The sequence below is a fragment of the Streptomyces sp. NPDC050560 genome (assembly GCF_044457285.1).
GTDB lineage: Bacteria > Actinomycetota > Actinomycetes > Streptomycetales > Streptomycetaceae > Streptomyces.
In genome coordinates this window covers 57,672-280,452 of record NZ_JBITGT010000007.1, presented here as the reverse complement: position 1 = coordinate 280,452, position 222,781 = coordinate 57,672, and the positions used below count along the sequence as shown (strand labels likewise).

215 protein-coding genes, 3 tRNA genes and 6 pseudogenes (2 of these 224 only partly in view) are annotated in these 222,781 nt (G+C 72.6%); 142 read left to right on the top strand and 82 right to left on the bottom strand.

Annotation, left to right across the window (positions count from 1 at the left end; translation table 11 throughout):
• The 4 genes from ACIBIW_RS18295 to ACIBIW_RS18280 all read left to right on the top strand — a co-directional run.
• On the top strand, positions 1-1,082 hold the 3' portion of the coding sequence (locus ACIBIW_RS18295) for a hypothetical protein (RefSeq protein ID WP_399337257.1). The gene continues 133 nt to the left of window position 1, outside the view; 1,082 of the gene's 1,215 nt are visible here — the last part of the coding sequence; its start codon lies off the left edge, out of view; it ends in the stop codon at positions 1,080-1,082.
• A 186-nt stretch (positions 1,083-1,268) separates the two neighbouring features.
• Complete coding sequence (locus ACIBIW_RS18290) at positions 1,269-2,762, top strand: SCO6880 family protein (RefSeq protein ID WP_399337255.1); 1,494 nt, start codon at positions 1,269-1,271, stop codon at positions 2,760-2,762.
• 257 nt (positions 2,763-3,019) lie between these two features.
• A complete protein-coding gene (locus ACIBIW_RS18285) occupies positions 3,020-4,510 on the top strand; it encodes an ATP/GTP-binding protein (protein WP_399337611.1) in 1,491 nt (496 codons plus the stop codon).
• Positions 4,498-6,297, top strand: coding sequence for a type IV secretory system conjugative DNA transfer family protein (locus ACIBIW_RS18280; protein WP_399337253.1), 1,800 nt, complete (start codon positions 4,498-4,500; stop codon positions 6,295-6,297). Before ACIBIW_RS18285 ends, ACIBIW_RS18280 begins: the two co-directional genes overlap by 13 nt.
• A 12-nt stretch (positions 6,298-6,309) precedes the next feature.
• Here the strand turns inward: ACIBIW_RS18280 and ACIBIW_RS18275 are convergent, their stop codons facing one another.
• On the bottom strand, positions 6,310-6,702 hold the full coding sequence (locus ACIBIW_RS18275) for a DUF3592 domain-containing protein (RefSeq protein WP_399337251.1): 393 nt from the start codon (positions 6,700-6,702) through the stop codon (positions 6,310-6,312).
• A 156-nt stretch (positions 6,703-6,858) separates the two neighbouring features.
• Between ACIBIW_RS18275 and ACIBIW_RS18270 the strand changes: the two genes are divergently transcribed.
• The 4 genes from ACIBIW_RS18270 (at position 6,859) to ACIBIW_RS18255 (ending at position 11,650) form a co-directional block, all read left to right on the top strand.
• Entirely contained in the window at positions 6,859-7,893 is a 1,035-nt protein-coding gene (locus ACIBIW_RS18270; protein ID WP_399337249.1) for a C40 family peptidase, read from the top strand.
• 148 nt (positions 7,894-8,041) lie between these two features.
• The gene (locus ACIBIW_RS18265; RefSeq protein WP_399337247.1) at positions 8,042-9,379 is read left to right on the top strand and encodes a hypothetical protein; all 1,338 of its coding nucleotides are present in this window, start codon (positions 8,042-8,044) and stop codon (positions 9,377-9,379) included.
• 116 nt (positions 9,380-9,495) lie between these two features.
• Entirely contained in the window at positions 9,496-9,945 is a 450-nt protein-coding gene (locus tag ACIBIW_RS18260; protein WP_399337245.1) for a DUF4913 domain-containing protein, read from the top strand.
• Positions 9,946-9,997: 52 nt separating this feature from the next.
• Positions 9,998-11,650 carry a glycosyl hydrolase gene (locus ACIBIW_RS18255; RefSeq protein WP_399337243.1) on the top strand — a complete coding sequence of 551 codons (1,653 nt, stop codon included), beginning with the start codon at positions 9,998-10,000 and terminating at the stop codon, positions 11,648-11,650.
• A gap of 77 nt (positions 11,651-11,727) precedes the next feature.
• Here ACIBIW_RS18255 and ACIBIW_RS18250 read toward each other — a convergent pair whose 3' ends face one another.
• Entirely contained in the window at positions 11,728-14,709 is a 2,982-nt protein-coding gene (locus ACIBIW_RS18250) for an AfsR/SARP family transcriptional regulator (RefSeq protein WP_399337241.1), read from the bottom strand.
• 261 nt (positions 14,710-14,970) lie between these two features.
• Between ACIBIW_RS18250 and ACIBIW_RS18245 the strand changes: the two genes are divergently transcribed.
• A complete protein-coding gene (locus tag ACIBIW_RS18245; RefSeq protein ID WP_399337238.1) occupies positions 14,971-17,451 on the top strand; it encodes a hypothetical protein in 2,481 nt (826 codons plus the stop codon).
• A gap of 1,701 nt (positions 17,452-19,152) precedes the next feature.
• Positions 19,153-19,902 carry a helix-turn-helix domain-containing protein gene (locus ACIBIW_RS18240; protein ID WP_399337236.1) on the top strand — a complete coding sequence of 250 codons (750 nt, stop codon included), beginning with the start codon at positions 19,153-19,155 and terminating at the stop codon, positions 19,900-19,902.
• A 353-nt stretch (positions 19,903-20,255) separates the two neighbouring features.
• Here ACIBIW_RS18240 and ACIBIW_RS18235 read toward each other — a convergent pair whose 3' ends face one another.
• Positions 20,256-21,143 (bottom strand): MBL fold metallo-hydrolase, encoded by an 888-nt coding sequence (locus ACIBIW_RS18235; protein WP_399337609.1) that lies wholly within the window; start codon positions 21,141-21,143, stop codon positions 20,256-20,258.
• Between the two features lie 127 nt (positions 21,144-21,270).
• On the opposite strand from ACIBIW_RS18235, the gene ACIBIW_RS18230 reads away from it, so the two are divergent.
• From ACIBIW_RS18230 to ACIBIW_RS18210, 5 genes are all read left to right on the top strand, one after another.
• Positions 21,271-21,714 (top strand): MarR family winged helix-turn-helix transcriptional regulator, encoded by a 444-nt coding sequence (locus ACIBIW_RS18230; protein ID WP_399337234.1) that lies wholly within the window; start codon positions 21,271-21,273, stop codon positions 21,712-21,714.
• Between the two features lie 180 nt (positions 21,715-21,894).
• Entirely contained in the window at positions 21,895-22,311 is a 417-nt protein-coding gene (locus ACIBIW_RS18225; RefSeq protein WP_399337232.1) for a sortase-dependent protein, read from the top strand.
• A complete protein-coding gene (locus tag ACIBIW_RS18220) occupies positions 22,308-22,934 on the top strand; it encodes a class F sortase (protein WP_399337230.1) in 627 nt (208 codons plus the stop codon). Before ACIBIW_RS18225 ends, ACIBIW_RS18220 begins: the two co-directional genes overlap by 4 nt.
• Before the next feature lie 151 nt (positions 22,935-23,085).
• Positions 23,086-23,574 carry an RNA polymerase sigma factor gene (locus ACIBIW_RS18215; RefSeq protein ID WP_399337228.1) on the top strand — a complete coding sequence of 163 codons (489 nt, stop codon included), beginning with the start codon at positions 23,086-23,088 and terminating at the stop codon, positions 23,572-23,574.
• The gene (locus tag ACIBIW_RS18210; RefSeq protein WP_399337226.1) at positions 23,558-24,130 is read left to right on the top strand and encodes a hypothetical protein; all 573 of its coding nucleotides are present in this window, start codon (positions 23,558-23,560) and stop codon (positions 24,128-24,130) included. The genes ACIBIW_RS18215 and ACIBIW_RS18210 overlap by 17 nt, the downstream gene beginning before the upstream one ends.
• A 22-nt stretch (positions 24,131-24,152) precedes the next feature.
• Here ACIBIW_RS18210 and ACIBIW_RS18205 read toward each other — a convergent pair whose 3' ends face one another.
• The 6 genes from ACIBIW_RS18205 to ACIBIW_RS18180 are packed head-to-tail and all read right to left on the bottom strand — an operon-like array spanning position 24,153 to position 31,931.
• Complete coding sequence (locus tag ACIBIW_RS18205; RefSeq protein WP_399337224.1) at positions 24,153-25,703, bottom strand: MFS transporter; 1,551 nt, start codon at positions 25,701-25,703, stop codon at positions 24,153-24,155.
• A 12-nt stretch (positions 25,704-25,715) separates the two neighbouring features.
• Complete coding sequence (locus ACIBIW_RS18200; RefSeq protein WP_399337222.1) at positions 25,716-26,696, bottom strand: Ldh family oxidoreductase; 981 nt, start codon at positions 26,694-26,696, stop codon at positions 25,716-25,718.
• Positions 26,687-28,147 carry an MmgE/PrpD family protein gene (locus ACIBIW_RS18195; RefSeq protein WP_399337220.1) on the bottom strand — a complete coding sequence of 487 codons (1,461 nt, stop codon included), beginning with the start codon at positions 28,145-28,147 and terminating at the stop codon, positions 26,687-26,689. The genes ACIBIW_RS18200 and ACIBIW_RS18195 overlap by 10 nt, the downstream gene beginning before the upstream one ends.
• Positions 28,144-29,100, bottom strand: a complete 957-nt coding sequence (locus ACIBIW_RS18190; protein ID WP_399337218.1) for a DUF6282 family protein — start codon at positions 29,098-29,100, stop codon at positions 28,144-28,146. The genes ACIBIW_RS18195 and ACIBIW_RS18190 overlap by 4 nt, the downstream gene beginning before the upstream one ends.
• Positions 29,101-29,143: 43 nt before the next feature.
• Complete coding sequence (locus tag ACIBIW_RS18185) at positions 29,144-30,514, bottom strand: MmgE/PrpD family protein (protein WP_399337216.1); 1,371 nt, start codon at positions 30,512-30,514, stop codon at positions 29,144-29,146.
• Between the two features lie 52 nt (positions 30,515-30,566).
• Positions 30,567-31,931, bottom strand: coding sequence for an MmgE/PrpD family protein (locus tag ACIBIW_RS18180; RefSeq protein ID WP_399337214.1), 1,365 nt, complete (start codon positions 31,929-31,931; stop codon positions 30,567-30,569).
• Positions 31,932-32,243: 312 nt separating this feature from the next.
• On the opposite strand from ACIBIW_RS18180, the gene ACIBIW_RS18175 reads away from it, so the two are divergent.
• A complete protein-coding gene (locus tag ACIBIW_RS18175; RefSeq protein WP_399337607.1) occupies positions 32,244-33,026 on the top strand; it encodes a GntR family transcriptional regulator in 783 nt (260 codons plus the stop codon).
• Positions 33,023-33,913, top strand: coding sequence for an oxaloacetate decarboxylase (locus ACIBIW_RS18170; protein ID WP_399337212.1), 891 nt, complete (start codon positions 33,023-33,025; stop codon positions 33,911-33,913). Before ACIBIW_RS18175 ends, ACIBIW_RS18170 begins: the two co-directional genes overlap by 4 nt.
• A 27-nt stretch (positions 33,914-33,940) precedes the next feature.
• Here the strand turns inward: ACIBIW_RS18170 and ACIBIW_RS18165 are convergent, their stop codons facing one another.
• Entirely contained in the window at positions 33,941-34,423 is a 483-nt protein-coding gene (locus ACIBIW_RS18165) for a molybdopterin-dependent oxidoreductase (protein WP_399337210.1), read from the bottom strand.
• Positions 34,424-34,672: 249 nt separating this feature from the next.
• Between ACIBIW_RS18165 and ACIBIW_RS18160 the strand changes: the two genes are divergently transcribed.
• Positions 34,673-34,801 carry an LPFR motif small protein gene (locus ACIBIW_RS18160; RefSeq protein WP_399337208.1) on the top strand — a complete coding sequence of 43 codons (129 nt, stop codon included), beginning with the start codon at positions 34,673-34,675 and terminating at the stop codon, positions 34,799-34,801.
• Between the two features lie 90 nt (positions 34,802-34,891).
• Here the strand turns inward: ACIBIW_RS18160 and ACIBIW_RS18155 are convergent, their stop codons facing one another.
• The 7 genes from ACIBIW_RS18155 to ACIBIW_RS18125 all read right to left on the bottom strand — a co-directional run bounded on the left by ACIBIW_RS18155 (position 34,892) and on the right by ACIBIW_RS18125 (position 40,162).
• A complete protein-coding gene (locus ACIBIW_RS18155) occupies positions 34,892-36,658 on the bottom strand; it encodes a complex I subunit 5 family protein (protein WP_399337206.1) in 1,767 nt (588 codons plus the stop codon).
• Entirely contained in the window at positions 36,655-37,002 is a 348-nt protein-coding gene (locus ACIBIW_RS18150; protein ID WP_399337205.1) for a sodium:proton antiporter, read from the bottom strand. Before ACIBIW_RS18150 ends, ACIBIW_RS18155 begins: the two co-directional genes overlap by 4 nt.
• Positions 37,003-37,030: 28 nt before the next feature.
• A complete protein-coding gene (locus ACIBIW_RS18145; RefSeq protein WP_399337203.1) occupies positions 37,031-37,783 on the bottom strand; it encodes an MnhB domain-containing protein in 753 nt (250 codons plus the stop codon).
• On the bottom strand, positions 37,780-38,067 hold the full coding sequence (locus tag ACIBIW_RS18140) for a Na(+)/H(+) antiporter subunit B (RefSeq protein WP_399337201.1): 288 nt from the start codon (positions 38,065-38,067) through the stop codon (positions 37,780-37,782). The genes ACIBIW_RS18145 and ACIBIW_RS18140 overlap by 4 nt, the downstream gene beginning before the upstream one ends.
• Positions 38,060-38,515: an MrpF/PhaF family protein gene (locus tag ACIBIW_RS18135; protein ID WP_399337199.1), complete on the bottom strand. Its 456-nt coding sequence runs from the start codon at positions 38,513-38,515 to the stop codon at positions 38,060-38,062. Before ACIBIW_RS18135 ends, ACIBIW_RS18140 begins: the two co-directional genes overlap by 8 nt.
• Complete coding sequence (locus ACIBIW_RS18130; protein WP_399337197.1) at positions 38,512-38,700, bottom strand: hypothetical protein; 189 nt, start codon at positions 38,698-38,700, stop codon at positions 38,512-38,514. The genes ACIBIW_RS18135 and ACIBIW_RS18130 overlap by 4 nt, the downstream gene beginning before the upstream one ends.
• Before the next feature lie 157 nt (positions 38,701-38,857).
• Positions 38,858-40,162, bottom strand: a complete 1,305-nt coding sequence (locus ACIBIW_RS18125) for a zinc-dependent alcohol dehydrogenase (protein ID WP_399337195.1) — start codon at positions 40,160-40,162, stop codon at positions 38,858-38,860.
• 296 nt (positions 40,163-40,458) lie between these two features.
• Between ACIBIW_RS18125 and ACIBIW_RS18120 the strand changes: the two genes are divergently transcribed.
• The 6 genes from ACIBIW_RS18120 (at position 40,459) to ACIBIW_RS18095 (ending at position 48,168) form a co-directional block, all read left to right on the top strand.
• Positions 40,459-42,072, top strand: coding sequence for an alpha/beta hydrolase (locus tag ACIBIW_RS18120; protein WP_399337193.1), 1,614 nt, complete (start codon positions 40,459-40,461; stop codon positions 42,070-42,072).
• Positions 42,073-42,283: 211 nt separating this feature from the next.
• Positions 42,284-43,588, top strand: coding sequence for a hypothetical protein (locus tag ACIBIW_RS18115; protein ID WP_399337191.1), 1,305 nt, complete (start codon positions 42,284-42,286; stop codon positions 43,586-43,588).
• 700 nt (positions 43,589-44,288) lie between these two features.
• Complete coding sequence (locus tag ACIBIW_RS18110) at positions 44,289-45,143, top strand: ABC transporter permease (RefSeq protein ID WP_399337189.1); 855 nt, start codon at positions 44,289-44,291, stop codon at positions 45,141-45,143.
• The gene (locus tag ACIBIW_RS18105; RefSeq protein ID WP_399337187.1) at positions 45,140-46,075 is read left to right on the top strand and encodes an ABC transporter ATP-binding protein; all 936 of its coding nucleotides are present in this window, start codon (positions 45,140-45,142) and stop codon (positions 46,073-46,075) included. The genes ACIBIW_RS18110 and ACIBIW_RS18105 overlap by 4 nt, the downstream gene beginning before the upstream one ends.
• Positions 46,068-47,219 (top strand): ABC transporter substrate-binding protein, encoded by a 1,152-nt coding sequence (locus ACIBIW_RS18100; RefSeq protein ID WP_399337185.1) that lies wholly within the window; start codon positions 46,068-46,070, stop codon positions 47,217-47,219. The genes ACIBIW_RS18105 and ACIBIW_RS18100 overlap by 8 nt, the downstream gene beginning before the upstream one ends.
• Before the next feature lie 46 nt (positions 47,220-47,265).
• The gene (locus ACIBIW_RS18095; protein WP_399337183.1) at positions 47,266-48,168 is read left to right on the top strand and encodes an ABC transporter substrate-binding protein; all 903 of its coding nucleotides are present in this window, start codon (positions 47,266-47,268) and stop codon (positions 48,166-48,168) included.
• A gap of 58 nt (positions 48,169-48,226) precedes the next feature.
• On the opposite strand, the gene ACIBIW_RS18090 is transcribed toward ACIBIW_RS18095, so the two are convergent.
• The 8 genes from ACIBIW_RS18090 to ACIBIW_RS18055 form a co-directional block, all read right to left on the bottom strand.
• The gene (locus ACIBIW_RS18090; protein WP_399337181.1) at positions 48,227-49,237 is read right to left on the bottom strand and encodes an ABC transporter substrate-binding protein; all 1,011 of its coding nucleotides are present in this window, start codon (positions 49,235-49,237) and stop codon (positions 48,227-48,229) included.
• Entirely contained in the window at positions 49,206-49,610 is a 405-nt protein-coding gene (locus tag ACIBIW_RS18085) for a 4Fe-4S binding protein (RefSeq protein WP_399337179.1), read from the bottom strand. Before ACIBIW_RS18085 ends, ACIBIW_RS18090 begins: the two co-directional genes overlap by 32 nt.
• Positions 49,607-51,322 (bottom strand): FAD-binding protein, encoded by a 1,716-nt coding sequence (locus ACIBIW_RS18080; protein ID WP_399337177.1) that lies wholly within the window; start codon positions 51,320-51,322, stop codon positions 49,607-49,609. Before ACIBIW_RS18080 ends, ACIBIW_RS18085 begins: the two co-directional genes overlap by 4 nt.
• The gene (locus ACIBIW_RS18075) at positions 51,319-52,236 is read right to left on the bottom strand and encodes an ABC transporter ATP-binding protein (protein WP_399337175.1); all 918 of its coding nucleotides are present in this window, start codon (positions 52,234-52,236) and stop codon (positions 51,319-51,321) included. Before ACIBIW_RS18075 ends, ACIBIW_RS18080 begins: the two co-directional genes overlap by 4 nt.
• A gap of 42 nt (positions 52,237-52,278) precedes the next feature.
• Positions 52,279-53,172, bottom strand: coding sequence for an ABC transporter permease (locus tag ACIBIW_RS18070; RefSeq protein ID WP_399337173.1), 894 nt, complete (start codon positions 53,170-53,172; stop codon positions 52,279-52,281).
• Positions 53,173-53,199: 27 nt separating this feature from the next.
• Positions 53,200-54,168 (bottom strand): ABC transporter substrate-binding protein, encoded by a 969-nt coding sequence (locus ACIBIW_RS18065; protein ID WP_399337172.1) that lies wholly within the window; start codon positions 54,166-54,168, stop codon positions 53,200-53,202.
• A 103-nt stretch (positions 54,169-54,271) separates the two neighbouring features.
• Complete coding sequence (locus ACIBIW_RS18060) at positions 54,272-55,075, bottom strand: amino acid ABC transporter ATP-binding protein (protein ID WP_399337170.1); 804 nt, start codon at positions 55,073-55,075, stop codon at positions 54,272-54,274.
• Positions 55,072-56,070 (bottom strand): amino acid ABC transporter permease, encoded by a 999-nt coding sequence (locus ACIBIW_RS18055; RefSeq protein ID WP_399337168.1) that lies wholly within the window; start codon positions 56,068-56,070, stop codon positions 55,072-55,074. The genes ACIBIW_RS18060 and ACIBIW_RS18055 overlap by 4 nt, the downstream gene beginning before the upstream one ends.
• Positions 56,071-56,685: 615 nt before the next feature.
• Between ACIBIW_RS18055 and ACIBIW_RS18050 the strand changes: the two genes are divergently transcribed.
• The 6 genes from ACIBIW_RS18050 to ACIBIW_RS18025 all read left to right on the top strand — a co-directional run bounded on the left by ACIBIW_RS18050 (position 56,686) and on the right by ACIBIW_RS18025 (position 62,706).
• Positions 56,686-56,862 carry a putative leader peptide gene (locus ACIBIW_RS18050; protein WP_399337164.1) on the top strand — a complete coding sequence of 59 codons (177 nt, stop codon included), beginning with the start codon at positions 56,686-56,688 and terminating at the stop codon, positions 56,860-56,862.
• Between the two features lie 257 nt (positions 56,863-57,119).
• Positions 57,120-58,340: an LLM class flavin-dependent oxidoreductase gene (locus ACIBIW_RS18045; RefSeq protein ID WP_399337162.1), complete on the top strand. Its 1,221-nt coding sequence runs from the start codon at positions 57,120-57,122 to the stop codon at positions 58,338-58,340.
• 94 nt (positions 58,341-58,434) lie between these two features.
• Complete coding sequence (locus ACIBIW_RS18040; RefSeq protein WP_399337160.1) at positions 58,435-59,820, top strand: NtaA/DmoA family FMN-dependent monooxygenase; 1,386 nt, start codon at positions 58,435-58,437, stop codon at positions 59,818-59,820.
• Positions 59,817-60,887: an LLM class flavin-dependent oxidoreductase gene (locus ACIBIW_RS18035; protein WP_399337158.1), complete on the top strand. Its 1,071-nt coding sequence runs from the start codon at positions 59,817-59,819 to the stop codon at positions 60,885-60,887. Before ACIBIW_RS18040 ends, ACIBIW_RS18035 begins: the two co-directional genes overlap by 4 nt.
• Positions 60,888-61,045: 158 nt before the next feature.
• A complete protein-coding gene (locus ACIBIW_RS18030; RefSeq protein ID WP_399337156.1) occupies positions 61,046-62,164 on the top strand; it encodes an LLM class flavin-dependent oxidoreductase in 1,119 nt (372 codons plus the stop codon).
• Positions 62,161-62,706, top strand: coding sequence for a flavin reductase family protein (locus tag ACIBIW_RS18025; RefSeq protein ID WP_399337154.1), 546 nt, complete (start codon positions 62,161-62,163; stop codon positions 62,704-62,706). The genes ACIBIW_RS18030 and ACIBIW_RS18025 overlap by 4 nt, the downstream gene beginning before the upstream one ends.
• A gap of 314 nt (positions 62,707-63,020) precedes the next feature.
• Here the strand turns inward: ACIBIW_RS18025 and ACIBIW_RS18020 are convergent, their stop codons facing one another.
• Complete coding sequence (locus ACIBIW_RS18020; RefSeq protein WP_399337152.1) at positions 63,021-63,692, bottom strand: TetR/AcrR family transcriptional regulator; 672 nt, start codon at positions 63,690-63,692, stop codon at positions 63,021-63,023.
• Between the two features lie 83 nt (positions 63,693-63,775).
• Between ACIBIW_RS18020 and ACIBIW_RS18015 the strand changes: the two genes are divergently transcribed.
• Positions 63,776-64,735 (top strand): aldo/keto reductase, encoded by a 960-nt coding sequence (locus ACIBIW_RS18015; protein ID WP_399337150.1) that lies wholly within the window; start codon positions 63,776-63,778, stop codon positions 64,733-64,735.
• A 108-nt stretch (positions 64,736-64,843) separates the two neighbouring features.
• Here ACIBIW_RS18015 and ACIBIW_RS18010 read toward each other — a convergent pair whose 3' ends face one another.
• From ACIBIW_RS18010 to ACIBIW_RS17995, 4 genes are all read right to left on the bottom strand, one after another.
• Positions 64,844-65,497 carry a GPP34 family phosphoprotein gene (locus ACIBIW_RS18010; RefSeq protein ID WP_399337149.1) on the bottom strand — a complete coding sequence of 218 codons (654 nt, stop codon included), beginning with the start codon at positions 65,495-65,497 and terminating at the stop codon, positions 64,844-64,846.
• A gap of 103 nt (positions 65,498-65,600) precedes the next feature.
• A complete protein-coding gene (locus ACIBIW_RS18005) occupies positions 65,601-66,425 on the bottom strand; it encodes a DUF3159 domain-containing protein (RefSeq protein ID WP_399337147.1) in 825 nt (274 codons plus the stop codon).
• A gap of 155 nt (positions 66,426-66,580) precedes the next feature.
• Positions 66,581-68,497, bottom strand: a complete 1,917-nt coding sequence (locus ACIBIW_RS18000) for an alpha/beta fold hydrolase (protein ID WP_399337145.1) — start codon at positions 68,495-68,497, stop codon at positions 66,581-66,583.
• An 81-nt stretch (positions 68,498-68,578) separates the two neighbouring features.
• Complete coding sequence (locus ACIBIW_RS17995; RefSeq protein WP_399337143.1) at positions 68,579-69,238, bottom strand: TetR/AcrR family transcriptional regulator; 660 nt, start codon at positions 69,236-69,238, stop codon at positions 68,579-68,581.
• Positions 69,239-69,457: 219 nt separating this feature from the next.
• Here ACIBIW_RS17995 and ACIBIW_RS17990 point away from each other — a divergent pair, with 219 nt between their 5' ends.
• From ACIBIW_RS17990 to ACIBIW_RS17975, 4 genes are all read left to right on the top strand, one after another.
• The gene (locus ACIBIW_RS17990; RefSeq protein ID WP_399337141.1) at positions 69,458-69,727 is read left to right on the top strand and encodes a hypothetical protein; all 270 of its coding nucleotides are present in this window, start codon (positions 69,458-69,460) and stop codon (positions 69,725-69,727) included.
• The gene (locus ACIBIW_RS17985) at positions 69,720-70,331 is read left to right on the top strand and encodes a DUF6879 family protein (RefSeq protein WP_399337139.1); all 612 of its coding nucleotides are present in this window, start codon (positions 69,720-69,722) and stop codon (positions 70,329-70,331) included. Before ACIBIW_RS17990 ends, ACIBIW_RS17985 begins: the two co-directional genes overlap by 8 nt.
• Positions 70,324-72,714, top strand: coding sequence for an ATP-binding protein (locus ACIBIW_RS17980; RefSeq protein WP_399337137.1), 2,391 nt, complete (start codon positions 70,324-70,326; stop codon positions 72,712-72,714). Before ACIBIW_RS17985 ends, ACIBIW_RS17980 begins: the two co-directional genes overlap by 8 nt.
• 619 nt (positions 72,715-73,333) lie before the next feature.
• A complete protein-coding gene (locus tag ACIBIW_RS17975) occupies positions 73,334-73,645 on the top strand; it encodes a hypothetical protein (protein ID WP_399337135.1) in 312 nt (103 codons plus the stop codon).
• On the opposite strand, the gene ACIBIW_RS17970 is transcribed toward ACIBIW_RS17975, so the two are convergent.
• Both ACIBIW_RS17970 and ACIBIW_RS17965 read right to left on the bottom strand, forming a co-directional pair.
• The gene (locus tag ACIBIW_RS17970) at positions 73,630-74,067 is read right to left on the bottom strand and encodes a winged helix-turn-helix domain-containing protein (RefSeq protein ID WP_399337133.1); all 438 of its coding nucleotides are present in this window, start codon (positions 74,065-74,067) and stop codon (positions 73,630-73,632) included. The two genes, ACIBIW_RS17975 and ACIBIW_RS17970, sit on opposite strands and share 16 nt — an antisense overlap.
• On the bottom strand, positions 74,064-74,522 hold the full coding sequence (locus ACIBIW_RS17965) for a hypothetical protein (protein ID WP_399337131.1): 459 nt from the start codon (positions 74,520-74,522) through the stop codon (positions 74,064-74,066). Before ACIBIW_RS17965 ends, ACIBIW_RS17970 begins: the two co-directional genes overlap by 4 nt.
• 159 nt (positions 74,523-74,681) lie before the next feature.
• Here ACIBIW_RS17965 and ACIBIW_RS17960 point away from each other — a divergent pair.
• Positions 74,682-75,197 (top strand): annotated as a pseudogene (locus ACIBIW_RS17960) (lanthionine synthetase LanC family protein); the annotation flags it as partial.
• 131 nt (positions 75,198-75,328) lie between these two features.
• Complete coding sequence (locus ACIBIW_RS17955) at positions 75,329-76,183, top strand: lanthionine synthetase LanC family protein (RefSeq protein ID WP_399337128.1); 855 nt, start codon at positions 75,329-75,331, stop codon at positions 76,181-76,183.
• Positions 76,184-76,440: 257 nt separating this feature from the next.
• On the opposite strand, the gene ACIBIW_RS17950 is transcribed toward ACIBIW_RS17955, so the two are convergent.
• The 3 genes from ACIBIW_RS17950 to ACIBIW_RS17940 all read right to left on the bottom strand — a co-directional run bounded on the left by ACIBIW_RS17950 (position 76,441) and on the right by ACIBIW_RS17940 (position 79,466).
• Positions 76,441-77,379, bottom strand: a complete 939-nt coding sequence (locus tag ACIBIW_RS17950; RefSeq protein ID WP_399337126.1) for a LysR family transcriptional regulator — start codon at positions 77,377-77,379, stop codon at positions 76,441-76,443.
• Between the two features lie 90 nt (positions 77,380-77,469).
• A complete protein-coding gene (locus ACIBIW_RS17945) occupies positions 77,470-78,066 on the bottom strand; it encodes an NADPH-dependent FMN reductase (RefSeq protein WP_399337124.1) in 597 nt (198 codons plus the stop codon).
• 47 nt (positions 78,067-78,113) lie between these two features.
• Positions 78,114-79,466, bottom strand: a complete 1,353-nt coding sequence (locus ACIBIW_RS17940; protein ID WP_399337122.1) for an NtaA/DmoA family FMN-dependent monooxygenase — start codon at positions 79,464-79,466, stop codon at positions 78,114-78,116.
• A 573-nt stretch (positions 79,467-80,039) separates the two neighbouring features.
• Between ACIBIW_RS17940 and ACIBIW_RS17935 the strand changes: the two genes are divergently transcribed.
• The 5 genes and pseudogenes from ACIBIW_RS17935 to ACIBIW_RS17915 form a co-directional block, all read left to right on the top strand.
• Positions 80,040-82,724: a M14 family zinc carboxypeptidase gene (locus ACIBIW_RS17935; RefSeq protein ID WP_399337120.1), complete on the top strand. Its 2,685-nt coding sequence runs from the start codon at positions 80,040-80,042 to the stop codon at positions 82,722-82,724.
• The gene (locus ACIBIW_RS17930; RefSeq protein ID WP_399337118.1) at positions 82,721-83,644 is read left to right on the top strand and encodes a transporter substrate-binding domain-containing protein; all 924 of its coding nucleotides are present in this window, start codon (positions 82,721-82,723) and stop codon (positions 83,642-83,644) included. Before ACIBIW_RS17935 ends, ACIBIW_RS17930 begins: the two co-directional genes overlap by 4 nt.
• A 2-nt stretch (positions 83,645-83,646) precedes the next feature.
• Entirely contained in the window at positions 83,647-84,327 is a 681-nt protein-coding gene (locus ACIBIW_RS17925; protein WP_399337116.1) for an amino acid ABC transporter permease, read from the top strand.
• Entirely contained in the window at positions 84,327-84,983 is a 657-nt protein-coding gene (locus ACIBIW_RS17920) for an amino acid ABC transporter permease (RefSeq protein WP_399337114.1), read from the top strand. The genes ACIBIW_RS17925 and ACIBIW_RS17920 overlap by 1 nt, the downstream gene beginning before the upstream one ends.
• A gap of 120 nt (positions 84,984-85,103) precedes the next feature.
• Positions 85,104-85,679: pseudogene (locus ACIBIW_RS17915) on the top strand (chorismate mutase); the annotation flags it as partial.
• A gap of 26 nt (positions 85,680-85,705) precedes the next feature.
• Here ACIBIW_RS17915 and ACIBIW_RS17910 read toward each other — a convergent pair.
• Positions 85,706-86,356, bottom strand: coding sequence for a TetR/AcrR family transcriptional regulator (locus tag ACIBIW_RS17910; protein ID WP_399337112.1), 651 nt, complete (start codon positions 86,354-86,356; stop codon positions 85,706-85,708).
• 158 nt (positions 86,357-86,514) lie between these two features.
• Here ACIBIW_RS17910 and ACIBIW_RS17905 point away from each other — a divergent pair, with 158 nt between their 5' ends.
• Positions 86,515-87,075: a hypothetical protein gene (locus tag ACIBIW_RS17905; RefSeq protein WP_399337110.1), complete on the top strand. Its 561-nt coding sequence runs from the start codon at positions 86,515-86,517 to the stop codon at positions 87,073-87,075.
• 97 nt (positions 87,076-87,172) lie between these two features.
• Here ACIBIW_RS17905 and ACIBIW_RS17900 read toward each other — a convergent pair whose 3' ends face one another.
• Complete coding sequence (locus tag ACIBIW_RS17900; RefSeq protein WP_399337108.1) at positions 87,173-87,658, bottom strand: MarR family winged helix-turn-helix transcriptional regulator; 486 nt, start codon at positions 87,656-87,658, stop codon at positions 87,173-87,175.
• Between the two features lie 138 nt (positions 87,659-87,796).
• Here ACIBIW_RS17900 and ACIBIW_RS17895 point away from each other — a divergent pair, with 138 nt between their 5' ends.
• Both ACIBIW_RS17895 and ACIBIW_RS17890 read left to right on the top strand, forming a co-directional pair.
• Positions 87,797-88,885, top strand: a complete 1,089-nt coding sequence (locus ACIBIW_RS17895) for an epoxide hydrolase family protein (protein ID WP_399337106.1) — start codon at positions 87,797-87,799, stop codon at positions 88,883-88,885.
• Positions 88,886-89,017: 132 nt separating this feature from the next.
• Positions 89,018-89,920, top strand: coding sequence for a haloalkane dehalogenase (locus ACIBIW_RS17890; RefSeq protein ID WP_399337104.1), 903 nt, complete (start codon positions 89,018-89,020; stop codon positions 89,918-89,920).
• Positions 89,921-89,930: 10 nt separating this feature from the next.
• On the opposite strand, the gene ACIBIW_RS17885 is transcribed toward ACIBIW_RS17890, so the two are convergent.
• A complete protein-coding gene (locus tag ACIBIW_RS17885; RefSeq protein ID WP_399337102.1) occupies positions 89,931-90,863 on the bottom strand; it encodes a LacI family DNA-binding transcriptional regulator in 933 nt (310 codons plus the stop codon).
• A gap of 340 nt (positions 90,864-91,203) precedes the next feature.
• Here ACIBIW_RS17885 and ACIBIW_RS17880 point away from each other — a divergent pair, with 340 nt between their 5' ends.
• Both ACIBIW_RS17880 and ACIBIW_RS17875 read left to right on the top strand, forming a co-directional pair.
• A complete protein-coding gene (locus tag ACIBIW_RS17880; RefSeq protein WP_399337100.1) occupies positions 91,204-91,926 on the top strand; it encodes a dienelactone hydrolase family protein in 723 nt (240 codons plus the stop codon).
• Positions 91,927-92,289: 363 nt separating this feature from the next.
• Positions 92,290-92,481 carry a hypothetical protein gene (locus ACIBIW_RS17875; RefSeq protein WP_399337098.1) on the top strand — a complete coding sequence of 64 codons (192 nt, stop codon included), beginning with the start codon at positions 92,290-92,292 and terminating at the stop codon, positions 92,479-92,481.
• Positions 92,482-92,512: 31 nt separating this feature from the next.
• Here ACIBIW_RS17875 and ACIBIW_RS17870 read toward each other — a convergent pair whose 3' ends face one another.
• Complete coding sequence (locus ACIBIW_RS17870) at positions 92,513-93,250, bottom strand: phosphotransferase family protein (protein ID WP_399337096.1); 738 nt, start codon at positions 93,248-93,250, stop codon at positions 92,513-92,515.
• 108 nt (positions 93,251-93,358) lie between these two features.
• Between ACIBIW_RS17870 and ACIBIW_RS17865 the strand changes: the two genes are divergently transcribed.
• The 3 genes from ACIBIW_RS17865 to ACIBIW_RS17855 all read left to right on the top strand — a co-directional run bounded on the left by ACIBIW_RS17865 (position 93,359) and on the right by ACIBIW_RS17855 (position 96,477).
• Positions 93,359-94,255, top strand: a complete 897-nt coding sequence (locus ACIBIW_RS17865) for an oxygenase MpaB family protein (protein WP_399337094.1) — start codon at positions 93,359-93,361, stop codon at positions 94,253-94,255.
• Between the two features lie 176 nt (positions 94,256-94,431).
• On the top strand, positions 94,432-95,811 hold the full coding sequence (locus ACIBIW_RS17860; RefSeq protein ID WP_399337092.1) for a condensation domain-containing protein: 1,380 nt from the start codon (positions 94,432-94,434) through the stop codon (positions 95,809-95,811).
• A gap of 111 nt (positions 95,812-95,922) precedes the next feature.
• Entirely contained in the window at positions 95,923-96,477 is a 555-nt protein-coding gene (locus tag ACIBIW_RS17855; RefSeq protein ID WP_399337090.1) for an ROK family protein, read from the top strand.
• A 173-nt stretch (positions 96,478-96,650) separates the two neighbouring features.
• On the opposite strand, the gene ACIBIW_RS17850 is transcribed toward ACIBIW_RS17855, so the two are convergent.
• The gene (locus ACIBIW_RS17850) at positions 96,651-96,809 is read right to left on the bottom strand and encodes a hypothetical protein (protein ID WP_399337640.1); all 159 of its coding nucleotides are present in this window, start codon (positions 96,807-96,809) and stop codon (positions 96,651-96,653) included.
• Here ACIBIW_RS17850 and ACIBIW_RS17845 point away from each other — a divergent pair.
• The 3 genes from ACIBIW_RS17845 (at position 96,775) to ACIBIW_RS17835 (ending at position 98,881) form a co-directional block, all read left to right on the top strand.
• The gene (locus ACIBIW_RS17845; RefSeq protein ID WP_399337088.1) at positions 96,775-97,047 is read left to right on the top strand and encodes an ABC transporter permease subunit; all 273 of its coding nucleotides are present in this window, start codon (positions 96,775-96,777) and stop codon (positions 97,045-97,047) included. The genes ACIBIW_RS17850 and ACIBIW_RS17845 overlap by 35 nt on opposite strands.
• A 197-nt stretch (positions 97,048-97,244) precedes the next feature.
• A complete protein-coding gene (locus ACIBIW_RS17840; protein ID WP_399337086.1) occupies positions 97,245-98,072 on the top strand; it encodes a universal stress protein in 828 nt (275 codons plus the stop codon).
• A 164-nt stretch (positions 98,073-98,236) separates the two neighbouring features.
• Complete coding sequence (locus tag ACIBIW_RS17835) at positions 98,237-98,881, top strand: hypothetical protein (protein ID WP_399337084.1); 645 nt, start codon at positions 98,237-98,239, stop codon at positions 98,879-98,881.
• A 124-nt stretch (positions 98,882-99,005) separates the two neighbouring features.
• Here the strand turns inward: ACIBIW_RS17835 and ACIBIW_RS17830 are convergent, their stop codons facing one another.
• Entirely contained in the window at positions 99,006-100,733 is a 1,728-nt protein-coding gene (locus ACIBIW_RS17830; protein WP_399337082.1) for a GAF domain-containing protein, read from the bottom strand.
• 217 nt (positions 100,734-100,950) lie between these two features.
• On the opposite strand from ACIBIW_RS17830, the gene ACIBIW_RS17825 reads away from it, so the two are divergent.
• Entirely contained in the window at positions 100,951-101,715 is a 765-nt protein-coding gene (locus ACIBIW_RS17825) for a response regulator (protein WP_399337080.1), read from the top strand.
• A gap of 15 nt (positions 101,716-101,730) precedes the next feature.
• On the opposite strand, the gene ACIBIW_RS17820 is transcribed toward ACIBIW_RS17825, so the two are convergent.
• Both ACIBIW_RS17820 and ACIBIW_RS17815 read right to left on the bottom strand, forming a co-directional pair.
• Positions 101,731-102,198 carry a pyridoxamine 5'-phosphate oxidase family protein gene (locus ACIBIW_RS17820; RefSeq protein ID WP_399337078.1) on the bottom strand — a complete coding sequence of 156 codons (468 nt, stop codon included), beginning with the start codon at positions 102,196-102,198 and terminating at the stop codon, positions 101,731-101,733.
• Positions 102,199-102,349: 151 nt separating this feature from the next.
• On the bottom strand, positions 102,350-103,399 hold the full coding sequence (locus ACIBIW_RS17815) for an Acg family FMN-binding oxidoreductase (protein ID WP_399337076.1): 1,050 nt from the start codon (positions 103,397-103,399) through the stop codon (positions 102,350-102,352).
• 298 nt (positions 103,400-103,697) lie between these two features.
• On the opposite strand from ACIBIW_RS17815, the pseudogene ACIBIW_RS17810 reads away from it, so the two are divergent.
• Positions 103,698-103,748: pseudogene (locus ACIBIW_RS17810) on the top strand (hypothetical protein); the annotation flags it as partial.
• Positions 103,749-104,279: 531 nt separating this feature from the next.
• On the opposite strand, the gene ACIBIW_RS17805 reads toward ACIBIW_RS17810, so the two are convergent.
• Positions 104,280-104,795 (bottom strand): peptidoglycan-binding protein, encoded by a 516-nt coding sequence (locus ACIBIW_RS17805; RefSeq protein WP_399337075.1) that lies wholly within the window; start codon positions 104,793-104,795, stop codon positions 104,280-104,282.
• 116 nt (positions 104,796-104,911) lie between these two features.
• Positions 104,912-105,733 (bottom strand): SDR family NAD(P)-dependent oxidoreductase, encoded by an 822-nt coding sequence (locus ACIBIW_RS17800; RefSeq protein WP_399337073.1) that lies wholly within the window; start codon positions 105,731-105,733, stop codon positions 104,912-104,914.
• A 57-nt stretch (positions 105,734-105,790) separates the two neighbouring features.
• Between ACIBIW_RS17800 and ACIBIW_RS17795 the strand changes: the two genes are divergently transcribed.
• Entirely contained in the window at positions 105,791-106,243 is a 453-nt protein-coding gene (locus ACIBIW_RS17795) for a MarR family winged helix-turn-helix transcriptional regulator (protein WP_399337071.1), read from the top strand.
• Positions 106,244-106,275: 32 nt separating this feature from the next.
• Here the strand turns inward: ACIBIW_RS17795 and ACIBIW_RS17790 are convergent, their stop codons facing one another.
• Together ACIBIW_RS17790 and ACIBIW_RS17785 are read right to left on the bottom strand one after the other, a co-directional pair.
• Positions 106,276-106,890, bottom strand: coding sequence for a TetR/AcrR family transcriptional regulator (locus ACIBIW_RS17790; protein WP_399337069.1), 615 nt, complete (start codon positions 106,888-106,890; stop codon positions 106,276-106,278).
• Positions 106,891-106,918: 28 nt separating this feature from the next.
• On the bottom strand, positions 106,919-106,999 hold the full coding sequence (locus tag ACIBIW_RS17785) for a hypothetical protein (protein ID WP_399337605.1): 81 nt from the start codon (positions 106,997-106,999) through the stop codon (positions 106,919-106,921).
• On the opposite strand from ACIBIW_RS17785, the gene ACIBIW_RS17780 reads away from it, so the two are divergent.
• Positions 106,993-107,850 (top strand): SDR family NAD(P)-dependent oxidoreductase, encoded by an 858-nt coding sequence (locus ACIBIW_RS17780; protein WP_399337067.1) that lies wholly within the window; start codon positions 106,993-106,995, stop codon positions 107,848-107,850. The genes ACIBIW_RS17785 and ACIBIW_RS17780 overlap by 7 nt on opposite strands.
• 14 nt (positions 107,851-107,864) lie before the next feature.
• On the opposite strand, the gene ACIBIW_RS17775 is transcribed toward ACIBIW_RS17780, so the two are convergent.
• Both ACIBIW_RS17775 and ACIBIW_RS17770 read right to left on the bottom strand, forming a co-directional pair.
• Complete coding sequence (locus ACIBIW_RS17775; protein WP_399337065.1) at positions 107,865-108,425, bottom strand: nitroreductase family protein; 561 nt, start codon at positions 108,423-108,425, stop codon at positions 107,865-107,867.
• 761 nt (positions 108,426-109,186) lie between these two features.
• A pseudogene (locus ACIBIW_RS17770) lies at positions 109,187-110,635 on the bottom strand (glycoside hydrolase family 30 beta sandwich domain-containing protein); the annotation flags it as partial.
• 307 nt (positions 110,636-110,942) lie between these two features.
• Here ACIBIW_RS17770 and ACIBIW_RS17765 point away from each other — a divergent pair.
• The 7 genes from ACIBIW_RS17765 (at position 110,943) to ACIBIW_RS17735 (ending at position 117,280) form a co-directional block, all read left to right on the top strand.
• Positions 110,943-111,599: a TetR/AcrR family transcriptional regulator gene (locus ACIBIW_RS17765; protein ID WP_399337062.1), complete on the top strand. Its 657-nt coding sequence runs from the start codon at positions 110,943-110,945 to the stop codon at positions 111,597-111,599.
• 623 nt (positions 111,600-112,222) lie between these two features.
• Positions 112,223-113,116, top strand: coding sequence for an STAS domain-containing protein (locus ACIBIW_RS17760; RefSeq protein ID WP_399337060.1), 894 nt, complete (start codon positions 112,223-112,225; stop codon positions 113,114-113,116).
• A gap of 17 nt (positions 113,117-113,133) precedes the next feature.
• Positions 113,134-113,529, top strand: a complete 396-nt coding sequence (locus ACIBIW_RS17755) for an STAS domain-containing protein (protein ID WP_399337058.1) — start codon at positions 113,134-113,136, stop codon at positions 113,527-113,529.
• A 95-nt stretch (positions 113,530-113,624) separates the two neighbouring features.
• The gene (locus ACIBIW_RS17750; RefSeq protein WP_399337056.1) at positions 113,625-114,053 is read left to right on the top strand and encodes an ATP-binding protein; all 429 of its coding nucleotides are present in this window, start codon (positions 113,625-113,627) and stop codon (positions 114,051-114,053) included.
• Complete coding sequence (locus ACIBIW_RS17745; protein ID WP_399337054.1) at positions 114,050-115,096, top strand: SpoIIE family protein phosphatase; 1,047 nt, start codon at positions 114,050-114,052, stop codon at positions 115,094-115,096. The genes ACIBIW_RS17750 and ACIBIW_RS17745 overlap by 4 nt, the downstream gene beginning before the upstream one ends.
• Complete coding sequence (locus tag ACIBIW_RS17740) at positions 115,093-116,313, top strand: PP2C family protein-serine/threonine phosphatase (protein ID WP_399337052.1); 1,221 nt, start codon at positions 115,093-115,095, stop codon at positions 116,311-116,313. The genes ACIBIW_RS17745 and ACIBIW_RS17740 overlap by 4 nt, the downstream gene beginning before the upstream one ends.
• A 208-nt stretch (positions 116,314-116,521) precedes the next feature.
• Positions 116,522-117,280, top strand: coding sequence for a hypothetical protein (locus tag ACIBIW_RS17735; protein WP_399337050.1), 759 nt, complete (start codon positions 116,522-116,524; stop codon positions 117,278-117,280).
• A 2,077-nt stretch (positions 117,281-119,357) separates the two neighbouring features.
• Here ACIBIW_RS17735 and ACIBIW_RS17730 read toward each other — a convergent pair.
• The 3 genes from ACIBIW_RS17730 to ACIBIW_RS17720 form a co-directional block, all read right to left on the bottom strand.
• Entirely contained in the window at positions 119,358-120,530 is a 1,173-nt protein-coding gene (locus tag ACIBIW_RS17730) for a 4-hydroxybenzoate 3-monooxygenase (protein ID WP_399337048.1), read from the bottom strand.
• Positions 120,531-120,724: 194 nt separating this feature from the next.
• Complete coding sequence (locus ACIBIW_RS17725; RefSeq protein ID WP_399337046.1) at positions 120,725-121,468, bottom strand: AraC family transcriptional regulator; 744 nt, start codon at positions 121,466-121,468, stop codon at positions 120,725-120,727.
• Between the two features lie 101 nt (positions 121,469-121,569).
• Positions 121,570-123,066, bottom strand: a complete 1,497-nt coding sequence (locus tag ACIBIW_RS17720) for a hypothetical protein (protein WP_399337044.1) — start codon at positions 123,064-123,066, stop codon at positions 121,570-121,572.
• A gap of 272 nt (positions 123,067-123,338) precedes the next feature.
• Between ACIBIW_RS17720 and ACIBIW_RS17715 the strand changes: the two genes are divergently transcribed.
• Entirely contained in the window at positions 123,339-123,920 is a 582-nt protein-coding gene (locus ACIBIW_RS17715; protein WP_399337042.1) for a TIGR00730 family Rossman fold protein, read from the top strand.
• A 68-nt stretch (positions 123,921-123,988) separates the two neighbouring features.
• On the opposite strand, the gene ACIBIW_RS17710 is transcribed toward ACIBIW_RS17715, so the two are convergent.
• The 13 genes from ACIBIW_RS17710 to ACIBIW_RS17650 form a co-directional block, all read right to left on the bottom strand.
• Positions 123,989-124,246, bottom strand: a complete 258-nt coding sequence (locus tag ACIBIW_RS17710; protein WP_399337040.1) for an MbtH family protein — start codon at positions 124,244-124,246, stop codon at positions 123,989-123,991.
• A 33-nt stretch (positions 124,247-124,279) separates the two neighbouring features.
• The gene (locus tag ACIBIW_RS17705) at positions 124,280-126,202 is read right to left on the bottom strand and encodes a hypothetical protein (protein WP_399337037.1); all 1,923 of its coding nucleotides are present in this window, start codon (positions 126,200-126,202) and stop codon (positions 124,280-124,282) included.
• A 79-nt stretch (positions 126,203-126,281) separates the two neighbouring features.
• Positions 126,282-129,359, bottom strand: a complete 3,078-nt coding sequence (locus ACIBIW_RS17700) for an amino acid adenylation domain-containing protein (RefSeq protein ID WP_399337035.1) — start codon at positions 129,357-129,359, stop codon at positions 126,282-126,284.
• 87 nt (positions 129,360-129,446) lie between these two features.
• A complete protein-coding gene (locus ACIBIW_RS17695) occupies positions 129,447-130,703 on the bottom strand; it encodes a cytochrome P450 (protein ID WP_399337033.1) in 1,257 nt (418 codons plus the stop codon).
• Positions 130,700-132,490 (bottom strand): amino acid adenylation domain-containing protein, encoded by a 1,791-nt coding sequence (locus tag ACIBIW_RS17690; protein ID WP_399337031.1) that lies wholly within the window; start codon positions 132,488-132,490, stop codon positions 130,700-130,702. Before ACIBIW_RS17690 ends, ACIBIW_RS17695 begins: the two co-directional genes overlap by 4 nt.
• Positions 132,491-132,763: 273 nt before the next feature.
• The gene (locus ACIBIW_RS17685; RefSeq protein WP_399337029.1) at positions 132,764-133,573 is read right to left on the bottom strand and encodes a dihydrodipicolinate synthase family protein; all 810 of its coding nucleotides are present in this window, start codon (positions 133,571-133,573) and stop codon (positions 132,764-132,766) included.
• A complete protein-coding gene (locus ACIBIW_RS17680; RefSeq protein ID WP_399337027.1) occupies positions 133,566-134,732 on the bottom strand; it encodes an aminotransferase class I/II-fold pyridoxal phosphate-dependent enzyme in 1,167 nt (388 codons plus the stop codon). The genes ACIBIW_RS17685 and ACIBIW_RS17680 overlap by 8 nt, the downstream gene beginning before the upstream one ends.
• A 53-nt stretch (positions 134,733-134,785) precedes the next feature.
• Entirely contained in the window at positions 134,786-135,652 is an 867-nt protein-coding gene (locus tag ACIBIW_RS17675) for a hypothetical protein (RefSeq protein WP_399337025.1), read from the bottom strand.
• 55 nt (positions 135,653-135,707) lie between these two features.
• Entirely contained in the window at positions 135,708-136,700 is a 993-nt protein-coding gene (blsE, locus tag ACIBIW_RS17670; protein WP_399337023.1) for a cytosylglucuronate decarboxylase, read from the bottom strand.
• Positions 136,697-137,098, bottom strand: a complete 402-nt coding sequence (locus ACIBIW_RS17665) for a hypothetical protein (RefSeq protein ID WP_399337021.1) — start codon at positions 137,096-137,098, stop codon at positions 136,697-136,699. The genes blsE and ACIBIW_RS17665 overlap by 4 nt, the downstream gene beginning before the upstream one ends.
• Positions 137,091-137,912, bottom strand: a complete 822-nt coding sequence (locus tag ACIBIW_RS17660) for a phosphotransferase family protein (protein WP_399337019.1) — start codon at positions 137,910-137,912, stop codon at positions 137,091-137,093. Before ACIBIW_RS17660 ends, ACIBIW_RS17665 begins: the two co-directional genes overlap by 8 nt.
• Entirely contained in the window at positions 137,909-139,096 is a 1,188-nt protein-coding gene (locus ACIBIW_RS17655) for a DegT/DnrJ/EryC1/StrS family aminotransferase (protein ID WP_399337017.1), read from the bottom strand. Before ACIBIW_RS17655 ends, ACIBIW_RS17660 begins: the two co-directional genes overlap by 4 nt.
• Positions 139,080-140,315 carry a hydroxymethylcytosylglucuronate/cytosylglucuronate synthase gene (locus ACIBIW_RS17650; RefSeq protein WP_399337015.1) on the bottom strand — a complete coding sequence of 412 codons (1,236 nt, stop codon included), beginning with the start codon at positions 140,313-140,315 and terminating at the stop codon, positions 139,080-139,082. The genes ACIBIW_RS17655 and ACIBIW_RS17650 overlap by 17 nt, the downstream gene beginning before the upstream one ends.
• Before the next feature lie 482 nt (positions 140,316-140,797).
• On the opposite strand from ACIBIW_RS17650, the gene ACIBIW_RS17645 reads away from it, so the two are divergent.
• From ACIBIW_RS17645 to ACIBIW_RS17635, 3 genes are all read left to right on the top strand, one after another.
• Positions 140,798-141,715, top strand: a complete 918-nt coding sequence (locus ACIBIW_RS17645) for a pyridoxamine 5'-phosphate oxidase family protein (protein ID WP_399337013.1) — start codon at positions 140,798-140,800, stop codon at positions 141,713-141,715.
• A gap of 43 nt (positions 141,716-141,758) precedes the next feature.
• Positions 141,759-142,865: a hypothetical protein gene (locus tag ACIBIW_RS17640; RefSeq protein WP_399337011.1), complete on the top strand. Its 1,107-nt coding sequence runs from the start codon at positions 141,759-141,761 to the stop codon at positions 142,863-142,865.
• A gap of 352 nt (positions 142,866-143,217) precedes the next feature.
• Positions 143,218-144,252 (top strand): LuxR C-terminal-related transcriptional regulator, encoded by a 1,035-nt coding sequence (locus ACIBIW_RS17635; protein WP_399337009.1) that lies wholly within the window; start codon positions 143,218-143,220, stop codon positions 144,250-144,252.
• A 63-nt stretch (positions 144,253-144,315) separates the two neighbouring features.
• Here the strand turns inward: ACIBIW_RS17635 and ACIBIW_RS17630 are convergent, their stop codons facing one another.
• Positions 144,316-145,041 (bottom strand): hypothetical protein, encoded by a 726-nt coding sequence (locus ACIBIW_RS17630; protein WP_399337007.1) that lies wholly within the window; start codon positions 145,039-145,041, stop codon positions 144,316-144,318.
• A 67-nt stretch (positions 145,042-145,108) separates the two neighbouring features.
• The gene (locus ACIBIW_RS17625) at positions 145,109-145,237 is read right to left on the bottom strand and encodes a hypothetical protein (protein WP_399337005.1); all 129 of its coding nucleotides are present in this window, start codon (positions 145,235-145,237) and stop codon (positions 145,109-145,111) included.
• A gap of 757 nt (positions 145,238-145,994) precedes the next feature.
• Here ACIBIW_RS17625 and ACIBIW_RS17620 point away from each other — a divergent pair.
• The 4 genes from ACIBIW_RS17620 to ACIBIW_RS17605 all read left to right on the top strand — a co-directional run bounded on the left by ACIBIW_RS17620 (position 145,995) and on the right by ACIBIW_RS17605 (position 149,708).
• Entirely contained in the window at positions 145,995-146,525 is a 531-nt protein-coding gene (locus ACIBIW_RS17620; RefSeq protein WP_399337003.1) for a nucleoside 2-deoxyribosyltransferase, read from the top strand.
• 63 nt (positions 146,526-146,588) lie between these two features.
• Positions 146,589-147,575, top strand: coding sequence for a hypothetical protein (locus tag ACIBIW_RS17615; protein ID WP_399337001.1), 987 nt, complete (start codon positions 146,589-146,591; stop codon positions 147,573-147,575).
• Entirely contained in the window at positions 147,572-148,435 is an 864-nt protein-coding gene (locus ACIBIW_RS17610; protein ID WP_399336999.1) for a hypothetical protein, read from the top strand. Before ACIBIW_RS17615 ends, ACIBIW_RS17610 begins: the two co-directional genes overlap by 4 nt.
• Positions 148,436-148,451: 16 nt before the next feature.
• A complete protein-coding gene (locus tag ACIBIW_RS17605; RefSeq protein WP_399336997.1) occupies positions 148,452-149,708 on the top strand; it encodes a hypothetical protein in 1,257 nt (418 codons plus the stop codon).
• 42 nt (positions 149,709-149,750) lie between these two features.
• Here ACIBIW_RS17605 and ACIBIW_RS17600 read toward each other — a convergent pair whose 3' ends face one another.
• On the bottom strand, positions 149,751-150,524 hold the full coding sequence (locus tag ACIBIW_RS17600; RefSeq protein ID WP_399336995.1) for a phosphotransferase: 774 nt from the start codon (positions 150,522-150,524) through the stop codon (positions 149,751-149,753).
• Positions 150,525-150,547: 23 nt separating this feature from the next.
• On the opposite strand from ACIBIW_RS17600, the pseudogene ACIBIW_RS17595 reads away from it, so the two are divergent.
• The 3 genes and pseudogenes from ACIBIW_RS17595 to ACIBIW_RS17585 all read left to right on the top strand — a co-directional run.
• Positions 150,548-150,790, top strand: a pseudogene (locus ACIBIW_RS17595) (IS630 family transposase); the annotation flags it as partial.
• Positions 150,791-151,105: 315 nt separating this feature from the next.
• On the top strand, positions 151,106-152,113 hold the full coding sequence (locus ACIBIW_RS17590; protein WP_399336993.1) for a DUF2156 domain-containing protein: 1,008 nt from the start codon (positions 151,106-151,108) through the stop codon (positions 152,111-152,113).
• Positions 152,114-152,142: 29 nt separating this feature from the next.
• Positions 152,143-152,292 (top strand): hypothetical protein, encoded by a 150-nt coding sequence (locus ACIBIW_RS17585; RefSeq protein ID WP_399336991.1) that lies wholly within the window; start codon positions 152,143-152,145, stop codon positions 152,290-152,292.
• A gap of 58 nt (positions 152,293-152,350) precedes the next feature.
• Here ACIBIW_RS17585 and serS read toward each other — a convergent pair whose 3' ends face one another.
• Together serS and ACIBIW_RS17575 are read right to left on the bottom strand one after the other, a co-directional pair.
• Positions 152,351-153,628, bottom strand: coding sequence for a serine--tRNA ligase (gene serS, locus ACIBIW_RS17580; RefSeq protein WP_399336989.1), 1,278 nt, complete (start codon positions 153,626-153,628; stop codon positions 152,351-152,353).
• Positions 153,621-155,099, bottom strand: coding sequence for an APC family permease (locus tag ACIBIW_RS17575; RefSeq protein ID WP_399336987.1), 1,479 nt, complete (start codon positions 155,097-155,099; stop codon positions 153,621-153,623). The genes serS and ACIBIW_RS17575 overlap by 8 nt, the downstream gene beginning before the upstream one ends.
• Before the next feature lie 343 nt (positions 155,100-155,442).
• Here ACIBIW_RS17575 and ACIBIW_RS17570 point away from each other — a divergent pair, with 343 nt between their 5' ends.
• The 7 genes from ACIBIW_RS17570 (at position 155,443) to ACIBIW_RS17540 (ending at position 167,653) form a co-directional block, all read left to right on the top strand.
• Entirely contained in the window at positions 155,443-155,754 is a 312-nt protein-coding gene (locus tag ACIBIW_RS17570; RefSeq protein ID WP_399336985.1) for an acyl carrier protein, read from the top strand.
• Positions 155,751-161,972 carry a beta-ketoacyl synthase N-terminal-like domain-containing protein gene (locus tag ACIBIW_RS17565; protein ID WP_399336983.1) on the top strand — a complete coding sequence of 2,074 codons (6,222 nt, stop codon included), beginning with the start codon at positions 155,751-155,753 and terminating at the stop codon, positions 161,970-161,972. The genes ACIBIW_RS17570 and ACIBIW_RS17565 overlap by 4 nt, the downstream gene beginning before the upstream one ends.
• Positions 161,965-163,521 carry a long-chain-fatty-acid--CoA ligase gene (locus tag ACIBIW_RS17560; protein WP_399336981.1) on the top strand — a complete coding sequence of 519 codons (1,557 nt, stop codon included), beginning with the start codon at positions 161,965-161,967 and terminating at the stop codon, positions 163,519-163,521. Before ACIBIW_RS17565 ends, ACIBIW_RS17560 begins: the two co-directional genes overlap by 8 nt.
• Positions 163,522-163,533: 12 nt before the next feature.
• On the top strand, positions 163,534-164,583 hold the full coding sequence (locus ACIBIW_RS17555) for an LLM class flavin-dependent oxidoreductase (protein ID WP_399336979.1): 1,050 nt from the start codon (positions 163,534-163,536) through the stop codon (positions 164,581-164,583).
• Positions 164,580-165,368 (top strand): thioesterase II family protein, encoded by a 789-nt coding sequence (locus ACIBIW_RS17550; RefSeq protein ID WP_399336977.1) that lies wholly within the window; start codon positions 164,580-164,582, stop codon positions 165,366-165,368. The genes ACIBIW_RS17555 and ACIBIW_RS17550 overlap by 4 nt, the downstream gene beginning before the upstream one ends.
• A 167-nt stretch (positions 165,369-165,535) precedes the next feature.
• Positions 165,536-166,252: a TetR-like C-terminal domain-containing protein gene (locus ACIBIW_RS17545; RefSeq protein WP_399336975.1), complete on the top strand. Its 717-nt coding sequence runs from the start codon at positions 165,536-165,538 to the stop codon at positions 166,250-166,252.
• A gap of 294 nt (positions 166,253-166,546) precedes the next feature.
• The gene (locus ACIBIW_RS17540; protein ID WP_399336973.1) at positions 166,547-167,653 is read left to right on the top strand and encodes a cytochrome P450; all 1,107 of its coding nucleotides are present in this window, start codon (positions 166,547-166,549) and stop codon (positions 167,651-167,653) included.
• A gap of 177 nt (positions 167,654-167,830) precedes the next feature.
• Here the strand turns inward: ACIBIW_RS17540 and ACIBIW_RS17535 are convergent, their stop codons facing one another.
• On the bottom strand, positions 167,831-168,199 hold the full coding sequence (locus tag ACIBIW_RS17535) for a nuclear transport factor 2 family protein (protein ID WP_399336971.1): 369 nt from the start codon (positions 168,197-168,199) through the stop codon (positions 167,831-167,833).
• 229 nt (positions 168,200-168,428) lie between these two features.
• Here ACIBIW_RS17535 and ACIBIW_RS17530 point away from each other — a divergent pair, with 229 nt between their 5' ends.
• Positions 168,429-169,424, top strand: coding sequence for a diacylglycerol/lipid kinase family protein (locus ACIBIW_RS17530; protein ID WP_399336969.1), 996 nt, complete (start codon positions 168,429-168,431; stop codon positions 169,422-169,424).
• The gene (locus tag ACIBIW_RS17525) at positions 169,421-170,923 is read left to right on the top strand and encodes an MmgE/PrpD family protein (protein ID WP_399336967.1); all 1,503 of its coding nucleotides are present in this window, start codon (positions 169,421-169,423) and stop codon (positions 170,921-170,923) included. The genes ACIBIW_RS17530 and ACIBIW_RS17525 overlap by 4 nt, the downstream gene beginning before the upstream one ends.
• A gap of 55 nt (positions 170,924-170,978) precedes the next feature.
• On the opposite strand, the gene ACIBIW_RS17520 is transcribed toward ACIBIW_RS17525, so the two are convergent.
• A complete protein-coding gene (locus tag ACIBIW_RS17520; RefSeq protein ID WP_399336965.1) occupies positions 170,979-171,185 on the bottom strand; it encodes a hypothetical protein in 207 nt (68 codons plus the stop codon).
• 331 nt (positions 171,186-171,516) lie between these two features.
• On the opposite strand from ACIBIW_RS17520, the gene ACIBIW_RS17515 reads away from it, so the two are divergent.
• From ACIBIW_RS17515 to ACIBIW_RS17465, 11 genes are all read left to right on the top strand, one after another.
• Positions 171,517-171,605 (top strand) — tRNA-Glu (locus ACIBIW_RS17515).
• Positions 171,606-171,769: 164 nt separating this feature from the next.
• Positions 171,770-173,368, top strand: a complete 1,599-nt coding sequence (locus ACIBIW_RS17510; protein WP_399336963.1) for an aldehyde dehydrogenase family protein — start codon at positions 171,770-171,772, stop codon at positions 173,366-173,368.
• A 70-nt stretch (positions 173,369-173,438) separates the two neighbouring features.
• Positions 173,439-174,578 carry an acyl-CoA dehydrogenase family protein gene (locus ACIBIW_RS17505; RefSeq protein WP_399336961.1) on the top strand — a complete coding sequence of 380 codons (1,140 nt, stop codon included), beginning with the start codon at positions 173,439-173,441 and terminating at the stop codon, positions 174,576-174,578.
• The gene (locus ACIBIW_RS17500; RefSeq protein WP_399336958.1) at positions 174,575-175,894 is read left to right on the top strand and encodes an aspartate aminotransferase family protein; all 1,320 of its coding nucleotides are present in this window, start codon (positions 174,575-174,577) and stop codon (positions 175,892-175,894) included. The genes ACIBIW_RS17505 and ACIBIW_RS17500 overlap by 4 nt, the downstream gene beginning before the upstream one ends.
• A 6-nt stretch (positions 175,895-175,900) precedes the next feature.
• Positions 175,901-176,392 (top strand): type II toxin-antitoxin system RatA family toxin, encoded by a 492-nt coding sequence (locus ACIBIW_RS17495; RefSeq protein ID WP_399336956.1) that lies wholly within the window; start codon positions 175,901-175,903, stop codon positions 176,390-176,392.
• Positions 176,393-176,402: 10 nt separating this feature from the next.
• Complete coding sequence (locus ACIBIW_RS17490; RefSeq protein WP_399336954.1) at positions 176,403-176,921, top strand: hypothetical protein; 519 nt, start codon at positions 176,403-176,405, stop codon at positions 176,919-176,921.
• Positions 176,918-177,487: a flavin reductase family protein gene (locus ACIBIW_RS17485; RefSeq protein WP_399336952.1), complete on the top strand. Its 570-nt coding sequence runs from the start codon at positions 176,918-176,920 to the stop codon at positions 177,485-177,487. Before ACIBIW_RS17490 ends, ACIBIW_RS17485 begins: the two co-directional genes overlap by 4 nt.
• Positions 177,484-178,506, top strand: coding sequence for a VlmB-like protein (locus tag ACIBIW_RS17480; protein ID WP_399336950.1), 1,023 nt, complete (start codon positions 177,484-177,486; stop codon positions 178,504-178,506). The genes ACIBIW_RS17485 and ACIBIW_RS17480 overlap by 4 nt, the downstream gene beginning before the upstream one ends.
• Entirely contained in the window at positions 178,503-179,513 is a 1,011-nt protein-coding gene (locus ACIBIW_RS17475; RefSeq protein WP_399336948.1) for a beta-ketoacyl-ACP synthase 3, read from the top strand. Before ACIBIW_RS17480 ends, ACIBIW_RS17475 begins: the two co-directional genes overlap by 4 nt.
• Before the next feature lie 94 nt (positions 179,514-179,607).
• The gene (locus ACIBIW_RS17470) at positions 179,608-179,847 is read left to right on the top strand and encodes an acyl carrier protein (RefSeq protein WP_399336947.1); all 240 of its coding nucleotides are present in this window, start codon (positions 179,608-179,610) and stop codon (positions 179,845-179,847) included.
• Entirely contained in the window at positions 179,847-181,067 is a 1,221-nt protein-coding gene (locus ACIBIW_RS17465; protein ID WP_399336944.1) for a beta-ketoacyl-[acyl-carrier-protein] synthase family protein, read from the top strand. The genes ACIBIW_RS17470 and ACIBIW_RS17465 overlap by 1 nt, the downstream gene beginning before the upstream one ends.
• 41 nt (positions 181,068-181,108) lie before the next feature.
• Here the strand turns inward: ACIBIW_RS17465 and ACIBIW_RS17460 are convergent, their stop codons facing one another.
• On the bottom strand, positions 181,109-181,891 hold the full coding sequence (locus ACIBIW_RS17460; protein ID WP_399336942.1) for a BTAD domain-containing putative transcriptional regulator: 783 nt from the start codon (positions 181,889-181,891) through the stop codon (positions 181,109-181,111).
• Positions 181,892-182,382: 491 nt separating this feature from the next.
• Here ACIBIW_RS17460 and ACIBIW_RS17455 point away from each other — a divergent pair, with 491 nt between their 5' ends.
• Together ACIBIW_RS17455 and ACIBIW_RS17450 are read left to right on the top strand one after the other, a co-directional pair.
• The gene (locus tag ACIBIW_RS17455; protein ID WP_399336940.1) at positions 182,383-183,834 is read left to right on the top strand and encodes an MFS transporter; all 1,452 of its coding nucleotides are present in this window, start codon (positions 182,383-182,385) and stop codon (positions 183,832-183,834) included.
• A 98-nt stretch (positions 183,835-183,932) separates the two neighbouring features.
• Positions 183,933-184,748: an alpha/beta fold hydrolase gene (locus tag ACIBIW_RS17450; protein ID WP_399336938.1), complete on the top strand. Its 816-nt coding sequence runs from the start codon at positions 183,933-183,935 to the stop codon at positions 184,746-184,748.
• Here ACIBIW_RS17450 and ACIBIW_RS17445 read toward each other — a convergent pair.
• The 6 genes and pseudogenes from ACIBIW_RS17445 to ACIBIW_RS17420 all read right to left on the bottom strand — a co-directional run bounded on the left by ACIBIW_RS17445 (position 184,700) and on the right by ACIBIW_RS17420 (position 189,421).
• Positions 184,700-185,551: a helix-turn-helix domain-containing protein gene (locus ACIBIW_RS17445; RefSeq protein ID WP_399336936.1), complete on the bottom strand. Its 852-nt coding sequence runs from the start codon at positions 185,549-185,551 to the stop codon at positions 184,700-184,702. The genes ACIBIW_RS17450 and ACIBIW_RS17445 overlap by 49 nt on opposite strands.
• Positions 185,552-185,799: 248 nt before the next feature.
• The gene (locus ACIBIW_RS17440) at positions 185,800-186,162 is read right to left on the bottom strand and encodes a helix-turn-helix domain-containing protein (protein WP_399336933.1); all 363 of its coding nucleotides are present in this window, start codon (positions 186,160-186,162) and stop codon (positions 185,800-185,802) included.
• 415 nt (positions 186,163-186,577) lie between these two features.
• Positions 186,578-186,763: a hypothetical protein gene (locus ACIBIW_RS17435; RefSeq protein WP_399336931.1), complete on the bottom strand. Its 186-nt coding sequence runs from the start codon at positions 186,761-186,763 to the stop codon at positions 186,578-186,580.
• A 192-nt stretch (positions 186,764-186,955) separates the two neighbouring features.
• Positions 186,956-187,394: pseudogene (locus ACIBIW_RS17430) on the bottom strand (transposase family protein); the annotation flags it as partial.
• A 127-nt stretch (positions 187,395-187,521) separates the two neighbouring features.
• Positions 187,522-187,594, bottom strand: a tRNA-Glu gene (locus ACIBIW_RS17425).
• A 150-nt stretch (positions 187,595-187,744) separates the two neighbouring features.
• Positions 187,745-189,421, bottom strand: coding sequence for a metallophosphoesterase (locus ACIBIW_RS17420; protein ID WP_399336929.1), 1,677 nt, complete (start codon positions 189,419-189,421; stop codon positions 187,745-187,747).
• A 301-nt stretch (positions 189,422-189,722) separates the two neighbouring features.
• On the opposite strand from ACIBIW_RS17420, the gene ACIBIW_RS17415 reads away from it, so the two are divergent.
• The 4 genes from ACIBIW_RS17415 to ACIBIW_RS17400 all read left to right on the top strand — a co-directional run bounded on the left by ACIBIW_RS17415 (position 189,723) and on the right by ACIBIW_RS17400 (position 194,314).
• Positions 189,723-190,073, top strand: a complete 351-nt coding sequence (locus ACIBIW_RS17415; RefSeq protein ID WP_399336927.1) for a metallopeptidase family protein — start codon at positions 189,723-189,725, stop codon at positions 190,071-190,073.
• A gap of 167 nt (positions 190,074-190,240) precedes the next feature.
• On the top strand, positions 190,241-191,008 hold the full coding sequence (locus ACIBIW_RS17410; protein ID WP_399336925.1) for a hypothetical protein: 768 nt from the start codon (positions 190,241-190,243) through the stop codon (positions 191,006-191,008).
• 587 nt (positions 191,009-191,595) lie between these two features.
• Positions 191,596-193,989 carry a DEAD/DEAH box helicase gene (locus tag ACIBIW_RS17405; RefSeq protein WP_399336923.1) on the top strand — a complete coding sequence of 798 codons (2,394 nt, stop codon included), beginning with the start codon at positions 191,596-191,598 and terminating at the stop codon, positions 193,987-193,989.
• A gap of 252 nt (positions 193,990-194,241) precedes the next feature.
• Positions 194,242-194,314, top strand: a tRNA-Lys gene (locus ACIBIW_RS17400).
• Between the two features lie 73 nt (positions 194,315-194,387).
• Here the strand turns inward: ACIBIW_RS17400 and xerC are convergent.
• From xerC to ACIBIW_RS17385, 3 genes are all read right to left on the bottom strand, one after another.
• Entirely contained in the window at positions 194,388-195,962 is a 1,575-nt protein-coding gene (gene xerC / locus ACIBIW_RS17395; protein ID WP_399336921.1) for a tyrosine recombinase XerC, read from the bottom strand.
• Positions 195,959-196,186, bottom strand: coding sequence for a hypothetical protein (locus tag ACIBIW_RS17390; RefSeq protein WP_399336919.1), 228 nt, complete (start codon positions 196,184-196,186; stop codon positions 195,959-195,961). Before ACIBIW_RS17390 ends, xerC begins: the two co-directional genes overlap by 4 nt.
• 153 nt (positions 196,187-196,339) lie before the next feature.
• Positions 196,340-196,732 carry a helix-turn-helix domain-containing protein gene (locus ACIBIW_RS17385; protein WP_399336917.1) on the bottom strand — a complete coding sequence of 131 codons (393 nt, stop codon included), beginning with the start codon at positions 196,730-196,732 and terminating at the stop codon, positions 196,340-196,342.
• 225 nt (positions 196,733-196,957) lie between these two features.
• Here ACIBIW_RS17385 and ACIBIW_RS17380 point away from each other — a divergent pair, with 225 nt between their 5' ends.
• The 41 genes from ACIBIW_RS17380 to ACIBIW_RS17180 form a co-directional block, all read left to right on the top strand.
• Positions 196,958-197,296, top strand: a complete 339-nt coding sequence (locus ACIBIW_RS17380; RefSeq protein WP_399336915.1) for a hypothetical protein — start codon at positions 196,958-196,960, stop codon at positions 197,294-197,296.
• Positions 197,293-197,547: a hypothetical protein gene (locus ACIBIW_RS17375; RefSeq protein WP_399336913.1), complete on the top strand. Its 255-nt coding sequence runs from the start codon at positions 197,293-197,295 to the stop codon at positions 197,545-197,547. Before ACIBIW_RS17380 ends, ACIBIW_RS17375 begins: the two co-directional genes overlap by 4 nt.
• Positions 197,548-197,615: 68 nt before the next feature.
• Positions 197,616-197,990, top strand: coding sequence for a hypothetical protein (locus ACIBIW_RS17370; RefSeq protein ID WP_399336911.1), 375 nt, complete (start codon positions 197,616-197,618; stop codon positions 197,988-197,990).
• A complete protein-coding gene (locus tag ACIBIW_RS17365; RefSeq protein ID WP_399336910.1) occupies positions 197,987-198,268 on the top strand; it encodes a hypothetical protein in 282 nt (93 codons plus the stop codon). The genes ACIBIW_RS17370 and ACIBIW_RS17365 overlap by 4 nt, the downstream gene beginning before the upstream one ends.
• Positions 198,265-198,987 carry a hypothetical protein gene (locus tag ACIBIW_RS17360; RefSeq protein WP_399336908.1) on the top strand — a complete coding sequence of 241 codons (723 nt, stop codon included), beginning with the start codon at positions 198,265-198,267 and terminating at the stop codon, positions 198,985-198,987. The genes ACIBIW_RS17365 and ACIBIW_RS17360 overlap by 4 nt, the downstream gene beginning before the upstream one ends.
• Entirely contained in the window at positions 198,977-199,138 is a 162-nt protein-coding gene (locus tag ACIBIW_RS17355) for a hypothetical protein (RefSeq protein WP_399336906.1), read from the top strand. Before ACIBIW_RS17360 ends, ACIBIW_RS17355 begins: the two co-directional genes overlap by 11 nt.
• Positions 199,128-199,439 (top strand): hypothetical protein, encoded by a 312-nt coding sequence (locus ACIBIW_RS17350; RefSeq protein WP_399336905.1) that lies wholly within the window; start codon positions 199,128-199,130, stop codon positions 199,437-199,439. The genes ACIBIW_RS17355 and ACIBIW_RS17350 overlap by 11 nt, the downstream gene beginning before the upstream one ends.
• Entirely contained in the window at positions 199,436-199,561 is a 126-nt protein-coding gene (locus ACIBIW_RS17345) for a hypothetical protein (protein WP_399336903.1), read from the top strand. The genes ACIBIW_RS17350 and ACIBIW_RS17345 overlap by 4 nt, the downstream gene beginning before the upstream one ends.
• Entirely contained in the window at positions 199,558-200,043 is a 486-nt protein-coding gene (locus tag ACIBIW_RS17340) for a hypothetical protein (protein WP_399336901.1), read from the top strand. The genes ACIBIW_RS17345 and ACIBIW_RS17340 overlap by 4 nt, the downstream gene beginning before the upstream one ends.
• The gene (locus tag ACIBIW_RS17335) at positions 200,040-200,294 is read left to right on the top strand and encodes a hypothetical protein (RefSeq protein WP_399336899.1); all 255 of its coding nucleotides are present in this window, start codon (positions 200,040-200,042) and stop codon (positions 200,292-200,294) included. Before ACIBIW_RS17340 ends, ACIBIW_RS17335 begins: the two co-directional genes overlap by 4 nt.
• Complete coding sequence (gene bet, locus ACIBIW_RS17330) at positions 200,291-201,355, top strand: phage recombination protein Bet (RefSeq protein ID WP_399336897.1); 1,065 nt, start codon at positions 200,291-200,293, stop codon at positions 201,353-201,355. Before ACIBIW_RS17335 ends, bet begins: the two co-directional genes overlap by 4 nt.
• 53 nt (positions 201,356-201,408) lie before the next feature.
• On the top strand, positions 201,409-201,939 hold the full coding sequence (locus tag ACIBIW_RS17325) for a hypothetical protein (RefSeq protein WP_399336895.1): 531 nt from the start codon (positions 201,409-201,411) through the stop codon (positions 201,937-201,939).
• A gap of 304 nt (positions 201,940-202,243) precedes the next feature.
• Complete coding sequence (locus ACIBIW_RS17320; RefSeq protein WP_399336893.1) at positions 202,244-203,053, top strand: hypothetical protein; 810 nt, start codon at positions 202,244-202,246, stop codon at positions 203,051-203,053.
• Between the two features lie 168 nt (positions 203,054-203,221).
• Complete coding sequence (locus tag ACIBIW_RS17315; RefSeq protein ID WP_399336891.1) at positions 203,222-204,091, top strand: hypothetical protein; 870 nt, start codon at positions 203,222-203,224, stop codon at positions 204,089-204,091.
• A complete protein-coding gene (locus ACIBIW_RS17310) occupies positions 204,088-204,297 on the top strand; it encodes a hypothetical protein (RefSeq protein WP_399336889.1) in 210 nt (69 codons plus the stop codon). The genes ACIBIW_RS17315 and ACIBIW_RS17310 overlap by 4 nt, the downstream gene beginning before the upstream one ends.
• A complete protein-coding gene (locus tag ACIBIW_RS17305) occupies positions 204,294-204,944 on the top strand; it encodes a hypothetical protein (protein WP_399336888.1) in 651 nt (216 codons plus the stop codon). The genes ACIBIW_RS17310 and ACIBIW_RS17305 overlap by 4 nt, the downstream gene beginning before the upstream one ends.
• Positions 204,945-204,971: 27 nt before the next feature.
• Positions 204,972-205,220 carry a hypothetical protein gene (locus ACIBIW_RS17300; protein ID WP_399336886.1) on the top strand — a complete coding sequence of 83 codons (249 nt, stop codon included), beginning with the start codon at positions 204,972-204,974 and terminating at the stop codon, positions 205,218-205,220.
• A 286-nt stretch (positions 205,221-205,506) separates the two neighbouring features.
• Positions 205,507-205,686, top strand: a complete 180-nt coding sequence (locus ACIBIW_RS17295) for a hypothetical protein (protein ID WP_399336884.1) — start codon at positions 205,507-205,509, stop codon at positions 205,684-205,686.
• A gap of 546 nt (positions 205,687-206,232) precedes the next feature.
• Positions 206,233-206,808, top strand: coding sequence for a hypothetical protein (locus ACIBIW_RS17290; RefSeq protein ID WP_399336882.1), 576 nt, complete (start codon positions 206,233-206,235; stop codon positions 206,806-206,808).
• A 14-nt stretch (positions 206,809-206,822) separates the two neighbouring features.
• Positions 206,823-207,044, top strand: a complete 222-nt coding sequence (locus ACIBIW_RS17285; RefSeq protein WP_399336880.1) for a hypothetical protein — start codon at positions 206,823-206,825, stop codon at positions 207,042-207,044.
• 189 nt (positions 207,045-207,233) lie between these two features.
• A complete protein-coding gene (locus ACIBIW_RS17280; protein ID WP_399336878.1) occupies positions 207,234-207,665 on the top strand; it encodes a hypothetical protein in 432 nt (143 codons plus the stop codon).
• A gap of 20 nt (positions 207,666-207,685) precedes the next feature.
• Entirely contained in the window at positions 207,686-207,973 is a 288-nt protein-coding gene (locus ACIBIW_RS17275; RefSeq protein WP_399336876.1) for an HNH endonuclease, read from the top strand.
• Positions 207,974-207,975: 2 nt separating this feature from the next.
• Positions 207,976-208,254 (top strand): hypothetical protein, encoded by a 279-nt coding sequence (locus tag ACIBIW_RS17270; RefSeq protein ID WP_399336874.1) that lies wholly within the window; start codon positions 207,976-207,978, stop codon positions 208,252-208,254.
• Positions 208,255-208,258: 4 nt separating this feature from the next.
• The gene (locus ACIBIW_RS17265) at positions 208,259-208,699 is read left to right on the top strand and encodes an AAA family ATPase (protein ID WP_399336872.1); all 441 of its coding nucleotides are present in this window, start codon (positions 208,259-208,261) and stop codon (positions 208,697-208,699) included.
• Positions 208,700-208,946: 247 nt separating this feature from the next.
• Complete coding sequence (locus tag ACIBIW_RS17260) at positions 208,947-209,207, top strand: hypothetical protein (RefSeq protein ID WP_399336870.1); 261 nt, start codon at positions 208,947-208,949, stop codon at positions 209,205-209,207.
• Complete coding sequence (locus tag ACIBIW_RS17255; protein WP_399336868.1) at positions 209,161-210,744, top strand: terminase; 1,584 nt, start codon at positions 209,161-209,163, stop codon at positions 210,742-210,744. The genes ACIBIW_RS17260 and ACIBIW_RS17255 overlap by 47 nt, the downstream gene beginning before the upstream one ends.
• Entirely contained in the window at positions 210,741-210,920 is a 180-nt protein-coding gene (locus tag ACIBIW_RS17250) for a hypothetical protein (protein WP_399336866.1), read from the top strand. Before ACIBIW_RS17255 ends, ACIBIW_RS17250 begins: the two co-directional genes overlap by 4 nt.
• Positions 210,917-212,245 (top strand): phage portal protein, encoded by a 1,329-nt coding sequence (locus ACIBIW_RS17245; protein ID WP_399336864.1) that lies wholly within the window; start codon positions 210,917-210,919, stop codon positions 212,243-212,245. Before ACIBIW_RS17250 ends, ACIBIW_RS17245 begins: the two co-directional genes overlap by 4 nt.
• Positions 212,223-212,999 carry an HK97 family phage prohead protease gene (locus ACIBIW_RS17240; protein ID WP_399336862.1) on the top strand — a complete coding sequence of 259 codons (777 nt, stop codon included), beginning with the start codon at positions 212,223-212,225 and terminating at the stop codon, positions 212,997-212,999. Before ACIBIW_RS17245 ends, ACIBIW_RS17240 begins: the two co-directional genes overlap by 23 nt.
• A gap of 68 nt (positions 213,000-213,067) precedes the next feature.
• Positions 213,068-214,318 (top strand): phage major capsid protein, encoded by a 1,251-nt coding sequence (locus ACIBIW_RS17235; protein ID WP_399336860.1) that lies wholly within the window; start codon positions 213,068-213,070, stop codon positions 214,316-214,318.
• Positions 214,319-214,393: 75 nt separating this feature from the next.
• Positions 214,394-214,606 (top strand): hypothetical protein, encoded by a 213-nt coding sequence (locus ACIBIW_RS17230; RefSeq protein ID WP_399336858.1) that lies wholly within the window; start codon positions 214,394-214,396, stop codon positions 214,604-214,606.
• 4 nt (positions 214,607-214,610) lie between these two features.
• The gene (locus ACIBIW_RS17225) at positions 214,611-215,168 is read left to right on the top strand and encodes a hypothetical protein (RefSeq protein WP_399336856.1); all 558 of its coding nucleotides are present in this window, start codon (positions 214,611-214,613) and stop codon (positions 215,166-215,168) included.
• Positions 215,168-215,620: a hypothetical protein gene (locus tag ACIBIW_RS17220; RefSeq protein WP_399336854.1), complete on the top strand. Its 453-nt coding sequence runs from the start codon at positions 215,168-215,170 to the stop codon at positions 215,618-215,620. The genes ACIBIW_RS17225 and ACIBIW_RS17220 overlap by 1 nt, the downstream gene beginning before the upstream one ends.
• 12 nt (positions 215,621-215,632) lie before the next feature.
• A complete protein-coding gene (locus ACIBIW_RS17215) occupies positions 215,633-215,785 on the top strand; it encodes a hypothetical protein (RefSeq protein ID WP_399336852.1) in 153 nt (50 codons plus the stop codon).
• Positions 215,785-216,282, top strand: coding sequence for a hypothetical protein (locus ACIBIW_RS17210; protein ID WP_399336850.1), 498 nt, complete (start codon positions 215,785-215,787; stop codon positions 216,280-216,282). Before ACIBIW_RS17215 ends, ACIBIW_RS17210 begins: the two co-directional genes overlap by 1 nt.
• A gap of 1 nt (position 216,283) precedes the next feature.
• On the top strand, positions 216,284-216,790 hold the full coding sequence (locus tag ACIBIW_RS17205) for a hypothetical protein (RefSeq protein WP_399336848.1): 507 nt from the start codon (positions 216,284-216,286) through the stop codon (positions 216,788-216,790).
• Positions 216,791-216,797: 7 nt separating this feature from the next.
• Entirely contained in the window at positions 216,798-217,241 is a 444-nt protein-coding gene (locus ACIBIW_RS17200) for a hypothetical protein (RefSeq protein WP_399336847.1), read from the top strand.
• A gap of 145 nt (positions 217,242-217,386) precedes the next feature.
• Entirely contained in the window at positions 217,387-220,185 is a 2,799-nt protein-coding gene (locus ACIBIW_RS17195; protein ID WP_399336845.1) for a hypothetical protein, read from the top strand.
• Complete coding sequence (locus ACIBIW_RS17190; RefSeq protein WP_399336843.1) at positions 220,186-221,148, top strand: phage tail protein; 963 nt, start codon at positions 220,186-220,188, stop codon at positions 221,146-221,148.
• Between the two features lies 1 nt (position 221,149).
• Positions 221,150-222,334 carry a siphovirus ReqiPepy6 Gp37-like family protein gene (locus ACIBIW_RS17185; protein WP_399336841.1) on the top strand — a complete coding sequence of 395 codons (1,185 nt, stop codon included), beginning with the start codon at positions 221,150-221,152 and terminating at the stop codon, positions 222,332-222,334.
• A gap of 2 nt (positions 222,335-222,336) precedes the next feature.
• Positions 222,337-222,781, top strand: the beginning of a protein-coding gene (locus ACIBIW_RS17180; RefSeq protein WP_399336839.1) for a hypothetical protein. 503 nt of this gene lie beyond the right edge of the window; only the first 445 of its 948 coding nucleotides appear in the window; it begins with the start codon at positions 222,337-222,339; its stop codon lies off the right edge, out of view.

Below are 222,781 nucleotides of genomic sequence, written 5' to 3'. Positions count from 1 at the left end.
CCACCAGCATCCCGACGCTCGGGACCAGCACGGTGACCTCGGAGGAGGTCAGCAGCGAGACAAGATGGATCGTGGTCTATACGGCGGTCGGATCACTGATCTACGCCGCCATCCGCATGGCGCTGGAGCGGCGCGGGGAAGGCGGGACGGTCGCGCTCAAGGGCATCCTGCGGGTCGTGCTCATCTCCGGCGGGGCCACCACGATCGTCACCGCCGCCGCGAGCATCGCCGACGACTACAGCCAGTACCTGTGGAAGGCGGGAGCCGAGCGGGCGCTGAACGAGGTCGGCAACGCGTGCAACAAGGGCGGCACCGACCCGATCACACCCATCCTCCTGCTGATCCTCGCCTTCCTCCTGCTCATCGCCGCGATCATCCACACGATCCTGCTGTACATCCGCCTCGGCGTGATGATCGTGATGCTGGGCACCCTCCCGATGGCCGCCGCGGCCTCGATGACGCAGTGGGGAGGCGGCTGGTGGCGCAAGCACATCGGCTGGATGATCGCCTGGCTCTTGTACAAACCCGCGGCCGCCCTCGTGATGTTCGCGGGGCTGGCCATGATCCACAACGGTGAGAAAGGCGACCACGGCCAGCCCATCAACGTCCGTATCGCCGGTATCGGCGTCATGCTGCTGGCCGCCGTGGCCCTGCCCGCGCTCCTGAAGCTCATCGTGCCCGCGACCGCCGCCCTCGGCGGGGGCTCCGCCATGTCGGGCGGGATATCCGACTCGGCACACAGCATGGCGAGCGGCGCCCGCTCGCTCGGCAGCGGTGGCGGAGGTGCCTCAGGCGGCGGCGGTGCCCCCGCCGGTCCCCGGGGCGCCTCCGGTTCCCGCGGATCGGGCGGCGGCGGAGGATCGGACGGAGGCTCCGGGCCGGGCGGGAAGTCCGGCGGTTCGGGCGCGTCCGGCGCGGGGAAGGCCGGTGCGGCCGGTGCGGCCGGTGTCGTGGCCGGAGTGGCCGGAGCCGCGGCGGCCGGAGCGGCCAAGGCGGTCAAGATCGCCGGGAAGACCGCGGCGCACTCGGTGGACGGCGCGGACGGTGCGCGCGGCCACAACGACAGCGGCCACCACGGCTGAACCCAGGGGGTGTTGCGAAGTCCGCCGACAGGCCACGCCACTGTCGCCGCACCCCCTGCCCGCCGCGCCCCGCGCGGCACCCAGACCGCCGCCGGGCTCCCGCTCCCCCGCCGTGAGCCCGGCGGCATCCCGCCCGTCCGGGGCCTGTAGACCACGTCGTCACGTCCAGAAGGGAAAACGGACCACATGTCCACGGAAGCCGTCTCACGCCCGACATACGGAAACTGGCGCAGGCCGAGGCGGCCAGGGCTCGGGCCCCTCGGACTCATCGGCACCTTCGGTGTCTTCGGCGGTCTCGTCGTCGTCCTGCTCGCGTCGCTGATCTCGCTGTACGCGGCGCTGGTCCTGGCCGTGCCCATCATCGCCGTACTGACGCCGCTCACCATCCGCACCCAGGACGGCCGTAACGCCTACCAGATGGTGACGTTGCGTATCGGCTGGTGGCGGCGGAAGTCCAAGGGCGCCCACCTCTACGTCTCGGGCCCGCTGTCCAGCCGCCCCGGCGGCCGCTACCGGCCGCCCGGCCTCCTCAACAAGGTCACCGCGAGCGAGAGCAGGGACGCCTACGACCGGTCCTTCGGCGTCCTGCACCACCCGGCCCGCAACCTGTACACCATCGTCCTCGGCTGCGAGCCCGACGGCGGCGCCCTCGTCGACCCCGACCAGGTGGACGTCTGGGTGGCGCTGTGGGGCGAGTGGCTGTCGCGGCTCGCACACGAGCCGGGACTGCGCGGCGCCTCGGTGATCGTCGAGACCGCTCCCGACACGGGAACCCGGCTCGCCCACGAGATCCTGCCCCGTATCAAGGACGACGCCCCCACGGCCGCCAAGGAAGTGATGGAAGAGGTCGTCGAGCGCTATCCGACCGCGTCCTCCGAGATGCACACCTACATCACGCTGACGTACGGCGTGCCCGGCGGCCAGAAGCGGCCCAAGGAGGAGGTCATCGCCGACCTCGCGGTCCGCGTCCCCGGCCTGCTCAACGGGCTTGTCGCGGCCGGCGGCGGCTCGGCCTACCCGCTGTCGGCCGAGCGGATCGCCGAGGTCGTCCGGGTCGCCTACGACCCCGCGGTCGCCGCCGACGTCCTCAACGCCCGCGCGGAGGAGGGCGGCACGGGCCTTGAGTGGGACGACGCGGGCCCGGCCGCCACACTGGAGACGGTCGGCAACTACCAGCACGACTCCGGCGTCTCCCGGACCTGGCTGATGACCCTGGCACCCCGCGGCACCGTGCGCTCCTCCGTGCTCCGGGGCATGCTGGAGGCCGCGCCAGGCACCCGCCGCAAGCGCGTGGCGCTCGTGTACCGGCCCATCGACCCCGCCACCTCGGCCAGGATCGTCGAACAGGACCGGCGCAGCGCCCAGTTCATGGCGACATCGGGGCGCGGCATGGTGCAGGCACGCGCCGCCTCCGAGATGCGGGCGGCCGAACAGACCGCGACGGAGGAGGCGTCGGGCGCGGGCCTCGTGGAGTTCTCGCTGATGCTGACGATCACCGTCGACAGCGTCGCGGAACTGGCCGACGCGAGCGTCGCCGTGCGCAACCTGACGGCCGCCTCCCGGGTGCTGATGCGCCCCGCGGACCGGATGCAGGCCGCGGCGTTCAGCTGCACCCTGCCCACCGGCATCCTCCCGTGGGAGCAGACGCTGATCCCGAACGAACTCCAGGAGGCGCTGTGAGCAGCCGGGGCGATCAGAAGAGAGCGGAGCGGGCCGACCGGCTGGCCGAGGAGAAGGCGTACAAGGCGCTCATCACCGGAGTGCCGGAACACCTCGGGTACCCCGACGCCGACAAGGCGAAGGGGAAGGGCAAGAAGCAGGCCGCGCGGAAGAGCGGCAAGAGCAAGCCACCGGCCAAGCCCAGGGAGCCGTTCGTCCCCCCGCACGGCTGGTACGGGCCCGGCGGAGGGCGCGTCGGCTATCTGGACCCGCCGACCATGTGGCGTGCCACCACCGTGCAGGCGTGCGGCATGTGGCCGTTCGCCGCGGGCTCCGGCTCCCCCATGTCCGGTGTGCCCCTGGGGCAGCACCTGTTCACCGGCGCCACGGTGTGCGGCGATCCGCTGAGCTGGTTCACCCGCGCCCGCTACATCTCCAACCCCTCCCTGTTCATGCTCGGCATGCCGGGCCTCGGCAAGTCCACCCTGGTCAACCGGATGCTGATCGGGCTCGCCGCGACCGGGGTCGTGCCGCTCGTCCTCGGCGACCTCAAGCCGGACTACGCGGACACCGTCCGCGCGCTCGGCGGCCAGGTGATCTCCATCGCCCGCGGCCGCGGCGGCATCAACGTCCTCGACCCGGGCGCCATGGGCACCGCCGCCATGAAGATCGGTGGCGACGCGGGGGACATGCTGCGGGCGGAGGCACACGGCCGGGTCCTGAACATGGTGGCCGCGCTGATCACCATCGTCCGCGGCAGCGCCATGGGCGACCACGAGCAGTCGGTGCTCTCGGCCGTCCTCCACCACCTGCGGGAGCGGACTCCCCCGGGGCGCGCCGTGCTCCTGCCCGACGTGCTGCGGGTGCTGCACGAGGGCCCGCCCAGGGTGCGCGCCGTCACCCTGGACCGGGGCGAGGAGTCCCGCTACCGGGACGCGGTCGACCCGCTGCACCGCTCCCTGCTCGGCATCCTGGACGGGCCGCTCGGGGACACCTTCGCCTCCGAGACGTCCACGCACATCGACCCCGACGCGCCGGCGGTGTGCATCGACATCTCCGGCATCGGCGAGGCCGACACCCAGCTCACCGCGGCCGCGATGCTCGCGGCCTGGTCCGACGGGCTCGGCACGGTGGCCGCGTCGCACGCTCTCGCGGACGCCGGGCTCGCCCCGCGGCGCTGGTTCTTCACCGTGCTCGACGAGCTGTGGCGCCCGCTGCGCGCCGCGTCCGGCATCGTCGACCGTATCGACGCGCTGACCCGCCTCAACCGCTCGCTCGGCCTCGGCGACGCGAAGATCACCCACACCCTCAAGGACGCCGAGGCGCTCGGCACCGACGCCGACCGCGCCAAGGCGCGCGGCTTCGTGGAACGGGCCGGCATGGTGGCGTGCGCGGGACTCCCGAAGGCCGAGATGGAGGACCTGGGCAAGGTGGTCGGTCTGTCGCGGCGCGAGATCGAACTCGTGTCGTCGTGGTCCTCGCCGCCCGGCTGGGGTGTGACGGGCGAGGACGAGGAGCCGCCGGGCCGCGGCCGGTTCCTCATCAAGGTCGGTGGCCGCCCGGGCATCCCCATCAGGGTCGCCATCACGGACGCGGAGCGCCGGCTGCACAACACCAACCAGCGCTGGACACCCAACGAGGTGGCCACGGAACAGGTCCTGGAGCAGATGACGAACGAGGTCGCGAGGGCCGCGGAAGAAGGCCCCCCGCATCTGCGCCTCCCCGTCGACGACGGCGAGGGCCCCGCCGAGACGAGGTGGACGGCGTGAAGGGCGGTGGCGGCCGGGACATCCACGAGCAACTGCCGTTGGTCATCGCCGCGGCGATCGGCGGTGTCATCGCGCTGTTCGCGGTGGCCTGGGCCGGAGGCACCCTCGGCGCCGGCCTCAGCGGGCACTCCTTCGAGGCGCCGCCGTTCGCCATGTCCACCCTCAGCGCGATGGCGGGCGACCCCGGCGCGCCATGGGCACCGGCACCCGCGGCCGCCGTGTACGCGGGCATGGTGGGCCTGCTGGCGGTCATCGTGGTACCGGTGTTCTTCCTCCTCCGGCGCCTCACCGGCTTCGGCGGGAAGACCAAGGGGCTCGCGGGCAGCCGCGAGCTTGCCGCCCTCTGCCCGAAGGGCATCACGGCGCGGGCCCGTGAGCTGCGCCCCACGCTGGCCGGCCGCACCAAGCTGCACCCGGACGAGACGGGCAACCTCCTCGGCGACCTCTCGCCCCGGGGCCCCGAACTGCGCAGCAGCTACGAGGACGTGGAACTCGACCTGATGGCGCCGCGGGCCGGCAAGTCCACCGGCATCGCGGTCCCCCGGGTGCTGCGCGCCCAGGGCGCGGTCCTGCTCACGTCCAACAAGTCAGACGTGTTCGCGGTCACCCGCGCGGAACGCGCGAAGGTCGGCAAGGTGTGGGTCTTCGACCCGCAGGGCATCGCGCACTCCCGGCGCGCCATGTGGTGGGACCTGCTCGGCGAGTGCCACACCGTCGAGAGCGCCCGCCGCCTCGCGGGGCACTTCGTGGCGTCCGTCAACGACGACACCGCGAAGAAGGACTTCTGGATCTCCGCGGCCCAGAACACCCTCACGGCCCTCTTCCTCGCCGCGGGCCGCGGCCACGCCTCCGTGCGCGACCTGCTCGGCTGGCTGGCGGACCCGGCCGACCGCACCCCGGTCGACCTGCTGCGGGACGCGGGACTGCCCGCGATGGCCGACCAGTTGCAGGGCACCGTCCGTGGCGCGGTCGAGACCCGGGACGGCATCTACGAGACCGCCCGGCAGACCGTGTCGTGCCTCCTCGACCCGGAGATCCTCGCCTGGGTCACACCCGACCCCAGGCGGCCCCAGTTCCGCCCGGACCGGCATGTCCTCGGAACGGACACCCTGTACCTGCTCTCGAAGGACGGCGGCGGTTCCGCGGCCGGTGTCATCGCGGGTATCGCGGACGCCACGATGCGGGCGGGCGTGGTCGCCGCCGAGCGCATGGGCGGCCGCCTCGACCCCCCGCTGACCGCCGTGCTCGACGAGGCGGCCAACGTGTGCCGCATCTCCGACCTGCCCGACCTCTACTCCCACTTCGGCTCCCGGGGAATCAACGTGGTGACGCTGCTCCAGAGTTACCGCCAGGGCGCACGGGTGTGGGGGGACGTGGGGATGGACGCGCTGTGGAGCGCCGCCACCATCAAGCTCCTCGGCGCGGGACTCGACGACGCCGACTTCGTGCAGAAGATATCGACGCTCGTCGGCCAGCAGGACGTCCGCACCCCCTCCATCTCCCGCGGCAAGGAGGGCACTTCGCGCTCATACTCCTACCGTCTCGACCCGGTCCTGCCGCCCGACCGCATCCGCGCCCTGCCCAAGGGCACCGCGCTCCTGCTCGCCACCGGGGTCAAGCCCGCCCTGATCCGGCTGCGGCCCTGGTACAAGGAGCCGGGCGCCGCCGCGATATCGGCCGCGGCGAAGGCGGAGACGGCGGCCATCACGAAGCGCGCCGCGCGTCGTCTCACGGGCGGTGTGTCCTTCGACAAGCCGGGCGCCGACCGCGACACCGCGCAGGCGTGACGCGGTTCCCGCTCAGGAGACCAGCCTGGTCCCGAGGGCGAACACCAGCGACGAGGAGAGGAACCAGCCGAACGACGGGCCCAGCAGATGCCGCGTCAGCCACAGGCGCGCGGTGGAAGGCCGGTTCCTGAGGTAGACCACGCGTACCGGGCCGCCGATGGCGGGCAGTCCGCACAGTGCCCCGTACCAGCCGGGGTCGAAGACGAACGTGCGCCCGAGGCTGTCGGGGAACTCCACGAGACCGCCGCGCCGGCCGTCGGACGGCCTCCTGGGGGTGACGACACCCTGGGTGAGCAGCCCCCTGACGACCAGCCGTGCGACTCTCGCGAGGGAGCGGAAGGCGAGGAGCAGACAGCCGAGGCCGAACCCCGTACACAGTGCGAGCAGCAGCAACTTCGCGCCCATCTGGACCCCTTCGGCAACCGGCGTCTTCCGCAGGGACAACGGCCGGTGGCATACCCAGGTTCATCTCTTTGAACCGCCCGTCACGTGACGACGTTGTGAGGGCGATCCACGCTCCGCGACCGCGGACGGCGGTGTCCAGGAAAGGAGATCCGTGCGATGAGACGGACTCTGCGCGTGCGCGGGCCCCGAGCAGCGGCCATGGCCACCCTGGCGTGCGCCCTGACGGTGACGGCCCAGCACCCCGCGCACGCCGAGCCCAGGACCCTCCCGGAGGTGCGTGCCGAGCTGAAGGACCTGTATCACGACGCCGAGGTGGCGACCGACAAGTACAACGCCGCCGACGAGAAGGTGAAGAAGGAGACGAAGCACCTCAAGTCGTTGAAGTCCCAGGTCGAGGCGGCGGACAAGAAGCTGGCCAAGCTCACCTCGGCGGCGGGGGCCGCCGCCCGCGCCCAGTACCGCAACGGCGGTGTGCCCGTGGTGGTGCAGATCGCCGCCGCGAGCGACCCGGCGCACGTGCTGGACAACACCTCGCTCGCCCACCAGGCCCAGCAGTCCACCCTGAGCGTCGTCAAGGCCCTCACGAAGACCCGCGAGCAGCGCAGCGCCGACGCCGACGACGCCACCGAAGAACTGGGCCGTCTCAAGGACGACCGGCGGGCCAAGGACAAGCACCGCAAGACGGTCAAGGACCACATCAGCTCCGCGCAACTGCTCGAAGCCAGCCTCGCCGAGAAGCAGCGCCGCGAACTGGACGCCCTGGACGACCAGGAGAGCAAGGACAACCAGAAGAAGTGGGAGGACAGCGGCGTCCTCGACCACGTCGGCACCGACGCGACCGCGGCGGGGAAGAAGGCGATCGCCTACGCGACCGCGCAGCTCGGCAAGCCGTACGTCTGGGGCGCGGTGGGGCCCGGCTCCTTCGACTGCTCCGGGCTCACCTCCCAGGCGTGGCTGGCCGCCGGCGAGTCCATCCCCCGCACCTCGCAGGAGCAGTGGCGCCAGCTCACCCATGTCCCGGTCGACAAGATGCGCCCCGGCGACCTGATCATCTACTTCTCCGACGCCAGCCATGTCGCGCTCTACGTCGGCGACGGCCAGATCATCGAGGCCCCGCGCCCGGGCCGCTGGGTGACGGTGGCCCCGGCAGGGTCCATGGAGATCCTGGGGGCGGTGCGGCCGGACGCGTAGGGCGGCGGGCGAACGTTGAACCCACGGGCGTTCGGGGGCCGTTGTGTGTGAAGACTGGGTGCCAGCAGGACCTCATCGAGGGAGGAGGGCGGCACTCGTATTCCGATCCGGGTTCACCGTTCCGTGTGAGAGAGGAAGGATCTGAGTAATGCCGCAGCACCCGTACTATCCCGACCCCAGCTATCAGGCTTACGGCGACGATCAGCAACAGCAGCCTGCTGCCGGTCCGTCCGACTACCTTGAGCGGCAGCGGGCCCAGGCGCAGGCTCTCACTGCCGCCTATGCACGGCAACAGCAGCCGCAGCAGTACCCGTCGTACGGGGGCGGTCAGCCGCAGCAGTACCCGTCCAGCCTCGGTCAGTTGCCGCCCCACCAGGAATACGTCGAACCGCCGCAACGGAGGCGTTCGTCCGGGCCCGGTCGGGACGGGCAGGACCACGTGGACGGCGGTTATAGGTCTGGTGAGGAGAGCGACCACTCCAGCAACCACTCCCAGGTCTCGGTGACGAGCGAGACGGGGCACACGTATACCTCCCTCTCCGTCGACGTCGACCCCTACTCGGGCACGGTGGTGAGGACCCAGGAGGTGGGTTCACAGTCCCCTCCGAGTCTGAGTCCGCCCGGTTCGGACTGGGCGCACAACCCCGAGACAGGCAACTTCGTCTCTTGGGAGCCCACCAACTCGGGCGACGCAGTCAATGTCCGGGTGTCTGCGGGGGGCCCGTCGAAGTGGAAGGTCGCGGACTGGTTCGACGCCAAGTTCGCCCGTGAGCTGGCAGGCATGGCGCTGCAGGCCATCGGAAAGGGAGTGGGGATCGATTACCCCCGCTGGGGACAAATAGTCGAGGCGGGAGGAGGGCTCCTTCCGGTTGTCGACCACATGAAGACCGGGGTGCAAGGGGCGTATGACGCATTTCATAAGGAGCCTTACGGGAAAAGGCGAGCAGCCGCCGGTTTTGGAGCCATCGTCGGACCTGCAATCTCGTTCGGGACCAGCTTCGTGGCGCCCTCGAAGACCTCGACTTTCCTGTCGTACGGCGGTGCCATCGGCGGAGCCGTTTCCGCAGTTGCGGGCCGCAACCTACCGGAACGCGAGAGGCCGCAACCCAGGAGGACCAGCGACATAGAGCAAGCCATGGGTGAGCGGAACCCGGACAGGGAGAGGCGCGAAAGGCCCGAAAGGCGCGAAAGGCGCGAAAGGCAGGAGCGGCGGTCCCAGCCGGGGGAGGAGCGCACAAGGCGGGCTGCCGCTGCCGCCGCCGCGATGCGCCCCGCTCCGGGAGTCCCCTCCCCGGGGCCCGGGGGCCTCGTGCGCTCGGGCACGTCGACGTCGTTGTACGACCCGGCAACGCAGAGTCCGACGGCTCTCCGCCGCCGCACCACCCTGGGCGGTCCCGGCCAGGGCGGCGGCAACGATTACATGACCCAGGGCGGGGGGAAAACCCCGGACCGCAGCAGCCGGAGCAGCCGGAGCAGCCGCGGGTGATGGCGGCCCCGGCGGGAGCACCGCTCAGCGGGCTCCCGTGCCTCCCGCGGTGCGGCCGCTCTTCGTTCCCGCTTCTCCCCATCCGCCATTCCGACTGAGAGAAAAGGTGTCTCACCATGACGGCAGCCGCCGAGGCGCCCGGAGGGTCCGACGCGGCCACCGCCCCCGACGAGCAGGACGCTCCCGAGGAGCGGAGCGACCCGCAGCCACCCCCGTTCATTCTCTACCAGGACGGCCCGGCCTACGGTGAGGCGCTGCACCGCCTCACCCTCTGGGTCAGGCACCTCCTGCTGCCCGTCTACGGCAGAGAGGTCACTTCCAACGCCCCGTGGTGCACCCGCTGGTGGTTGCACCCCGAGGCCGTGGCACAGCTCTACGGGCTGTGGATGGCCTGGCAGGGCCTCACCGGTGACGACGGGGGCCTCGCGGGGCCCGCCATGTGGCACCGCGACTACCTGGGCCCCGTCATGACTTCGCTGCGCGATCCCGGCGGTCCCTTCGCCGGGTGCAAGGCGGGGGCTCATCGGGACAAGGAGGCGCCGGGGATGGATCCGTTCACGGACTGACCCCGGCCCTCCCGACCCTCCATCAACACCCCCACAGGAAGGCACACTTCTCATGCCAAGGCCACCATGGCTGGAAGCGCTCGGCAGACCACTCGCGTATCTGAAGTCACACCGGCGCGTCTCCCTCCTGCTCGCCCTCATCATGGTCGTCGGCGGTGTGTCGGGCACCGCCGTCGCGATCCAGGGTCAGGGCCAGGACATCAACAGTGAGTCGGCCGCCGCCACCGGCGACCACACCCTCACCTTCAAGAACGACACCGGCCACAAGATCTGGATAGGCAGCCGGGTCAACGCCGACGGGTCGAAGCTGCCGGGAAACCTGCCGGCGCTCGACCCCGACAAGTCCGCCACGATCACCATCCCCGAGCACGAGGCGCCCGGCTACTGGCGTGGCACCTTCTTCGCCCGGCAGGGGTGCGAGGGCCAGAGCGGCAACGGCTTCCACTGCGCGGTGGGCGACTGCGGCCAGTTCGCCGACCACTGCGAGACGGGCCAACAGCCCACCGGACTCGCGGAGTTCAACTTCGATCCCAATGACCCCGGAAAAGCCTGGTACGACGTCAGCTACGTCGACGGCGTCGCCGAGGCGATCACCATCACTCCCAACGACGTCGCGGCGGCAGCCGGGCAGGAGTGTCAGGTGTCGGGATGTGTGAAGAACTTCCTCGCCACCTGTCCCAAGGACAACCTGGCGGCCGACGGGCGGGTGTGCATCAGCCCGTTCAGGGACGGGCACACCCCGTACAGTGACGCGGTCACCAAGCAGTGCCCGACCGCGTACTCCTGGTCCAAGCAGGACGCCGAGCCCGGCAACCACGTCATGCCCAACTGCACCAAGTGCAACGGCATGACCGTGACCTTCCACGAGCCGGGGCACCAGGAGTCCAAGCCCCTGCCGCCGAAGAAGAAGACCCCGCTGAAGCCGGTCGTCAAGAAGCCCCGGAAGGCTCCCAAGCCCCCGGCCAAGAAGCCCATGCCGCCCACCCGCAAGGGCATCAGCCTGAACGCGGTCGACGGTGCCACGCAGGCACTCGACAACTCGGGTTCGATCTGGTTCTACAACTACTCCTCCACCAAGGGCTCCTTCCAGGTGCCGAAGGGGACCGAGTACGTCCCCATGGTCTGGGGTCCCGGCTCGGTCACCGACAAGGAACTCGGCCGGGCCAAGAAGGAGGGCAAGGTGCTGCTCGGCTTCAACGAGCCTGACTCGTCCTCGCAGGCCAACATCAGCCCGCAGAAGGCCCTGGACCTGTGGCCGCGGTTGCAGTCCACCGGCATGACGCTGGGAGCGCCCGCGGTGTCCCACGACGCCGACAAGGCGGGCGGCTGGCTCGACCAGTTCATGAAGGGTGCGGCCAAGCGCCATCTGCGCGTGGACTTCATCCCGCTGCACTGGTACGGCGGTGACTTCGGCCCGGACGCGGCGAACCAGCTCCGTTCGTACCTCCAGTCCGTCTACAACCGCTACCACAAGCCGATCTGGCTCACCTCGTACGGACTGGCGGACTACTCGGGAGCCCAGCCGCGGTTCCCGAACCAGCAGCAGCAGTCCGACTTCATCAAGGCATCCATCAAGATGATGGACGGGCTCGGCTACGTGAAGCGCTATGCGTGGTCGACGCTCTCCACCAAGACCAACCCGATGGGCCTGTACGACGGCGCCAAGGCGAACCCCAGCGGACAGGTGTTCCGGTCCGTGTTCTGAGAGACGGGTGGGAGGCGGGCGCCGATCCGCCTCCCACCCCCCTCGGCCCGCCTGCCGCAGTGGCAGGCACATGACACTCAGTTACTCCCCGGTCCCACACGTGATCTCGTGTCGAGAGTGGAAGGACGTTGATGGCAGACCTCGACCGCCGTGGCGTCCTCGGGACCTCCTGGCGCCGGTGCGGCGGAGACGCGGTCCGCGTTCTCAAGGCGGTCGAAGCGCTCACGCATCTTCTCGGCGTCCGCGTGGTCGAACTCCGCGAGGATCGACAGCGCCCGCTCCCAGCTCGCGCGGGCCGCCTCCCGGTCGCCGACGGCCAGTTGGGCCTCGCCCAGGTTGCCGAGCGAGTGGCCCTCACCCCACCGGTTGCTGACGTTGCGGTGTGTCTCAAGTGCCAGCCGGTAGTGGACGATCGCCTCGTCGTACTGGTGCAGCCGCTGGTGGACCGTGCCGAGGGTGTCGAGGGCGACACCCTCGACCCAGGGGTTGCCGTGGGTCCGCAGGACGGTCAGTGCGTGTTCGAGGGTTTCGATGGCCTCGGGGAACCTGCCGAGCTGCTGGTAGGCGTCGCCGAGATTGCTCAGCCCTATGCCGTACCCCCAGGCGTTCCCGTCGCGCTCGTGGAGGGCGAGGGCCTGTCGGATGAAGCCGACGGCCTCGTCGACCCGGCCGGCCGCGATGTGCGCGTCCCCCAGATTGCCGAACACGATGGCGGTGCCCTTCACATCGCCCAGTTCCCTGCGGGTGTCCAGGGCCTGACGCAGATGGAGGATGGTCTCCTCCACCCGGCCCGCGAGACGCAGTGCGGCGGCCACGTCGGTGAGGGCCTGCGCCGTCCCCTCGGTGTCCTGCGAGGCACGCGCCGCCGCGAGCGCCGTCTGGGAGGTGTCGAGCCAGTCGTTGAGGAGACTGCGCAGGTAGAAGTATCCCCACAGGACGGCCGACAGCCGCCAGGCGGTACTGGCGCGCCCCGTCGCCGCGGCCTGGTGCACGGCGGCGACCAGGTTGGCACGCTCGGTCTCGCACCAGTTGAGCGCCTGGTCGAGGGTGGCGAACTCCAGGGGGTTGCAGGCTTCCGGCAGCGCCTCCATGGGGATCTTGTGGCGGCGCGGTGTCAGGTGGGAGCAGGTCGCGGCCGCGGTGTGCAGATACCAGGCGAGCATCCGGTCGACCGCCCGGTCGCGGTCCTCGGGCGTCTCCTCCACGCCCACCCGCTCGACCGCGTACGCGCGCAGCAGGTCGTGCGAGGTGTAACGGGTGGGGAACCGCTCGGCGAGCAGATGCGCGCGGGTGAGTTCGGAGAGCAGTTCGCGGGTCTGGCGCACCGTGAGACCGGCGAGCGCGGCGGCGGCGTGCGCGCATATGTCGGGTCCGGAGTGCAGGCCGAGCAGCCGGAACAGCCGTGCGGCCGGGGCGGAGAGCGCCTGGTACGACCAGGAGAAGACGGCTCGCACATCGGTGCTGATGCCGTCGCGCCCGGAGAACGCGTCGAGACTGCCGTGGCTCTCGCGGACCTCGTCCACGATGGCGCTGAGCGGGAAGGCGGGCCGGGCCGCGGCGTGGGCCGCGACGATGGCGAGCGCGAGCGGCAGCCTGGCACAGCGTGTGATCAGCTCGTCCACCGCTTGCGGCTGGGCCGCCAGGCGCTCGGGGCCGAGACGCCGCGACAGGAGGTCGCGCGCCTCCGTGAAGGAGAGCTGATCCAGCGTCAGCAGCCGGGCGCCCTCGCCGACGACGAGACCCGTCAGTTCGCTGCGGCTGGTGACGATGACCAGGCAGCCGGGGGCCCCTGGCAGCAGCGGACGTACTTGTTCCGTGTCGTGTGCGTTGTCGAGGAGGATCAGCACCCGGCGGCTGGCGAGCATGCTGCGGTAGAGCGCCGACTGCGCCTCAAGCCCCTTGGGGATGCGAACGGGCGGCACACCCAGGGCGTCCAGGAAGATACGGACGGCCTCGTCCGCCGTCATCGGGCGGCCGCTCTGGTCGAAGCCCCGCAGATTGATGAAGAGCTGTCCGTCGGGGAAGCGGTCGGCGATCCGGTGGGCCCAGCGCACGGCCAGCGTGGTCTTGCCGATGCCCGCCATTCCGCCGATCGCGCGTATCACCACCGTCGCGGGGGCCTCCGCGTCGTCGGACAACGCCTGGTCGATGCTCTGGAGTTCGGCCGACCTGCCCACGAACGTCGCCAGATCGCTCGGCAGTTGGGCCGGTCGGGCCGCCGGTGCGGCGGGGGCGCTGGACGGCGGGGGCGGCGGGTCCTGCTGGTGGCCGGGGGGCGCGGCAAGGGACTCGTCGGCCGCGAGAATGCGCGCGTGCAACTCGCGGAGTTTCGCCCCGGGTTCTATGCCCAGCTCGTCCACCAGCACCTTGCGTGCCCGCTGGTACGCGGCGAGCGCCTCGGCCTGCCTGCCCGCCCGGTACAGCGCGAGGGTGAGCAGCCTGGACAGCGACTCCCGCAGCGGGTGCTTCTCCGCCAGCGAGTTCAGTTCGCCGATGACGTCGTCGTGGTGTCCGAGTTCGACGTCCAGGTCGAGACGGGCCTCACGGGTCGTCAGGCGCTGCTCCTCAAGCCGTGCCCGCTCCGACGCGGCGAGCGGGCCCGGCAGACCGGCCAGCGCCTGCCCCCGCCACTCGTCGAGTGCCGCGCGCAACGACTCCGCGGCGGCGGCCGGTTCCCCACGGGCGCGCAGCTTCCGCGCCTCCGCGAGCCGCAGTTCGAACACGGCCAGGTCGAGGCAGTCCCCGTGGACACGGATGAGGTATCCGTCCCCCACCGAGACGATCACACGAGGGGGGTCGGTCGTGTTCCGATGGGGTTCGAGCACCCGGCGCAGCCGTGACACATAGGTCCGCAGTACCGAGACCGCGGCGGTGGGCGGTTCCTCTCCCCAGACGGCGTCGATGAGTTCGCCCAGGGTGATGGGGTGGCCCCGGCGTAGCAGTAACGCCGCCAGCACCGCCTGTTGTTGGGGCGGGCCGAGCTCCAGTTGCCGATCGCCTCGCCAGGCCGCCATTGGGCCGAGCACGGCGAAGCGCACCTCACTGTCGATGGCGTTCACGGACGGCACTCTAATAAGCAGTTGACACACCTGAGTTGGACTCGGCAATCGCTGTCCGGTCCGTTTGAGCGATTTTCGGGCCGTCTCCGGCCGGTGATCGCACAGGTGGAGGGGCGGCCCCCGAGAGCGGGGGGCGTCGGCCCGGCTCCCGGATTTTCCTGGGGGTTGAACCATTTTTTCGCGGCATCCGTTGCGGTACGCGGGGTCGTCTCAGCGATCTGCCGCGACCGTCGGTGCTCGGGATGCCAGAAAGGAACGGTCATGAGCCGAGGTGAGCAAGAAGAGACGTTCGGTATGGGGGACGATGACGCTGTGCCCGGCGACGAGGCGGACGGACATACGCCGGAACCCTCCGAGCCGGACGGGGGCCAGGTCCCCCACTACACGGTGGTGGTCTCCACCGATGGCTCCGCCACCATCGACGGCGAGGCCGTGCCGGTCATGGCGGGCGAGTCGGCCGACGTCGCGGTCCTCGGCGCGCTCCAGCGGTACGCGCGCGACCACGGCAGCGCGGTCTCGGCGGCCGTCTCCGACCCGTCCGCCGACTACGTGGCACTCGTCGAGGTCACGCCCGACGGGGCCAGCAGACTTCTCGACCAGTACGAGTACCAGCAGGAGCAACAGCGCTACGAGGCCGCGGAGGTGCCGCTCGCGGCCCCCGAAGCGCCGGTCGCGAGCGCCGGGGCACACGAGCCGCCGCCCGCCGGGGAGGAGCAGCCTGAGACTCCGGAGCACCAGCAGGACGAGGAGTCCTTCGACGAGGGCTTCGCGGATGATGGCGATGAGGGCTTCGACGCTGGTGGCCGGGGTTTCGCGGATGAGGATGATGAGGGCTTCGACGGCGGTGGCCAGGGCTTCGCGGAGGAGGACGAGGGCTTCGGGGACGATCGCGTAGGCACGCGGGAGAGCGCCGAAGCCGCCGGGGGAGCGGACGAGGACTGGGGCGAGGGGACGGAAGAGGCCGCGGTCGAGCAGGCCGAGGCCCCCGCCACCGCGAACGCCGACGACGCCACTACCGCCACCGCCGCCGCGACCGGCGCCGACTATGCCGCGGGGTCCGACTGGTCCGAGCCCGACGACTGGTCGTCCGAGTCCGGTGACTGGTCGCAGGAGGCCGACGCCGCCGACTGGTCCGACGACGCGGAGGAGGCGGGCGGGAGCGGCGAGCGCCCCGTCGAGGCGGCCGCCACGGACTGGGACGAGGACAGCGAAGAGGACCTGGACGGGCTCGGCGACATCGCCCCCGACGATGCGGCCGACCTCCCGGACGAGGACGATCAGCCCCGGCGCGGTCTGCGCGGGCGCGTCAAGGGGCTCTTCGCTAAGGTCCCGGGCGGAGGCTCCGGCGCCACCGACGCCGAGGCCACCGAGACGGCCGAGATCCCGCACGGCGGTTCGGCCGATGCCGATGCCGATGCCGATGCCGATGCCGATGCCGACGATGACGATGACGAGTTCGACCTCGGCGGCGAGCCCCCGGCAGCCGCCGTGGGGAGCGTCGGGGGCCCGCGCCGCCCGGACGACGCGGACGACTTGAACGACTCGGACGACTCGGACGAGTTCGACGGGGACGGCTTCGGCGCGGACCACGACGGCTTCGACAGCGGTCACGACACCTTCGGCGACGCCTACGAGGACACCGACGAGGACCGTCCTGGCGGCCGGGGCGGTTATGTCCCCGCCCCTGTCCCCGTTCCCGTGCCGGGCGCGGGCCCCGACCTCGACCCCGACGACGGTTACCTGCCCGATCCGTTCGAGGCGGACCTGGACCCCGACGACGACGAACTCGACCCGGACGAGACCGAGGCCGTCGCCGCCCACACCGCGGGAGCCGGATTCAGGTCGGAAGGGGACGCGGGCGGCAAGAGCCGGAAGAAGAACGAGTCCCGCCAGTCCGGCGATGTCTACAACCGGCCGGGTCTGCTCCACCGGCCGGTCGTCGTGGGCCCGGTGGCGGCCCTGGTGGCGGCGCTCGTCATCATCCCGCTCGTCGTGATCGGCAGCGGGGGATCTGACGACGATCGACAGGAGTCCAGCTCCAGCAGCTCCGACAAGCCGACGGAAGAGAACCTGCTGCCCCCACCGGAGCGCCCTACCACCACGGCCGCTCCTCCCACCGAGTCCCCGTCGCCGTCGCCGACGTCGAAGAAGCCGAAGCCCACGACGGAGGAGAGGAAGCCCACGCAGTCCGAGCCACCGTCGGTGCCTCCGCCGCCCGCGCCCACCACCACCGCGCCCGTCGTGCCCAAGTCGGTGAAGCCGCCCGCGCACAGCGCCGCCGCCGCGCTCGCGAAGAAGGGCCCGGGCCGGCACGTCTGCTATCGCGTGTTCACCAAGGGCCACGGGTGGCGGAAGGCGGTGTGCGATGGCGCCGACGCGGGCAAGGCCGGCCAGAACCTGCTGATCACGGCCGTCAATATCGCCGTGAAGGGGGGCGGTGGCTCGGCCGCGAACGCGTTCATCCACGATCCGAAATCGAAGAACGGCCAGGGGCACTGGGAGCCGGACTGGACGGCTGTCATCGCGGACGGAAAGAACAACTACATCGGCAGCTCGAAGTCCGGCGCCCCTGAGCTGACGGGCTTCGCCATCAACATCGGCACCGGCCAGGTCTGCGAGCGCTCCCGCAACCGGGGCTGGGGCTGGAGCGACCGCGGCTGTGCCGATGGGCGTCCCAACTTCGTCTTCGGCGGCACGCTGGAGAACAACAGGCCCCTGGAGATGCTCAGGCTCGCCCTCTGAGCGCGGGGTGAGGGCCCGCCAGGCGGCACGGCCACGGCCGTGCCGCCTGGCGGGTGCGGCGAGGTGCGGTTCGCGGCGTTGAACCGGCCCCATGCCCGTCGCGTTGTAGTGAGGAATGGTTTCGGCGGAACCCTCGACTCGGCGGAGGTCGGTATGCCGTCAAAGGCTCGCAACGCAGCGGGGCTCATCCCAGGGCACCGCAGGACTACGCCTCGCTGCCCAGGAGAAGGCGGCACGGAACACGGGTGGGCGTGCTGATGGCGAAACAGCAGCAGGCCCCGCAGCGGGTCCAGCAGGATCGCCAACGATCCGCCGAGGACCAGAAGCGCCAGGAGCAGCATCGGCGGTCCCCAAAGTGGCTGAGGAGGTTCACGCGGTACGCCGGCAGGGCTCTGCTGCGACTGACTGGCGCGGCGGGCGGCCGTGACGCGTCCGAGGACTCTGATCAGCCGCTGGAGCGCGCCTCCGGGGCCGGTTCGCGGTCACGGTCGGGGAGCGGGCGGAACGGGTCCCTGTCGGCGCGGATCGCGCGTCTGGCCGTGCGGTTGCTCTTCAGGGCCGCGGCTTACGCCGGGAAGGCGATGGTCCGGTGGGCGGACCCACAGGACGGGCAGCGAAACGAGAACGGTCGGCTGTCCGGGAGTGGCCCGCGGAGCGGGAACGGCCTGCGGAGCGAGAACGGTCGGCCACCTGGGAGTGGCCTGCGGAGCGGGAACGGCCCGCGGAGCGGGAACGACTCGCGGTCAGCCCCTCGCTCGGCCGCGCCCGGGCAACAGGGGCGTGGGCCGCGTGATCCGGACTCGTGGCGCGCACAGCCTACGACGAGGGGAAGGACCGGGCAGCCGACGACCGCCCCCGCCCGGCGCGGGTCGGTCTCGACCGTCAGCAGCGTGTCGTCTGCCGACAGCAGGCCGTCGTCTCCTACCGGCGCCGACTGGTCGGACAACGACTCGGTCCTGGGCCGCAGGGGACTCGCGAAGGCGGCGTCTTTGCGGTCGCAAGGCACGTCCGGAATGGGCGTCGGCGGTGGCACGACGCGGAATTCCAGGGACGGTCGGACGTATGAGGTGTCCCCGATGCAGAGCCGCAACAGCAGCCCTGGTGGGCAGAGCCCTGGTAGGCAGTCCCGACGGTCGATGGGCAGCGCCTGAGGCCCCCTCACACCCCCTGGTGGCATCGCTCCCCCGGCCACCGGATCCACACGGGAACCCCCTACGGGCCCGCGGCTCTCTCGCCGCGGGCCCGTCCGTGTTGTGTGGTGGGGGGGATGAGCGCGGCCGTAGGGGGCAATTGATGCCCCATAACCGTGAACCTGAGCCCATCGCGGACCGTCGTATCAAGCGTCGACCGACTCGGCGCCGCCCGCGGTGGCGGGCTCGTGGGGGAGACCTCGGGGAGATGTCCACGGTGTGACGGCGCCCGGGTCGGTTGCCTGTCGGAGAGTAGGGAGGCGGCAAGTGGCAGGGCGTGGATGACGCTGCGGCGTCGAGGGTGCTTGAATCCGGCAATACACCTATGTCGTGGCCCAGTCGGCCGCTCTCGTGGGGGCGTGTGCCTGGGCGGAAAATCGACCCCGTGGTGTTCGGGGAGCATGTGAAGAGGAATGAGATGACGCTCAACAGTATAGAGAACGCGCAAAAGCTCATGATTGTTCATCAGAGACGACTCGTTGAACGCGGTCCGCTGGTGTACCAGTCCCCCGTGAACCGGCTCGCGATTCTCACGCTGCCGCTGGGCTCCTGCCATGTGGAGGGCCTGGAGCGGGACCAGTTGCGCACCGTCACGCTCGTGCCGGGCGGTATCTCGCTGCTCGCGCCGAACAATGTGATACGTCTCGGCCGCAACAGGGCCCTGGAACAGCAGCCCGTGGACGTGGTCTGCCTGGAACTGCCCATAGAGTATTTGCGCAGGTATATGGAGGAGCATCCGGCCGTACACCTCTCCGACCTTTCGGAGTTGCACACGCTCCAGGCGTTCGACCCGGTCGTCTCCTCGATGGCGCTCGCGTTGCGGCGCTCCACGGAGGCCGGGGTGGACGACTCCTACCTGGCAGGGGCCGCCCACTATCTGGCCGCCCATCTGCTGCACCCGCATTACGACCAGGAGCCGCGCAGAGGAGCGCTGCACCCGCAGCGGCTACAGGCGGTGACCGGCTATATGCGCCGTCATCTCTCTTCCCGTATCACTCTCGACGACATGGCACGACAGGTCCTGCTCAGCCGCTACTACTTCACCCGCCAGTTCGCCGCGGCCACCGGAAAGACGCCTTTCCGGTATCTCAACGAACTGCGGATGGAGAGCGCCTGCCGGCAACTCGTGACGGACAACGAGTCCATCGCCCTTGTCGGCAGGCGTTGCGGGTTCACCAACTCGCAGACATTCTCCAGGATGTTCCGCAAGCACATGGGCTGCTCGCCCTCGCAGTACAGAAGGAGTGTCAGGCACACATGAGAACGACCGCCGCGCGCTTGTCACGGGGGGCGCGGTAGGGATCTCCACAGAAAGCGACGGCAAGCACGGGGGCCTCGCCGTCATCTCGAAAGCCCCGACGCACGTCGGCCGGAGGCCGACGGCGAACAGCGCAGAACGCCCGCGGAGTCCGCCAGGACCGGGCGGTTCGCGTCCCTCAGGCCGGTCGGCCGACTCCTCACAGCGCGGGTCTCACGGACCGGGCGCGGGTCTCATGGACCCACGGCACCTCAGGACCCGCGGCACCGGCGACGGAGCAACAGCGGACAACTTCTCCCGCACGCGGGTGTGATCCCCGCCGACCGCTGCTCCCTGAGCGGGCCGGACAAGGCGGCTCACTCGTCCACCGGCTCCCAGAACACCCCCTCCCCGTCCGTCCGTACGCGGCCGAAGGGCACGTCCGCGAAGTGGACGCCGAAGCCGATCGTGTCCGGCCGCGCCAACTCGGCGACGAGCGCCTTGCGCTGGGCCGCGGAGAGGGCCGGGTCGTGGTCGGGGGCCGCCGACCACTCGGGGTGGGATATCTGCACGGGGGTGTGCAGGGCGTCGCCGAAGGCGATCAGACGGTGGCGGCCCGCGGTGACCGTGTAGCTGGTGTGGCCCGGGGTGTGCCCGGGGGCCGCACGGACGCGGACACCGGGGAAGACCTCCTCGCCGTCCCGCACCGTACGCACCCGCGGGGTCAGCTCCGCCAGCTCGTGGCCGAGCCCCTGCGCCGCCAACTGGTCGCGCTGTGCCCACTCCGGCTCGGAGACCAGATACCGGGCGTGGCCGAGCGCGGGGCCCGCGGCGCCCGGCGCGGGGTGGTGGGCCCAGCCGATGTGGTCGGTGTGGAGGTGGGTGATGGCCACCGCCTCTATCTCCCCGGGTGAACGCCCGAGTGCGGCGAGCGAGTCGAGCAGTGCGCCGCCGGTGATGGCGCCGCGTGGGACGGCCGCGTCGGGCGGCAGGGCCGCCGGGCCGAAGCCCGCGTCGACCAGCAGCGCGCGGGCGCCGCGCTCCACCAGCAGGCCGCCGATGCTCGCCACCAACTGGCCGGAGGCGTCGAGGTGTTCCGCGTGGGAGCGCCAGACCTCGTCGGTGGTGGCGGGGAGCCAGCCGCGCGGGGGCAGGCGCACATCGCCGTCCGGCACGTAGGACACCCGGGTGTCGCCCAGGGTCAGCGAGCGCGGGCGCGCCGGGCGCCTCCAGCGCTCGCCGAGGTCGGCGAGGAAATCGCGCATGGTCAAAGTCCCCCTGCTCCGGTGGTGGCCGCCGCGCGGTCCGCGGCGGCAGAGCCACCATAAGCATCAAGCTCGAATCATTCAAGCTATAAATTTTTCGGCTTTATGGACTTGGTAGGATGGCGCCATGACACCGCCGCCCCCGCCGCCCACCCCCGCCGAGCGGGTGCTGTGCGGTCTGGTGAGCGGGCTCGCCCAGCGGATCGAGGGCCATGTGCGCGAGCGCGCGGGCAGGCTCGGCCTCACCGCGCCGCAGGCGACGGCGCTGCGGGAGATGTCAGGGCCCATGACCATGCGGGAGCTGGCCGAGCGGATGAGCTGCGAGCCCTCCAACGCCACCTTCGTCGTCGACAGGCTGGAGAAGGAGGGCCTTGTCGAGCGGCGCCCGCACCCCACGGACCGCCGCGCCAGGCACCTCGTCCTCACCGCCGAGGGCGCCGAGCGCCGCGAGCGGCTTCTCGTCCTGCTCGCCACCGACTCCCCCCTCGCCGGTCTCGACGACGCGCAGCAGAGCGCCCTCCGGACACTGCTGCGCCAGGCCCTCGAAGACCGGCCCACGGCGGGCGGTTGACGCGACGGCGCACGGCGCGCGCCGGGCCCGCCCGTGCGTGAGCGCGGCCAGAAGCACAGCCCCCGCACAGCTTTGCCCGTTCTTTGCAACCTGCCTCCGTTCCCGCTCGTCTCTGTCGCTCGATTCCGTATTTCGGTTCGCCGGAAGCCGGTGAACCGGTCGAGCAGAGGGAGCCTTTCGATGCGCCGAACAGTCCTGAGCACCCTGGCACTCGTGTGTGCCGCCGTCGTGGCGCCCGCCGTGCCCGCCGTCGCCGACTCGTCGGCGCCGACCGCGCCGCGCGACGCGAGCGCCGTCCCCGCCGAGCACGGCTCGGCCCCGACCCGGGCCCCGCGGCCCGAGCCGAGCAAGTCCGCGGGGCACCGCGCCACGCCCACCCCCGCCGAGCGGCGCGGCTCGGAGGCGAGCCCGGTCCCCGACCGCCAGGTGCCCACGCGGCCCGAGGGCGCGCCCGACACCGGCCTCGCGACCGGCGCCGCAGGCTCCTCGGGGAGCGGCGACTCCGGCGCCCTGATCGGCGCGGGCGCCGCCGCACTCGCGCTCGCGGGCGGCGGCACCGTGTTCGTCGTGCGCCGCCGCCGGGTGACCGGGGCGTGACACGGCCGGTCCGGCGGCTGTGCGTGGCGGTCCTGACGGCGGCCGTCCTGACCGCGGGCTGCGGCCACGCGGACCGGGACACCGGCGCGGACGTGCGCCACCGGGCGGCGGGAACGCCCGCCGCCGGTGCCACCGCGCGCGCGGACGGCGACCACCCGGCGCCGAGCCCGCTGGGGCGTTCCGTGCCGACCCGCCTCAAGATCGGCGCCATCGGGGTCGACACCCCCGTGCTGGGCCTCGGCCTCGCGGCCGACGGCACCGTACAAGTGCCCCCGATCGAGGCGCACGACCAGGCCGGCTGGTACCGCGACTCGCCCACGCCCGGGCAGGTCGGCCCCGCCGTCATCCTCGGGCACGTCACGGTCGGCTCCTTCGGCGACGGCGTCTTCAGGCGCCTCGGCGAGCTGCGCCACGGCGACCGCGTCGAGGTGCGGCGGAAGAACGGCACGTCGGCCGCCTTCGCCGTCACCTCCGTACGCACCGTGGCCAAGGCGGACTTCCCCTCCGACGACGTCTACGGGGACGTGGACCGGCCCGAGTTGCGCCTCATCACCTGCGGCGGGCCCCGCTCCGGCGACGGATACCGCGACAACGTCATCGTCTTCGCCACGCTGAGCGGCTGAAGGACCGGCACGGGACGGCACCGGGCGTGCGGAACGCGCGCCGCACGCCCGGCATCTTCCCCGACGCGCCCCGGCCACCGCGCCGCACGCCCCACCACCGTCCGTCGGCCCCACACCGTACGCCGAGCGAGCCCCACGACCCTGGAGAGCGTTGAAACGGTCCCGGAAGAAGGCGGCGTCAGAGCTGTTCGCCGCCCTGTACCCACGCCTCGCGGGCTGGTGCGGGCGCCTCGTCGACGACGAGACGGCGCACGAGATCGCCTCCGAGGCGTTCACCCGGCTCTGGGCGCGCTGGACGACCGTCGAGGAGCCACGCGGCTTCCTCTACATCACCGCGGCCAACCTCGTCAGGGACCACTGGCGCAAGGTGCAGCGCGAACGCAGGGCGATGCGGGAGGCCACCACGGAGGCGGCCGTGCGCCCCGACACCGGGCAGGCCGACCCCTCGGTGCGGCTGCTCGTGCAGTCGCTGCCCGAGCGGCTGCGCGTGCCGATCCTGCTGCACTACTACGCTGACATGCCGATCCGGGAGGTGGCCGCGCTGACCGGACGCAAGGAGGGGACAGTCAAGGCCGACCTCCACGCGGCCCGCGAACTGCTCCGCCTCCATCTGAGGAGAAGCCTTGACCACACGGTTTGACGGGGACGACGAGGACGCGCGGTTCGCTCCCGACGATCCTCTCGCGGTGATCCTGAGACCCTCCCACGGCCTCCTCGAACCACCGCCCGGACGCTTCGAGGAGGTCCACCGCGCCGCGGGCCGCCGCAAGTTGCTGCGCACCGCGGGCGGCCTCGGGCTCGCCTGCGCCGCTGCGCTCACCCTCGTACTCGCGTTGCAGCCAGGCTCGCCCGAGCGGCCGCCCACCACGCCCACCGTCCCCCTCGCGCCGCCCGCCACGGGCGGCGGTGCGCCGGACCCCACCCCGACCACGTCCCCGAGCGCCGGGACGCCGAGCGACAGGCCCCCGCGGAGCGAGAAGAGGTCGCAGACGCCCTCCGGCAGGCCACGCCTCGACCCCTCACGGCGCACCTCGGGCGGCTCGTCCCGCGCCCCGGGCGAGTTCGACCCGCCCGCCGCGCGCGACGCCGCGCCGACCGCCGGGCGCGGCTCCGCGAGCCGGTCGCGCGGCGCGCCCTCGGACGCGACGACCCCGGTCGAGCCGAGCCCGCCGCCCACGGGCCCCGCGGGCGGCTGAGCGCGGCGCGGCGGGCGGCGCGTCAGCGGCCGGGGCGCATGTCCTCGCGCGGTGGCCGCTGCCGCGCGGCGGCGCCCGGCGCGGCGCCGCCGCCCGCGCCGCCCGCGCCGCCCGCGCCGCCCGCGCCGTCGGCGGTGCCTGCGGTGTCTGCGGTGTCGGCGAGCCCCGACACGCTCTCCAGGCTCCGCCTGTTCGTCTCGGGTGCGATCGTCAGGAACACCACCGCGCACAGCAGGATCACCACGCCGAAGAAGACGAACACCGGCAGGATGGCCCGGGTGGTGGCCTCCGGCTCGACGAAGTTGCTGCTGTCGGCGAAGAGGGCGAGCGCGAGCGGGCCGATGATCTTGCCGAGGCCGCCCATCGCGTTGCCGAGGCCCTGCCCGTGGACGCGCAGCTCCGAGGGCCACACCTCGCCGGTGAACGGCACCAGGTTGGTGAAGCCGCCGTCCGCGAAGACATAGCCGACCACCATCAGCAGGAAGAACGCCGAGACACCGCCGAGGGTGTACGAGTGCAGCAGGCCGCTCAGCGCCAGCAGCACCCCGCCGCCGACACCCGCGGCGGCGCCCGCGATCCGGCGCCCGAACCGCCGCGCCACCAGGGGGCAGGCGAGGCGGCCCGCGAAACCGGCGAGGGTGACGATGATGAACAGGTTCGCCGCGCTCTGGGTGTCCACGTTCTGCACCTGGCTGATGAGGGTGGGGCCCCACAGGCCGACCCCCGCGAACACGGTGTCGATGAGCACCCACAGCAGCACCGTCGACCAGAAGGGACGGGCGAGCCTGACCATCGCCAGGTAGTGCGAGCGGCCGCGCCCGGCTCGCGCGGGGACGGAGACGGTGCCGGTGGTGGCGGTGCCGGGGCCGAAGATCCGCTCGATGTTGGCCTCGGCCTCGGCGACCCGGCCCTGGCGGGCGAGCCAGCGCGGCGACTCGGGAACCGCCTTGAGCAGCCAGATCAGTTCGAGCAGCGGGAGCAGGCCGAGCAGCAGCACCCCGCGGAAGCCCAGGCTGTCCCCGGCCGAGCCCACCACCGTGCTGGTGATGACGCCGCCGACCGGGACGAGCGCCACGCTGAAGATGCCCGCGTAGACGGTGCGGTGCCTGGTCGGGGTGTATTCGAGCAGCATCGGCGGACCGCAGGTGTTGGTGGCGCCCGTGCCCATGCCGACGATCAGCCGGAACACGGCGAGCAGCCACCACCATCCGGTGGGGGTGAGCGCGGAGAGCCCGGTGGCGAGGCTGAAGGTGACGACGGACGCCACCAGGGTCGGGCGGCGGCCGAAGCGGTCGCCGAGCCAGCCCCACAGCAGGCTGCCGAAGATGGTGCCGACGCCGGTGGCCAGCAGGATCGCCGCGTCCTCGCCGAAGGTGAGGTGCCAGGGCTCGCTGATCATGCTGACCACGAAGCCGATGGTGTAGAAGTCGAAGTACTCGACGAGTTGGCTGCACGCGATGGCCCCGGCGAGGCTGCGGTAGCGGCCGGTGAGACGCGCGTCCTCACGGGGTGCGACGACGGGGGTGGTGACGGTTCCGGTGGCGGCGGTGGTGCTGTCGGGTGTGCGGCTCATGGGGCGGTCCCTTCACAGCGCCAGCAGGTCCTCGTAAACCCGGTCGGGAAGTTCGATGTGTCCCGCCGCGAGCGCCGCGGCGCGGCTCGCCCTGCCGCGTTCGCCGGGGACGAGGATGCCGGGCGAGCCCGCGGCGGGGCGCGAGCTGCGCACGGTGTCGAGGAGGGCGCCCATCCTGGTCTCGAACTCGCCCTCGGGCAGCAGCAGATCGGGCCGCCACACCAGGAAGAGGAAGCCGAAGCTGCCGTAGTGGTCGGGCGTCAGGTCGCCACCCGCGAGCACCCCGAGGGTCTGCACCACGAGGGAGAGCGCGTAGCCCTTGTGGCCGCCCCAGGGCAGCGCGGCGCCGAGCAGCGCCGCGGCCGGGTCGGTGGTGGGCTCGCCGTCGCAGTCCACCGCGACGCCCTCGGGCAGCGGCTCCCCGACGCGCTGGGCGAGTTGGATCTCGCCCCAGGTGATCGCGGCGGTGGACAGGTCGACGACGAGGGGGTCGCCCGCGGTGGGCGCGGCGAAGGTGAACGGGTTGCTGCCGAGCACCGGTTCGCTGCCGCCGGTGGGCGCGACCATCCGGGAGGCGTGCGAGGCGTGCAGCGCCACGAGGCCCTGCCGGGCGGCGCGTTCCGTGTAGTAGCCGCTGCGGCCGCTGTAGTAGGCGTTCGCCACCGAGACGACGGCGATGCCGCTCTCGCGTGCCTTGTCGACGGCGATGTCCACGGCGCGGCGGCAGGCGACGTAGCCGAGGGTGTCCTGCCCGTCGAGCGCGGCGGAGACCGGGGTCTGACTGAGGGTGCGCACCGGGCCCGGAATCTCCTCGGGGCGCTCGCGCAGGCGCCGCAGCACCACGAGGAGGCGGGGCAGGCCCGCGAAGGTGTAGCCGGTGAGATGGGCGTCGACGAGGTGGTCGGCGACGATCCCGGCGTCCTCCTCGCCGAAGCGGTGCCTGCGCAGGATGTCGAGGGCGAGCGCGCGCGCCTCGCTGATCTTCAGTCGCATGGGTGGTGTCCTCGGGGGTCGCGTGCGGGTGCCGCGGGCGCGCGCAGCGCGTCGGTGAGCGCCCGCAGGTCGTCGGGGTGCCCGCCCAGCGAGTCCACGGCGGCGGCGAGGCGTTCCGCCCGCTCGGCGGGGAGCGCCTTGGCGGCGAGCTTGTGGTACTTCTCCCGTACGTCGGCGGCGGTGAGCGGGGCGGCGGCGCTGCCCCTGGCGTGGTCCCGGGAGCGGGTGAAGGACCGGCCGTCGCGCAGGGTGATCTCAAGCCGGGTGGCGTGCCGGTAGGCGTCGCCGAGGGCGTCGATGTCCGGGTCGGCGGCGACGGTGACAAGCCGGGAGAGCGCGGTGAGCGCGGGGTCGCGCACCCGCTCCTCGGTGAACTGGTCGACGAACGCGTCGCCGTCGGTGAGGACGGCGGCGACGATGTACGGGAGGTTCATCTGCGCGGTGGTGACGCTGTCGGGCTCGTAGTCCCAGCCGACGTGCACCTTGGTGGCGGTGGAGCAGCGCACCCGTACCGCCGCCACGTCCGCGGCCGACAGGCCCTCGGTGGCGTGCAGTTCGAGCAGCATGTCGATGGTGGGGTGGCAACTGCCGTTGGTGGAGTACGGCTTGAAGCCGATGGTGGCGGTCTCCCACACCTCGCCGAGGCCCGCGGTGAGCGGCGCGAGGTCGTGCTCGGGCGAGAACGTGCCGCAGTAGCCGCCGTACTCGGCCTCGAACAGCTCGGCGATCCCGGCGAAGCCGCGCTCGGCGAGCAGCGCCGCGTACACCCCGGACTGGGCGGCCCTCCCGGCGTGGAACCGCTTCACCATGGACCCGTACTGGGCGGCCATGAGCCCGGCGGACTGGGAGCCCGCGGTGCCGAGCGCGTCCCGCATCCCGGCGGCGTCGAGGCCGAGCAGGGACCCGGCAGCGGCGGCGGCGCCGAGGGTGCCGTGGGTGCCGGTGGGGTGCCAGCCCTGCCGCAGATGGGCGGCGCCGACGGACATCCCGGTGCGCGCGGCCACCTCGTAACCGGCGACGACGGCCGTCAGCAGCCGCTTCCCCGAGACGTCCGCGCCCCGCGCGGCGCTGTCCTCGGCGGTGGCGAGCGCCGCGGAGGTGACGACGGAGCCGGGGTGCACGATGGCGAGCTTGTGCAGGTCGTCAAGTTCGAAGGCGTGCACGGCGGTGCCGTTGACGAGCGCGGCGTGCGGCGCGGAGAGCCGGTCGGGGGTGCCCCATACGGTGCTCGGGGTGCCGGGGTCGTGCGGGGCGACGGTGTCCCGGAGGATTCCGGTCCAGCGGAGGGTGGCGCCGTACAGACCGCAGCCGAAGGTGTCGAGGAGACAGAGCCTGGTGTGCGCGACGACCTCGGGCGGGATGTCCTCGTAGCGCAACGCCGCGGCGAACGCGGCGAGTTCGGCGGTCGGGGAGGCCGGGGCCGCCGGGGACGACTGGGGTGCGGTGCTCACGCGGCGCCCTCCGAGTCCTGGGCGCCGGGGGCGGGCTGCGGTGGGTGCGGCGGCAGGCCGAGGGCGCGTGCGGGGTTGTCGTGGGTCATGGCGTGCACGGCGTCCTCGGGGACGCCGAGGGCGAGCAGGGTGGCGATGAACATGCGCAGCACCTCGGGCTGCGGCGGGTTCCACGCCTCGATGGCGTCGCTCGACATCACGCAGTGCTCCGCGCCCACCGCCTCGACCGCCTCGACGATGCGGCGCGGGTCCATCCGCTGGTGCATGGGCATGCAGCCGATGAAGACGTGCTCGATCATGCCGCCGTGCTCCACCACCTGGAGCTGCTGCTCGACGGTGGCGCCGACGGAGCCGCTGAGCGGGTGGGTGAGGACGAACCGCACCCCGCGCCGCCCGGCCTCCGCGCTCAGCTTCAGCGAGTCGGCGATGGGCAGGTGGCCGCTGGCGACGGTCATGCCGTACGCGCCCGCGATGTCGAGGATGCGCAGCACCTCGGGCAGCAGCGCCCCGTCGTCCCCGGTGACGGCGACACCGTCGGTGGAGACGGCGGCGACCGGGTCGAGCGAGCGCACCCAGGGCCGCATCCGTTCGAGGAACACGCTGTGCCTGGGCGGGTCCTGGCGGGCCGACCAGGTCGGCATCCACACCACCTTGGCGCCGGTCTGCGCCGCGACCTCCACCGAGACCGGGCTCAGACCGCCTGCCGGGGGGTTCAGCGTGATGCTGCCGAACACCTCCAACTGCGGGTAGAGCGCGCGGAGCATATGGGCGGCGGTGGTGGTGGGCCACAGATGGGACTTGACGACGTAACCGCGCAGGCCCGCCTCGACGGCCAGCCTGCCCCACTCGACGTTGTCCACCCGGGGCGGCATGCCGAGGGTGAACTCGGGATAGCCGTGCGCGTGCAGGTCGAGGGCGCCGCGCAGCAGCAGGTCGGCGCGTTCCGTGCTCATCGGGCCGCCTCCTTTCCGTTCTGTCCGTTCGGGGCCTGCGTGGTCAGTGGGTGAGGCCGAGCAGCGGCGCGAGGCTTTCTGCCGACTCGACGCGCGCCACCTCGTCGGCGAGCCGCCCGGCCTGCCCCTCGGGCAGTACGGGCCCGGCGAGCATCAGCAGCTTGTCGACGAGTTCGGTGTCGTCGAGCGGGTTGGCGACGGAGCCCTTGGGGTGGTCGACCTGTGCGGTCAGCCGCTCGCCCGCGCGGGTGGTGACGGTCATCCGGCAGGACACACCGCGCGGCAGCTCCGGGTCCTTGGTGACCCTGACCCGCTCGGACAGGCCCATGACCGCCTCGTCCGCGAGCCGTTCGTCGGCGTACTGGCCGGGCAGCGCCCTGCCCTCGGCGAAGGCGACCGCGACGGAGTAGGGGAGGCTGGTCTGTGCCTCGTGGTAGCTGCGCGGCCTGCTCACCAGGTGGTAGTCGGCCCAGGCGGGGTGCCGCTCGACCAGCACGTCGGTGATGTCGGCGGCGCCGCCGTGCTTCGACGCGTGCTCGGCGCGGATCGCGAGGGCGCAGTCGATGGCGTTGTGGATGGGGCGGGCCGCCGAGTACGGCTTGTATTCGAGTACCGCGAGGAAGCGGCGGCCGCTGCCGTCGAGGCCGTCGAGGAGCCTGTCGGTGTCGAAGCGGTCGGTGAAGGCGTGGCCGAAGCCGCGCGGCCCGTCGAGGATGGTGTCGGCGCCGGTGAAGCCCTTCAGCGCGAGCACGGCGGCGGTGACGCCGTCCCGGGCGGCGGGGCCCGGGTTGATCCGCTTCTGCATCGAGGTGCCGTACATCTCCATCAGCCCGCCCGCCTGGGCGCCCGCGAGGCCGAGGGCGCTGGTGAGCCGGTCGGTGTCGAGGCCGAGCAGGTGCCCGGCGGCGACGGCGGCGCCGAACACCCCGCAGGCGGGGGTGGTGTGGAAGCCGCGGTCGCGCAGCGACGGGTTGGCGGCCAGGCTCAGCCTGTTCATCACCTCGGCCCCGGCGAAGGCGGCGGTCAGCACGTCACGGCCGCTCGCGCCGCGCCACTCCGCGACCGCGAGCGCCGCCGACATCACGGGTGGCCCGAAGTGGAACAGGGCCTCGTCGTCGACGTCGTCGAGTTCGATGCTGTGCTCGGCCACCGCGTTGGCGAAGGCGGCGTGCACCGCGGGCACCTGCACGTCCCGGCCGATGACGGTGGCCTGGCCAGGCCCGCCGAGTTCGGCCGCGAAGTCCCCCGCGATACGGCCGCTGTCGGTGCGGCTGCCGGAGACGGCCACCCCGAGGTAGTCCGTGAGCAGCCGCTTCATCTCATGCACGCCCTCGCCCGGCACGTCCTCGAAGGTCAGCTTCGAGAACCGCTCGGCGAGCGCCCGGGATGCCGTGGGGCTGTCCTGCTTCACCACGTCGTCTTCCTTCTCTGGTCGGGGAGTTGTCGAAAGGGCCCTGCGGTGGGGGCTAGGGCGCGTCGCCGGTGGCGAGGGCGGCCAGCAGCGGCCGTACCCGCGGCGCCTCGGGCAGTGACCCGACCGCGGTGAGCAGGGCGTGCGCCCTGTCCTCGCCGACGGCGGGCACGGTGAGGCGCAGGAACTTGTCGCGGACCTCGGTGGGCGTCATCGGATTCTCCGGCTCGCCCTTGGGGGTGTCGACGCGTTCCTCGTACGAGCGGCCGTCGCGCAGGTCGACCCGGACCCGGCAGGCCCACTGGCGGGGGAAGAGCGCGGTCAGTTCCGGGTCCTCGACGACCTCCGTGCGCTGGGCGACGGCGGTGACGGCGGGGTCGGCCAGGTCGCCGGTGGAGACCTCGGAGAGCCGGGGTCCGTGCACGGCGGCGAGCGCCATGTTGAACCGGGTGCTGAGCCGGGCGCCCACCACCGTGTCGGGCTCCGACTCCTGCTCGACGGCGGTGCGGTGGGTGTACACGGTCAGCCGCTCGATGTCCGCGGGCCCGAAGGGGTCGTGCGCGGCGCGTACGCGCTGGAGCGCGTCGATCCCGGCGTGCGCGTAGCGGCAGGCGCAGTACGGCCGCAGCGACACCTCCTCGATGCCGTACGGGGCGTCGTCCGGGGGCACGAGGAGTTCGGGGTGCGTGGTGTCGGCGAAGGCGCGGAAGAAGCCCTCGTCGCCTTCGAGCACGGTGCCAGGACCCGTGAAGCCCGCGTGTGCGAGGTGTGCCACGGTGACGCCGCTGTGCGCGGGCCAGCCGCCGTGCAGCGCCATCAGCATGGACCCCTCGCGCCGGAACTCGTAGAGCCCGCCCGCGGTGCTGCCCGCGAGCCCGAGCGCCCAGGTCAGCTCGCGCCTGCCGGCGCCCAGCAGATGGCCGGCGGCCACGGCGGCGCCGAACGGGTTGCAGGTGGCGGTGGGGTGGAAGCCGCGGGCCCGGTGCGAGGGGTTGACGACGGCGCCGATGCGCACCACGGCCTCCACCCCGAGGACCACCGCGGTCAGCAGCTCGCGCCCCGAGGAGTCACCGGCCTCGGCCTGGGCGAGCGCGGCGGCGATGACGGAGGGGCCCGGGTGGGTGATGGACAGCGCGTGGGTGTCGGTGAGGCCGATGCTGTAGCCCATGGTGCCGGTGATCAGGGCGGCCGTCGCCGGGTCGAAGCCGCGGCGGCCGCGCGGCACACTGCTCGGCCCCTGGCGGCCGAGCCCGGCGAGCACGTGGTGGACTCGGCGGCCCTCCTCGGTGCTCGCGCCCGCCACGGCGACACCGAGGAAGTCGAGCACGAGCGTCCGCGCCGCGTCGAGCGCGGAGTCGGGCACATCCTCGGCGCGCCTGTCCAGCGCGTCGACGAGGGCCGCGGTGGTGGGTGTGGTCATGGCTTCCTTCGTATGCAGCTCGTATGCGGCTCGTATGCGGCTGATCGGCGGAATCGGTCACGCCGTGCGGATGGCGGCGGACGACGACGGGGGCGATCCACGCTGGTGGAAGACCGGTTCGCGGATTGCGCGTACGGACGGGGACGCGGACCGTCGGGGGACGGAAAGCCGGCCGGTACCGGCTTTACCGAGTTTGTATTTTCTGTGTATCCAGCATGTGTACACTCGCTGTCGACGATCGTCAATAATGGGGCCGGAGGTCCGGGCGGACGGTGAGTGTCCGGTCACGAAGAGGGAGGCACGGACGTGGCGATGAGCCAGGGCGACCGCGTGTACGAGCGACTGCGCGAGGACATCGTCGAGTGGCGGCTCCCGCCGGGCGCGCCGCTCGGCGAGAGCGATCTCGCCGAGCGCCTTGAGGTCTCCCGCACCCCGCTGCGCGCGGCGATCCAGCGCCTCGCCCACGAGGGCCTCGTGGTGGTGGCGCACGGCAGGGGCGCGTCGGTCGCGGACATCTCGCTGGACAACGTCGTGAAGCTGTTCCAGATGCGGGAGGCGCTGGAGAGCTACGCGGTGCGGCTGTGCGCCCGGCAGAGCCCGGCGGCCAAGGGCACGTTCGAGCGGCTGCGGGTGGAACTCGAAGCGGCGCGCGAGGAGTTGAGGAGCGGTCAGGTCTCCGACGAGTACCGCTCGTACTACCGGCTCATCGGCGGCTTCGACGACGCGGTGGACGCGGGCGCCGACAACCCCTATCTGCTCTCCGCGCTGCGCGACCTGCGCGGCCATCTGCACCGGCTGCGGCGGATCGCGCGGCGCAGGCCGGACCGGATGGTGACCACGGCCGACGAGCACCTGGCGATCTGCCGGGCCATCTGCGACGGCGACGAGGTGCTGGCCGCACAGGCCGTCGCCGTCCACATACACAACAGCCTGCGCAACATCCTCACCGCGCTGACCGAGGACGTCGCGGGACCCGCCCTGCTCGGGGTGCTCCAGCAGCCGCCCGCGGCACCGTCGGCGGCGCCACCCGCGGGGGGACACACCCCCGCCCACGCTTCGGACTCCCCCGAACCGGCAGAACGGCGTACGACATGAGGGACATCGAGAGCGACGCGGGCCCGACCACGGCCCGCAGGCTGCGCACCCGGGTCACCGAGGGCCCGCTGCTCGTGGTGCCCGGCGCGGCCAACGCACTGGCGGCGCGGATCGTCGAGGACACCGGCTTCGAGGCGGTGTACGTGTCGGGCGCCGGGGTCGCCAACACCTATCTCGGCGCCCCCGACATCGGGCTCGTGACCCTGACCCAGCTCGCCGAGCACGTGGCCGCCATCCGGGACGCGGTGTCGCTGCCGCTGGTGGTGGACGCCGACACCGGCTTCGGGAACGCCATAGGCGTGGCCCACACCGTGCGCACCCTGGAGCGCGCGGGGGCCGACGCCGTCCAGATCGAGGACCAGGCGTCCCCGAAGAAGTGCGGCCACTTCGAGGGCAAGCAACTGGTGTCCACCGCCGAGATGGTGCAGAAGGTGCACGCCGCGGTCGACGCGCGGCGCGACGACGACGTGCTGGTCATCGCCAGGACCGACGCCCGCGCGGGCGAGGGCTTCGAGGCGGCCGTGGAGCGCGCCCGCGCCTATCTGGAGGCGGGCGCCGACGTCGGCTTCGTGGAGGCGCCGCAGACGGTCGAGGAGATGCACAGGGTCCCGGCGCTGCTGTCCGCGCCGCAGGTGGTCAACCTGGTCGAGGGCGGCCGTACCCCGCTGCTCCCGCTCTCGCAGCTCGCCGACTTCCGCATCGCGCTGTACGCCAACGCCTCCCTCCAGGGCGCGGTCAAGGGCATGCAGCGGGTGCTGTCGGCGCTGCATGCCACCGGCTCCCTCGACGCCGCGCTCGACGACCTCGCGCCGTGGAAGGAGCGGCAGCGCGTGGTGCGCAAGCCGGCGTTCGACGAGCTGGAGACGCGGTACGCACACGTCGACTAGGGCGCGCAGGGGCGCCGGGCGCCCGGCTCAGGCCCAGGGGGTGTAGCCGCCGTCCACGCGGATCGTGCGGATGGCGCTGATGTGGCGGGCGCCGCAGCGGTCCTGGGGCAGGACGAGCTGGGGTCCCGCGCGGTCGAGCCCGGCGCCGTCGATGCTGACCGCGAGCAGCACGGGCGCCCGCCCGAAGTCCGGGTCGATCTCCGCCCAGGACAGCAGCGCGCGGTGGCCGTCGGTGCCGCAGACCGCGATGAGGAAGCGGAGCCGGTCCTTGCGGCGCGCGGGGTCGAAGCCGGGGCCCGCGTCCGCCAGCACGTCGTGCAGCAGCGGCCCGGCGAACCGGTGGCGCTGGGTGCCGCTCGTGGCGCACTCGAAGCTCACCTCGGCCGCGTGCTGGGGCCAGCAGAGCAGGTCGGGCACGGTCAGCTCGGCGGGGCGGACGAGGTCGCCGCTGAGGACGAGCCGTGCCGCGGGGCCTGTGGCTCTCCCGGTGGCGGTGAGGGTCTGGCTCACGGGCTACCACCTCCCGCTCGACCGTACCCGAACCGGGCCGCCGTGAAAACGCGGTTGCCAGCCTTGTGGGGCCCGGGATGCCGCTTGTGCGAGCGAGGGAGGAGTGCCGCCCCCGCATCTGCGCCGTGGCGGCCGGGCGGCGCGTGGTCCGCGGGCGGCGCGGTGCATGGGCCCCGTGTTCCAGGGCAGCCGACCCACAGAGGGATCGGCAGTGACACGCACGACGACCCTCATCAGGAGGTGACCCCCGTGTTCAGTGCGATCGCGGATGTCTTCAGGGCGATCGGTGGCGCCATCGCCACCGTCGTCACCCTGCCCTTCCGCCTGGTGGCACGCCTCTTCGGCGGCGCCGCGGACAGCGCCCACGGCCACCACTAGCGAGCAGCCGCAGACGGCGGCCATCACCAGCAAGCAGCCCCGGACGGACCCGTCCCGCGGCGAGTGGCCCGGCCACCCGCCGCGGGCGGCCTATCCGCCCGCGCCCCCGGCCAGCGCCAGCGCGCCAAGCAGCGCCATCCCCGCCAGGGTCCAGGCGACGTAGTCGCCGATGTGGCCCGAGTGGAGGCGGCGCAGCAGGCGGGTGGCGGCGCTCGCCCACCGCGCCGTGCGGCGCGGGCGGTCGGGCGCGTGGCCGTGCCGCACGGCGCGGGCGGCGAGCGCCGCTGCCGCCGCCGTGGAGAGCAGGCCGAGCAGCACGCCCGCCAGGGTCCAGTGCGGTGGCGGTGTCCGCTCCCCCGGCGCCGCCAGTGAGCGGCCGACGAGCCGGGCGAAGCCGGGCACCGCGCCCGTCAGCAGACAGGACGCGAGCAGTGCGGCGGGCACCAGCAGCATGGTGGCCGGCACCCGGAAGATCGGGGAGCGGGTCTCGGGCTCCTCGCCCCCGCCGCTCGTCTCGTAGCCGGGGGTGACAGGCGGCGGCTCGCCACGGCCGCCGAACACCCGGGCCCAGACCCGCAGCACCGCGCCCCCGGTGACGGCGGACACCGCCACGAAGAGCACCGCGGCCGCCGCGCCGCCCGCCTCCTCCGACGCGGCCTTGCCGAGCGCCGTGCCGAACGGCGGCAGCCCGGCCAGCGCGAGGCCGCCGAGCAGGAACAGCGCCCCCATCGCCGGGAGATCGCGGGCGCGGCCGTGCAACTCGCGCTCGTCGACGCTGCCGTAGCGGTCGAGCAGCACCCCGGTGCCCGCGAACAGGGCGGCCTTGGCGCCGCCGTGGCCGAGCAGGTAGAGGGCGGTGCCGTCGCGGCCCGCCGGGGTGCCGAGCCCGATGCCGACCAGGAAGAGCCCGGTGTGCGCGACGGTGGAGAACGCCAGCAGCCGTTTGATGTGCCGCTGCTGCCAGCACATCACCGCGCCGACCAGGGCGGTGAGCACCCCGAGCGGTACGAGGACGGCCGCCACCTCGGCGGTGGACAGCACCCCGGGCGCCGTGAAGATCGTGTCGCACACCCGCCACACCCCGTAGCTGCCCAGCTCCACCATGACGCCGGAGAGCAGCATGCACACCGGGGTGGGCGCGACCGCGTGCGCGTCGGGGAGCCAGAAGTGGAAGGGCACGGCGGCCGCCTTGACCAGGAGCCCGGTCAGCACCAGCACCAGGGCGGCGAGCACCAGCGCGTCGGGGCCGCCGTGCAGCCGCTCGCCGATGCGCCGCATGTTCAGCTCCCCGGTGCGCGCGTACAGCAGCGCGATGCCCATCAGCATGGCGTACGCGCCGAAGGAGTTGACGACACCGAAGGTGAGGGGGCCCTGCACCGCCCTGGCCTCCTCGACGCGGTAGCCGGTGAGCGCGTACGCGACCACGCTCATCAGCTCGAAGAACACGAACGCGTTGAACAGGTCGGCGGTCAGCGCGAATCCGCACATGCCGCCCTGGAAGAGCAGGACGAGCCCGGGGAAGGAGCCCGCGTGGCCCTCGGGCGGCTCGTCGAAGTACCGCCAGGCGTAGCCGAGTACGGCGACCACCAGCAGCGACACCAGGGCGGCGAGTCCCGTGCCCGCGCGGTCGCCGCCCAACTCGATGCCGACGCCGCCGTGTTCGGGACGCCAGCCGCCCACCCACAGGGCGGGGCGGGCGGCGCCGAGCAGCACGGTGAGGCAGAGCGCCGCCGTGGCCGCGGCGACGGCGAGCCCGAGGAGTTCGGCGACGCGCCGGGTCAGCCGCCGCCCCGCGGCGATCTCCAGGGCGGCGCCCAGCAGCGGCACCGCCACCACGAGCGGCAGCAGGCCGCTCATCCGCGCAGCTCGGTCAGCTCGTCGGGCACCACCGTGCCGTGCCGCTTGGCGACCTGGACCACCAGGGCGAGCAGCAGCGCGGTGACGGTCGCGCCGACCACCACGTCGGTGAGCGTGAGCGCCTGCACCACCGGGTCGACGACGGGCCGCGACCCGGGGCGGATGTCGGAGAACACCGGCGCGGTGCCGCCGCGCCGGTAGCCGACCGCGAGCAGCAGCACGTACGTGGCGCACTGGCACACGGACAGACAGCCGACCGCGTGCACCAGATGGCGGCTCGTGGCGAGCCCGTAGCAGCCGACGAGGAAGATCCACCCGGCGGTGAAGTACGGCAGCACGGACATCAGCGGGCCCTTTCGTGGTGGCGGTGGCTCACCGCTCCGGCTCCCGGTGCTCGCCCGGCCCGGTGATCTCCACGGCCTGGTCGAGGAACCCGGCGAGCAGCACCACCACCGCGCAGGCGACCTCCATGCCGACGGCGGCGTTCAGCAGCGGCACGGTGCCGCCGGACGGCAGGGTGCCGAAGGTGCCGAGCGGCAGGGTGTTGGCGAGGTAGGAGGCGCCGCCGAGCAGCCCGGCCGTGCCGAGCAGCACGTACGCGGCCTCGCCCGCGGCGTCCGCGATCTCGTAGGGCGCGACGGGGCGCACCCGTTCGAGGGCGCGGTAGTCGACGGCGATGTACAGCAGGTGGACGGCGGTGGCGACGACGACACCGCCCTGGAAGCCGCCGCCGGGGCTGAGTTGCCCGTGCCCGACGACGTACAGGCCGATCAGCACGGTGACCGGGAGCAGCGCGAGCGCGTAGCGGCGCAGCGGTGCCCGCACCGGCTCGGGGCCCGGCGCGACATGGCGCTCGCCGCGGGTCTGGCGCAGCAGGACGGCGGTGCCGAGCACGGAGCCGAAGAGGATGGACTCCTCGCCGAGGGTGTCGAAGGCGCGCTGGTCGAAGTTGACGGCGGAGATGACGTTGGCGGTGTGGTGCGCGAGCGCGGCCCGCACCGCCCGCTGCCCGTACGGGTGGTGGGCGGCGCCGAAGTCGGGCAGGTCGAGGAAGGCGGCGGTGAACAGGGCGGCGAGCGCCAGCAGCCCGGCGGTGAGCAGCAGGGTGCGGGCGCGGGTGCTCACGGGCGCCTCCCGCGTCCGCCGCCGCCGTCGCCCGGCGGGTTCCGTTCGGCGCGGCGGCGCACCTTGCGCACCGACAGCAGGATCAGCAGCGGGGTCAGCGCGGAGCCGACGGCGACCTGGGAGAGGGCCACGTCGGGGGCCTGGAACACCGTGAAGAGCACCGCGAGCAGCAGCCCGAGCACGGCGAGCACCAGCGCCTGCCGCTGCGGGTCGCGCACCAGCACCGCGGCGGTGGCGGCCGCGGCGACCAGCAGCAGCGCGAGGGCCACGAGCGCGTCAGCCACGGCCGCCCCCGCTCGCCTCGGCGGTGGTGAGGGCGCGGGAGGCCACGGCGTTGCCGGCGATCAGCAGGGCGCCGGCCACCAGCGGTTTGACGGTGGCGCGGCCCGGCGGCGCGGCCACCGCGAGGGCGATCGTTACGGCCGCCGCGGCGGCGACGGTCGCCGCGGTCAGCGGGGCGGCGTGCGGTGGGTCGCGGCGCAGGTCGGCGGCGAAGAGGCGGGCGAACACCAGGGTGCCCACGGGGCCGAGCACCGCGAGCACCAGACCGACGTCGAGGTAGGCGGGTCTCGCGTAGCCCTGCGCGAGGAGCAGCACCGCGAGGCAGAGCAGCGACGTCGCCACGTTCTGGGCGAGCACCCTGCGGTGCAGCGGCCCGCTCGCCACCCCCCACACTCCCGCCGTGCCACCCACCGCGAGCGCGGCGAACGCGGCGGCGAGCCAGCCGTTCACCGCTCGGCCACCGCGCGCCTCGCGGCGTGCGCCGCCAGCCCGGCGAGCAGCGCGGCGGCGCCTCCCACCGCCAGCTCCCACCCGTCCACCGGCCCGATCAGCAGCAGCCACAGCACCCACAGCGCGACCCCCCACCCCGCGACCTCCACGGCGGTGGCCGCCGCCCCGCCGCCCGACCTCTGCACACGCCCCTCCGTCCGCTCGTACGGCGCCCGTCTCCCGATCCAAGCACCGGGCCCGCGGCGGCCCGCGCGGCGCGCGCGGGGCGCACGGGTGGTGTCCGCGGGCCGCGCGCCGCGGGCACGAGGCGGCGGCCTCCGGCTCACGCGGCGCCCGTCCGGCTCACGCGGTGCCGGTGGTGCCGCCCTCGGTGCCCGCCGTGGTGGCGGCGCCGCGGCCCGCGTCGGTGCCCATGCCGGGGGCGACGGAGCCCTCGTCGGAGACGGCGAGGGCCACCTTGGTCCAGCCCGCCTCGCGGCGGTCGAAGGTGCGGTACGCGTCGACGGCGTCCTCGGTGATGGACCAGCGGGTGATCAGCGGCGTCGGGTCGAGCGCCCCGGAGGCGACGAGGCCGACCAGGTCAGGTATGTAGCGGCGGTGGTTGCAGTTGCCCATCCGCAGCGTCAGGTTCTTCATGAAGGCCTCGCCGAAGGGGTACGCCTCCACGTTCGGCGGGTAGACGCCGACGGTGCCGATGGTGCCCGCCTTGGCGACCATGTCGACGGCCCAGCGGGCCGCGAGCGACGGCGCGTCCCCCGGCACCCAGGTGTCGCCCTCGGGGCGCGCCCGGGGCGCCACCGCGCGCCGCTCCCTGTCGAACTCCTCGGAGAGGCCGCTGAGTTCGTCGGCCGCGGGGCCGAGCGAAGGCCGCTGCGCGTCGACACCGACCGCGTCGACGACCCGGTCGACCCCGATGCCGCCCGTCATCTCGCGGATGGCGACCACCGGGTTCTCCTCGTTGAAGTCGACCACCTCGGCGTGCTGGTCGCGGGCGAGCCGCAGCCGGTCGGGCACCCCGTCCACCACGATCACCCGGCCCGCGCCCTGGAGCCGTGCGCACGCGATCGCCGCCTGCCCCACGGGACCCGCGCCGAGGATGGCGACGGTGTGTCCCGCGTGCACGGTGGCGAGCCGGGCGCCGAACCAGGCGGTGGGGTAGATGTCCGACAGCATGATGGCCTGGGCGTCGTCCACCGAGTCGGGCAGCGGCACGAGCCCGACGTGCGCGAACGGTACCCGCGCGTACTCGGCCTGGAGCCCGTCGAGGCCGCCCGCGGCCTCAGGACCGCCGAAGAACACCGTTCCGGCGAGCCTGCCGCCGGGGTTGGCGTTGTCGCACTGCGCGTAGTAGCCGGCCCGGCAGTAGCTGCACACCCCGCACGCCACCGTGGACGGCACCACCACCCGGTCGCCCGGACGCAGGTTGCGCACCCCGGGGCCGATCTCCTCGACGACACCCACCGCCTCGTGCCCGAGCACCCGGCCCTCCTTCATGCCGGGCATGGTGCCGCGCACGAAGTGCAGATCGGTGCCGCAGATCGCGGAGGTGGTGATCCGTACGACCGCGTCGTAGGGATCGCGGATGCCGGGGTCGGGGACCTCTTCGAGCCGGATGTCACCGACGTCGTGCCAGATCACGGCCTTCATGGGGTGCTCTCCCTCGACGCTGTGGAAACGTGCCGGGAGGCGGGTAGCCAGCGCGGGGCCGGACAAACATGCCGTTCCGGGCCGTATCGGCCCCTGCCGCGCGGGCCCGCGCCGGGCCGGGCGCCGGGGTGTGAGCCGTCCGGGAACCAGGGCCATCGCACGGGGTGGTGCCAGTGACACCCCCAACCCACGTGTCACGCCCATCGTGGCCCAACTCCCGCTCTCCATAGTGTTACTTCCACACCACGGAGGCGCCGACGAGGCACCCGGAACCGTTGTCCACTAGGGAGAGAACCATGAAGAAGAAGCTGCTCTGGTCCGTCGCCGCGATCGCCGTCGTGGGCGGATTCGTGGTGGGCATGCCGAACCTCGGCCTCCTCGACGACGACGGTGACAAGGACGGCAAGGCGGACGCCGCCGACATGGCCACCACGGCCGCCGGCCTCGACCAGGTCAAGGTGCCCCCGGTCGAGTGGGGCAAGTGCCCCGCCGCCCCCGACGGCTTCCAGGTGGACCCCGGGCAGACCTGCGGCACGGTCAGTGTCCCGCTCGACTACCGGCACCCCGAGGGCAGGAAGATCGAGATAGCGGTCTCCCGCATCGCCGCCACCGACAAGGCGAAGCGCCGCGGGGTGCTGCTGCTGAACCCGGGCGGCCCCGGCAACGAGGGGCTCAACCAGCCCAGCCTCTTCGACCAGACCGCGAGCAAGGCCGAGAAGGCGGCCTACGACAGAATCGGCTTCGACCCCCGCGGCGTCGGCCACAGCACCCCCGTGACCTGCGGACTCGACCCCGACGAGACCATGCCGCCCTATCCGTACCCGGACAAGGACGGCTCCATCGACAAGAACGTCGCCCACGCCAAGGACGCCGCACAGCGCTGCGCCAAGAACTCCGGCGACCTGCTGCCGTACATCACCACCGCCAACACCGCCCGCGACATGGACCTCGTCCGCAGGGCGCTCGGCGAGGAGAAGATCTCGTACTGGGGCAACTCCTACGGCACCTACCTCGGCGCCGCCTACGCCACCCTCTTCCCCGGCCACACCGACCGGATGACGCTGGACAGCGCCGTCGACCCGGAGAAGATCTGGTACGGCGTCTTCAGCCAGCAGAGCAAGGGCGTCGCGGTGCGCTTCCCCGACGTCGCGGCCTATGCCGCGCAGCACCAGGACGAGGTCGGCTTCGGCGCCACCCCCGAGGCCGTCACCACCGCCTACACCGAACTGCTCGGCCGCCTCGACGACAAGGCGCTCACCGTCCCCGGCGCCGCGGTGAAACTGGACGGCAACATCCTGCGCTACCTCACGTCCAGCCTGCTCACCGCCGACCAGCAGTTCCCGATGCTCACCCAGGTGTGGCGCGCCACGGCCGACCTGGCCGACGGGAAGGCCACCGACGAGGAGACCGCCGCGCTCCAGCAGATCCTGGTGCTCGCCAGCCCGAGCGCCAACACCTCGCCCGGCGTCCCGGAGGACAACGCCATCGCCGCCGCCTACGCCGTCGCCTGCGACGACGTGAGCTGGCCGAAGGACGTGAAGGTGTACGAGCGCAACGTGGCGAGGGACCGCGCGCAGTACCCGCTCACCGCGGGCTCCCAGGCCGACATCTGGCCCTGCGCCTTCTGGGCCGACAAGCCCGTCGAGAAGCCCGTCGAGATCACCGACAAGGGCCGCCACAACATCCTGATCCTTCAGAACGAGCGCGACCCCAACGCCACCCTGGACTCCGGCAAGGGCATGCACAAGGCGCTCGGCAAGCGCTCCACGATGGTCACCGTGGAGGCGGGCGGCCACGGTGTCTACGGCAACCCGGGCGCGGGCGAGTGCGCCTCCAAGCTCGCGGACGCCTACATGGTCGACGGCAAGCTCCCCGCCCACGACACCCACTGCGCCGCCCCGGCGGAGTAACGCCCCACCCCGCACCCGGAGTTGCACCGGCGGACCGCATGAGGAACACAGGGCCCGCGGCCACGAGCGTCACACCCCGCTCGTGGCCGCGGGCCCTTTTCTCTGCGACTCGCTCCGTACCCGGCGCCGGGCGCCGGGGCCCTGCCACCCCCGTCCGGCATACGCGGAGGGCGCCTTGACACGCCGGGATGCCCGGTATGTAATCGCGCCCGTGGTGACGACCGACGCCGCTGCGGGGGCGGTGCCGCGCTGCCCCGTGCCCGGCCACGAAGGCAGCAAGGTGGTACTCGGCGGGCGTTACGGCACCCCGGGACGGCGGCGGCAGCTCTATGTCTGCAACATGCCGAAGCCCGGCTCCACTTCGCCCTACCACCGCTTCTCCGCCCCGCTGACCGTGCCCATCCCGGCCCCCGCCGACGCCCCCGACGACCGCGCGGACGCCGCCCTGGCCGAGGCCCCCGAGGAGCTGCGCACCGCCCGCAAGTACCAGTTCACCGCCTACGACATCGCCTCGGGACTCGTCTCGGTGGCCCGCGGCGCGAGTTACGCGCAGGCGGGCCAGGAGGTGCGCGAGCGCGCCGTGCGCCGCTGGGCCGGGGCCGACCGGGGGCGCCGCCACGGCACCCTGGTCTCCGACTGGGTGGAGGTGTACGCGAGCGCGCTCTGGCAGGCCCAGGCGCCCTACCAGGACACCTGGCCCGGCACGGTGTTCGTCGGGGTGCTCGCGCTGCCCGCCGTGCGGCAGGGCCGCACCGCGCCCGCGTCGGGGCTCGCGTTCTCGGTGTTCCTCGCGATGGCCCACGACGAGCGCGGCACGCCCGTCGTCTTCGACGTCATGGTGTCGTCGGGCACGGGCGCCGCGCACTGGACGGAGTTCCTGCGCGGCCTCGCGCGCTCCCGCCCCGGCCGCCCGGCCCGTATCGTCGGCGACGGCTCGGCCGCGCTCACCCACGCGGTACGCGTCGTATGGCCGCAGGAGCGCGAGTCCGCGGCGGTCGCGCTGTGGCACGACGAGCACCTGATGCGCCAGGAGGCCCGCCGCATCTGCCGCGACCACGGCCTCGACCGCCGTGGCACCCCCCTCTGGTCGGCCCTCCAGCGCGCCTGGCGCTCCAGAGCCGACTGGGACCGCTTCACCGCCGAGGCGGCCCGCCACCGCCTCCCCGAACTCGACCGCTGGCTCGCCCGCACCGCCCCCGTCATGGAGCGCCAGCTCGCCGCGAGGACGCCGGACGCCCCCACCTCACGCCAGATGGTGCGCGGCACCCTTGACCGCCTGGAGACCCGCCTCACCGCCCGCAGAAGCGCCTTCGGCAACCGCACACGCACCGGCCTCCTGCTCCGCCTCATGGCCCTCGACCTCTCGGGCCTGGCCCGCGCGCACGGCTGGGCCGACCTGATCTGCGTATGGCTGGAACGCACCGGCGGCAGACCCACCACATCCCAACGCCAGATAGCCGACCGCTCGGGCCCTTCCCTCCGCACGAGGAGCGCGTCCGCGCGGCGTGACACATGAGGTGAACGGCTTCCGCCGTGATACCCGCCACACCACAGGCCGCGTGAGAGCCCCGAGCCCCGTGTGAGACCCGAGCCCCAGGCGGCCCGAGCCCAAATCCCCCGTGGGTCAACTCCCGCCGCGAAAACAGGCATACACGCACCCCTCAGGGCTAAGTGGGAGAGCCCCGAGCCAAACTCCACACGCCCCAGCCCCCCATCGTGGAAACAGGGATACACAAAACCCCCGGGCTTCCGTGGAGACAGAGAGACGGCAACCCGGGTGTCAATGAAATGCGACGCCCGTTGACACCCCCAAAGAGGGCTGCGCATACTCGTCGCATGAATCCGGCTGCTGAGCTTCTCGTGCGGCGACGGTACCTCGACTTCGTTCTCTACCGCGGGGCCGTCTGTCGCTAGCCCCGCGTGCGCGCGCCCCGCGGTCCTCCTGACCTGCCCGGGCGCCCCGTGCCCGCGCCGACGCCGGGAGCCCCGGCCGTATCGGCGCGCCTCGCCCCAGGACCCGTAGCTCCCGCGGTGGTTCTCTCCGGTGTGCGTTCCCGCCCGTCGACGTGGCGGGGGTGGCGCGGGGTGTGCCCGCGCCCGCACCGGGCCCGCGGCCCGCACCCTCCCCGGTGCCGACCTCAACCTCACCACCGCGCAAGGGCGTTCGCCCCTGTGCCGAGCCCCGTTCTCGCCCTCCCCCGAGCACCGGAGTTCCCGTGCCTCCTTCAGCAGAGACAGCGCCGACGGTCACCCCCGCGGCGGCCGCGCAGCTCCCGGCGACCGGCAGACCCCGCGGCCGCGGGCGGCTGCGCAGGCTGCTCGTGCCGTGTGCGTCCATCGTGGGCGGCCTCGCGCTCTGGCAGCTCGCGATCACGGTGCTGCGCCCGAACGAACTCGCCGTCGTCGGGCCCGACCGGGTCGTGCGCGACGCGATCGACCTGTTCGACGCGGGCACCCTGGGCCCCGACATCGGGCTCAGCCTCGCCCAACTCCTCATCGGGCTCGCCATCGCCGTGGTCGCCGGGGTGCTCACCGGGCTGCTGCTCGGCACCAGCAGGCTGCTCGGCGAGGCCCTGGGGCCGTGGGTGACCGCCCTCTACACGATTCCGGTGATCGCGGTCGCGCCGCTGGTCATCGTGGGGCTCGGCTTCGGGTTCACCGCGAAGATCACCATCGTGGCGGCCTCCGCGTTCTTCCCGCTCGTCATCAACACCCAGGCGGGCGCGGCCGGTACGGTGGGCGGCGGTCTGCGGGACGTGACCAGGGCGTTCCACGCGAACGCGCTGGAGACCCTGGTGTGCCTGACGCTCCCCGGCACCGTCCCGCACATCCTCACCGGCCTCAGGCTGGCGATCGGCAGGGCCCTCATCGCCCTGGTGGCCGCCGACCTCTTCGGCTCCACCTCGGGCCTGGGCTACCTCATCATCTCGGGCCAGCAGAACCTCAAAACGGACGACGTGTACGTGGGCGTGGTCACGCTCAGCGTGATCGGTATCGCCATGACGGCGCTCGTCGCCACCGCGGAGCGGCGGGTGCACCACGCCCGCGGCGCACGGACGGAGCAGGCATGACCACCCCGGAGACCACTCCAGCGGCACACCACGCGCCCGGTGTCGCCACCGCGGAACGCCCGCGCCCCGTCATCGAGGTGTCGGGCGCCCGCGCCCACTACCGCACGGCGGGCGGCGAACTGCCCGTACTCGACGGGGTGGACCTCGCCGTCGGGCGCGGCGAGGTGCTGGCGGTCGTCGGCCCCAGCGGCTGCGGCAAGACCACTCTGCTCCGCGCCCTCCAGGGCCTCGTCCCGCTGAGCGGCGGCGCCGTGGCCGTGCAGGGCAGGGCGCCGGGGGACGGCAGGGCCGCGACCGGCTACGTGTTCCAGCAGCCGTCGCTCTTCCCCTGGTGGAGCGTGCGCAAGAACGTCGAGTTCGGGCTGCGGCTGCGCGCCCACGACGGCGGCATGCCGCCCGCGCGGCGCCGCGCCCGCGCCCTCGAACTGCTCGACCTGGTCGGCCTCGGCGGCTTCGAGGGCTTCAGGCCCGCCGCGCTCTCCGGCGGTATGCAGCAGCGGGTCAACCTGGCGCGCGCGCTCGCCGTCGACCCGGCGGTGCTGCTGCTCGACGAGCCGTTCAGCGCGGTCGACACCCTCACGAGGGAGCGGCTTCAGCGGGTGCTCGCCGAGAGCCTGCGCACCCTCGGCACCGCCGCCGTGATCGTCACCCACGACATCGGCGAGGCGGTGTTCCTCGGCGACCGGGTCGCGGTGATGAGCGAGCGGCCGGGGCGGATCACGGAGACCTTCGAGGTCGACGAAGTCCGGCCGCGCACCGAGGAGTTCCAGCACAGCGAGCAGTTGGCCGCGATCGGCGCCCGGGTCTACCGGCGGCTGAGCCGGGGCGGCGAGGAACGGGCCGCCGCCGCGGGCAGACCCCGGCCCACCGAGACCACCGGGCGCCGCGACGCGGCCCGCCGATCCCCGAAGAGAGACAAGCCCCATGCGTGAAGCCACCCGCCCACGGCGCCCGGGCGCGCCCCCGCACCCCGCCGCCACGAGGCGCCGTACCCCCGCGGGGCGCCGCACCCTCGCGCCCCGCCGCGCCCTCACCGCGGCCGCCGCGTCCCTCGCCCTCACCGCCGCGCTCGCCGCCTGCGGCGACGACAGCGGGCAGGCGGGCGCGGGCGGCGGCTCGGGCAGCGCGCTCACGGTGCCCACCGCCTCCGTCTCGGCGGCGCAAGGGGCCTTCCAGTACACCGTGAAGAAGGGCTTCTTCGCCGAGAACGGGCTGCGGGTGACGACACCGCTGTCCGCGGAGGGGCAGCTCAAGGCGGCGTTCGTGGCGGGCTCCGTGAAGTTCGACCAGCTCGCGGGCGGCGATGTGCTCGACCTCTACGCCAAGCACGTGAAGATCTCCACCATCGCCTGCGTCGCGAAGAACAACGGCTACTACGTGTACGCGCCCAAGGGGACCTCCTCGCTCGCGGACCTGAAGGGGAAGACGGTGGGGGTGCCCTCGCTCGGCGGGGCGCCGCAGGTCGCGATGCAGGCGTACCTCAAGTCGAAGGGGCTCGCGGCGGACAGTGTGAAGTTCGTGGCGCTCGGCTCCATCCCCAATGTGCTGACCGCGCTGACCAGCGGCAAGGTCGACGGCGGGCTGCTGTCCACCCCGTTCAACTTCCGTGCGGACAAGGCGGGTCTGAAGGGCCTCGGATACGCCCAGGGGCCGCCCAGCCCGTTCGTCGTCGACACCGACTGGGCGAAGAAGAACCGCGGCACCGTCACCAAGATCCTCAAGAGCCTCGCCAAGGGCGCCTGGTCGTACCAGACGCACAAGGAGGACGGGGTGAAGACGCTCGGCGCGTTCCTGCACCTCGACCCGGCCAAGCCCGCGGACAAGGAGACCCTGGGCAAGAGCTTCGACGCCTATCTCCCGCCCGTCCAGGCGCCGCCCGGCCGCTGCGACACCTCCTACTTCGCGCCGTACACCGAGTACCAACCGGCCGCGCAGCAGGCCGCGTTGAAGGACCTGAAGCCGCTCGTCGACAACTCCTGGGTGGACGCCCTGGACCGACAGCACTTCTACCAAAAGCTCCAGAAGACCTATGGCCCGCTGCCCAAGGACACCACCCTGGCCCAGGTCCTGCGCTGACCCGACCACCCACCCCAGTCACACCACCAGAGAGGTCGTACGCACCATGGCTCTGAAGAAGATCGTCAGTGAGACGTCGAGCCCCGTGTTCTCCCTGCCCTACTTCGTCGCACGCGACGAGGGCTACTTCGCCGACGAGGGTCTGGAACTCGAACTCGTCCGCAAGGGACAGCGGGAGGCCGTGGTCAGGCCCGTCGAGGACCACACCCTGATCTCCGCGTTCAGCGGCAAGTCCGCGTTCGAGGCGGGCGACGCCTCGCTCTACCGGGCCTGCGAGTGGGGGCAGGTCAGGCGCAGCTACGACAGCGAGGCCGGCGGCCAGGTGGTCAGCAAGCGCGCCGCGATCGGCAGCCAGGCCGTCTTCGTGCGGCCCGACGACCCGGCCAACCACCCCCAGGACCTGGCGAACCGCACGGTCGGGGTGAACTTCCACCACGGCTCCCACTACATCGGCATCCAGACCCTGGAGGGCTTCCTCCGCAAGGAGGAGATCAACGTCGTCCACGTCGGCGGCCCCAGGGAGCGCTTCGAGGCGCTGCGGGACGGCAAGGTGGACGCGGCCGCGGTGATGGAGCCGTGGATCACCGTCGCGGAGAAGCTGGGCTACAAGCTGATCGCCGAGGCGTTCTATGTCGGCGCCGAGATCGCCAACCCCACGCTCGACCCCGACACGTTCACCGCGATCCAGCGCGCCGTGGTCAGGGCCGTGCACAAGATCAACGAGGACCCGAAGCCGTATCTGCACTACCTCATCGCGGACGTCCCCGAGGAGATCGTGCACCTCGACCCCACCGACTTCCGCCGCGACCGGCTCCGTTACGCGGAGCCCGCGCCGTACCCGGCGGAGGAGTTCCAGCGCACGTACGACTGGATGGTGGCCTGGGACCTGATCCCCGAGGACGGCGACTACGTCCAACTGGTCGACAACCGGCTCCAGCTCGCCCTCTGATCCCGGGCGCGCCCACCGGGGCCCCGTGCGGCAGTGCGGCGCACGGGGCCCCGGTGTGTCACCCGGACGCGTCGGCGATCCAGTCGCCGAGGTCGAAGTCCTCCTTGATGAACTTCTGCTCCACCAAGAACTTCTTCGTCCCTTCGAGGAGTTGGAGGCCGCGCTTCGGCACGGCGCTCGTCGGGAGCTGGCTCTTCAGGGTGGTCTCGCGCACCAGCGGGGCGGGGAAGCCGTCGAGGGTGGTCTCGAAGTCCTGGTAGCGGCGGAAGTCGGCCAGGGCGTCCCTGCTGCCCCGGTCCTGGGCGTCGCGCCACAGCTTCACGAAGCCGGGGTGCGCGGAGAGGAAGTCGTCCGTGGACACGGTGGCGGAGGTGCCCGCGTAGTCGGGGTGGTCCTCGGCGAGGTGGTCGATGACCTTGAAGCCCTTGCTCTCGAACACCCTGGCGTTCACCTCGGGCAGGGCGGCCGCCGCGATGTCGCCGCGCTCCAGGGGCGCCTGGGTGTCCGCGGTGTAGACGTGGGTGATCTCGGCGGGTTCGACGTGCTCGTCCTGGAGGGCGCCCAGCAGATAGCGGTGCATATACGAGCCGGTGGCCACCGCGATCTTCTTGCCTCGGAGGTCCTTCAGGGAGGTGGGCCCGCCCGCGCGCACCACCACGGAGGCGTCGTTGTCGACGGAGGCCAGCGAGATCAGCCGGGTGGCGAGACCGCTGCCGCGTGCCACCAGCGCCGGGGTGTCGCCGTAGCTGGCGACGTCGAGACTGCCGCCGACGAGCGCCTGGTTGAGGTCGGGCCCGTTCGGGAACGGGTACACCTTCACCGCGGTGAACCCGGCCTTCCGCAGCAGTGGCAGCAGCTTCTTCTCCGTGTGCAGATAGCCGGTGGGCCCGGTGAGTTCCGCCTTGGTGCCGATCACACCGACCCTGAGCGTGGCCGACCCCGAGGAGCCGCCGCCGGTGTCGGCGGCGGAGCTGCCGCAGGCGGTGGCGGCCCCCGCCAGCAGCAGCGCGGCGGCGGCGAGCGCCGCACGGCGGGTCCTACGCGGTGGTCGGGGACGTGGTGCTGCCATCGTCGGTGCCGCCTTCCTGCCGGTGCGCGGGGTGGGGTGGGGTGCCGGGGATCTCGGGGCCGAGGGCGAGCCGGGCGCCCGGGGTGCGGCCGCGGCCCCAGCCGATACCGGCCCGGTAGCTGCCGAGCAGTCCGCCCAGGGCCAGTTCGGCCTCGTCGGCGAGCCGGGCGCCCGCCTCCTGCGGATGGGTGGTGGGCGCCACGAACAGGGCGTCCACCGGGCAGTACGCCTCGCACATGAAGCAGGTCTGGCAGTCGTCCTGACGGGCGATCAGCGGCACCCCGTCGGGCGCGTCGTCGAACACGTTGGTGGGGCAGGCCCGTACGCACTTGCCGCAGCCGACGCAGCGGTCACGCGAGACGACCTCGATCATCGGGCCACCTCCGCGCGCCCGGCGGCGGGCACCGTGTGGACGGGGTGTGCGGTGGGCGCCGTGTGGACGGTGTGGGCCGCGCGCGCCGTGTGGACGGTGTGGGCGCCCGGCGCGCCCGTGCCGCCCTCGGGAGCGGTCCACAGGTCGTCGAGGCCGCCGGTGAGCAGCCGGTGGCGCCAGACCGGGTCGGCCTGCGAAGGGTGGTCGGAGCGCTTGTGCATGCCCCTGGTCTCGGTGCGCGCCAGCGCCGCGGTGTACATCCAGCGCCCGGTCGCCGCCATCGCCGCCGCCTCCCTGGCCCGGCCGCGCGCGGGACCGTACCCGGTGAGGGAGGCGCGCAGGTCGCCCCAGATCCCGTCGAGCGCGCCGAGCGCGGCGGCCAGCCGCCCGCCCTCGCGCAGATAGTTCTTGTCGTACGGCAGCACCTCGCCGCGCACCGCCTCGATGACCGCGCGGTGCGCGCCCGCGGGCCCGGGGGCGCCGGTGGGCCGCAGGCCCGCGCCGCCGAGCGGGGTGAGCCGCCGGGTGCGTGCCCGCCCGCCGAGCCCGCGCGCGAACGCGGCGGCGCCGCGGCCCGCCCAGGTGCCCGAGGACATCGCCCAGGCGGCGTTGTGGCTGCCGCCGCCGGTGAAGCCGCCGCAGATCAGCTCCCGGGTGGCCGCGTCCCCGGCCGCGTACAGGCCCGGCACACCGGTGGCGCAGTCGTCGCCCGCGATCCTGATGCCGCCGGTGCCGCGCACGGTGCCCTCAGCGAGCAGGGTCACGGGGAACAGCTCGGTGAACGGGTCGATGCCGAGCCTGTCGAACGGCAGGAAGAAGTTGGCCTGCCCGAGCCGCATCGCCCGCCGCGCCGCCTCGTCCGCGCGGTCGATGCGGCACAGCACGGTGCCCTCGTCGAGCAGCGCCCGCGCGATCACGGACCTGCCCTTCTTGCTCCCGGCGCCTTCGAGGACGGTGCCGTCGGCGTGGTAGAAGGTCGCGTAGCCGTAGTACGCGGTCTTGGTGAGCGAGGTGAACTCGGGTGCCAGCGCGTAGGCGTTGGAGAACTCCATGCCGGACAGCACGGCGCCCGCCTCCGCCGCCATCAGATAGCCGTCGCCGGTGTCGACGTTGGTGCCGAGCGCCCGGGAGAGGAACGCGCAGCCGCCGGTGGCGAGCACCACCGCGCCCGCGCGCACCGTGAAGGGGCGGTCCTCCTGGCGGCGGTGGCCCGCGGCGCCCGCGACCGCGCCCGCGTCGTCCACGAGCAGTTCGAGTACGGGGCTGTGGTCCAGCACCCGCACCCCTGAGCGCAGCACCCGCACCCGCATCCTGCGCATGTACTCGGGGCCCTGGAGGCCGCGGCGTATCTGGCGTCCTGCCGCGTCGACGGGGAAGGGGTAGCGGCTGACGTCGGCGACCTCGTGCATGTTCTCCCAGGTCTGGTCGAGCACCCTGGCCATCCAGCGGCGGTCGGCGAGATGGCCGCCGAGCCCTTCCCGCGAGGCCATCGCGGCCTCCCGCTCTTCGGGGTGCGGCGGCACGTACCAGACGCCGGTGCCCGCGGCGGCGGTGGCGCCCGAACTGCCGCAGTAGCCCTTGTCGGCGAGCACCACGTCGGCGCCGCCCTCGGCGGCCTTGACGGCGGCCCACGCGGCGGCGGGCCCACCGCCCACGACGAGCACGTCGCAGCTCAGGTCGAGACGGTCGAGGGCCTCGGTGTCGGTGGTCATACGGCGGTCTCCTTCGGGGAAGGCGGCGGCGCGGCGGCGGCGGTGTGCGCGGCGCCGTGCGGCCTTGCGGGGTGTTCTTCCGGTACGACGCCGAGCGCGGCGAGCAGCAGGCCGCGCAGCTCGACGAGCCCGGGGTGGTGGAGCGCGCGGGGGCGCGGCACGTCGACGGTGTGCCCGACGGCGACGGCGCGGTCCCCGATGACCAGCACGCGGTCGGCGAGCAGCAGCGCCTCCTCCACGTCGTGGGTGACCATGAGCACCGCAGGGCGGTGCTCCTCCCAGAGGCCCGCGACGAGCCGCCGGGCGCGGATTCTGGTGAGGGCGTCGAGCGCGCCGAACGGCTCGTCGAGCAGCAGCAGCCGGGGGGTGCGCACCAGCGCGCGGGCCAGCGCGACCCGTTGGGCCTCGCCGCCGGAGAGGGTGGCGGGCCAGGAGTCGGCGCGGGCGGCGAGCCCCACCTCGGCGAGGGCGGCGACCGCGCGCCCGCGCAGCCCGGGTCCGCGTAGCCCGAGGGTGACGTTGCGCCACACCCGCTCCCACGGCAGCAGCCGGTGCTCCTGGAAGACGGTGGCGACGGGCCCCGGTGCGTCGACGACGCCCGGCGGGGTCGGATCGAGGCCGCCGACGGCGCGCAGCAGGGTGGACTTGCCGCAGCCGCTCGGCCCGAGCAGGGCGACGAACTCGCCGGGCGCGATGTCGAGCCGGACGCTGTCGAGCACCGTACGGCCGTCGAAGGCACGGGTGAGTCCGCGCACCCTGACACCGCCCGGGTGCGCTGCGGGGGCGGTGGGGTCCGGGGTGGCTTCTGTGGTGGGACCGGGCGGCTCGGTGTCGGGTCGGTCGGTGGGTGCTGTGGTCTCTCCGGGGATCTCGGCGGTGGTCTCCGTGGCGGGTGGGCGTGTGGGTGGTGCCATGGTGGCTCCCGGGGTGGGTGTGGGTGGGCGCGGTGGCCCGGGTCAGGTTCCGGCGAAGCCGCGGCGCCAGCTCAGCGCCCGCCGCTCCACGGCCCGTACCAGCAGGTCGGACAGGACGCCCAAAGCGGCGTAGGTCACCAGGACCACGAACATCACGTCGGTGCGCAGGAACTCGCGTGCGTCGGTCATGAGGTAGCCGATGCCGGAGGTGGTGGCCGTCTGCTCGGCGACCACCAGCGTCAGCCAGCCGATCCCGAGCGCCTGCCTGAGGCCCACGAAGATCTGCGGCAGCGCGCCCGGCAGGATCACCCGGCGGGCCAGGCCGAAGCGCCCGAGCCCGCACGAACGCGCCGCCTCCACAAGGCGGTTGTCGACGCCCCTGATGCCGTGCAGCACGTTGATGTACAGCGGGAAGACCGGGCCGATGAGGATCAGCATGGTCTTGGAGGTCTCGCCGATGCCGAACCAGATGAGGAACACCGGCGCGAGCGCGAGGTGCGGCAGCATCCTGAACGCCTGGACGGGCGCGTCCACCACGTCCTCGACCGCCTTGGCGAGCCCCGCCGCGAGACCGAGCGCCACACCGAGCGGGATGCCGAACGCGAGGCCCCTGCCGACCCGTCCGAGCGACACCAGCAGATGGTGGCCGTAGTCACCGGTGCGCACGAGTTCCACCCCGGCGTGCCAGACCGCGGCGGGCGAGGGGGTGGTGGCGCCGAGCCAGCCGTGCGCGGTGCCGAGCCACCACAGCAGCAGCACCGCGACGAGCCCGCTCACCCTGCGCGCCGCGAGCAACGCCCGTACCAGCGTGGCTTTCTGGCGGCCGGGGCCGTTCGGCGGGGGTGCGGAGGGCGTGGGGCGTCGGGGCGGCTCGCGGTGGCCGGTGTCGGTGTGCGGCGGGGGGCCCGGGCGGGGAGGTGTGGCGATGGTGGGCATGGCGGGACGTCCTTCGCTCGGCGGGGGTCACAGGGTCGGGGGCGGGTTCACCCGGGAGGCGTCGACACCCGAGTCGGGCAGGCTCCACTTGCGCAGGATGTCGGCGTACGTGCCGTCGTCGATGAGCTTGTTGACGGCGGCGCTCAGCGCCTTGGCGAGCCGGGTGCCGCGCCGGGTGACGAAGCCGACGGGGGTGGTGCTGATCTCGCCCAGGTACTTGGTGTGCGGGATGTGCGCGGCCTGGTACTTCACGCCGAGCGTGGGGCCGAAGGACACGTCGATCTTGCCGTTGGCGAGGCCGAGGAAGACGGGGCCCTGCTCGGAGAAGTACTGCACCTTGTACGGTTTGCGGCCCGCCCGGGCGCAGTCGGCGGCGCCGTCCTCCAGGATCTGCTGGAAGGTGGAGCCCGGCGAGGCCGACACATGCAGGCCGCAGAGGTCGGTGAGCCGCCGCACCCGGTCCACGGGGGCGTTCTCGGCGCCGAGGAAGGACTGCCCGTCGTTGAGGTAGGTGGCGAAGTCGACCACCTTCTCGCGGGCCCTGGTCACCCCGAAGTTGCCCATCCCGACGTCGTACTTGCCGTTCTGCACGCCCGGGATGATCGTGGCGAAGGTGCCGGTGCGTACCTTCCAGGTGACGCCGAGCACCTTGGCGACCGCCTCGCGGATGTCGGCGGCGATACCGATGGTCCTGCCGTCCTTGTCGCGGCCTTCGAGCGGCAGCCCGGTGGAGCCGTTGACCAGCGGGGCGCCGAGCGTGAGGGTGCCGCGCTCGCGCACGTCGGCGGGCAGCGCCCCGGCGAGCGCGGGCACCGCCCTGACCGAGGAGACCACGTCCCTGGTGGGGACGGGCGACTGGCTGCCGTCCGCGGGCGCCGCGCCCGACGAGTCGCCGCCGCAGCCGGCCACGAGGGTCAGGCCGAGCGCGCAGACGAGCGCGGCGGGCGCGGTACGGCGGGCCGCGGGACCGCGGCGCCGGGACACGGGCGCGTTCATGGATGGACCTGCTTTCCTGGTCATGGGGTGCGGGGGCGGGGGGTGTGTTTGGCAGGTGGGTCGCCCGGTGCGTGGGTTGTTCGGGCCGTGGGGCCCGTTGGGCTCAGAGGACCGCGGCGAGGAAGGCCCTCGCGCGCTCGTGCCGGGCGCCCGTCAGCAGCTCCGCCGGGGGACCCGACTCCACGACGCGGCCGCCGTCGAGGAAGACGAGGGTGTCGGCGACCTCGCGGGCGAAGCCCACCTCGTGGGTCACCACGATCATGGTCATGCCGCTGCGCGCGAGGTCCTTCATCACCGCCAGCACCTCGCCCACCCGCTCCGGGTCGAGGGCGCTCGTGGGCTCGTCGAACAGCATCAGCCGGGGCGACATGGCGAGCGCCCTGGCGATGGCGACCCGCTGCTGCTGGCCGCCGGACAGCTCACGCGGATACGCGCCCTCGCGCCCCGCGAGCCCCACGCTGTCGAGGAGTTCCGCGGCGCGTGCCACCGCCTCGGCCCGCGGTGTGCGGTGCACGGCGATCGGCGCCTCGACGATGTTCTCCACCGCCGTCAGGTGCGGGAACAGGTTGAACTGCTGGAACACCATGCCGACCCTGGCGCGCTGCCCGGTGACCGCCCTGGCGCTCAACTCCCGCAGTTTCCCGTGCTCGTAGCCGTATCCGACGATCTCCCCGCCGAGTTCCACGAAGCCCGCGTCGGGCCGCTCCAGATGGTTGAGGCAGCGCAGCAGCGTGGACTTGCCGGAGCCCGAGGGGCCGAGGAGCACCGTCACCTCGCCCTCGCCCACGTCGAGGTCCACCCCGTCGAGCACGGTCTGCGCACCGAACCGCTTGTGCAGCCCCCGCACCCGCAGCAGCGGGCGCGACGTGCCCCCGCCCGCCGTCGGCCGTGTCGTCCCGGCTCTCATGACAGCCCCGCAGGGGTGGCGCCCGCGCGCCCGAGCAGGGGGAGGTTGGCGCGCGCGGTGCGCCAGAGTCCCGGCCCCTCCCGGCCGCTGCCGCGGGCGAAACGGCGCTCGACGGCGTACTGGCCGACCGAGAGCAGGGTGGTGAGCAGGATGTACCAGCAGGTGGCCACCAGCAGCAGCGGCATGATCAGGAAGTTCTGGTTGTAGATGAGCTGCGCCGAGTACAGCAGGTCCTGCACCGCGATCACGCTGACGATCGAGGTCGCCTTCAGCATGCCGATGAGCATGTTGCCCGAGGCGGGGATGATCGCGGGCATGGCCTGCGGCAGCACGATCCTGCGGAAGATCCGCGCGCCCCCGAGCCCGAGGGCCTGCGCCGCCTGCGTCTGGCCCCGGTCGACGGAGAGGATGCCGCCCCTGACGATCTCCGCGGAGAACGCCGCCACGTCCAGCGTCAGCGCCACGTACGCCGCGAGGGTGCCGCCGAAGAGGTGCGCGGTGCCGACGCTGCCCAACTCGGGCCCGAACGGCACCCCGATGGACAACCGCGGGTAGAGCGAGGCGAGTTCGTACCAGAAGAGCAGTTGCACCAGCGGCGGCACCGAGCGCACGAGCCACACGTAGCCGAAGCTCAGCCCGCGCAGGACCGGGTGGTGGCTCAGCCGCATCGCCGCGATCCCGATGCCCAGCAGATAGCCGCTGACCATGACCGCGGCCGTCAGCCACAGGGTCAGTACGAGGCCGTGCAGGATCGCGGCGCGGGTGAGGTAGTCGCCGACGACGTCCCACTGGAAGCGCGGGTTGGCGACCAGGGTGTGCACCAGCATCGCGAGCAGTACGAGCAGCACCGCCACCGGCACCCAGCGCCAGGGGCGGCGCTGCGGCACGAGCGGCGCGGCCAGCAACTCCGCGTCGGAGGGCACCGGTCGGGCGGTGGGCGGCGGTGGTTTCTGTGCGGCCGTCTTCGTCGGCGGGGAGGTGGAGGAGTCGGCCATGGCGGCACGTTCCCTCTCGTCGGGGCGCGCGGGGCCGCGTCGGTACGCGAAGGCCCTGCGGGCAGGGGGAGTTGACGGGGAGCCGGCCGCGCACGGCACGGAGGTGCCGGGGCGGCGGACGGGGAGCCGACCGGCCGCGGTGACGATCGGTGAACGGGCCGTCGCGGTACGACGGGAGGAGGCGCAGGGGCGACGAGGCACGAGGGCGACGAGGCACGAAGGCGGGGGAGCGCGAAGGCGCAACGGCGCGGGGGCGCAGAGGCGGGGCGGTGGTGGGCGGGTGCGCGGCGGCGGCGCCTCAGCGCCCGGCCGCTGGGGTCACGCCGAACAGAGCGCGCTGTTCACGCGGAGCAGGTCCACGTGACGGCGGCGGACCGAGAGCGTGCGGGGACGGTGGGTGCGGCGCTGTCGGTCGCGCATTTCCCGCCCTCCCCTCTCGGTGGTCGCCAGGGCCCCCTCGGGGCACGAGCGCCTACGGTAACCGCCCGGCCCGGCAGCGACAATCCCCTCTCGAATGCCGGAAGACGGCGGGCGGGGGTGCCGGGCGGCCGGGGATTGTGCCGGACCTGCGCCCGGGTTAGCTTGGAAAGGTCGTGAGCGCGCCACCGCCGCCCGGTGCGAGCCGGGGAGCGGGCGGGCGCGCCCGGCGCAGCCCGGTGGTCCTGGTACTGGTGGAGGTGGGAGCTGGTGCGCGAGACGCCCCCGGCAGGTCCGACACACCCCGCCCTGTGTACCTACTCCCGTCGGCACATCGACCTCCAGCGCGTCGCCGCCGCGCTCTGTCCGGCCTGACCAGGCTGCCGCCCCGCGCCACCACGCCGCACCACCGCGCCGTACCACCATGCCGCGCCGCCCGGCCCGACCGGCCGCCGGGCACGGCCGGCCCGCGAAACACGCCGACGTCACGAGGCACGGCAACGCCGCCGCTCCCGCCATCCTGACCACCGGCCCCCCGGCGGCTTCGCGCCCCGAGCACCGCCACCCCTCAACCCCCCGGCGCCGGGGTGCGTACCGCTGTCCGGCGACCCGGGACCGGGAGGTCTCCACCCATGCCCGCTCAGCCCACCGCCCCCGGGAGGACACCGGGGCTCCACCTGTCCGTCGCGCTCGACGGTGCCGGATGGCACCCCGCCGCCTGGCGTGAACCCGGGGCGCGCCCCGCGGAGTTGCTCACCGCCCGCTACTGGGCCGACCTCGTCGCCGAGGCCGAGCGCGGACTGCTCGACTTCGTCACCCTGGAGGACGCGCTGAGCCTCCAGTCCACCGACCCGCGGGGCCCCGACGGCCGTACTGACCTGGTGCGCGGCAGGGTCGACGCGGTGCTGACGGCCGCCAGGGTCGCACCGCTGACCCGGCACATCGGCCTGGTGCCGACGGTCGGCACCACCCACACCGAGCCGTTCCACATCTCCAAGGCGGTCGCCACCCTCGACCACGTCAGCCTGGGCAGGGCCGGGGTGCGGGTGAAGGTGTCGGCGCGCCCCGACGAGGCCGCGCACATCGGCCGCAAGGCGTTCGCCTGGTACGACGGCTTCGACAGCCCGGAGGGCGAGGCCCTGCTGCGGCGGCTGTTCGACGAGGCCGCCGACCATGTCGAGGTGCAGCGGCGGCTCTGGGACAGTTGGGAGGACGACGCGGAGATCCGCGACACCGCCACCGGCCGCTTCATCGACCGCGACAAACTGCACTACATCGACTTCGAGGGCGCCGAGTTCAGCGTCAAGGGCCCCTCGATCACCCCGCGCCCCCCGCAGGGCCAGCCCGTGGTGACCGCGCTCGCGCACCGCGCGGAGCCGTACCGGCTGGTGGGCGCGGCGGCCGACGTCGGCTTCGTCACCCCCGCCGACGCCGCCGGTGCCCGTGCGATCGTCGCCGAGATCAGGGCGGCGCAGGCCGCGGCGGGCCGCGCGGACGAGACCGTGCACGTCTTCGGTGACCTGCTGGTGCTCCTCGACGACACCGCGGCACGCGCGGCGGGCAGGCTGGCCCGGCTCGACGACCGGGCGGGGCAGCAACTCACCAGCGACGCGCGGCTGTTCGCCGGAACCCCGGCCGACCTCGCGGAACTCCTCGTCGAGTGGCGGGCCGCTGGGCTCACCGGCTTCCGGCTGCGCCCAGCCGCGCTCCCCCACGACCTGGAGCGGATCACCCGGGACCTGGTGCCGGAGCTGCGGCGGCGCGGGGTGTTCAGGACCGCCTACCCGACCGGCGCCACCCTGCGCGGGCTGCTCGGCCTGCCACGCCCCGCCAACCGCTACGCCACCCCCTGACCCACGCGACGGTCTGACCCACGTGACGCCGCCCGCCCCGCCCCGGCCAAGGGGCGTGGGCCCGCGCCGTCCACCCCGAGGAGGCACCGCCCCGATGAGCGGAACCCGCAAGCAGATCCACCTCGCCGCGCACTTCCCCGGTGTGAACAACACCACCGTGTGGAGCGACCCCGCGGCGGGCAGCCAGATCGCGTTCAGCTCCTTCGCACACATGGCGCGCACCGCGGAGCGTGCCAAGTTCGACTTCCTGTTCCTCGCCGAGGGGCTGCGGCTGCGCGAGCAGAACGGGCAGATCTACGATCTGGACGTCGTGGGCCGCCCCGACACCTTCACCGTGCTTGCCGCCCTCGCCGCGGTGACCGAACGGCTCGGCCTCGCGGGCACCATCAACTCCACCTTCAACGAACCGTACGAGGTGGCACGGCAGTTCGCCTCCCTCGACCACCTCTCGGGCGGCCGGGCCGCCTGGAACGTGGTCACCTCATGGGACGAGTTCACCGGCCAGAACTTCCGGCGCGGCGGCTACCTCCCGCAGCAGGACCGCTACGAGCGCGCCCGGCAGTTCCTCACCGCCGCCACGGTCCTCTTCGACTCCTGGCACGGGGACGAGATCGTCGCCGACAAGGAGTCGGGGGTGTTCCTCGCGCGCCCCGACCCCGGCCGGTTCGACCACCATGTCTCCCAGTTCGACATCGCGGGCCACTTCGACGTGCCGCGCTCCCCGCAGGGCCGCCCGGTGGTCTTCCAGGCGGGCGACTCCGACGAGGGCCGCGAGTTCGCCGCGTCCGCGGCCGACGCCATCTTCACCCGGCACGGCACCCTGGAGGCGGGCCGTGCCTTCTACGCCGACGTCAAGGGCCGCCTCGCGCGGTACGGCCGCACACCCGACCAGCTCAAGGTGCTGCCCGGGGTCACCTTTGTGCTCGGCGACACCCAGGAGGACGCCGAGGAGCGGGCCAGGCACATACGCCGCCAGCAGGTCAGCGGCCGGACCGCGATCAAGCTGCTCGAACAGCTCTGGAACCGCGACCTCGCAGGCCACGACCCGGACGGGCCGCTGCCCGCCGTCGACCCGCTGGTCGGCGAGAACACCGTCGCCCGCGGCCGCGCCAGCGTCCGTATGCACCGCGACCCGCTCGCGGAGGCCGCCAAGTGGCGGGCCATCGCCGAGGAGAAGCACCTCTCGACGCGGGAACTCATCATCGAGGTGACGGGCCGTCAGTCCTTCGTGGGCACCCCGGAGAAGGTCGCCGAGGACATGAACACCTTCGTACAGACCGACGCGAGCGACGGCTTCATCCTCGCGCCGCACCTCACCCCCGGCGGTATCGACGAGTTCGCCGACACGGTGGTGCCGCTGCTCCAGGAGCGCGGGGTGTTCCGCACCGAGTACGAGGGCCACACCCTCCGCGACCACCTCGGACTCGACACCCCAGGACACACCCCAGGGCACACCGCAGGGCACCGGGCGGCGTCATGAGGTTCCTCGCGATCACCCTCGTCGTGCACGCGCCCGACCCGGCCACCGGCGCCCTCACCCCCACCAGGCAGCGGCTGCGCGAGGTGGTCGAAAGCGCCCTGCTCGCTGAGGAGTTGGGCTTCGACGGCTTCGGTGTCGGGGAGCGCCACGAGCGCCCCTTCCTCTCCTCCTCGCCGCCCGTCGTGCTCAGCCATGTCGCCGCCCGCACCTCGCGGGTGCGGCTCTTCACCGCCGTCACCACGCTGAGCCTGCTCGACCCGGTGCGCGCCTACGAGGACTACGCCACCCTCGACCACCTCTCCGACGGCCGCCTCGAACTGATCATCGGCAAGGGCAACGGCACCGCCCAACGCGACCTCTTCGACGTCACCCCCGAGGACCAGTGGGAGCGCAACGCCGAGTCCTACGAGCTGTTCCGGCGGATCTGGCGGGAGGACAAGGTGTCGGCCGAGCCACGCTTCCGGCCGCGGCTCGACGCCGCCGAGGTGTGGCCGCGGCCCTACCAGCGCCCGGTACGGGTCTGGCACGGCAGCGCCACCAGCAGGGAGTCGGTGGACCTCGCGGCCCGCTACGGCGACCCGCTGTTCTCCGCCAACGTGACCAACCCCGTCGGCCCCTACGCAGAACTCGTCCACCACTACCGGGAGCGCTGGGCGCACTACGGGCACGACCCGGCGAAGGCCGCGGTCGGCGCGGGCAGCGCGGGGCTGAGCGTGGCCCGCACCTCCCAGCAGGCCGTCGAGGCGTTCCGCCCGGCGTTCCAGGCCCAGCGTGCCTTCCTGGCACGGGCCGGTGCCGAACCCACCTTCCGTGACCTCGACGACTTCGTGGAGCGCAGCTCCGCGCTGATCGGCAGCCCCCAGCAGGTGATCGAGAAGGTGCACCGCTACCACGAGCAGTTCGGGCACAGCGTGCTGCACCTGGCAGCGGAGCCCGCGGGCCCCGACCGCCGCGGACACCGGCGCAGCCTCGAACTCTTCCAGTCCGAGGTGGCCCCCGTGCTCCGCCGTGAGATCCCCGACCCCCCGTGGCCCTGGGGCCCGGTGGCACCTGACGACGACACCTGACGACGACACCTGAGCGGCCGCCGCCGACAGCCGGGCCGCCCGCCCGCGGTCGGCCACCAGCACCGTCGGCAGCCCCCCGCCACCACCGACTCCGTACACCAGGACCCGCCCGACCGGCCGGAACCCACCCCCGCCCCACCGAGAAAGCAGGAGCCAGCGTGGCCAACACCCCTCTCACGGTCCTCGACCTGGTCCCCGTCAGCTCGGGCTCGAACGCGGCGCAGGCGCTGCGCAACAGCGTCGACCTGGCCCGGCGCGCGGAGCAACTGGGCTACGCCCGCTACTGGTTCGCCGAGCACCACCTCAACCCCGGGGTCGCGGGCACCTCCCCGGCCCTGGTACTCGCGCTCACCGCCGCTGCCACCTCGCACATCAGGCTCGGTTCCGGCGCCGTACAACTCGGCCACCGCACCGCCCTGTCCACGGTGGAGGAGTTCGGCCTGCTCGACACCGCCCACCCCGGCCGCTTCGATCTCGGGCTCGGCAGGTCGGGCGGCAGGCCCCCGGCGTCGGCCCGTACCCCCGCGCCCCGGCCGCCCGGCGGGCGCACCCCGAACGGCCTGCTGATACCCGAGCCGTTCTCCTTCGAGCACCTGCTGCGCTCGCCCCGCTTCGCGCTCCAGAAGACGCTGCTCCAGCAGCCCGGCGCCGAGGCGCAGCCGTACGACGAGCAGATCGCCGACATCCTCGCCCTGCTCGCCGGCACCTACACCGCGCCCGACGGCACCGAGGCCCATGTGGTACCGGGCGAGGGCGCGGCGCTCCAGGTGTGGGTGCTCGGTTCGAGCGGGGGGATCAGCGCCCAGGTCGCGGGGGCCAACGGGCTGCGTTTCGCGGCCAATTACCATGTCAGCCCGGCCACCGTACTGGAGGCCGCGGAGGGTTACCGTGCCGCGTTCAAACCCTCGGCCGGTCTCGACGCGCCGCACGTCAGCGTCTCCGCGGACGTGGTGGTCGCCGAGGACGAGGCCACCGCACGGGAGTTGGCCACCGGCTACGGCCTGTGGGTGCGCAGCATCCGCAGCGGCGAGGGCGCCATCCCGTTCCCCACCCCCGATGAGGCGCGCGCCCACCGCTGGAGCGAGGCGGACCGCGCCCTGGTGGCGGACCGCACCGCCACCCAGTTCGTGGGCACCGCCGCGCAGGTCGCCGACCGACTGGAGATCCTGCGCGACGCCACGGGCGCCGACGAGCTGATCGTCACCACCATCACCCACGACCACGCCGACCGGGTGCGCAGCTATGAGCTGCTGGCCGGGGAATGGAGCAGCCGATGACGTCCGCCGGTCTGAGCCGGAAGCAGGACGCCCCGCCGCCCGGCCCGCCGCGACCGCTCGACCCGGCCGCGCTGCGCGGGGTCTACGGGGCGTTCCCCAGCGGGGTCACCGCCGTGGCGGGGCTGGTCGACGGGGCCCCGGTGGGCCTCGCCGCCAGCTCGTTCACCTCGGTGTCCCTCGATCCGCCGCTGGTCTCGGTGTGCGCGGACCGCGCTTCGGCGACCTGGCCGGCGCTGTGGCGCGCGCGGCGGCTCGGCGTCAGCGTGCTCGGCGCCCACCAGGACGCCCTGTGCCGGCGCCTCTCCCGCAAGGGCGACCGCTTCACCGGTGTGGCCTTGACCGTCTCGCCCGGCGGCGCGGTGCTGATCGACGGCGCGAGCGCCTGGTTCGACTGCACCGTCCACGCCCGGCTCCCGGCCGGTGACCACGAGGTCGTCCTCCTCAGGGTCCACGCCCTCTCCGCCGACCAGGACACCCCGCCCCTGGTGTTCCACCGGGGTGGCTTCACGGGCGTGACGGGGCAGCCGCCGCCGGGGAGTTGAGGCGCCACCGGGTCGCCTGGCGGCTTGCCTAGTTGTGGCTGTGGCTGTGGCTGTGGCTGTGGTCGTGGTCGTGGCCGCTGTGGTGGCCGCTTGGGTGGCCGTGGGGTGTGGCGCGTAGCCCCGAGAGGTCCCGCCTGACCATGGTGTTGCGGTCGGCCACGGAGGCGCCGAGTGCGAACCCGCCGGGGTACTCCTTCGCTGGTCCCGAGGCCCCGCAGCCCCCGCGGCCCCCGCGGCGCTACGGCGCGGAGAAGCGGGGGCCGGGGGAGGGGGCCGCCCCCTGCCCCCGCCGGGGTGTTCGTGGGGTGCGGGGCTCAGTCCCGCGGGGCGGCCGTGGGCGGGGGCTCGGCGTCCTGCGGGGCGGCGCCCGGTCGCAGTGAGTCGATCAGCAGGTCGAGCAGCCGGTCGACCTGCTCGGGGGAGTCATGGGCCGACGTGGAGAGGAAGACGCCGAGCAGCATCAGGGTGACGTCCTCCGCGGGGACGTCGGCGCGCAGCGCGCCGGTCCGCGCCCCCTCCGTGAGGAACGTCGCGATCGCCGCGGTGACGCGCGCCCGGGTGGCCGGCATGGCGATGCTCCCGGACGCCCGGCCCGCCCGGAGGATGTCGAGGATGCCGTGCTTCCTCGCGAAGAAGGCCCCGTAACGGTCCATCCACGCGCGCAGCGCCTCCTCGGGGGGCAGCTCGGCGGCGAGGGCGGCGGCGCTGTCGGTGAGGTCGGCAAGCTCCGCCGAGTAGACCGCCTCGACGAGCGCGTCGCGGGTGGGGAAGTGCCGGTAGAGCGTGCCGATCCCCACCCCGGCCTCGCGGGCGACGGCCTCAAGGGAGACGGGGGTGTCGGTGGCGGCGGCGAAGGCGTCCCTCGCGACGGCGAGGAGCTTTTCCCTGTTGCGGCGCGCGTCGGCGCGGCCCGGCCGGCTGCTGCGCCCGCCCCCGGGGTCCTGGCCGCCTTGGCCGCCGGGGGGCGGCGATGCGGAAGAAGGCAAAGCGGAGGTCCCTCCGGTAGTGTTAGGCTGACATTAACGGAGGCACCTCCGTTTCCCTTATCCTCTCACGAGACGGGACTCCCATGTCGTCCACCACCCCCTCTCCCACACCCGCCCCGTCCTCCGACCGCACGGCCACGGGCGCGCCCCGCGCCGGGGGCCCAGGACGCCTCGGCGACCGCACCGTCTCCCGTGTCGGCTACGGCGCCATGCAGCTCGCCCGCCTCGACGGGGACCGCGCCGCCGCCGTACGGCTGGTGCGGCGCGTGGTCGAGCTGGGCGTCGACCACTTCGACACCGCCGCCTTCTACGGCGACGGCTTCGTCAACGGCGTGCTGCGCGAGGCGCTGCGCCCCGAGGACGGCGCCGTCGTCGCCACCAAGGTCGGCGCGGAGCCCAACCCCGGCGGCGCCGTGCACCTCCGCCTGGCCCAGCGCCCCGAGCAGCTACGGGCGAGCGTCGAGGTCAACCTCAGGGAGCTGGGCCTCGACCGGCTCCCCCTGGTGAACCTGCGCCGCGCCGACACCGGCCCCGGGCTGCGCGCCGAGGGCGACCAGGTCGTCGGCCTCGACGACCAGCTCGCGGTGCTGACCGCACTGCGCGACGAGGGGAAGATCGATGCCGTCGGGCTCGGCAGCGTGAGCCTTGACGTGCTGCGCAGGGCGGCGCCCGCGGGCATCGCCTGTGTGCAGAACGAGTACAGCCTGCTCTCCCGCGCCGACGAGGAGACGCTCCGTTTCTGTGCCGCGGGGGGCATCGCCTGGGTGCCGTTCTTCCCGCTCGGCAGCGCCTTCCCCGGCTTTCCGAAGGTGACCGACGAGCCCGCCGTGCGCGCCGCCGCCGAGTCCCTGGGCGCCACCCCCGCGCAGGTCGGCCTCGCCTGGCTCCTCCACCACTCCCCGAACGTCCTCCTCATCCCCGGCACCGCCGACCCGGACCACCTGGAGTCCAACGCCGCCGCAGGCGCCCTCGCCCTCGACCCCGCCACCCTCGCCACCTTGGACGCGGTACGGAGCAGGCCGGGCGAGTTCGAACTCGGCTAGGCCGTGCTCCGGGTTCCGGGGGCGAGGTCCCGGGGGCGCGGGACCGGCAGGCCCACCGGGTTTCCCGCGGTCGGACCTGCCGGTGAGCCCCGGTGGTGCGGGCGGCGCTCACCCTGCGCCCCAGCCCCCTCCCACCGAACGGCTCGACAGGAACGAGGCACGTACCGCCTGGCGCAGCCCTGGCACCTCGGTGTCGAAGCGGGCGGCGGCGGCCTTGAGGGCCTTGGCGTGCTCGCGCCTGTCCTTGTGCGGGAAGAGGCTCAGCACCTCCACCTCCACGGCCAGTACCGCCAGGGCCAGCTCCGCCGTCGGGATCGCCGCCGCGTCGGGGGCGCCGAGCACCGCCTCGCGCACCTTCCGCTGGAGCGCGGCGACCTCCTCGGGGTCGTTGACGGTGACCTTGGAGGGGCCGAGTATCTTCAGCCGCTTCCCCTCCTGGAGGGTGAGCGCGCCCGCCTCGGCGAGCTGCCCGCGCACCGGGGCCTCCGCGAGGTGGGCCTTGTTGTGCACCAGCGAGAGCCAGCCCTTCGGCCGCTCGGGCACGTCCTGCCACACCTCGGCGAGGAACGGGTCCTCCGGCGGCGGTCCGGGCAGCCGGAGGGCCTTTCCGCCCTCCGTGCCGAGCCGCCCCCCGAGGACCAGCTCGGCCAGCGCGCCGCCGCGCAGGAGCTGGCCGCGGCCCTGGATGTTGAGCAGCTCGAACTTCTTCTTGTCGGGGCTGTAGGTGAGCAGGTACAGGGTCTGGGCGAGGGGCTGCGCCATGTCGGCTTCCTCGATTCCTCTTCCTCGGTTCCTCAGGGCTCGTGCCGGGGCCGGGGCCGGGGGCTCCCGCTGTCGCCGGGCCCCCGGAACCGCCGGGTGGCGGTCAGAACGTGCACCGCGGGTCGCGCGGGGTGGAGGGGCGGCCGTGGCCCTGCGCGTGGTGCGAGGGGTGGGCGGTGGCCGGGCGGCCGTGCGGCGCGGGCGCGGTGGCGGCGGGCTGCTGCGCGGCGAGCGCCTTCAACCGCTTGCCGGAGCGGCGGCCGGCCCACACCACGACGAGCAGCGCGAGGGCGAGCAGCGGGTAGCCCATCAGCAGCCTGGTGACCGCGAGCCAGCCGGTGTGGTCACCGTCGTAGAGCCACTGCTGTACGGCGAACCGGGCGAGGAAGACGGTGACCAGGCTGAGGGTGGCTATGGTGTAGTAGCGTCGGGAGGGCTTGTCTTCGAGCCAGGTGGTGCGGGTGCCGTTGAACGCGCCCCAGACGAGTCCGGCCAGGGGGCGGCGGACGATGACCGAGATCAGGAAGATCGCGCCCAGGACGAGGTTCGACCAGATGCCGATGAGGAAGTAGCCCTTGGCGGAACCGGTCTTCCAGGTGATGAGCGACACGATCGCGACGCCGAGGAGGCCGGAGAGCGCGGGCTTGACGGGCTCCTTGCGCACCAGCAGCGCCACGGCGCCCGCCACCACGAAGCCGACGCCGACGCCGGTGGCGGCCTTCAGACCGTAGGCGGAGTTGGCGAACACGAAGGCGAGGACGGGAAGCGCGGAGATCACCGCGCCGAACACACCGCCCATCTGCTCCAGCGCCAGCGCCCCCGCCGTCTTGTTCTCCTGGGGCTCCTCGGGCGCTTGCGGCGGTGCGGTCGGTGGGGAGGTGACGGGGGCGTAGTGGGTGTCGGGAGTGCGGCGTACGGGTTCAGTCATGATGATCAACTCACTATGTGGGGCTAGTCGTTTGTCTGTGCCGGACTGCTTCTGTACGGGGGCGCGGATGTGTTGGTGCATGTCTCCGCGCCGCCCCGTGCTCATGCGTCCATTCGGCCGGTGACGTCACGGCAGGGTGCTGATGTTGCGGTCCGTTACTCCGCGGCGGCCGGGCTGGTGGCGGTCCCCGTGCCCAGGTGGCGGGCGAGGAAGCGCTCGGCGGCGCGGAACACCTCGATGTCGTTCTCGGCGTTGGCGAAGCCATGGCCCTCGTCGTCCTTCACCAGGTACTCGACCTCGATGCCGCGCTCGCGCACCGCCTCGACGATGCGGTCGGACTCGGCCTTGACGACGCGTACGTCGTTGCCGCCCTGGATCACCATGAGCGGGGCGCGTATCCGGTCCACCCGGCTCATCGGCGAGCGCGCCCACAGTGCGGCCTCGCCCTCGGGGGTCTCGGGGTCGCCCGCGAAGAGGTACCAGTTGTTGAGCAGGTGCGGCCGGGTGAACTCCGGGACCGTGCGCAGGAAGGTGACGAGGTTGGAGATGCCGCAGAAGTCGATCGCCGCGGCGAAGACACCGGGGGTGAAGGTGGCGCCGACCAGGGCGGCGTAGCCACCGTAGGAGCCGCCGAAGACCGCGACGCGGTCCCTGTCCGCGTACCCCTTCTCGACCGCCCAGTCGACCGCGTCGACGAGGTCGTCGTGCATCTTCCCGGCCAGCTCCCCGATACCGGCCTTGAGGAACGCCTTGCCGAAGCCGAGCGAGCCGCGGAAGTTGACCTGGAGCACCGCCATGCCGCGGTTCGCGAGCAGTTGGGCCAGGGGGTGGTAGCCCCAACTGTCCCGGGTCCAGGGGCCGCCGTGGACCAGCAGCAACAGGGGGAGCCCGGCGGGCTCGGCGCCGACGGGCAGGGTCAGGTACGAGGGCAGCGGGAGGCCGTCGCGCGCCGGGATCGTGACCGGCGTCATGGGGGCCAGGTGCTCGGGGACGAGGTGCGGGCGCGGCCGGAACAGCAGCCTGCTCTCGCCCGTGGCGTGGTCGTAGTGGTAGGTGGCGCCGGGGTCGCGGTCATGGGTGAAGCCGACCACCCAGTGCCGCCCGGTCACATCGGACGACAGCCGGCCCACGTCGCCGTCGGACAGCTTCTCCAGGTGTGCAAGCACCTCGGCGAAGCGGGGGTCGAGCGCGTGGATGACCTGGCGCTCGCCGAGGTAGCGGGCGCCGATCAGCTCCCCCGTGCCGCGGTCGCGGATGAGCGGTGACGGCACCTGCGGGAAGACGGTGGAGCGGGTGTCGAGGTCGAAGGCGTGATGGCTGTCGACCTCGGTCTCCGTCCCGGTCGCCAGGTCCAGCCTGACGAGGCGGGTCCTGTCGCTGTCGCGGTTGGAGCCGATCCAGGCGCCCTTGCCGTCCGGGGTGAACTCGAAGGGGGCGATGCCCAGCGGGTAGTCGGTGCCGTCGGCGGTGCTGATCACGCGCGCCGTGCCCGCCTCGGCGTCCCACCTGGCGAACTCCATGGTCCCGTCGCGCCGCAGCTTGTACGAGTACAGCTCCCCGGTGGGCGCGCACAGCCAGTCGCCCGCGTCGCCCGGGTTGCGCGCCAGCATCGTCAGCTCGCCGGTGGCGATGTCGGCCTCGTGGAGGTCGAACTCCAGGCGGTTCCTGAGGTTCATCCGCATCAGGGCCTTGCCCGGGCGGGAGACCGGCAGTTCGAGGCTCAGCACCTTGACGCCCGGGTAGGGGGTGAGGTCGACGGCACCGGCGTCCGGGTCGTCCAGGTCGACGCGGTGGACGTGCCAGTTCTCGTCTCCCTCGCCGTCCTGCTCGTAGAGCAGCCAGCGCGGGTCGTCCGTCCAGTGGTAGATCTGCACGCTGCGGTCGGCGTCGGCGGTGACAGGCCGGGCGTCCCCGCCGGGCTCGACGCTCTCCACCCACACGTTCAGCCGGTTCCGCCAGGGGGCGAGGTAGGCGATTCTGCTTCCGTCCGGCGAGATCGAGGCGGCCGTGCGGACCGGGGCGTCGAGAAAGTGCTCGACGCTGAGGTGCGGAACCTCGTGCGGGGCGGACATGGGGATACTCCTTCTCGGATCGTCAGGGCGTGTCTGCGGGCCGGCGGGGCGCCGGGCGGCGCCCGTGGCGGCGCGGCGGCGTCAGGTGACGGGGTCGCCGACGGCGCCGCCGGTGACCCGGCGGATCGTCTCGGCGTAGCGGTGCGCGGCGTGCTTCAGGTCCATGTACTCGGAGATGTCGTCGCCCGCCAGATAGGCGGCTCCTATGTACTCGTCCATGACCCTTATGACGGAGGCCGAGGCCGCGGCGTGCAGCCGCACCTCCAGGTCGGTGACGGGACGGTCGAGGCGCTCGGCGAAGATCGTGCACATCTGGCGCTCGGTCTGGTCGCAGGCCATCAGCCACGCCGTGCGCAGCGCGGGCTCGGTGTCGGCGAGGCGGATCATCTTCATCGCGAGCATCTCGTCGCTGACGGCGACGGGGGGCGTCTCCTGGCTGAGCTTGATCAGCTCCGCCGCCAGGTGCTCCTCAAGGCTGCTGCGCTGCGGCCAGTTGCGGAGCATCGACATCAGCGTGACGACGCCCTGCATGACGATCGGCTCGGCGCAGCTCTCCTTGCTGCGGAAGTGCCGCCAGATCGTCCGGGTGGACAGGCCCACGGCCTCCGCGATCTGGTCGCCGCTCGTGGCGGCCACTCCCTGCTCCCAGAACAGGCGCGCAGCCTCCCGCGAGATTTCGAGCCGCAGTCGCGCACGCCGCTGCTCACTCATCCCGCCCCCGGCCCGCTTCTCGGCCACCATGCCGCCTCGCCACCCTTCCCTCTCGATGTCGTAGAACGACACTATGTCACTTAGTGACACTCTGGCAAGCCCGGCCGCAGAAGAAGTTCGGCCGGGGGTGGGCGGAGGGCGGTGTCCGTGGCTCGATCGGGCAGTGGAGTGCCGCGAACGCGTATGGACGCACCGTTGCCTTATCCGTACGGTGGGTCACCGGACGGGATGGCTACTCAGGGGTGGCGTATGAGCGGAGCATGGGACGCCGATCCGCGGGCGCGGCTGATCAGGCGCGTCGGCATCGCACCGGCGGAACTCGGCACGACCGGGGGCCGGGACGGCTGCCCCGACATCTGGGAGCTGGACAACGGCGACTTCGCGGTCATCGGCCGCGACCTCACGGCGGCCTACTCCACGAGGCTGCCCGACGGAGCAGTGATCGGCGGCAGCGAACGGCTCGTGGTCATTCCGCGGGCCACCCTGCTGGCAGCAAGGACGCATCTCCGGGATGCGTGACCTGCTCACCGCCGTGCCCGGCCAACGGCTGGGACTCGGGGCCTACCGCGACGACTTCCGCGAGCGGGACTTCGCCGTCGACGGATGGGACTCCTGGAAGCTGGAGCGCCGCCAGCACTTCCGCGAGCCGGGCGACGCGAGCTGGGACGCCTTCGACCTGGGGGACTGGGACGAGGCCCTGCGACTGATCGACGCCCAGCGCCCCGCCTTGAGCGACCTGTCCCGGCTCGCCGCGCGGCACCGCTGCCGCCTGCTGCGGGTCCGTGTAGTGGAACTGCCCCTGACCCCGTATCTCCGGTGGGAGCTGCACCTGCTCCGGGTACGGGCCGAGTGCGGCGAGCTGATCCGCGTCATCCGTCCCGCGCACCTCGCCGACCAGGAACGCGAAGGCGCCGTACCGGAGTTGGTCACGCTGAACGACGACACCGTCTACGAGATCCGCTACGGCGCGGACGGCACCCTGGAAGGTGCCGTGCGGTACGTCGATTCGGCGACCAGGCACGCCGTGGCAGCGCGGATCGAGGGGCTGTACGCACTGGGAGAGGATGTCGGCGCCTTCTTCGACCGCGAGGTGGCCGGACCGGAACCCCCAGCGGGTGCCTGAGCCGCACGAGGAGGTCAGCTCCTCGCTCACCGGGAGCGCCCGCGACGTGGTGCAGGCTCACGACGTGCACGGCGGCATACACTTCCACGCGCCGACCGCCGGCCTCGGGCGGCCCGAGGCGCCGCACCAACTTCCGCTCGCCGGGGCGGGCTTCGTCGACCGGATCGCCGAGCGCGCCGCCCTCGACCGCCTGCTCGACGACGGCGCAGCCCCGGTACGGCTGCTGCTGGTGACCGGAACCGCGGGGGTCGGCAAGACGTCGCTGGCGCTGCACTGGTCGCACGCGGTCCGCGACCGTTTCCCCGACGGCCAGCTCTACGCGGATCTGCACGGCTACGGCCCGGGGGCCCCGATCGGGTACGAGCGCGTCCTGGAACGCTTCCTGCGCGTGCTGGGCGCGTCCGCTGACACCGTGAGCGCCGACGGCGAGCACATGGCCGCCGCCTTCCGCTCACTGCTCGCCGGGCGCAGGATGCTGCTCGTCCTCGACAACGCCGTCGGCGCGTCCCAGGTCAGACCCCTGCTGCCGGCGACACCCGACTGCCTGGCCCTCGTGACGAGCCGACACCGGCTTCCCGGCCTGACGATCCGCGAGGGGGCGCGGCGACTCACCCTGGACGTCCTCGGCCGGAACGACTCGGTCGCCCTCCTGCGCGACGCCACCTCGGGCTACCGGAACGGGGACGACCCGGCCCGGCTGGCGGAACTCGCCTCGCTGTGCGCGCGTCTCCCGCTGGCGCTCAGGATCGCTGCGGAACGCGCGGCGGAGCGGCCGCTGATGCACCTGGCGGATCTGATCGGCGAGTTGCGTGACGAGACAGGCCGGTGGGAAGTTCTGTCGGCAGATGGCGACGAGGAGTCCGAGGCGGTGCGTCCCGTGTTCACCTGGTCCTATCGGGCGCTGCCGCCCGACGCCGCCCGGCTCTTCCGGCTCCTCGGACTGCACCCAGGACCCGACTTCAGCGATGTGGCCGCCGCGGCCCTGGCCGGAGTCGGGGTCCGCACCGCCCGGCGCCTGCTCGACTCCGCCGCCGCGGCGCACATGGTCGAGCAGACCGCCACCGACCGCTTCCGCCTGCACGACCTGCTGCGCGCCTACGCTGCCGACCGGGCGCGGCTTGAGGAGCCCCCCGAGCAGCGCAGGGCCGCGCTGCGGGGGCTGCTGACCTGGTACCTGCACACGGCGGACGCCGTACAGGAACGCGTCGCGCCCCACGAGCCCCGCGTCGACCTGGTGCCCGCCGACGGTGCGCTGCCCACGGTGCGGTTCGCCGACGAGGCGGAGGCGATGCGCTGGTACGAGGCCGAGCGCGACAACCTGGTTGCCGCCGTGCGCGCCGCCGCGAGCGGCGGGATGGACCGGATCGCCTGGCAGTCCGCGGTCGTACTGCGTGCCGTCTACATGACCAACAACCCGTTCCAGGAATGGCTCACCACGTCCCGGATCGGGCTGGAGGCCGCCGGGCGGGACGGTGACCCGCGCGCCGAGGCCGAACTGCACGAGAGTCTCGGCATGGCCCACGCCCAGTCCCAGAACCCGGTGGCTGCCGCCGAGCACTACGCGGCCGCCCTCGCGCTGCGCAGGGACCTGCGCGACACCTTCGGCGAGGCATTGACGCTCAACGGCCTCGGCCTGCTCGAACTCCGACGCCGCCACCTCCCCGGGGCGCGAGCCGCCCTGGAGGACAGCCGACGGCTGTTCGCGGCGCTCGACGACGGCTTCTGGGAGCCTCGCGTGGCGGTCAACCTGGCGCAGGTGGAACTGGAACTCGGCCGCCCCGACGACGTCGGCGGCCTGCTACGGCGGGGGATCGAGGTGTTCAGGGCCCACGGCGACCGGCACGCCGAGGGCAACGCGCTGCGACTGCTGGCCGCCGCGGAGTTGGAGGCGGGGAACTCCGACACCGCGCTGGCACACGCGGCGCGCGCCGTGGACATCGCCACGGAGATCCGCAGCGCCGCAGCCGAGGGCTTCTGGCTGCTGGTGCTCGGCGACGCCCAGCGCGCCACCGGCCACCCCGGCCCGGCGCTCGACTCCTACCGTCGTGCCGCCGCACTCCAGGAAGACCTGGGCGACCGCGCCCGCCTCGCCGCCGCCCGGGACGGTCTCGGGCAGGCAGAACTGGCCCTGGGGCGGGCGCAGGAGGCCGTCGACTGCCACCGCCGGGCGGCAGCCGTGTACCGCGACCTCGGGCAGGAGTGGGAGACCGCACGGGCGCTGGCGCACCTGGCCGACGCCCTGGACGGCGCGGCCGAGCCGGGAGAGGCGGCCGATGCGCGGACGGAAGCGGCCCGGCTGCTCACCGGGTTCACCGATCCACGGGCGGTGCGGCTGCGCGACACGCTCCTCGGGCAGCCGCCTGGGGAGGCACAGGCGCGGTGAGCGGCGCGTCCGCCCGCACCACTCGGCCCTGCCCCTCCCCGACACCCACCCGAACTCGTCCAGCTCCCCCCTCGAAGGGGCGAGTCAGCGGAGGTACGGGGGTCTCCCAGGCCCAGGAGGGAGGGGGCGGTGGCTAGGAGGCCGGGGGACTCGGCGAAGACCCAGACGACGGGGCGGTGCCTGCCCGCTTAGCGGGGTTGGGCGGCGAAGGCGGTGCGCGCGTCGGGGGTGAGGTAGCTGAGAAGCGAGGCGGTGAAGAACTCCTCGGGCCGCCATTGCGGCACCCGCTGCGGCCAGCACCCGCTGCGGCAGACAGGCGGTCACGAACGCCTACCGCGACCGGCAAAAGAAGAGCAGAAGGAGAGCGGAAGAAGAGCGGGGGGGGGCGAAAGAAGAACTGCGCCGCCGAGCCGACGCCCACCGGCTGACCTGTCTGACGCGCCTGACGCGCCTGACCCACCTGATCCACCTGATCCACCTGATCCACCGGACCCGCCTGAACACCCGACCGCCCGACGGCCCCCCGGGAACCGCCCCCCTCCTCCCAGGTGTCCCCGGAGTTGTGAGAGAGCGTGAGCGGTTTACGGGTGGCATGGGTGCGGGCGGCGGGTGTCTGGTGGTGGCCGTTGCCGCGGTGGTCGGGTTCTGTGTGTGGCTGCGCGGTGCGCGCCCCGGGCTGCGCGGGAGCTTCGAGGGCGAGCGCGATCTCGGCCTGCTCTACCAGGAGTTGCCGTGCCTGGTGCTCGGGGTGCCGGCGGTCACGCTGGCGGTGTGGGCGCTCGTCGGCGGGGTGCTGCGCCACCGGGTCGGCGGAGGCGCCCGCGCCGTGCTGGCGGGCGGGGTGGCCGCGGCCGCGCTCGCCGCGCTCGCCTGGGGCGGCCACCTCTGGCTCGGCCAGCGGGTCGACGCGTACCTTCAGGACCCCGCGTGATCCGAGGCGCCCGGCCTGGGCGTGGCGCCGGGACCGGGCGTGGCGCCCGGCCCTGACGCCGCGTCTTCGGTGGCGGGGCTGGTCCCCCCGGCCTGCCTCGCCCGGTCCGCGATGCGCTGGAGCGCGTCGAGGTGGGCGTCGAGGCGGTCGCGGCCCGCGTCCGTGGCCCGTACCCAGGTGCGGGGCCGCTTGCCGACGTAGCCCTTGCGGATCTCGACGAGCCCGGCGCCGCCGAGCGTGGTGAGCTGCTTGGACAGCGCGGAGTCGCTCAGCCCCGCGTGCTCGCGGACGAAGGCGAACTCGCACCAGTGGGTGGCGGACACCAGCGAGACGACGGTCAGCCGCGTCGGGTCGAGCAGCAGCGGTTCGAGGCCGGGGGCGCCGCCGGGCGCGGCGCCCCGGGCTCTGTCCGCGGCGCTCACCGGTCCGCCGCGCGACGTGCCATACGGCGCACCACCGCGCTGGTCAGCAGCGCAAGCGCGGCACAGAGGGCGGCGAACGGCACGGCGGCCGTGGTGTGGGGGTGCTCGCGCACCCAGGCGGGCATTCCGGAGCCGGTCAGCCAGCGGTGCACGGGCGGTCCCGCCAGCAGTTCGAGGACGCCGAGGCCCACCCCCATCAGCAGCAGGGGCAGCCAGGAGTACGCGGGCAGGGCGCTGCGGTGCAGGGTGCCGGAGACGGCGGCGACGCGCGGGCTGCGCCGTCCCGCGACGGCCCACGCGACGCAGAGGACGCCGAGGGCGAGCCCGGCGTACCCCTGGGCGCCGGAGTCCAGGTCCTCCGCCGCGGTGACCAGTGCCACGAGGACGGCGGCGACAACCCACAACCACCAGGGCGTACGCACCGACTCCGCGGTGTCACGACGGACCTCACGCACACGCGCCAGAGCGTCACGAGCCTCGGCCGGGCTGGGACTATGCATGGTCTTTCCCCCTTGGGCGAGTACTTTCCTACAGAGAAAGTAACACCTACTTTCCGCCCAGGCAAGTAGGCAGGGCGCGCGGGGGAGGAGCAACGGCCGCCGTCGCGGGGTGCCTTGACGGGCGGGAGCGGCCCGGCACGATACTGGCGGCAACGAGGACGGCGGGGAGGCGGCGCGTTGGACACGACGGCGGGGCACGGGGCGGCCGACGAGGCGGAGGAGGCCGCGGCCGAGGGGCTGCGCTGGCTGCTCGCGCAGGCGCGGAACACCGGGGAGGGCGGGCTCGGCTGGCCCGCCACGCCCTCCGACGCCGCGCCCGACCCCTCTTTCGCCGCGGGCGGCGCCGGTGTCGTCCCGGTGCTCCTCGAAGCGTGGCGGCACTTCGATGACGAGCGGTACGCCGACGCGGCGGTCCGCACGGCACGGGCGCTGGCACCGGCCGTGGCGGACTGCGAGGACGACGCCCTGTACACCGGCCTCACCGGCATCGCGGTGGTGTTGCGGGCCGTCGGGACCGAGTTGGGATGCACGGAGGCGGACAGCGCCGCCGACCGCGCCCTCGCGCGGGTCGGCGCGCGCTTCGACGGGACCCGCTGGAACGAGTGGTTCGAGCTGTTCAAGGGCAACGCGGGCATCGGCCTAGGTCCTGTCCTGTCGGTCTTCGTGGAACAGGTCGCGGCGTCCGGTGCCGTGCATCGCAAGGCGGAGGATCGTCCTCGTACTGGGCGTACGTGGACGTTCCGACAACGCGGCGAGGTGCGGTGCCGGGCGTCGCGGCCCCGCGAAGACCGGCAGGACAGGGCCCAGGCGCGCTGGCGGCCGGGGACACCGAGTTGGCCGTGCGCGCGGTCGAGCCCTATCTCGGCGCGGCGGAGAAGACCGCGGCGGGTGTGCAGTGGGAGATGTGCGCGGGCACGGTGGCGCGCTTCCACCATGTCTCGCACGGCACGCTCGGCGTCGTCTGCGCGCTCGACACCATCGGCCGTGCCGCAGACCGCGCCGACCTGGTGGAGCTGGCGCGGGCCGGTGCGGCGGACGTGGTGGCGCGTGACGAGGCGGGCCCCGACGGCTTCCTTGTCGCCCACTCCGACCCGCAGCACAGTCCGGCCATGACCGCCCGCCACAACTACGGCTGGTGCCACGGCCCCACGGGTGACGCCCAGGTGTTCCGGCTGCTCTCCGTGGCCGACCCCGACCCCCGCTGGCCCGCGCTCGCGGACCGCTGCTGGCACACCGTGACCCGCTCGGGGCTGCCGCGGCGGATGTGGCCCGGCTTCTGGGACAACAACGGCCGCTGCTGCGGCACGGCGGGCGTGCTCGCGCTGGCCTGCGACCGGATGGCCGAGCAGGACGACCCGCCGGACTTCGCCGACGTACTCGTCGGGGACCTGCTGGCACGCGCGGACCGCGGCACCGACGGCGCCCGCTGGTCCAACGTGGAGCACCGGGCCACCCCCAGCGTCCTCGAACCCCACACCGGCTGGTCGATGGGCGGCGCGGGCATCGTCCGCGAACTCCTCCGCTACGCCCGCGTCCGCCGCGGCGGCGACCCCCTGTACGCGTTCGCCTGGCCTGACCACCCGCCGGTGCGGATCGCCGCCACGGGCGCCAACTGACCGGTGAGTACGTACTGGTGGCCGGGTGCCCGGCGGGTGCGGGGCCGCGGCCCGCGGGGGTGTTCCGCGCCGCGCCCTCACCTGAGGGGGCGTCATGAGTACGTACGCCCGGGCCCCGGCCCCGGGGGCAGCGAGCCCCGGGGACACACCACCGCACGGCCCGGCGGGACATGCCGCAATCCGCGTCACGAACACCCGCCGCCCCGTTCGCTCCCGGAGGGCGCCGCTCCCGGAGGGCGCCGCCCCCGGGAGGGCGGTCACCCGGGAGGCGGCAGCAAGGTGCGTGCCGTCTCGCAGAGGATGTCGAGGAGGTCGCGCACCGGCGTGCCGGTGGGCGGCTCGCTCAGTGTCAGCGCGGTGACACGGCGGGCGAAGACGGGTGCGGTGAGGCGCAGCACCCGTACGTCGTCGCGGTGCGGGGAGAGCGAGAGCGCGGGGGCCAGGGCCACCCCGAGGCCCGCGCCGACCAGGCCCTGGAGGGACTGGTAGTCGTCGGTCCTGAACGCCACCTCGGGCTCGAACCCGGCGATCCTGCACATGGTCTCGTGGGCGTCGGCGTACGGGGCGCGGTGGGCCCGCACGATCCACCGCTCGGCGGCGAGTTCGTCGAGCGCCGCCGTGTCGCGCCGGGCGAGCGGGTGGTCGTGCGGCACCAGGACCCTGAGCGGGTCGTCCGGCAGGTGCCGCTGGGCGAGGCCGCTCTCGACGGGCTGGGGCGCCACGTCGTACTCCCAGGTGAGCAGGGTGTCGAGACGGCCGTCGCGCAGGTCGGCGTGCGGGGCGTCGGCGTGCGCCGCGCCGAGGGCGACGTCGACGTCGGGGTGCCGGGAGCGGAAGGTGCGCAGGGCGAGCGGCAGGAGTTCGATCCCGGCCGTGGCGAACGCCCCGAGGCGGATCACCGCGGGCCCCTCGCCGAGCGAGCGCACCTCCTGCTCGATCCTGGTGAGGTCGCCGAAGAGGCCCCGGGAGCGTGCCGCGAGCACCTCGCCAGCCGGGGTGGGGCGCACCCCGCGCGCGAAGCGGTGCAACAGCGGTGTGCCCAGGTCGCGTTCGAGCGCCGCCACCTGCTGGGAGACGGCAGACTGGGTCAGGTAGAGGCGCTGGGCCGCCGCGGTGAACGAGCCCTCCTCCACGACCGTGAGGAAGACCCGCAGCCGTCTGACGTCGAGCACCGCACACCACCGCCCCTCTGCCACCGCCGGGACCTGCCCCGGCCACGGCCATGTTCGCCGCTGTGCCCGGCGCGGCGGCGGGACGACGCGCCGGACGGTGCGGCGGGCGGCGGGTCAGGCCGCCGCGGCCGTGGGGGCGCTCGAAGCGCGCCTGCCGCCCGCGAAGGTCGCGACCTGCTCGCCGAGCGCCGCCAACTGCTCGGCCACCTTGGGGTCGGCGGCCTCCCCGTCCGCCAGGAACGGCTTCGCCGAGGAGTTGACGACGACACCGAGGGGGGTGGGCCAGCCGCGCAGCGCGTGCACGGTGGAGCGCAGCGAGGTGAGGGTGGTGACCCCCGCCTGCCAGCCCGCGGTGCTGACGACACAGCCGACGGCCTTGCCGTGCAGATAGGGCTCGGGGTCGCCGGCCAGCTCCTGGAGGTGGTCGAGCGCGTTCTTCAGCAGCCCCGACGTGCCGCCGTGGTACCCCGGCGTCGCCACGATGAGGCTGTCGGCGCGCCGCACGGCGTCGAGGAGCCGCAGCGCACCGGCCGACAGCGGCCTCGTACCGGGGTCGTACATGGGGAACTCCAGGTCGGCGGCCACGATGCACTCGGTGCGAAGGCCGTGTTCCGCCGCGGCGCGCAGCGCGAGGCGCATGGCCTGCTCGGAGGTGGAGCCCGGCCGGAGGGTGCCTCCGATGCCGAGCACGGTGGGAACGTCGTCGCTCATGGTGGTGACCCTTTCCGCGGTGGTGTGGTGTCGGTGCGCGGCGTGCGTCACGCCGCGGGGGCGGCGGCCCCGGCGGCGGTGGGCGCGGGGCGGGCGGGCCCGATGCCGAGGGAGTCCCGCAGGGTGGTGTGCGGGTAGCCGTCCTGGAAGAGTCCGCGCCTGCGCAGCTCGGGCACGAGGAGGTCGACGACGTCGTGGATGCCGGACGGCAGCATGTCGATCATGAGGGTGAAGCCGTCGGCCGCGCCCGCCTCCATGCGCTCCTGCATGTCGTCGGCGACCTGCTCGGGGGTGCCGACGACCTGGTGGTGGCCGCCACCGTACTCGGCGATGAGTTCGCGTACGGTCAGGCTCTTCTCGACGGCGAGGTTGACGATGCTGCGGCGGAACCCGATGGAGCCCTTGAACTCCTCATCGGGGCCGAGGAGATGGGCGGGGAACTTTTCGTCGAGCACCAGCGCCGCCACCGGGAGGCCCACCCGCTTGGCGAGCTTGCGCAGGTTGGGCCCGGTGCCGAAGACCTCGTCAAGGCGCTCCTTGCGGCGCCGCGCCTCCTCCATGGTGGCGCCGAGGACGAGGGAGATGCCCGGGAGGATCTTGATGGAGTCGGGGTCGCGCCCGTACGCGGCGGCGCGGGCGCGCATGTCGGAGCGGAAGTCGACGGCGTCCTTGAGCAGGTGCTGCGCCGTGAAGACGACGTCGGCGAACTTCGCGGCCTGGTCGCGGCCCCGCGGCGAGGAGCCCGCCTGGAAGATGACGGGCCGGCCCTGCGGGGTGCGGGGGAAGGGCAGCGGGCCGCGCACGGAGAAGTACCGGCCGGTGTGGCCGATCTCGTGGACGCCGTCCTCGCGGGCGAAGACACCGCCGTCCTTGTCGCCGACGAGGGCGTCGGGCTCCCAACTGTCCCACAGCCGCAGTACGACGTCGATGAACTCGTCGGCGCGGGCGTAGCGCTGCTCGTGGTCCAGGCTCTCGCCGCCGCCGAACTGCTCGACGACGGTGGGGTTCTGGGTGGCGATCGAGTTCCAGCCGACCCGCCCGCCGCTGAGGTGGTCGAGGGTGGCGAAGCGGCGCGCCAGCTCGTACGGCTCGTTGTAGGTGGTGGACGCGGTGCCGACGAGGCCGATGTGCTCGGTGACGCCCGCCATCAGCGCGAGGACGGTCGCGGTGTCGAGGGCGCCGCAGGGGCGCTCGGTGCCCACCTCCTGGTTGGTCATCTGCTCGGCGAGGAAGAGGGCGTGCAGACCGCCGCGCTCCGCGGTGCGCGCGATGTCCTTGTAGAGCGCGGCGGAGAGGTGGTCGTCGGCGGCGCCGTCGCGCGCCAGCCAGGCGCCGGTGTGCATGCCGAGGCCGTGCATGAGGGCCGCGGTCACGATCATCGAAGGGGACTCACCAGTCATCGAGCATCCTCCCGGAGGGCCGCGGTGCGCGGCAGGCACGTCGTACGGGGCGGGTCCTTCGGGCTGCCGCGCCGCGGACCCCGCCTGTGGCCGACGTTAGGCCGCCCACCGCGGGCCGACCAGGCACGTTCTGCTGATGGCTGGGATGAGCCGAACTACTGGCCCGCCGCGTTTGAACCGGCGGCGCGCGGTGTCGGCCGCCCCGCCCCCGCCGGGCGCCGTGCCCCGCCCCCGCGCGGGCGCCGTGGCCCGACCGCCGCCCGACCCCGCCACCCGGGAATGTGTTTTAAATATTAAATCCAAAGTGCAGCCGTTGCTGTTGCTCCCCGACGGCTGGCAGCCTGCGTTCGCAGGCAAGGTCACACGGCCAACACACGTACGGGCGCCCGCACTTCGGCAGAGCGCGCCCGTCGGCGAACGGCGCCCCGGCACTCCTCCCGTCGTCGCGCAGCGTCGCGCCACGGCCGGTTGTTGAACGACACCCACACCCCCGCAGGTGAGCGTGGCCGGTCCTCCCGGCCCGCCACGGACGACGGCCGGGACCCCACCGGGCCGTGGAAGGCGATGTCGTAGATGACCAGCAGCGAAGGCTCAAGACTGTCCCGTCGAGCGCTCCTTCGGACCACCGCGGCCGCAGGTGCCGCCGCGGCCGCGACCACGGTGGCCGACCCGGGCACCGCCGCGGCGGACCCCCGCGGCGACGGCCCGGCACGGCCCGCCGCCACCCGCGGACCCGGCGCCATCCCCACCCCCGCGGCCTACTTCGGCAGCCGCATCGGCACGGACGGCTTCCTGACCACGTGGGACAGGATGGTCCCGTACTTCCGGCTCATCGGCGCGCACAGCGACCGGGTGCGCTACGAGGAGATCGGCAGGACGACCCGGGGAAACCCCTACGTCCTGCTCACCATCAGCTCGCCCAAGAACCTCGCCAACCTCGACAAGTTGGTGGCCCGCAACGCCAGACTGGCCGACCCCAGGGGCCTGTCGGAGGCCGAGGCCAGGCAACTGGCCACCGAGGGAGTGCCGTTCTACTACGTACAGGCCGGAATTCACGCGACCGAGGTCGGCAACTCCCAGGCCGCCGTCGAGTGGGCGCACCGGCTCGCGACCGAGCGGTCCGACTACATCGGGAAGATCCTCGACAACCTGGTCATCCTGCTCCAGCCCTGCCAGAACCCCGACGGCATCGTCCTCGTCAACGACCACTTCGCCGCCACCGCGGGCACCGACTACGCCCGCACCTACCCCGACCTGTACAACAAGTACACGGGCCACGACGACAACCGCGACTGGATCATGCTCACCCAGGTCGAGAGCAGGTACAACGTCGCGATCCTGAACAAGTACCGGCCGCAGGTCTTCCAGGACTCCCACGGCGCGGGCGCCGGCGCCCCCCGGCTGTTCACACCGCCCTACCTGTCGCCGTACGACCCCAACATCGACACCATCGTGGTGCAGCAGACCGACACCGTCGGCATGGCGATGCAGCGCGGCATGACCGTCGCCGGGATGAAGGGCAACGGCTGGGGCTCCGAGTACGACTACTGGTCGGCGTCCCGGCAGTACTGCGTCTACCACGGCTCCGCACGCATCCTGACCGAGGCCGCCTCCGCCGCCGACCTCGCCTACCCCCAGAAGGGCGAGGGACCGCTCGGCCGGCAGGACACCGACATCAACTTCATCGAGCCGTACGACTCCGACACCTGGACCCTGCGCGACATCGTCGACCGGGTCTCCCAAGCCTTCTACTCCGGTATCGAGGCCGTCGCCTACGACACCTACAACTGGCTCTACAACACCTACCGCATCGGCGCGAAGGCGGTCACCAGGACCACCCCCTACGCCTATGTCATCCCCGCGGGCCAGCGCGACCCGCAGGCCGTGCGCGACGCCCTGGAGATCTTCCACCGCGGCGCGGTGGAGATCCACCGGGCCGGGGCCGCGTTCACCGCGGGCGGCAAGCGGTACCCCACGGGGTCGTACGTCATCCCCATGCGGCAGCCCTACGCCGGGTTCGCCAAGACACTGCTCGAAGTGCAGGACTACCCGCAGCTCCTCGAATACCCCGGCGGCCCCCCGCAGCGCCCCTACGACACCACCGCGCAGACCCTGCCGATGCTGCTCGGCTTCGAGGCCGACCTCGTCGAGAAGCCCTTCTCCGCCCGCACCGAGCGGCTGCGCTCCGTCGAACCCCCCGCCGTCACCGCGCCGCCCGCGCCGCCGCGCACCGGCGCGTACGCGGTCGGGCCCGAGTCCTACGGGGTGTTCAGGATCGTCGCCGCGCTCCAGAAGGCGGACGTCCCCACCTTCCGCGCCGCGGCCCCGTTCACGGAGGGCGGCCGCTCCTTCCCGGCGGGCACCTTCCTCGTACCGCCGTCCGCGGCCGCCCGGCGGCTGCTGAGGACCCAGTCGGAGAAGACCGGCATACCGGTACGGTCCCTGCGCTCCGTGCCCGCGGTGGCGGGGGTGCGGCTCAAGCCGCACACCAGGATCGGCCTGCTCAAGCCGCCGAACAACATCCCCTCGGGGTGGCTGATGTGGACCTTCGACCAGTACGGGGTGGACTACTCCGTCGTCGAGGCTGGCGACTACCCCCGGCTCGCCGACAAGTTCGACGCCGTCATCATGCCGGAGGGGGTCAGCAGGAAGTCCATCGTCGAAGGACTCGACCCGGACAGATACCCGCCAGAGTGGGCCTGGGCGTTCGGCGTCGGGGAGACCGGCTGGCGCAGGCTCCGCGACTACGTCACCGGGGGCGGCACACTCGTCAGCTTCGGCAGCGGCACCGCCACCGCCAAGGACCTCCTCGGACTGCCCATCGCCTCCGTGCTCCCCGACGGCTCGTCCTCCGACTTCTACTGCCCAGGCTCGCTGCTCAGGCAGGAGTTCGACACCGCCAACCCGGTCGCCTGGGGCCTGACCGGGGACAACCCCGTGTGGTTCGTCTCCGACGACGCCTACCGGCTGACCAGCACCAGCACCTACCCGGTGGACGTGGTCTCCAAGTACCCGGACGGCGACGACCAGTTGCTCAGCGGCTGGCTGATCGGCGGAGCCGACCTCGGCGGCGCGGTCAACGGCCTCTCCTGGACCGTCGGCGACGGATACGTGGTCACCTTCGGCAGCGAGGTCGGCTTCCGCACCTGGAACCGCTCCGAGCAGCGCACGCTCTTCAACGCCGCCTACCACGGCCCGTCCACCAGGCTCACCGCCGCCCAGTTCCGCCGCCTCGACGAGAAGGAGGTCACGCCGTGAAACCCGGACACGGCGCCGTCGTCGGCGCGGTCGCGGCCCTGGCGCTCGTCGCCGGCTGCTCGTCCCCGTCCGGCGGGTCGTCCTCGTCGGAGGGCGGCCGGAACGGCTCAGCCACCGCGAGCCCCGTGGACGTCGGGGCGCCGCTGCCCGACGCGGTGCAGAGCAGGGGCAGACTGGCCGTCGGCGTCAAGTGCGACTACCCGCCCTTCGGTTACATCGACGAGTCCGCGAAGCACGCGGGCTTCGAGATCGACATCGCCCACCGGATGGCCTCCTACGCGTTCGGCGACCCCGACGCCCTGGAACTGACCTGCGTGACCGGCTCCAACCGGGTCTCCTTCCTGACGTCACGGCGCATCGACCTCATCGAGGCGACGATGAACTACACCCCGGAGCGCGCCGAGACCGTCGACTTCTCCACCCCCTACTTCGACAGCGGGGTGAAGCTGCTGGTGCCGAAGGACTCCGGCATCACCTCCTTCGCCCAGCTCGCGGGCAGGCCCGTCATCACCACGAGCGGCGCCACCGCCAGCCTCTGGCTGACCCGGTGCATGAAGAACGTCAAGCAGTCCCTGTTCACCGAGACCAGCCAGGCGCTCACCGCCCTGAAGCAGAAACGCGGCGTCGCCTTCGCCCAGGACGACACCCTCCTCCTCGACCTCGCGGCGAAGAACCCCGGCCTCGAAGTCGTCGGCGACGCCAAGGCCGACAGCCCCTGGGGGATGGGCGTACGCAAGGGCGACGCACCCATGCTCGCCTGGGTCAACGGCGCACTGGCGCACATGCGCGAGAGCGACTACTTCTGGAAGGAGTTCAAGAAGACCGTCACCGACGACTCGGTGCGACGGCAGTTCGCCAAGTACGTGCCGCGCCCCGACACCGAGCTGGCCTACCCCTCCGGCTCCACCCTGCGGTGCTGACCATGCCCCCCACCGCGAGCTACGACTTCGACCCCGGCGTCGTCGCCCACCACCTCGGCGACCTCGGCCCCGGACTGCTGCGCACCCTCGCGATCAGCGCCGTCGGCATGGCGGGCGCCCTGCTCGTCGGCGCGCTGCTCGGCGCCGTCATGGCGCTACGGGTCCCGGTCGCCCGGCAGTTGACCACGCTCTACGTCGAGGTGTTCCGCAACACCCCGCTCCTGGTGCAGATCTTCTTCCTCTACTTCGCGCTCCCCGAGGCCGGGCTGCGGCTCGACGGCTCCACCGTCGGCTGGCTGTCGCTGCTGCTGTGGGGCGGCGCGTACAACGTGGAGAACTTCCGCGCCGGGTTCGAGGCCGTCGACGGCGGCCAGGTCGAGGCGTGCCGGGCCCTCGGCTTCTCCCGCACGGCCGCCTTCCGGCACGTCACCCTCCCCCTCGGCGCCAGGATCGCACTGCCGTCGGTCACCAACACCCTCATCTCCGTCTTCAAGAACTCCTCGTTCCTGGTCGCGATCAGCTACCCGGAACTCACCGAGACCGCCGTCAACATCGTCGCCACCAGCTTCCGGGTGTTCGAGATGTTCCTCGCCATCGGCGTCGTCTACCTGGGGCTCGTCTGGCTCCTGGCACTCGGCGCGAGAACCGTCGAGCGCCGCCTCGCGATCCCCGGAGGACCCTGATGCCGCCCTGGGTCGGACCCGTCGCCGACTACCTCGCCACGGGGCTGCGGCAGACCGCCCTGCTCGCGCTGGTCACCGTCGCCCTGAGCCTCGCCGCGGGCGTCCTGCTCGGCACCGTCCTCACCGTGCCGAGCAGGGCGGCGCGGGCGGTGGTGCGGGTCCACGTCGAGATCTGGCGCGGCCTGCCGATCATCGTCACCCTGTTCTTCGTCTTCTTCGTCCTGCCCGTCGTCGGGATACGGGTGGGCACCTTCACCGCCGCCACCGCGGGACTCTCCCTGTGGGGCAGCGCCAACGCCGCCGACATCGTGCGCGGCGCCGTCCAGTCGGTGCCGCGCGGGCAGGACGAGGCCGCGGTGGCGCTCGGCTTCTCCTGGGCCGCGCGCATGCGGTACGTCCTGCTGCCCCAGGCCGCCCGCAGATCGCTGCCCCCGCTGATCGGACTCGTCGTCAACCTCACCCAGCAGACGTCGCTCGCCGCCGTCATCGGACTGCTCGACATCCTGGAGGCGTCCCAGCGCTCCATCGAGCGGCTGACCCTCTCCGGCGGCTCCTCCCACGCGGTGCCCATCCTCGGGGCGGTGCTCGCCGTCTTCTTCGTCATCTGCCTGCCCCTGACGGCGCTGTCGCGCTGGTACGAACGCAGGCTCCCCTGACGGCCCCGGAGGGCAGGGCACCCGTGGCCGCGCGGCGTGCCCGGGGTGTCCGGTTCCGGGTAGTTAGTCTCCCTGTTGGAGGCAGACGCGGACGCGGACCGGAAGGGTGGGGGCGGACAGGTGCGGGTGTGCGGTGAGGTGGTCCGCGGGGTCGCGGTCGCCGTGTTCCTGGTGGTGGTGATGGCGACCGCGTCGTCGGCCGCCCCCGCCGCCGGGGCTGCCGGTGCGCTCGGCGGGCTCGGTCCGCTGACGGACCTCGTCATCGAGCGGCTTCGGGTGAGCGACGACGTGGCGGCGTCCAAGTTCGGTACGGACTCCCCGGTCGACGACCCCGCGCGCGAACGCCGGGTGCTGGAGTCGGCGCGGGAGCGGTCCGGCGCGCTCGGCATCGATCCGGACGCGGCCGTGGCGTTCTTCCGCGACCAGATCACCGCGAGCAAGGTGGTGCAGCGCGGCCTGTTCGCCCGCTGGACCGCCCACCGGGACACGGCCCCCACGACCCGCCCCGACCTCGGCCGAATCCGCACCGGGCTCGACCGGTTGACCACGGAACTGCTCCACCAGCTCGCGGCCACCGAGGAGTTGCGCGCTACGCCCACCGCCTGCCGGGCACGCCTCGCGTCGGCCGCCGCATCGGGCGCGGTGCTCGGGCGCCTCGACGCCCTCCACCGCCATGCGCTCGGGGTGGCGACACGCACGGTGTGCAAACCGACCGCGAGGGCTCAGACCGCCCCTGCCGCCCCTGCCGCCCCTGCCGCCCCTGCCGGTCCCGCCGGTCCCCGGTCGGAGGGCGCCGCATGGGCGCCGAGCAGCCCCTCCACCCCGCGCAGGAAGGTGTCACAGACCAGCTCGGGGTCGAAGAGGCAGCCGGCGGCCATGGCGCCGTCGCGCATCATCACGAAGTGCCGGGCGGCGGGTTCCGCGGAGGTCTCCCGGATCTGGGCGAGCAGCTCCGTGACGGTGCCGAGGAACCACTCGCGGTGCGCGAGCACGGCCAGGTGCACCGGGTGCTCCGGGTCCGGGTACTCGGCGACCGCGTTCAGGAAGGCGCACCCGCGGAAGCCGGGGGAGCGGATGCCGTCGGCGATGGACCTGCCGAGGGCCCGGACGGTGTCGGCGGGCGGGAGCCCCGCGGCGACGGCCTCGGCCTCCTGGCCGCGCATGGCCCCGTCCACCCCGTCGAGGTAGGCGAGGACCAGGTCCTCCTTGCTGGGGAAGTGCCGGTAGAAGGTGGCCCGTGTCACCCGCGCCTCCCCGACGATGCGGTCGACGCCGACGGCGTGGATGCCCTCCGCGTAGAAGATCCGGGTCGCGGTGGTGAGCAGCCTTGACCGCGCTTCGGAGGGCCTGGCCCCGGTTTCGCTGCGCGCCATGTTCGAAGGCTATCAGATAGAACGTTCGGTCTTGACAGAAGAGCGGAGGGCGGCCAGTCTCTTGCGGGACAGAACGTTCGTTCCTGCATGGACGGGTGCCGAGGGCCGGCCGCGGCATGCGGCGACCCCTTGCCCGCCCGCCCTTCGAAAGGACCACCGTGACCACCATCACCGCACCGTCACCCGCCACCGGCACCGCCTCCGCGCTGCGGCGGCTGTACCTCGTCAGGTTCGCGTTCGCCCTCGTCTGGGCCCTCGTGATGTTCACGACGGCGCACAGGATCGGCCCGCTCGCGGTCGCGCTGCTCGTGCTCTACCCGCTGTTCGACGTGGGCGCGGCCGTCTTCGACGCGCGGACGTCGCGCGCCACGGGCTCGCCCGCGCTGCTGTACGTGAACATCGCGGTCAGCCTTGTCACCGCCGCCGGTGTGGCCGTCGCCTGCGCGTCGGGGATACCGGCGGTCCTGCGGGTGTGGGGCGCCTGGGCGGTCGTGGCCGGTCTCGTCCAGTTGATCGTGGGGGTCACCCGCCGGGGTCTTGGCGGCCAGTGGCCCATGATCATCAGCGGTGGTATCTCGGTGCTGGCCGGTGCCTCGTTCGTCGCGTCGGCGGGGGCGGCCCACCCCACCCTGGTCAACGCGGCGGGCTACGCCGTGTCCGGCGGCGTCTTCTTCCTCCTCTCCGCCCTCCGCCTCGGCCGCGCCGGAAGGGCGGGCTGACGGCGACCCCCGCCGGTGCGCGGCGCGGCACGTACGCCCGCGCGGCCCCGGCCCACCGCTCACCCGGCGCACTGCGCCCCGGCCGCGGGCGGCCCGCCTACCGCGCGTCGCCGGGGTGGGGATGGGGCTCGTGCGGCGGGTGGTGATGCTCCGTCAGCAGCGTGAGGAGCCGGGTCAGTTCGTTCTGCTCGGCGGGGGTGAGGGGGGCGAAGAGTGCGCGCTGGGCGTCGGCGATCAGGGCGTCGAGCCGCTCCATGCGGCGGCGGCCCGCGGGGGTGAGGGTGATGACGTTGCGGCGGCGGTCGTCCGGGTCGGGCTCGCGGCGTACGTAGTCGCCGTCGGCGAGTTCGTTGAGCACGGCGACCATGTCGCTGCGGTAGATGCCGGTACGGCGGCTGAGTTCGGCCTGGCTCGCCGAGCCGACGTCGGCGAGCGCGACCAGGACGGCGAAGTGCCATTTGCGCCCGCCCGCGTCGGCGAGCCGGTCGCCGACGAGCCGGTCGGCGACCGCCCCGGCCCTGGCGAGCAGCCGGCTGGGGACGGCGCGCAGCCGGGCCGGTACGGGTTCCGGGGTCGGGCTCATGGGGTCCTCCGCCTCTTGTGTTAGTCCCACTAACAGTCTACCTTCGTTGGCACGGCAAACGTTTATGTGACTAACGAATGCGCTGGGGCATGCGCGTGGGCACACCGCCGCCCGGCACGAACCCCTGGAGCGAGGACCGTGATCGAGCCGTTCCGTATCGACATCCCCCAAGCCGCCCTGGACGACCTGGCCGACCGCCTCTCCCGCACCCGCTGGCCGAACGAGGTCGCGGACGCGGGCTGGGGCTACGGCTTCCCGCTGGCGCGGCTGAGGCGGCTCGCCGAGTACTGGCGCACCGGCTACGACTGGCGCGCGCACGAGGCGAGGCTCAACGGGCTTGCGCACTTCATGACCGAGATCGACGGCCAGGACATCCACTTCGTCCATGTGCGGTCCCCGCGGCCGGACGCGGGCGCGCTCGTCCTCACCCACGGCTGGCCCGGCTCGTTCCTGGAGTTCCTCGACGTGATCGAGCCGCTGTCGCGCGACTTCCACCTGGTGATCCCGTCCATCCCCGGCTTCGGCTTCTCCGGCCCGACCCACGAGCGCGGCTGGGACGCCACCCGGGTCGCACGGGCCTGGGCCGAGCTGATGCGCCGCCTGGGGTACGGGCGCTACGGCGCGCAGGGCGGCGACTTCGGCGCGGGCATCTCCCTCGCCCTCGGCGCCCTCGCGCCCGAGCGCGTCGTCGGGGTGCACGTCAACTACCTGCCGACCCGCCCCGATCCCGACTCCCGCGTCGAGCTGTCCGGGGCCGACGAGGCCCGACTCGACACCGTACGGCGGCTGTTGGCGGACCGCCCGCCCTACCAGGCGCTCCAGGCGCTCACCCCGCAGACCATCGGCTACGCGCTCACCGACTCGCCGGTCGGCCAACTGGTCTGGATCGCCGAGCGCTTCGCCCAGTGGACCGACCCCGCCACACCGGTGACCGACGACCGGATGCTCACCGACGTCTCCCTGTACTGGCTCACCGCGACCGCCGCCTCGTCGGCCCGGCTCCACCATGACACCCCTCGGGGGAGCCAGTCGCCCTGCCGGGTGCCGCTCGGCGTCGCGGTGTTCGCCCACGACATCACCCTGCCCGTCCGCCCGCTCGCCGAGCGGCTGTACGACGTCAGGCACTGGTCGGAGTTCGAGCGCGGGGGGCACTTCGCGGCGATGGAGGTACCCGACGCGTTCGCCGCGGACGTCAGGGACTTCTTCCTGCGCCTCGACCACGGGTGATGCCCCCCTGGACCGGTCGGCGGTGTGCTAGCGTCCGCACGCAGACCATGTAAGTCAGCCAACTAACTCGCACGAGGGTTCCCCGCCCCGGCCGGTGCCGGAGGGCGCCCTCGTCGCGCCGGGAGTGCCCGTATGCCGACCACCCGTGTCCTCGACTCGACGATCGCCCACCGCGAGCACGGCTCGGGCGCGCCCTTCGTCTTCCTGCACGGCAACCCCACGTCCTCGTATCTGTGGCGCAACGTCCTGCCCGCCGTCGGCGGCGGCCGGCTGCTCGCCCCCGACCTCATCGGCATGGGCGACTCGGGCAAACCGGATATCGACTACACCTTCGACGACCACGCCTGCTACCTCGACGCCTGGTTCGAGGCGCTCGGCCTCGACGACGTCGTCCTGGTCGGCCACGACTGGGGCGGCGCGCTCGCCTTCGACTTCGCCGCCCGCCACCCGGGAAGGGTCCGCGGCATCGCGTTCACCGAGACCATCGTCAGGCCGATGAGCTGGGAGGAGTTTCCCGACGGCGGCCGCGAGCTGTTCCGGGCGATCAAGGCGCCGGGGGTGGGGGAGGCCATGATCCTCGATGACAACGTCATGGTCGAGGAGGGCCTGCCCCACAGCGTCGCCACCCCGCTCACCGCCGCGGACCTGGAGGCGTACCGCCGGCCCTACCCGACCCGGGAGAGCCGCAGGCCGCTGCTGCGGTGGCCGCGCGCCATGCCCCTGGGCGGCGAACCCGCCGACGTCGTGGCACGCGTCGAGGCGTACGGCGCATGGCTCGCGCACAGCGCGGACGTCCCCAAGCTGCTGATCGACTTCGCCCCCGGTCCCGGCGCCATGATGGGGCCAGGACTCGTCGCCTGGTGCGCGGAGCACATGGCCGCGCTCGAAGTGCGGCGCCATGACGTGCCCGCCGGGCACCACACCCCGGAGGACCGCCCGGCCGAGATCGCCGCGGCGGTCTCCTCCTGGGCGGACAGGCACGGACTGCGCCGGGCGCCCGGCCACACGCCCGCGGACCCTCTCCACACCCGCTGACGCGCCCCGTTCACACCGACTGACGGGGGACGATGTGGGCGACGGGTGGGTGGAGTCCTGTGGTGTCGAGGCCGAGGGCGAGGCGGGCGCTGAGGCGGCCGTGGGTGTGGGCGTCGATGGTGACGGTGGTGAGGGCGGGGGTGGTGTAGGCGCCGTAGCCGTTGTCGTCGAAGCCGATGACGGCGGTGTCGTCGGGTACGTGTCGGCCGAGGTCGTGGAGGGCGGTGAGGACGCGGAGTGCGGTGTCGTCGTTGAAGGCGGCGATGGCGGTGATGTGGGGGTGGTGGGTGAGGCAGGCGGCGACTGCCTGGGCGCAGGCCGTCCTCTCCTGGGGGATGGTGAGGGGGTGGGGGGTGGGGATGTTGAGGGTGTGGGCGGCCTGGGTGGCGTAGGTGAGGCGGGTGGTGGCGAGTGGGGGGCTGGTGTCGGGGAGGGCGAGGGCGGTGTGGGTGTGGCCGTGTTCCGCCAGGTGGCTGAGCTGGAGGGCGGTGTGGGCGGCGAGGCCGTCGTGCCAGCCGCCGCCGAGGTCGTCGAGGCCGTGGCCGGTGAGGTAGGTCTCGGCGAAGCGGATGACGGCGCGGGGGGTGATGGTGTCGAGGACCTGGCGGGTGGTGTGGGGGCTGTCGTGGCCGTGGCGGACGAGCAGGACGTGGGCGTGGGCGGCGAGTTCGGTGTCGAGGCCGTCGATGTAGCTGCGGGAGTAGTGGCCTTCGAGGCCGGGTTCGATGGTGAGGACGACGACGCGTGAGGTGCCTTCGCGCAGGGCGCGGGCGACGCCGTGGGGGACGTAGCCGAGGTCGTGGGCGGCCTGGCGGACGCGGTCGCGGGTGGCGGCGGAGATGGTCTGGCGGGGGTCGTCGTTGAGGACGAAGCTCACGGTGGCCCGGGAGACCCCGCTCGCCGCGGCCACGTCGTTGAGCGTGACTCTCCGGGACGTACCCATCACCCCTGCTCCGCCGGCACCCGCGCCAAAGGACCCCTGGCGGGGCAGCGCCCGCCCATTCTAAAGACCCACCCGCCCCCGGGTCCGTAAACGCACGCCCGCGGCCCGACGCCACCGGCTCCACGGCGCTCCGGACCGGCGTGCGGCGGCCCCCGGCGGTCCCCGGAAAAACCGGTGGGCGGGGCGCGTCGGCCGCTGCTAGCCTGCGGGCGGCCGTGCCGGAGAGCGAGGAGGTGGTACCCGTGGACACAGTATCGACATGGGTGCTCCCCTCAGGGGTCACGGTCGGGCGGTAGGTCGCCCGGGAGCGCCGTCCAGCGCGCTTCCGAAAGGCACGACCATGCAGTTCACTTCAGCACACCGCCTCGACGACGGCGTCGTCGAACGCGACTTCACCCTCGGCGACCTCCCCGGCACCCTGTGGACCCCCGAGTCCGCCGCCCCCGTACCGCTCGTCCTGATGGCTCACAACGGCGGCCTGCACAGGCGGGAAGGGCGGCTGGTGGCCAGGGCCCGGCAGTCCGCGGCGTACGGCTACGCGGTGGCCGCCATCGACGCCCCCGGGCACGGCGAGCGGCCCCGCTCGGCCGCCGACGACCAGCACCGCGCGGACCTGCGCCGGGCGCTCAAGGCCGGTGAACCGGTCGACGGGATCATCGACGCCTTCATCCTCCCGCTGGTCGAGAGGGCGGTACCGGAGTGGCGGGCCACCCTCGACGCCGTCCTCGCCCTGCCCGGGATCGAAGGACCCGTCGGATACTCCGGGTGGGCCGCGCTCGGCATCCGGCTCGCGGTGGCCGAGCCGCGCATCGCCGCCGCCGGGTTCTTCGCCGGGGGCTTCGTCCCCGGCGCCCTGCGCGAGGAGGCCCGCCGGGTGAGCGTCCCGCTGCTCTTCCTGCTCCAGTGGGACGACGAGGGCAACCCGAGACAGCGGGCCCTCGACCTCTTCGACGCCTTCGGCAGCAAGGAGAAGACACTCCACGCCAACCTCGGCGGGCACGCCGGCACCCCGTGGTTCGAGGTGGACGACGGCGACCGGTTCTTCCGCCGGCACCTGAGGTGACCCGGCACCCGGCGTGACCCGCAGCCGCCCACCGGTGCGAGCCGGTGGGCGACTGGCTGACGGGGCGTCAGAGTGCTGTGTGCGTCCGGGGGTTACGGCAGCGGTGTGCCGGGTGTCCTGGTCCTGCTCGGGCAGCTTCGGCTGCGGGTGCCGCTCAGGCCCGTTCCTGCCGGGTGGGCGGGTTGCTCCGTCATGGTCACCTTCCTCGGTCCGGGACCTGGGGCCGCCCCGGCACCCTGACCGACACGAGTGACCTGCGGAGGCGCTGGTAAACCCGTACCGCCCCGCGGGGGAGGCCGTAAGAAGCGAGAAGAACGGCCGAAGGCGGGCGGTAGTTCGGCGATCGCTGGGCACCATCGGACCATGACCATGGGGATACTGGTGGGTCTTGTCGTGCTCGTTGCCTGCGGCTGCGCCTGTGTGGTGTGGGCGTCGCGTGGCGGGCCCCGGTGGGTGCGGGGCGTCGCGACCGTGACGCTGGCCCTGGGCGAGCTGGTGCGTTACTCCTCGCGGCAGCAGCGCCGCAGGCCGGGCCAGAGTTCCGGCGACGACTGAACCGACCCGGGAACCGGTCGGCCCCCGCACCTCACATCCGGGCCTTGAGCACGTCCACCTCGCAGCCGGGCGCCGCGGGGTCGAAGCCGTGCTCGACCAGCCAGCGCACTGCCAACAGGCTCCGCAACGACCACCACGCGCGGATCACGTCGAGGTCGACGTCGGCGCCGTAGCCCGCGACGACGTCGCCGAGGTGCTCCTCGTGCCCGAGGGTGAGGGTGGCGAGGTCGAACAGGGGGTCGCCGCGGCCCGCCTCCGACCAGTCGATGATGCCGGTGACCTTGTCGCCGTCGACGAACACATGGGTGATTTGCAGATCGCCATGTGCGAACACCGGGGTCCACGGCCGCAGCGCCGCCTCGGCGACCCGGCGGTTGCGGGCGACCAGGTCCGCGGGCAGGACACCGTCCGCCACCAGCCGCTCGCACTCGCCGTCGAGGTCCGTCGCCAGCTCCCGCGGGCCCCGGCCCGGCCAGGGCGGCAACGGCGCCTCGTGCAACTCCCGTACGGCGGCGCCCGCCGCGGCCCATGCCGCGGGCGACGCGTCCGACGGCTCCCCGAGGCGGCCGAGCGCCGTCCCCGGGACGGCGGCGATCGCCAGCACCGGCGGCCTGCGCCACAGGATCTCGGGGGTCGGGACCGGTGCCAGCGCCATCGCCTCGACCTCGACGTCCGTACGCGCCCGGTCGGCGTCCACCTTCAGGAACACCTCGCCGACACGCAGGGTCGCGCGCTCGGAGTGGGCGACGACGACGTTGACCTCATCCATGGCGGCAGTATCCCGACACGTCCACGCGGCCGCACGGAATTTTCCCCCCGCCCCCCGGCCGGGCGGGTCGGTACGCTCGACCGAGGGACACGGACCCCGGAGGCGCTGGTGGCGGGCATACGGGAGCGGATCGCGGCGGAACTCACGGCGGCCCTGCACGGCGGCGACCTCAAGCTGGAGCGGTACGCGGGGCCGCCCGGCGACCACGGGCTCTTCGGGATCGTGCCGGGCGACCCGGTGTGGCGGGTGCACGGGCAGCCCACCGGGATGCTCACCGGCGGGTTCGCCGCGCTCATGCTCCAGTCGCTGCACCCGCTGGCGATGGCGGGGGTCGCCCAGCACTCCGACTTCCGCGCCGACCCGGTCGGGCGCCTCAACGGCACCGTGCGGTTCATCACCACGACCACCTTCGGCGGCTCGGCCGCGGCCCGCGAGGTGATCGACCTCGTACGGCGGATCCACACCCGGGTGCACGGCACCGCCCCCGACGGCAGGCCCTACCGCGCGGACGACCCCGACCTGCTCACCTGGGTGCACACCGCCGAGGTGCGCAGCTTCCTGGCCGGCTACCAGGCGTACGCCGCGGGGCCGTTGCGGCTGACGCCCGCCGAGTGCGACGCCTACTACCGTCAAACCGCCCCCATGGCCGAGGCGTTGGGCGCGCGGGGCGTACCGCTCACCTCCGGGGAGGCCGAGCGCTACCTGACCCGGATGCGCCCCCGACTCCACGCCACCGAGGCCGCGTTGGACTCGATACGGTTTCTGCGCCGCTTCGGGCGCACCCGGCGGGAACGTCTTGTCGTGGGGCTCCTCATGAACGCCTCGGTCGGACTGCTGCCCGGCTGGGCCCGCAGCGAACTCGGCATCCACCGCCCGGCGCCCGTACGCACCGGCTGGGACCGGCCGCTGGCGACCGCCGTCGGACGCACTCTCGAATGGGGCCTCGGCCCCTCCCAGATCCAGGCCGCCGCACGGGGGCGGCTCGCGGGCGCCCGGCAGGGGTGACGGGGCCCGCGGCGGACGCCGCCAGTCCCCTCGCGGGGAGTCGAACAGGCAGGGGCGCGGGTCCGAACACCCTGACCCGGCCCGCCGGCCCGGCCCGTTTCCCGATCGGTTTCCAGTCGTTGGGCCGGATACCGCCCATCCGGGTGGTGGTTCACACCTGCGAACGGAGCCGTCCCGTGCGACTGACCGACATCCAGGGCTGCGAAGTGCGGCCGGGGCGGCTCGTGGAGTGGACACTCGGCCCCGCGACGGTCGCGGCCGCGAGCGGGCTGAAGGAGGACTCACGGCCGCCCGCGTACATCCAGGAGTCGCACCTGAGGACCGTGCGGTCGGTGCGCGACGGCGGCATGTTCCTGCCGACCTGGCTCGCCGCGGTCTTCGACCTCCCGGGCCGCGCCGATCTCGACGTACTCCACGACGCCCTGCACACCTGGACCCTCAGGCACGAGACGCTGCGCAGCGGCTTCCGCTGGGACGAAGGCGAGATCCGCCGCTTCACGCTCGACCCCGGGGCCGTGGAGCTGCGCCGCGAGGTCGTCGGCGACTTCTGTGACACGGAGGAGCTGACCGCGCGCCTCCAGCACCGCTTCGACACCGCGACCTACGCGCTGGGCTGGCCGAACTTCCTGTACACGGCGGTCGTACGCGACGACTCCACCAGCGTGCTGCTCGCCTTCGACCACAGCAACGTCGACGGCCACTCCATCATGCGCATCCCCGGCGAGATCCACGCCCTCTACGCGGCGGGCGTCGCGGGCCGCGCCGAGCCCGAGGCGCAGGTGAGCAGCTACGTCGACTTCTGCGAGATCGAGCGGGCCGACGCCGACCGTATCGACGGCGGCCACGAAGTCGTGGGCCGCTGGCGGGAGTTCATCGACCGCTGCGGCGGCCGGCTACCGAACCTCCCCGTCGACCTGGGCCTCGGCGCCGAAGGGGAGCGGCCACCGCAGAAGCTCATGCGCGAGATGCTGGTGGACGCGGACGCCGCCGCGGCGTTCGAGGCGTACTGCCGGCCCTACGGCGGCACCCTCGTCGGCCTCCTCGCCGCCACCAGCCTCATCGTGCAGGAGATCGGGGGGCAGCCCGTGTACCGGACGGTCGTACCGTTCCACACCCGGGTGAAGTCCCGCTGGTCGCACTCCGTCGGCTGGTACGTCGGCGGCGCGCCGATCGAGGTGCCGGCCGCGGCGGGCGGCCTCCCCGGCGCCCTGACCGCCGTACGCGACCAACTGCGCGCCAACCGCACGCTCGCCCGGATGCCGCTCGCCCGGGTGCTCGACCTGCTCGGTCCCGACTTCCGCCCGGCCTCATCCGACCTCTACTCGGGCGTGTCCTACCTCGACGCCCGCGACGTCCCAGGGTCGGAGCGGTGGGTGGAGTGGAAGGCGTACGGACTCGGCCGGGTGGCGTACGGCGACAAGGTCGGTGTGTGGGTCAACAGGCTCCACGAGGGCCTGTGGTTCGCGAGCCGCTACCCGGACACCCCCGTCGCGTACAAGAACATGCGTCTTTACGTGGAGCGGCTGCGGGACGTCATCCTGTCGACGGCCACCTGACCCTGACCCCGTCCGGGAGCCCGCGCGCGCCGGGGAGAGACGGCGGTCCCGGGGCGAGACGGCGGCTTCCGAGGGGGTCCCGGGCGGCACCGCCGTGGCGATAATGACCCGGTGGACGACACCAGCTTGACCCCGCGGGCGAGGGGGCGGGACGGGCCGCAGGGGGGAAGCTCGGAGGAGCAGATCCTGCTGGCGCTGCGGACCTCGGGGCCCGCCTCCCGGGCGGACCTCGCCAGGACCCTGGGGCTCAGCCGTACCCGCGTCGGCCAGGTCATCGGCGAGCTGCTGCGGGAGAAGGTGGGGCTCCCCGTCTACGTCGGCAACCACGGCAACCTCGCGGTGATGGCAGAACGGATCTGGGGCGCGGGGCGCCGGGTCGACGACTTCATCTGGATCGGTCTCGACGCCAACGTCGGCGGCGGGATCTGCTCCGGCGGGCAACTGCTCAGCGGCCGGGACGGATTCGCCGGGGAACTCGGCCATATCGTGGTCGACCCCGACGGCGAGTCGGCGGCCTCCTCAGCCGGCAGTGCGGCCCGGTCATCCTGGACGCCACCCGGGTCGAGATGGACCGGCGCGCGCTGCCCGCGGCGAGGCGGTCGGTGCAGTTGCGGTTCAGCACCCTGCGCAGGCCGGAGCCGCTGGGGGCGGCCGCCCTGGTACTGATGGACGCCTCACGGCGCCTGGTGATCGACAGGACCGGCAGACCGCGGTGGGAAAGGGACGCGGGCTAGGGCGTCCGGCGCCCGCCGCTACCGGTACGGACATTCGCCCGCCCTCTCCGGATCGCCTCCGGATCGCCCCGGACCACCTCCGGATCAGTTCGGACCAGTCCCCGACTACTCCCGTACCGGCCCCGGTATCGGCCCCGACAGGATCGGATCGCCGGTCTCCCGCTGCCAGCGGTCCAGGAGGGCCGCCAGGATCGACGGCTGCGGCCACTGGCGGATCTTCTCCCGGATCATGCTGCCCCTGATGGTGCCGGCGATCGCCACCACGGTGATCTTCACCTTCATCTGGACCTGGAACGACTTCTTCACCGCCCTGATCTATCTGACCTCGCCCGACAAGTACACGGCCTCGGTCGCCCTGCGGTCATTCCAGGACTCCACGGGCGGCAGCGACTGGGGAGGCATGTTCGGGATGTCGATCATCACCCTGGTGCCGCTGTTCCTGGTCTTCCTGTTCGGCCAGCGCTTCCTGGTCAGGGGCATCGCCACCACCGGCATCAAGTAGCGGCCACCCTTCCCCCGCGCCCGGCGGGGCAACGGGGGCCACAGGTCCCTGCGGGCGCGCCGAAGAGGGGCCTTACGGCCGCTGTCCAGGGCCAACGGGCCCTGTCCGCCGGATGGTTCGCGGACCAGCATCGATCGCAGGGAACCGCGCGGGGCCCCCTGCCGCGGCCCGGGATCGGTGCGTGGGAGGCGGCAGTCATGATCGGTCGGCACGTGGTCGTCGGGGTGGACGGCTCGTTGGTCGCGACACGGGCGCTCGACGGGGCGGCACGCGAGGCGCTGTGGCGCGGTGTCGCGCTGCGCGTCGTGTACGCCGTCCAGGACCGCGACGAGGCGGGGCCGGTACTGGCCGCCGCCGTGTCGCGGGTGCGCGAACGGCATCCGCGGCTGCCGGTGACGGCCACGGCGGTCGAGGCGGACGCGGCGCGTGCGCTGGTGGGCGCGGGGCACGACGCCGAGTTGACCGTCGTCGGCGCCCGCGGGCTCGGCCCCGTCGCGGGGCTGCTGCTCGGCTCGGTCGCAGTGCGCCTCGCCGCCCATCTGAACGGGCCCCTGCTGGTGGTGCTGGGCGACCACCCGCCCGCCGAGCGCGGCCGGGTGGTGGTCGCCCTGGAGGGCGAGGCGGACACGGCCGCGGTGGAGTACGCCTTCGCGGAGGCCGAGCGCCGCGCGGCGCGGCTCGTCATCCTGTGCGCCTGGGAGCAGCGCCACCTGCCGCAGGGCCCGCCGCCGCGGATGGCCGTACGGGCGCCCGGCGCGGTGCGGGTGGCGCGGCGACTCGGGACCGAGGTGCCGGTGGCGCGCACCGCGGTGGAGCGGCTGCGGCGGCGGCACCCGCTCGTCGAGGTCGACACGCGCATGGTGCGCACCGTGGCACCGCAGACCCTGCTCAGGTCCACCGGGGAGGCGGACGTGGTCGTCGCCGCCCGCCCGCACACCGCGGGGCTGCCGGGGCCGCGCCTCGGCTGGGCCGTCCACACCCTGCTGGGCCGCTCCCGCTGCCCCGTACTGATCGTCCCCACCTGACGGCTCCCGCGGGGCGTGGGGGTCCCTGAACGTCCCGGTGGAGTCGGGCCTTTGGTCCCGGGCGGCGGGGACCTCGGGCCGCAGCGGGGGCCGGGGCCACGGGCCGAGAGTGGAAGCAGACAAGGACGAAGCGCACGGCCGGACCCCGGAAAGGGTTGGACGACATGTCAGTTCACCAGAGTCACCAGCGTGCCAGGCTGCACCTCCCCGCGCTGCGCCGCACCGGGGACGGGCCGGTGTCCGACGCGGCGGCGTCCGGCGCGGCCGGGCAGGCGCGGCAGCGCACCGGGTCCCTCGCGGTCGCCCGCGCGGCGGCGGTCGCGCGGATCGTGCTCGGGCTCGTCTTCCTGTGGGCCTTCCTGGACAAGACGTTCGGCTGGGGCTACGCGACCCCCTCCTCGGGCGCCTGGGTCAACGGCGGTTCGCCGGCGAAGGGCTTCCTCGGCGGGGTGTCCGCCGGTCCGTTCGAGTCGATGTTCCACTCCTGGGCGGGACAGGTCTGGGTCGACTGGCTGTTCATGCTCGGGCTGCTCGGAGTCGGCCTCGCCTTCCTCGCCGGGATAGCGCTCAGGCCCGCCGCCGTCGCGGGCACCGTCATGATGGCGTTCATGTGGGCCGCCGAGTGGCCCCCTGCCTCGCACCTGTCGGACGGCAGCCCGAGCATGTCGTCCAACCCGGTCATCGACTACCACCTGGTGTACGCGGTCCTCCTCATCGCCCTGGCCATCGCGGCGGCCGGACGCACCTGGGGACTCGGCGGGCTCTGGCAGCAGCTCCCGCTCGTCCGCAGGAACCCGTGGCTCAAGTAGCCGCCGCCCCCGAGGGCGTGAGGAGCGGGGCGGACCGGCCCGGGGCAGCGGGCCGGCCCGCCCTTCCGTGTGGCTGTTTCCGTGTGCCGGGCCGCGCGGCCCCGGGCCCCGTCGCGCCGGTGCCTCAGCCGTCCGCGGGGAGCGGGACCGTCCACTCCATCCGCGTCCCGGTGGGCTCGCCGCGGGCGATGGTGAGGCTGCCGCCGAGGTCCGCGGCGCGGCGGCGCAGGTTGTCGAGGCCGCTCTGGCGCACCGCGCCGGGGTCGAAGCCCGTGCCGTTGTCGGCGACCCGCAGCCGCAGCTCGGTGCCGTCCGTGCCGACGGTGATCTCGACGGAGGTGGCGCCCGAGTGCCGGGCGGCGTTGGACAGCGTCTCGCGCAGCACCGCGAGCAGATGCCCGGCGTGGCCCGCGGGCACGTCGGTGTCCAGCAGCCCGGTCATCCGCAGCGCGGGCGCGAAGCCGAGCACCGCGGCCGCCTGGTCGGCCTCCGCGAGGAGACTGGTGCGCAGCCCGCCCGCCGCGCTGCGGTCGCTCTCGCGCAGCGCGTAGATCGTGCCGCGTACCGTCTTGATGGTGTCGTCGAGGTCGTCGACGACCCGCTGGACGCGCTCGGTCACCTCGGGCCTGTCGGCGACCCTGCCGAGCACCGAGTTCAGGGTGAGCCCCGCGGCGAACAGCCGCTGGATGGCCAGGTCGTGCAGGTCGCGGGCGATACGGTCGCGGTCGGTCAGGACCATCAGGCGCTCCGCCTCGCGCCGGTGCTCGGCGATCTCCAGGGTCAGCGCGACCTGGTCGGCGAAGCCGCTGACCATGGCGATGACGGAGTCGGAGAACTCCGGCTGCCCCGGCAGCCCCGCGACCTGTAGCACCCCCCGCACCCGCTCACCGCCGCCGAGCGGCAGCAGGAACCCGGGCCCGAGGTCGAGCAGCGCGGCGGAACCGCCCCCCGCCTGCGCCTCCTCGGAGAGCGCGGCGCTGGTGAAGGGCTCGCCCGCGCGGTACACCCGCGCGGCCAGCGTCGTGGCCGCGAGCGCGAGACCGCGCACCCGCTCGGCGCCCACCCCGTCGGCCGCCTCGATGACCAGCTCGCCGCCCTCGAACGGCACGGCGAGCGTCACCAGGTCCGCCCCCGACAGGTCCCTGACGGTGGCGGCGGTGCGCCGCAGCACCTCATCGGGGTCGGTGCCCGAGAGCAGGCTCCTGGTCAGCTCGCTGCTCGCGGTCAGCCACCGCTCCCTGCGCCTGCTGTCGTCGTACAGCCGGGCGTTCTCGATCGCCACCCCGGCCGCGGCGGCGAGGGTGCGCAGGACCGCCTCGTCATCGTCGTCGAACTCGGCGCCGCCGCGCTTGTCGGTCAGGTACAGATTGCCGAAGACCCGGTCGCGCACCCGCACCGGCGCCCCCAGGAAGGTGGTCATCGGGGGATGCCCCGCGGGGAAGCCGACCGAGTCGGGGTGCCGGCCCAGGTCGGCGAGGCGCAGCGGCTCCGGCTCCCGGATCAGCAGCCCCAGGATGCCTTGGCCCTCCGGGTAGTGGCCGATGGCCGCGATGGTCTCCTCGTCCACGCCGACGGTGATGAACCGCCTGATCCTTCCCTCGTCGCCCAGCACCCCGAGCGCCCCGTACCTGGCGTCCACCACCGCGACCGCGGACTCGGTGATCCGCCGCAGCACCACGTCGAGGTCCAGCTCGGAGCCGATGGACAGGACCGCGTCGAGCAGCGAGTGCACCCGGTCCCTGGCCGCCCGCACCTGTGCCACCTGCGCCTGGAGCCCTTCGAGCAGCTCGTCGAGACGCAACTGGGGCACCGCCGGGCTCTCCCCGCGTCCGTCCGCCGGGCTCTGCCCCATCGCCGCTCCCTCCGGGAAAATGCCAACGGCAAGCCCTCATCATGCCGGAGCGCCCGCGCCCGCGCGCGGGCATCCGGAGGACGGCTGGCGGGTCGGGGCCGATCGGCCCTGGCCCTTCGGCGCGCGATCGCCCAGGATCGGCGTGGGGCGCGGACGGCGCGGGCGGCCACGCCCGGTCCTGCCACGGTGGCACCGGGTCTACGACGAGGAGAGTGCGATGGCGGACGGCGAGCGGCCGGAACCCGGGGACACGGGGCGGCCAGGGCCGGAGAGCGCGCGGCGGCCGGGCGCAGGGGACACGGGGCGGACGGACCCCGGCGACCCGATCAGGGTCTTCCTGCTCGACGACCACGAGGTGGTACGGCGCGGGGTGCGCGACCTGCTCGACGACGAGCCGGACATCACGGTGGTCGGCGAGGCGGGCACCGCGGAGCGGGCCCTCGCCCGCGTCCCCGCGCTGCGCCCGCGGGTGGCCGTGCTCGACGTGCGGCTGCCGGACGGCGACGGGGTGAGCGTCTGCCGTGAGCTGCGCTCGCGCATGCCGGAACTGGCGTGCCTGATGCTGACCTCCTTCGACGACGAGGAGGCCCTGCTCGACTCGATCATGGCCGGGGCCTCCGGGTACGTACTGAAGCAGATCCAGGGCTCCGACCTGGTCTCGGCCGTACGCACCGTGGCCGCGGGCCAGTCCCTGCTCGACCCGAGCGCCACCACCCGGCTGATGGCCAGGCTGCGCCAGGGCCCACGGCAGGAGGAGCAGCGCGAGGAGGTGCCGGGCCTCACCGACCGTGAGCGGGAGATCCTGGCGCTGATCGGCGAGGGCCTGACCAACCGGCAGATCGGCGAGCGGCTGTATCTGGCCGAGAAGACCGTCAAGAACCACATCTCCCGGCTGCTCGCCAAGCTCGGCGTCGAGCGACGCGTCCAGGCGGCCGTCATCGCCACCCGCGCCAGGGACCGGCGCCGGGGCGAGGGGGGCTGACCCCCGGGGCCCGGCTCAGGCGCCCGGGGCGCCGCCCCCGCCCGCGGCGTCTCGCTCCCCCGGCCCTTCGGGCCCGCCCCGCAGTTGGCGGCCGGTCACCATCGTGGTCTCGATCCGTACGACGACCGCGTCCCTGAGCGGCATCCAGGACCCGGGGCCGCCGCCCGCGAGCCGTTCCCGCTCCTCGGGGTCGCCGACGACGGCGGCGCGCCCCGTGACCACCACGCTCCAGCCGGAGCGCTCCGCCGCGCTGAACTCGTCCGCCTCGAAGGCGACCACGAACCCGTCGACGGCGCGCACCAGGTCGGACTCCGCGGAGCTGCGCAGGACCACGGACGAGGCGTCGGCGTCCAGCCAGAAGTTCACCGGGAGCACCGCGGGCAGGGCCTGCCGGGTGTACACCACGCGGCCGACCGACACCCCGGCCAGCAGCCGCAGGCACTCGTGCCGGTCGAGCACGCGGAAGGTGTCGCTCAGGAACATCAGCCCATGGTCCGTACGTCCGCCCCGCGCGGGTAGGGCCGGTCGGCCCTCATCCGCGCCCTCCTGGAGCGGGCGGGCGCGGGACCCGGCCTTCGGCGAGTGGGCCTGCCGCGCCCTGGCCGGGGAGCCGGGGGAGCGTCCGCCGGGCACGTCACGCCCCGGCCAGGGTGAACACGGCGTCGACCGGCCGCCGCGGCGTGGGACGCCCGGGAGGGCCGTACCCCAGCCGCAGCACCATGTGGACGGCCGCCATGGACGACATCGGGTCCCGCACGAACCGGCGCAGATCCTCCCATTCGAGCGCCTGCGAGGTGAGGGAGGTGGCGAGGCCGTGCGCGGTGGCCTCAAGCAGCACGCGCCCGAGCGCCTGCCCCGCGGTGAGCCAGTCGCGCGGGGTGTCGCCGCCCGTGCCGAGCAGGGCGAGCTGCGGGGTCTGCTCGAACCCGGCGCCCGGCCGTCCCGGCACCGGGGCGTCGGCGGCGAAGTCCCGCACGGGCGCCCGCCCGTACCAGCGGGACGGGCCGAGTGCGTAGCGGGGGATGCCGTCGACGGCGGCGGGCGCGTCCGCGTCCGTGAGCCGGGTCCAGCGGGCGACGTCGGCGCGGGCGCGCCGGTCGGAGCGCTGCTCACGCTCGGCGTCCTCGACGAGTTCGAGCAGCGCGTCGGTGTGCCAGGGCCCGGGGAAGACGATCTCGGCGCCCTCGGCGCGCGCCGCGGCCGCGAGCGACCGGCGCACCGCCTCGGGGACCTCAAGCTCGGAGAAGGGTTCGCGGCTGGTGTGCCGCAGCGCGATGAAGGGGAAGAGCCGCCCGAGCGACGCCTCGGGGCGCCCCGCCGCGCCTAGGGGGTGTTGCGAAAGTGGCGTCGTTCGCCCGGCAGACGGGACTTTCGCAACACCCCCTAGCCGCACCCTGGCGAGCAGCTCGGGGTCGCCGGGCTCGGGCAGCGGCTCCCACACCGCCCGCCACCCGGTGTGCGCGGCCGCGACCCGGAGGGTGAACAGGGCGGCGCCGCAGCCGATGCGCAGCCCCCGGCCTTCCGGGTCGGTGGCGGGCATGGCGCGCGCCGGGTCGGCGCGCAGGTCGAGTACGCCGCTGCCGGGGTCGAACCGGAAGATCCACGGCTGTGCGTTGTGCATCGAGGGCGCGAGGCCGGCGGCCGCGACCAGGGCACGTACCTCGGCGATCCGCGGAGTCGTCATCACTCTCACCCACTGCTCCCTGGGACGTCCGATGCGGAACCACACTCCCAGCGTGCGCGAACCCGCCCGGCGCCCGCAGGGGCCACAAGGCCCCGGGCGGGGGGCCAAGGGTCCCCACCGCCGTGGGCGGGCCGCGGGGTGTCCGCCGCTACCGGGTCTGTCTGCTACCTCCTCGGTGAGTTCCTGTCCACGCGCCGGGCCCGGTTGAAGCCCGCGGACGTGGGGCTGCCGGACTACGGCGACCGGCGACGGCCGCAGGAGCCGCCGCCGACTCCCCGCCGAGCGCGTCACCCCGGCGGTGCGCCAACTGGTCGACACCTTCGGGGACTCGCCCGCGGTCGTACTCGGCAGGCGCTCCGACATCCTGACGTGGAACAACGCAGGGCAAGCGCTGTTCCACGCGGCCGTCAAGCAGCGGCCTGACACCGGCGGAACGCACCGCCGCGGTGCCCCCGCGAAGCCGCCCCGCCCGCCCGCGCCCCGCGTGGCTGCCCCCTGCCTGCGCCTTGCCTGCCTTCCCCCCCTCCCGAGGAACAAGGACGATGAAGAAGACGAGGCTGAAGACCGCCGTGGCGGGAGCCGCACTCGTCGTGGTCGCGGCCACCGGAACTGGTGCGTCGATCTGACGGCGCTCACCCTCGACGGCAGGCAGCACCTGATCTCCGATGTGACGGTGGCGCCCGACGGCACCGCCTACGCCGTCGACGAGCTGACCCACACGGTGTTCCGCATCGACACCGAGGGCCGTGCCTCGGTCTTCCTGCGGAGCGACCTACTCCAGGAAAAGCTGGACATTCCCGACTTCCTGTACGGCGTGGGGATGGCGAGGGCCCGCGCTCGGGCTGCCGGCGCGGGGCACGCGGCCGCTGCCGCCCCCGGGTCAGTCGCACACAGGACCGTCGGCGACGGTGTACGAGAGGTAGTACGTGGTGCCTTCGTACGTCGAGTAGTAACGGCCGGTGCTGTCCCGGTACATGCCGGTCACCACGGCCTGGCTCCCGGTGTAGCGGATCTCGTCACCGGCCAGGCTGAGGCTGTCGTCGGCCTTGCCGAAGGTGGCAGGGCCGACGACGCCGTCCGCCGTGAGGCCGTGGGCCCGCTGCCAGGCTTTCGTCGCGTCCGCGGTCTGCGGTCCGAACTCGCAGTCCCTGCCGCTGTCGGGCAGCAGCCCGTCGGCCCACAGGACCGTCTGCCAGAGGGCGACCACGTTGTTGTGGGAGTTCTGCGTGGTGGAGAGGGGCCCCTCGTCTCCCCAGTCGTCGGTCACCACTCCCGTGCCGTAGACACCGCCCTGGGCCACGCTCGCGTGTGCCGGTGCCGTGCCCAGTACGCCGAGTACGGCCGCCGCGAGGACGGCCGCGCCCGGCAGTGCCCACCTTCCGGGTGTTGCGCGCATCTGGTTCTCCCTTCCGCGGGCCCCGCCCGGCCTCCCGCCGTCGCGGCGGCCCCGCTTCCACGCTCGCGGAGCCACCGATGCCGGACAAGGGGGCGCGCGCGATCCGGTGGAAGTCCTCACCCCCGCGCTGCCGGCTCCCCGGAGCGCGGTTCGTGGCCCGAGGGGCGTCCGCCGGGCAGGTATACGGGCACGGGGAAGCGGTCGGACATGGCGGTGAAGGTGCGGTGTTCGATGGCGCGCTGGGCGGTGAACTCGGGGGTGGCGGTCGGGCCGAAGCCGACCTCCGCCCGGGCGCCGTCGAGCAGGGGGAAGACGGCGTCGCAGAACTCGTCGGGGTCGGCGCCGTGTGCCGGGCCGGGTCCCGCGAGCGGGGTGGCCACGGCCGGGGGCACCAGCTCCACCACCCGGACCCGGGTGGCCTCCAGGGCGTGCCGCAGGTTCACGGTGTAGCTGTGCAGGGCGGCCTTGGCCGCGCTGTAGAGCGGTGCGAAGGGCTGCGGGACGAAGGCTCCCCCGGAGGTGACGTTGACGAGCACGCCGGGGCGGCCGTGGGCCAGCATCAGCGGGACGAGCAGCCGCCCGAGGTGGATCGGCGCGGCCAGGAGGATGTCGAGTTCGTGCTGCGCCTCGGCCCAGGGGCAGCGGTCCGCCGCGATGGCCACCCGGCGTTGGATACCGGCGTTGTTGACCAGTACGTCAAGCTCCGGCATGGCCCGCCCGACGTGGTCGGCCAGTTGCTGTCGTCCCTCGGCGGTGGCGATGTCGTTGGTGAGGGTCTCGACGCCCGGCAGCCGGTCGGCCGCCGCCGCGAGCCGGTCGGGGCTGCGGCCCGTGATGAGGACACGGTGTCCGGCCGCCAGGTGCCGTTCCGCCAGGCCGAGCCCGATGCCGGAGCTGCCCCCGGTGATGAGTACGGCGCGCTTGTGCTGAGTTGCCATGTAAACCATCATGCGCCGCTCGTGTTTACGTGGCAACCCGGAAGGTAGGCTGTCCCCGTGACGCAGCCCCTCGACGACTCCGAGACACAGCGGTGGACCGCCTGGAAGCGGGCGAACGAGGCCGTGCTCGCCGAGGTCGCACGGGAGATCCAGGGCGCGTCCGGGCTGTCCGCGGCCGACTTCGCCGTCCTCTCCCGGGTGGTCGAGAACGGCGGCGGCCGCATGCCGCAGCACGATCTCGGTGTGCTGCTGGACTGGAAGCGCGCCCGGCTCTCTCGCCAGCTCTCCCGGATGGCCGAACGCGGGCTGCTGCTGCGCGAGGCCGACCACGGCAGGCGCGTGCTGGTCGTCGCCACGGACGAGGGCCGGGCCGCGCTTGCCGCCGCGCGCCCGGCGCACGCGCGGGCGGTCCGCCGCGCCCTGCTGGCGCACGCTTCCGCACCGGGCCGCGACGCCTTCTGGCAGGTCATCGGCGAGATCGCCGCGCCGCCTCCCGAGGCGGCACCCTGAGCCCTCGCGGGACCGGTGCCCGGCGGCGGACCTCAGGCGCCGGTGCCGCTGCCGCTGCCCTCGACCGCGGCGGCCACCGCTGCGAACTGCTCGGCCAGTAGCCGGTCGAGGCGGACGGAGTACTCGGCGGCGTAGCGGGCCCCGAGCGCAAGGCGCAGGCAGCCGATGCCCAGCATCGCCACGGTCCGCAGCCGGTGCTCGGGCTCCTGCGGCCGGGCCGCCGTCAGGCCCGCGAAGGCCGCGTCCTCCCACTCCGCGTAGATCGCCTGCTTGTGCGCGCGAAGGGAGGGCGTGGACGCGAAGAGGCGGTCGACGGTCAGGGACTCGGGGCCCTGGTGCCGTCCCACCAGGGCGGCGAGGGCCTCCCGCAGGAGGGGCCAGGCCGGACCCGCCCCGTTCCGGTCCTCCCGGAGCCGTGCGGTCAGCGCGGCGGCGAAGTCGTCGTCGAGCCAGTACGCCAGTATCTCCGGCTTGGTGCGGAAGTAGTGGAAGAGCGTACGGGCGGAGATCCCCACCCTCGCGGCCACCTCCGCGAGGCTCGTCTCGTCGTACCCCCCTTCGGAGAACATCCGCAGCCCCGTCCTGGCGATCTGCTCCTTGGTCTCCCGCTGCCGCCGCTCCCGGAGCGTCTCGCCGTCCGCAGTCATTGCCACAGGTTCCCACACTGCATTGATTTCACAGACTGCACGTTTTACAGTCACTGCAACGAACTGACGACGCCCCACTCCTCGACCGAACGGAGCCCTCCCATGCCAGGCGACCGCACCTGGTTCATCACCGGCGCCTCGCGCGGTTTCGGCCGGGTGTGGGCCGAGGCCGCGCTGGAGCGCGGAGACCGCGTGGTGGCCACCGCCCGATCGGCCGGGCCGCTCGGTGACCTGGCCTCGGCGTACGGCGACGCCGTGCTGCCGCTGTCCCTCGACGTCACCCGGCGCGACGACGTCTTCGAGGCGGTGGAGCGCGGAAGCCGGCACTTCGGAGGTCTCGACGTCGTGCTCACCGCGGCGGGCTACGGACTGTTCGGCGCGGTGGAGGAGGTCTCCGACCGGGAGGCGCGCCACAACGTCGAGACCAATGTCTTCGGCACGCTCGCCGTCGTACAGGCCGCCCTGCCGATCCTGCGCGCACGGGGGCACGGGCACTTCCTGCTCGTGTCCAGCATGGGCGGGATCGTCGCGGGCCCGATGTTCTTCCAGCCGGCCAAGTGGGCCGTGGAGGCCCTGGGGGAGTCGCTCTCCCAGGAGGTCGCGCCGTTCGGCGTCCATGTCACGCTGATCGAGCCCGGCGCCTACCGGACCACGTTCTTCACCGACACCTCGTCGCGCAGGGCCGCCCCGATCCCCGCCTACGACCAGGCCCGTAACGCCCTCGCCACGATGAGCGCGGGCCTGCCCCAGGGCGACCCGGCCGCCACCCCGCCCGCCCTGTTCGCGGTCCTCGACGCGGAACGGCCCCCCTTGCGCCTCATCCTGGGCTCGCGGTCCCTCCCCCTCTTCCGGAGGGTCTACGAGGACCGCCTCGCGGAGTGGAACGAGTGGGCCGCCGTCTCGAACGCCGCCCAGGGACGACCGGCCGCGGCGGACACGGCCGGAAGGGACACTCGGTGATCACGGCTCGGGCGTCACTCCACCGGTGACCAGGGAGCGGAGCGCAGGTGCGCGACACTGTGCCGGTCACGGCCCCGCGGGGGCCCGCCGGACGCCTTGCCCACGGCGACCATGGAGACGATCGCCCAGCCCGGGTTCGGGTCCAGTTCCTTGGTGAGACCTCCCAGGTCGAAGGCCCGGAATTGGTGCGCGGCCAGCCCCATGGCCTGGGCCTGGACGGTCATGTGGGCGATGGCCTGGCCGAGGTCGTAGTCGGCGAACTCGGAGTAGAGCAACTGCGTGTCGTCGACGTGCCGCCGCGCCAGTGTGACGACGAGCAGTCCCGCGTCCTTCGCCCAGCGGGCCGAGCTGGGCGCGAGATGGGGGAAAACCCGGTCGTGCTCCGGCTCGCCCGGCCTGCCGGGGAAGAAGCCCCACGGCTGGGAGTTCCCCGCCGACGGCGCCCAGCGCGCGGCCTCAAGCAGCAGGTGGAGCGCGTGGTCGTCGACAGCCCCCGCGGGATCGAACCGGTGCGGGCTGAAGCGCCCCGCAAGCAGGGGGTGTATGCCGCCGGGCGGCTCCTGAGGATGCTGCATGCTCCGGTGCAACCGGCGACCCCGAGTACGTATTTCCGTCCGGTACGACTCCGAGCGGCGCGGCGCGGTGTGCGGGCCGCCGTCGCGTTGTCGACGCGCGCGTGGGCCGCCCGGACGGGCAGTCCCTCCGACAGGTCCCACGGGCGTCGGCCGCCCTCCGCGTCGACGGCGTACCGTGCCACACCGTGCAGGGTGCCGGTGCGCCGGTCGACGACCCCGGGTCTCGTTGCAGTCGGCGAAGTACCGGCCGCCGACGCCCTCGACGAACTGACCGCGGTCGCGCGGCGGCTCGGCGGCGAGGTGGTACGGGCGCCGGGCCGCGTCCAGCCCGACGGCACCCGGCGCCCCCGCGGGGATCAACCCCGCGCCGTCTCGGTCAGTCCGAGGAGATTGCCCTCCGGGCCGGTGACGTGGGCGAACCGCATGCCCTCGGTCGCGCCGGGCGCGGGCGGCGAGACCCGGCCGGGCTCGAACCGGGCCGTTCGACGAACTCCACGCGCAGACCGTCCGCGTTGCTCAGCACGACGGTGCGGACGCCCGCCTCCGGCATCTCCAGACGCTCTTCCGCGTCGCCGAGGCCGAAGGTGTCGCCGCGTACCAGGCTTCCTGGGCGGCGAGCCCCACGGACGCGGAGGGAGAAGTCGCCTCAGCCGCGGTGGCGGGCCCAGGACACGGACTCCTCGGGGCGCACCACGGGGCCCGGCCGCCGGGCCGGGCCCCCGCGCCCCGGTGCAGCGCTACCGGGAGAGTCTTGCCTTGTCGGGTGTGGAAGCGCCGTCCGCCCCGGGGGTCCACACGAAGGTGGCCACGGCGCCCGACGGCAGGGTGTAGTCGAGGGAACGGCCGTCGTCGGTGAGGGAGAAGCGCTGGGAGTCCCCTGAGCTGTTCACCACATAGGCGACGCGGCTGCCGTCCGGGTTCTGGAAGGCGACGTCCTGCACACCGCCGCCGCCCTGGCTGGTGGAGCCGATCCGTACGGCGCCCACTGTGACGAACTTGCTGAGCTGCCCGAGCGAGTAGTACTCGGCGCCGCGGTTGACGGCGTCGCCCGCGATCTCCACCACGCCGTTGCACCGGGTGCCGCAGAGCCCCTGGTGCGGGCCGCCGTTCTGGTCGAGGGCCAGGTTCCAGGTCACGGCGGTCTCACCGCCGTTGCGCATGTTCTGCACGACGAGGTTCTCGGCCTGCCAGCGCAGGCTGTCGCCGAACGTGTTGGCCTGGTTGTCGCTGTCGGTGCCCGAGCACTCGGTGAAGAACACCCGCTTGCCCGCGTCGGCGACCTGCTGCTCGGCTGCGGGGTCGCCGCCGTAGCAGTGGAAGGCGGCGCCGATGACACGGCTGATGCCGTCGGTGCGGGAGAACACGTCGAGCGGGTAGTCGGGATGGTCCCAGTTGTGGTCGAACGCCAGGATGTTCGTCGGCAGGCCCGCGGCCGTGAGCTTGGGGTCGAGTACCTTGATGAAGTCGGCCTGTTGGGCCGAGGTCATCGACATCGACGGGTAACTCGTCGGATTCTCGGGCTCGTTCTGCACCGTGAGGTCGGTGAGGGTGATGCCCTCCTGCCCGTACGCCTTGACCGTGTCCACCAGGTAGTCGGCGAAGTCGCCGTAGTTCTCGGGCTTGAGGCTGCCGCCGTTGAGGGAGTTGTCCGTCTTCATCCAGGCGGGCGGGGACCAGGGCGTGCCCATCAGCCGGATGGCCGGGTTGACCCCGAGGGCCTGCTGGACGACGGGGATGATCTCCTGCTTGGCACGGTCGATGGAGAACTGCCCGGGGGTGTCCTCGTAGGAGTACGGATCGTTTGTGGCGTCGAAGTCGCTGCTGCCGAGCGGCTGGCGCAGATACGACAGGCCGATGCCGTCGCCCGAGGTGGAGAAGAGCGACCGCATCAGATCGGCCCGCTGGTCCCCTGAAAGGCCCTGGATGAGGTGCGCGGACGCGCCGGTGACCGAGGCGCCCGCGCCGGTGTAACTCTGGCCTTTTTCTTGGGCGTTGACTTGCAGGTCGATGCCCTGCGGGGAGCTGTCGAAGGGCACGCTGCCGTCGGAGCTGAGCTTGCGGGAGCCGTCCGGCGTGGTCACCCACACCTGGGCGGCGGGGTCGGCGGCCCGCGCCGACTGGCCGCCGGTGAAGCCGAGTCCGGTGACGGCGAGGGCCAGGACCAGGGCGGTGACCCCGGCTCGTGCGGGCGTTCTGTGGGGGTGTGACACGGTGCGGGTCTCCTTCGGATCGGTGGCACGGTGGGGGTACCGAGGGCCCGCCGCGGCGGAAGAGCGAGCGGCGGAAGGACGAAGGGTGGGGCACGGGGTCCGCGGACCGGCACGCCGAACATGGTGCGGACGAACGGCGATCGAGCGTGTGCGACCGGCGCCCGGCGGTGCCCTGCCGGGCCCGCCCGCGCGCTGACCGCGCCATGAAAGCACACCCACTAAGTACTCAGTAAGTGGCCTGCGGCACTTTGCTGCACGGCCCCCAAGTCCATCGGCGGGCACAGGCGTTCGGCGTAGGGTGGGCCGAATGACCGATCAGCCGGCGGGTGGGACGACCCGTGACTCCCGCGGCCCGCGCGTCCCACGGAGCCCCGGGGCCCGGCGGCGCCAGCAGGACATCCTGCGCATCGCGATGGACACCTTCGCGGCGCGCGGCTACAACAACGCCTCGCTGGCCGAGATCGCCGAGCGCGCGGGGCTCACCCAGGCCGGTGTGCTGCACTACTTCCGTTCCAAGTCACTGCTGCTGACCAGCGTCCTCGAACTCCGCGACGAGACGGACATCGAACAGCTCGGCGCCGAACGCCCCCGGGGCCTGGCGTTCCTGCGCCACCTCGTCGACACCGCGCGCCGCAACGCCGAGCGCGAGGGCATCGTCCGGCTCTACGCCGTCCTGTCGGCCGAGTCCGTCACCGACGACCATCCCGCGCAGAGCTACTTCCGCGACCGCTACGTCGGACTGCGCGCCTTCGTCACGGACGCCGTCACCGAGGCGTGCGGCCTCGCCGAGAGCGACGCGCCCAGGGCCCGGCACGCCGCCAACGCGGTCATCGCCGTCATGGACGGCCTCCAGGTGCAGTGGCTGCTCGCTCCGGACGCCGTCGACATGGCCGCCTCCACGGACCTGGTGATCGACTCCCTCCTCACCGCCCTCCACCAGGACCGCTCCACGGCAGAGGGCTGACCGGAGGGATTCAGGAGCGGTCATCCCCCACCGGGACCCGGGCGACACTCTCCGTGTCGCCGCCCGCCGCGAAGAGTTCCCGGTCCGGGCGACCGGCTCGGAGGCGGCGGCTGCGGGCCTCATACCGCGCCGCGGGCGATGTGGCGTCGGCACCCGTGGATACCTGGACATGCCGGGCATAGCGGACACATGCCAGCGTACGCGGCTGGGACACCGGTCGGATCGGAAGGGAAGTTGCCGAACCTGATTGAGGGCACCTTACGGGGGCAAGCGCATTCCATCAGCGCGAAAGGAAAGGGATGTGAAGTACCGGCAGCATAAGAATTCTGGCCTCCGTGTATCCGAAATCGTCCTCGGCATACTCAATGCGCAATCGCATTGACCTGGGGTCCGATAGGAACGGAGCCGCCGATATTCATGGTTGAACACTGATTGTCTGAGGGGGCACCGTAACCGGAGGGGTTTTCGGCCGCGTTGTCGGCCCGAGGCCCGAGTGCCACCGCAAACCTGCCGGGGTCGACCCTGCTCAAGAGGGGCCCCGAAGGGGGATGTCGGACGATTACATCGGCCAGGTCGCTGCGGGGAAGCAGATGTGTGAGCGCGAACGTTTGAGAGGCCGAGCAATGAGTGTCATCGAGTCGGTTGTACGGGACCGCTTGACCGAGGTGCTTCAGCGCAGGAACGCTGAGATCGTCGATCGCTGGGTGCGGTTGCAGCATGAGCGGTTGGAGCTGGCCGACGGGGGGCTCGTCGAGACGGAGCTGCATGAGGAGGCGGACGCGCTGGTCAGGGCGTTGACCGGCGGTCTGGCCAGCGGTCTGCCGGTGGCGGAGATCGTCACCGGGCACCGTGAGCTGCATGACACCGTCACGGACATGTCGCTGCGCCGGGCTCGGGCGGGCGCGGAGCCGACGGCGACCTCGCTGGCGGTGCTCGCGCTGAAAGAGGCGCTGCTCGAAGCGGTCCAGGGCGAAGACCTCGCCTCCGACGAGATGTTCGCCGCGGCCCTGGTCATCAACCGTCTGCTCGACGCCGCGGGTGCGCTGTCGTTCGCGACGTACGTCGAGGGCCGTGAGGAGATCATCCGCCGGCAGAGCCGCCAACTGCTGGAGATCTCGACGCCGGTGGTACGCCTGTGGCAGCAGGTCCTCGCCGTACCACTGATCGGAAACCTGGACACGGCCCGCAGCCAGGTGGTGATGGAGAGCCTTCTGGAGTCGATCCAGAACGAGGAGGCCATCGTCGCCATCATCGACATCACCGGGGTGCCGACGGTCGACACCTCCGTCGCCCAGCACCTCATGCAGACGGTGAAGGCCGTGCGCCTGATGGGCGCGGAGTGCGTCATCAGCGGCATCAGGCCCCGTATCGCGCAGACGATCGTCCAACTGGGCATCGACCTGTCCGGCATCATGACCCGTGCCACACTGGCCGACGCGCTCTCCGCGGCCATCGAACTGACCGGGCGTGCCGCCCAGGGGCACAGCACGACTCCGGGCGCACCGGGTGCGCTGTGAACAGCCGCGAGGGAGGGGTGGCACCGATCCTCAAGCTGGGGGACACCCTCGTCACCGGCCTCCTCAACGAACTCGACGACGCCTCCGCGCTGGCCCTGGCCGAGGAGTTGACGAACCGTATCGCCTCGGACGGCGCCCGGGGCGTGCTGATCGACATCTCGCGTGTGCAGATCATCGACTCCTTCGTGGCACGTGCCCTGATGGAGATGAGCGCCATGGCGCAACTCCTCGGGGCGCGGGTGGTCGTCGCGGGCATGAGCCCCGCGGTGACGATCACCCTGGTGGAACTGGGCGTCGAACTGACCGGGGTGGAGACGGCGGTGAACGCGGAGCAGGGCATGGCCGCCCTCGGCTGGCACCGGTCCGCCTCGCGGTTCGAGAGCCCTCCCGCGAGGGCGGTGTCGCCCCAATGAGCCTCTCAGGAGAGCGGGGCGTCCCGGGCCCCGGCGACGACGTTCCGCGTCGCGCCCCCGGCGGACAAGGGCCGGTGGCGGCAACCGCGGATGACGTGACCGACCGTAACCGCGCCGTGCCGACAGCGGCCGAAACGTACCCGGTGCGCACGGTGGAAGACCTGCTGACCGCCCGCCACGCGGTGCGCGCGGCGACACAGGACCTGGGCTTCAGCCTCGTCGACCAGACCCGTGTGGTCACCGCCGCAAGCGAGTTGGCCCGGAACGCCTATGTGCACGGCGGGGGAGGCACGCTGACCATCGACCGCCTGCACAGGATGCGCGGAACCGGAGTGCGGCTCGTCGTGCGGGACGAAGGACCCGGCATCAGCGATCTCGACGGCGCCCTGGCCGACGGCTTCACCACCGGCGGCGGCCTGGGACACGGTCTCGGCGGGGCACGACGGCTGATGCACGAGTTCGTCGTACAGTCCGCCCCGGGGCAGGGCACCACGATCACGGTTGTCCGATGGGCGACCCCATGAGCCTGAAAGAGCCGTCGCGGTTCGTCACCCGGCAGGTCAGGATCGACCACTACAGCGCCGTCCACCTGGCGGCCACCCTCGCCCGCGAGACGGCGGCGAACTGCGGCCTTCCCGGCTCGCTTCCCGACCAGGCGGCGGCGATGGCCAGCGAACTGGCGAGCAACCTGGACAAACACGCCTCCGACGGCATCGTGTTTCTCCACGCTCTCCCGCTGGGCAGGGGGATGGAGATCCTTGCCGCGGACCGCGGTCCCGGGATGGCGGACCTGAAGCGCTGCCTTGCCGACGGCTACTCCACCACCAACACCCTCGGCAGCGGGCTCGGCGCGGCCCGCCGGGTCGCCACCGACTTCACCGTACGCACTCGGGTGCCGGACGGCACGATCGTCTCCGCACGGCTCGCCTTCCCCCGTGGCAGGTCATCGGGGACACGGGAGGAAGAGGGGCGCGCCCCCGAGGCGACCGGGACCGGTACGGGTGCCGTGTGTGTGCCGGCCGACGGGGAGCAGGAGTGCGGCGACGGCTGTGCGATCGTCGATTCCGGCACCGGCCGCACCGCCCTCGTCGTCGACGGCCTGGGGCACGGCGAACTCGCCGCGCGCGCGGCCCGGGCCGCGCTGAAGATGTTCCACGCGAGCAGCCATCAGCCGCTGCCCGACATCATGAACGCCCTCCACCAAGCGCTGCGGCACACGCGCGGAGCGGCCGTGGGGCTCGTCAGACTGGAGGCGGGCCGGGCACAGTACTGCGGTGTGGGCAACATCCGGCTGTGCGTGCTCTCCATCCACGAGTCCCACCGTCGTCTCGACGGACGTCCTGGCGTCGTCGGCTGGAACATGCCCACGCCCCAACTGCGCACGATGCCGCTGCACCCGGGGCAGGTGTGCGTGCTGTACTCCGACGGCATCGAAGCACGCTGGACGCACGATCCCTCGCCCTTCCTCCTGAGGCTGCCCGCCGAACTGCTGCCGGCCGCCCTCGTACACCGCCACCGGCGTACGCGTGACGACTCCACCGCACTCAGCCTGACAGGCTTGTCATGATCAGACGATCTCCCCCGCCCCGGACCGTGGCCACCCTCACCGCACTGCGGCGAGCGGCACGCCGCGTCGCCGACGCGTACGGGCTCGGCGTGGAGACCCGCGCCCGCCTGGCGGTATCCGTCTCGCTCGCCGCCCACACCTGGCTCGCAGGGCACCGGACGGTTAGCCTCGCCGCGACACGGGACGACAACACCCTCACCGTCACGCTCACCTGCCCGCCGGGAGCCGACCCCCCGCACCCGTCCAGGCTGCCGCTGCCCGCGGAGTTCGGACCCGACGGCACCACCCGATGGCATCTGCCCCTCCCGCCCCGCGACGCCCCGGCCGTCGACGGGGACGACGATCAGACCGAGAGCGAACTTGCGGCCGTCCTCGCCCGCATGGACACGCTGACCGTGGACCACGCCCGCCTCAAGGACGAACTCGACGAGACCAACAGCGGCGTGCTGGCCCTGTACGTACAACTCGAAGAGCGGGACGAGCAACTGCGCCGCAGCCACGGCCAGATGCTCCGCAAACTGGAGGACGCGCTGCGCCCCGCGCCGCTCACCGTGCCCGGTCTCAGACTCGCCGTCCACTACGAGCCGGCCGAGACCGACGCCCCCTCCGGAGGAGACTTGTACGACTGGTTCGTCCTCCCTGACAAGATCGTCCACATCACCGTCGTCGACGCCCTCGGCCACGGGATCGGCAGCACCCGTACGGCGCTCAGCGTCACGCACACGGTGCGCACGCTCGCCCTGGAAGGGCACCCGCTTGAGGACATCGTGCGCCGGGCCGCCGAGAACCTCGCCATCGTCGACCCCGACCTGACCGCCACCGTGCTCCTGGCCCGGCTCGACCCCCGCACCGGCGAACTGCACCTGGCCAACGGAAGCCACCCGCCGCCCCTCCTCGTCCGCCGGGACGGCCACACGCGGTACCTTCAGGTCTCCGGCCGCGGGGTCGGCTTTCCGCTGCCCGGCAGCGAAGCCACGCTGAGCACCCACCTCACCCCTGGCGACCTTCTGCTCCTGTACACCGACGGTCTCACCGAGAGCCGCAAGAACCCGGTGGAGGGCGAACAGCGCCTGATCACCTCGGCCCTCCGCCACCGTGAGCAGCCCATAGACGCCATCCCCAGGGCCATAGCCGACGAGATGCACGGCAGCACCGTGCTCCACCCGGACGACACACTCGCCCTCGCCCTCCGCCTCACCCCCAAGCCGCTGGACTGACACGGTTCTTGGGGGTGCTCTGTTCTCGGCGGCCAGAAAACTCCGGCTGTCGGAAACAGCCAGTGCTACCGATTGGTAAACGCGGCTGGACCGCTCACTTTTTGCTGTACGCCGTTTACTTGCCGGTCGGAGGGCAAGGTGTGATTTCGCACGTGATCGAGCCCCTTCAACCGGCCGGTCCCCTTCTGAATCGCCCGAGGAGAGAGCCATGTCCCGCAGTCCCCGAATCCTGCTCACCGCACTCGCTCTGACCGCGACGGGTGCCCTGCTCACATCCTGTCAGGACGACGGCTCCGACAACGGAAAGGCGGAGAACGCCGGGGACTCGTCCTCGGCCTCGCAGTCGACCAAGCCCCCCGGTGACGAGAGCAGCAAGACGGCGGACAACGCCGGAGGCTCCGGCGGCGACAACAAGGTCACGGGCACCTGGCACGGCACCGTCACCTACATGGCTCCCGGCAAGTACCTGATCAAGGAGGCCAAGGGTGGTGAACAGGCGTTTCTCACCGCCGAGGCGACCGACATCGAGGGAATCGCGAAGATCTGCGGAGACGGGGGCCAGTCCGCCACCCGTTGCACCGCGGCGCAACTCGAAGCCGCATCCCACAGGGGCTTTTCCGCGACCGTCACACTCGAGAAGGGCATCGCGACCAAGATCGCCGAGGACCACCCGGCCGGTGGGGGCAGCGACGCCGACCAGCCGAAAAAGGTCTATTTGCAGGGCGTTTCGCACTACGTGGCCCCCGGCAAGTACTCCGTCACCGACGACGGGACCAAGAAGGAGCGCGCCTTCCTCACCACCACGAACACCGTCATCAACGGCGCCGGCTGGATCTGCGGTACCGAGAAGAAGACCCAGCGCTGCACCACCGAGGAGCTGGACGCTGCCACCAAGCGAGGAGTGCGCCTCGTCGTCGAGATCACCGACGACGGCACGGCCGTCACCATCGACGAACAGCACAACTGAGTCGCGTCCCCACCGGAGCACCGTCCCTCTTCTGCCGCCGCCCGACCGCCGGGGGGCTACCGCCCCGCGGCCGTGACGCCCGCCTCCCGCTTCTCACCCTCGACGGCGATCGGGCAACTCGCGAGTCCCGCATGCGGCTATTTGCCGGGTCCGCCGCCACGCTTTCGGCTGTGGGCGGTGAACAGTTCGGGGAACTGCTGCCGTGGCCCAGGGAGGTTGACGCGCTCGCGCGCGACAGGGCCCGCCACCGGCGTCAGGTGGGCAGCCGTCGAGGAAGCGCGTGAGGGATACGCCACGGGACTTCCACTCAACTGCGCCTCGGTAAGCCGTGGGCGGGTCTCCCGCCAGGCGCCTGACAGATCGGAAGACCTCGTCGGGGACGTCAAGGCGGCAACCTCTGCCCGGGACATCGAGGCGGTAGTGTCCGCCGGAGCGGGCGCGGGCGCCAGCGGCCGGGAGACGCCGCCGCCGTAGGGCCCTTTCCTGGCCGCGGCCCTTTTCGCGGCTCCGGCGGCGGAGGCCCTGCCCGCCTTTTCACCTATGCGTTTGCGGACCTCAGGATCTCTGGCCGCGTTGGCTCGCCGCTTGGCCTCGCTGCGCTGCTCCGGAGTCTGGTGTTTGCCGCCTTTCAGGGCGTTCTCCCTGCGGGCGGCGGTAGGTATGGACAGGGCGGCTTTCCGGGCTCTTTCGCTCCTCTGCTCCGGCGTCCCCGACAAGGCCGCGTGCCGGGCACGCCTGCTACGCGCTTCGGCTGGGTCCTCTGGTGCCACGTGTCCTCCGTCGTTCCGGGGTGAGAGGGTCCGGTTCTCCTTCAACGGGCCATGGAAATCGCCGGTTCAAGGGGTGACGAGTGACTGCGGGCAATCGATGGTCAACGCTCCCCCGCCGCCCCGCGCCGGAAAAGCCACCGTTCGGCGGCCCGCCGCGAGGCGGTGCGGGGGGCGAAGGACCCGGAGGTCCCGGGGCGTCGACCTCTCAACGCCGTCGTCTCAGCGTGAGGGCCCTCCGCCACTCCTGCGGCTGGTGCCTCCCTGAGCCCCGCGCCCCCTTTGACCCCGCAGCTCTTCCGGCACCTGCCGCCGGCGGACATGGCTGCTCCGCTGCAACCCGCCGGTTCGCGACGAGGACGCCGGTGAAGCGTGGCCCGCCTCCCGGCCGGGCTCTTGCGAGATGGTGAGCCTCGCCACCTGCGCCCGAAGCTCGTCCGGGTTGCGATCGAGCCGGTACAGCTGTTCCGTCGTGAGGTGACTCAGCGAAGGCCGCTGCGCCGGGTACTGAGACTGCGTCTGGGGGTACGCAGGCTGGGGCGAGTCAACCGGGCTCACCTGGTAGTCGGACGGAGGCCGACTGTGCGACGGGTCGATCGGGCTCACGTCCTGAGCCGGAGCCTGGCTCCACCGTGCAGACCCGGTCCGGCTCACCGGCGTCGGCGGCTCGGAGGCCGCGTGCTGGGCCGCGAACGGGTCCAGATCCATTCCCGTCGGCATCGCGCTGCTGCTGCCGTGTTGTGGAGCCATGGGCGGCGGATAGTACGCGTTTGTTCCCGGGTACGCAGGTGACGCCGTCATCGGCTGGGACCTGGCCGCCTCGGCGCGCATTTGCTCCTGATATCGCATCTGGGCCAGCCGGGCGTAGTCTGCGGCCTCCTGGCTTGAGGGCAGGTCGTGTGGGTTGTACTCCATGTACCCGGGTGGTGCTTCGTGCTCCGTGCCGCTCACCTGATGGACTGCGTAACCCCGCCGACTCTGGCCGGCTCCGCTCCGTTCCTGCCGGTCGCGTCCTGACATGCTGGCTTCCTTCCTCCCGTCGGTTCAACGGGACGCAAACCAGCGCCGCATGGCCGGGTAACCGTTGGCCCACACCACGCGGTTGCTCATGCTCTGGCTCACGTCTCCTCCTCCGGCGCTTCAGTGCCGGCGCCCACGGGCTCCTGATCGTGGCGGATGTCAGTGCAACGGATGCCGTCATCATGTGGTTCGATTCCTCGGCCGTGCCGCCTCACGCGTACCGAGGTGAGGTGATCGGGTGACACCGTCGATCCGGCCTGATGCGGACAGCCTGATGCGGACAAACGACCCTAGTTGGTACCGGCGGTGAGTTCGCCGAAGAGCTTGTTCGCGGTGGGGGAGGCGAACAGGCGTGTCATCTCTGCGCGGGCGACCTGCTTGCGGAACTCTCCTTCGTAGGAGGTGTCACCGGCGTTGTGCATGAGATCGGTGATCCATGTGGCGAACGCCTGGTAGTTCCAGATGTGGCGCAGGCAGTCCGCGGAGTAGCTTTCCAGCAGGCTCGCATCGTCCTTCTGGATGCGGGCGAGGACCGCGCGGGCGAAGACGTCGGTGTCGTGGAGGGCGAGGTGAATGCCCTTCGCGCTCATCGGCGGGACGATATGGGCCGCGTCGCCCAGCAGGAACAGCTTGCCGTGGCTCATGGGGTCGAAGACCGAGCTGCGCAGCGGGACGACCTGCTTGCTCAGGATCTCGCCGCTGGTCACGGTGGTGCCGAAGCGGGCCTCCAGCTCGCTCCAGATGCGCGCGTCGGGCCACTGCTCGGGGGTGTCGTCCCCGGGGCACTGGAGGTAGATGCGCGTGGCGTCGGCGCCGCGGGGGATCATCCCGGCCAGGCCGCGTTCGTGGATGGCCATGCCGGCCGGGTCGGTCGCCGCGGCGGCCCAGACGGTGAGCCAGGAGTAGCCGTAGTCGTAGGAGTACTCGGTCAGCACGTCGGCGGGGATGGAGGCCCGGCTCACCCCGTGGAAGCCGTCGGCGCCTGCGAGGAAGTCGCAGGTGATGGCGTGTGCGGTGCCGTCGGGGTCCCGGTAGCGGACCGTGGGGTGCCCGCTGTCGAGGTCTTGCAAGGTCACGTCTAGGGCCTCGTGACGCAGGTCTCCGCCCTCGGCCAGGAAGGCGTCGGTGAGATTGCGAACCAGGACGTGCTGGGGAACGAACATGCCGTCGTCTTCGTCGTGTTCGATGTCCATCGGCATCGGCCGGCCGTCGATGAAGAAGCCGCCCTCGTTCTGCGGGATGGGGTCGCCTTCCAGGACTTCACCGAGCCCCCACCTGCGGATGACGCCCACCCCGAAGCTGTCGATGGCCCCGGCGCGCTGGCGCTGGTCCACGTACGCACGGCTGCGCTTTTCCAGCACGACGCAGCCGATGCCGTTGCGCAGCAGGATGTTGCCGAGGGTGAGCCCGGCGACACCGGCCCCCACGATGACGACGGGCGGGTGCTCGTGTGTCTCAGCCATGGGTTCCGGGTCTCCTCGGGTCGGGGATCGGTGGCCGCCGTCCAGATGGTGCGGCGTACTGACCACCACCCTGGGACGCGCCCCGGGCCGCACACCACCGGGAGACCGACACCCGATACCGAAAACCCGCCAACCTGTGAATCCGGATCTGGCATCAGGAATCTGCGGAGCGTGCGTGCGCCGCGGCGGATCGGCTACGGCAGGGCGGGACCGCCCCGCAAATCCGCCTGGTAGCTGCCCGGCGTCTGGCCGACGACCGCATGGAAGGCGTCGATGAAGCTGGACGGGTTCGACCACCCGCACGTCACCGCGGTATCGGTGACCGACATGCCCTTGGTGAGATGGGCCAGTGCGTGGTGGATACGCAGAATGGTGCGCCACCGGTGGAAGCTCATGCCCAGTTCGGTGTGGAACAGACGGCTCAGGGTGCGCTCGCTGGCTCCCGCGACCCGTCCCAGCTCGGCCAGGGTCGCGGGCCCGGCGGGGTCGGAGTGCAGGAGGTCGGTGACGGCGCGGAGCCTGTCGTCACCGGGTTCGGGCAGGTGCAGTGACTGTTCAGGGGTGTCGTGGAGCTGGTCGATCACCACGGCGAGCAGCCGTCGGCGGGCGCCGGGGCGGGTCTCGGGCCGGTCGTCGGTCAGAGCCAGGACGGCCTCGCGCAGCAGCGCGCCGACGGCGAAGACGCTGGGGTGTCCCACGAGTTCACCGCACAGCTCGACCGGGATCGTCAGCAGGCGTACGTCGGTGCGCCCGTAGAAGCGGTGACTGTGGGCGAAGCCGGGTGGTGTCCATGTGGCACGGTTGGCCGGGGCCACCCAGGTTCCGCGCTCCGTCGTGGTGGCGAGCGTTCCGGCGGCCGCGTAGACGAGCTGGCCCTGGTCGTGGGTGTGAGAGTCGAGGTGGTAGCCACGCGGCAGCCACCCGGCGCCGCTGGGCATGTCCTGTGGTTCGGGGGGCCCGGGAGGAGGCTGGCGGTTTTCCGGCATCGCTTGTCAGGATACCGGTGACGCGCGAGCCGGAGCGGGCCGGACAGTGGCGGTCAGCGCCCTCGCGTCGGGACCTCCTCGCCCGCCGGGGCTTCCGTCCTCCCGCGCGGGCTCCGCCGCCGTCGGCGGTAGTACAGGGCGGCGGCCGCGGCGAGCAGCAGCGCGAGGCCGACGGCCGCGGTGACATAGAACGACGACGTGGCCCACGCGGGCCCCGGCCAGACCCGTACGGCGACACCGGCCTTGTCGTTCCCGTGCCGGTCGTCGTGGTTCGGATGCTTCGCGTCGGCGCCCCGTACGGTGACCTGGCCGCCGCGCTCCCCGGTCTTCTCGTCGATACGCAAGGTGAAGGGGAAGAGGGTCACTTGGCCGGCTCTGCCGCCCGGAGCCGTGCATGCGTAGCGGCGGGCGGGCGGCTGTCTGTCGCTGGCCGAGTCGGTCATCGGGGTGCCGTCGGTGCCGAGGGCCCGGCAGTCCTGGTCAAGTACCTCTTCGTCGCGCATGGGGTCGTACGGGGACTCCACGACGCTCGTACCGGCCGGCACGGTGAAGCCGACCGTGACGGGTGCGCTGCGCGGGGACCCGGGACCGTGGGTGCGGAAGCCGATCCGCATGCTCTGCCGACTGCCGACCGGGCCCTTGACCGTGGCTCCCACGGCGGCGAGGTCCGTGTGACTCGTGGCGGCGACCTGGAGTCGGGGGCCCGTCCATCCGGCCGTCCTGTCGGCCGGGACCAGCCGGAGGTCGGCGCCCGATCCCGCCGTGGCGGATGCCCAGTTCACCGGCCACGCCGTGGCGTCCCCCGTGAGGGCGCTGGCGGAGTAGCCGACGTCGGGATACAGCGCGTCGGCCGATGCCCGCAGCCGCTCGTGTGCGTCGAGTGCGTACGACTCACCGGGCGCGATGACGGCTTCGGAGGCCGGGAGCGGGCACCGGGCCGACCCGCCCTGGTAACGGCAGTTGCGGTGGGTGCTGTCGAAGGAGAACCCGTCTCTCGCCTCCATTGCCAGGACCACCCCTCGCGCGGGCACGTCACCGGTGTTGCGGACGACGACCCGGACACCGACCGTGCCGCCAGGGGACACGGTCGTACGGTCCGGCCGCTGTGTCACTTCCAGTTCGGGGGTGCCGACCACGATGGTGGTGCGGCCCTTGGCGGCCGGGACGCCGGGGGAGTGCACGGTGTAGCGCACGACGCCGGTGTCACCGGCCTTGCTGCCCTCGGCCGGTACCACGTGGAAGGTCTGCCCCGCCCGGTTCTGCCGGTCCGTGCGCATGGTGCAGCCGAAGACCGGCTGCCTGATCCGGTCGATCCGGCACCAGTCGCCTCCCCTTTTGAGCACGGCGATTCCCGCGAGGCCCCGGATGTCGAACGTGACGGAGACGTCGGTGGGCCCGGCACCGGTGATCTTCTGGCTGACGTCGAGGTCGTTCTCGGAGTCGAGGGCCCGGTCCGGGTCCATCGAGACATAGACGACCTCGGGGACATCCAGACTCAGCCGCGACGCGTGGACCGCTCCACAGCCGCCGAGCAGCACGGCCAGGGCCATGACCACCAGCACAGCCGCAGAACGGCCTCTGGAACAGGTGACGTTCATCCGACCACCCTGCATCGCACGGGTCACGGCAGGACTACGGGGTGGCGGCGGATCGGAGTACGAGGAAGACGGCGAGAGCCACGAGGGCACGGTCCTTGAGACGCGGCTCGCCGGGTGCGCCGAGGAAGAGCCGCCGGGGCCCCTGGCGGCCGTGCCTGGGCGGTGTCGACGTCGGTGTCGGTGTGGTACACCCGAATTCTCATGCCGTTGTCCCGGAGGGCCTCATGCGCCGACTCGCCGTCTTTCTCGCGTCGTCCGACGGGCATGACCCGGCGTACGCGGAACTGGCCGCCGCTACGGGCGCCGAGTTGGCCGGGCGGGGGGTCGGTCTCGTCTACGGGGGTGGTCGGCGCGGGCTCATGGGGGTGCTGGCGGACAGCGTGCTGAGGGCGGGGGGCGAGGTCGTCGGGGTCATGCCGCGTGGCATGGTCGAGCGGGAGTGGGCGCACCAGGGGGTGACCGAGCTGGTCATATGCGACTCCATGCACGAGCGTAAGGCGATCATGGCGGAACGTGCCGACGCCTTCGCCGCGCTGCCCGGCGGCCTCGGCACCCTGGAGGAGGTCTTCGAGGTGTGGTCGTGGCGTCAACTCGGCTTCCACACCAAGCCCGTCGGGTTCCTCGACGCGGGCGGTTTCTGGGCCCCGCTGCTCGGTGCCCTGCGCGGCATCGCCGACTCCGGTCTCCTGCCCGCCGCCACCCTGGACGACCTCGCCGTGGCCCCCGATCTGCCCGGCCTCCTCCAGGCGTTGGAGGAGCGGCTGCGCGGCGGCTCGCGCCCCGCGCACGGGAAGGATTTGGTCTGAGGCCGGGGCGTCCGGGGGCCAGGGGGCGGCACCCGGCCCTCGTCACACCCTCTCGCCGCCCCCGCGCGTCACACCCGTCCCCCGCTCTCGCCCCCGCCCCCATCCGTTGCGCAGGGCGCGGATGGGCGCGGCTCGCGCAGGGTCCTGGGGCGCTGGTCCGTCCAGTGGTGCTCGATGTGGTCGAGGCACCGGCGGCGGCCGGTCGCGGGCAGTTCGACGCGCCAGCCGGACGGTATGTCGATCCGGGCGGGCCAGAGCGAGCGCTGCTCCTCGTCGTTGACCAGTACCAGGTAGGGCGCGTCGGGGTCTTCGAACAGGTTCTGCACGGAGTGCTCCTCGGGGCGGGCGGAAGGGGCCGTTCAGCGTGGTGATGCCGCGTGGGTGTCGGCCCGTTCACGGCCCGTGGGGGCGGCGGCCGTGCGCAGGGGCCCGGGGGCGGCGGGGTTCGCGGGATGGACGCCGAGGTTGTGGCGGGCGATGGCGATGCCCAGGTCCTGGACCGAGTACACCGTGTAGTAGTACATCTGCGGGGCCACCGCGGGGCCGAGGGCGAGGGTGAACTCGTCGGTGAAGTCGCCGTCCTCACCGACCGCGGCGGCGCGCAGGGGGGCGCGGAGGGTGTAGTCGGTGAGGTAGCCGGGGGTGTAGAAGCCGTAGTGGACGGTGCCGGGGCGGGCCCTGGCGATCTCGACGCGCACGGTCACCGTCCCACCGGTGTGCGTGCTCACGGGAGACCTGCTGACCAGGGCCGGTCCGCCGACGAGCCGGAAGTCGCTGTCGCCGCAGCGTACGCACGCGACGACCTCGACGTCCGGGACGACATGGCTCCTGCCGGTCCTGACGAACCGCTGGGCGATGTCGCCGCAGGTGTGGCACGCCATCGGTGCGGGGGCCGAGCGGACCGCGGAGCGCTCGGCCCAGTAGTCGGGGTAGTCCATCATCGGATCGTCCGGGTCCGCCGCGATCCGCCTGGCGACGGAGCGGTCCAACGCGGCGAGGTCATGCGTCAGCCGGGTGTGGATACGGGCCGACTCCGCGGGCGACGTGCGGCGCAGCAACGGGGCGTATTTCTTCAGGAACTTGGCGCAGGCCGACTTCAACGGGTGGTCGGCGGGGAGCAGTCCGCTCTCCGCCCAGCCGACGGCCCGGTCGAGGGCGAGGGACAGCAGCCGCTCGGTCTCGCGTTGTTCCGGGCTGTCGGTGCGGAACGCCGCCAGGGTCGCGGGTGTGGTGTCCGGGTTCCGCTGGACGCCGTGGCGCAGGAAGACGGCGTACGGGTTGACGTCGGCGATGCCGGCGTTGAGCACGGCCGCCATGTCGGTGCCCGAGTCCTGGTGGTCGAGGAACCGCGCCGACTCGGGCATTCCGGCGTTGCTGGCCGTGACGGCGGCGATGACGGTCTGGGCGGTGCCGTCGATGGCCGCGAGCAGCATCTGGTAGCGCACCGCGTAGGAGCCGGTGTCGGGGAAGGTGCCGCTGTGGCAGGCGTTCAGGATCACTTCGGCCGCCGTGAACTCGCGAAAGCGGATCATGTCGAGCGCGTCGGAGGCATCCGGGTAGCCGTAGCCGTAGCGGGGCCGCAGGGTGACGGGGCCCTCGGGCGCGTCGGCGTCGCTGTCGCCGGTCAGTGCCCAGCGGCCCAGCAGGAGTACCTGGTCCTTGCCGTGTGACTGGAACTGGAGGCGGCGCCAGGGCGCTGCGGAGAGGTATCGGCGTATGTCGTGGGTCTGGAAGTCCTCGTAGGACAGCACCGACATGCCCTCGGGCGGGTCGGCCACCACGTCCTGGCCGGTGAGCAGCGCCTGTCTGGTGACCTCCGGCCGCACCCCGGCGTACTGCTTCGCGATCATCCAGCTCACCGACGCCATGTCCCTGCCGGTCAGTACGGAGACGCCCGGGCGGGGGGCGTTGAAGCCCATGAGGGGTGCGACGACCGTGGACGTCAGGTGCTGATAGAGGCCGCAGATGAGCAGCGAGGGGGCGCCGGACGCCGCCTCGGGGTCCGTTGTCCAGGTGTGTGCGAGCGGGCGCAGGAGGACGCGGACGGCGTCGGCCCCCGCGGCGTCCCCCAGGAGGTCGAGGCCCGTGTCGACGGGTGCGGGGACGGTGGCCGTGCCGTAGAGGTCGGCGGCGCGCCCGGCCGACGCGCGCAGGTCGGGGCGGTGGGCGGCGAGGAAGGGCACCGGGCCGTCCCGGTTGTCGAGGAGGCGCACGGCCGCCCGTGACAGGGCGGCGGGGGTGTCGCACGGCTGGAACATCGCACTGCGCTCGATGGGCGCCACGGCGCATCGCCTCTCTTGTGTCTCCTGCGGTCAATGCCCGCAGCAATACGGGGTCTTGGAGGGGGCGGGGCGGGCCGCGTCAGGCCAGTTCCGCCAGTTCGCAAAGGGCGGTCTCCACGGAGTCGAGCAGTGTCCCGGCGGTCACCCCGCCGATGCCGTCCTCGCGCCAGAGCATCACGAGTTCCCAGGAGCCGTCGCGGCGCGGGATGGCCTCGAACATCAGCTCAAGCTCCGTGGACGGCGGCGGGACCCGCACCGCCTCCACCGTCACCCCGGGGCTGAACTCCCCGTATGGCAGGGGCTGTTGGAGTACGGACCAGACCTGGAACCACGGGTGGCGGCCGCGGGTGGCCGGCAGGACGCGCACGAGTTCGTCGAACGGTGTCCTCGCGTGCTCCAGGGCGGACACCAGGGCGTCCGCGGCCCGCGTCAGGAGTTCGTCCGCGGGCAGGTCGCGGGAGCCGTCGAGCGGCACGACGAGGGGGTTGACGAAGTAGCCGGTGACCGACGCGAGCGCCGGGTCGAAGCGGCCCGCGGTCGCGGTGCCCAGGCAGACGTCGGGGGCGTCGAAGGCGCGGGCCAGGCCGCGGCCGGTGGCGGCGAGCAGCGCGGCGGCCGGTGGGCCTCCGTGCCGGCCCGCGGCCCGCGTCAGGCGTTCGACGGTGTGTGGCGCGACGGACACGACCCGTTCGCGGCGGGTGGCCTGCCCGGCCGACGTGGGTGCGGGGAGCACGGCGGGTGCCGTGTGCCGCAGGGCTTGGCGCCAGAACGGCAGGTCGTCGCGTGTCCAGCGGTCGACGTTGCGGTGTTCCCAGTGCGCGTAGTCCGCGTAGCAGGGCGCCGGTGTGAACGAGGGGGCGCTCCCTGTGCGGCGCGCCGTGTAGGCGGTGCCCAGGTCGTCGATGAGCAGGGCCTCCGACCAGCCGTCGAAGGCGATGTGGTGCAGGTGCAGACAGAGCAGGTGGTGGTCGTCGTCCAGATCGCACCAGCGGGCCCGCAGCGGGAGTTCGTCGTCGAGCGAGAAGGGCCGCTCCCACCAGTCGAGCGTCGCCAGCCGCGCCGCCTCCCGCGCGTCGGCCGGTGCGGCGCCGCCGTCCGGCTTCGTCCGCTCCCACTCGGGTACGGCCGCGTCGGGGGCGAGCACCCGCGGTACGGGCAGGTCGTCGCCGTCCCAGGGGAAGACGGTGCGCAGCGCCGCGTGGCGTTCGACGACGTCCCGCAGGGCGAGTTCGAGGGCGTCGCTGTCGACGGGGCCCGTCAACCGGTAGGCCAGTACGAGCATGTTGTCGGCGTCGCCCGGCGAGGTCTGCTCGGCGAGCCAGAAGCGGCGCTGTGCGTGTGTCATCGGGGCCGGGCCGCGGGACCCCCCGGTGTCCTGCGGCATCAGCGGCGCGGTCGGCGGCGCCTCGGCGCCGCGGGCCCTGAGCCGGTCGACGGTGCGCAGCCGGTACACGTCGGCGACGGTGATACGGGCGTCGGCCCAGCGGGCGACGAGCACGGCGACGCGGACCGCGTCGAGGGAGGTCGTACCGGCGTCGATCAGGTCGTCCCCGGCGCCGAGCCGCGGCATGGCGAGCAGTTCGCGTACCCGTGCCAGCAGCGGATCGGCGGCCGGTGCGTCGCCCGTGCCCCGCTCGGCGCCGGCCCGTCGCCGCGCGTCGGCCAGTCGGGCGGCGACCGCCGCGCGGTCCGTCTTGCCCGCGGGGGTACGGGGCAGGGCGGGGAGGGTGGCGTAGTGCCGGGGCACCATGTGGGCGGGCAGCGACCTGCCCAGGTGGGCACGGAGCTGGGTCTCCCAGTCCGCGGGCTGTGCGGCACGGGGCACCACGCATGCCACCAAGTGGGCGCCGCCGGGGGCGTGTTCGTCGAGCAGTACCACGCAGTCGGCGACCTCAGGACGGGCGCGCAGGGCCTCTTCGACCTCGCCGAGTTCGATACGGAAGCCGCGCAGCTTGATCTGCTGGTCGGCCCGGCCGAGGATGTCGAGGCGGCCGTCGGGCAGGAAGCGGGCCAGGTCGCCGGTGCGGTAGGCGCGGCTGCCCGGGGCGCCGAAGGGGTCGGCGACGAAGCGCTCCGCGGTCAGTCCCGGGCGCCCCGCGTAGCCGCGGGCGAGCCCGGCGCCGGAGATCCACAGCTCGCCGATGCCGCCGGGGCCGAGGCGGCGGCCGTGCCCGTCGACCACGTGGAGGCCGGTGTTGTCGATGGCGGTGCCGACGGTGACGGGCTCGGGCTCCGTGATGCGGGACGCGGTGGACCACACCGTCGTCTCGGTCGGCCCGTACAGGTTCCACAGGGCGCGGCCCCGCTTGAGCAGGCGCCGGGCGAGCTGCCCGTCGAGGGGTTCGCCGCCGGAGACGAGGGTGAGGCCCGGGTGGCCCCGCCAGCCCCACTCGGTCAGCATCCGCCAGGTGGTCGGGGTGGCCTGGACGAAGGTGACGCCGTGCTCCTCGACGGTGGCGGCGAGGGCGGCGGGGTCGGTGTTGGCGTCGGCCGGGGCGAGCACGACGGTGGCGCCGACGGTCAGGGGCAGGAACATTTCGAGCGTGGAGATGTCGAACGACAGCGGGGTCAGGCCGAGGACCCGGTCCCCGGCGCGGAGACCTGGCTCCCTGGCCATGCTGTGCAGGAACGACACGATCGAGGCGTGGGTGACGGCGACGCCCTTGGGGCGGCCGGTGGAGCCCGACGTGTAGATGACGTAGGCGAGGTTGCGCGGCTCGACGCCCGGGTCCACGGGCGCGGTGGCGCGGGCGCCGTGGGGTTCCGCCGCCCCCTCGGCCGCCATGAACTCCAGCCCCTCGCCTTCGAACGGGGCACACGTCGTGTGCCGCGCGCCGCACAGCACGAGCCGCAGGCCGCAGTCCCCTGCCATATGGGCGAGCCGCTCCGCCGGATAGCCCGGGTCGAGCGGTACGTACGCCCCACCGGCCTTGAGCACCCCGAGCAGCGCGACGAGCAGTTCGGCGGAGCGCGGCAGGCAGACGCCGACCAGGGACTCGGTGCCCGCGCCGCGCGCCCGCAGCCGGGCTGCCAGCAGGGTGGCGCGTGCGTCGAGTTCGGCGTAGGTCAGCCGCTCGCCGTGCGCCAGCAGCGCGAGCGCATCGGGGGACGCCGCCGCCTGGCGCTCCCACAGGTCCACCAGTGTGGTCGGTGTCATGGGTGGGGTTCCCTTCGGGTCGGGGGGCGGCGGGGACACGGTCGGCGGGGGGATCGGAGGCCGGGACCGGGGGTGGCGGGGTGCCCGCTAGACGATCTCCACGGGGAGCTGGGTGGTGCCCAGGATGAAGTTGGAGCGCAGCCTGCGCGGCGTCCCGGCCGCCCTGAAGCGGAGTCCCGGGGCGACCAACCGGTCGAGGAGCAGGCCGAGTTCGGACTCCGCGACGGGGGCGCCGACGCAGCGGTGGATGCCGGCCCCGTAGCTCAGGTGGCGGTTGGGGGTGCGGGCGACGTCGAAGCGGTGTGCGTCGGGGAACTGGTCCTCGTCGCGGTTGGCCGAGACGTTCCACAGGGTGACCGAGTCGCCCTTGCGGATGGCCACACCGTCGCGCTCCACGTCGCACAGCGCGACCCGTTGCACATAGGCGTTGGTGGAGCCCCAGCGGAGCATCTCCTCCACCGCCGTGCCGGCCAGCGCGGGGTCGGACCGTACCCTGTCGTACTGGTCGGGGTGGTCGAGCAGGGCCTGGAGGCCCGAGCAGGCGGTGTACGAGGACGTCTCGTTGCCGCCCACCGCCACGTTCATGCAGTTGTAGAAGACCTCCTCCTCGGACAGCGGCCGGCCGTTGATCTCCGCGTTGAGGAGCACGCTGACGAGGTCGTCGCCCGGGTCGGCGCGCCTGCGGTCCACGAGGTCGGCGAAGAACTCGAAGATCTCCGCCTGGAGCCAGGCGAGCCGCATCCGCGCCTCACCGCCGGTGTCGACGAAGGTCTCGTCCTGGAAGCCCACCATGCGGCGGGTCAGGCCGATCAGCTCGTGCGCCTGTCCGTGGCCGATCCCCATGATCTCCATGAGGGCCCCGGCGGGCAGCTCGGTGGCGATGTCGGTGGCGAAGTCGCAGCCGCCCGCCGCGGCGGCGCGGTCGAACGCGTCGGCGAGCAGCGCCCTCACCCGCGCGCCGACCCGCTTCACCACGGGCGCGGAGAGCGCCGGGTGGATCTGCTGTTTGAGGAGCCGGTGGCGCGGCAGGTCGGAGGCGACGAGCATCCGGCCCCCCGCGGTGTCGTCCCTGCTGCGGAACGAGCCGCCGAGTACGGCCCCGCGCGCCGAGCCGAACACCGCGTGCTCGCGGTAGGCCCACAGCACGTCGGCGTACCGGGTCAGGGCCCAGAAGTGGTTGCCGTCGGCGCCCTCGTTCCAGAAGACGGGCTCGTTCGCCCGCAGTCGGGTGAAGACCTCGGTGTGCGCACCGCTGACGAACAGCCCGATGTCGGTGAGGTCGGTCCGGGCGGTCCCGGCGGCGTGTGCGGTGGCCGGTGCGGGCCCGGCCGTCCGGGTGGTCACTGGAAGTCCACCTCACCGTTGGCCGCGTCGATCTCGGCGGCGAGGGCGGAGAGCACCGGGTTGGCGAGCACCGTGCGGTACTCAAGTGCCACCCCGAGGTCGCGCTTGACCCTGCTCTGCATCCGCAGGGCGAGCAGGGAGTGGCCGCCGAGCTGGAAGAAGTCGTCGTTGCCGCCGATGTTCTCGGCGCCGAGGAGCGACTCCCACACGCCCGCCAGATGGCGTTCGGTCTCGGTGGCGGGGGCGGTGTGGCCGCGCTGCCGTTCGCGGTGCTTGTCGAGCAGTTCCCGAAGCTGCCCCAGGTCGCGCTTGCCGTGGTCGCTCGCCGGGATCTCGGGCAGGGTGACGAAGTGGCCGGGCACCATGAAGTCGGGCAGTTCCGCCTCGGCGTGGGCGCGCAGCTCCTTCAGCGGGAGCGGGCCGTCGAGGACGACGAAGGCCACCAGATGCCGGTCGGAGCCCTCGCCCGAGGGCAGCACCACGGCCTCGTGGACCTGGCGGTGGCGGCGCAGCCCGCGCTCCACCTCGCCGGGCTCGACGCGGTAGCCGCGGATCTTGACCTGGGCGTCGGCGCGGCCCCGGAACTCCAGGGTCCCGTCGGGGCGTTCGCGGCCCAGGTCGCCGGTGCGGTACAGCTTCGCCGGTTCCTGCGCGAACGGGTCGGGCACGAAGGACTCGTCGGTCAGGCCGGGCGCGTCGAGGTAGCCGCGGGCGACGCCGGGGCCGCCCACGTACAGCTCCCCGGTCTCGCCGGGGGCGACCGGCCTGCGGTCGGCGTCGAGCACATGGACCCGGACGCCGTGGAGCGGGCGTCCGATGGGCACGGCGTCGAGCCCGGCCTCGGCGTCCGTCACCCGCTGCGCGGTGCAGGCGGTGGTGATCTCGGCGGGGCCGTAGAGGTTGTACAGCTCGCCCTCGAACTTCCCCGCCAGCAGGTCGCGGCAGGCCGACGGCAGGAGTACGTCGCCGCCTGCCTGGAGGATGCGCAGGGCGGCGAAGGCGTCGCGGTCCTCCCGTACGACATGGTTGACGACCATGGTCGGCACGAGCAGGGCCGTGATGCGGCGGCGCTTCATCTCGCGTTGGAAGTCCGCCGCGAGCAGGTCGGGAACGGGCGGCAGCACGGCCACCTCGGCGCCGTGCGCGAGCGTCGTCCACATCTCGAAGTGGAAGGCGTCGAAGGAGAGGCTGGAGATCTGGCCCGTCCGGTCCTCGGGCAGTACTCGGGGCAGGTCCGGGTTGGTGGCGAAGGACACGATGTTGCGGTGCTCAAGGACGATGGCCTTGGGCGTCCCGGACGAGCCCGAGGTGAACAGCACGCTCGCGGCGCCGCCCTGCCTCGCGTGGTCCACCGGCTCGGGGCGCGCCCCCGTTACCGGTTCGCTGCGGAACGGCAGGACGGCGGGGCCGAGCCCGGCCAGCCGCTCCCGCCACTCGGGCCTGGCGACCACGAGCCGCACACCGCCGCGGGTGAGCATCAGGTCCCGGCGGGCGTCGGGGTAGCGGGGATCGACGGCGACGTAGGCGGCCCCCGCCTTGAGGATGCCGAGGATGGCGACGAAGACGTCGACGGAGCGCTCCAGCCAGAGCCCGACGTGGTCGTCGGCGGTGACGCCGTGCGCGCGCAGGGTGTGCGCGAACGCGTCGGAGCGCAGGTCGAGTTCCGCGTACGTCAGGGCCCGCCGGTCGTCACGGACGGCGGGCCGGTCGGCGAAGCGGGCGACGGCGGCGGTGAAGAGGCCGGTCAAGGTCCCGGCGCCGGCGGGCTGTTGGGCAGGGGGAGTCAAGGCGGTATCTCCTAGGAGTTCGGGGGCGGGTGGCCCCGGCCTTACGGGACGGGCACTCAGGGGCCGCGACATGTCGTCGCGGTCGGCCGCCCGCGTCGCCGCCTTGAGGGCGGCGGGGCCCCGGCGGGGACGCGGCGTGGAGTCCTTTGCCGTCCCCGTCGGATGAATCGGAATTCCCGGTACGGAAAGCATTGCCCGGGGCTCCACCGGCCGACAACACACCGGTACTGACCACATGTGCGCGGGCAACTTGGAGTCACCGCGGCGCGGGCGTCACGCGGCCCGCGTCGGCCCGGGCGCGGGCGCCGCCGTCCGCAGCACCCCCTGGGACACCAGGGCGGCCTTGGTCCGCGCCACGTAGTCGGCGCCGAACAGGCCGTGGCGCCGGCAGGCCGCGGTGACCACGTCCTGAAGCTCGGGCCCCGGCCGTGCGGCGAACCGGGCGCAGAGCGCCGGATCGAGCAGGACCAGCGGTCCGATCAGCCCGGCGACCCCCGGTGTGGCGGTCAGCAGGTCCTCCCAGCCCTGGTAGACGTCCACGCCGTCGACGGCGCGCAGCAGCGACCGTGTCACCCCGGGGGCCCGGCCGGACTCCTTCACCCCGACGACGGTGGGCAGCGAGCACACCGCGACCAGGGTCCCGAGCGCCAGTTCGACACCGCTGACGACGCTCTCGTTGTAGAGGTACACGGGGAGGTCGAGAGCCGCGGCGACGCGGGCGTACGCGCGGTACACCTCGCGTTGGCGGCGCCCCTGCGACCAGGGCGGCCCCACGAAGACCCCCGCGGCGCCGTGCCGCGCGGCCCAGCGGCCACGTGCCACGACCTCCGCGGGCTCCGCGCACTGGATGCCGGTGATCACGGGCAGGCCCTCCGCCGCGTCCAGCGCCGCGAGGTTGACGGTGCGCCAGCTCTCCCTGTCCAGCCGTACGCCCTCGCCGCAACTGATGGTGGGCACCACGGCCCTGGCGTACGGGCGTACCCGCCGCACCAGCGCCCGCACACACGCCGGGGAGACCCGTCCCGCGGCGTCGAACGGTGTGACCAGCGGCGCCATGACACCGCCGGGACGCCCCTCAGCCATGGCGGCCGACCACTTTCCGCAGCAGGCGCATGGACTGGGCGAACTCCTCGGGGTCGCGGGCGAGCGCCACCCTCATCCACCGTTCGCCACGTTCGGGGCGGCTCCAGAAGAAGTAGGTGCCGGGCAGCACGTGTACGTCGGCGTCGGCGAGTTCCCGCTGCAACTCGGTCGCCGTGGGCGCACGGTCGTCCAGTTCGAACCAGGCGACGCTGACCGGGACCGCGGGCTCCTGGTGACGCAGGACGGTGCCCTTGGTGAGTTCACGGGCCAGTTCCCGGTTGGCGGACAGGACGTCGGCCACGGAGGCGAAGCCGTCCGCGAGGGAGTCCTCGACGTAGTGGGTGAGCACGTTGAGGGTGAAGGGCGACACGTTCAGCAGCACGCTCGTATGGATGTTGTAGAGGTGCGGGTAGAGGTCGGCACTGGCCGTGATCAGCGCGCACTTGGCGTCCTGGACGGGCCATGTCTTGCCGGTGTCCTCCATGGCGATGTAGCTGACGCCGGACGCCTCAAGGATCTCGTAGACGTCGGTCCTCCCTCCTGCGGAGTTGAGGGCGAACGCGGCGAAGCAGAGGTCGAGCACGAGCAGCCGGCCGTTGTCGCGGCAGAACCTGACCACCTCCTCGAAGGTTCCGCGCCCCCCGGCCAACAGGCTGTGGCCGGTGGGGTTGTTGGGATCGACGAGGAAGAGGGCCTCGGTGCGCGGCTGCCGCGCGAGCCGGTCGTAGACGGTGTCCGCCGATGCCAGCGCCTCCTCGGGCAGCGGCACCAGTTCGACGTCGAGGTTGACCAGCAGATCGCGCAGGTTGTCGAAGCACGGCTCGATCAGGGAGACCCGTGCCCCCTGCCGCTTGAGGTACATGCCGGCGATGACGGTGGAGACGGAGGCGGCGTACGTCAGCAGCGTGCGGCCGAGGCCCGGTGCGGTGCGCTGGCCGCGGAAGCGGAAGAACGCGTCGAGGAAGCGCCGCTCGAACTCGCCTTGCCTGCCCGCTTCCGACTCGTACCAGAGCCGCGGCAGCGACTCCACGATCCCCCGCTGGCTCGGGGACTGGGCCTGGTGGGTGTGGGCGTCGGCCAAGTTGTACTCCGAGCGCAGGGCCCGTATTTCGTGCTGAGTGAGATCAGCGGCGCTCAGGGACAGGGCGCTGGGGGACATGTTGCTCCTTGGAGGTCGACGGATCGGGTCGGACGGGGCGTACCGGCGCTCGGTCAGACCGGCGCGAGGCAGAGCTGCCGGATCTGACGGGCGATCTGCGCCCCACCGCCGAGAGCGCCCGCCCGGCCTTCCGCCGTGGGCCAGGCGTCCGGGGCCACGGTCACGGCCTCGTCCGCACCGGCCCCGCCGGCCAGGGCCGCGATCGCGCCGCGGACGTGGGACTGCCGTGCCCCGCTCCCCGGCAGGAGCCGCAGCGGCAGCCGGGCGGTCTGGGCGAGGGTCGCCGCCAGCACGGTGGGATCGGCGACCAGCATGTCGGCGCGGCCGAGAATCCGGGGCCAGTCCGCGAGGTCGGCCCTGACGAGGTCGAACTCGCCCAGTTCCGCGGCCCATCGGTCCCAGTCGTCCGCCGCCATGCCGGTCAGCACCGGCACGGGGCCCGGGTTCTGGCCCGCCTCGCGCAGCGCCGAACGCAGTGCCCGCACCGTCCGCTCACGCTCCGGGGCCCCGCCCGTCAACTGGACGGCCGGGCCGCCCCCGCCCGCCGGACGGGGCCGCCGGTGCGGGCCCACGGCGGTGACGGACAGCTCGGTCCCGCCCACCTGCCCGCCCCTGGGGCCGGTCCCCGACAGCCAACTCGGCATCTGCCAGCACACGATGGACGCGGACACACCGGACGTGCCCGGGTCGCCCGGGGCCGCGCCGGCCGGATGCAGATAGACGGTGGGCACACCGGCAGCGGCCAGTTCCGCGCTGCGCCGCGGCTCCCCGATGACGAGGGCGGCCGCCGCGCCGCGGTCGTCGTGGGCCCGCCGGAACTCGGGCAGGTGGGCGGCCGTGAACTCCAGTGCTGCCGCGGCCTCCAGGTCCCCCGCCGGTGCGTGCAGGACGAGCGAGGGCCTGTCGTCGTGCGTGGTCATGGTTCGCTCCTCGGTGCGTGGTCACGCGCCCGGGACATCCCCCGGCGTTCCGGTCTCAGTAGTGCCATGCGGGTACGGACCCCAGCCGTGCCATGTCGTCGCTGTAGCCCGCGGCCGTCGTCGAGCATCCGGAGCACACCCGCGGCCCGTCGGCCCGAAACCGCTCCGCGTGCTTGCGGAACTGGGGGTTGTCGAGGAACACCCGCCCGCGCTCGTCGCGCAGCGGCGCCCCTCCCGGGCCGTCGCCGTCGCGGTGCGGCAGGCAACTGCACCCGAAGGTGCGGCCCTGCTTGGGGTCGAGGTAGACCACGTCGTCGGTGACGTGGCAGAGCGGGAGCGAGGCGCGCGGCGTGACACCCTCGTCGAAGAAGGCGTCCTGCTCCTCGGGGGTGTCGCCGTAGAACCGCTTCCCGAGCGGGACCAGGACCCGTTCCGGATCGGCGGCGTAGACCGGGTCGCACACCCGCAGTACCTCGGCGCGCGCGGGGTAGGTGATGGTGCGTTCGAGCTTGAGCGCCGACAGCTCCCACTGGCCCACCCCGACGTCGGTGAGCACCCGTTGCAGGTCCGGCATCTGCCGGTAGTTGTGCGGCCCCGCGACGGTGTTGACCCGGGTGAGGATGCCGGCCTGCGCTGCCGCGCGCAGGCCCGCCACCCCGCGGTCGAAGCAGCCCGGGGTGCGGCGGTAGACGTCGTGGGTCTCCCCGGACGAGCCGTCCAGGCTGACCACGACCTGCGCGAGCCCGGCGGCGGCCAGCTTGTCGACCATCTGCGGGAGCCGGAAGCCGTTGGTGATCAGCGACATCCGCATGCCCGCCGCGGTGCCCGCCTCGACCAGCTCAAGGACCTGCTGGTGCATCAGCGGCTCGCCGCCGGTGAACCGGACGTAGCCGACCCCGGACTCGGCCGCCTGGGGGAGCAGTTCCTCGAAGTCGTCGACCGTGAAGCGGTAGGTGTCCCGCGAGAGCGCGAACTCGCACATGAAGCAGTCGGCGTTGCACGCCTCCAGGACTCTGATGAACAGATAGCGGCTACGGGCACCACTCATCGTGTCTCTCCTTGGGTCGGGGGTTGCGGGAATCGGGCGGGGGGACGGGGGTCCGCCACCACGAGCACCGTCCGGGCCACCGCGGTGTCCCCGGACCACGGTCCGGCGGCGGCCATGCCCGCGAGCGCCGCCGCCCCCTCGCCCGGCAGCTCGGTGAGGACCACGACCTCCAGGTCGCCGACGCGTACGACCGCCTCGGCCGGCCGCCGCCCGGCGGGCACCGCGGTGGGGCCGGTGCCCGCGCCGTGGGGCCAGGTGAGGAGCAGCGGGCCGCCCCGCTGCCGCGCCAGGGCGGCGTCGAGATCGGCGGCGACCTCCGCCAGGTCCGCGAGGCCGCCCAGATCGAGGACGAGCGGTTCGGCACCGGCCCCCGGTGCCGGGTGCGGGTGCTCAGCCACGGCCCCACCTCCCCTGCCGCAGCCGCTCCTCCAGCAGGTCCCCGACCCGGACACTGGTGCCCGCGGGGAACACCCCGGCCGCTTCGAGCGCCACATGCCGGGCGAGTACGTGGCCCGCGACCAAGCCCGGGTCCGGCGGGCGCCGGGCGTGGGCCAGATAGCCGGCCAGCACGTCGTCGAGCTGTTCGGGGGCGAGCTGCCCGAGATCGCTCTCGGGGCTGGTGGCGCGCGCGTCGCTCCAGTCGAGGACGAGCGCCACCCGCCCGCCGCGTGCGACCAGGTTGGGGGAGCGGAAGTCGCCGTGCCCCGCCACCTCGCGGCTGGTCCGCCAGTCCTCGGCCGCCCGTCCGAGCAGCCCGTCGGCCCAGGACCCCGGGCGGACGCCGACCGCGGCGCGGCCACGCAGCGCGGTGTCGTAACGCGCCCTGCGCCGCGGCAGGTTGTGTGCCTCGCGGGGGAAGAGCCGCCCCGGCACCGCGTGCAGCGCCGCCAGCGTGCCGCCGGCCGCGGCGAGGCCGGCTCTGCTGGTCACCGGCACCCCGGCGACATGCCGGTAGACCACGTAGGGGCGGCCGTTGGGCAGCACACCGCTGCCCAACGCCTCGGGGGCCGGCACCCCGTGGCCGCGGGCCACCTGCCAGCAGCGCAGCTCCTGCGCGGTGTCAAGCGGCCAGGACCGGCCCACGCGCAGCACGAGCCGGGAGCCGACGTAGATCGCGCAGTTGCCGCCGTGCCGCAGGCGCACACCGCGCACGACCGGGTCTCCGCACCGCCGCAGGCCCTGCGCCGCCTGGGCCAGCTCGCCGCCGCTCATCCCTTCAGCAGCTCCGCCGTGGCGGCGCCGATCCGGCGCGCGTCCAGCGGGCTCATCTGGGCTCCGAGCACCAGGGTGCGGTCCCACAGGGAGCGTTCGGCCGCGAGGAGGTGCTCCTCGCGCTCGCCCCACCAGCCCTTGGACGTCATCCAGGGCTTGACCCACGGCATGGCGATCAGGGCGGGGTAGCGCCAGCCGGGGATGCCCTCGGCGACCAGCGCGTCCACCAGCCAGTCGCGGTGGCCCGCCCACTCCTCGTCCAGGATGAGCGCCACGTCGAACCAGGCAGGGGTGCAGTCGAGGCCGGCGGCCGGCCGGGCCGTACGGATACCTGCCGCGTCGAAGACCTCGAAGAGGGCGTCGGCCGTGGCGTTGCGGGTGGCGACCCGCTCGGGAAGCTGCCGCAGCGCGGCGTGGGCCAGGATCGCCTCCATCTCGCCGCCGCGGAAGTTGTACCCGGGGAAGACACCCTCGTAGTTGCCGGACTTGCCGTGGTGCGCGTACGTGCGCATGCGCCAGTCGATGTCCGGGTCGTCGTAGACGTTGAGGCCGCCCTGTCCCGCGGTGACCAGCTTCTTGGTGGAGCCGGCGAAGGAGCCGATGTCGCCGAACGCGCCGACCGGCCTGCCGCGCAGCGTGGCGCCGTGCGCCTGGCCGCCGTCCTCGACCAGGTGCGCCGCGCCCGATGTGCGCCTGATGGCCTCGACGTCGGCGACGTTCCCGAAGAAGTGCGTGATCAGCGCCGTGTGTACGGGGGTCGCCGCGGTCCACTGCGCCACGTCGTCGACGCACTGCAAGGTGTCGGGGTGGGTCGGCAGGAAGACCGGGCGGGCCCTGAGGTGGTAGATCGCGTTGAGGCTGGCCACGAAGCCGGAGTCGCTCAGCGCGACCGGGGTGTCGTCCTCGACGCCGAGGGCGAACAGCGCGGTCTGCAACGCCGCGGTTCCCGACTGGTGGAAGAAGGCGCGGTCGCGGCCGACCAGCGCCGCGAAGTCGGCCTCAAGGCGCTTCGTGTGCGGGCCGCCGCCCCAGTGGACGGTGCGCCGGGTGCGGATCAGCGCGGCCACGTCGTCGGCCGCCTCGGCGACGATCCCCGTCTCCTCCCAGGGGAGTTCACCGAACCGCGGGGTGCCGCCGTTGATCGCCAGGGAACGGTCCTGCTTCAGTTCATCGGGATGCCGCATAGACGTCTGTCTCCATCTCTCGTGCGTCGCCTGGCTGGTGGTGGGTGCGCGCGCTCGCCCCGGCCGCGGAAGGCAGGGCCGGGCGCCCCGGGGTGTTCCCGTTGTTCCGTTCGACGACCGTGTCCACGATGTCGGCGACCTCGGCGGCGCCGTCCGCGGCGCCGGGCCCCAGGAGCGGCGCCATCCTGGCGCCCGGCCGTGCGGACGCCTCGATGGCCGCGCCGAGCCGGGCGGCCAGCCGGTCGCCGTGCGCCGGTGCGCGCCCTGCGGCGTCCGCGATGCGTCCGTACAGGTAGCGGACGGCCTCCGCCTCGCCGTGCGTCCTGCGCTCGTCGAGTACGGCCTCGTCCACCACGTCCGCCGGCCAGCCGACGACGATCCGGGGATCGACCTGGGTGGCCACGTCGGCCGCGTTGAAGATCTGGCTGAGGTTCTGCGGCGGCAGGACGACACACCGCTGGTTGAGCGACGCCGCCTCCAGCAGGGTGGTACGTCCGGGCGAGGTGACGACGAGTTCGGCCGTGCGCAGCTCGTCGAGGAAGCGGCCACGCGGCAGCCGCCCGCCGCGTACGGAGATCCCGGCCACGTCGGCCGCTCGCGGCAGCCGGTCGAGGTCCACGTTGCCGGTGATGACCACGTCCCGGAAGCCCTGGTCACGCAGCGCGGTGAGGGCGCGGGACAGGACGAGGGAGAGGTAGGCGTTGTCGCCGTGGTCGCGCAGCGGCGATTCGAGGCCGCCCAGGTTGAGGACCGCGCGGCCGGGCACCGGCGCCGCGCCCCCGTCGGCGGGCCCGCCCACCACCGGGCCGACCCAGTGCAGCGACCTGATACGGCGCAGCGAGGACCAGCAGGTACGGGGCAGGGCGGGGCAGAGCTGCGCGCAGTAGGCCGCGACGTCCACGGGGAGTTCGTCGTGGTCCGTCCACAGGAACGGGAGGCTGTCCAGGTACACCACCGGCACCCCCACCGACTGGAGCCGGGAGGCGAGTTCGGGGTCGAGCACCACGACGGCCGCGGCGAAGCGGTGGGCCGCGGCCAGTTCGGCGAGGTCGTCGTCGTCCGACGGCACGTCGAGCCAGCCGGTGACCGGGTGCGCGGCCAGCACCGGGCGGCCCAGCGCCGAGGCCAGTCCCGTGAAGCTGATCCGGTCGCCGTGCCGGGCGCGCAGCGCGTCCATCACGGCGGCGATCTTTCCCGTGCTGCCCCAGCCGAACTGCACGCCTGCGATCGCGACGACAGCCTCTTCCCCGGGGGCCGAGGAAAGTGATCCCGTGCGGGTCATGTATCCCCCAATGGGAGGCAGATGTTTACTGCCGGGTCCCTTCGCCATCTCCCGCGAATCGCCCGGCGCGTATTCCGACTGCCTTTGCCGGCAGCCCGTAGAGGTATTCCACACTCCCGCCCTGCGGGTCCACGGGGGGTCACTGGCCACAAGTGGCGGGCACACTTGCTGACACTGCGCGGGCCGCCACGGAAGGGATCGACCTGCCAGAATGCGGATATGTGGAAGGTAGGCCACGGCGCGGGACGGCCGCACCCCGGGCCGGATTCGATTCCATTGACAGCCCGACGACGCCGCTCCTATCGTCACCGCAAGGCGACAATGGCGTTATTCGCCCCGCCCATTCGAGCACCCCGTAAAGAAGCGGGTGCGTATATACGCACGCCACCGCTCCGCCACTGTCGTACAGGGGGAAAACTGTGCCGAGGGACAACGACCGGCCGGCGAATTTCCATCCCGGTGAGCTGGACGCCCAGAAGCGGGCAGGCCACACGGCCGAAGCGGAGGACCTGGGGCCGGTCGTCAAGCCGTTCCTCGCGGAGGGCGGACGCTCGCTCGTGCTCTGCGCGCGTATCGCCGTGGCCGCGACGGTCGGCCGCGACGGCTCGCCCGTGCTCTCGCTGCTCGTCGCCGAGGCCGGGGAGTTCGGCGCCCTCGGCGCCTCCGGCCTCACGCTCCCCCGTTCCGCCGTCGCGCCGGGGGACGCCCTCTTCGACCGGCTGCGCTGGGACCGGCGCATCGGCCTGGTGTTCCTCGACCCGCACACCCGGCGGCGCTTCCGCGTCAACGGCGAGGTGGTGGACTCCCGTCACAACCCGCTGGAGGTGTCCATACTCGAAGCGTTCCCGAACTGCAAGAAGTACCTGGTCCGCCAGCAGTTGGTACCGTCGGCGCGACCCGCCGCGACGGCGGCGACCCAGGGCCGGTCGATCACCCGGGCCGACGCCGCCCTGCTGTGCCGGGCCTCACTCGTCTTCGTCGGCAGCGGGAACCCCGGGGGCCAACTCGACGCGGCGACGCGCAGCGGGGACCCCGGGTTCATCCGCGAGGTCGCGCCGAACACCTTCGAGATCCCGGACTTCGCGGGGAACGCCATGTACCAGACCATCGGCAACCTGCTGCTCGAACCGAGGGTGAGCGTCGGCTTCGTCTGCGGGCAGGAGTTCGTGGTGTTCACCGGCTCCGCGACCGTGCACTGGAAGGACGAGGCCGAACGAGCGGGGGGCAACGGCCGCTTCTGGCGGTTCACACCGCTGTCCTGGCGGCGGGTGCCGCTGCCGGCGCCGGTGGAGCTGAGCGGCGGCGAGCGGTCCAGGCACACGCCCGTCCTCGACTGACCACCCGTCCGCCCCTCATGTCACACCATCCGGAGGAACCCGAGTGTCCGCAACGCACGACCGCACCGGCGGGGAGCGGCCGCCCACGCCAGAACGGGTCTGGGAACTCTGCGAGTTCTACATCCTCGGCTTCGACATCGCCCGGCTGCTCTACGCGGACGACGGCCGCCCGCTCGGAGAGCGGTACGCCGCGGAACGGGTGCGCGAGGGCGTCCCCTACGAGATGCGCCGGTGCCCGTACCCCGGCTCGCGGGGCGGCCACCCGATGAACGTGTCGGCGCTGCGCAGCCTGCAACCCGACTGGTCCGACGTGCTGGAGGGGGTCGCGGAGATCCGCGAGGCGTTCCACCGCAGGTACGGGCACGAGGTCCTGGACTGGCGCTGGGTGTGGGTGCTCGGCCGGGTCCTCACCACGCTCCCGGCCTTCTACGCGCGGCGCTCGGGTCTTGGCAGCCGCACCGTGGTCCCGCGGCGGCTCGCGAGCCTGTACAAGCCCAGCCTCGGCATGGCGATGACACCGGAGTATGTGATGCTCGCAGGCGGCGACCACAAGGCCGCGCCGAGCCCGGCGGAGTTCCTCCACGAGACCGAGGAGCGCGGGGTGTTCCACACCCCGGACGCCGTCTGCTCGGGGCCCGTGCGTCATGTCCAGGACTTCCTCGAAGCCTGCCTCGGCCCGCGCCGCGCGCCGCGCCGCCGGTGGGTGCGGGACCTGGTCGACCTTGACGGCCTCCTCGCCTATAGCTGGGCCAACGCGGAACTCGAACTCGCCAAGTACCGCTTCCTCCTGGCCCTCGCGCTGCGCGGCGGCCGGGACTGGGGGGAGGTCTTCGACTCGCCCGCCCCGTCCGAGTTCGACGGCCGTGCGCTGGACGAACTCGCCTCCGTGGCCGACGACACCGTCGGATACCTGGGGTTCGACAGCGGGATCGGTGAACTCGGCAGGAGCCGGAGCGCGTCGCTCGCGGACTGGTGCGGGCTGTTCTCCGACCTCCTCGTGCCGGTCCTCGCCCTGGTCCCGGACGCCCCGGCGCGGCCGGTTCTCGGGGCGGCGGACGTCCGGCTCATGGGGCGGCACCTCAGCCGGAGTTGGAAGTCCGGCATCGATGCCGGAATCGATCTCGCCCGGGTGCCCGTGACCCCCCGCTGAGCTGCGCCGCAGCGCCGCCCGGCCGCCGGTCCACCGGCGGCCGGGCGGGTGGGGCGCGCGCCGGTCTTCCATAGTGTTGAACGAGCGGAAGGTGCCGCATATCGTTGATTGCCGATCGTCCGGCCCCTGGAGCCGGCGTCAGACCTCGGAGGAATCGCTTGGGGCATCGTCGACATCCCCGTGCCCCCTCCGGCGGCCGGTCGAGCCGGTCGTCGCGTGCCCCGCTGACGAGTGACGACGGGGGCGTTCACCGGGGCCGGCGCCCCGGACCCGGGCCGACGGGATCTCCCGTCTGCCACCCCGCCCGTCACCACCACCGCGGCCAGAAGGGATACCGACGAAGATGCCACGCATGGTGACGCCAGGCGCCGAGCGGCTTTACCAGTTCCTGGTCCAGAACGGCGGATCGGCGCCCCGCTCGTCCCTGACCGGCAAGGAGTGGGCAACCCCTGCCGACCCCGCCGACTCCGCCGACCCCGCCGAGTGTGCCGATTCGCCCATCGACGAGGACATCGGCACCCTGGTGTCGCTGCACCTGGTGCGGCTCGACCCCGAGACGGGCGTGGTCTCGGTGCTCAACCCCCGGCTCGCGCTGGCGGCTTCGCTCGGCCGCCGGGCCCTGGAGATCAGCAGGCTGCACAGCGAGTCGGAGCAGATACGGGCGGGGGTCGAGGGCCTCCAGGAGGCTTTCGACTCGCTGGGCGGCGCCGACAGCGCGCTGCGCGAGGTGGAGCGCAGCACCGATCTCCAGCTCGTCCGCTCGCTGTTGAGCCACGCAGCCCAGAACTGCGTGAGCGAGGTGCTGACGGCGCAGCCCGAGGCGCTCCAGGAGAGCACCCTCGCCGACAGTCGGCCGCGTGACCTGGCCCTGCTCCAGCGCGGTGTCCGGATGCGCACGATCTATCCGCACACCGTGCTGTCGAGTCCGACGGTGCAGCGGCACTTCTCGATCATGCAGACGGCGGGGTCCGAGATCCGTACCGCCTCCGGGATCATCGAGCGCGTCGTCATCTTCGACCGCGAGGTGGCCTTCCTGGCCGATCGCAGGGACGGCGCGGGCGGCGCCGTCATCATCCGCGAGCCGTCGGTCGTGGAGTACCTGTACCAGTCGCTTGAGCAGACGTGGCGGCTGGCGACGCCGTTCGTCTACACCGGGGTCGGGTACGGGGAGACCATCGACGACATCAAGTCGGCGATCCTGCGTCTGATGGCGGCGGGCGTCAAGGACGAGGTGGTGGCCAAGCGCATGAACATGTCCACCCGCGCGTGCCGTCGTCATATCTCCGAGATACTCACCGAATTAGGCGCGCACAGCCGTTTCCAGGCCGGTGTGCTGGCGGCCGGGCGTGGCTGGACCGACGGCGGTCGGCAGGACGCCGCGGTGTGAGCCGCCCCACGGGCCCCATCGGCCCCGCGAGCCCGGTGCGCGGTGGCCTGTTGAGGGCGCCCTTCACCAAGTCGTCGCGCCGACATGGACGCCTGGCGCGGTCGCGCCAGGACCCGGCGGCAGCGTGGGGAAGAGCGGGCTGATACAGGAGGCCGCGCACCACCGGTCCTCGCCCCATGACCTGTCGCACCAGTGGCTGCGCTCCCAGCGCAGGGCGGCGGCGTTCAACTCGACCAGGGCCTGGTACACCTCGGCGGTCCCGGCGAGCCGGCTCTCCTTCGTGGCGAGGGGTTCCCGCCGTCGGCCCAGGTGGCCCAGAAGCTCCCAGGCGATGGGGCCGGACGACTCGGCGGCGGCGCCGAACGCCTCCCAGGTCTGCGCCGCACCCTGCCGCAGCCGCCCGAGCAACTCCGTCTCGCGGCAGGCCGCCGGTTCCGCGCGCCGTGCGCCGCCGCGGGCCGCGCGTCGGCCCTCGCCCGCGATGGCGACCACCTTCGCGGCGGCGTCGTCCCCGGGCGTCCCGCGCCCGTCGTCGGCCGCTCGCCGGTCGCCGTCGGAGAACTCCCGGCCGAGCGCCGCCGTCGCGGTACCGAAGTCGATCAGGCGCACCGCCCGCCGGAGGCTGCGGATGGCGAGGTGGAAGTCGCCTGCCCAGATGCTGCGCGCCGCCAGTGAAAGGTCGTCGGCCGAGCGCGCGGCGACGAATTCCATGAGCGGCCGGGACGCGGCCGAGAACCGCGGCGTCCCCGGGGGCACGCCTCCGGCCCCGCCGTCTCCGGAATCGTCCATGGTGCTCCTCTCCTCACCCCGGGCGCAGTTACGCGTCCCGGGGCGAACCGCCGGCCGTGTTCGCGCGTCACTGCCAGCCCGTGTCGTCCTCGGACCCGGCCGCCGCGGTCACCGACATCGGAGCGCCCGTGGGCACGGTCGCGGTGTGGGTGGCCACCACCGCGAGTACGAGAGCCGCGGATACGGCGAGAGGCATGGCGACAAGAGCTGAAGAAAACCTGGCGAACATGTTTTTGTTTCCCCCTAGGAAATCTGCACGCATTCGTGCTGTCTCAGCCTCCGCGAACTCCGTGCACATGTCGTGGACATTGCACGCCCCGTTTCGGTGGCCCTGGAATTCCCAACACGACAAGCATTGCCCGGCACCCGCTCGCGCCACAACAAGCGGGCGCTGACCACAAGTGCGCCGAGCACTTGTTTCCACCGGGGCGCGGCGATCCGGAACGCGCGCCTCCCGGCCGTACGGCCACCGCGGGCCCCACGCGGCGGCCACGGCCGCAGACGACGCCTGTGAGCAGGTGCGACGGCCCGATGCCCGCCCGGCGTGCGGCGGGCGCGGCGGCCCCCCTGGCGGGCGGGTGCGCGCTCGGTCCGCGGCCCGCGAGCCGGCCCGAGCGGAGCCCCGGCAGGTCGCGCGCCCGCCGCGCGGCGCGTCCGCGGCGGCGGCCGAAGCGGGGCCCGATTTCTCCCCCCGGCCGGTGGATATACCCGTCCCCGCATTGTCGCGGAACGTGTTCACGCGCCCCCGGGAAAAAGGCAGTGGCCACAAGTGGTTGCCGCACTTGCTGACAGTGCGGGCCACTGGCGCGGGGGTATAGGGGCTGCCAGGATTCCCGCTTGTCATGGAAGGCGGCGGGGCCGGGGGCTGAGCCTGCGTGGGACAGCGATTCATCGACAGCCCGGAGCCGCCGGTTACGACGCCGTCCACACTTCCGTCCAGAACGAGGTGACCCATGAAAGCTGCCGGAGTCCACGACGGCGCCGATCTCACAGGCATCAAGGTTTTCGTCGGTGGGCCAATCCAGTACGCGATCGAGGAGGGCAGCTTCTATTCACCGCTGCACCGCACGCTCCACGGAATCATCGGCGCGCTCCAGGAAGCCGGCGGCACCGTTTTCTCGGCCCATGTCGCGGAGAAGTTCGGAATCGACACTCCGCTGTTCTCGCCGCAGCAGGTGTCCGTGCGCGACTTCGGCTGGATGCGGCGGTGCGACGTGTTCGTGCCGGTGCTGCCGGTGCGGGACGGCGATCTGCTGCGTACCGACGGAACGCATGTCGAGATGGGCTGGGCCTCCGCGCTCGGCAAGCCCATCGCCCTGGTGACGCGGCAGCCCTTGGCGTCCGGCGCGAGCCATCTGCTGCGCGGGCTGCCGGAGATCGCCGACGTGTCCCTCTTCGACGACATCGAGGTGGCCGAGGACCCCGGGCCGCTGCTCACGTCGATCGCCCGGTCGGCCCGGCGCACGGTGAGCGTCGCCTCATGACGACGGCCCGCCCGCGCGAAGCCGCCGAGCCTGCCCTGGACTTCGAGAGGATGAACGGCCCTGATGGACGGGAACTCTGAACGCGACTGGGTGATCCGCTGGTTCGCGGAGAACCTCGGCCACACGCTCTCGGCCGGCAGCGCGCTGCGCGGCGACATCGACTCGCTCGTCATGGCGGAGCTGTTGACCGCCGCGGAGTACGAGCTGTCCCGCGACACCTGGGCCGACTTCACCCCGGCCTGCTTCGACACCGTCGAGACGCTGGCACAGCATCTGGCGGACTCCCCGCCCGGCGCGGAGAAACGCTGGTACCGCCCGCTCGCCCCGTCCGGCCGGGACCTGCCGCAGGCGCCCGACGGCTTCCGCCGGGCCAGGACCTCACTCGGCGACGTCGTCGTCGAGGCCCCCACGACCCGGCCCGCCGCCGACGGCAGGGCGGGCAGCCTCATGCTGGTCGGCGAGGGCGCCGCGGCGATCACGGATCTCGTCGCCGACCTCGAAGCCGCCGTGGCCGCCTTCGAGCCGATCCCGGTGTGGTACCCGATGCTCACCAACTCCGCCACGGGGCGCGACCATCCGCAGAACATCTCGTCGTCGCTCGCGACCGGCCGCCTCCCGCACGCGGCCTGCCTCGAACTGCTTGCGGGCCTCGACCGGCGCCGCGACGGACTGTACTGCGGCGTGGGGTACGCCTACCGGCACGAGCCTGCCAGGCGCTGGTCCGCCGCGGGGCGGCTGGAGGCGTACCGCGTCTGGGAGGCCGTCTGGTGCGGGCCGGCCGAGCGGGCGCCGGCGGTGATGGAGGAGGTCAGGCTCAAGGTCGCGGCCGTCCTCGACCGCGTCGCGAAGGGCGACTGGGTGCCGGCGCTCGACGGCTTCACACCCGGCATGAAGCGCAAGAACGAGTGGACGGTCCGCGACGACGAGCCCGGTGCGGGTACCGCCCTGTCGTCGCTGAACGACCACGGTACGGCCTTCGTCGGCGGCGGCAGGTCGAGCTTCTGCCTGGGCGTGGGCATCGACCGCCTGGCCGATCTGGACCTGCTGTGACCGCCCCGGTGCGGCAGTGGAGCCCGGCGGGCCGCAGGATGACCGCCGCGGGCGAGGGCACACCGCGGATGTGGCGGGAGGCGGGCCTCGTCCCCTGCCCGGACGGCCTGGGCGGGGGGATCGTCCTCGGCTCGCCCGGCGACCGGGCCGAAGCCCTCCTCGCGGCCCCGGTGTTCGCCGCGCACCCGTGCATCGGACAGAGTTCGGGCGACCCCCGGCGGCTTCCGGTCAGCGTCGTCTGGGAGGTGCTTCTCCCGATGCTGCTCGCGGCCGGGCGGGGCAGCCGTGTCATCGTCCGGATCAACCTGGCGGAGGAGCAGTTGAAGTATCCGGGCCGCGCGGAGGGGCTCGCCCGGGTCGCGAACGAGGTGGCGGCGGCGACGGAGGGGCTCGCGGACCGGTTGGGCGTACCGGGCGAGGTGCGTGTCAACACCCGGCCCCCGGCGTCCGCCGCCCCCGTGGACACCTCGGTGCTCTACGGGCTCTTCGCCCCTTTCCAGCCCGACGTCGACCACCCGCGGGGGTTCCGCAACGAGGACGACATCCTCATCGCGTTCACCTGGTACCTCGCCCGCTACCGCGAACTGCCCCCCGAAGCCTGCGTCGTGGAGGGCGCCCACATGGTCGCCGCGGTCCGGGCGGCGCTCGGCCCCGACGCCCCCTACCTGGCGGCGCTCGGGCTGCCCGCGCCGAGCGGACGGCCCTGTCTCGTCCAGGACGCACCGGCCGGCGAGCGGATCACCATGGCGAACCTGGAGGAACTGCCGCTCGACTGGTGGCCGGAGGAGGCCGTCCGACGGGTCTTCGGCAGGGGCCTTCGCGCGCTCGCCCTGGACTTCCGTACCCACCTGACCACATGACGACGGGACTTGACCGATGAAGTCTGGCAACCAGCTCAGGGTGCTCGCGGGCATCCGGCAGATGCGGGTGCCGTTCCTCGTGGCCTTCCTCGGCCGGCTGCCGCTCTTCATGAACTCCGCCGCGCTGGTGCTGTGGACGGGCACGAGCGGCGACTCCGCGGTGCTCGGCGGGTTCTACGTCGCGGCGCTGAACGCCGGGGTCGCGGTGTCGGGCCCCTGGATCGGCCATCTGGCGGACCGCCGCGGACGCACGACGGCGTTGCGCCTCACCGGAGTCGGGCAACTCCTCGCGCTGGGCGCGCTCTCCTTCCAGTCCCCGTCCTCCGTCATGCCGAACGCCGTCCTCTGCCTGCTGGCCGGTCTCTCCACACCGCCGATCAGCCCGGCGATCAGGTCGGCGGCGAGGGAGCACCAGCAGGAGCACGAGCGGGAGGCGATCTTCACAGGGGAGGCCCTGGTCGGGTCCCTGTTCGCGATCGTCGGCCCGCTGCTGCTGTCCGGGTTCATCCTGCTCGGCGGCCCCGAGACCGGTCTGACGGCGGGGGCCGTCCTCGCGGGCGGGGCGGCAGTCGGGCTCTCGTTCGTACGCGTCATGCGCGGCGGCACCCGTGCGCCGGAACCGGGCGGCGGTCCCGCGGGGGCGCCGGGCGGGGTCCTGGCCCCGCTGCGGCACCGGGGCTTTCGCGCGCTGACCGTCCGGATGCTGATCGAGGCGGTCGCGGGCGGCGCGGAGCAGGTGGCCATCCCCGCGTTCGCGCTGACGATCGGCTCGGCGGCGCTGACCGGCCCGCTGTGGGCGATCTCGGGCGGCATCGGCCTGGCCGCGGGCGCCGTGTACGCCGTCAGGACGTGGCGGATGCCCAAGGAGACCCTGTACTGCATCGGTGTCACGGGGCTCGCCGTGTCCTATGTGCCGCCGATCTTCGCGAACTCCTTCGCGACCATGGTGCTGGCCCTGTCCGCGTGGACCATCCTGTCGGTGCCCGTCATCGCCACGGAGTACGAACTCGTCACGCGGACCGTGCCGGAGAGCCAGAGCAACGCCAGCTTCGCCATCATGACGTCCGCGGCGATCTGCGGCACGGCGATCGGGGCGCAGGCGGGCGGTGTGGTCATCGCCCACAGCAGCTACCGCGGCGCCTACGCCTTCGCGGCCGTCCTCGCGATCGTCGCGGCCCTCATGTCCTGGCAGAGCCGCAGGCTGTGGACCGCAGGGCCGACGGCCGACGCCGCGTCGGCGCCGCCCGCGTCCGTCGAGGGCTCCGGACGGTAACCGGCCCGGGGCGCCGTCAGGCGTGCGTGCAGGGGCGGTGCGTCACTCCGCGCCGAGCAGCGGGCCGCGGTGGTCCCGCAGCCACCCGGTCTCCTCGCGCATCTCCGCCGCGTCGCCCCTGGCCAGGAAGGCGGCCCACGGCTCCACACCGCGCCCGCCGAGATCCTCGATGCGCGCGGTCTCGCGCTCCTGGAGCCCCGCAAGCGCGTCCAGTACGGCCGCCGGCCGCGCTCCGTAGGCGGAGCAGAGGACCGCGAGCCGGGTACCGAGCAGCGACACATCCGTGATCCACGGGTCCCGTTCCCGATCCACCGGGCGCAACGGGACGGCGTACCAGGCGAGTTGGGCCACGTCGTCGATCGCGTACCCGGGCGCCGCGAAGTCCCAGTCGATGAAACCGGCGAGCTTGTCGCCGTCCCAGACCGAGTTCCACGGGCCGAGGTCGCCGTGCCGGATCACCATGCCGGGGCGCCATTCCTGTTCTGCCGCCTGCCAGTGGTCGCCGGGCGCGGGCCGGAAGCCGCTGACGTGCCGGTGGTAGTCCCGCAGCCAGTGCGCCAGCTCGACCAGCCCGTGTTCCGCCCGCAGAAACGGCGGCCAGGGCTTGAAGGCGGGCTCGCCATGGAGCAGCGACAGCACCTCTTGCCCGCCGTCGACACCCAGCGCACGCGGCGCCCCGTCGAAGCCCGCCTCCTCCAGGTGCTTCAACAGCGCGTGCACGGCCGGCGTCCACTCCCCGACGGGACGCCGGACGGTCTCCCCCACCCGCCGAACGGTGGTCACACTGCCCTGGTCGGTGGCGCCGTCCTCGATCACCCGTCGATGATAGGCCAGGCCCGGCGTTCGACGAGTTCGGGCCGCTCGGTATCCGCCCCACCGGGGGCTGCTGCCGGGCACAACAGAGTCGGCCCGACCGGACTCCGGCGACCTGCCACCGCGCTCACGGAGTGACCCGCTTTCCCGGCTGCTACTCGGTCGGGGACGACACGCGGTGCGGCGTGGACCGTCACCACAAGGGCGCCGCTCAGTCCCTGGCCGCGCCGAAGCCGATCCGTGCCGCCCGGTCCAACGGCGCCCCCATCACCCCGGCGTCCCGCGCACCGCGCGCGGTATGTGCGAGGGCATGTCCGTCGAACGCGAGCCGGAGCGCGCCGGGGTGCCGCGGTTCACCGGCAACAAGCGTGAATCCAAAACGTTTCGGATCAATATGGGGGTCCAGGCGTGTCTTCCGGCAGGGGCCACGTCAAAAAGCTGTCAGGCCCGCTGATGGAATGCTGACATGCGTCTGACGAGGGGAAATAAGTGTCCGGTTGCCCTTTTGCGGGACAGTCTTGTGGTGCTGTACTCGGTTCAACGCTCTCTCTTGCCGTGAGAACGCTTCCGAAAGGGGTACTGGAATGGCCGTTACCAGCACCGAAACCGGCGCCGAGAAACGGATTCTGGAGGCGATACGTACACACACAGCGAGCGAGAACCCGAGTTCGTTCCTGGCGCTCAACAGCGGAAACAGTATGTTCACCGTGCCGGGCGCCGACGGTGTCGTCGTCTACCGCCGCACCGGCCGCTGGGCCGTCCAGTTCGGCGGCCCGTTCGCCGCCGAGGACGACTACGACACGCTCCTGGACGCGTTCAGGAGCCATGTCAGGGACGAGGGCCTCGGCCTCGTCGGTGTGCAGCTCCAGCGCGGTGACGCCGAGCACTACGCCCGGCGTGGCTTCACCGTCAATCAGATCGGCGCCTCCTGGGCGGTGAGCCTCGCCGAATTCACCCTGCGCGGCACCCGTTTCATGCAGTTACGCAACAAGATCTCCCGCGCTCACCGCAACGGCCTCACCATCCAGGAGGTCGACGCCGGTGATGTGCGCGACGCCGTCGCCACCATCGACAAGGCATGGCTCGGGGCCAAGGGCGGCGCGCACGAGCTGGAGTTCCTTGTCGGGCAGATCGGCGGCGCAGCCCAGGCCCACCGGCGGCTGTTCGTCGGCGCCATCGACGGGGCCCCGGTCGCCTACATCTCGTACTCGCCGGTCCACGGTTCGAGGGCCGGCTGGATGCACGACCTCAGCAGGCGCATCCCCGAGGGCTCGCCCGGCCTGATGGAGGCGATCAACGCGCACGCCATCGAGGTGTTCAGGGCCGAGGGCGTCGCGTGGTTGCACTTCGGGTTCACGCCGTTCACCGGCCTCGACTCCGGCTACGAACTCGACGGCCACAGCAGCGCGTTCCAGTGGCTGACACGTGCCCTGTGGGCCGAGGGTGCCGCGTTGTACCCGGCGCAGACGCAGCTCTCGTACAAGCAGAAGTGGGCGCCCGACGTGGTCATCCCCGAGTACGTGGCTTTCGACGGACCGGCGGCCTCGCTGCCCGGCTTCGCCCACGTCTTCCGGGCCTGCAACGCCTTTTGACCACCCACCGCCAGGAAGGGACCGTTGCTGTGAACCGGTCGACCGAGGAACTTCAGCACGCCATGATCGAGCAACTGATGGCCATCATCGGTGCTCCGGACGACCCGCAGGTCGCCGAGGCCGCCGACGCCGCCGTCCATGCCGTGGAGGAGCGGATGCGCGAGGAGGCTGCCACCTGAACCGGGTGCGCGGAAGGGGAGGGAGTCCGGGACCCGGCTCCCTCCCCTTCCGCCGTGCTCACTCGGTGCCGCCTCCGGGCAGGAGCCGCCGGAACCCGGTGTAGGGCACCAGCGCGTCGGGCAGTACCACCGATCCGTCGTCCCGCACGCCCTGTTCGAGCAGCGCGGCCACCGTGCGTCCGATCGGCAGGGCCGAGCCGTTCAGGGTGGCCGCGGGTGTCTTGCGGCCGTCGGCGTGCCTGACCCTGATGCCTGCGCGCCGTGCCTGGAAGTCACCGCAGTCGGAGACGGACGAGATCTCCCGGTAGGTACCCCCGCCCGGCAGCCACACCTCGATGTCGTACGTCATTCGGGCCGAGAAGCCGAGATCGCCCGCGGGCAACAGCACGGTCCTGAAGGAGAGTTCGAGTCGGCTCAGACACTCCTCCGCATGCGCGGTCATCAGCTCCAACTGCTGCTGCGCGTCCTCGGGCGCGCAGACGCGCACCAACTCGACCTTCTCGAACTGGTGCAGTCTGAGCAGGCCCCTGGTGTCCCGGCCGTACGCCCCCGCCTCGGCACGGAAGCAGGCGGTGCGGGCCGTGACGGCGTACGGCAGGCCACGCACGTCCAGCAGCTTTCCCGCCACCAGGTTGGTCAGCGGCACCTCGCCCGTCGGAATCAGGTACAGCTCCCGCTCGCCGACCCTGGTGTGAAACAATTCCTCCTCGAACTTGGGGAGTTGACCGGTTCCGGTCATGGTGTCGCGGCTGGCGAGGAACGGCACGGACTGCTCCGTGTAGCCGTGTTCGGCGGTGTGCAGGTCGAGGAAGAAGTCGCCGAGGGCCCGTTCGAGCCGTGCCCCGGCCCCTCGGGCGACGCTGAACCTGGCGCCGGAGAGCCTCGCGGCCCCTGACGGGTCGAGAATTCCGAGCGTCTCGCCGATCTCGGCGTGATGGCGGGCCCCGTCAACGGGACACGGGGCGGGCCCGCCCCTGCGTATCTCCACGGCCTCCTTCTCGGAGATGCCGTCCGGAACTTGGTCGAGCGGCAGATTGGGGATGCCGAGCAGGATGTCGTTCAGCGTGTCGACGGTCGTGCGCGCGGTGGTCTCCGCCCGCTGCACCTCGCCACGCAGCGCACGTGCGGCTTCCCTCTCCGCATCTGTCGGCGGACCCGAGCGGCGGGCTTTGGCCGTGTGGTTCAGTTCGGTGCGCAGCCGGGTGACCTCGGCCCGCGCCAGCGCACGTGCGCGCAGCGCGCCGTCCAGGGCGTCGATGTCGAGTTCGTGGCGGCGGCGGGCGAGGCGCCGTACGGATTCGGGGCCCGCCTCCAGGAGCTGGTGGGGATCATGCATGACCGTCTCCTGCCTGGGCGGGCGCGGACGCCCGGGTGAGAGCGGCGAGGTGCCGGGTGGCCAGCCGGTGGTAGCGCGGCGGCTGCGCCTTTCGCATCCGGGCGGCACGCACCAGTCCGCCCAGCGCGACCAGCGGCAGCAGCCACGGCAGCGCGGCGATCACCCGGGAGGGGGTGCCGGTGAGCATGTCGAAGTTGTCGACGGCCAGCCACACCGAGGCCGAGAGCCCGAGGAAGGCGAGGAACGGTGCGACGAGGGTGGGCCACCAGTGCCCGCTGCTCCCGCGCAGTCGCAGCCCCAGCACGGACAGCGCGGCCAGCGCTTGGAGCGCGACGATCCCCAGGGTGCCGAGGCCGAGCATGCTGGTCGTCAGGTCCGCGTACGGAGACAGTCCCGCCGCCGCGAACACGGCCACGACCACCGCCGTCAGCGCGCTCTGCGCGAGGCTTGCCCGGTGCGGCGAGCGGTGCCTGGGGTGCTCGGCGGCCAGCACGGCGGGCAGCAGCCCGTCCTCGGCGAGGACTCGCGCATAGCGGCCCGCGGCGCTGTGCAGGGCGAGCGTCGCGGCGAAGAGGCTGGTGCACAGCAGCACTTGGAGCGCGCTGCCGCCCACCTTGCCGATGAGATCGTCGGCGAGCACGAAGAACAGGTCCCCCAGCTCCTTGCCCGCGACCTTCCGCACCCCCTCGGTGCCCACGGCGCCCACCGTCAGCCAGCAGGTCAGTGTGTAGAAGACGGCGATCAGGACGACGGCCGCGTAGGTGGCCCGGGGCACGCTGCGCCGTGCCCGCTTCGCCTCCTTGCCGTACAGAGCGGCCGACTCGAAGCCGATGAAGGAGACGAACGCGAACATCAACGAGACGCCGATCCCTTGGCCCACCGCGACATGTGGCGAGAACGACGCGATCGGCAGGGCGTGCGCCCCGTGCCGGAAGAGGATGGCGACGTCCAGGGCGGCGAGCACCCCGACCTCGCCGAGCAGCAGAAGGCCGAGTACGCGGGCGCTGAGTGTGATCTCCCGGTATCCGAGCGCGGCCGTCAGCACCAGCCCCGCGGCCGCACACCACTCCCAGGACACCGCCACTCCGTGGGCCGCCAGCACGAGTTGGGTGAAGTAGCCCAGCGCGCCGGCCAGTCCGATGGTGGCGCAGTTGTAGGAGAGCAGTGCGACGTACCCGGCGGCGACGGCGGGCGGGCGCCCCATACCGTCGGCGACGGACGCATAGAACCCACCTGATCCTCCGGTACGGCGCGTGCTGACCGCGTAGCCGACCGAGAAGCACAGCAGGGTGACGCCCGCGAACAGGAACGCCGCGGGCACGCCGGCCCCGGCACCGAAGGCGAAGGCCAGCGGCACGGTTCCGACCATGGCGGACAGCGGGGCAGCAGCGGCGACGATGAGAACGAGGATGTGCCCGGTACCGAGTCGGCCGGGCGGGGCGGGTGGCTCATGTGGACCACTGGCGGACATGGGAACTCCAGAGTGGGGAGGGTCGCCGCGCGTGCGGCTCGGGCGACTCCACCGACCACGACGAGGCCCAGGGCTCCGGGCGCGCGGGTCGTTCCTTCGGCACGCGGCGCCCCGGCGTGGCGGGGACGGGGCGCGCCGGAGCCGGGCCGCGGACGACGCTGTGCGGGCGCCCATTCGACCCCGCCGCGCTGACCGTCTGCTGACACTGCCCTGACCGACGGGCCGCAGGACCGCTGTCAGCTCTCGGTCAGCGGGACATCAGCCGCCCCTGTTTCGATCGCCCCGGCATAGCGAACACCGCTGGGCGGCCCTCCGCCCTTCACCACGGAACGGGTGGATCGGCATGTCAGAACCCCGGAGCATCGCCCTGCGCATGCGGGAACTTCCCCCGGCAGACCTGCGGGACGAGCTGGAGGTGTTCGTCGTGGCGCGCTTCAAGGAGGTACTCCTCATGGACGATCACGAGGAACTCCCCCTCGACACGAGCTTCTTCGACCTGGGTCTGACCTCACTCAACCTGGGCCGACTGCGCAAGGAGCTGGAAGAGGCACTCGACGTCGGCATCGACGCGACGCTGCTCTTCAACACCCCCACCGTCGACGAACTGGTCACTCATCTGAGCAAGCGGCTCGTCACCGCGGTGTACGACCGATGACCGGGACCGACAAGGCAGGAAGGGACGACATGACGGGCGAAGCCGAGGGCAACGATCCCATCGCCATCGTCGGGGTCGGGCTGCGGTTCCCGGGCGGCTGCGAGTCGGCGGACGACTTCGACGACCTGCTGCGCGACGGCCGCTCCGGGATCTCCCCGCTGCCAGAAGACCGCTGGGACGCGGAGGCGTTTCGTCCCGGCAGCGCGGACGAGAAGGGGAAGATTCACACGGCGGGCGGTGGTTTCCTCGACCGCATCGACCTGTTCGACGCACCGTTCTTCAACATCTCGCCCAAAGAGGCTCAGTACGTCGACCCTCAGCAGCGGCTGGTCCTGGAAACGGCCTGGCACGCGCTGGAGCACGCGGGCGTCGACCCGACACCGCTGCGCCGCGGCAACGGCGGCGTCTACATCGGGGCCAGCTCCATCGACTACGCGCTGGAGATGGGCGCCCTGCCCTACGAAGCCCTCGACGGCCACCTGGCGTCCGGCATCACACTCTTCCCGCTGTCCGGGAGGCTGTCGTACTTCCTGGGCTGGCGCGGGCCGAGCGTCACCGTGGACACCGCCTGTTCCTCTTCGCTCAGCGCCCTGCACATGGCGGCCCAGGGGCTGCGCCTCGGCGACTGCGACATTGCCCTGTGCGGCGGCGTCAACGTGCTGCACCACCCCAGCATCATGGTCATGTTCTCGCACGGCCAGATGCTGGCCGAGGACGGGCAGTGCAAGACCTTCGACGAGGACGCCGACGGGTACGTTCGCGCCGAGGGCTGCGGAATGCTGGTCCTGAAGCGTTACAGCGAGGCCCGCAGGGCCGGCGACCGTGTGCTCGCCCTGGTCCGCGGGACCGCCATCGGCCAGGACGGCGACAGCGCCGGGCTGACCGTGCCGAACGGCCCCGCCCAGGAAGTGGTGATCCGCCGGGCACTCGCGACGGCCGGTCTGCAACCCTCGGACATCCAGTACGTGGAGGCGCACGGCACCGGAACACCCATCGGCGACCCCATCGAACTCGGCGCCATCAACGACGTCTTCGCCGCGTCACACACCAGGGACGCGCCGCTGCTCGTGGGCTCGGCGAAGACCAATCTCGGACACATGGAGCCCGCTTCCGGCATCGTCGGCGTCATCAAGACGGTGTTGCAGATGCGTTCGGGAACCGTCTATCCGCACCTCAACCTGCACACCCCCTCCACGCGAATACCCTGGGACACCTACCCCATCCGGGTCCCCACCGAGTGCGTGCCCTGGCCGCAGGGCACCAGGCGGGCGGTCGTCAACAGCTTCGGGTTCGCCGGTACCATCGCCGCCTCCGTGCTGGAGGAGAGTCCCGCGCAGGAGCCGGTGGAGACGGCACTCGACGGCTCGCGGCTCGCGGTCTTCACCCTGTCCGCCAAGAGCCGGGCGGGGCTGCGTCGGCAGGCCGAGCGGTACGTCGACTTCCTGGACGGCCGCGACGACGGCGACGACATACGGTCGCTGTGCCGCGGGGCTGCCACCGGCCGCGCGCACTTCGGCCACCGCCTCGCCGGTGTCGTCGACGACGTCGGCGGCGTCCGTAAGCTGCTCGCACCCCGCCCGGACGACGAGACCGGCACCACGGCGGCCCCCCGCAAGACCGCGTTCCTCTTCAGCGGCCAGGGAGCCCAGTACGCGGGCATGGCGGCCGACCTGTACGACCGCTTTCCCGCCTTCCGTGACCCGGTCGATGCCTGCGACGGGTTGTTCGCGCCCCATCTGGAGCGTTCCATCAGGGAATTGCTGACACGGGAGACAGGCGCCGAGGACATCCACCGCACCGAGTACACCCAGCCCGCCCTGTTCACCCTGGAGTATGCGCTGGCGCGGCTGTGGATCTCCTGGGGCATCAAACCCAACGTCGTCCTGGGACACAGCATCGGCGAGGTGGCGGCGGCCACGGTGGCGGGACTGCTCACGCTGCCCGACGCGGTGACGCTCGTCGCGGCACGGGCCCGCCTCATGCAGTCCGTGCGGGCACCCGGCGGCATGGCGGCCGTCAGCCGTCCCGTCGAGGAGATCGAGCCCATGCTCGGGCGGTGGCCCGCACTCGCCGTGGCGGCCGTCAACGCCCCGGGGCAGTGCGTGATCTCCGGAGACGTCGCGGAACTCGACGAGTTGACCGCGCACCTGGCCGCCGACGGCATCCGCAGCGAAAAACTGTCGGTGTCGCACGCGTTTCACTCCCCGCTCATGGCGGAGGTCTTCGACGACTTCCGCACGGCGATGGCCGACATCACCTTCCACCGGCCGTCCGTGCCGATCGTGTCCAACCTGACCGGTCGCGTCGCCACATACACCGAGATCGCCTCGCCCGACTACTGGGTGCGCCACATCGGCGAACCCGTCCGGTTCATGGCGGGCGTCCGAGCCGTGGAGAAGCGCGGCCGCCACACCTTCCTGGAGATCGGCCCCTCCGCGGCGCTGACCGCGCTCGCCCGGCAGAGCGTCCTGGGCGACGGGCACCACTGGGTGGCCAGCCTGCGCCGCAGAGACGGAGGCGAGACGGCCCTCCTGCGGGCGCTCGCCGACCTGTACACGGCAGGGGCACCGGTGGACTGGAACGGGGTGTACGCAGGACAGGCGCCGGCCCCCGAAACCGGACTGCCCGGCTACGCCTTCGAACGCAAGCGGTACTGGCTGCCGCTTGCGGGGACGGCGCGTTACAGCCGCGGCCCCGCGGCCCATCCGCTTCTCGGGCAGGAGACCCCCCAGGACGAGGCGCGGACCGCCACCGGGCAGGAGCCGTCGGCTGTACGGGAGTTCAGCGCCTGGTACGCGCCCGACGCCCCGTTCTGGCAGCAGGCGGGACCCACCCGGGACGACACACCGACGTTGTCGCCCGCCGCCTACCCGGAGCTGCTGCTCGCCCTCCAGGACGCCGTGTACGGACACACCCACGCCGTCGTGGAGCAGCTCGTCCTGCACGCCCCCCTGCACTCCGCCGGCGACGGCGGAACGTCCGTGCGCACCCGGCTGCGGACCCGGCACGACCGCCGAGCCGATGTCGAGGTGGTCAGCGGCCCCGCCGACGGGGAGACCCTGCACGCGAGCGCGCTGCTCGACCCGTCGGCGCTGCCGCTCACACCCCCGGTGCCCTTCCTCCCGACCGGTTCCGTCCGGGACAGGACCGGCGGCGCCGACCTGGCGACCGACCTCGCGGCCGTGGGCTGGGACCCCGGTCGCTTCGGGACGATCACCGAGATCGCCCGGCACGAGGACGGCACGCTCGTGGCCGACTTGGCGCCACGCGCGGGGGACCCCTCCGCATACCTGCCCCTGGACGTGCTGGAGTGCGCCCTGCTCACCGCCGTCGCCCTCGACGACTCCAGCCCCGCTTTCGTCCCCTCAGGCATCGGCTCGCTCCGCCTGCTGAAGAAGCCGCGCGGCGCACGGCTCAGCGTCGTCGCCCACGTCACGGGAACGGGCATGGAGACGCGCACCGCGGACCTGCTCATCGGCGACGAGTACGCGCCGGTCGCCGTGCTGACCGGCGTCGAGTACCGTCCGGCGCTGCCATGGCGGCGCATGCCCTTTCTGCTGCACCGGCACCGCTGGCTGCGCCGCTCCGTACCCGCCACCGCGGACCCGGCGGGCCGCCGTGTGCTGCTGGTCGGCGCCGCCGGTGCGCAGGCGGACGCGCTGACCGCGCACACGGCGGCCCGCGGCCTGGGTGTCACCGCGCTCGACCCCGTGGGGGAACTGCCCTCCGTGCTGGGCGGCGGCGCTCCCGGGCAGAACGAGCCGACCGGGGGCCCGGTCACCGACGTGTGCTGGTTCTGGCAGCCGTCGTCCGACCGGCCCGAGCCCATGGGACACACGAGGCTGCGCGCCGAGTGCGAGCACAACTACCGTCGGCTCCTCGACCTGGTGGCCGCGGCGACGGACGCCGGACTGCCGCGGATTCCCCGCCTGTGGCTGGTCACCGCTCGCGCGCAGTGGCTGCCGGGGGACGAGCCGGACGGGGCACAGCAGCCGGCCGCCGCAACCCTGTGGGGATTCGGGCACGTCCTGCTCAACGAGAACCCGCGCACCCGCACCACGCTCGTCGACCTGCCATCCGCTGACCCGGACGGCCTCCAGTACCTCGCGGACGCGCTGCTGACCCCGGACACCGGCGACTACCAGCTCGCCTATCGCGGTGGCCGACGCCATGTGCGCCGGCTCCTGCCGGGCCGCTCGACTCCCGCCTGGGACGGCGAGTTCGAGGCCGTGGCACCCCAGCAGGGAGAGTCCGGGCAGCCCCGGCTTGTGCCCTCCGACGGCACCGCGCCCACCGGGGACCTGATCCGGGTACGGGTCACGGCGGCGGCCCTGACTCGCCGGGCCGGCACAGCGGCACCGACCACGCCGGGGTCGGGGTGCGCGGGCACCGTCGTAGCCGCGGGACCCGCGGCGGCGTTCGCCGTCGGCGCCGATGTCCTGGTGGCACACCACAGCACCCTGCGGCGCACCGTGACCGTCCGCGACAAGGCGGCTGTCCCGCTGCCCGAAGGGGTCGGCCCCGCCGCCGCGGCGGCGTCCGTTGCCGCCTACACGGCAGCCCACCACGCCCTGATCGGCCGGGCGGGACTCACCGCGGGGAAACGTGTTGTGGTGCACGGCGCCGACCGGGCCATGGTGCGCGCCGTGGTGGCCCTGGCCGCGTGCAGCGGCGCCGAGGTGTACGTCACCGCGCCACCCGGCGAGGCGAGGACGCTTCGCGATCTCGGCGCCCACGACGTGCTCGCCCTCCCGGGCACCGATGACGCTGCCGTTCCCGGGGCACACCTGTCGCCGCTTGCCACGGTGCCCGAGGCCCACCTGCTGGTCGGTGTACCGGACGAGCCACTGCCCGCCCAAGTGACCGAACGCCTCGCGGCCGACGGCAGGTCCGTCACCGTCGCCCCCTGGCCCGGCGAAGGCGAACCCGGTACGGCGGCCCGTATCTGCGCCGCCGTCGAACGGGGCGAACTGCCTCTGCTGCCGGTGTGCGACTACGACATCGACGAACTGCCCGAGGCATGCGAGGCCGCCGAGACCGGGCGCGACGGACATGTCGTCGTCACCCTCACCCCCGACGGCCCGCCGGAAGGCGCCCCGTCAGGGCCCGCGTCCCGACGGGGCCCGCGACCGCCGGTCAGGATTCGGCCCGACCGCCTGTACCTCGTCACCGGCGGTCTCGGCGGCGTCGGAATCGTCACCGCACGCGCCTTGGTGGACCTCGGCGCTCGCCATCTGCTGCTCGTCAGCCGCAGCGGCACCCCCACCCCCGAGGCCGCTCCGATCCTCGCCGACCTCGCCGCACGCGCCGACGTCGGCACGGAACGCGCCGACGTCTCGTCGCCCACCGACATGGCACGGCTGCGGCAACGGCTGTCCGAAGGCCCGGTCCCGCTCGGCGGAATCGTCCACGCGGCCGGTGTCGCGGGCAAGTCCCTCATCGGCAGGCTCACCTGGGAGGACATCGACACCCAGTTGGCCGGCCAGGCGTACGGCGGCTGGCTCTTGCACGAACTCGCCCTGGACAGCCCCGAACTCGACCTCTTCTTCGTCCACTCGTCCATCGCATCCGTACTCGGCGGCTCGACCCAGGGGCACTACGCGGCCGCGTTCTCCCTGCTGGACCACCTGGTCACCCTGCGCCGCCGCTCCGGGCAGCCCGCCCTTTCGGTCAACTGGGGCGCGTGGGGCGCGGTGGGTATGTCCGCCCGGCTGGAGGAGAACCTCGGCAGGGAACTGGAACGCAGCGGTGTGCGGCTGTTCTCGCCGCCGCGCGCCCTGGGGCTCTTCAGGGAGCTGCTCGTCCGCCAGGACGGGCCCTACGTGGCCGGTTGGTTCGACTGGAACGCCTACGTCGCACCGAGCATGGTCGAGAACGCGCTCTACAGCGAACTGGTCGACAGCGAAGGCTCCGGAGGCGACGACCGCCTCGACCTGGCGGCGTTCCTCGGCAAACCCGAGGCGGAGCGCCGCGAGTTCATCGACCGGTCGGTACGCGCCGCGGTCGCCGCGGCCCTTCAGGCCGACGACGCCGAACAGATCGAGCCCACCACGGCGTTCGTCTCCCTGGGCCTGGACTCGCTGATGGCGCTCCAACTGAAGACGGCACTGGAACAGCTCTTCCGGGTGCCCCTGCCCGCCACACTCACCTTCGACCACCCCTCACCCAGGGACCTGGCGAACTTCCTCGGCGCCCAACTGGAGGCACACCGTGAGTGAGCAGGAGTGGACCCTCGTCGCCACCTCGGCGGCACACGCCCGGGACCGGGTCGGCCACCCCGCTGTCCGCTGCGAGGACCGCTCGGTCGACTACGGACGGCTGCACCGGGACTCCAACCGCGTGGCACACTCCCTGCTCGCGGCCGGAGTGGGCCGCGGCTCGCGGGTCGCCTACCTGGGTCGCGAGTCCGAGTACTACTACACGGCGATCATCGGCTGCGCCAAGGCCGCAGCGGTGTTCGTACCCGTCAACTGGCGTCTCACCACCTCGGAGATCGACCACATTCTCGGCGACGCCGAGGCCGAACTCGTCTTCGTGGATGAGGAGTTCGTCGAACGGGTGGAGAAGCTCCGCCCTCGGCTGCCGCGGCTGCGCGACATCGTCACTGTCGACCGGCGGAGCGACGCCGACCCGGGAACGGGACTGCGCGCCTGGTGGGCCGAGGCCCCCGACACGGACCCGGACGTCACCGTGACCCCGGCGGACCCGGTGGTCCAGATCTACACGAGCGGCACCACGGGCCGGCCCAAGGGCGCCGTCGTCCCGCACCGCGGCTTCTTCACGCTGCCCGCGGCGCAGCGCGCGGTGGGCGAGCGGTGGCTCGACTGGTACCCGGACGACGTGAGTCTCATCTCGCTGCCAGGACTGGGCACGGCGGGCATCGGCTGGTTCATGCACGGCTTCAACGCGGGCCTGACCAACGTCGTGATGCGCGCCTTCGTCGCCCAGGAGGCCGTGCGGCTGATCCGCGAGCACGGCGTCACCATTACCTTCGCCGCCCCGTCGATGTTGCAGATGATGCTCGACGAACGCGGTGCCGACCGCTCCGCCTTCACCTCGATGCGCAAGATCGCCTACGGCGGGGCGCCCATCTCCGAGGCGCTGCTGACGCGGTGCCTGGACATGTTCGGCTGCGAGTTCGCCCAGATCTACGCGAGCACGGAGACGGCGAGCGTCGCCGCCTGCCTGCCGCCGGCCGACCATCGGCCGGGCAGCCCGCTGCTGCGCTCCGCCGGACGGGCCTGCCCCGGCAACGAGCTGAAGATCGTCGACACGGGAGGACACACTCTCGGCCCCGGGCAGATCGGTCAGGTCTGCGTCAAAGCTCCGTCCGTGATGCTGGGGTACTGGAACCTGCCGGAGGCCAACCGCGGCACCCTGGTCGACGGCTGGCTCCTCATGGGCGACGCCGGCTACCTGGACGAGCGGGGATATCTCTTCCTGTGCGACCGCATCAACGACACCATCATCGTCGCCGGCCAGAACATCTACCCCGCCGAGGTGGAGAAGGCGCTGTGCGAGCACCCGGCCGTCGCCGACGCCGCGGTCGTCGGGCTGCCTCACCCGGACTGGGGCGAGGCCGTGCACGCGTGCGTGGTGCGCCACGGCGACAAGCCGCCCACCCCCAGGCAACTGCTGCTGTTCCTGCGTGAGCGGCTCGCCGACTACAAGCTCCCCATCGCCTTCCACTTCGCCGACGCTCTCGAACGCAACCCGGCGGGCAAGGTCCTGCGCAGGGCCGTGCGCGAGCGGCTCGCCAACCAGTGAGGAGAAGCCCCCATGAGCGGGCCCACCACCGCCCGGCCGACGGCAGGTTCACCGGCTTCCGAGCCGCTCTCCATCGGCCTGCTGCTGCCCACCAGGGAACAGGCCATCACCGGCACCTTCGCGGCCGCCCCCCTTCTCGAACTCGCCCGCAGGGCAGAGGAACTCGGCTTCGACTCCGTCTGGGCCGGTGACTCGCTGACCGCCCGGCCACGTCTCGAACCCATGACCGTGCTCGCCGGTGTGGCCGCGGTCACCACACGAGTCACCCTGGGGACCGCCGCCCTCACCGCCGCGCTGCGGCAGCCGCTGATCGGCGCCCACATGGCTGCGAGCCTCGACCACATGGCCAGGTCCCGGCTGATCCTCGGCCTCGGCGCGGGCTTCCCACTGCCCGAGACACAGGAGGAGTTCGAGGCCGCGGGAGCCGACTTCGCCACCCGCGTGGGCCGCCTGGACGAGACGGCCGCGCTGTGGCGGCGGGCCTGGGACAGCACCCGCACCGGCGCCCCCGGCGACTTCGCCGGACGGTACTGGAAGGCCGGGGGCCTCGACCGGCTGCCTCCGCCGCACAGGCCCGGCGGACCACCGCTGTGGCTGGCGGGCAGCGACACGCCCGCCGTACTGCGCCGGGTCGCCCGCCAGTACGACGGCTGGCTTCCGTTTCTGCCCACCGCCGGGCAGTACGCGGCCGCGTGGCGGCGGATCGGCGACAACCTGGCGCGGACGGATCGCCCCGAGGGCTCCGTGACACCAGCGCTGTACGCCACCATCTCCCCTCACGACGACCGGACAGCCGCCCGCCGCGAACTCGACGCGTACCTGCGCCGCTACTACGGCCGCCCGCTCGAAGCGATGGCGTCACTCCAGGCATACGGCTGGGGCAGCGCCGCGGACTGCGCCGAGTGGCTGGCCGGATACGTCACCGCAGGCGCCCGCCACCTGGTGCTGCGCGTGGGCTCGTTCGGCGTCGAGCGCCATGTCGACGAAATCGCCGAGGTCGTGCTGCCCGCGCTGCGTGCCCTCGTCCCCGCACCCCCCGACCGACCGGAGGAAAACCCATGAGCGACTCCATCGCCAGCAAGGTCTCCACGCACGGCCAGTGGTTCCACCCGGTCGACGTGCCGCCCGAGGCCCCCATTCGGCTCTTCCTCTTCCCGCATGCCGGCAGCGGCGCGATCATCTACCGCGACTGGCCCGGCCTGCTGCCGCCCGACATCGCCGCGCAGGCCGTGACCCTGCCGGGCCGTCAGGAGAGGGGGGACGAGACCGCGTACACGGCCTGGGAGCCGCTGCTCGACGGGCTCTACGACGTGTTGCTCGCCGAGGTGGACGACCGGCCCTACGCATTCTTCGGGCACTGCCTCGGTGCGCAGCTCGCGTACCACCTGTCGGTGCGGATGGCACAGGACGGGGTCCCGGGACCCGTCCTGCTGGGCATGTCGGGCTGGGCGCCCGAGGGCTTCTTCAACCCCACCAGGGAACACATCGGCATGCCGCAGGAGGAACTCGTCGGCTGGATCAAGAAGCTGGGTTCCTTTCCCGCGGAGATCTACGACAACCCCGAGATGCTCAGGATGGTCATTCCGGCGCTCCGCGCCGACCTGTCGGTCGCTGCCCAGCGCGTTGACGACGGCGCTGCCGTGCCCTGCCCGCTCGTCTCGTACGGCGGCAGGTCCGACCCGCTGATGGAGGAGGCGGAGGCGTTCGCCTCCTGGGTGCCGCGCGCCCCCCAGTACCTGGGGCACAGTGAGTACTCCGGCGGCCACTTCTTCATCGACAAGCACGCCCTGGCCGTCACCGCCGACTTCAGCCGCCATCTGCACCGGTACGCCGAACAGGCCGGCTGACTCCGGCCGGGGCTCCCCGACGGCCTGCTGACGCGCCGACCTCCCGACGGGGGCGGCGCGTCGTCGTGCGCGACACCTCCCGAGCCGGCACCCGCGGATGAGCGACACCGGGCGGATTACCTGGCACGTAATCGACTCGGTCAAGCACGTCTGGAAGAGTCCTGACCATGGCATCTTCCCACGCGAACGACCTCCACCAGGACAGCCTCGACGCGGCCGTCGCCCGCATGAAGGCCGAGGCGGTGCACCGCCTCGCGGCCCGTCAGCACGTGGATATGGAACCGGACGGGGTCGCCCGCGACGCCGGACTCGACCCGGAGCGTACCCGGCCGCTCTTCCCCGAGCCGGACAGCCTGCTGACGGCGCTCGTCCTGGACGCCTACCAGGCCATGGGCGACAGCGCCGAGCAGGCCGCAGCCGCGGCCCAGAAGGCGGGCGCCGGCCGGCTGGAACGCTGGACCGCCTGCTGGGAGGGCGTACGAGGCTGGGCACTCGACCACCCCGAGGAGTACGTCCTGATCTGGGGTCGGCCCGTGCCCGGCTACAGCGCTCCCCCGGAGACCATGGCGGCGGGCGCGCGCACCGTGCTCGTACTCGTCGGCCTGGTGCGCGAGGCGGCCCGGGACGGCGAACTCGCCATGGACCACGTCCCCGGGCTCGCGCTGTCCCCCGGCATGGAAAGCACCGCCCAGGTGTTGGCCGACGGGCTGCTGAGCGGACTGCCCACCCCCGTCGTCGCCCGCATGCTCATCATGTGGACCCAGTTGCACGGCATGGTCGGCTTCGAGGTCAACGGTCATATCGCGGGCGTCGCCGCGGACCCGGCGGCGTTCTTCACCCACGCGGCGACGGCCATGGGAATGTACGTCGGTCTGACCCGCTGACCGCGCCTGAGCCGCGCTGCCGGGCGCTTTCCACCGGGCGCCTGGTGCGTCAGCAACGGGTCAGTGGCCGGTCAGGGCCGGCCGGGATAGTAGGGCTTCACCCTCTGGAGTTCACCAGGAACTTCCAGGCAACTCCCAGGAAATCCACGGAACTCCGAAACTCCGAGGAAAGCCAAGGATAGGGGACGAGTGATGCTCGAATCAGCGGACCAGGTTCTGGACTGGCCCTTTCCCCGGACGAAGTCCGGATGCCCGGCTGGAATTCTCGCCGAAGTGCGCGAGGAGCCTCCCTGCGTGGTCCGCATACCCGCGGGCGCGGCGCAGTCGAGGCGTGCCTGGCTGGTCACCAAGTACGCGGAGGTCCGCCGGGCGTTGATGGACCCGAGGCTCAGCGCGGACGAGTCCCTGCCCGGGGCACCCGTACGGATTCAGGTCGACCCCAGCCAGAAGCCCGGTTCCTTCCTGCGTATGGATGACCCGGAGCACGCGCGGCTTCGGGGGCTGATCGCCACCGAGTTCACCGCCCGCCGGGTGCGCCGGTTGCGGCCGACGATCCAGAAGCTGATCGACGACCTCCTCGACGACCTGGCCGGAAAGCCCCGGCCGACGGACCTTCAGGACGTGTTCTCCCGCAAGCTGCCCACGCTGGTCATCGCGCGACTCCTCGGGGTCCCCGACGAGGACTCGCCGTACTTCGTGGAGAAGACCCGGGTCACCATCTCCCAGGGCGACCCTGAGCGTTCCTACGCGGCCTACACAGAGATGTCCGAGTACCTGGGTGTCCTGGCCGAACGCAAGCGACACGCCCCCCGGGACGACATGATGAGCCGGCTCGCCGTCGACCACCTGGCGACCGGGCACATCACGCTCGACGAACTCGTCGGCATCGCACGGCTGGTACTGGTCGCGGGGCACGAGACCACGACGAACCAGATCGCGTTGAACATCCTCAGCCTGCTCACTGACGACGCCCTGCGCGCCGAGGTGCTCGCCGACGACGGCGCGCTGATCCCGCAGTACGTGGAGGAGGCCATGCGCTACTGGTCGATCTCCCAGGACGCCATCGTGCGTCAGGCGCTTGAGGACATGGAGATGGGCGGGGTGGTCATGAAGAAGGGCGACGCCGTGGTCATCTCCATCCCCGCGGGCAACCACGACCCCTCGGTCTTCCCGCACCCGGACCGTATCGACCTGAACCGGGACAGCGGCAAACACCTGCAATGGGGCAACGGACCGCACTACTGCCAGGGCGCCCCGCTGGCCCGGCTCGAAATGGACCTGGCACTGCGCACCCTCTTCCGGCGTTTCCCCACCCTGCGCCTGGCAGCCGACGACCCCGACAGCGTGTTCCGCACCGGAACCGTGTTCCACGGGGTCCGGCATCTGCCCGTCACCTGGTGACGACCGCGCCCCGCACCCGGTCCACTCGGTGAGGGCCGCGCGAAAGCACCGGAAAGGGCGGGAGCACCGGAAAGGGCGGGTGACCGGGGAAAACCGGTCACCCGCCCTCCGGTGTCCGGTGCCGTCGGGCCGCGGGGGACGGAATCCGACAGCACCGGAATCACGCTCTCCGGACCCTCAGATCTCCTCGGGGAACTGGTGGTCGGAGATCACCCGGCCGTCCTCGGCGAGGATCAGGTACTCCGTGCCGCGGGCCACGACGTCACCGCCGTCCCTGGGCACCATGTCCCAGGTGATACGGCCCGCGTCGTGATGCCCCGCATAGGCGTTCAGCTTGAAGGCGAAACCCTTGGCGACGAAGTCGTCGAACGCCTCGGTCACCGCTTCCTCGATTTCCGCCCGGCCCTTGAAGACGCGGCCCGTGTTCGCGTACCTGCCGTCCTCGTGCCACACCTCGGCGACCGCCTTGCTGCGGCGCTGGGGGTCGGGCTCGTTCCAGGCGGCGATGTAGCGCTCCACGAAACCGTTGTCGATGCTCACGTTCATCCTCCAGAGAAAAGGGCTGCACGACGGCGTCGCGTCCGCACCGGAAAAGCGTTTCACCGACCCGGTCGTTCTGTCGATTACCTGCGGGGTAATGCGCGGCGTGCGGAAATGGGCGTGGACCGGCCGTGGCGTTGAGAGCTGCCGGACTCGCCGTCAGGGCCGCGTCAGGTGCGGGTCAGCCGCGGCCGGGAGCCTGGGTGCACAGCAACCCCCGGAGAGGAGCAAAGTCATGGCGGAGCCCGTCGTCACCGAGTTGGAGGAGTGCACGGTCATCGCCAATCCGGCGGCCGGCACCGTCGGGGAGGAACTCGTGCGCGAGGTGGCCGCCCGCTGTGGTCGCCACACCCGGGTCACCGTGCTGCGCACCACCGCACGCGGAGACGCCACTGAGGCCGCACGCGAGGTGGTCGGGCGGCCGCCCGGGGACGGCCTGCGGGTCGTCGTCGCGGTCGGCGGGGACGGCACTGTCCTCGAAGTGGTGAACGGCCTGATGGCCGACGGCGCGCCGGGCGACCGAGCGGCCCTGCTGGTGGTCCCGGCCGGCACCGGCAACTCCGGATACCGTTCGTACTGGGGAGAGCGCCCCTGGCAGGAAGCCGTCGACCAGGCCCTGGGCGCGCCCGGGAACGCACTGCGCCGCCTCGACTTGGCCCGCGTCGGCGAACTGGACGCGCTCGTGGTGCTCGGCGCGGGCACCGGTCTCACCGCCGAAGTGCTACGCGGCGCCCGCGGAGTGCCCCAGCGGGGCCGGGCGAGACTCCAGGCCGGACTGGAGCGGGCCGCCGCCTCGTACACCCCTTACCAGGGCAGGGTCACCGTCGACGGCACCGTCGCGCACGAGGGCGCAACCATGTTCGTCAACGTCGGTGGCGGGCGCCACCGCGCCTGGCAGTACACGGTCCTGCCGCACTCGGTGCTCGACGACGGGCTGCTCGACGTCTGCGTGGTGGGCGAGGGCACCGACCCTGTCCAGGTACCGGCCCTGCTGCGGACCGGGCGGCACCTGGAGCGGCCCGGCACCGTATACCGGACGGGTCGCACGGTCGTGGTCGAACGCACCGACGGTCGGCCCCTGTGCTTCGAGCATGACGGGGAACTTGTCCCGTACGAAGGGACGAAGGCCACCCTCGACGTCCTGCCCGGCGTCCTCCCCGTGCTGTGCGAGCCGCGGTCCGCCGCCCCCGCGCCCCGGGCCGGGGCCGCCGCGGCCGAGGCCGGCCGGTGACCGCCGGCCCCGCGCACCCGCCGCCCGGCCTGCTCACCGACCTCGCGGCCTGGGCCGCGACCCTGCGCCTGTCCCACCTGCCCGAGCGGGTGACGTCGCTGGCCCGTAGCCAGGTCCTCTCGCAGCTCGCCGCGATCCGGGCCGGCCTCGGACACCCGGGGGGACGCCGACTCGTCACCGCCTACGGTTCGTACTCGCAGCCAGAACCGGCGCGGGCCGCCGCCGTACTTGCCGGACTGGGAGCATGGCTCAACCTCGACGACACCGCCTACGCGGGGCATCTGTCCAACTCGACCGTCGCCGTCCCGCTGGCCTACGCGCGTTCGCTGGAACTTGACGGCGCCGCGCTGCTGACAGCCGTGGTCGCCGCCAACGAGTGCGCCGCCCGGGTCACCGCGGCCGCCACCCTCGGGCCGTTCCGCGGCCAGACCGCCGCCCACACCAGCCTGGTCGGTGCCGTCGCGGGCCGGATGCACTGCTCGGGGGCCGACGTCGGTACGTGGGCCAACGCCACCGGGCTCGCCCTCACCATGCCGCCCTGGACCCTGATGCACGGTTTCCTGGGCGGTGACGCCCGGTTGCTCACCGCCCTCAACCCGGTGCGCTCCGCCATGGACGCCTGCGCCGCCGCCGACGCCGGACTCACAGCGCCCCCCGACATCCTGGAACACCCCGAGGGCTTCCTCGCCCGGTTCGCGGCCGTCCCGCTGCCCGAGGAGATCACGGCGGGGCTCGGCAAACGCTGGCACACGGACACGCTGTCCTTCAAGGTCCGCCCCGGCGGGCCCGGCGTCGACACCGCCGTCGACTGCGCCCTGCGCCTGCGCCGCGAGATGCCGGCCGCCCGATTCGAAACCGGCGACGACATAGCGGAGATCGTCGTCGAGACCTCCCGTTACACCACGTATGTCGCACGTCTCGCCGCCGAGCACGGGGGCGGGGCCGACACGCCTCCTGGTGTGCTGCCCCTGTCGGTCCCGTACGCGGTCGCCACCGCGTTGCTCACCGGCGACCTGACTGTGGCCGACTTCTCCGCTCCCGCGAGCGGCGATCCACGCCGCTGGCGACTGGCGTCCCGGGTCCGGCTGGTGGAGGACTCCGGGATGACCGACGATCTGCTGTCAGGGACAGCGCCGGTCGGCGCCGCGATCAGACGGGCCGGGGAGCGTGCCGCCCCCTGGCTGGCCTCGTTCGCCGGGCCGGACGCCGCCGCACGCGTCGTACTCGGCGCACCCGAGGAGACCTTCACCGACGCCACGAAGTACACGGGCTCACGGTTGACGGTGCGATGGAGGGACGGCCGTCAGGCCGTGGCCCGCCAGGACATCCCGGTCGGCGGCGCCGGCCCGGACACCCGCGCCGCGCACCGCGGGCTGGTCGAGGGGAAGTTCCGCGCCACCGGCGGCCCGCCGGAAGCCGCCCGGCTCTGCGCGCGCCTGGAGGGACTCTCGCCCGCCGAGGTGTCCCTGCTCGTGGAACGGGCGCTGGGGCAGGACTGAGGCGGTGCGGGGCGAGACGCCCCGCACCGGCGGACGGACACAGGGGGGCGGTGGGTTATTCCCGACCTGCCGCCCCCTGCCGCGCCGTCCGTACGGCCGCCGGCGGCACCGCGGCCGCCAGTGCCACTCCACGCGCCGCCTCACGCACGGTCTCCGCCATGTTCCGGCCGATCTCGTCGTCGTCCGGTGCGCCAATGGCCTCCATCAGGAACTGGACAAGCGTCTGTCGCAGGGCTTCGGTCGACCCGTGTCGGTCCGACATGACTCACTCCTCGGTTCGTTCCGGAAGCGCGGTGACGTGTGCGCCCGGCGGGAGGTACGGGAAGTGCTCGGCCGGGGTACCGGAAAGGCGTGTGCGCAGCCGGGAAATGGCCCGCATTCTTCGCCGCCGGGTGCCGCGACGCGACACAGGGACGGCGGGGGAGCCGAGGCCAAAGTACAGCACACGGAATTGTCGGGGACAGCAGAAAAACGGTGGCGCGGGGCGCCGGAAAACGCGTCAGGTGGCGGTCAGTGTCGTATCAGAGCGCCATCAGGGGGATCTGGCAATGTAGTACTCGTGAACGGGACGGAGAAATCCGGAACGAACACTTGGAGAGGTGCCCGGAGCGGCTTATCGGGGTCCGGTACTCGTACCGGTCGGGTCTGAGGGCCCACGCAGGTTCAAATCCTGCCCTCTCCGCCCTGCGAGCCAGGTGCGAGGGCTCGGCGGGAGAGGCCGTCCACCGAGAGGTGGGCGGCCTCTCCCTGTTTTCCCGGGGCCGCTGTAATCAGTAGGCCGTCAGTGCCCGGTCAGGGTCGGCTGCGAATATTGCCGCGAGCCGGATCGGACGGGGAGGCGTGAGAATGCGCGAAAAAGAGCTGCTCAGCTACAAGCTCTATATTGCCGGAAAGGATGTCGAAGGCGACGGCTGGGTCTACACGGTCAGCTCTCGTTCCCTGCTTGAGGACGTTTTCACAAGCGTCAGCCTGAAACGGGAACTTGAGCGCGACCCTCAGGCGGAGGCCGCGAACCACCCGTATGTCGTGGGACGTTGCGCCGTCGCCACCGGCAGCTCCATCGACCTGGCCACCGAGGCCGCGGCGGCTGCCGCATCCGCGTGGGCCGCCGTCCCCCTGGAAAGGCGGATGCGCCTGGGCACCCTCTTCCGCGAAGAACTCCTCGCCCGCCAGGACGAATTCCTGGAGATGCTGGTGGCCGAGGCCCACCCGGTCAAACTCGCCCGCTGGGAACTCAGTTGTCTGCTTCAGGTGTACAGCGAGGAGAGCCTCGGCTGGTATCGGCAGCAGATGCACACCGCCTTCGAGCACGGAGCCCGTCGGCTCATCGTGCGCCGTGCCCCCGACGGTGTCGTCGCCTTCAACCCGCCGCAGAACGCCCCGGCACCCAGCGCGGCCCTGGCCGTCCTCGCTCTCATGGCCGGCAACTCGGTCGTCGTGCGGGCCCCACGCTCCATCGCGCTGAGCACCATGTGGCTGATGCGCGACGTGCTCGGCCCACTGCTGGACGAGGTGGGTGCGGCCCCCGGCGTCCTCAACGCGATCTGCGGCAATCCCAAGCAGACCCTGGACCGCTGGCTCGCCGACCCGCTGATCGACGACATCTTCTACATCGGCGGGAGCAAGGAGGGGCTGCTCTTCGAGCAGAGCTGCGTGGCCACCGGCAAGAAGCCCATCCTCGAACTCGCGGGCAACGACACCATCGTGGTGTGGCGTGACGCGGACGTGCCGAACGCCGCCCAGGCGCTGTGCGAGGCGTTCTACGGCTCCGGGCAGATCTGCATGGTGCCGAACTGCGTCCTCGTCCACCCCGCCGTCGCCGACGCGCTGATCGCCGAGGTGCGGGCGCGCGCCGCCGAGGTGCGGCCCGGCTATCCCGACGACCCGGACGTACTGCTGTCCCCGGTACGCCGCAGCGAACGGTTCTTCGGCCTGCTGAACCAGGCCCTGGAACGCGGCGGCGAGCTGATCACTGGCGGCAGACGTACGGAACTCGACGGCACCCCGTCGGACACTGGGGTCTTCCTCCAGCCGACCGTGGTAAAGGTCAACGGCCTCATCGGCGCCCGCGCCTACGACATCGTGGCCGAGGAGACGTTCTTCCCCCTGCTGCCCATGGTGGTCGCGGAGGAGGGGGACGACGCCGACATCCTCGAACGCTGCATCCACTTCGTCAACGGTAACGACTACGGGCTGCGCAACTCGCTGTGGGCCTCGTCGGAGCAGGTCATCGACTCTTTCGTCGGCCGAGTCTCCAACGGCGGGCTGCTGAAGGTCAACGACTCGCACATCGGCTTCCTGCCCTACCTGCCCAGCCACGGCGGCACCGGTCTGACCGGCGGCGCCTTTGGCGAGGCCAACTACCCGATGCTCAAGACCTCGCACCTCCAGGGAGTGAGCATCGCCCGCGGCATCAGCCCGGTCGACACCGTCTTCGGCTCCTGACCGGCGTCACCCGGCAGGCGCCCCGGGCCCGCGTCCGATCCCGAGCACCGACTCCGCCAAAGGACTCACCATGCGTTCCCTCGACAGTGCCCGAGAATTCTGCGAACAGGCCCATCCAGGACTGCTGAAGGCTCTGGAGAACATCCCCCACCACCACCGGGAGGCCCCCGGCAGCCCCGCCGTCGACCTCTTCCGCTCCCACGGTGGACCCGGACTGCTCATCCCGCGCGAGTACGGCGGACACGGGGCGGACGCGCTGGAGGCGGTACGCGTCCAGCGCGCCCTGGGGGCGCTCTCCCCCTCGGTGTCGGCGGCTGCCGCGATGCACCACTTCACCGCCGCGATGCTCTACACACTCGCCCTCCAGCCCGGTCGGCTCAACCCCCCACAGCTGGAACTGCTGGGGGAGATCGCCCCCGGTCGGCTGCTCATGGCGTCGGGCTGGGCCGAGGGCCGTACCCAGCAGAACATCCTGGTCCCGTCGGTACGGGCCACCCCCACTGCCGGCGGATACCTGCTCGACGGCGCCAAGAAGCCGTGCAGCCTGTCCCGCTCGATGGACCTGCTCACCGCGAGCATCGCCGTTCCCGGCGCCGACGGCACCCCGGAACTGGCCCTCGCGCTGGTCACGGTGCCCGCGGAAGGACTGTCGGTGCACCCCTTCTGGGGCGGCGAGGCACTCGCGGCCGCCGAGAGCGACGAGGTCAGGCTCGCGGGCGTGTTCGTCCCCGAGGAACTGGTCATCCGTACCAGCCCCGAGGACCCGGGCCGCCTTGACGACCTTCAGTCCGCCGGGTTCATCTGGTTCGAGCTGCTGATCTCGGCGGGGTACGTGGGCGCGGTGACGCTGCTCGCCGAGCGGGTGCTTGAGCGGGAGCGTGGCTCAGCGACCGAACGCGCCGAACTCGCCGTGCGCGTCGACGCGGCCTTCGGACTGCTGGAGGGCACCGCCCGCGCCGTAACGGCGGGACTGGACGGCGAGGAAGCCGTCGCCCAGGTCCTCACCGCCCGCTACGCCGTGCAGGAACTGCTGTCCCGCTCCGCCGACCAGGCCCTCGAACTGCTGGGCGGGATCGACTTCATCCGCTCCGGGGAGCACGCCAGGACCGCCACCGCCGTGCGCGCTCTGGCGTTCCACCCGCCGGGACGTGCCGCCGCCTCGGAGCCGCTCCTCACCTGGTTCACCGGCGGACACCTGGAGCTGTCATGACGACCGTCGAGATCGCCTCGGCCTCCGCCCCCGAAGGACCCCGGGGCACCCCGGAGCCCCATGGCGGCGAGGAGCACATCCTCCAGCTCTACCGCGCCCACCTCAGCAAGGGCAGGGCCACCCTGGCCGAGCTGTTCGGCACCCACATGGAGGTCGAGTCCTCCGGCGCCTGGTTGACCACCAGCGACGGCGAACGGTTCCTCAACGCCGGCGGCTACGGCGTTTTCATCATGGGCGCCCGGCATCCCATCGTGATGGAGGCCGTCGAACGGCAGCTACGGACCCACCCGGTCGCCACCCGCATCCTCCTGGAGCCCACCGTCGCGCTCGCCGCCGAGGCGCTGGTCTCCGTGATGCCCCCCGGGCTCGACCGGGTGCACTTCGCCCTGTCCGGCGCCGAGGCGGTGGAGACGGGTCTGAAACTCGCCAGGGCACACGGGTACAAGCGCACCGTTTCCATGACCGGCGGCTACCACGGCAAGACGCTCGGCGCCCTGTCCGCCACCGCCAAAGAGGTGTACCAGCGCCCCTTCCGGCCCCTGGTGCCCGACTTCATCCATCTCCCCTTCGACGACGCCGACGCCCTTGAGGCGGAGCTGGCGGCACACCCCGGCGAGGTCTGCGTGATCGTGGAGCCGGTGCAGGGCGAGGGCGGTGTCGTCATCCCGAGCGACGGATACCTGAAGCGCGTCGAGGAACTGGTACGAGCCCACGACGGGTTCCTCGTCCTCGACGAGGTCCAGTCGGGCTTCGGCCGCCTGGGCTCCTGGTGGGGCGCCGACACCGAGGGCGTCGTACCCGACGTACTGCTCACCGGAAAGGCGCTCGGCGGCGGTGTGGTCCCCGTCTCGGCGGCCGTGGCCACCCGCAAGGCGTTCCGCCCGTTCGACAAGGACCCGTACGTTCACACTGCCACCTTCTCCGGGCAACCGCTGCTGATGGCCGCCGTGCAGGGTGCCGTCCGCGCCATGCGCGAGGAGGAGCTGGTGACCCGGGCGTCCGAGTTGGGAGCCGCACTGCTGCCCCGGATCGCCGAGATCGCCCGCGCCAACCTGCCAGGACTCCTGGTCGACGTACGCGGCCGGGGCCTGCTCATCGGTGTGGAACTCACGGAGGCCGGCCTCGCGGGCGAACTGCTCATCGAGCTGTTCAACCACGGAGTGGTCGCCAACCACTCCATGAACGGCAGCTCCGTCGTCCGGTTCACGCCCCCGGCCGTCCTGACGGGACGGGATGTGGACGTGCTCTTGGACTCCTTCGACAGGGCCACCCGCGCGCTGGTCAGCGGCTCGGCCAAACTTCCCGGAAGGCGGTAGGCAGTCGTGCGGCACGTCGAACTGAACGCCCGAGTACGCTCGCGGCAGGCCGGGGACGTCTTCGAGAACGTCCTGCGCTGGGAGCGCTACCCGGAGCTGGCACCGCACGTGGAGTCCGCCACCGTGCACACCGCCTTCCCGGCGCACACGGGCAGCTCAAGCTGGGAACTCCACTTCCGGAGCGGCCTGTTGCGCTGGACGGAAGAGGAGAGGTTCCGGCCCGAGCGGCTGGAGATCGACTTCGAACAGACCGACGGTGACTTCGACTCCTTCTCCGGCACGTGGCGCCTCGCCCAGGACCGGGACGACGTCCTGGTCCACTTCGAAGCCGACTTCGACTTCGGCATCCCGAGCCTTGAGGGCATCCTCGACCCCATCGCCGACCGCGTCATCAGGGAAACCATCGCCTGGGCCGTCGCCGGGATGTTCCCCGGCACCGAGATCGCCGGGGACACGGACCCCGGCAGTTCCGCTCCCAACGCCGTCGCGACCGCATAGGAGATCCCCCATGGACCAGGCCAACCCCTTCGAGACCCCCAGGACCTTCGCCCTGCACCGTGCCGAGTACCTGGTCGGACTGGCCGTCAGCACCGGCCTGATCATCGCCAACATCGGCGAGATCCGCTGGCTCCCCGCGATCGGGCTGTTCCTCTACATCGACCTGATCGGCTACATACCCGGCGCCATAGCCTTCCGGCGCGGCGGCGGCCACCCCATCCACAAGGCGTACTACGTCCTCTACAACGTCATGCACAGCCTCATCACGCAGGGTGCCGTCGCCGCGCTGTGGTGCTGGCTGGTGCGGCCCGAGTGGGCACTGCTCCTGCTGCCGTTCCATCTCTTCGGTGACAGGGGGCTGTTCGGCAACTTCATGAAACCGTTCGCGCTGCCCTTCGAACCGGTGCGGCAGGTCGGCTACCTTCGGCTGCTCGACGACCTCGGCCTGCCCCACCCCAAGCAGGCCGGGCACAGCACCGAGCCGGTCCCCGTCGGGCACCTGCCCGCCTCCGCCCGGGCGGCCCGATGAAGTCGCTGACCAGGACGCCGCATCCGCGGCTCCTCGCCCAGCACCTCGCGGCGCCGGTCGCCGTCCTGACGGCCCACCACGACGGCCACGAGCACGGTACGACGGTCAGCACACTGACCCGGGTGTCCCACCGGCCGCTGCTGATCGCGGCCGCCCTGCGGGCCGGGTCGGTACTGGCCGGGCTCGCGGCGGCCGAGGGCCGGTTCGCCGTCAACGTGCTCGGCGGCGGACAGGCCGACCTCGCCCGCTGGTTCGCTTCCTCCAACCGCCCCTATGGCTCCTTGCAGTTCGCCACCGTCGACTGGCGGCCCGACCCTTACACCGGGGCGCCGCTGCTTGACGGAGCGCTTGCCCACTTCGCCTGCCGGCTCTCCGGCACCTGCGTCGTCGGTGACCACGAGGTGGTGCTCGGCCATGTGGTCCGTGTGGACCGCGGCGGCGGGGCGCCCCTGCTGAGCTACGCGGGCGAGCTGTGTGCCGGCGACCTGCGTCCCGCCGCTGCCGGTCCGAAGAGCCCTGGCCAGGCACCCGCCCTGTCCTCCGACGCCAAGGAGCAGTCCTCATGACAGACACCGCGTCCCCACGGGGAGCCGCCCCCGCTGTGGGCCCCGTCGCCCCCGAGGCGGACTGGGAGACCGCGCCCGGACTCCTGGACGGCGCCATGCATCTCAACCTGGGCCCTGCCGACTGCGACCTGCCGTACTGGATCACCTCCGTGGCCCAGGGGACACTGCGCGATCGCGGTACCACCGGGCACCACGAGTCGGCCACCGTGCCCGAGTTCCTCGCCCGGCCAGGGCCGCTGAACGAGGCGCTGGCCCTGGAATTCGGCTTCCGCAGCCTCGCCGAGGAGGTCGCGACCCGGCTGCTCGGCCATTACGTGACCATCGCCCCCGGCATCCCCGAGATGGAGTTCTACTCCACTCAGCTGCTCGACGAGGCCAGGCACTCGCGGGTCTTCCGTGACCACCTGGTGGAACTGGGGCGGCCTGCCGCGACGCTGCTGCGTGACATCGACGACATGGCTGCCGACTACCGGCGCCGAGTCCTGAAGCCGGTGGAGGACTTCACACTGCGCGTGGTGCGCGACGACTCCTACTTCGCCGGTGCCGTCGCGGTGTTCGCCATCGTCATCGAGGGAGTACTCGCCCCCGCGGCCGAACTCAGCGAGCGGAAGTGGACTCCGCTGTCACCCGCGACCGGTGAGGTGTCCCGGGGCACCGCCATCGACGAGATCCGGCACCTGACCGTCGCGAGCACCATCCTCCGCGACCATCTGCGTGCCCGGCCCGACGAGCGCGAACGGGTCCTGGACGTGATCCGCGAAGGGGTGCTCCTGTGGGACGAGATCCCCGACCGGGAGTTCGTCATCCACCGTGAGGAGCTGTTCCAGCAGGGCATGGCCGAACACGCCGACCTCATCGGCGACTACGAGATCTGGCCGGGCGTGCGCATGCTCGACACCGGCCCGGACGAGCGCTACGACATGGCGGAGCGCTGGACCGACGAGATGGCCGCCGTGCGCATGGAGTACATGGGGCTGCCGCTCGACGTGCTCGAAAGCCTGGCGGGGCGCACGGGATGAGCGCTTCAGCGCCCACGGCCGTCATCTGCGGCATCGGTGGGTACGTGCCGCCGCGTGTGGTGACCAACCGCGATCTGGAGGCCGTGCTCGATACCTCCGACACGTGGATACGCACCCGTACCGGAATCGCCGCCCGACACATGATCGACCCGGGCACGGCGACCTCCGACCTCGCCGTCGAGGCGGGCGCGCGTGCGCTGGTCTCGGCCGACGGCGCCCCCGCCGACGCTGTGGTGCTGGCCACCACGACGCCGGACAGGCCCTGCCCCGCCACATCGCCCGAGATCGCCGCCCGGCTGAATCTCGGTCCTGTCCCGGCCTTCGACGTCTCGGCCGTCTGCTCCGGCTTCCTGTACGGCCTCGCCACGGCGGCCGGGCTGATCGCCGCGGGTGCGGCGAGCCGCGTCCTGCTGATCGCGGCCGATGCCTTCACCACTCTCATCGACCCGGCCGACCGCTCGACCGCGGTGATCTTCGCCGACGGCGCGGGGGCCGTGGTGCTGCGCGCCGGCGATCCGGCGGAGCCCGGTGCCGTCGGACGTGTCGTACTGGGCAGCGACGGCGCGCTCGGCGATCTCATCCAGGTGCCCGACGGGGGCTCACGTCGGCGTTTCCCGGGGCCGGGTGCCGCGCCGTGCGACCCGTACTTCCGAATGCGGGGACGGGAAACCTACCGGCACGCGGTGCACCGGATGACCGAGGCGTCGCGCGCCGCCGTCGCCGCCGCCGACTGGGAACTCGACGACGTTGACCGGCTCGCCGCGCACCAGGCCAATGGACGGATCCTGGCCACCGTCGGGGAAGAGCTGAACATCCCCGAGGGGCGCCGTCTCGCCAACATCGAGCGGGTCGGCAACACCGGGGCCGCCTCGATCCCCCTCCTGCTTGCCCAGAGCGCGGCCGAGGGAACCCTCGCCGCCGGACACCGCCTCCTGATGACCGCGTTCGGCGGGGGCCTCGCCTGGGGAGCGGCCACCGCCGTCTGGCCGGACGTCAAGGCCGGCTGACAGAGGCGGCACCCGGCCGGTGCACCGCCCCCCCCGCCCGGGCGGCAGACCCGCCCGCACGTCCCCCCTCGCCGACTCACACTGAGGAGACTCCATGCAGAACGTGTTCAGCAGCCTCAAGGACATCCTGGTCAGCAAGCTCAAGGTGGAGCCCGAACTCGTGACGCCCGACGCCACCCGGGACGACGTCGAGCTGGACTCACTCGCGGTCGTGGAACTCGCGATGGTGCTGGAGAAGGAGTTCGGTGTCGTCGTGTCGGACGACGAACTCCTGGAGACGGAGAACATCGGGTCGATGGTGACTCTCATCGAGCAGCGGATCGCGGCCGTGTGATGGTTTGCGTCGACACCGCGATCACCGGGCTCGGCCTGGTCACCCCGGGCGGCGTCGGCACGGAGGCCAGTTGGGCGGCCGTCCGGGACGGGCGACCCACCGCCGCCATCGACCCCGCGCTGGCGGGCATCCCGGTCCGGCTCTCCTGCCGGGTCCCGGGCTTCGACGCCGACGCCCTGCTCGGCGCCCGGCGGGCGCTGCGCCTGGACCCGTTCACCAGGTTCGCGCTGGTCGCGGCCCGGGAGGCGATCGCCGACGCCGGGCTGTCCCCGACGACCTGGGACGGCGCCCGTGTGGGCGTCGTCCTGGGCTGCGCGGACGGCGGTCCCGGCACGGTGGAGGCCCAGCACGGGGAACTGCTGAGAGCGGGCCCCTCCAGGGTGTCCCCGACGCTGCTGCCGATGCAGCTACCCAACATGCTGGCCGGGCAGGCCGCCATCGAGTTCGGCGCCACCGGGCCCAACCTGGTGGTCGCTACCGCGTGCGCGTCCGGCGCCACCGCCATCGGCACGGCACGTGACCTGCTGGCCCTCGACCGCTGCGACGTGGTCCTGGCCGGCGGCAGCGAAGCGATGATCACGCCCTTGGTCATGACGGGCTTCGCCCGCATGGGCGCCCTGTCCCGGCGCGAGGACGATCCGGCCACCGCCTCCCGCCCGTTCGACGCCGGGCGGGACGGCTTCGTGGCCGGAGAGGGGGCGGGAGTGGTGGTGCTGGAGCGCACCGCCGATGCTCGCGCCCGTGGTTCTCGTGTCCGTGCCCGGGTCGCCGGGTACGGCGCGTCGGCCGACGCCCACCACATGACCAGCCCCGACCCCGAGGGCCGTGGCGTCGAGGCCGCGGTCAGGGCGGCGCTCGCCGACGCCGACGCCGGCCCTGGCGACGTTCAGCACATCAACGCCCATGCCACGTCGACACCGTTGAACGACCTGGCGGAGGGGCAGGTGATCAGCAGGGTTTTCGCAGGGGCGCCCCTGGTGACAGGAACGAAAGGGGTGACCGGACACCTGCTGGGCGCCGCGGGGGCCGTCGAGGCGGTTCTCACGGTGCTCGCCATGGAGCGGGGTCTCATCCCGCCGACCGCATCACTGGAGACGCTCGACCCACGCCTCGACATCAAGGTCGCGACGACCGCCACAAGCGCGAAGGTCGAACTCGCCCTCAGCCACTCCTTCGGCTTCGGTGGACAGAACGCGGTTCTCGCCTTCACCGGACCGTGACGGGCCATGCTTTCCGCACCGCTCCCGGCCCGTCGGCAGGCTTAGCTGCCGCCCAGGCCGACTTCCCGCAGCGAGGGCGCCTGGTTGAGTATGTCCCGGAAGCGTTGCCTCAGTTGTAGGGACGGCTCCATGCCCAGTTCGTCGACGAGCCGCCGACGGGCGTTGTTGTAAGCCTCTATTGCCTCGGCCTGCCGCCCGCACCGGTACAGCGCCAGCATGAGCATCTCCGTGATGCGCTCTCGCCACGGGTGCACCGAACTCATGCGCTTCAGTTCCCCTATGACGTCGTTCGGGTCCTGGCACCCGATGCTCAGCCAGAGCTTGTCTTCCAGGGCCGTCATGTACTCCTCGTCGAGTTGCAGGGTCACGCTCTGGCACATGGGCCCTGCCGCCACGTCCTGCATCGGGGACCCTCGCCACAGTTCCAGGGCCTCGTCGAGGAGTTTGTACGCCGCGTGCGGGTCCTCACCGGCGACGCTGCGCGACTGAGCGAATCTGCTGCGGAAAAGAGTCATGTCCAGGTTGTCCGTGCAGTTTTCGAGGGCATAACCGGAGGCTCGCGTCGTCACGCGCGGAAGTCTCGCGGCGGACACCGGAAGTTTCTGTAACGTTCCACGCAGGCGATAGATGTGCGCCTGAAGCGAGTTGTGTGCCGTTGCGGGGGGATTCTCTCCCCATAGTTCCGTGTAGAGCTGTTCCGCCGGCACCGGTCGCCCACCGCTGATGAGCAGCGCCGCGAGCAGGGTCCGCTGCCGTGAACCGCGCATGCCGTGGAATTGGCCTTCGATGTCGTAGCCGACCGGGCCGAGAATTCTGAACTTCACTGTCCTCTGTCCCCCCTGGGCGAGTACCGATACTGGGCCAATGCCGAGACGAGGTGTGGTGTGCTGTCGCAGCCGCCGCAAAGGAGCGCGAATCATTTTCCCCCAATTAACACTGCCACAGATGAGCGCGCCGCACATCTATATCGTCCGCCGGGCTGCTGATACCCGCCATCGGAATAATCCGTTCCTGGGGTCGCTTCGGGCAATAGTGCCCGTTTCATCCCTGGTTCTGGTGGATGGGGTGAGGGGAGACGTAGCTCTCTCGGGTGGTAGGGCATGGCCGGAACGCCCCAGGTGCTGTGGCCCGAGCGGAAGCGGCGGGAAAGAATGGGACAGGCTTTGGGTACGGCGATGCGGGCGTTTGGCTGAATCGCTTCATTACCTCGCACGTAATTGACCGGAAGCTTCCTGTGATGGAAGCGTGTGATTTTACCGACCTTGCTTGAGGTTGGTCTCTTGTCCATAGCCCAGGCCCTGAGCGGAGTCCAGGAATGACGTCAGACGCACCTTCGTACGCCAATACAGAGGGGCGCGCCGACGACGCCGCCGGCGGGCCGTCCTGGGGCGCTCTGGCGGTCGTGATGGTGGGCACGTTCATGACTGTCCTTGACTACTTCATTGCCAACGTGGCGATTCCGGCCATCCAGGCCGATCTGAGCGCAAGTTCCGCGCAGGCACAGCTCGTCATCGTCGGCTACGGTGTGGCCTTCACCGCGGGGATGATCACCGGGGGCCGGATCGGCGACCTGTTCGGGCGTCGGCGCATGTTCGTCCTGGGGCTCGCCCTGTTCGGCATTGCTTCGGCAGCCTGCGGCCTCGCGCCCAACGCCGATCTGCTGGTGGTCGCCCGGATCGTGCAGGGCGCCGCGGCCTCCCTGATGGTCCCCCAGGTCCTCGGCATCCTCGGCACCGTCTACAACGGCCCCGGCCGCGCGACCGCCTTCAACGTCTACGGCCTGGTCGTCGGACTCGGCGGTGTTTTCGGCCAGTTGATCGGCGGTGTGCTCATCACCGCGGACTTGGGCGGCCTGGACTGGCGCGTCATCTTCCTCATCAACGTGCCGATCAGCCTCGTCACACTCGCCTTCGTCCCGCGCGCGGTACCCGAGTCCCGTAACGCCGACGGAACCCGCCTGGACCTGCCGGGCGCCGTTTTCGTCACGGTCGCGCTCGCCCTGCTGGTGACCGCGCTCGTCGAGGGCCGTGAGCAGGGCTGGCCGGTCTGGAGCTGGGTGTGCCTGGTGGCCGCCGCGGGACTGGGCGCCCTGGCCGTCGCACATCTGTCTCGCCGAGGCCGTGAGGGCCGGGGGCCCCTCATCGACCCCGCACTGTTCCGCGGCCGGGTGTTCTCCATCGGTCTCGCCGCGACCCTCACGTACTTCCTGGCGATGGGCTCGTTCTTCTTCCTGCTCGCCCTCTACCTCCAGGACGGCCGCGGGCTCACCCCGCTGGAGTCCGGACTGCTCTTTCTCGCCTTGGGCGCCGGGTACTTCGGCTCATCCCTGGTGTCGGCGCGCCTTGCCGCCCGCCTCGGCCCTCGACTCGTGGCCTGCGGCCCTCTCACCCTCGCGACCGGATACGTCCTGGTCGGCGTCACCGTGGGCGTCAGCGGCACCGACGGCTCCATCCTGTGGCTCATCCCATCCCTGCTCATCGCCGGGATGGGTATGGGGATGACCACCGGCCCGCTTACCGGCCTCGTCCTCTCGGGCGCTGCGCCCGAGCACGCGGCCTCCTCGTCCGGGGCGGTCAACACGGCGCAGGAAGGCGGCGCCGCCATCGGTGTGGCGATCGCCGGCACGGTGTTCTTTCCCGCCCTCGGAGGCGCGGCGGTGGCGGCCGACTACCCGCACGCGTTCAGCATCTCGCTCATCCCGCTCGTCGTGTTCTGCTGTGCCGCCTCGGCGATGGTCTGGGCGATGCCGCGCGCGACGGCGGACTGACCGTCACAGGGGCGCCGTCGCGACGGCACCGGCGGCCCGACATTCACGAGGGAGCGCTCATGCCATACGTACGGACGACTGATGGAACACGGCTGAACGTGACGGACTGGGGGTCGGGCCGACCGGTGGTACTGCTGGCTCCCGGGGTGATGGGTTCACGCGCCTGGGAGTTCCAGGCCACCTGGCTGGCCGGGCGAGGGCTGCGCTGTGTCGCCTACGACCGGCGTGGCTGCGGGCGCTCGGACTGGCCGTGGGAGGGCTATGACTACGACACCCTGGCCGACGACCTGGCCACGGTCTTGGAAGACAGGGATCTGCGGGACGTGAGCCTCGTCGGCTGTGCGGTCGGTGCCGGAGAGGCCGTGCGCTATCTGGCCCGGTATGGCGCCGACCGGGTGAGCAGGCTGGTCCTCGTCAGCCCCACCACCCCGTTCATCATGCGCACTGCGGACAACCCGGGGGGCGTCGACCCCGCCGTACTCGTCGAGATGGCGGAGGCCATCGCGTCCGACCGGCCCCGCTGGGCGGCCGAACTGGCCGGGCCGTTCTTCGCCGGAGCCGAGGCTCCCTGTTACACGGGGGCGGCGGGCGACTGGCGCGGTCTGCCGGTGTCGGCGGAACTGGCCGGCTGGATGTCCGGCCTGACGCTGGACAGCTCACCCCGCGCCACCGTGGAGATCTGCCGCACTCTGTTCGGTACCGACCAGCGTGCGGAGACCGCGGATGTCCCGGTGCCCACGCTGGTGGTTCACGGTGAGGACGATCTGGCGGCCCCGGTGGAACTGTGCGGGGCGCGCACGGCCGCCCTGATCCCGGACTGCACCTTCGTCCGGTACGAGGGCGCCGCCCACGGCCTGTTCGCCTCTCACGCCGACCGGCTCAACAAGGACATCGTGTCCTTCCTGTCGGCTTGATCCGCGACGGCCGCGCGGAAAGCCGCCGCCGTGTGTTCGTCCGCCGGGTGCATCGTCTCAAGCGACAGCTCCGAGACGGTGATGTCGGTAGCGGCACCGAAGGTGGTGATGGTGCTGAACAGGCACAGCTCGGTGCCGAGTGCGCGCAGGCGGATCGAGGCGACGATGGTGTCCGACAGCTCCGAGCAATCCTTCTTCTCCGGAGGCGGCCCGTAGGCCGACACCTCTTCGTACAGCTCGCGAAGCTCCTCACGGCCGGAGTACATCGACTGCCGGTAGAGCCGGCCGAGGATGTGGTTGCGCCACTCGTCGACATTGATCACTTGGCGAGCCAGGCCCTCCGGGTGGAGGCTGAGCCGCACCACGTTGATCGGCGGGACGAGGAGTGCCGGGGACACCTCCGAAAGCAGCGCCTCGGTGCCACGGTTCATCGACACGACGTCTTCTCGGGCGTCGACGGCGAGAGCAGGAAAGGGCGCGTGCGCCGTGAGCAGACGGTCGACCGCCTCCCGTACGACCCTCAGCCGCGGCGCGTCCAGCGGAGTCTCCTGGTACAGCGGTGAGTAACCCGCCGCGACCAGCAGCGTGTTGCGCTGACGGAGCGGCACGTCCAGGCTGTCGGCGAGCCGGTGCACCAGCGCCCGGCTCGGCCGGGAGCGTCCGGTTTCCAGGAAACTGAGATGCCGTGCCGAGATCTCGGCACGGAGCGCCAGCTCCTGCTGACTGATCTTCCTGCGCCGACGCCACTCCCGTAAGAGCGGTCCGACTCCGCTTTGACTTGTGGGCTTGGTCACGTCCCCCATGATAATTAACACCACTGACATCGCCCCCTCGGCACACGGGCGTCTCTTCGGCCAAGAGCTGAACTCCCCGTGCCCGACCGGACATCAGCGTGCGGATTCCGAACCTCCCTCGCCGCCGCTCGCGCCGTGGACGAAGGGACCCGCTCAGACGTGAGGCACGCAAGGCCGCGACCCGTCGACCGCGTCGACACTCATACGACCGCGTCGACACTCATATCGGCACAGCCGGACCGCGATCGGGACAGGCGCTACCGCCGAGCCCCATTGTGGCTCTCCACGAGAACCGGGCCCTGCGCGGTGGGGGAGAAGCGGAAGGTTCTGCGGTAGGCGGAGGGTGTGGTGTCCAAAGTGTCCCGCATGTGCTGACGCGGATTCGTGCCGTTGCCCGGGCCGGCCCTCACGACGATGTCGTCCACGGGCAGTTCGGCCGACTCCAGCAGGCGGCGTGCGTGTTTCAGGCGGGCCGAGGTGAGCCGGGCGGCGGGGGAGGGACCCGCCTCCTGCCGGAAGCGCGCGTCCGTCGAGGTTCCCGCGTCCTCCCGGACAGGGCGCTCGATGTACTGCGCCTGCCCGCCGTTCCGCACGGGCGCGACGACGCCGTAGCGGGCCACGTGGTGCGCCGCGGAGTCGCCGTGGTCTTCCCTGACCAGGTGCAGGCACGGATCGATGACCGCCGTCCGCCGGCCGCGAGAACGAACGCGCCGGTGCACAGGGACACCAACCGGGCCCCGCTGCCGGGCCGCGCGCAGTGCCTCCGCGATTCCGAGGGTCCACCACGCCGTCGTCGATCACGTCCGGGCAGTGGGTCCCCGCGACGATCACCGTGTCGGCGTGCTCCAGCAGGGACGGGCCGCCCTGGGGCGTGACGCCGTACCCGCTGACCATCGGCACCGGGGAGCCGTCCGGGGTGAGGGTGCGTACCTCGGGTGTTGGCGGTCACGACAGGAGCGTGCTCCGGATCTGCGTGGAGGGCGAGCGGCGGAGGGGCGGCGGTACGCGCTCCTGTGGCGTCCGGCAGATTGCTGGTCAGGTCGGCATCGACCCGGAGGAGAAGCACAGGTGCCGTTCGGCCTCGACCAGGAGGTGTTGGACGCCCGGATAGATCACCTCGCCGACCTTCCACAGCGCGATCCCACGGCGCAGGCGCACGATGTGCTCCGCGGTCCAGGACGGCAGGCCCAGTCGGGACACCGTCGCTTCCGCTTCCGCCATCTCTGGCTGTAGATCACGATGGTGTCGGCCATCTTCAGAGCCGCGCGGGTCTCCGGGCTGTCGTCGATGTCTGACAGAAGATGGACGACGAAGATGCAGGCCAGGCCGTAGCCCCGAGCGAACTCCAAGAACTTCTCAAGCAGTGCGGTTAGTAGCCAATGAGCTGCACTTTTAGACCGTGAGCCTTTTCCATCATCGGTTTGAGCTGGCCAGATGCAGGGTGAGGACGGCTTGGACGAGGGCGGTGATCCGAGTGGTGGAGCACCGGCTTTTTGCGCGGGAGCCGCCAGTTCTTGAGGGGCGTCATGGCCTGCTCGACGAGTGCGCGGATCTTCGTGTGGGACCGGTTCACCGCCTTCTGCCCTGGGGAGAGGGTGTCCCATCGTCCCCAGTACGGGATGTGGACCGTGCCGTCGGCGCCGCGGTAGCCCTTGTCCGCCCAGCAGGTGACATGGGCCCGGTCGAGGGCGTCGATGATGCCGTGTTCGCGGGCCGCGCGGATGTCGTGGACGGCTCCGGGCAGGGCCGGTGACGCCCACAGCAGTCGGCCGAACGGATCGGTGAGGACCTGCACGTTCATGCCGAGTTTCTTGTGTTTCCCGGAGTAGAAGGGCTGGTCCGCCTCAACTTGGCGACGGCCCCTCAAGATCTACTGGCACGGTTGTTCGATGTCGTGGAAGCAACAGAAAGGATCGAAGAAAGCATGCCGAACAGGATGAGAGCCGCTACCGATGACGCGGCTGCACGGATGCTGTCGGTGCCCCCAACGGGATTCGAACCCGTGCTACCGCCTTGAAAGGGCGGCGTCCTAGGCCGCTAGACGATGAGGGCTATCGGCCCGCCTGGGCGCTGTGCAGCGCGTCGGGGACGTGAGAAGCATATGGGATGGCGGGACGGATCGGCAAAAGGGTTCCGGCGGGGGCTTGTGGCGGGGCGTAGCCCCGGGGGCGGGGCTCAGCCCCGGGGCGGCTGGGCAGGCGCTCAGCGTGTGCTCGGCGTAGGGGAGCGGTGCCGGGCGGAGTCCGCGGGGGGTGTCGAGGGGGACGACGGCCGGTCGGAGGGGGACGGGGGAGGCGCGGACGGGGAGTCCGAGGGGGATGTGGATGGGGAGGACGGGGAGTTCGAGGGGCTGGAGGGGCTGGAGGGGTGGTCGGTGGGGCCGCCGCCGGGAGTGTTCTCCTGGGGGAGGTGCCTGCTCACCTCCGCCGTGGAGAGGCCGAGGCCGCCGAGCCGGATCGCGTCCCATGCCTGGAGGCGCTTCGTGTCGCGGTCCATGTAGAGGACGGACGCCTCGATCGGATCGGGGTTCTTCTTCTCGACCGCGCGCAGCCCGCTGCCGCCCGTCGAGCCCTCCGTGCGCAGCCGCGTGCCCAGCGGCAGTACCTCCATCTCCGCGTGGTGGATGTGGCCCGTGAGGGTCAGCGGGACCGTGCCGTCCGTCTCGCGCGCGGCCACCGGCTCGTGGGCGATCGCGATGTCCACGGGGGTGCCCGCCCGCTCCTGGTCGCGGATCGCGGAGGCGAGCCTGATGCCCGCCATCCGCTCCCCGGGGTCCCCTATCGGCTTGACCGACCGGTCCGGCGTGTACTGCGGGTCGCCGGTCCCGGCGAAGCGCAGCCCCGCCACCGTCACGGCCTCGCCGTTGTCGAGCACATGGACGTTCTTCATCTTTTCCAGATAGCGCTGGGTGGTGGCCGAGTCGTGGTTGCCCCTGACCCAGACGTAGGGCGCGCCGAGGGTCTTGACCGGGTCGAGGAAGCCGTTCTCCGCGGCGCTGCCGTGGTCCATCGTGTCGCCGGAGTCCACGATCACGTTGATCTTGTACTGCTTCACAAGCGAGGCCACGATGTGCCAGCTCGCCGGGTTCAGATGCACGTCGGAGATGTGCAGCACCCGGATGGTCGACGGGTCGGGCTGGTACGCGGGCAGCGTGGAGGCCACGTCGTACAGCTTCGTCATGTTGGTGACCAGGCGCGCCAGTTCGTGCTGGTACACGTCGAAGTCGCTGACGATGCTGCGCGCGCTGCCGACCACCGAGGGGGCGCTGCTGAGCAGTCCGTCGAACTTCGGTTCGAGTACGGACTTGGGGTTCCAGGTGGCGTACGCGGTCCCGCCCGACGCGGCGAGCAGCGCGAGCGCCAGGCCGCCGGCCGCCAGCGCGCGCCGTGGGCGCCGGTAGACCACGAGCCCCAGCGTGCACGCCCCGGCGACCACCGCCACACAGGAGCGCACCGCGAGGTCGAGCGTGCCCCTCTCGACATCGCCGGCGATCTCGTCCTGGAGCCCGGAGAACCGCTCCGGATGCTCCACCAGCTCCTGCGCCCGTACCGGGTCGAGCCGGTCCACATCCACGTCAAGCCGGATGGGCGCCGTGTGCGAGTCCAGTTCGAGGGAGCCGAGCGGCGAGACGTTGACATGGGTGCCGCCCGTCACCGAGGGGCGCAGCGCCATCCGCGTGTCCATCGGACCCACCCGCACCTGCGCGCTCCCGACGATCAGCAGCCCGAGCCACGCCCCCGCCAGCACCACGCAGACGAGGCCGAACGCGCGGGCGAACGGGCGCGTACGGGTGAAGGGGTCCTTCAGCTCGGGGGCGACCGGCCCCGGGGGCGTGCCGCGGCCGGGGGAGGACGGACGGGGAGCGCGCCATCGCCTCATGGCGACGGGTGCGTTCCTTATGCGGCGGACCACTGCGGGGAGGTCGTGGGCCATTGATCCCTTATGCCCAAGTCCGCTCGTCGCTATGCCGGATGGTGTTTGGATATGACCGGATGCGGGGGCGGCCGATCGGGTACGGAGGTGGCGCCCACGGGGCGCGCGAGTCCATGGGGTGTACGGGTGCCGCGGGTCCTGTGCGGCGTCGGGGAGGTCGGCGGGGTCGGCCCGGTGGCCGTGGTGCGGCCGGTCCGCGGCCCGTGCTGCCGGGCGGCGGGGGCGTGCCGTGGCCGACAATGGCCGAGTGCTTGAGATGACGCGCGAGGACTTCGAGGAACTGGTCGCCGAGGCGCTCGACCGCATCCCGCCGGAGCTGATGCGGCTGCTCGACAACGTCGCGGTCTTCGTCGAGGACGAGCCGCCCGCCGACGAGCCGGAACTGCTCGGGCTGTACGAGGGCACGCCCCTGACCGAGCGCGGCGAGTGGTACGCGGGCGTGCTGCCGGACCGCATCACCGTCTACCGGGGCCCCACCCTCCGGATGTGCGCCACGCGCGAGGAGGTCGTCGCGGAGACGGAGGTCACCGTGGTGCACGAGATCGCCCACCACTTCGGCATCGACGACGCACGGCTCCACGCGCTCGGCTACGGGTGAGGCGCCCCGGGGGGTACGGGGCCTCCTTGGGGGCTCCCGGTCCTCGCGGCGGCGCGGGTGGTCCTCCGGATCTGTCGGGGCGGGGCGCGGGGGCGGGGTGTGCGTGTCCTCGGGACCTGGCGGGGAGTTGGGCAGGCCGACCGTGTTCCGCGCCCCGGAGGTGGCCCGTGCGTCCGTCGTACGCGCAAGACCGTACCCCCCACCCGCCCACCCGCCCGTACGCTCATCCGCTCGTACGACTCCCCGCCCATCTGCGGGTACGGGCGGCCGCCGCGCTGCTGGCCGTCGCCGCGGCGGCGGGGGTGAGCGGCTGTATGAGTGTGGGGAGCGAGGACGGCACCGAGCCCGCCGGGTCCTCCGCCTCCACCCCCGAGCGCGGCGCCGCGCCCGGGCCCGACAGCGCCCCGGGCGCGCCGGGGGTCGGGCCCGCGGGCGCCGAGCGGCCGGGCGGCAGGGGCCACGGCGCGCACCGGGACAAGCCCTCGCCCGACGCCTCCGAGTCCGAGGACGCGACCGACGACGGCGGCGACGACAGCGGCGACGACAGAGATGACGCCGATGACGCCGACAACGGGGACAAGGGGCGCGAGGGCGACGGGAAGGTCGACGACGGCGGGAAGGGGAAGCCGGGCGAGGGCGGGGGTTCGGGCCCGGAGACCGGTGGCGGGGGCAAGGGCGGGCACGGCGGCGGTGGGGGACGGCCGTCCGCGAAGCCCACGGGGTCCGGCGGCGGCTCCCACGACCCCGGCGGCCACGGCACGCCCCCTTCCGGACCCGGACCCGGCCCAGGACCAGGACCCGGGTCCACTCCGCCCGCCGAGCCGTCGGCCGCGCAGTCCGATCCGCCCGCTCCGGGCCCCTCGGCCTCGGCCCACGGAGGCGGCTCCTATCGCCCGCTCCGGGGTGTACCGTCCCCCTCTCCGCAGCGGATTTGAGTATTCCGGTTGTCCTCGGCAATTCCGGCCGATGTAACGGGGAATGGCAACGCGATGGAATTACGGGGATTCACGCGCGGATATGCGAGATGAATATGCGGCGGCTGGGTGGGGCGGGGCTTTGGGGTACGGCTGCCGCCGGGACCGGAGGGGCAGGGGAGAGGCGGGGGCGGGGGTGGGCCTAGGTGGGCCGGGGCGGGGTGGCTGGAGCGGGGCTGAGGTGCGGTTGAAGTGGGCTTGAGGGTTGGCCCGGGGCTGTCTTGTGGGGAGCGGGGCGTTGTTGGCGTTCTGGGGGCGGGGGTGCTGGCTGAGCAGGGGGTTTCCGTGTTCTGCGGTGGCCGGTTCAGCGGGCCGTGGAGGGGTGGTCGGCGGGGGCGGCGAACCGGTTTGCCTTCCGGGGGGTGAGGTGCGTATGGTGGTAGATCGTTTGATCCCATTTGCCCGGCGCACTCCTCACAGAGCGAGGAAAGAAGCGCGCCGCGTGTGGCGCGTACTCCCTTGCCGTGGCCGGACCGCATAGAGGCGGTTGCTCGCGAATTCACGGAGTTTGGGCGCGTGCCGTGAACTCCGGAAGGTTCGCATTTCGCATGTCTGTTTCCAGTCCCGACCACATCGCCGTGCTCGCTGACGACCACGAGCCCGCCGACGTGACGGCCGAGACCGCCGCCCCCGACGCCGAGCGCGCCGAGGACACCACAGGGGCCGAGCCCGCGGCAGCCACCGAGGCAGCCGAGGCCATCCAGCCCACCGAAGCCCCCGAGACGGCCGCCGTCTCCAAGACGGCCGAGGCCCCTGCGACACCCGAGACCCCTGTGACGGCCGAGGCCGTCACCGCCGCAGCCGAAGAGGAGCAGGCCCCCCAGCCCGGCTTCGGCGACCTCGGCCTGCCCGAGTCCGTCGTGAACAAGCTGGCGCAGAACGGCGTGACCACCCCGTTCCCCATCCAGGCCGCCACCATCCCCGACGCCCTCGCGGGCAAGGACATCCTGGGCCGCGGCCGCACCGGCTCCGGCAAGACCCTCTCCTTCGGGCTGCCGCTGCTCGCCACCCTCGCGGGCGGCTACACCGAGAAGAAGCACCCGCGCGGCGTCGTCCTCACGCCCACGCGCGAGCTGGCCATGCAGGTCGCGGACGCGCTCCAGCCCTACGGCGACGTACTCGGCCTGCGTATGAAGGTCGTCTGCGGCGGCACCTCGATGGGCAACCAGATCTACGCGCTCGAACGCGGCGTCGACATCCTCGTCGCCACCCCGGGGCGGCTGCGCGACATCATCAACCGCGGCGCCTGCTCCCTCGACAGCGTGCAGATCGCCGTGCTCGACGAGGCCGACCAGATGGCCGACCTGGGCTTCATGCCCGAGGTCACCGAGCTGCTCGACCAGATCCCCGAGGGCGGCCAGCGGATGCTGTTCTCGGCCACGCTTGAGCACGAGATCGACACGCTCGTGAAGCGGTACCTGAACGGCCCCGTCGTGCACGAGGTCGATCCCTCCGCGGGCGCCGTCACCACGATGAGCCACCACATCCTCATCGTGAAGCCGCGCGACAAGGCCCCGGTCACGGCCGCGATCGCGGCGCGCAAGGGCCGTACGATCATCTTCGTCCGCACCCAGATGGGCGCCGACCGCGTCGCCGAGCAACTGCGGGACGCGGGCGTGCGCGCCGACGCGCTGCACGGCGGCATGACCCAGGGCGCCCGCACCCGCACCCTGGCGGACTTCAAGGACGGGCACGTCGGCGTGCTCGTCGCCACCGACGTCGCCGCGCGCGGCATCCACGTGGACGACATCGACCTGGTGCTGAACGTGGACCCGGCCGGCGACCACAAGGACTACCTGCACCGTTCCGGCCGCACCGCCCGCGCGGGCCGCTCCGGCACGGTCGTCTCGCTCGCGCTGCCGCACCAGCGCCGGCAGATCTTCCGGCTGATGGAGGACGCGGCCGTCGACGCCTCCCGCCATGTGGTGGGCGGCGGCGGGGTCTTCGACCCCGAGGTCGCGGAGATCACCGGGGCACGCTCCATGACGGAGGTGCAGGCCGAGTCCGCGGGCAACGCCGCGCGGCAGGCCGAGCGCGAGGTCAAGGACCTCACCCGGCAGCTTGAGCGCGCCCAGCGGCGCGCCGTCGAACTCCGTGACGAGGCCGACCGCCTCACCACCCGCGCCGCCCGCGAGCGCGGCGAGGAGCCCCCGCAGCCGGCGGCCGCGGACACGGCCACCGTCCAGGACCCGGCGGAGCCCGCGGCGGAGTCGGCGGCCCCGGCCGTCACCGACGCCCCGGCGGAGGTCCCGGCGCAGCAGTCGAGGCCGTCGTACGAGGGCTCGTACGAGCGCAGGGAGCGCCGCCCCTACGAGCGGCGGGACGGCGAGCGCACGTACGAGCGCCGTGACCGCGACGGGGACAGGTCGTACGACCGCAGGGGCGGCGGACGCTCCTTCGACCGGCGTGACGACCGCCGTGACGACCGCGGTGGCTTCAACCGGGACCGCGACCGTGGCGGCTTCCGCCGCGACGACCGTGGCGACCGGGGTGAGCGCGGCGAGCGCGGGGACCGCGGCGGCTTCCGCAGGGACGGCGAGCGCTCGTACGACCGCAAGGGCGGCAACCGCCCGTTCGGCCGCCGCGACGACCGGGGCGGTTTCAACCGGGACCGTGACGACCGCGGGGGCTTCAACCGCGACCGTGACGACCGTGGCGGCTTCAACCGCGACCGCGATGACCGTGGTGGTTTCAACCGGGACCGTGACGACCACCGTGGCGGTTTCCACCGGGGCCGTGAGGAGCGGGGCGGCTTCGACCGCGACCGGGAGCGCGGCGGTTTCCGCCGTGACGACCGGCGCCCGTTCAACCGCGACGACCGCGGCGGTTCCCGCCGTGACGACCGCCGCCCCTTCAACCGCGACGACCGCCCCGCGTCCCGCCGCGACGACCACCGCGGCGGCCGCCGCGAGGACAAGCCCCGCTGGAAGCGCGGCAACTGAGCGAAGGACGAAGAAGGACGAAGGACGAAGGACACGGACGCCGCGGCCCCGGCATGACGGGGCGGACATACGGCGCCCATGGCATGGAAGGGCCGGGCCCCCGACCGAGGGGACCCGGCCCCGCCGCGTTCTCCCCGGAGAAGCGCCCCGGGACCACCCCTGCCCCCTCCGGGAAGGCCCCCGACGCCCCGCGCCCCGATACCCGGTCGGAGTCCGGGCCCGGTCGGGCTATGCTCGTGGGGGTATGGAGACGGGCCGTTAGCTCAATGGGCAGAGCAGTGGACTTTTAATCCATTGGTTGTGGGTTCGAGTCCCACACGGCCTACCGGACATCTCTTCGGGGAAAGCCTGTTGACCAGGCAAGGAGCGTCCGTATCGGTGGTCGCCGGTACGGACGCTCAGTCGTTTCCGGGCTCTTGCGTGAGCGATGCGTGAGCGGGAGTGTCGTCGAGTGCCTTCCGGGCCCGGGGGACGACGGCCGCCACGCGCTCGGTCAGCTCGTCCTCGTACTCCTCGAACAGCTCCATGTACGTGTCCGAGGTCAGCGCGATGGTGGAGTGCCGCAGCTTCACCTTCGCGTCGTGCAGGTCCCCGCCACCGGCCTTCACGAGGGCCGCGGCACCGTGGCGCAGGTCCCGCAGGTTAATCGGCGGCAGCCCGGCCGCATCCGAGATCCGGCGGAACGCCTTGCTCACCACGTCTGGGTGCAGCCATGTCCCGTCCTCGTTCGTGAAGATCTTGCCCGTGTCGGTCCACGGCAGCCCCGCCGCGAGGCGCGCGTCCCGCTCGGCGAGCTGTCGCACCCGGTGCGCCTTCAGCACGGTCACCGTGCCCCGGTCGATCTTCACCACGCCCGCGGACCCGTCCGTCTTCGGCGCCGTCTCCACGGGCGTCCACCCGTCCGTGACGATCTCCCGCAGGACGCGGATCAGCCGCGCCCTGTAGTCGACGTTTTCCCAGTCCTGGCCCACCCCCTCGCCGCGGCGCAGCGCGTGGTGAGCAATGAGGTGGAAGAACGCATAGAGCCGGTCGCCCTCGGCCTCGTCCAGGAAGGTGCCGAGCTGGGCGGGCGTCCACACCATGACGGGGCCCGGCTTCTCGCCCGTCTCCCGCCAGCGTGCGACCCGCTCCGCCGTCCACAGCAGCCCCTTGGGCCGCCTGGCGGGGGTCAGCTCGACGAAGGAGGCGGGGTTGAACGTGATGTACTCCCGGCCGATCGCGAAGTTCAGCGCGGTCCGCAGTGTCCGGCGGACCGCCTGTTTCGACGCCGGGCCGGTGACGCGCCGGAACGGCGGCATCTCGGCCAGCTTCGCCCGCTCGACCGCGAGCAACTGCCGCTCAGCGGCCGGCGGCCGGCCGCCCTTCGCCCACCGGGCGCGCGCAACCTGCTCCCGGCGCGCCTGGTTCTCCGCCTCGATGACCTCGTTCTGGTCGTCGATCGCATCGAAGAACTCCTGACACCGCCCGACGCCGAGCCGGTCCAGGCGCACGGTGCCGAGTCCGGGGCGCAGGTGGCAGCGCACATGCGACTCGTACCCGCGGAGCGTGGTCGCCCGCCGCGACTTGCGCTTGACGTCCAGCCACTCGTCAAACAGGTCGCCCACGGTCAGCGTGCTGGTGAGCTTCTGTCCGCGGACCAGGCGGCGCCGGGTCTCCGCGAGGTCGGGGAGCGGGGCCTTCTTGTCCTTCGACACCGTCTCCAGCAGATCACCGACGAGGGTCAGCGCCTCCGTGTCGTCGCCGTCGGGAAGATCGAGCAGCGCCCTCACCTTGTCCAAGTCCGCCTGTGCCGCCTTCGCGGACTCGTACCCGGCGCGGGAGAACGACCGCCGCCCGCCGTCCGCGCGCGGTGGCAGCTCCTGGCGCAGGGCCCACTTGCCGTGTCTTCGGCTCGTGAGCTGAGGGCACGCCTTCCCCAGCGGCTTGCCGTCGGCGCCGCGGCAGTAGCAGCGGCGATACGTAGACCCCTTCACTCTGGCCTCCAGCGTGTGCTGACGAGATGGGTCACGGACTCGTTGAGCCTGGCGCACAGCTCGGGCGTCATCTCGCCCCGGCGGATCGCGTGAAGTACATGCCCGTTCGCGAGTTCGACTGTCACCAGGATCTCGCCTTCTGGCAGGTCATCGCTCAGCGCGAAGAAGGGGAGATCCTGGCTGGCGGCCGGGGTCTGTGCACGCTCCTGCGGTGGTGTTCCCACAGCGTTCCCCATTCGACTACATGTTCGAATCACCGAACGGGAGTACCCGTTCGCGGCGTGAATGGATGAGCATCATGACACCCGATACCAACACCCGACCACCACACAAAAACCACGACTACCAGGCGTAACGCCCTAGCTATGGCTCGTCTTTCAGTTTTCCTCGGGTGCGAAAGTGTCGATCAACCGGAGCAGTTGGGATAGCTGAGCAGGCGTCAGTCGCTCGGCCCGCTGGACGAGTGCCCGAGCCGTGCCTGACTCGTTCCAGACGGTGTCGACGCCGAAGAACTGTGCCGACGCCGACTCTTGGAGTACTGGAAGAGGGAGCTGTAGCCCGTTGGCCAGCGCTTTGAGCTGCGGGACCTGCGGGGCGTTGACCGGCTCTCCGGACTCCAGCCGATGAATCCAGCCACTTTTCACCTGAGTGCCGCTGGCGGGGTCCACGGCCCGGTCCTGCAAGGAGGCAAGGGACAGTCCTAGCTCGTGCCGACGCTCGCGGACCAGGTCGGCAAACTGCGTTCGCTGCTGCGCGTGCTGTTCGGCCATGGGCGTCATCCTGCCACTCCTGCCAGGTGGGGGACTCCGAGGGATGTTCAGGGTTGTGCGCGCGAGCGGGCGCCCCGTTCGCTGGTCGGGGCGGCGGGGCGCTCATGCATCCGAACGTAGTGTTCAGGGAAATGCATGCTGCGTCTAGGGCGCACTCGGGGCGCACGGCATTCATCTGAATAGACAAGGCGTTCAGGTCGTGCAATGCTTCGGGTGTTCAGTTGAATGAACGAAGCCTTCACGGAGGTGAATGTGTCCGACGTGCTCATGTGCCGGATCTACAGCGCCAGCCTGTTGCGCACCCTCATGCAGCGAACCGGAACGGGCGGTCGTCTGACCGTGCGGACGCTCGCCGAGATCGCCGATGTGCCGCTGGGAACCCTCGGAGCTTTGCTGAGCGGTGCCCAGCAGCTCCTTCCCATGGCCAAGGCCCACCGCGTCGCGGCGGCGGTGGGCGTCGACTTGCTCGTCTTGTTCGTCGTCGACGAGCGGGCCGCGCGGCGCGCAGCCCTTCGCGTACCGGCACCTGCCGCAGAAGATGCGCCCGAGCCGGTGTCGGTATGAGCGCCCCGCTCCCGCTGCTGACCGTCGGCGAGCTGTACGAGCAGCCGCCCCTCATGCGGCTGTGGCCGACCTTCGGCGGCCAGATCCTGCAACAGCCCGAATCGACGACGTACCAGCTCGCCGCCGAGAAGCGACTCCCCGTCGAGGCCGTGCGCCTCGGGCGGACGCAGTTCGTGCGGACAGCGGACGTCCTGGCATGGCTGCACCTGCCCGCCGATTGCGAGCGCTCGCACGAGCCGCAGGACGCATGACGGGGCCGTCCGGATGCCGGTCCGGAACGGCCCCACGGCTACCCCATCCATCACGAAATGAGGTCACCGTGACCACAGAGATTACCGCCCCCGAGCTGTACGACCCGCGTCCGTGGGAGCGGGTCACGCTCGCCGAGCAGCGGCCCGCGATCGATGCGCTCGCCGAACTGGCGGCAGCTCTCCCGAACCTCCCCGGCGCGTACATCACCACGTCCGCGATCGTCCCGGGGCAGATCGAGGTACAGGCCCTGACGTTCGCGGCGTTCGAGGCGTGGCGCGAGGGGCTGGGCGTGGACCCGGGAGACGTCCGTCCCGGGAACATGGCGCCGGAGCGCGCGCACTTGGAACTCGATGCCGTTGTGGGTGGCGTGCCGGTGCACGTGTACGCGATGGGTGCCCCGCTGCCGCAGACCGCTGCCGAGTCCGAGGGCGGTGCGGCATGAGCACCCTCGACTCCGCCCGCCGCGCGGCCTCGGAGCTGTTGCGGCAGGAGACCAGTGAGGACCTGCCCGAGTGGCGGGCGGCCTACGACGACGAGGCCCCCGAGTCCGGGAGCGGCGTGCCGAACGCGATCACGCCGGTGTGCAGCGACGAGGACCACGAGCCGAGCGACGGCGGCGTGTACGCGTGCTGCCCGGAGCCGGTGATCCCCGTGCCGCCGCCGCTGGTCGACTACCTGGTGGCGCTCCTCAACGCCGACCGGAACGACGGTGTCCGGTGAATGCGCGGCTGATCGACATTGCGGCGAACGCGCTCGTGGCGGCGCGGGAGCAGGGCCGCCAGACGGCGACGGGGCAGGCGATCCGGCTGGAGGCCGAAGCCGTGCTCGCCGCTGTGCGGACGGCCGCGCTGCACGAGGGCGCCGACGCGGTCGACGCGATGCAGACGGCCCGCGACGACGAGGTCACCGACCTGGTCGGCGGGCTGCCGGATCGGGTGGCGGTGGAGCACGTCACCGCGCGCCGGACCGCCGCCCTGCTGCGGGAGATGGCGGGCTCCCCGGCCGCCGAGCCGGAGCCCGCCGCCGCTGGCCCGATCTGCACTGAGGCCGAGGCGCGCGCCGCCGGACTCGACATCGCGGCAAGCACGGACGAGCTGACCGCGATGGCCGAGACGATCGTCGCTGCGCACGGTGACGAGCCGTCAGCGGAGGTCGACCTGGCGCGTGCCGTGCCGCTGATGGCCCGCGCGATCGACCGCCTGCGGGCCCGCGTCGCTGAGCTGGAGGCCGAGCGATACCGGACTCTCGGTGACGACCTGAATCCCTCGTCGCTGGTCATCGACGCCGGGGCGTACAGCCGCCTGCGGGACGCCATCACCGCCACCATGACCGACCCGGACGCCTGGGACGACGACGAGGCCGAGGACGCCATCCTCGCCCGCTACGTGCAATGGCTCGCCGCGCGCGCCGCCGGGGCGGGTGAGTCGGATGCCCGGTGACGCCATCGTCGGCGGGCTCGCGTTCGCCGGGGCCCTGGTGCTCGTGCTGTGGATCGCCGCAGCGGTCGACATCGCCGCCTGGACCGCGCAGCACGCGGCCGCGTGGCGGGCCCGGCACCCGCGGCGGGGAGGTGGCCGGCATGGCCGCTGACCGTCTCCGTGACCCCGCCCGCGGCGAGGTGCTGACCGGGCCCGAGGGGGCGCGCCGGATCGCCGCCGCGCATGAGGCGGCGTACGGGGACGTGTGGTCGCCGGATGTGCAGTGGGCGCGGGCGGTGGCCGCGGTCGCCGAGCCCGAGCCCCGCTGCCCGCGCTGCCAGGGCACTTTCGAGACCTGCACGTGCACCGGGGCGGCCCCGCGGGACCCGGTGGGGCTGAACCCGACCGGCCGCCCCCGCCGCAGCAGCGCCCGGCGCCGCCGCCGCGCCACCCGAGGCGGTGAGCCCGCGTGAGCTACCTCCACCTCGCCGCTGCCGCGGTGCTCCTCATCGCCGCCGGAGCCGCCCTCAAGGGGGCCGCCCGGCCCACCCGCAAACGCCGCACCTACACGCCCCGGAAGGACGTGGCCTCATGACCGGGCCCGAGCACTACCGCGAGGCCGAACGCCTGCTTACCCTCGCCGACTACCACGATGACCCGGACCGGCGCGCGGCCGCGCAGGTGCACGCAACGCTCGCCCTCGGCGCCGCCACCGCGATGGCCGCGCCCGTCGACGGTGAGACTGCGGGACTCAACGTCGAGGAGTACGACGCCTGGCGTGCCGCCGTCGAGGGCAAGCCCGCCCCGGCGCGCACGCTCACCGTCTACCGCGCCTCGCACGACCCGATCGTCATGGGCTTGTACACCACGGCCGCCAAGGCCCGGAAGCACTGCGAGACCGACGAGCGCCGCTCCTGGCCGACCGGCACCCGCCTCTCCTTCGACTGGATCGAGGACGAGAAGGACGGCGTCGCCGAGCTGGTGGTCGTCGCGGGCCAGAACGAGGAGTCCACGACCGGCTACACGGTCACCTCGCTGAAGGTCGCCGCCGAGTACGACCCGGAGGCCGACGCGTGACCGCCTCCAACACCGCGCGCGCCGGGGCGCCGGAGTCGCGTCGAGGCTGGCTCCTCGCCGCCATACAGCGCCAGGCGCAACCCGTCACCACCGCCCAGGCCGCACGGCTCTACGCCGCCAGCCCGTGGCCGAGCAGCGGCCGGAACACGACGCGGAAGGACCTGCGGAGCCTCGTCGCCCGCGGGGACCTCGCCGCCACCGACACCGCCCGAGGCCGCACCTACACACCCCGGAAGGACCACGCGCGATGAGCACCGAGATCGTGCAGACGGGCGGCGCGCTCGCCATCCGCCCCGACCAGACCGTATGGACGCCCGAACAGGCCGCCGTGCTCCGCCAGTCCGGCATCGGCGACGGCGTCACCCACGCCGAGCTGTCCAGCTTCCTGCACCTGTGCCAGCGGACCGGGCTCGATCCGTTCTCCCGGCAGATCTACCTCATCGGCCGGTGGGACAAGCGGGCCGGGCGTGAGGTGTTCACCCCCCAGACCGGCATCGACGGGTACCGCGTCGTGGCACAGCGGGTGACCGTGAAACAGGGCGGCGCCTACGGCTATGAAGACACGCTCTGGTGCGATGCCTCAGGGGCGTGGCGAGACGTGTGGCTCGCCGAGGAACCCCCCGCCGCCGCGAAGGTGACCGTGGTCCGCAACGGCCAGCGGTTCAGCGCGGTGGCCCTGTTCAGGGAGTACGTGCAGACCAATCGCGACGGGCGCCCGGTGGGCTCGTGGGGGAAGATGCCCGCCGGTCAGCTCGCGAAGTGCGGTGAAGCGCTGGCATTGCGGAAGGCGTTCCCCCTCGACCTCGCCGGGGTGTACACGGCGGAGGAGATGGCGCAGGCCGACAACCCCGCCCCGGCGGGGGTGGAGCCGGAGCCGGTGGAGCGGATGCGCCGGGCACAGCCGGGCGAGCCCGACCCGTGGGCCACCCCGGCGCCCGAGCCGCAGACCGCCGCGCAGGGACGGGACTACCTCCACGAAGCGCACCAGGCGCCGGACAGGGACGCGGTCCGCCGCATCTGGCTAGAGGCCCGCGCCGACGGCGCCGTGGCTGACTACCTCGCGCAGATCGCCGCCGTCGGCAAGGACAAGGCCGCTTCCACCAAGCCCACCCCGGCCCAGGACCCGGCCCCCGCGACCGCCGAGGACGACGCGATCACCGCCGAGCGCGAGCTGCGTGCCGCCGCCAAGCGCGTCCACCTCACCAACCTCGACGAGGAGTTCGAGCAGAGCTACGGCCTGCCGATCGCACAGGCGCCCGCTGCGCAGATGCGGCAGATGACCGCGATCCTCATCGGCACCGCCGCCGCCTGACACTGCCCCGGGGTGCCGCGGCCCGTACCGCGGCACCCCCGAAGGAGACCGACATGAGCCTGAAAGAGGCCGCGGCCCGCGAGGCGTACCTGAAGACGTTGCACGACGTGGTGGGCAACGCGTACAAGGCCGCCCGTGCCGAGACGCAGCAGCTCCTCGACGACGCCGCGCGGGACTCGGGGACGCGGCAGGTCGCCGTCACCCTGCCGGACGGGCCCGACATCGCCACCGTCAGCCTGTCCAGCGGCGAGGCCGCCGCCCGCGTCGTCGACGATGCGGCGTTCACCGCCTGGGTCATCGCCACCGTTCCGGGCGAGGTGGAGCGGCGGTTCGTCACCGAAGTTCGCGGCGCCTTCCGCACGAAGCTGTTGAGCGAGTTGACGGCGGCGGGCGGCACCGAGTGGCCCGACCCCGAGACCGGCGTCATCCACGACGTGCCCGGCGTGGAGCTGGCGCCCAGCCGCAGCCGTACGCACGCGGTGCGGTTCAAGAAGGACGGCCGCGACCAGGTGATGAACGCCTGGCGCGACGGCCGCCTGGCGGACGTCGCCCTGCCCGAGCTGACCGCCGGCGGTGAGCGGTGAGCGCCGCCGACCGCCTCGCCTGGCAGCAGTCGGCGGACTGCGCCGGCGTCGACATGGACGCCGGCTCCAGCAGCAGACGGCAGCTATGGCCTACGCCTGGCCTACGCCTGGCCTACGCCTGGCCTACGCCTGCCTCTCCCCTAACTCCTCCGTAGCCGCGAGACTCCCAAGAGCCTTGTCGCCAGCGTCTGAAGTACCTCCGTGACCTGCGGCTCTGACCACCCGACAAGCCACGTCCGGGGCGGCCGGCCCGGGCGCCCCGCCCCGGACGTGACACCCGCAGCACCACGAGAACGGACCGGCCTTGAACGGCGACGAGCAGGACACCCGAGCAAGCGGGAGCGTCGCGCACGCCTACCGCAACGCGCTGTTCTGGCGGTGGGCGCCCGCGATGCCGAAGGGCATCCCCGCGGCGTTCGTGACCCTGCTCTACGCGCTTGCCAGCGCCGCCGACCCCGCGGGCCGCGTGCGGTTCCGCGACGGCTCGGTGATCCGGATCAAGGACATCGCCGCCGCGTGCAAGGCCGACGAGAAGGACGTCCGTCGCTACCTGACGGCCGCCGTTGCCGCCGGTGTGGTGGCCGTCGAGGGGGAGCAGCGGCGCGGCCGCCCCACCCTCTACGTGCTCATGCTCACGCCGTCGCCGGACTGGGGCGCGGCGGTCGACGCGATCACGAACTCGAAGCGGAAGCGGCCCGAACGCACCCCTCCGCCGTGGCGGCAAGCGGCCCCCGGCGCGGACCAGAAGAACGGGGGGCGGTCCCCCGAACTTCCGGAGGACAAGAACGGGGGACCGCCCCCCGAACTTTCAGACCTTGATCACGAAAAAGAACGGGGGACCGCCCCCCGTACGAGTTCGGGGGACCGCCCCCCGTTTGGTTCGGGGGACCGCCCCCCGAACAACCCAGGGAGACCCATGTCTCTCCCCCACGAGGTGGCTGAGGTTGAACCTCAACCACCCGTAGACGTCGCTCCGGCCCCGACCGAGCTCCCCGAGAACCACGAACCACGAACGGCCGACGTCGCCCGCTGCGCCGTCTGCCACGAACGCATGATCCCCCGCCCTGGCCGCGACCGACACACCCACTGCATCACCGCAGGAGGCGCCACATGAGCCCGCTGGAACGCCTCCTCGCCGAGTCGCTGCCCACCGGCACCTTCGCCACGCAGCCCGGCCACTGCCCGCTGTGCGCCGTGCGTGCACGTCGATGGAGCAGGCCCGGCACCGCGCCGTGCTCCTCGCCGCCCTCACCCAACCCGCCGCCCGGAAGGACCGAGCCGCATGACCACGCCACCGCCCGCTGGCAGCCGCACCGGCCGCCTGATCACCGCCATCACCCACGAGCGGGAGCGGGACAGCGCCGCGGGTGCCTTCGCCCGCGTGCGTGCCCTGCACCGTCCCGTCGGCGTTGTCGCGGCGGCCGAGGCGGGGGTGCCGCCGGAGTGCTCGGCGGGCTGCCCGGAGTGGCCGTGCGCCACACACCAGGCCGTCGCCGACGACCGCGCGCACCCCGAGGCCGCCGCCCCGGCGCCCGTCGACGAGACGGCGCTGCGGCAGCAGCTCGCCGAAGCGATCGGTGCGTACCGCAACGGCCCTGCGTCCGACGGCCGCGGTTGGTTCCGCTCTGCCGAGGACCAGGCCGAGTGCGTCGCTCTCGCCGACGCGGTCCTGCCGGTCGTGCGCGCCGCCGTGGCGCCTCCGAACCGCGAGCAGGGCGAGGACGGCGTCACCGTGCGGCCCGAGGAGTACTCGGTCACCGCCGTCCCCGACGACGCCGCCCCCGACGCGCACGTGTGGGCACTCACCGTGCGGCACCGCGGCGGCGGCCGGTGGGCCGTGCAGCGCGGCGAGCACGCCTGCCTCGGCGCGGACGGCGAATGGGCGCAGGGTGTCAAGCCGTACGACCGCGGCAACGACTGGCTCGACGAGCACCGGTTCGACCTGCCGACCGCGCTCCGGCTCGCCCGCGAAGCCACCCCGCATGTGACCGTCAACGGCTACTCGGTGGCGGACGTGCTCGCGCACCGAGAGAGCGACGCGCCGTGCCCGCAGCACCCCAACGCTCCCGTGATCGGAGGCATCTGCGGAGGCTGCACCCAGTACCCGGCAGACATGAGGCAGGGCGAGGCGCCGACAGGAGGCACCAGGTGACCCGACAGTCCCGCCGCGACCAGTCCATGCGCGCCGGCGGCATGCGCGCCGGCGCCCTGATGCTCGTCCACTTCCGCACCCGCATCCGCGAAGCCCTCGACGACATCGAGCGCGACGCCGCCAACCGCGGCGACACGGAGCACGCGGCCGGGATGCGCGACGCCGCCGCCCGCATCCGCGCCGTCCTCGACCGGGAGCGCTCGTGAGCGCCTGCCTGCTGTGCCACCACGACCTGGACGCCGACGAGCTGGAGCGCGTGGCCTGCCGCCGCTGCCAGACCCGGCTCGCCGCCCAGCTCGGCGAGCTGTCCGCGCTCTACCGGGCGCTCGCCGAGCACCTGGCCCCGTCAGCCGGCGCCCGGGGCCCGGCGGTGTCCGGCACCCCCGACCCCGGCATGCCCGTCACCGAGGCGGTGCTCGAGCTGCGGGCGTGGTCGGGCATGGTCGACGCTCTGCGGGCCCATGAGGACGACTGGCGGCGCGCTCTGCGCCTCCCGGTGGCTCCGTGGCGCGGCACCGTCGAGCAGACCCTCACCGCCTGCGCCCAGTGGCTCGGCGCCCATCTGTGGTGGGCGTGCGAGAAGTACCCGGACGTCGACGGACTCGCCGAGGACGTGCGGCGCCTGCACGGCGCGGCGTCCTCGATCGTCGACCCCGACCCGGGCGGGCGCGGCACGCGCGCCGGGTGGTGTACCGCGCCCACGGCGGAGGGCGGGCCGTGCGGGGCGCTGCTGCGGCTGCGCGAGGGCGAGACCGTGGTCACCTGCCCGTGGTGCGGGACCGTCTACCCGCCCGCGTCGTGGCTCGCCCTGAAGGCCGCCATGGGCGAGGCCGAGGCCAACGCTTGCATCTAACCCGGGGGTTAGATTAAGATGCCCGCGATGGACGCGAAGCCCTGGACGGACCGGGTCCGCGACGAGGAAGAGCTGTTGGAGCAGCTCAACCAACTCGCCTCCGAGTCCGCCGCACGACGAGCGCAGGCACTGCGCGAAGGCGTGGAGCAGACCGGTTCCATCGCCGAGGCCGCCCGCGTCCTCGGCCGTAGCTGGAACGCGGTCTACAACGCGCTCAAGAAGGACGAAGGCAAGAAGGCGCCCGGCTTCCAGCCGGACGCCACCACAACCGAATAGAGCGGGGCCGGACGACAGCTCTCCGCGGTGTTGGAGCACCGCGAAGGCGATCGCATCGCCCGACCCCTGACCGAGCACCTTCCTGACGACACCAGGAGGCATCGGCCATGGCCGATCATTTCACGCGCGCAAGTGCGCGCGCACTTGCGCTGCACTTGCCGTGCAAGTTCCCCACGCGGCGCCTTGTCGCCGTCGGAGTTATCCGCCGTCGCGGCGGCCGCACCATCACCGTGCGCGTCACGGCGGCCGGGGCCACCGGCCGTATCACCCCCGCCGGGGGTGCCCGGTGACCGTCGCCCACACCCTCGCCGCCGCGATCGTGCTCTACCTCGCCGCGATCCCGGTCGTCTTCCGCGGCCTGCCCGCCGCCGCGCGCGCCCTGCGCCGCGCCACCCGGGTCCTGCGCGCCCGCCGCGCCACCCGCGCCCGCGCCGCCCGGCACCGCGCCGGAGGTGAGCACCGGTGACGCCGAGGGGAGACGCAGTGACGACGCCTCGTGAGACGCGGCCCACGACGGCGCTGCGACAGCGGCGCGACACAGCGCGACGCCTCGCCGGGCAGGGCGAAAGCCTCCGCACGATCGCCGACCGGCTCGGCGTGTCCAAGGACACCGTGCGACGCGACCTCGCCGCAGCGCGACACCCTGAGACACCCGACGCGTCAGATGAGACAGCCGTCGCACCCGAACCCCCCGCCCGTGCGACGGACCCGCTCCCGGACGCGACACCCGCCGCGCCGTTCGGCGCCCGAGGGCTCACGCTCCCGCCGAGCCTCACCCTCGGCCAGGACCTGCGCCTCATCGCGGCCGCCCACCGGATGGCCGCCGAGGATGTCGCCGCGGCGCTCATCCACGAGCACGCCGAGCAGATCCGCGCCCGCTGGCATGCCCGGTCGCCCGCCTCGCCAGGCTCCTTGTCTGGAAACAGATGCCTCTCTACTGCTGCGCGAGCTGCGGAGGCTGGTACCCGTTCGGCCACTTCTGCCCTTGGCGTTCGGTCGACATGATGGGCTGATGAATACAGAGATTGCGACCGCTTTGGTGGGCCTGGGGGGAGCGGTCATAGGCGCGGCCGCGTCTGTGGCCGCAACCTGGCTCACCCTCAGGCACCAGTCCCAAGAGGCCAAGAATGCACGGCTCTACGAAATCGGTCGTCTGGCAGCCGAGGAAGCGCTGTCGGAACTTATCCAGCTTCAGCAGTTCCTGGAGACAGTCTCGCTTCCGATAGGTCCCGCCGTGCGGCACCCCTGGGAAGACAGCGCGATGGGTCATCTGCGTCGTTCTGTGTTGGCGATGGCTCGTATACCTGGCGAGGCGATTGTGCCGCGCGTCCAGCTTTCCTACGACTTGGCCAGGGCCTATCGCTATGGCGGACCCAGGCACTTCCTACGCGTCCGCTGGATGCGCTGGGCGGTTGAGGACCTGATCGCGGTCATGCTCGAATACATTCGACAAGCGGAATTGCCTGATCCGACTCCTCAAGTCAGGGCCTGTAAGGACACGTACGATCGGAAGCGACGACGGGAAGCCGAGGAGTACGAGCTGCAAGAACCCGACGACTACGAGTCCGAGCCAGATGACGCTCCCTGAGTCATCATGGCCGCATGGAGTACATCGCCCTCCCTCCGGGCCTGGTGACCACGTCGATGGCTGCGCGTGCCTGCGACGTGGCGCCCGCGACTATCCGGGACTGGGTTCGCCGCGGCATCCTCACCCGCTGCGGCGGCACCCCCAAACGCCCCATCTACCGGCTCGCCGACGTCACCAAGGCGCGCACCGCAGCGAAGCCCTGCCGCCCCGGCCAGCGCGGAGCCGCAGCGGCTTGACATGCGACAACCCGTGAGCCACGATCTTCCCGAACAGTCATGCCCATAACCGGGCGTGACGGATCGCCCCGAGCCCCGAGCCGACACCGGCCTCGGGGCTCCTGTGCGTCACAGCACGGTCAAGGTGCCTTCACGCGGCCCACACATGCGGGACGCTGCCCTCCCACACCACATGTCCTTGGGGGGACCATGCACCGCACCATCCCAGCCACCATCGCCATACTCGCCCTCGCCGCCGGAGCGGCCGGGTGCAGCGGCAACAGCAGCAACGCCGACGCCAAGCCCAGCGCCAGCACGCCCGCCGCGCACACCGAAGCCGACTGCCTCGCCCTGCTGGAAGCCAACTACACGGCAGGTACCCCCAAGGACGTGTCCGCCGAACCCGAGTGCGCGAGCCTCACCCAAGACCAGTACACCGACCTCGTCGGCCAAGTCCTCAACGACAACAAGGACCAGGTCCTCGACGACGCCGCCACCGAGACCGCGTGGGACACCGCATGGAACGAGATGGACGTCGACGCCCAAGCCGACATCTGCGAGCTGCTTGTGGGCCAAGGCCCGGAAGCGGCGGACGGCCTCACCCGGGAGCAAGCCGAGTACTTCCTCGACACCAAGTGCTGACCGAGTGAGGTGGCGCGCCCGTGGCCGGCAACCCCCGCAACGGGCGCCCCTACCGCCGCCTCGTCGACGCACAACGCGCCCTCGGCCTGCCCTGCTGGATCTGCGGCCGAGAGATCGACTACCGGCTCACGAGCACCGCCGGGCAGCGCAGCCCGTGGGCCTTCACCCTCGACCACGCCGTGCCCCTCTCCCGCGGCGGCTCGCTCCTCGACCCTGCCAACGCCCGCAGCTCGCACCGCCGGTGCAACTCGGCCAGGGGCGCACGCACGACCACACGCCGCCCACAACGGGCCTCACGGAGATGGTGACCATGGCTGTTGAATTGCACGTCGCCAACGAACTGGTGGACGCACTGAAGCAGTACATGCACCTACTCAACGTGATCGAGGTCGGGCGCCGGGAAGACCCTGCGCACCATACGACCGTGCTAACCGTTGCCGCCCCAACGGCACCGAAGGGTGCTGCGATGATGAGCCCCACGTTTGAGCTGCGCGACGGCAGAGTGCTGCTGTCCTGCGTGGACTGGTACGACAGCGACGGCCGCCTGCTCTGGACACAGGGGCAACGGAGCCGCACCCGAAACTGGTGACGCCGTGCTGTTCGTCGTCACCGGCCCGCCGGCCGCGGGCAAGTCCTCGTGGATCGAAGCCCGGGCCCGCGCCCGGGACATCGTCATCGACCTGGACCGCATCACCCGCGCCCTCACCGGGCCCGGCGCACCTCAGTGGAACCACAACCCCACCGTCACCCGCGTCGCCCTCCGCGCCCGCTACGCCGCCATCGACGAAGCTCTCAAGTACACCGACACGGTCGACGTCTACCTGATCCACACCATGCCCAGCCCCAAGTGGCTCGCCCGGTACCGCCGCCACGGCGGCAAGATCATCACTGTTGATCCGGGCGAAGCGCTCGTACGCCAGCGCGTGCGGGACATGCGCCACCCCGGCATGGACGCAGTGGTCACCCGCTGGTACCGGCACCACCGTCGGGGTGGGTCACGCCCCGTCACCGGGCAGGCGTCACGCGCCTGGTGATCACCGCGCAGGCGCGACGCGAACAGCAGCAAATCAAGATCAACAAGCGCTGAAGCGAGCACGCGACACGCCGCTGACCAGCCCGGCCCCGGGAGGGTGGGTCGAATCTTCAGAGCAGGGGCGGGCGACCCAAACGCCCTTGTCGCCCGATTTTTTGCGTGATCCAAAACAACGCCTGATCCAGCGAGCCGAGTTCGGCGACATTAGTGACTCTGTGTGATGTCACGCTTGGTGACCGGGGGTGATCATGGGCGCGGTCACGGATGAGATCACCGCCGAGGTTGATCAGCTCCGCGGGCGGGACACCGCGCCCGGCCTCGCGGCCCTCGCGGTCAGCCTCGCGCAGACGGTGGACGCGGCGACGGCACCGACGGGCAAGGCGCTCGCGGCGAAGGAACTCCGCAGCGTCATAGGCGAACTGAGGAAGCTCGCGCCGGTCGGTGAGGAGGGGGACGCCCTCGATGAACTCACAGCTCGCCGAGAGGCCCGCCGCGCGGCCGGAGAGTGAGCCGCTGGTCGGGGTGCAGACGCCGCGGCTGGCGACGGCTCCGGCCGACTGGCTGTCCAGCTCGGGCCAGGAGGCCGTGGAACTGGCGGCGCTCGCGGGGCTTCACCTTGATCCGTGGCAGCAGCACGTGCTCGATGTCGGGCTGCGGGAGCGGGCGGACGGCAACTGGTCGGCGTTCGAGGTCGCGGTGAACGTGCCGCGGCAGAACGGCAAGGGCGGGATCATCGAGGCGCGCGAGCTGGCGGGGCTGTTCCTGCTCGGCGAGCGCTTGATCCTCCACTCGGCCCACGAGTTCAAGACGTCCATCGTGGCGTTCAAGCGGATCGAACAGCTCATCATGGGCTGTCCTGACCTGCGCAAACGTGTGCTGCGGGTGCGGCGCACCACGGGTGAGGAAGCGATCGAACTCGTCACGGGGCAGACGCTTCGGTTCCTCGCCCGCTCCGGCGGGTCCGGCCGGGGCTTCACGGGGGACTGCAACGTCCTCGACGAGGCGATGATCCTCGGTGACGACGCGATGGGCGCGCTCATGCCGACGATGTCGGCTGTGGCGAACCCTCAGCTCTGGTACCTGGGGAGCGCGGGGATCGGTGGGCCCTCGGTGCAGCTCGCGCGTCTGCGGCGGCGGGCGGAGGCCGCGGGGGAGTCGGGGATGCCGGATGCGTCGCTGGCGTACTTCGAGTGGTCGGTCGACCCGCACCGTGACGAGTGCCCGCAGGGCTGTACGGAGCACGACGACGCGGACGACCCGGCCGCGTGGGCGACGGCGAACCCGGCGCTCGGCATCCGTATCTCCGTTCAGCACGTGCGCAACGAGCGCGCGTCCCTGGGGCACGGCGGGATCTTCGAGCGGGAGCGGCTCGGGGTCGGCGAGTACCCGTCCGACGTCGAGGACTCGTGGCGGGTGATCCCTGAGGACGTGTGGCGCTCGCGGGCGGACGGCTCGTCGGCGATGGCGGACCCGGTGGCGTTCGCCCTCGACGTGACCCCCGAGCGGTCGCACGCGGCGATCTGCGCGGCGGGGCGGTCGGGTCCGGCGCGGCACGTGGAGGTCATCGACCACCGGCCGGGCACCGGGTGGGCGCCCGAGCGGGTGGCCGAGTTGGCGGTGAAGTGGGGGCCGTGCGCGATCGTCATCGACCCGGGCGGCCCGGCCGGCGCGCTCATCAAGGCCGTACGCCGGGCGCTGCAAGACGCCGATCTGGACGACGAAGCCCTGGTGGTGGAGACGAAGACGCGGGACGTGGCCGCCGCCTGCGGCCAGTTCTATGACGCGGTCGTCGCGCCCGGGACGCTGCGGGACGACGAGGACCAGGAGGGCCGGGAGGGCGCCGCGGGGCCGCTCGTGCACCTGGACCAGGCGCCGTTGTCGACGGCGCTCGCGGGTGCGGACAAGCGGCCGGTGGGCGACGGCTGGGCGTGGGCCCGGCGCGGTGTCGGCGTGGACATCTCCCCGCTCATGGCCGCGACGCTCGCCCTGTGGGGCCACGCGGAGCGCTGGGATGCCGAGGAAGAGCGGGGGCCGATCCTGTGGTGAGAACCGTTGTGCTGGCGGTCGCCGAGGCGCTGTGTGTGCTGCTCGTGCTGTACGGGGTGGCGCTGGTGTCCGTGCCCGCGGCGGTCATCCTCGGCGGGCTCGCCGGGGTCGCGGGAATCGAGGTGGCGGCAGGGCGGCCGGCGCCGGCCCGGCGGCGGGGGAAGGGGGCACCGTGAGTCTGTGGTCCCTGCTGCGGGGTACGGAGCGGCGTGCGTCGCTGGAGTCGCCCGCGCGCCCGCTGACGGATGCGTCGCTGCTGGAACTGCTCGGGGGCGTGCAGTCGGCGGCCGGTGTCCAGGTGTCGGAGGTGACCGCGCTGCGGATGCCCGCGGTGTGGCGGGCGGTGTCGCTGATCGCCGGGGTGTCCTCCGCGCTGCCGCTGCACGTCTACAAGACGGGCACGCGCGACGTGGTCACCGGGACGCTGCTGGACGACCCGCACCCGGAGCTGACACCGCTTGAGGTGTGGCGGCTGGCGTACACGCACCGGGTGCTGTGGGGCAACGCCTACATCCAGAAGCTGCGGGCGCCGTCGGGGCAGGTCAAAGAGCTGTGGCCCATCAGCCCGGATCGGGTGCTGGTGGAGCGGGAGCGGCCGAGCGAGGGCAACCCGACGGGCAAGTGGTTCTGGGTGACCGACGACTGGGGCAGCACGCACCGGCTGACCTCGCGCGACGTGCTGCACATCCCCGGGCTGGGGTATGACGGGCTGACGGGATGCTCGCCGGTGCGGGCGGCGGCGCAGAGCATCGGGCTCGCGCAGGCCGCCGAGCAGGGTGCCGCCTCCCTGTTCGGCCACGGCAACATCATCTCCGGTGTCCTCCAGACCGAGCAGCGGCTGAAGGCCGGGGATGCCGACGCGCTCAAGGCCCGCTGGCAGGCGATGGTGGGCGGCGTCGACAACGCGCACGGCGTCGCGGTGCTGGACGCCGGGGCGTCGTTCCAGCCGATCACGATGCCGCTGAAGGACGCGCAGTTCCTGGAGTCGCGGGAGTTCCAGGTCACCGAGATCGCCCGCCTGTTCGGGGTCCCGCCGTTCCTGCTGATGTCGACGGAGAAGTCCACGTCGTGGGGGACGGGGCTGGAGCAGCAGGCGCAGGGCTGGATCACCTTCGACCTCCACCCGACATGGATCGCGCCGACGGAGCAGCGCGTCACCAAGGAGCTGCTGCCCCCGGGGCAGTACGCGCACTACGCGCTGGCGGGGCTGCTGCGCGGCGATTCCAGCGCGCGCGCCACCTTCTACCGGGCCATGCGGGACACGGGCGTCATGTCCGCGAACGACATCCGCGCGCTCGAAGAGCTGCCGCCGATCCTCGGGCCGGAGGGTGACGTTCACCTCCAGCCGACGTACATGGGCCCGCTCGGGATCAACCCGCTCGCCAACGACGGCGGGGACACGGCGGCCCGGGCTGCGGCCCTGATGGAGGAGGCCCGGCGCCTGATGGCCCTTCACGCCGACCAAGGAGGCAATCGCGATGCCGACGATGACCGGCGCTGAGGAGCGGCGCCGCCTGTCCCTGGACACCGCCCACATCACCATCCGGGCCGACGGCGACGGCGGTGCCCGGCGGTTCGGCGGGTACGCCGCCGTGTTCAACTCCCGCACCGCGATCGGCAACCCGCTGCGGTGGGGCTTCTACGAGGAGATCGCGCCCGGGAGCTTCGGCAAGACGCTGTCCGAGGGCGACGCGCGGATGCTCGTCGACCACGACTCGTACTACGTCGTGAGCCGTGTGTCCGCCGGCACGCTCGGCCTGGCCGAGGACGGGCACGGCCTGGCCGTCGACTCCGCCCTCGATACCCGCCTCTCCTACGTGCAGGACCTCGCGGTCAACGTGGAGAACCGCAACATCACCGGCATGTCCTTCGGGTTCTACGTCATCAAGGACGACTGGACCACGGAGGAGATCGAGGTGGCGGGCGCCGACCCCGTCGAGGTCGACGTCCGTACCATCCGGGAAGTCCGCCTCATCGAGGTGAGCGCGGTGACGTTCCCGGCCTACACCGACACCGAGGCGGAGCTGAAGGCCGTGGCCCGCGCCCTCGACCACCGCGGCGATGCCGCAGCGATCGAGGCCCGCGCGAAGTACCGGCCCGAACTCCTCACCCTCACGCACGTCGACCGCGAGCCGGAGCAGTCCACTCGCGTCGTGCAGACCACCGCTGAGCCGGCCGTGTCCACTCAGCCCGCCGGCCTGCCCCTCGACGCGCGCATGAGAGCGCTGGCCGCCCGCTACGGGCTCCCGCGCTGACCCGACGAACCAACCGGGCCCCGTCCATGTGGCGGGGCTCTGGCGTAGCCGTGGAAGGACACAACGCCATGCCCAGTACTGTGCTCGACCGAGCCATCGACAAGCGCGCCCGCGTGTGGGCGCAGATGCAGGAGATCCAGGCCCGCGCCGAGTCGGCTGGCGCCGACGGGCTGACCGCGGAGGAGCGCGCCGCGTGGGACGCCGCCGAGGCCGACCTCACCGCCGCGTCCGAGGACATCGAGCGCCTGGAGCGCGCGGCCCGCCTCGACACCGTCAGCCGCGCCGGCGTCGTCGTCACCACGGGCCCGGCGGCCGAGGACCGGCGGGAGACCCCGCAGGACGAGGAAACCGCCTACCGGGAGGCGTTCATGGCGTTCACCCGCTACGGCGCCAGCGAACTGACCGCGGAGCAGCGGGCGCTCATGACCGCGAACCGGCAGCAGATCCGGGCGCAGGCCACGAGCCCCGGCAGCGCCGGCGGCTACACCATCCCGACCGAAACCCTGAACAAGATCACCGAGACGATGAAGGCGTTCGGCGGCATCCTCGGTGCGGCCAACGTCATGCCCACCGCGTCCGGCGCGCCGATCAACTGGCCCACCAACGACGACACCGCCAACGTCGGCGCGATCCTCGCGGAGAACAGCCAGGTCACCGAGCAGGACGTCGAGTTCGGGCAGAAGGAACTCGGGGCGTACACCTACACCTCGAAGATGGTCCGCATCTCCCTCCAGCTCCTCCAGGACTCCGCGTTCCCCCTCGACTCGTGGCTGCCCACCAAGCTGGGCGAGCGCATCGGCCGGGCCGTGGCCGCGCACCTGGCGACCGGCACCGGCACCAACCAGCCCACCGGACTGTTCACCGCCGCCACCACCGGCGTGACCGGAGCCGAGGGGCAGGCCGACAGCGTCACGTACGAGGACCTGGTCGACCTCCAGCACTCCGTCGATATCGCCTACCGCAACGGCGGCCAGTACGTCATGGCGGACCAGACCCTCAAGGCCGTGCGCAAGCTCGTCGACGGGATGAGCCGCCCGCTGTGGGAGCCGTCGCTTCAGGCCGGCGTCCCGTCGACCCTGCTGGGCTTCCCGGTCCTCATCGACAACGGGGTGTCGGCCATGGCCGCGGAGGCGAAGTCGATCGGCTTCGGCGACGTGAACGCCGCCTACGTCGTGCGGCAGGTCGCGGGCGGGCAGATGATGCGCCTGGCCGAGCGGTACGCCGACTTCCTCCAGGTCGGGTTCCTCGGCTTCGCCCGCTTCGACGCCGTCCTCGACGACGGCGCCGCGTTCCGCGTGTACGCCAACGCGGAGAGCTGACCACCTTCCCCCGGACGTGCGGCCCCTGTGCCCCCAGCGGGGGCCGCACGTCCCTGCTCATAAGGAGGCGGCAGGGTGCCGCAGATCCGAGTACTACGGGCCGTGGCCGGGGCCAGCTTCTCGTGGCGGCCGGGGCAGGTCGTCGACCTGCCCGAGGCGGCGGCGCGCGCGTGGGCGGACGGCGTGCGCGCCGAGCTGGTCGACGCCGACGAGCACCGCGGCGCGGAGAAGGCGACCCCGCGCTCGCGCGGCGGCGGCCGCGCCAAGCGGGCTGAGACGCGGGGGTGACGCGGTGGCACTGCTGACCCTCGACGACGCGAAGGCACAGCTCAACCTGACGAACACCACCGAGGCGCAGGACGCCGAGCTTCAGGCGTACGTCGACGCCGTGGGCCCGGTCATCGAGGGGTACATCGGGCCGGTGGAGCCACGCGAGGTCACCCAGACCGTAGTTGGCCGCGGGCCCACGCTGTGCTTGTCCACGACCCCCGTCCTCGTCGTCACCTCGCTGACGTCCGTGTACGCGGGGTGGACGGGCATCGACTCGGCCGGGCTGCACGTGGACGGCGAGTCCGGGGTGCTGCGGCGCCTGGACGGCGCCCACTTCCGCGGCGGCCCCTGGACGGCCGTGTACACCGCAGGCCGCGAAGAGGAGCCGGGCACGGTCAACCTCGCCGCCCGGATGCTCGTACAGCACCTGTGGCGCACGCAGAACCGGGCATCGCCCTCGGTGCTCGGCGGCGGGGACGACTACAGCGTGACGGAGCCGGTCCCCGGCTTCGGCTACGCGGTCCCCAACCGGGTCCTCGAACTGCTGGAGCCGTACAAGCGACCGCCGGGGGTGGCCTGATGGCATCACGCATTCCCGACGTCCTGGCGGCGCTCGTCACGCTGGCGTCCGGGCCGGGCGTGCTGCCCGGCGTGCAGGTCACAGACGGTGTACCGGTGAGCGACGCGCAGAACCCGGAGTGGGTCCTGGTCGGGTTCGCCGGGGACCCTGACGGTGACTTCGAGGCAGCGCAGACCGCAGGCGGCTGGTCCGACCTCGCCACCGGGCGGGAGGAGCAGTTCACCGTCCCGGTCGCCGTCGTCGTGCTCCGTGCCGCAGACCAGATCAGCGCAGCGCGCGCGAGGGCGTACGAGATCGCCGGGGTGCTGGAGCAGCAGCTACGGGCCGCCCCCTCGCTGGGGCTGCCGTCGCTGGAGGCCGCGATCGACGGCACCGTCCTGGTGCAGGAGCAGATGACGACCGGTATCCGCGTGCGGCTGGTGCTGACCATCGCCGGACGCGGATTCACGTAGGAGGTGATGGCCATGGTGCGGATGCGGCATGACGGCGTCGAGCGGGAGATCACCGTGCCGGAGGTCTCCGTGCGCGCGTACGAACGGTCGGGCTGGGTGGTCGTGGGTGGCCGCCGTCCGGCGAAGACCAAGGCGGCCCGGGGTCGCCAGACAGGAGAGAACTGATGGCGACTCCGATCACGCCCTCCGTGCGGTACTACCGCCGGGGCACGACCAAGGTTTTGTGGGTGCCGACGATCGCGAACATCCAGACGCCGACCCGGTCTGAGATCGAGGCGGGCACGGCGTTGGAGTCCGAGACCGGCGCCATGGCGGGCTGGCAGACCACCAGCGCCACCGTGCCGACCGCTGCCCTCGGATCGCGGTTCACGCCGACGGTGCCGGGTGAGATCACGGCCGCGGACTCCAGCCTGACGTTCTGGGCGTCGAAGGACGGCGAGGACGTCCGGCAGATCCTCGTGCGCGAGGCCGCCGGGTTCGTGATCTGGATGGACGAGGGCGACACCGAGGACGGGACCATGGACGTCTACCCGGTGACCGTCACCAGCCAGGCCAAAGTCAGGGACATGGACACGGCCGCCCAGATCATGGCCCAGTTCGCGATCACCAGCGTCCCGGCGGAAAACGTCGCGATCCCGGCCGCGGCGGGCGGCGGGGGCTGACGTGGCGGACCAGGTGCGCATCCTGGGCACCGGGCAACTCCTCACACTGGCCCGGCGCCTGGAGGCCGCGGGCGGGCTTCGGCTGCGCAACAACATGACGCGCCGTATCCGCCGCGCGGCCGAGCCGCTGCAACGCGACCTCCAGCGGGCCATCCGCACGGTGCAGTTGCCCGGCACCGGCGGCAGCCGCGGCGGTGGCCGGTCGCCGACTACGCGGCCGCTGCGGGCCACCCTCGCCGGGGGTATCCGCATCTCGGTGCGGCAGGGCGCCAACCCGGGCGCCCGCGTGTGGATGGACAAGTCCCGCCTGCCGCGGGACCTGAAGAACATGCCCTGGGTCATCGACACCGGCAGGGTGCGCCACCCGGTGTTCGGAAACCGGTCGCGGTGGGCGACGCAGTGGGCGCGCCCGTCGGGCTGGTGGTCGCGCACCGTCCGTGCCGGGACGCCGCGGATGACGGCCGAGATGGAGCGCGTCCGGGACGACGTACGCCGGGATCTGGAATGAGGACCGAGTGATCATCAGCTACACGCACGAGGACGGCACCACCGAGGCGGTGTCGACGGAGGATCTGTCCGCGCTGGAGTCCGCGGCCATCGAGGACGCGATGGGCGGCACGCCCTGGCGGGAGATCGAGGACCGCCTCCGCGGGCAGGACCCGACCGCGATGCGCGCCGTCCTGTGGGCCGTACGCCGCCGCGAGAACCGGGGACTGGTGTTCTCCGACTTCGACGTGCCCGGGTGGCGCCGCCGACTCACCGCGCGCATCGAACGCAGCGAGATCGACGACGTGTTCAACAGCATCGTCGCCGAGGCCCTGGGCTCGTCGGAGGACACGAGCATCGACGCGATGCTGCCGCACCTGCGCAAGCTCGCCCACGACCCCGCCGACATCCAGGCGGCGCTGGACGCCCTGGGAAAAGGCCACCTGGCCAGGTCGGCGGACTCCGCGGACTGATCGGCGAATACCGCTGGCTCCTCGCCCACTACCTCCACATCCGTCCCTGGGAGATCCAGCACCTGAGCGCCGCTGACCTGGAGTCGGCCGTCATGTGGATCAACCGCCACCTGTCCCAGCAGGGGTCGATCTAAGGGGGGTGGCCATGGCGAACACCCTCACGTTCATCCTCCAGGGCCGCGACGATCTGTCCCGGTCTCTGAATGGCGCCGGAGACTCAGCGGACCGGCTCCGCGCCCGCCTCAACAACATGTCGAACGACACGTCGCGCCAACTGGCGGGATTCACCCGGGACGCCGACGGGAGGTTCAGGGACCTACAGGGCCGGTTCATCACGACCGACGAGGCGGCCCGCCGCCTGAACGACGGGATCACCAGGCTCCGGGCCCCATTCGCCGACCTGAGCAACCACGCCCGGCACTTCGGTGACGAGCTGCGGTCGTCGTGGATCAGCCTCATTCCGGCGGCGATCCCACTCGGCGCGGGGCTGGCTGGGGCGGCGGCCGCGGTCGCCGCGCAGCTCGGTGCGGGGGCGACGGCGGCGGTGGCGTACGGGCTCGCGCTCGGCCCGCAGATCACCGCCATCGGCAACGTCATCAAGGCCCAGGACGCCTACGACGACGCGGTGCAGACGTCGGGGCGTACGTCGCAGGAGGCGGCGCAGGCGCAGGCCGAGGTGCAGCGGCAGCTCGCCACGCTGCCCCCGGCCACACAGCGCGCCGCGGTCGCGGTGGGGCTGCTGAGCGACAACTTCCACGACTGGTCTGACTCCCTCTCGGGCGATGTGATGGGCCCCTTCGTCAAGGGTGTCGGTGTCGCGAACGCGCTGCTGCCGAAGACGACCGGCTACGCCATCGCGGCCTCGGGCCAGTTCGACCGGCTGGTCACGATGCTCGGCGGCGCCATCGAGACCCCGGGCTTCGACAAGGCGAACGCGCGCTTCCAGGACTTCAGCGAGAAGACGCTGCGGGACGGGGTCGACGGGCTGACGGAGTTCTTCGCCAAGGTGCAGCGTGGCGACTTCGACAACTCGGGCATCGAGCGCTTCTTCGACTACGCACACGCGCAGGGGCCTGCGGTGGCGAGCGTGCTGCACAACGTGGGCGACGCCACGTTCCACCTCCTCGACGGGGCATCGGGCGTCGGCGTCGGCATGCTCGACCTGATCAACGCCCTGTCCGGGATCGTCGCCGCGGTGCCGCCGCAGGGCATCGCGGCCCTGCTCCAGATGGCCATCGCCATCAAGGCGGTGAAGCTCGCGGCGGCCGGCGGCAAGGTGGTCGGGTCCACGCTCGCGGCGATCGCCACACAGATCGGCGTCATGCGCACGGCGTCGACCGGCACACCAGGGCGCATCGCTGGGGTGACCGCGGCCATCGGTGGCCTGTCCCGCGGCGCGAAGGTGGCCGCAGCGGGCACCGGCATCGGCCTTCTCGTGATCGCCCTGTCCCAGTTGTCGGGGGTCGGGAAGTCCGCGCCGCCGGACGTCGACAAGCTGACCACGAGTCTCGGGAAGCTCGCCGAGACGGGCAAGGCCAGCGGGGAGGCGGCCAGGGTTTTCGGCTCGGACTTCGGGGACTTGGCGGACTCGCTGGGGACACTGGCGCGGCCGAGCACGCTGGACAACATCCAGCAGGGCCTAACCAAGATCATCGGCATGGACTCGACGCCGGTGAAGGACGCCAAGGAGCGCTTCGACGGGCTCGACAAGGCGCTCGCCGGACTCGTCTCCGAGGGCAAGGGCGACCTTGCCGCGAGCGCCCTGGACCAGGTCATCAAGCAGATGGCCAAGCAGGGATTCACCGCCGACGAGGTGCGCGGCCAGCTCGACGACTACAAGGACGCCCTTGCCGGGCAGCGCTTGGAGCAGCAGCTCGCCGCGCAGTCCATGGGCCTGTTCGGCGACCAGGCGATCGCGGTGCAGCAGAAGCTCGACGCGCAGAAGGCGAGCGCGGACGGACTCCGTCAGAGCATCGTGGCCCTGAATGACGTCAACCGGAGTGCCCTGTCCGCGCAAGCGGATCTTGAGCAGGCGATCGACGACACGGCCAAGGCAGCCCGCACGAACGGGGATGCGCTCCACTACACCGGCGGTGAACTCGACCTCGGGTCACAGAAGGCGCGGGACGCGTACCGGGCCCTGAACGACCTCGCGTCCAAGACCGACGCGGCCACGACCGCCGCACGCGACCAGGGCCGGAGCTGGGACTACATCTCCAGCCAGTACGACAAGGGCCGCAACGCCATGATCCGGTCCGCCATGCAGATGGGGCTCAACCGCACCGAGGCCGCCCGGCTTGCCGACCAGATCCTGAAGACGCCGAACAAGACCGCCTACGTCAAGGGCGACCTCGCCGACCTCAAGGCCAAGTTGGCGGACGCCAAGTCCCGGCTCAAGTCGGTACCGGACTCCCGGAAGGCGCAGGTCCGCGCGGAGATCGCTTCGCTCCAGAAGAAGATCGCTCAGGCCCGGTCGGCACTGGCGAGCCTGCACGATCGGACGATCCAGATCAACGCCCACATGTTCATCACCGGGTCGGGCGCCGCCCGGGCGGCGGTGTCGAAGTCCGGCGCCGGCCGCATCTTCGAGTACGCGGGCGGCGGCCTCATCGGCGGCCCCTCCCCGGGCGGGCTCATCCAGGGGCCGGGCACGTCAACGTCGGACTCGATCCCGATCTGGGCATCGAACAACGAGTACATGGTCAAGGCCGCGGCGGTCGCGAAGTACGGCGTGAAGTTCATGGACGACCTGAACGCGGGCCGCGTGCCGCTCGGGCGCCCGGCGGCGGGCCGCGCTGCGGCGTCGGCCAGTTCGGCGGCCGCGGCGGCGGGGACGGCGGTGACGTACAACGTTTACCCGCGCGCCTCGGTCATCTCGGCGTCCGATCTCCAGCTCATCACCCGGCAGGAAGAGGCGCGGCAGCGCGTGGGGAGGCCCCGATAGATGCCCCTGATCTCCGCGCCGTACGTGCCGCCCACCGGGCCGCCGTCGACGCAGCCGCCGCCCATCCAGGTGCCCGAGGTGGGTTACGCCAGCATCACGTACATCGACCCCACCGGCCGACGGTGGCCGATGACGGATCTGTCGGCGGAGTGGTACACGCTCGCCGAGGGCGTGTCGGGGCTGGGGGCGGCGCCGTACGTGCTGACGTCGGACCAGCATCCGCGGGGTGGTGCGCGGCTGCGGCACGTCCAGCCGCAGCCGCGCACCATCGTCTGGCCGGTGCTGGTCAAGGGCGCGGATCACCAGCGCTTCACGGACAACTGGCGGTCGGTGGGCAAGGCGTTCACGCGGACGCTGCGCGAGGGCCCGGGGACGCTGGAGGTGGCGCGCCCGGACGGCGGCGTACGGCGCATCGCCGTCTACTACTCCCAGGGATGGGAGGGTCGCGGGCAGGTGGCGACCGGCATCACCTGGGACTCCGCCGTCGTCACGCTGTGGTGTGAGGACCCGTACTGGGCCGACGCGGTGCCGGTGCGTGTGCACCGGGAAGCGGGCGTGCTTGCCGACTACCTGGTGCCGTATCCCACGGTGAGCAGCAGCCAGGTGCTCGGGGACACGACCGTCAGCAACCCCGGCGACGTGGACGTCTGGCCGGAATGGCGGATCACGGGCCCCGCCGAGGTGATCACCTTCACTCGCGAGGACACCGGCGAAGCCTTCGTGCTCGACACGACCGCGACTGATCACGGCGCGCTCCTCGCCGGGGAGACCGCGACCGTGAGCACGGACCCGCCGAGCGTGCGCGGGCCGGGCGGGGAGAACTGGGTCGGGGGCCTGAACTGGCCCGACGCCACGCTGTGGAGTCTGCCGCCCGGCGACACCCCCGTCACCTTCCAGCTCGACGGCGCCGCGCCCGGGTCCGCGGTCGACCTGACGTTCTACCCCCGCTACGAGATGGCCTGACATGGCGCTCACCCTGCTGGTCACCGACCGCAACCTGAACATCCTCGGGGCCCCGCTCGCCGGGTGGACCAAGCTCACGTGCGAGCTGAACTTCAACGCGCCCGCCTCGGGCTCGGTGCCGCTGCCCGCGCACCCGGAGTACATGGCCCTGCTCCAGCCCGGCAACCGCATGGTCCTGATCCGGGACGGCAGCATCTGGTGTGCCGGGCCGATGGAGAAGCCGCAGACGTACACCTGGGACCTCGACGACAACGCCGGGCCGGGCGCGGTCCTCGTGACGTGGTCGGACGACCTCGCGCGGGTCGCCGGGTACCTCACGTACCCGGAGCCCGCGAAGGCGTTCACCGCGCAGACCACGACGACGGACGTCGTCCGGCAGATCACGAGCACGAACGCGGAGACCGTCATCCGGACGTTGGTCGACGAGAACTGCGGACCGGGCGCCCTGGCCGCGCGGCGTATCGAGCGGCTGGTCCTCGATGATGTCGCCGGGGTCGGCAGCACGGTGAGCGTGAGCACGCGGTTCGAGCCGCTGCTCGACGCCTGCCGCACCGCAGCCGCCACGGACGGGCTTGGCTTCAGGACGAGGCAGGTGGGCGATCAGATCCTCTTCGGGGTGTACGCGCCCGTGGACCGGACCGCGACGGCCCGATTCAGTGCGGGGCTCGGCAACCTGCGCTCCGTGGGCTTCGACCTCTCCGCGCCGCTCGCTACGTCGGAGCTGGTGCAGGGCGGCAACGACCCCAAACAGGAAGCCTCCGAGGGCGAACCGGTGCCCGCCCGCGTGTACCTCGAAGTCGAGTCCGGTGCCGCGGCGGACTGGTACCGCGTGGAGAAGCTCCAGGACAAGACCGGCACCACGGACGACTCCCAGGGCGAGCTGACGCAGGCGGGAACACTCGCGCTCGGAGACGACAACCCTCACGCCGGGCTGTCCACGGTCACCGTCGACACCCCGGCCCTGCGCGCGGGCGTCGACTACGGCCTGGGCGACCGGGTGACCGTCGTACTGCCGACCGGGCTGGAGGTCGCCGACGTCGTGCAGACGATCCGCCTGGAGGCCACCCCGGATGACGGGGAGCTGGTGACCACTGTCGTCGGCAACTCGGATCAGACCACCACCACCGCCACGGTCCGCGCAGTGCGCGATCTGGCACGCAGGCTCGGACGACTGGAAGCGAGGTAGCCGTGGCACAGATTTCCTGGCCCGCCCCGGGGCACAACGACCGGGCGGTGACGGACTCGGAGTACGAGGAGATGGCCGCCCGCTGGTCCGATGACGGCGTGTACGGGGCGCCCACGGACGCGCCGGTCGTCGCGGCCGGGGCGGGGCTCGCGGTCACCGTACGCGCGGACGTGCAAGCGTCCCTGCGCGGGCACGCGTGGACGTCCGGCGACTCCGACCTCACGCTTACCGTCGCCGCCAACTCCAGCGGGTCGACGCGCACGGACCGGGTGGTCCTGCGGCTGAACCGCGATGACTGGACCGTGACCGCGGCCGTGAAGCAGGGCACGCCGGGCAGCGGGGCGCCGCTGCTCACGCAGGCCCTCGGCGCGTCCGGCGTGTACGAGATCAGCCTCGCCCGCGTCACCGTCCCCACCGGCGCGTCGTCGGTGAGCGTGACCCGCGCAG

Excerpts from the sequence above, each read along its gene's own strand:
- ACIBIW_RS18290 (WP_399337255.1), top strand. The coding sequence starts at position 1,269 with ATGTCCACGGAAGCCGTCTCACGCCCGACATACGGAAACTGGCGCAGG.
- ACIBIW_RS18285 (WP_399337611.1), top strand. The coding sequence starts at position 3,020 with ATGTGGCGTGCCACCACCGTGCAGGCGTGCGGCATGTGGCCGTTCGCC.
- ACIBIW_RS18275 (WP_399337251.1), bottom strand. The coding sequence starts at position 6,702 with ATGGGCGCGAAGTTGCTGCTGCTCGCACTGTGTACGGGGTTCGGCCTC.
- ACIBIW_RS18270 (WP_399337249.1), top strand. The coding sequence starts at position 6,859 with ATGAGACGGACTCTGCGCGTGCGCGGGCCCCGAGCAGCGGCCATGGCC.
- ACIBIW_RS18265 (WP_399337247.1), top strand. The coding sequence starts at position 8,042 with ATGCCGCAGCACCCGTACTATCCCGACCCCAGCTATCAGGCTTACGGC.
- ACIBIW_RS18260 (WP_399337245.1), top strand. The coding sequence starts at position 9,496 with ATGACGGCAGCCGCCGAGGCGCCCGGAGGGTCCGACGCGGCCACCGCC.
- ACIBIW_RS18255 (WP_399337243.1), top strand. The coding sequence starts at position 9,998 with ATGCCAAGGCCACCATGGCTGGAAGCGCTCGGCAGACCACTCGCGTAT.
- ACIBIW_RS18245 (WP_399337238.1), top strand. The coding sequence starts at position 14,971 with ATGAGCCGAGGTGAGCAAGAAGAGACGTTCGGTATGGGGGACGATGAC.
- ACIBIW_RS18235 (WP_399337609.1), bottom strand. The coding sequence starts at position 21,143 with ATGCGCGATTTCCTCGCCGACCTCGGCGAGCGCTGGAGGCGCCCGGCG.
- ACIBIW_RS18230 (WP_399337234.1), top strand. The coding sequence starts at position 21,271 with ATGACACCGCCGCCCCCGCCGCCCACCCCCGCCGAGCGGGTGCTGTGC.
- ACIBIW_RS18225 (WP_399337232.1), top strand. The coding sequence starts at position 21,895 with ATGCGCCGAACAGTCCTGAGCACCCTGGCACTCGTGTGTGCCGCCGTC.
- ACIBIW_RS18205 (WP_399337224.1), bottom strand. The coding sequence starts at position 25,703 with ATGAGCCGCACACCCGACAGCACCACCGCCGCCACCGGAACCGTCACC.
- ACIBIW_RS18200 (WP_399337222.1), bottom strand. The coding sequence starts at position 26,696 with ATGCGACTGAAGATCAGCGAGGCGCGCGCGCTCGCCCTCGACATCCTG.
- ACIBIW_RS18190 (WP_399337218.1), bottom strand. The coding sequence starts at position 29,100 with ATGAGCACGGAACGCGCCGACCTGCTGCTGCGCGGCGCCCTCGACCTG.
- ACIBIW_RS18180 (WP_399337214.1), bottom strand. The coding sequence starts at position 31,931 with ATGACCACACCCACCACCGCGGCCCTCGTCGACGCGCTGGACAGGCGC.
- ACIBIW_RS18175 (WP_399337607.1), top strand. The coding sequence starts at position 32,244 with ATGAGCCAGGGCGACCGCGTGTACGAGCGACTGCGCGAGGACATCGTC.
- ACIBIW_RS18170 (WP_399337212.1), top strand. The coding sequence starts at position 33,023 with ATGAGGGACATCGAGAGCGACGCGGGCCCGACCACGGCCCGCAGGCTG.
- ACIBIW_RS18155 (WP_399337206.1), bottom strand. The coding sequence starts at position 36,658 with ATGAGCGGCCTGCTGCCGCTCGTGGTGGCGGTGCCGCTGCTGGGCGCC.
- ACIBIW_RS18150 (WP_399337205.1), bottom strand. The coding sequence starts at position 37,002 with ATGTCCGTGCTGCCGTACTTCACCGCCGGGTGGATCTTCCTCGTCGGC.
- ACIBIW_RS18125 (WP_399337195.1), bottom strand. The coding sequence starts at position 40,162 with ATGAAGGCCGTGATCTGGCACGACGTCGGTGACATCCGGCTCGAAGAG.
- ACIBIW_RS18120 (WP_399337193.1), top strand. The coding sequence starts at position 40,459 with ATGAAGAAGAAGCTGCTCTGGTCCGTCGCCGCGATCGCCGTCGTGGGC.
- ACIBIW_RS18105 (WP_399337187.1), top strand. The coding sequence starts at position 45,140 with ATGACCACCCCGGAGACCACTCCAGCGGCACACCACGCGCCCGGTGTC.
- ACIBIW_RS18100 (WP_399337185.1), top strand. The coding sequence starts at position 46,068 with ATGCGTGAAGCCACCCGCCCACGGCGCCCGGGCGCGCCCCCGCACCCC.
- ACIBIW_RS18095 (WP_399337183.1), top strand. The coding sequence starts at position 47,266 with ATGGCTCTGAAGAAGATCGTCAGTGAGACGTCGAGCCCCGTGTTCTCC.
- ACIBIW_RS18090 (WP_399337181.1), bottom strand. The coding sequence starts at position 49,237 with ATGGCAGCACCACGTCCCCGACCACCGCGTAGGACCCGCCGTGCGGCG.
- ACIBIW_RS18085 (WP_399337179.1), bottom strand. The coding sequence starts at position 49,610 with ATGATCGAGGTCGTCTCGCGTGACCGCTGCGTCGGCTGCGGCAAGTGC.
- ACIBIW_RS18080 (WP_399337177.1), bottom strand. The coding sequence starts at position 51,322 with ATGACCACCGACACCGAGGCCCTCGACCGTCTCGACCTGAGCTGCGAC.
- ACIBIW_RS18075 (WP_399337175.1), bottom strand. The coding sequence starts at position 52,236 with ATGGCACCACCCACACGCCCACCCGCCACGGAGACCACCGCCGAGATC.
- ACIBIW_RS18070 (WP_399337173.1), bottom strand. The coding sequence starts at position 53,172 with ATGCCCACCATCGCCACACCTCCCCGCCCGGGCCCCCCGCCGCACACC.
- ACIBIW_RS18065 (WP_399337172.1), bottom strand. The coding sequence starts at position 54,168 with ATGAACGCGCCCGTGTCCCGGCGCCGCGGTCCCGCGGCCCGCCGTACC.
- ACIBIW_RS18060 (WP_399337170.1), bottom strand. The coding sequence starts at position 55,075 with ATGAGAGCCGGGACGACACGGCCGACGGCGGGCGGGGGCACGTCGCGC.
- ACIBIW_RS18055 (WP_399337168.1), bottom strand. The coding sequence starts at position 56,070 with ATGGCCGACTCCTCCACCTCCCCGCCGACGAAGACGGCCGCACAGAAA.
- ACIBIW_RS18045 (WP_399337162.1), top strand. The coding sequence starts at position 57,120 with ATGCCCGCTCAGCCCACCGCCCCCGGGAGGACACCGGGGCTCCACCTG.
- ACIBIW_RS18040 (WP_399337160.1), top strand. The coding sequence starts at position 58,435 with ATGAGCGGAACCCGCAAGCAGATCCACCTCGCCGCGCACTTCCCCGGT.
- ACIBIW_RS18035 (WP_399337158.1), top strand. The coding sequence starts at position 59,817 with ATGAGGTTCCTCGCGATCACCCTCGTCGTGCACGCGCCCGACCCGGCC.
- ACIBIW_RS18025 (WP_399337154.1), top strand. The coding sequence starts at position 62,161 with ATGACGTCCGCCGGTCTGAGCCGGAAGCAGGACGCCCCGCCGCCCGGC.
- ACIBIW_RS18015 (WP_399337150.1), top strand. The coding sequence starts at position 63,776 with ATGTCGTCCACCACCCCCTCTCCCACACCCGCCCCGTCCTCCGACCGC.
- ACIBIW_RS18010 (WP_399337149.1), bottom strand. The coding sequence starts at position 65,497 with ATGGCGCAGCCCCTCGCCCAGACCCTGTACCTGCTCACCTACAGCCCC.
- ACIBIW_RS18005 (WP_399337147.1), bottom strand. The coding sequence starts at position 66,425 with ATGACTGAACCCGTACGCCGCACTCCCGACACCCACTACGCCCCCGTC.
- ACIBIW_RS18000 (WP_399337145.1), bottom strand. The coding sequence starts at position 68,497 with ATGTCCGCCCCGCACGAGGTTCCGCACCTCAGCGTCGAGCACTTTCTC.
- ACIBIW_RS17995 (WP_399337143.1), bottom strand. The coding sequence starts at position 69,238 with ATGGTGGCCGAGAAGCGGGCCGGGGGCGGGATGAGTGAGCAGCGGCGT.
- ACIBIW_RS17990 (WP_399337141.1), top strand. The coding sequence starts at position 69,458 with ATGAGCGGAGCATGGGACGCCGATCCGCGGGCGCGGCTGATCAGGCGC.
- ACIBIW_RS17985 (WP_399337139.1), top strand. The coding sequence starts at position 69,720 with ATGCGTGACCTGCTCACCGCCGTGCCCGGCCAACGGCTGGGACTCGGG.
- ACIBIW_RS17945 (WP_399337124.1), bottom strand. The coding sequence starts at position 78,066 with ATGAGCGACGACGTTCCCACCGTGCTCGGCATCGGAGGCACCCTCCGG.
- ACIBIW_RS17940 (WP_399337122.1), bottom strand. The coding sequence starts at position 79,466 with ATGACTGGTGAGTCCCCTTCGATGATCGTGACCGCGGCCCTCATGCAC.
- ACIBIW_RS17935 (WP_399337120.1), top strand. The coding sequence starts at position 80,040 with ATGACCAGCAGCGAAGGCTCAAGACTGTCCCGTCGAGCGCTCCTTCGG.
- ACIBIW_RS17925 (WP_399337116.1), top strand. The coding sequence starts at position 83,647 with ATGCCCCCCACCGCGAGCTACGACTTCGACCCCGGCGTCGTCGCCCAC.
- ACIBIW_RS17920 (WP_399337114.1), top strand. The coding sequence starts at position 84,327 with ATGCCGCCCTGGGTCGGACCCGTCGCCGACTACCTCGCCACGGGGCTG.
- ACIBIW_RS17910 (WP_399337112.1), bottom strand. The coding sequence starts at position 86,356 with ATGGCGCGCAGCGAAACCGGGGCCAGGCCCTCCGAAGCGCGGTCAAGG.
- ACIBIW_RS17900 (WP_399337108.1), bottom strand. The coding sequence starts at position 87,658 with ATGAGCCCGACCCCGGAACCCGTACCGGCCCGGCTGCGCGCCGTCCCC.
- ACIBIW_RS17890 (WP_399337104.1), top strand. The coding sequence starts at position 89,018 with ATGCCGACCACCCGTGTCCTCGACTCGACGATCGCCCACCGCGAGCAC.
- ACIBIW_RS17885 (WP_399337102.1), bottom strand. The coding sequence starts at position 90,863 with ATGGGTACGTCCCGGAGAGTCACGCTCAACGACGTGGCCGCGGCGAGC.
- ACIBIW_RS17880 (WP_399337100.1), top strand. The coding sequence starts at position 91,204 with ATGCAGTTCACTTCAGCACACCGCCTCGACGACGGCGTCGTCGAACGC.
- ACIBIW_RS17875 (WP_399337098.1), top strand. The coding sequence starts at position 92,290 with ATGACCATGGGGATACTGGTGGGTCTTGTCGTGCTCGTTGCCTGCGGC.
- ACIBIW_RS17870 (WP_399337096.1), bottom strand. The coding sequence starts at position 93,250 with ATGGATGAGGTCAACGTCGTCGTCGCCCACTCCGAGCGCGCGACCCTG.
- ACIBIW_RS17845 (WP_399337088.1), top strand. The coding sequence starts at position 96,775 with ATGCTGCCCCTGATGGTGCCGGCGATCGCCACCACGGTGATCTTCACC.
- ACIBIW_RS17840 (WP_399337086.1), top strand. The coding sequence starts at position 97,245 with ATGATCGGTCGGCACGTGGTCGTCGGGGTGGACGGCTCGTTGGTCGCG.
- ACIBIW_RS17835 (WP_399337084.1), top strand. The coding sequence starts at position 98,237 with ATGTCAGTTCACCAGAGTCACCAGCGTGCCAGGCTGCACCTCCCCGCG.
- ACIBIW_RS17830 (WP_399337082.1), bottom strand. The coding sequence starts at position 100,733 with ATGGGGCAGAGCCCGGCGGACGGACGCGGGGAGAGCCCGGCGGTGCCC.
- ACIBIW_RS17825 (WP_399337080.1), top strand. The coding sequence starts at position 100,951 with ATGGCGGACGGCGAGCGGCCGGAACCCGGGGACACGGGGCGGCCAGGG.
- ACIBIW_RS17820 (WP_399337078.1), bottom strand. The coding sequence starts at position 102,198 with ATGTTCCTGAGCGACACCTTCCGCGTGCTCGACCGGCACGAGTGCCTG.
- ACIBIW_RS17815 (WP_399337076.1), bottom strand. The coding sequence starts at position 103,399 with ATGACGACTCCGCGGATCGCCGAGGTACGTGCCCTGGTCGCGGCCGCC.
- ACIBIW_RS17805 (WP_399337075.1), bottom strand. The coding sequence starts at position 104,795 with ATGCGCGCAACACCCGGAAGGTGGGCACTGCCGGGCGCGGCCGTCCTC.
- ACIBIW_RS17800 (WP_399337073.1), bottom strand. The coding sequence starts at position 105,733 with ATGGCAACTCAGCACAAGCGCGCCGTACTCATCACCGGGGGCAGCTCC.
- ACIBIW_RS17790 (WP_399337069.1), bottom strand. The coding sequence starts at position 106,890 with ATGACTGCGGACGGCGAGACGCTCCGGGAGCGGCGGCAGCGGGAGACC.
- ACIBIW_RS17780 (WP_399337067.1), top strand. The coding sequence starts at position 106,993 with ATGCCAGGCGACCGCACCTGGTTCATCACCGGCGCCTCGCGCGGTTTC.
- ACIBIW_RS17775 (WP_399337065.1), bottom strand. The coding sequence starts at position 108,425 with ATGCAGCATCCTCAGGAGCCGCCCGGCGGCATACACCCCCTGCTTGCG.
- ACIBIW_RS17765 (WP_399337062.1), top strand. The coding sequence starts at position 110,943 with ATGACCGATCAGCCGGCGGGTGGGACGACCCGTGACTCCCGCGGCCCG.
- ACIBIW_RS17760 (WP_399337060.1), top strand. The coding sequence starts at position 112,223 with ATGAGTGTCATCGAGTCGGTTGTACGGGACCGCTTGACCGAGGTGCTT.
- ACIBIW_RS17745 (WP_399337054.1), top strand. The coding sequence starts at position 114,050 with ATGAGCCTGAAAGAGCCGTCGCGGTTCGTCACCCGGCAGGTCAGGATC.
- ACIBIW_RS17740 (WP_399337052.1), top strand. The coding sequence starts at position 115,093 with ATGATCAGACGATCTCCCCCGCCCCGGACCGTGGCCACCCTCACCGCA.
- ACIBIW_RS17735 (WP_399337050.1), top strand. The coding sequence starts at position 116,522 with ATGTCCCGCAGTCCCCGAATCCTGCTCACCGCACTCGCTCTGACCGCG.
- ACIBIW_RS17730 (WP_399337048.1), bottom strand. The coding sequence starts at position 120,530 with ATGGCTGAGACACACGAGCACCCGCCCGTCGTCATCGTGGGGGCCGGT.
- ACIBIW_RS17725 (WP_399337046.1), bottom strand. The coding sequence starts at position 121,468 with ATGCCCAGCGGCGCCGGGTGGCTGCCGCGTGGCTACCACCTCGACTCT.
- ACIBIW_RS17720 (WP_399337044.1), bottom strand. The coding sequence starts at position 123,066 with ATGGCCCTGGCCGTGCTGCTCGGCGGCTGTGGAGCGGTCCACGCGTCG.
- ACIBIW_RS17715 (WP_399337042.1), top strand. The coding sequence starts at position 123,339 with ATGCGCCGACTCGCCGTCTTTCTCGCGTCGTCCGACGGGCATGACCCG.
- ACIBIW_RS17700 (WP_399337035.1), bottom strand. The coding sequence starts at position 129,359 with ATGACACCGACCACACTGGTGGACCTGTGGGAGCGCCAGGCGGCGGCG.
- ACIBIW_RS17685 (WP_399337029.1), bottom strand. The coding sequence starts at position 133,573 with ATGGCTGAGGGGCGTCCCGGCGGTGTCATGGCGCCGCTGGTCACACCG.
- ACIBIW_RS17680 (WP_399337027.1), bottom strand. The coding sequence starts at position 134,732 with ATGTCCCCCAGCGCCCTGTCCCTGAGCGCCGCTGATCTCACTCAGCAC.
- ACIBIW_RS17675 (WP_399337025.1), bottom strand. The coding sequence starts at position 135,652 with ATGACCACGCACGACGACAGGCCCTCGCTCGTCCTGCACGCACCGGCG.
- blsE (WP_399337023.1), bottom strand. The coding sequence starts at position 136,700 with ATGAGTGGTGCCCGTAGCCGCTATCTGTTCATCAGAGTCCTGGAGGCG.
- ACIBIW_RS17660 (WP_399337019.1), bottom strand. The coding sequence starts at position 137,912 with ATGAGCGGCGGCGAGCTGGCCCAGGCGGCGCAGGGCCTGCGGCGGTGC.
- ACIBIW_RS17655 (WP_399337017.1), bottom strand. The coding sequence starts at position 139,096 with ATGCGGCATCCCGATGAACTGAAGCAGGACCGTTCCCTGGCGATCAAC.
- ACIBIW_RS17635 (WP_399337009.1), top strand. The coding sequence starts at position 143,218 with ATGGTGACGCCAGGCGCCGAGCGGCTTTACCAGTTCCTGGTCCAGAAC.
- ACIBIW_RS17630 (WP_399337007.1), bottom strand. The coding sequence starts at position 145,041 with ATGGACGATTCCGGAGACGGCGGGGCCGGAGGCGTGCCCCCGGGGACG.
- ACIBIW_RS17625 (WP_399337005.1), bottom strand. The coding sequence starts at position 145,237 with ATGCCTCTCGCCGTATCCGCGGCTCTCGTACTCGCGGTGGTGGCCACC.
- ACIBIW_RS17620 (WP_399337003.1), top strand. The coding sequence starts at position 145,995 with ATGAAAGCTGCCGGAGTCCACGACGGCGCCGATCTCACAGGCATCAAG.
- ACIBIW_RS17615 (WP_399337001.1), top strand. The coding sequence starts at position 146,589 with ATGGACGGGAACTCTGAACGCGACTGGGTGATCCGCTGGTTCGCGGAG.
- ACIBIW_RS17605 (WP_399336997.1), top strand. The coding sequence starts at position 148,452 with ATGAAGTCTGGCAACCAGCTCAGGGTGCTCGCGGGCATCCGGCAGATG.
- ACIBIW_RS17590 (WP_399336993.1), top strand. The coding sequence starts at position 151,106 with ATGGCCGTTACCAGCACCGAAACCGGCGCCGAGAAACGGATTCTGGAG.
- serS (WP_399336989.1), bottom strand. The coding sequence starts at position 153,628 with ATGCATGATCCCCACCAGCTCCTGGAGGCGGGCCCCGAATCCGTACGG.
- ACIBIW_RS17575 (WP_399336987.1), bottom strand. The coding sequence starts at position 155,099 with ATGTCCGCCAGTGGTCCACATGAGCCACCCGCCCCGCCCGGCCGACTC.
- ACIBIW_RS17570 (WP_399336985.1), top strand. The coding sequence starts at position 155,443 with ATGTCAGAACCCCGGAGCATCGCCCTGCGCATGCGGGAACTTCCCCCG.
- ACIBIW_RS17565 (WP_399336983.1), top strand. The coding sequence starts at position 155,751 with ATGACCGGGACCGACAAGGCAGGAAGGGACGACATGACGGGCGAAGCC.
- ACIBIW_RS17555 (WP_399336979.1), top strand. The coding sequence starts at position 163,534 with ATGAGCGGGCCCACCACCGCCCGGCCGACGGCAGGTTCACCGGCTTCC.
- ACIBIW_RS17550 (WP_399336977.1), top strand. The coding sequence starts at position 164,580 with ATGAGCGACTCCATCGCCAGCAAGGTCTCCACGCACGGCCAGTGGTTC.
- ACIBIW_RS17545 (WP_399336975.1), top strand. The coding sequence starts at position 165,536 with ATGGCATCTTCCCACGCGAACGACCTCCACCAGGACAGCCTCGACGCG.
- ACIBIW_RS17535 (WP_399336971.1), bottom strand. The coding sequence starts at position 168,199 with ATGAACGTGAGCATCGACAACGGTTTCGTGGAGCGCTACATCGCCGCC.
- ACIBIW_RS17530 (WP_399336969.1), top strand. The coding sequence starts at position 168,429 with ATGGCGGAGCCCGTCGTCACCGAGTTGGAGGAGTGCACGGTCATCGCC.
- ACIBIW_RS17520 (WP_399336965.1), bottom strand. The coding sequence starts at position 171,185 with ATGTCGGACCGACACGGGTCGACCGAAGCCCTGCGACAGACGCTTGTC.
- ACIBIW_RS17510 (WP_399336963.1), top strand. The coding sequence starts at position 171,770 with ATGCGCGAAAAAGAGCTGCTCAGCTACAAGCTCTATATTGCCGGAAAG.
- ACIBIW_RS17505 (WP_399336961.1), top strand. The coding sequence starts at position 173,439 with ATGCGTTCCCTCGACAGTGCCCGAGAATTCTGCGAACAGGCCCATCCA.
- ACIBIW_RS17500 (WP_399336958.1), top strand. The coding sequence starts at position 174,575 with ATGACGACCGTCGAGATCGCCTCGGCCTCCGCCCCCGAAGGACCCCGG.
- ACIBIW_RS17490 (WP_399336954.1), top strand. The coding sequence starts at position 176,403 with ATGGACCAGGCCAACCCCTTCGAGACCCCCAGGACCTTCGCCCTGCAC.
- ACIBIW_RS17485 (WP_399336952.1), top strand. The coding sequence starts at position 176,918 with ATGAAGTCGCTGACCAGGACGCCGCATCCGCGGCTCCTCGCCCAGCAC.
- ACIBIW_RS17480 (WP_399336950.1), top strand. The coding sequence starts at position 177,484 with ATGACAGACACCGCGTCCCCACGGGGAGCCGCCCCCGCTGTGGGCCCC.
- ACIBIW_RS17475 (WP_399336948.1), top strand. The coding sequence starts at position 178,503 with ATGAGCGCTTCAGCGCCCACGGCCGTCATCTGCGGCATCGGTGGGTAC.
- ACIBIW_RS17470 (WP_399336947.1), top strand. The coding sequence starts at position 179,608 with ATGCAGAACGTGTTCAGCAGCCTCAAGGACATCCTGGTCAGCAAGCTC.
- ACIBIW_RS17465 (WP_399336944.1), top strand. The coding sequence starts at position 179,847 with ATGGTTTGCGTCGACACCGCGATCACCGGGCTCGGCCTGGTCACCCCG.
- ACIBIW_RS17455 (WP_399336940.1), top strand. The coding sequence starts at position 182,383 with ATGACGTCAGACGCACCTTCGTACGCCAATACAGAGGGGCGCGCCGAC.
- ACIBIW_RS17445 (WP_399336936.1), bottom strand. The coding sequence starts at position 185,551 with ATGGGGGACGTGACCAAGCCCACAAGTCAAAGCGGAGTCGGACCGCTC.
- ACIBIW_RS17435 (WP_399336931.1), bottom strand. The coding sequence starts at position 186,763 with ATGGCGGAAGCGGAAGCGACGGTGTCCCGACTGGGCCTGCCGTCCTGG.
- ACIBIW_RS17420 (WP_399336929.1), bottom strand. The coding sequence starts at position 189,421 with ATGAGGCGATGGCGCGCTCCCCGTCCGTCCTCCCCCGGCCGCGGCACG.
- ACIBIW_RS17405 (WP_399336923.1), top strand. The coding sequence starts at position 191,596 with ATGTCTGTTTCCAGTCCCGACCACATCGCCGTGCTCGCTGACGACCAC.
- ACIBIW_RS17385 (WP_399336917.1), bottom strand. The coding sequence starts at position 196,732 with ATGGCCGAACAGCACGCGCAGCAGCGAACGCAGTTTGCCGACCTGGTC.
- ACIBIW_RS17380 (WP_399336915.1), top strand. The coding sequence starts at position 196,958 with ATGAACGAAGCCTTCACGGAGGTGAATGTGTCCGACGTGCTCATGTGC.
- ACIBIW_RS17375 (WP_399336913.1), top strand. The coding sequence starts at position 197,293 with ATGAGCGCCCCGCTCCCGCTGCTGACCGTCGGCGAGCTGTACGAGCAG.
- ACIBIW_RS17365 (WP_399336910.1), top strand. The coding sequence starts at position 197,987 with ATGAGCACCCTCGACTCCGCCCGCCGCGCGGCCTCGGAGCTGTTGCGG.
- ACIBIW_RS17355 (WP_399336906.1), top strand. The coding sequence starts at position 198,977 with ATGCCCGGTGACGCCATCGTCGGCGGGCTCGCGTTCGCCGGGGCCCTG.
- ACIBIW_RS17350 (WP_399336905.1), top strand. The coding sequence starts at position 199,128 with ATGGCCGCTGACCGTCTCCGTGACCCCGCCCGCGGCGAGGTGCTGACC.
- ACIBIW_RS17340 (WP_399336901.1), top strand. The coding sequence starts at position 199,558 with ATGACCGGGCCCGAGCACTACCGCGAGGCCGAACGCCTGCTTACCCTC.
- bet (WP_399336897.1), top strand. The coding sequence starts at position 200,291 with ATGAGCACCGAGATCGTGCAGACGGGCGGCGCGCTCGCCATCCGCCCC.
- ACIBIW_RS17325 (WP_399336895.1), top strand. The coding sequence starts at position 201,409 with ATGAGCCTGAAAGAGGCCGCGGCCCGCGAGGCGTACCTGAAGACGTTG.
- ACIBIW_RS17315 (WP_399336891.1), top strand. The coding sequence starts at position 203,222 with ATGACCACGCCACCGCCCGCTGGCAGCCGCACCGGCCGCCTGATCACC.
- ACIBIW_RS17300 (WP_399336886.1), top strand. The coding sequence starts at position 204,972 with ATGGACGCGAAGCCCTGGACGGACCGGGTCCGCGACGAGGAAGAGCTG.
- ACIBIW_RS17290 (WP_399336882.1), top strand. The coding sequence starts at position 206,233 with ATGAATACAGAGATTGCGACCGCTTTGGTGGGCCTGGGGGGAGCGGTC.
- ACIBIW_RS17285 (WP_399336880.1), top strand. The coding sequence starts at position 206,823 with ATGGAGTACATCGCCCTCCCTCCGGGCCTGGTGACCACGTCGATGGCT.
- ACIBIW_RS17280 (WP_399336878.1), top strand. The coding sequence starts at position 207,234 with ATGCACCGCACCATCCCAGCCACCATCGCCATACTCGCCCTCGCCGCC.
- ACIBIW_RS17270 (WP_399336874.1), top strand. The coding sequence starts at position 207,976 with ATGGCTGTTGAATTGCACGTCGCCAACGAACTGGTGGACGCACTGAAG.
- ACIBIW_RS17260 (WP_399336870.1), top strand. The coding sequence starts at position 208,947 with ATGGGCGCGGTCACGGATGAGATCACCGCCGAGGTTGATCAGCTCCGC.
- ACIBIW_RS17255 (WP_399336868.1), top strand. The coding sequence starts at position 209,161 with ATGAACTCACAGCTCGCCGAGAGGCCCGCCGCGCGGCCGGAGAGTGAG.
- ACIBIW_RS17240 (WP_399336862.1), top strand. The coding sequence starts at position 212,223 with ATGCCGACGATGACCGGCGCTGAGGAGCGGCGCCGCCTGTCCCTGGAC.
- ACIBIW_RS17235 (WP_399336860.1), top strand. The coding sequence starts at position 213,068 with ATGCCCAGTACTGTGCTCGACCGAGCCATCGACAAGCGCGCCCGCGTG.
- ACIBIW_RS17220 (WP_399336854.1), top strand. The coding sequence starts at position 215,168 with ATGGCATCACGCATTCCCGACGTCCTGGCGGCGCTCGTCACGCTGGCG.
- ACIBIW_RS17215 (WP_399336852.1), top strand. The coding sequence starts at position 215,633 with ATGGTGCGGATGCGGCATGACGGCGTCGAGCGGGAGATCACCGTGCCG.
- ACIBIW_RS17210 (WP_399336850.1), top strand. The coding sequence starts at position 215,785 with ATGGCGACTCCGATCACGCCCTCCGTGCGGTACTACCGCCGGGGCACG.
- ACIBIW_RS17195 (WP_399336845.1), top strand. The coding sequence starts at position 217,387 with ATGGCGAACACCCTCACGTTCATCCTCCAGGGCCGCGACGATCTGTCC.
- ACIBIW_RS17190 (WP_399336843.1), top strand. The coding sequence starts at position 220,186 with ATGCCCCTGATCTCCGCGCCGTACGTGCCGCCCACCGGGCCGCCGTCG.
- ACIBIW_RS17185 (WP_399336841.1), top strand. The coding sequence starts at position 221,150 with ATGGCGCTCACCCTGCTGGTCACCGACCGCAACCTGAACATCCTCGGG.